Genomic DNA, 223,330 nt, shown 5'->3' on the forward strand with positions numbered 1-223,330 from the left:
GAGCACGACCTTGCCAAGGTCGGGGTCGCGAGTTCGAGTCTCGTTTCCCGCTCCAAATTTCTTCTTATACCTGATTTATCCACAGCGCAATCACGCGCCGGGGATGATTTTCGTCCTGTCCAGAAAATACTGTGAACAGACTTATCCACAGGTTAATCTTTTGCCTTAATCCCGAAAAATACTTCACTATGTAAATAGTATTTATCTATATTGTTGAAATATAATAAGAAAATTTCATTTCAAAGTGTTAACTCGATCGCTTGACGAACGTCTGCATGTTGAAACGCAATGTGTTTTTATTTTTATTCACACCCTGTGAATGAATCAGGCGTCGCGCGGTAACCCTTTTTCAACCACCCTGACCAGCCGTAGCTTTTTCGGTAGTTGCACCTCAATCACATTGGCATTTCTTTTTGCAATTTGCTGCGCAATCGCCCATTCGATATGTTCGTCGAGAAGTGGGTGCTCACCCCGGCGGCTTTCCAGCGCCTGCAGGTTCGCTTCATTCCAGGGCGCATTGCCCAACGCAACGGCGATATTACGCAGCCAGCGCAGATGACCAATACGGCGAATGGCCGATCCTTCCGTCACTTTTAAAAACCAGGGCTCGCTCCAGGCGAACAGTTCTACCAGCGCCGGGGCATGCAGCGCCTGACGCGGGCTGAAATCATCTTCATCGGTTAATTGCGCGAAGCGGTTCCACGGGCAAATCAGCTGGCAGTCATCACAGCCGTATATGCGGTTACCGATCAGCGGACGAAATTCTTCCGGAATAGCGCCTTCCAGTTCGATAGTCAGATAGGAGATACAGCGCCGGGCATCAACGGTATAGGGCTCGACGATGGCGCCGGTTGGGCAGATGGTCATGCAGGCAACGCAGCGTCCGCACTCTTCTTCAACGGGCTGGTCGACGGGAAGAGGGAGATCGATAAGCAATTCGCCGAGGAAAAAGAACGAGCCGGCATCGCGGCTAAGGATGAGTGAGTGCTTACCTGTCCATCCCAGCCCCGCTTTTTCGGCTAAAGGGCGTTCAAGAATCGGCGCGGAATCGACAAAAGGTCTAAAATTGAGCGAAGCACACTGCCCCTGAATCATCTCACCTAATTTTTTCAGGCGATTACGTAACAGCTTGTGATAGTCCCGTCCAAGGGCATAACGGCTAACGTAACCCAACGCGGGATCTTTCAGGGTTCGGGCGAAAGCGGCATTAGCGGGAAGATAGTTCATCCTGACGCTAATCACGCGGAGCGTACCGGGCTGGAGTTCATGAGGTCGCGCGCGCATCATGCCATGACGCGCCATCCACTCCATTTCGCCATGGTATTGTTTATCCAGCCACGCCTGCAGTTTAGGTTCGCTGGCGCTGAGATCGGTATCGGTAATACCGACCTGCTGGAACCCCAGCTCTGTGCCCCATTGTTTGATTTGCTGCGCTAACTGATTGAGATCGAGGGGCTGTGACATGATGGACCATACGATGACGAAAAACGCCGACAGTATACCACATATCATCTGGTCGGCGGATGCGCTACGGCGGGCGGAAAAAGAGGCGGCGGATGCCCTCGGGCTGACGTTATACGAGCTGATGCGTCGTGCGGGCGAAGCGGCTTTTGAACGGGCTTACGAGCACTATCCTGAAAACCGGTGCTGGCTGATTCTCTGCGGTCACGGCAATAACGGCGGCGACGGCTACGTGGTGGCTCGCCTGGCGCAGTCGCGAGGTATTCAGGTCACGCTGGTGGCGCTGGATAGCGAGAAGCCGCTGCCGGAAGAGGCCAGTACCGCGCGTGAAGAGTGGCTCAACGCCGGCGGTACGATTCATGCCGCCGACATCGCCTGGCCAGAAGATATCACGCTAATTATTGACGGCCTGCTCGGGACCGGATTGCAGAGCGCTCCACGGGAAAACGTTGCGGAGCTTATCGCGCGCGTTAATGCCCATCCGGCGCCGGTTGTGGCGCTGGATATCCCCTCAGGTCTGAATGCGCAGACGGGGACCACGCCGGGTGCGGTTATCCAGGCCGCTCATACCATCACCTTTATCGCGCTTAAGCCCGGATTGCTGACCGGCAAGGCTCGCGATGTCGTTGGCCGCTTGCATCACCACGCCCTGGGGCTTGAGGGTTGGCTGGCAGGCCAGACGACGGCGCTCAGTCGCTTCGATGCCTCGAAGCTTGCCGACTGGCTACCGCCCAGACGCCCAACGTCGCACAAAGGCGACCACGGGAAGCTGGTCATTATCGGCGGCGAACCGGGTACGGCGGGAGCCATCCGCATGAGCGGCGAGGCGGCTCTGCGCGCGGGCGCCGGGCTGGTGCGAGTCCTGACTCACCGGGACAACATTGCGCCCATTCTGACCGCCAGGCCTGAACTGATGGTCCATGAGCTGACCTCCCGCTCGCTCGAAGAGAGTCTGCAATGGGCGGATGTCGTCGCGATTGGGCCGGGTCTGGGGCAGGGCGAGTGGGGTAAAAATGCGCTGCGCCAGGTGGAGAATTTTCGCAAACCGATGGTCTGGGATGCGGATGCGCTGAACCTGCTGGCAATCAATCCCGATAAACGTCACAATCGCGTGCTGACGCCGCATCCCGGCGAAGCCGCTCGTCTGCTGAACGTGAGTGCGGCAGAAATTGAAAGCGATCGCTTACATTCTGCACAACGTCTGGTAAAACGTTATGGCGGCGTCGTTGTGCTGAAAGGCGCAGGTACGATCGTGGCGAGTGACGCTGGCGAGACGGGTATTATCGATGCCGGCAACGCCGGAATGGCCAGCGGCGGAATGGGCGATGTCCTGACCGGCATAATTGCTGCGTTGTTAGGCCAGCAGCTGACGCCGTATGATGCCGCCTGTGCCGGATGCGTTGCTCATGGCGAAGCCGCCGATCGTCTGGCGGCCAGATACGGCACCCGCGGCATGCTGGCGACCGATCTTTTTTCCACGCTCAGGCGTGTTGTTAACCCGGATGTGATTGACGTAGACCATGATTAATCGAGTGATTCCTTTACCCGACGAGCAGGCAACTCTCAGCCTTGGCAACCGCGTAGCGCAGGCATGCACTGGCGCGACGGTCATCTATTTGTACGGCGATTTAGGGGCGGGTAAGACGACCTTTAGCCGCGGTTTCCTTCAGGCTCTCGGTCACCGCGGCAACGTTAAAAGCCCGACCTATACCCTTGTCGAGCCTTATAGTCTCGATAAGTTGATGGTCTATCACTTCGATCTCTATCGCCTGGCGGACCCTGAAGAGCTCGAGTTTATGGGGATCCGCGATTATTTTACCGACGACGCCATCTGCCTGGTGGAATGGCCGCAGCAGGGTACAGGCGTACTGCCGGAACCGGATGTTGAAATTCACCTTGAATATCAGGCTCAAGGGCGTGAGGCGCGCGTAACTGCGGTCTCCTCATTGGGTGAGTCTTTATTGGCGCGTTTGGCTAATTAGCCTGAAGGACGACGGGATGATGTATCGCTTAACCAGTTGGCTGACCGCCGCACTGATGCTGTTCAGCATTCAGGCCACTGCGGCAAGTTTATCCGATATCCAGGTCTCAAATGGCGATCGGCAGGCCCGTATTACCATAAGTTTTATCGGCGACCCTGAATATTCGTTTAGCCCGCAGGGCAAACGCACCGTCGCGCTGGATATCAAACAGAGCGGCGTACTCCAGGGCTTGCCGCTGCAGTTTAGCGGCAATAATCTGGTAAAAAGCATTCGTTCCGGAGCGCCGCAGGATACCCAGTCGCTGCGTCTGTTGGTGGATTTAACCGCCGACGGCAAAACGCGCGCGGTGAAACAGCAGAACGGTTCTAACTATACCGTGGTGTTTACGATTAATGCCGATGAACCGCCTCCGCCTCCGCCACCGCGTGTCGTGGTGAAACAGGCAGAACGGCCCGTGGCGCAGCCCGTGCGTCCGAGCGAGCCGGCGCGCAACCCGTTTAAAGCCGATAACGACCGCCTGACTGCGGTGACCAGTACGACCAGCGTAACGCGTCCTGCGGCACGTACCGTTTCTAGCGACGATAAAGTGATTATCGCCATTGATGCCGGTCACGGTGGCCAGGATCCCGGAGCGATTGGTCCGAACGGCACTAAAGAGAAGAATGTGACCATCGCGATTGCGCGTAAGCTCCGCGCGCTGCTGAATGCCGATCCTCAGTTCAAACCCGTGCTGACGCGCGACGGCGATTATTTCATTTCAGTTATGGGGCGTTCTGACGTCGCGCGTAAGCAAAACGCCAATTTCCTTGTCTCGATTCACGCCGACGCTGCACCGAATCGCGATGCTACCGGAGCATCGGTTTGGGTGCTTTCCAACCGTCGCGCGAACAGCGAAATGGCCGGCTGGCTCGAGCAACATGAGAAACAATCCGAACTGCTGGGCGGTGCAGGCGATGTGTTGGCCAACAGCCAGTCGGACCCTTACCTGAGCCAGGCGGTGCTGGATTTACAGTTCGGCCATTCCCAGCGCGTCGGGTATGATGTGGCGACTAACGTGCTGAGCCAGCTGCAGCGGATCGGCGATTTACATAAGCGTCGTCCTGAACATGCCAGCCTCGGTGTACTGCGCTCGCCGGATATCCCGTCAATCCTGGTGGAAACGGGGTTTATCAGTAATAACGGCGAAGAGCGGCTGCTGGGCAGCGATGCTTATCAACAGCAAGTCGCAGAGGCCATTTATAACGGTCTGCGTAACTACTTTATGCAACATCCTCTACAATCCGCGCCGCGCGGGGCAGCCGCGCAGACTGCCAGCGCAGGTTCGTCAGATGGGACGCTGTTAAATTAAGGAGACGGCCATGCCGATTCAGGTTCTACCGCCGCAGCTCGCCAACCAGATTGCCGCAGGTGAAGTGGTGGAACGACCGGCGTCGGTGGTTAAAGAGCTGGTGGAAAATAGCCTCGATGCCGGGGCGACGCGCATCGATATTGATATTGAGCGCGGCGGCGCGAAGTTAATCCGCATCCGCGATAACGGCTGCGGCATTAAAAAAGACGAGCTGGCGCTGGCGCTGGCTCGCCACGCGACCAGTAAAATTGCTTCGCTTGATGATCTTGAAGCGATAATTAGCCTCGGTTTTCGCGGCGAAGCCCTGGCCAGTATCAGCTCAGTCGCTCGCCTGACGTTGACCTCGCGTACCGAGGATCAGCAGGAGGCCTGGCAGGCCTATGCCGAAGGACGCGATCAGGCAGTAACCGTGAAGCCGGCGGCCCACCCGGTGGGTACGACGCTGGAAGTACTGGATCTGTTTTATAACACCCCCGCCCGGCGCAAGTTTATGCGCACTGAGAAAACCGAGTTTGGCCATATCGACGAGATCGTACGGCGCATCGCGCTGGCGCGCTTTGACGTGACCATTAACCTCAGCCACAACGGAAAGGCCGTGCGCCAGTACCGGGCGGTATCGCAGGATGGCCAGCGCGAACGGCGTCTGGGCGCAATCTGCGGTTTGCCGTTTCTCGAACATGCTCTGGCTATCGAGTGGCAGCACGGCGACCTGACCCTCAGCGGCTGGGTGGCCGATCCTCTGCATACCAATCCGACGCTGGCGGAGATTCAGTATTGCTATGTCAACGGACGGATGATGCGCGATCGCCTGATTAATCACGCGATCCGTCAGGCCTGCGAAGACAAATTGGGCGCCGATCAGCAGCCCGCTTTTGTGCTGTACCTGAAGATAGATCCGCATCAGGTGGATGTGAACGTGCACCCGGCCAAGCATGAGGTGCGTTTTCATCAGTCGCGCCTGGTGCACGATTTTATCTATCAAGGCGTGCTAAGCGTTCTGCAGCAGCAGCTGAACGCTCCTCTGGCAGAAGAGGGCGCAGAACCCGCGTCGCGTCAGGTACCTGAAAACCGCATTGCGGCAGGCGGCAATCATTTTGCCCAGCCCGCCGTCGCGCGTGAAACCGCCGCTCCCCGTTATCGTGACGAGCCCGTCGCGCCGCGCTTTAATACCAGCACCGGCGGCTCGCGAGAATCCGCTGCCACGGGGTCATCTGGCGGAGCCGGCTGGCCGCATGCGCAGCCAGGTTATCAAAAACAGCAGGGGGCGCTCTATCGCCAACTGCTGGATACTCCGGCCGCGGAGCGAAAACCAAAATCTCCTGCGCCGGTAGCGGAAGGCCTGGCAGGCCATAGCCAAAGTTTTGGCCGCGTGCTGACGATCGTCGATAACGACTGTGCGCTGCTGGAGCGCGACGGTAAGCTTGCGCTGCTGGCCCTGCCGGTTGCCGAGCGCTGGCTACGCCAGGCGCAGCTAACGCCGGGCGCGGAGGCGGTCTGTGCCCAGCCGCTGCTTATCCCGCTGCGGATAAAAGTGTCCGGGGCGGAAAAGGACGCGCTTGAGCAGGTGCAGTCGGCGCTGGCAGAAGTCGGTATTGAACTACAGTCCGATGCGCACTACGTGACGATCCGCGCAGTGCCTTTACCCTTAAGACAACAAAATTTACAAATCTTGATTCCTGAACTGATAGGCTACCTGGCGCAGCAAAAAACATGCGACGCCGACAATATTGCTCAGTGGATAGCGCGTAATCTGGCGAGCGAACATGCGCAGTGGAATATGGCGCAGGCGATTGCCGTCCTGGCGGATATCGAGCGTTTATGTCCGCAGCTGGTTAAAGCGCCGCCGGGTGGCCTGTTACAACCTGTTGATTTACATTCGGCGATGAATGCCCTGAAAGATGAGTGATGTAACCGAGGCAAGCCTGCCTAAGGCAATATTTTTAATGGGCCCGACGGCCTCTGGTAAAACCGCATTGGCTATCGCCCTGCGTAAAGTTTTGCCAGTAGAGTTGATTAGCGTTGATTCAGCCCTAATCTATCGAGGGATGGATATCGGTACGGCCAAGCCCGATGCCGCAGAGCTGAGCGCTGCGCCGCATCGCCTGCTGGATATTCTGGACCCGGCCGAGGCTTATTCCGCGGCGGATTTCCGTCGCGATGCGCTGGCAGAGATGGCTGATATCGTTGCGGCCGGGCGTATTCCGCTACTGGTTGGCGGAACAATGTTGTATTTCAAAGCGTTGCTGGAAGGATTGTCGCCTTTGCCTTCGGCAGATCCGCAGGTCAGAGCGCGGATTGAGCAACAGGCCGCAGAGCAGGGATGGAACGCGTTACACCAGCAGCTACAGGAAATAGATCCCGTTGCCGCAGCGCGTATTCATCCAAATGATCCGCAAAGACTTTCCCGAGCACTGGAAGTTTTTTTCATTTCGGGTAAAACTTTAACGGAGCTGACGCAAACGTCAGGTGATGCTCTGCCGTATAAGGTGCACCAGTTCGCCATCGCCCCGGCGAGCCGTGAACTGCTCCATCAGCGCATAGAACAGCGTTTTCATCAGATGTTGGCTTCAGGTTTTGAAGCAGAAGTGCGGGCGCTTTTTGCCCGGGGAGATTTGCATACGGATATGCCTTCCATTCGTTGTGTCGGATATCGCCAGATGTGGTCTTACCTTAATGGCGAGATCCCGTATGATGAAATGGTTTATCGAGGTGTTTGCGCCACGAGACAGTTAGCTAAACGTCAGGTTACCTGGCTGCGCGGTTGGGAAGGTATTCACTGGTTAGACAGTGAACAACCTGAACAAGCGTTCAACAAAGTATTACAGGTTGTTGGTGCTAGCCTGGACTGAACGTGTACAATTGAACGGTATCGTGCGTAATTTTTAAGAATCGTAAGGTTCTGAGTACAAAACAAGCATACATATAAGGAAAAGAGAGAATGGCTAAGGGGCAATCTTTACAAGATCCGTTCCTGAACGCTTTGCGTCGGGAACGTGTTCCGGTTTCTATTTATTTGGTGAATGGTATTAAGCTGCAAGGGCAAATTGAGTCTTTCGATCAGTTCGTGATCCTGTTGAAAAACACGGTCAGCCAGATGGTCTATAAGCACGCAATTTCTACCGTTGTCCCGTCTCGCCCGGTGTCACACCACAGCAACAATGCTGGCGGCGGTACTAACAACTATCACCACGGTGGTGGTGCGCAGGGTTCTTCTGCACCGCAGCAAGACAGCGAAGACGCCGAATAAGGCAGATGCTGTTTTTCCACGTCGGGGAGCCAGGTTTTCTGCGTTCCCCGCTGGTATTTTATAAGGGGTTTACGCTTGTTTGACCGTTATGATGCCGGTGAGCAGGCGGTACTGGTACACATCTATTTTTCGCAAGACAAAGATATGGAAGATCTCCAGGAGTTTGAAACTCTGGCCTCTTCCGCCGGTGTCGAAGCAATGCAGGTGATTACCGGTAGCCGTAAAGCACCGCACCCGAAGTATTTTGTTGGTGAAGGTAAAGCTGTCGAAATTGCGGAAGCCGTAAAAGCGACCGGTGCATCGGTCGTGCTATTCGATCATGCCCTGAGTCCGGCGCAGGAACGAAATCTCGAACGCTTATGCGAATGTCGGGTTATCGATCGCACCGGCCTGATTTTAGATATTTTTGCCCAACGAGCGCGTACCCACGAAGGGAAACTGCAGGTTGAGCTGGCGCAGCTGCGCCACATGGCGACTCGCCTCGTTCGCGGCTGGACCCACCTTGAAAGACAGAAAGGCGGGATTGGTTTGCGCGGCCCGGGTGAAACCCAGCTCGAAACTGACCGCCGATTGCTGCGTAACCGTATTATGCAGATCCTGTCGCGACTGGAAAAAGTTGAAAAACAGCGCGAGCAAGGACGGCGGTCACGGGCCAAAGCCGATATACCCACCGTGTCGTTGGTCGGTTATACCAACGCCGGTAAATCCACGCTGTTCAATCAGATAACTGAAGCTGAGGTCTATGCAGCGAACCAGCTGTTCGCCACTCTGGATCCGACGCTGCGCCGCATCGATGTCCCTGATGTTGGTGAAACCGTGCTGGCGGATACCGTAGGTTTCATTCGTCATCTGCCGCACGATCTGGTGGCCGCGTTTAAAGCGACTCTCCAGGAGACGCGCCAGGCGACGCTGCTGCTGCATGTCATTGATGCGGCGGATGTTCGCGTGCAAGAAAATATTGACGCAGTAAATACGGTACTCGCGGAAATCGAGGCCGATGAGATCCCGGCGCTGCTGGTCATGAATAAAATCGACATGCTGGATGATTTTGAGCCGCGTATCGATCGGGATGAAGAAAACAAACCGATTCGGGTCTGGCTTTCCGCCCAGACCGGGGTTGGCGTACCGCTGCTTTTTCAGGCTTTGACGGAACGGCTCTCTGGTGAAGTGGCTCAGCATACGCTGCGCCTGCCGCCGCAGGAAGGCCGGTTGAGAAGCCGATTCTATCAGCTTCAGGCGATAGAGAAAGAGTGGATGGAGGATGACGGTAGCGTTGGTCTGCAGGTGCGCATGCCGATCGTTGACTGGCGTCGCCTCTGTAAACAAGAGCCAGCGCTGGTTGAATACGTGATTTGACCTTGCAGCTTGCCTGAAGATATTAACCCCTGTGGGGATATCAAAAACAAATATGGAGCATATACATGGCGTGGAATCAGCCCGGTAATAACGGACAGGACCGCGACCCGTGGGGAAGCAGCAATAACCAAGGCGGCAACTCTGGGGGAAATGGCAACAAAGGTGGTCGCGAGCAGGGACCTCCCGATCTGGATGATATCTTCCGTAAGCTAAGTAAAAAACTTGGCGGCCTGGGCGGCGGGAAAGGTGGACTGGGCGGCGGTAGCGGCTCACAGGGACCACGCGGGCCTATGGGCGGACGTATCGTCGGCATCGTTGCCGCCGCTGCGGTTATTATCTGGGCAGCCAGCGGTTTCTATACCATTAAAGAAGCTGAACGTGGCGTCGTCACTCGCTTTGGTAAATTTAGCCATCTGGTTGAGCCTGGCCTTAACTGGAAACCCACCTTCATTGATAACGTTCAGGCGGTTAACGTTGAATCGGTGCGCGAACTGGCGGCCTCCGGCGTCATGCTGACGTCAGACGAAAACGTCGTGCGCGTTGAGATGAACGTACAGTACCGCGTGACCGACCCGGAACGCTATCTGTTTAGCGTGACCAGCGCTGACGACAGCCTGCGTCAGGCAACCGACAGCGCGCTGCGTGGCGTTATTGGTAAATACACGATGGACCGTATCCTGACCGAAGGGCGTACCGTCATTCGTAGCGATACCCAGCGTGAGCTGGAAGAGACGATTCGTCCGTATAACATGGGTATCACCCTGCTGGACGTCAACTTCCAGACGGCGCGTCCGCCGGAGGAAGTGAAAGCCGCATTTGATGATGCGATTGCCGCACGTGAAAACGAACAGCAGTACATTCGTGAAGCGGAAGCTTACACCAACGAAGTTCAGCCACGGGCTAATGGTCAGGCGCAGCGTATCCTTGAAGAGGCTCGCGCGTACAAGACCCAGACCGTTCTTGAAGCGCAGGGTGAAGTGGCTCGCTTTGCAAAAATTCTGCCTGAGTATAAAGCGGCTCCGGAAATCACCCGCGAGCGTCTGTATATCGAAACCATGGAAAAAGTGCTGAGCCATACTCGTAAAGTGCTGGTTAACGATAAGGGGAGCAACCTGATGGTTCTGCCTCTGGATCAGATGCTGAAAGGCGCTGGCGCGCCAGCGGCAAAGAGTGATAGCAGTGGCGCAAGCGATCTGCTGCGTCTGCCGCCTGCATCCAGCTCAAGCAGCGCCAGTAACGCTTCTACCTCTACGGGAGGCACCATTATGGACCAACGCCGCGCCAACGCGCAGCGTAACGACTACCAGCGTCAGGGGGAATAACGATGCGTAAATCTGTTATCGCGATAATTGTCATCGTGCTGGTGGTGCTCTATATGTCCATCTTTGTTGTCAAAGAGGGCGAGCGCGGTATCACGCTGCGTTTTGGTAAAGTTCTGCGCGACGATGAAAACAAACCGCTGGTGTATGCGCCTGGCCTTCACTTCAAGATTCCATTTATTGAATCCGTGAAGATGCTCGATGCGCGTATTCAGACGATGGACAATCAGGCCGACCGCTTTGTTACCAAAGAGAAAAAGGACCTGATCGTTGACTCTTATATCAAGTGGCGCATCAGCGACTTTAGCCGTTACTACCTGGCTACCGGCGGTGGTGACGTCTCCCAGGCCGAAGTACTGTTGAAGCGTAAATTCTCCGACCGTCTGCGTTCTGAAATTGGTCGTCTGGATGTGAAAGACATCGTGACCGACTCCCGCGGTCGTTTGACCCTGGAAGTGCGCGATGCCCTGAACTCAGGCTCTGCGGGCACAGAAGATGAAGTCAGTACGCCGGCTGCCGATGATGCAATTGCCAAAGCGGCGGAGCGAGTTGAAGCAGAAACGAACGGTAAGGTTCAGGTGATCAACCCGAACAGTATGGCGGCGCTGGGTATTGAAGTCGTCGACGTTCGTATTAAGCAGATCAACCTGCCTGCTGAAGTGTCTGAAGCGATCTACAACCGTATGCGCGCTGAGCGTGAAGCGGTAGCTCGTCGCCATCGCTCACAGGGTCAGGAAGAAGCTGAAAAACTGCGCGCGACTGCGGACTATGAAGTCACCAAAACGCTGGCGGAAGCCGAGCGCCAGGGGCGTATCCTGCGCGGTGAAGGCGATGCGGAATCCGCAAAACTGTTTGCTGATGCATTCAGTCAGGATCCAGGATTCTACGCCTTTATCCGTAGCCTGCGTGCGTACGAGAACAGCTTCAAGAGCAATCAGGACGTGATGGTTCTCAGTCCGGACAGTGATTTCTTCCGCTATATGAAATCTCCAGCGGCAGCGACTCGCTGATAAGCAATGAGTATGCAAAAAGGCGTCCATCGGGGCGCCTTTTTTACATGATGAAAGCGATTAATTACCGCGGTGTTTTTTATTCAATGAACCCACGGATGCTACGTTTTGCGAGAATGCTTCATTTATAAAACCAGCGCTTAATTCATTATCTTCGTTTCTGGGGTTAGTACGCTAATCGATCATTGAAATTAAGAAAAAACAAGTTGTTATGTATTTCATTTCATAAAGCCGGTTCATAACATTGATGAAATAGCGGAGAATGTGAAGTGAGTGCAACTCAACGCGAGTGAGCGACTGGTGCTGTACTGGCTGCATTTAAATAAAGGTGAATAATGAACTCAATAATCTGGTTGGCACTGGCGCTGGTTTTAGTACTTGAAGGGCTTGGACCGCTGCTTTATCCCCGCGCATGGCGCCGTATGGTCGCCACGATGAGCCAGCTACCGGATAATTTATTACGCCGCTTTGGCGGGGGACTTGTGGTTGCCGGCATCGTCATCTACTACATGTTGAGGAAAACGATTGGCTGAGCGCAAAGTAGACTAATTTACCGTCTTTTGAGTGCAAAAAGTGCTGTAACTCTGAAAAAGCGATGGTAGAATCCATTTTTAAGCAAACGGTGATTTTGAAAAATGGGTAACAACGTCGTCGTACTGGGCACCCAATGGGGTGACGAAGGTAAAGGGAAGATCGTCGATCTCCTGACTGAACGGGCTAAATATGTTGTGCGCTATCAGGGCGGTCACAACGCCGGCCATACTCTCGTAATCAACGGTGAAAAAACCGTCCTCCATCTCATTCCATCAGGAATTCTTCGTGAGAATGTCACCAGCATCATCGGTAACGGTGTGGTGCTGTCTCCGGCTGCGCTGATGAAAGAGATGAAAGGTCTGGAAGACCGTGGTATCCCTGTTCGCGAGCGTCTGCTGCTTTCTGAAGCTTGTCCGCTTATCCTCGAATATCATGTTGCGCTGGATGTTGCGCGTGAGAAAGCGCGCGGCGCGAAAGCTATCGGTACGACCGGTCGCGGTATCGGCCCGGCTTACGAAGATAAAGTGGCTCGCCGCGGTCTGCGCGTTGGCGATCTGTTTGATAAAGCTACCTTCGCTGACAAACTGAAAGAGGTGATGGAATATCACAACTTCCAGCTGGTGAATTTCTATAAAGCTGAAGCGGTTGATTACCAGAAAGTTCTGGATGACGTGATGGCGATTGCCGACATCCTGACCTCCATGGTGGTTGATGTTTCCGATCTGCTTGACCAGGCGCGTAAGCGTGGCGATTTCGTCATGTTTGAAGGCGCGCAGGGTACGCTGCTTGATATCGACCACGGTACCTATCCGTACGTAACGTCTTCCAACACCACCGCAGGTGGCGTGGCGACCGGCTCCGGTTTGGGCCCGCGTTATGTTGATTACGTTCTGGGTATTATCAAAGCTTACTCTACTCGCGTAGGCGCAGGCCCGTTCCCGACTGAGCTGTTTGATGAAACCGGCGAGTTCCTGTGTAAACAGGGTAACGAGTTTGGCGCCACCACCGGCCGTCGTCGTCGTACCGGTTGGCTGGATGCCGTTGCGGTACGCCGCGCGGTGCAGATTAACTCCCTGTCTGGTTTCTGCCTGACTAAGCTTGACGTCCTGGACGGCCTGAAAGAAGTTAAAATCTGCGTTGCCTACCGTATGCCGGATGGCCGTGAAGTGACCACCACTCCGCTGGCTGCCGACAACTGGGAAGGTATTGAGCCGGTTTATGAAACAATGCCGGGCTGGTCTGAAACCACCTTCGGTGTGAAAGAGCGCAGCGGTCTGCCGCAGGCAGCGCTGAACTACATCGCCCGCATTGAAGAGCTGACCGGCGTACCGGTTGATATTATCTCTACCGGTCCTGACCGTACCGAGACGATGATTCTGCGCGATCCTTTCGACGCATAATTATCTCCAGGGGCGCCGTTCAGGCGCCTCTTGTTTTTGCTGTTCGCCCGCCCCATTTAAATAAATTAGCGGCCTGAGCGCTGGCTGGTTTATCATCAATAGTAATTACGTCTACCGACGCACTCTGTTTTTCTTTTCCCTGAGGTTGATTGTGCAGTTAACGAGTTTCACTGATTACGGACTACGCGCGCTGATTTATATGGCGTCGCTGCCGGATGGAAGAATGACCAGTATCTCCGAAGTGACGGAGGTTTACGGCGTTTCCCGTAATCATATGGTTAAGATAATCAATCAGCTGAGCCGCGTGGGTTATGTGACGGCGGTTCGGGGAAAGAACGGCGGAATTCGTCTGGGGAAACCGGCAAATATGATTCGCGTGGGTGATGTGGTTCGCGATCTGGAGCCGCTCTCTTTAGTCAACTGCAGCAGTGAATTTTGCCATATTACGCCCGCCTGTCGTCTGAAACAGGCGCTTGCTGAAGCCGCGCAAAGTTTTCTCAAGGAACTGGATAACTACACGCTGGCCGATTTGGTTGAAAAGAATCAACCGCTTTATAAATTATTACTGGTGGAGTGACGTAAACTTCACTGGAGATGACAACGGAGGAACCGACATGTCACAAGATCCTTTCCTGGACCGCGAATCTGAAAAATACGCTAATCCAATCCCGAGCCGGGAATTTATCCTCGATCATTTAGCAAAACGTGAAAAACCGGCCAGCCGAGATGAGCTGGCAATTGAGCTGAATATTGAAGGCGAAGAACAACAAGAAGCATTGCGCCGCAGACTGCGCGCAATGGAACGCGATGGTCAACTGGTCTTTACGCGTCGCCAGTGCTATGCGCTGCCGGAACGTCTCGATCTGCTGAAGGGGACCGTTATTGGCCACCGCGACGGTTATGGCTTCCTGCGCGTTGAAGGCCGTAAAGATGACCTTTATTTGTCGTCCGAGCAGATGAAAACCTGCATTCACGGCGATCAGGTACTGGCGCAGCCGTTAGGCGCCGACCGTAAAGGCCGCCGGGAAGCGCGTATCGTCCGCGTGCTGGTGCCCAAAACCAGCCAGATCGTGGGCCGCTACTTTACCGAAGCGGGCGTAGGCTTCGTTGTGCCTGATGACAGCCGCTTGAGCTTCGATATCCTGATTCCCCCCGAAGAGATCATGGGCGCGAGGATGGGCTTTGTAGTGGTGGTTGAGCTGACCCAGCGTCCAACCCGGCGCACCAAAGCGGTCGGCAAAATTGTTGAGGTCCTCGGCGACAACATGGGTACCGGCATGGCGGTCGATATGGCCCTGCGCACCCATGAAATCCCCTACGTCTGGCCGCCAGCAGTAGAAAAACAGGTTGCTGGCCTGAAAGAGCAGGTACCGGAAGAAGCGAAAGCCGGTCGCGTGGATTTGCGTAATCTGCCGCTGGTTACTATTGATGGCGAAGATGCCCGTGACTTTGATGATGCCGTGTACTGCGAGAAGAAACGCGGCGGCGGCTGGCGTCTGTGGGTGGCGATTGCCGATGTGAGCTACTATGTGCGTCCTGGTACGCCGCTGGATGGCGAGGCGCGCAGCCGCGGCACCTCGGTCTACTTCCCGTCGCAGGTCGTTCCCATGCTGCCTGAAGTACTCTCTAACGGCCTGTGCTCGCTGAATCCTCAGGTCGACAGACTCTGTATGGTTTGTGAAATGACGATTTCGGCTAAGGGTCGTCTCACCGGCTTCAAATTCTACGAAGCGGTGATGAGCTCTCATGCCCGTCTGACTTATACCAAAGTCTGGCATATGCTGCAGGGCGATCGGGATCTGCGTGAGCAGTACGCGCCGCTGGTCAAGCACATTGAAGAGCTACACAACCTCTACAAAGTGCTGGACGGCGCGCGTGAAGAGCGTGGCGGTATCTCATTTGAGAGTGAAGAAGCTAAATTCATCTTTAATGCTGAACGTCGTATTGAACGTATTGAGCAGACTCAGCGTAACGACGCGCACAAGCTGATTGAAGAGTGCATGATCCTGGCGAACATTTCCGCGGCGCGCTTCGTTGAGAAGGCCGAGGAGCCGGCGCTGTTCCGTATCCATGACAAACCAAGCACCGAAGCGATTACCGCATTCCGTTCGGTTCTTGCAGAGCTGGGGCTTGAGCTGCCTGGCGGCAACAAGCCGGAGCCGCGCGACTATGCGCAATTACTGCAGTCTATCGCCGACCGCCCTGACGCTGAGATGCTGCAAACTATGCTGCTGCGCTCGATGAAACAGGCAGTATACGATCCGGAAAACCGCGGCCACTTTGGTCTGGCGCTGCAATCTTACGCTCACTTTACTTCGCCGATTCGCCGCTATCCTGACCTGTCGCTGCATCGCGCGATCAAGTATTTACTGGCGAAAGAGCAAGGGCATAAAGGTAATAGCACTGAGACCGGCGGCTGGCACTACAGCATGGATGAGATGCTGCAGCTGGGGGCGCACTGTTCGATGACCGAGCGCCGTGCTGATGAAGCGACGCGCGATGTTTCGGACTGGTTGAAGTGTGATTTCATGTTGGATCAGGTCGGTAACGTCTTTAAGGGCGTGATTGCCAGCGTGACCGGCTTTGGTTTCTTCGTACGTCTTGATGAACTATTTATCGATGGTCTGGTGCACGTCTCTTCCCTTGATAACGATTACTACCGTTTCGACCAGGTAGGACAGCGTCTGATCGGTGAATCCGGCGGTCAAACCTATCGTCTGGGCGATCGCGTTGAAGTACGCGTTGAAGCGGTGAATATGGATGAGCGTAAAATTGATTTCTCGCTTATCTCCAGCGAGCGCGCCCCGCGCAACGTCGGTAAGACCGAGCGTGAAAAGGCGAAGAAAGGGGCGGCAGGTAAAGCTTCCGGACGTCGCCGCCAGGCTGGTAAGCAGGTAAACTTCGAGCCGGATAGCGCATTCCGTAAACCGAAAGGTCAATCCCAGCCGAAGGCCGCTCAGCCAAAAGGCGAGAAGAAAGCGAAGAAGCCGTCGGCGAAAACCCAAAAGATAGCTGCTGCGACCAAAGCCAGGCGCGCGGCGAAAAAGAAAATAGCTGAGTAATGAGATTTCCTTTACCCTGGCTTCTTGCGTTATTCCGCAGTGGTCGGGGTGAAGGGAACTGATAACAGAACCTAAAACGAGTAGATAAATGAGTGAAATGATTTACGGCATCCACGCGGTGCAGGCACTGCTGGAGCGCGCACCTGAGCGTTTTCAGGAAGTCTTTATTCTGAAAGGCCGTGAGGATAAGCGCCTTATGCCGCTGATCCATGCTCTGGAAGCACAGGGCGTAGTGATTCAGGTCGCCAGCCGCCAGTTTCTCGATGAGAAAAGCGAAGGCGCCGTTCATCAGGGAATTATTGCCCGCGTGAAGCCCGGACGTCAGTATCAGGAGAACGATCTGCCGGATCTGATCGCTTCTCTCGATCAGCCATTCTTTTTGATCCTCGACGGCGTGACCGATCCGCACAACCTCGGCGCCTGTTTGCGTAGCGCTGATGCCGCAGGCGTACATGCGGTGATTGTGCCCAAAGATCGCTCCGCGCAGCTGAATGCCACGGCGAAAAAAGTCGCCTGCGGCGCGGCGGAGAACGTTCCGCTCATTCGCGTCACCAACCTGGCACGCACCATGCGTCTGCTGCAGGAAGAGAACGTCTGGATCGTCGGTACCGCGGGTGAAGCCGACCATACGCTGTTCCAGAGCAAGATGACCGGTTCGCTGGCGCTGGTGATGGGCGCGGAAGGTGAAGGCATGCGACGCCTGACCCGCGAGCACTGCGACGAATTGATCAGCATTCCGATGGCCGGCAGCGTCTCGTCGCTGAACGTATCGGTCGCCACCGGGATTTGCCTGTTTGAAGCGGTGCGTCAGCGCAGCTAATCTCTTTTTCCTGTATAAGCCATTCTCCGGGATGGCTTATCTTCGTCTTGCCTGTTCATCTTCTCGTTCCGTCTGACGGGCGATTTCCAGACCTCTTTCCACATAGTTCAATAGCTGGCTTAAGGATAACGCCTCTCCTGGTTCATCTCCCGTTTGCTCGATGAATTTAAGCTGCGCGCCCCGATTTTTTAATATCTTGATGAGATTGAGAAAATTTCAAACGGGATTCTGCTTTTCAAGGATATCGTCGCAAATTTTGCTTTCATCAAATGAGGTAACGTATCCCGAAGCGTTCAGGTTCTGCTTGATGGCGTTAATCGCCAGATGGGGTAGATGCCGACGGATAAGCGGAATATAGGTCAGTGCGTTTTCCCGATCTTCAATAATTAAATGAATCATGAAATTCCCTTTCAGATTGTGAGAGAACTTTATAACAGAGTTCTCTGACGGAAAGTGCGCCGTTGTCCATACTTATCGGCAGAGCCATTGAAGGAGGGAAACATCATGCACTGGCAAACTCATACTGTATTTAATCAACCCGCGCCGCTGTGTAACAGCAACTTATTCCTGTCCGATACCGCCCTGCGTGAAGCCGTTGTCCGCGAAGGCGCGGGCTGGGATGGCGATCTGCTGGCGAGTATTGGCCAACAGCTGGGGACGGCAGAATCGCTGGAGCTGGGGCGTCTGGCTAACGGTAATCCGCCGGAACTATTGCGCTATGATGCGACGGGATCGCGGCTTGACGATGTTCGTTTCCATCCCGCCTGGCATCTGCTGATGCAAGGATTATGCGCTAACCGGGTACATAACCTTGCCTGGCAGGATGACGCTCGCGAAGGCGCCTTCGTTGCCCGCGCTGCCCGCTTTATGCTGCATGCGCAGGTCGAGGCGGGAACTCTGTGCCCCGTCACGATGACCTTTGCCGCTATTCCATTGCTGCAGCGCTCCTTACCCGGGGCTTTTAGCGACTGGCTATCGCTGCTCCTAAGCGATCGCTACGATCCGCATCTGGTGCCGGGTAATCAGAAGCGAGGGCTGCTTATCGGAATGGGGATGACGGAAAAGCAGGGGGGATCCGATGTCCTGAGCAACACGACGCGTGCGGAAAAAACCGCCGAAGGCTTTTATCATCTTATCGGTCATAAATGGTTTTTCTCGGTACCGCAGAGCGATGCTCATCTGGTGCTGGCGCAGGCGCCGGCGGGACTCTCTTGCTTTTTTGTCCCGCGCCTGCTGCCGGACGGTCAGCGTAACGGCGTACGCCTGGAAAGGCTGAAAGATAAATTAGGTAACCGCGCGAACGCCAGTGGCGAGGTTGAGTTTTACAATGCTTGCGGCTGGCCGATCGGGGAAGAGGGCGATGGCATCCGTCAGATTCTTAAGATGGGGGGCCTGACCCGCTTTGACTGCGCGCTGGGCAGCCATGCGCTGATGCGCCGGGCTTATTCAGTCGCCCTGTATCATGCTCTGCAGCGCCAGACATTTGGCAAAAATCTGGTCGATCAACCGATGATGCGTCAGGTTCTGGGGCAAATGGCGCTGCGGCTGGAAGGGCAAACCGCCTTTCTGTTCCGCCTGGCGCGTGCCTGGGACAGACGCGGTGATGCGCAGGAAGCGCTGTGGGCAAGGCTTTTCACGCCCGCGGCAAAATTTGCGGTCTGCAAATCCGGGATCGCCTTCGTCGCTGAAGCGATGGAGGTGCTGGGGGGATCGGGCTATTGCGAAGAGAGTGAACTACCGCGTTTGTACCGCGAAATGCCGGTAAACAGTATCTGGGAAGGTTCCGCTAATATTATGTGCCTGGACGTGATGCGTGTACTGATGAAGCAGCCGGCGGCGCTTGAACTACTGGCGGCGGAGTGCGCGGAAGTGAAAGGGCAAAACCGTCATTTCGATCGCGCATGGCGGCAGTTGCAGCAATGGTTGCGGCGACCTGTGGAAGCGCAGGGGCGGGAAATTACCCGGCTGGTCTATAGGCTGGGCGCTGGCGCGCAGGTATTACGCGTTGCTTCACCGCCGTTGGCGGAAGCCTGGTGCCGTATGATGCTCGACACGCGCGGCGGCATGCGTCTGGACGAGCAGACGCTGGACGACTTGCTGCTACGGGCAATGGGGCGTGGACGTCAGGCGCCTTAGGCATAGAGAATGGCCTGTACCCGCCAGTTATCCGGCTGCTGCTCTTCGTACATCTGGACGATGCGATACCAGGACGCACCCTGCTCATCGGCCTGCAAGGCGATAGCATGCTCAACGTCCTGCTGGCTGCCGGAAATATTGTTAACGCAAATCAGGCCAATTTCGTTCAGGCCAGTCACGCAGTCAGCGCTGGCAAACTCCGCTGACTGCGCGGAAGTATTGGCCGTGACGGTGGTCAACATCAGGCTGGGTAGGGAAAAATTTCGTTTCATCGTCAGCTCCATTTCACATAGTCCTGAGGGCAGTCCGTTGCTAACGTTCTGCCAGGTTACAGCTGGCCGAACGTTATTATGCACAGGAGAACGTGAATGGGCGCAAAGCAGTGTAAAGCTCGCTTAAGGATTGACCGCTATTTACGGTACAAAATCGCCTGCGAATACCACTGGCCGGGAACCATGGTGTCATCAATCATAATGATGACGTAGTAATCCGCCTTAGCTGCTTCAGCTTTGACTTTTAGCGCAGCCTCGACATCCATCGGCGAGCCGTACTTTAAGACACTCACCGTGCCCATCTTCTGCAAGCCCATCGTCTGATTACGTTGGATCTCTTGCGGATGGTCGGTTGCTGGCGGCGGCGCTTCTGGCGTCCCTTGTAGCGCACTACAGCCGCTTAAAGCGATAGCCAATAGCCAGGGTATAAACCTACGCATAGCCATATCTCGTTTCCTGATAGTCATAGTGTAGTGGTAGCCTGAATCTCATTTCTGGGGAATGTTCCCAAATTGTTATCCGGTACGCGATTTTCGAATGAAAATATCGTGAAAGCGTAATCTGGTTCTCAAGATTATGAATCATGTGCGAACAAGAGACTCGAGTAATAACATAGCACCACACCACTATAGAGAAAGGAGACGGTAAATGATTGCACTAGAAATGCGTAACCTTGCGGGTGGTGAAGTTCTCCATGCGTGCCCGCACGGCGCTGCGGATTCACCGCTGCCTTGCATCGTCTTTTATCATGGATTTACCTCTTCTAAGCTAGTCTACAGCTACTTTGCCGTTGCTCTGGCAGAGGCCGGGTTTCGGGTCATTATGCCCGATGCGGCCGAACACGGTGCGCGCTATCAGGGAGATGAACAAGGGCGGATGCAGCGCTTCTGGCCGATCCTGATGCAAAATTTTGCTGAATTTCCGGCATTACAGGAGGCGATTCGTGCTCAGGGATGGCTTGCTGACGACAGGCTGGCGGTTGCCGGAGCATCGATGGGCGGAATGACGGCGCTGGGGATAATGACCCATCATCCAGAGCTGAAAAGCGTTGCCTGCCTGATGGGGTCTGGCTATTTCAGTACGCTCTCGCAGAGGCTTTTCCCTTCGCCTTCATTTGATGCAACGCAGCTGGCGGATTGGGACGTCAGCCAGCAGCTGGCGACGCTTGCCAGTCGGCCGCTGCTGCTCTGGCACGGCGATGAAGATGATGTGGTGCCTCCGGAAGAGACCTTCCGTCTGCAGCAGGCGCTGCGGCAACATGAGATGACCGATAAGTTAACCTGCCTCTGGCAGAAGGGCGTCCGTCACCGCATTACGCCAGAGGCGTTAGCAGCGACGGTGGCGTTTTTTCAACGCCATCTTTAAACGCGAATCACCTGAACGCCCTGATCCTCAAGCTGCTTGAGGATCGCTTCATCCGCCTGTTTTCCGGTAATCACCAGGTCGATTTGCCCGGCCTGGCTAAACAGCATTCCGGCGCGTTCGCCAACTTTACTGCTGTCGACCAGTACCGCGAGTTTACCGACGACGTTAAGCATTTTTTGCTCCGCCATCGCTGTCAGCATATCGGTTTTATATAGCCCTTCGGCGGTGAGACCTTTGCCGCTGGTAAACATCCAGTGCCCGGCGTACAGGCTGTTTTCGCTGCCCTGCGGGCTCAGGGTGATGGAGTGGCTGCGGTTATACTGTCCGCCCATAATGATGACGCTGTCGTGTTCCTGATCGATCAGGTAATTGGCCAGCGGCAAATAGTTCGTGATGATCTGTACCGGTTTTCCGCACAGCTCTTGCCCAAGCAGGAAGGCGGTAGAGCCGCAGTTGATAACAATACTTTCGCCGGGGTTGACCAGTTGCGAAGCCGCACGTGCAATCCGCACTTTCTCGTCGTGGTTTTGCGCCTGGTGAATATTCATTGGTGACCAGCGCGGGCGCTGCTCGCTGATGGCTTCCGCGCCGTTGCGGACTTTTTTTAGTTTGCCGCTGTCGTCGAGTTTATTGATATCGCGCCGTGCCGTCGCCGGAGAAATTCCCAGTCGGGAAATCACCTGCTCCACGGTGACAAATCCCGTTTGTGCCAGCAAATCCAGTAAAATTTGATGTCTTTGCGCTTCCGTCATGAGCAAATCCGATTAAAAGTGATAAGCAAAGATGATATTTGAAATCAGGTGAAAATACTAATGCTGACGGGGATAATTTCCGGCGGGGGCTCCCGCCGGAGATGCCTTAGAGGAAGGACTTAAAGGGGAGGTCCGGTTCCATGGTGAAGCAATCGTCGAATCCGCGAGGATAGTGGTATTCGAAGTTGTCTTTATCCAGCGGCCAGGTGAACTTCCCGCCGACCTGCCAGATAAATGGCTTAAAGCCATACTTCAGGCGGTCTTTTTTCATTTCCCACAGAACGCGGATCTCCTGCGGATCGGCCTGGAAATTTGACCAGATATCGTGATGGAAAGGTATCACCACTTTGGTATTCAGCGACTCGGCCATGCGCAGGATATCGGCGCTGGTCATTTTGTCGGTAATGCCGCGCGGGTTCTCGCCATAGGAGCCCAGAGCCACGTCGATTTGGTGCTCATTCCCGTGCTTCGCGTAGTAGTTAGAGTAGTGAGAATCGCCGCTGTGGTACAGGTTGCCGCCCGGCGTTTTAAACAAGTAGTTCACCGCGCGCTGATCCATCCCATCCGGCAGCACGCCCGCGGCTTTTTGTTCTGCGGGTAAGGTGATCAGGGCGGTACGGTCAAAGGCGTCGAGCGCGTGGATTTCAATATCTTTGATTTTAACCACATCGCCCGGTTTCATCACTATGCAGCGTTCTTTCGGAACGCCCCAGCCCATCCACAGATCGACGCAGGTTTGCGGGCCGATAAACGGTACGTCTTCGGCGCAGTTCTGCATGACTGCGGCGGCTACGTTCACATCAATATGATCGTTATGATCGTGGGTAGACAGCACGGCGTCGATCTGGCGAATGGCGAACGGATCGAGGACAAACGGAGTGGTCCGCAGGTTTGGCTGGAGCTTCTTCACACCCGCCATGCGCTGCATCTGGTGGCCCGTTTTCATCAGCGGGTTGCCGTGGCTTTGCTTGCCGGTGCCGCACCAGAAGTCGACGCAGATATTGGCTCCGCCTTCGGATTTTAGCCAGATGCCCGTACAACCCAACCACCACATGGCAAAGGTGCCCAGCGCCACCTGCTCTTGCTCAATCTCTTCGTTCAGCCAGCTGCCCCATTCCGGAAAAGTGTTCAGGATCCATGATTCGCGGGTGATGGTTTGCACTTTACTCATTTATTTTCCCCTCACATATTATCAAAAGTAATCACATTGTGATTTGTTTTGAAGAATACTGGCATCGTTTGTTCAGGATTGCAATCCTGAATTTTGCCTGTTCTGGAGGCAATCCTAAGGGGTAAACGGAGGTTAAGACATATTTTATGATATAGGTGGAATTATATTTTATTGATTTTAATGTGTTATTTTTTATTTTATGAAAATGAGAATTAATACGATAGCGGATTGTGTGATTATTTGCGGCTTGCGTCACATTTAATCAAATATAATCTTGTTGTGATTATTTTTGATTATTAGAGTGATCCCAACAACAAACCCTGAGCGTAGCGTGCGTTCAGAGCGTCCACCTTCTGGAGTGTGTTATGGAGATTCTCTACCACATCTTTACCGTGTTCTTTAACCAGGTAATGACTAACGCCCCGCTACTGCTGGGGATTGTGACCTGCCTGGGCTATATCCTGCTGCGTAAAAGCGCCAGCGTTATTGTTAAAGGGACGATTAAAACTATTATCGGTTTTATGCTGTTGCAGGCCGGCTCCGGCATTCTGACCAGCACCTTTAAGCCGGTAGTGGCAAAAATGTCTGAGGTTTATGGCATTAACGGAGCTATCTCCGATACCTACGCATCAATGATGGCCACGATCGAACGCATGGGAGACGCCTACAGCTGGGTGGGCTATGCCGTGCTGTTAGCTCTGGCGTTGAATATTTGTTACGTCCTGCTGCGGCGTATTACCGGTATTCGCACCATCATGCTGACCGGGCACATCATGTTCCAGCAGGCTGGGTTGATTGCCGTCTCTTTTTACATCTTCGGCTACCCGATGTGGACGACCATCATCTGTACGGCGGTGCTGGTATCGCTCTATTGGGGCATTACCTCGAACATGATGTACAAGCCGACCCAGGAAGTGACTGACGGCTGCGGCTTCTCCATCGGTCACCAGCAGCAGTTCGCTTCATGGATTGCTTACAAGGTCGCTCCGTATCTGGGTAAAAAGGAGGAGAGCGTTGAAGATCTTAAGCTGCCGGGCTGGCTGAACATCTTTCACGACAACATCGTCTCCACGGCCATTGTGATGACTATTTTCTTCGGCGCGATCCTGCTTTCCTTCGGCATCGATACCGTACAGGCGATGGCGGGCAATACCCACTGGACGGTCTATATCCTGCAAACGGGCTTCTCGTTCGCCGTGGCTATTTTCATTATCACCCAGGGCGTACGCATGTTCGTCGCCGAGCTCTCCGAGGCGTTTAACGGCATCTCACAGCGCCTGATTCCCGGGGCCGTACTGGCCATTGACTGTGCGGCGATCTATAGCTTTGCGCCAAACGCCGTCGTCTGGGGCTTTATGTGGGGCACCATCGGCCAGCTGATCGCCGTCGGTATTCTGGTGGGCGTCGGCTCTTCCATTCTGATTATTCCGGGCTTTATCCCGATGTTCTTCTCGAACGCCACCATCGGCGTCTTTGCTAACCACTTTGGCGGCTGGCGCGCGGCGCTCAAGATTTGCCTGGTGATGGGAATGATTGAAATCTTTGGCTGCGTCTGGGCGGTGAAGCTGACCGGCATGAGCGCCTGGATGGGCATGGCGGACTGGTCAATTCTGGCGCCGCCGATGATGCAGGGCTTCGCCTCCATCGGTATCGCGTTTATGGCCGTCATCATCATTATTGCACTGGCTTATATGTTCTTCGCAGGGCGCACGCTGCGTGCTGAAGAGGACGCGGAAAAACAACTGGCAGATGCTTCTGCTCAATAAGGAGTTTTGACTATGACCGTACGTATTCTGGCTGTATGTGGCAACGGGCAAGGAAGTTCCATGATCATGAAGATGAAGGTGGACCAGTTTTTGACCCAGTCAAATATCGATCACACGGTGAACAGCTGCGCGGTGGGGGAATATAAAAGCGAACTAAACGGCGCGGACATTATCATCGCCTCCACCCATATCGCCGGTGAGATTAGCGTCTCCGGCAATAAATACGTGGTTGGGGTACGCAACATGCTCTCGCCAGCGGATTTTGGCCCAAAACTGCTGGAAGTGATCAAAGCGCACTTTCCGCAGGATGTGAAGTAAGGACGCCAAATGAAATTACGTGATTCGCTGGTGGAGAATAACTCCATCCTTTTACAGGCTGATGCCAGCACCTGGCAGGAAGCCGTCAAGCTGAGCGTTGATTTGCTGGTGAAAGCCGATGTGGTAGAGCCGCGCTACTACCAGGCCATTCTGGATGGCGTAGCTCAGCACGGCCCTTATTTTGTGATAGCTCCCGGCCTGGCGATGCCGCACGGTCGCCCGGAAGAGGGAGTCAAGAAAACTGGCTTTGCGCTGGTCACGCTGAAAACGCCGCTGGTTTTCAATCATGAGGATAACGACCCGGTCGACATCCTGATCACCATGGCGGCCGTGGATGCCAATACCCATCAGGAAGTGGGTATCATGCAGATCGTCAATCTGTTTGAAGACGAAGCCAATTTTGACCGTTTACGCGCCTGCCGCACCGCGCAGCAAGTGCTGGATTTAATTGATAACGCCACAGCGGCGGCCGTTTAAAAGGAAGAGAAAATGTCATTACCTATGTTGCAGGTTGCGCTCGATAACCAATCTATGTCTTCCGCGTATGAAACGACGCGCCTGATAGCCGATGAAGTGGATATTATTGAAGTCGGTACCATCCTTTGCGTGGCTGAAGGCGTTCGTGCCGTTCGCGACCTGAAGGCGCTCTATCCCAACAAAATCGTGCTGGCGGACGCTAAAATCGCCGATGCCGGTAAAATCCTCTCCCGCATGTGCTTTGAAGCCAACGCCGACTGGGTAACCGTGATCTGCTGTGCGGACATCAACACCACCAAAGGCGCGCTGGACGTGGCGAAAGAGTTCAACGGCGACGTTCAGATTGAACTGACCGGCTACTGGACCTGGGAGCAGGCGCAGGAGTGGCGCGAAGCGGGTATCCAGCAGGTAGTCTATCACCGTAGCCGCGACGCCCAGGCGGCCGGGGTGGCATGGGGCGAGGCGGATATTAACGCTATCAAACGCCTGTCCGATATGGGCTTTAAAGTCACCGTCACCGGCGGCCTGGCGCTGGAGGATTTGCCGCTGTTCCAGGGAATTCCGATCCACGTCTTTATCGCCGGGCGCAGCATTCGCGACGCCGCTTCGCCGGTGGAAGCCGCCCGGCAGTTCAAACGTTCTATCGCCCAACTGTGGGGCTAAGGAGCGGCTATGCTGTCGAAACATATTCCGCTCGGCATCTATGAAAAAGCGCTCCCCGCCGGGGAGTGCTGGCTGGAACGCCTGCAGCTGGCTAAGGCGCTCGGTTTTGATTTCGTCGAAATGTCGGTCGATGAAACTGACGCCCGCCTGGCCCGACTCGACTGGAGCCGGGAGCAGCGCTTCGCGCTGGTTAACGCGATTGCCGAAACCGGGGTGCGCGTGCCCTCTATGTGCCTGAGCGCCCATCGGCGCTTCCCGCTCGGTAGCGAAGACGACGCGGTTCGGGCGCAGGGCCTGGAGATTATGCGCAAAGCGATTCAACTGGCTCAGGATGTCGGCATTCGCGTTATTCAACTGGCGGGCTACGATGTTTACTACCAGGAAGCCAACAACGAGACGCGCCGCCGCTTCCGTGACGGGCTGAAAGAGAGCGTCGAAATGGCAAGCCGCGCGCAGGTGACGCTGGCGATGGAAATCATGGACTATCCGTTGATGAACTCGATCAGTAAGGCGCTGGGCTACGCCCACTATCTGAATAATCCGTGGTTCCAGCTCTATCCTGATATCGGCAACCTTTCCGCCTGGGATAACGACGTGCAGATGGAGCTGCAGGCCGGGATGGGGCATATCGTGGCGGTGCATATAAAAGATACGAAACCCGGCGTATTTAAAAACGTGCCGTTCGGCGAAGGCGTCGTCGATTTTGAACGTTGTTTCGAAACGCTCAAGCAGACGGGCTACTGCGGCCCGTATCTAATTGAAATGTGGAGCGAAACGACCGACGATCCGGCCGCCGAGGTCGCGAAAGCACGCGATTGGGTGAAGGCGAGGATGGCCAGCGCCGGTCTGGTGGAGGCAGCATAATGCAAACGCTAAAACGGCAGGTATTTGAAGCCAATATGGATTTACCGCGCTACGGCCTGGTCACTTTTACCTGGGGTAACGTCAGCGCTATCGACCGCGAACGCAGGCTGGTGGCGATTAAGCCCAGCGGCGTCGCCTACGAGGTCATGAAAGCGGACGATATGGTGGTCGTGGATCTGGAGGGGAGAGTGGTAGACGGGCGGTATCGTCCCTCTTCCGATACCGCCACGCATCTGGCGCTGTATCGCCGCTACCCGAGTCTGGGGGGCGTGGTACATACTCATTCGACGCACGCAACGGCCTGGGCGCAGGCGGGTCTGGCCATTCCCGCGTTGGGAACGACCCATGCGGACTACTTCTTTGGCGATATCCCCTGCACCCGGGCGTTAAGCGCGCAGGAAGTGGCGGAGGCTTATGAGCTGAATACCGGCCACGTGATTATCGAAACGCTGGGCGACGTTGAGCCGCTGCATACGCCGGGCGTCGTGGTCTATCAGCACGGGCCTTTTGCCTGGGGCAAAGATGCGCACGATGCGGTGCACAATGCGGTGGTGATGGAAGAAGTGGCGCGGATGGCGTGGATAGCCCGCGCGATCAACCCGCAGCTGAAGCCCATCGATAGCTGGCTGATGAACAAACACTTCATGCGCAAGCACGGGCCAAACGCCTACTACGGGCAAAAGTGAAATACGTGCTCCGGAGCATTTCATCTTTATGATGAATCAACCGGTCTGCTCCGGAGCCTTTTTTATCGTTGTTGATAAGCCGACGGCATACAGCGCATACCTATCAACGTCACGACGCAAATTATCGCGCCAGCATAAAACGTCGAGGCGGCGCCCAACATTTCCCACAGCACGCCTGCACCGGCGCTGGCCAGCAGTAGCGCGATTCCGCTCATCAGGTTGAACATTCCGAACGCAGTGCCGCGCAGTTCAGGCGGGGCGGTATGCGCCACCATTGCCGCCAGTAGACCCTGCGTCATGCCCATATGAATACCCCACAGCGCGACGCCGGCTAAAAGCGTGCTCCAGTGGCTACTCAGCGCCAGCACGATATCGGCGGCAATCAGTACCAGCAGGCCCCACTGCAGCATTTTGCTGTGGCTCATCCTGTCCGATAATTTCCCGAAAGGATAGGCAGTCAGGCTGTAGACCAGGTTCATGGCGACCATTACTAGCGGTATGGCGAACAGCGGGATCGCCATTTGCTGGGCGCGTAGCACCAGAAAGGCTTCGCTGAAGCGGGCGAGGGTGAAAATCGAGCCAATAGCCACCACCCACCAGTAAGCGGCGGAAAGCTTCTTGAGATTCTCGCGGCGCAGGGGATTGGTACGTTTCTGGACGACCGATGTGTTGGGTTCTTTTAACCCAAAGCCCAACAGAGCGATTGAGAGGACGGCGGGAATCGCCGCGACCCAGAAAATCGACTGGAAATCGTTATCCCAGAGAAACATCAGCGCGACGGCAAGTAGCGGGCCCAGAAACGCGCCGATGGTGTCCAGCGCCTGGCGCAGCCCGTAGGCGGCCCCGCGAATTTCCGGGGGAGTGACGTCGGCAACCAGCGCATCCCGCGGCGCACCGCGTATTCCTTTGCCGATGCGGTCGATCATTCGAGCGCTAAACACCATGCCGGAGGTAGGGGCGATAGCAAAAAGAGGCTTACTCAGCGCTCCCAGACCATAGCCGAGCAGCGCCAGCCCTTTACGTTTGCCGACATAATCGCTGATGACGCCGGAAAACACCTTCAGCATCAGCGCGGTGGCTTCCGCCACGCCTTCGATAATGCCGATAATAATCACGCTGGCTCCCAATGTGGTGGCCATAAATAAAGGGAGCAGGCTGTGGATCATTTCTGAGGAAACATCCATCAGCAAGCTAACGCCGCCCAGCACCCAAACCCCTTTTGGGATACGGCTGAGCGTGGCAAAACGCGGAACCATGAATCACTCCGGAGAATCATGCAGGTAAAGAGAGATTAAATCAGGTTACGCGCAGGCTGATAAGTCACGAGGAAAAATAATTCTCAATTGCATTAAGCAACGCTCTCTTCCGCGACGCGGCGGACGCCTTACTCAGTCAGGAAACGCCAGTCAAACATCAGGTTCTGTGTTTTGTGTCGAATTGAGCAACGTCAGCGGGCCGGGCAGGAGCATCGCTGACTTCCTCTGTTATTGGATGAAGTCAGCGCTCCGGAGGCGTTAGCGGTAAATGACGGCGCTGGCGTGAATTTGTCCATCGCTTCCCGGTTCATGAATAAGGATTGGCTGGAAGTATTTCGCTCCCTGAACATCGCTCTGCTGGCTAAGCGCCTGGTCAGCTTCCTGCTCGGTGGCGATGTTATGGTTGATATAGATAACGCCGAGGCTCTGCACATCATCCATATTGCGGGCCTGGCGGGCATCGATTTTAATAGCAGCCAGCGCGTTGGCGCATAACAAAAGCGCTGCCATCATGGTTATGAGGATGTATTTCATCATCTACGCTCCTTATGACAGTCCTGACGTTCACCCGCTTCCCTGGGGTATGGATTGCTTCTGATCTAATTGTAATCGCTGCCTCTCTGGCGCATCGCGACCATTTCTGATGCAGTTGTTCAAAAAATTGTCGCTTCCGCTGTTGATTAATTTTAAATCACCGGCTTAGGGTCACTTTGCGCTTAGTGCGAATTATTTGCACAATTCACTTGTCTTAAACCCCGCTCGCCCGTATTATGACGCGTCAATTTTTCAGCCGCCCTTTAACACGTTCCTTGCCTCCATGGGCCGCGGCTGACCCAGACAGGAGGCTGAATAATCCGTAAGGAGCAATTCGATGCGTCATTACGAAATCGTTTTTATGGTCCATCCTGACCAGAGCGAACAGGTTCCGGGCATGATCGAACGTTACACTGGTGCAATCACTGCAGCAGAAGGTACGATCCACCGTCTGGAAGACTGGGGCCGCCGTCAGCTGGCTTATCCGATCAACAAACTGCACAAAGCTCACTACGTTCTGCTGAACGTTGAAGCGCCGCAGGAAGCGATCGATGAGCTGGAAACTAACTTCCGCTTCAACGACGCCGTTATCCGCAGCATGGTAATGCGTACTAAGCACGCTGTTACCGAAGCATCTCCGATGGTTAAAGCGAAAGACGAGCGCCGTGAGCGTCGCGAAGATTTCGCTAACGAAACCGCAGATGATTCTGAAGCTGGGGATTCTGAAGAGTAATCCTGATGACCAATCGTCTGGAGCTGTCCGGCATTGTTTGCAGGACTCCACTTCGTAAGGTCAGCCCGTCAGGAATTCCACACTGCCAGTTCGTGCTTGAGCATCGTTCAGTGCAGGAGGAAGCCGGTTTTCACCGGCAGGCGTGGTGCCAGATGCCCGTGATAATCAGCGGACACCAGAACCAGGCCATTACTCACAGTATAACGGTCGGTAGCGCAGTAATCGTTCGAGGGTTCATCTCTTGCCACAAGGCAAAGAACGGCTTGAGCAAAATGGTTCTGCATGCCGAGCAGATTGAATTGATAGATTCTGGAGACTAGCCATATGGCACGTTATTTCCGTCGTCGCAAGTTCTGCCGTTTCACCGCGGAAGGCGTTCAAGAGATCGACTATAAAGATATCGCTACGCTGAAAAACTACATCACCGAAAGCGGTAAGATTGTCCCGAGCCGTATCACCGGTACCCGTGCAAAATATCAGCGTCAGCTGGCTCGCGCTATCAAACGCGCTCGCTACCTGTCCCTGCTGCCGTACACTGATCGTCATCAGTAATCGGTCACGGTCCATTAATACGACTTTGAGAGGATAAGGTAATGCAAGTTATTCTGCTTGATAAAGTAGCAAACCTGGGTAGCCTGGGTGATCAGGTTAACGTTAAAGCGGGCTATGCTCGTAACTTCCTGGTACCACAGGGTAAAGCTGTTCCTGCTACCAAGAAAAACGTTGAATTCTTCGAAGCACGCCGTGCTGAACTGGAAGCCAAACTGGCAGAAGTTCTGAGCGCTGCTAACGCACGTGCTGAAGCAATCAACGCACTGGGCACCGTTACCATCGCGTCTAAATCTGGCGACGAAGGTAAACTGTTCGGTTCCATCGGTACTCGCGACATCGCTGACGCTGTAACTGCAGCTGGCGTTGCCGTTGCTAAGAGCGAAGTTCGTCTGCCGAACGGCGTTCTGCGCACCACCGGTGAGCACGAAGTGGACTTCCAGGTTCACAGCGAAGTCTTCGCTAAACTGGTTGTTAACGTTGTAGCTGAGTAATTTATTACTCAACTCACGTCGAGACGCCGGCCCTGTGCCGGCGTTTTGCTTTTCTGTATTTGCTTAATCTTTTCCTGGTATGGTGGCTATTCTTAGCAACTTTCTGGATAATAAAATAAAACACTATTTTATTTCTGGTAAAGTGAATGGACGCACCCTCAATATTTTCCCGCAAGAATGTGGCTTATGCCTGCGCAACCCTCTGCTGCCTGCTGTGGGGAAGCTCCTATCCGGCGATTAAAAGCGGCTATGAACTGTTTCAGATTGCCACTGATGATGTGCCGTCAAAAATCGTTTTTGCTGGCTATCGCTTCCTGTTTGCCGGAACCCTGCTGCTGCTCTTCGCGCTGGTGCAACGTAAGCCGATTGCCCGCTTAAATCCGCGTCAGTGCGGGCAGCTGGCGATACTGGGCGTTACGCAAACGTCTATCCAGTACGTTTTCTTCTACGTGGGCCTGGCGTTTACCACCGGCGTGAAGGGCTCGATTATGAACGCTACCGGAACCTTCTTCAGCGTCCTGTTGGCGCACTTCATCTATCAGAATGACAAGCTGAGCTATAACAAGGCCATCGGCTGCATTCTCGGTTTTGCCGGCGTCATGCTGGTGAACTTTAATCATTCATTGAGCGATTTTAGCTTTGTCTGGCAAGGAGATGGTTTTGTGGTGCTGGCGGCTTTTATTCTGTCGGCGGCGACGCTATATGGTAAACGCATTTCACAAACGGTTGACCCAACGGTGATGACCGGCTGGCAGCTGGCGTTTGGCGGTCTGGTGCTGGTTGGCGGCGGTTACCTGACCGGCGGAACCCTCGAGGTTCACAGCTCCGCAGCGGTGCTGGTTCTGGCTTATTTGACGCTGCTCTCCTCCATCGCTTTTGCTTTGTGGAGCGTGCTGCTGAAGCATAACCGCGTGAGCATGATTGCGCCGTTCAACTTTGTCATCCCGGTAGCCGGAACCGTGCTGTCGGCCATCTTCCTTGGCGAGAATATTTTTGAACCGAAATATGCGGTTGCGCTGGTGCTGGTGTGCGCCGGGATCTGGTGGGTAAATAAGCCGGGGGCAACATCCGGAAAATCTTCACAGCAGGCCGGGTAAGCTACCCGGCCGGAACGCTTAACGGACGCGAATAAAGCTACCGTTCGACTGGCGGGTAAACAGCACCTGCTGCCCGCCGCCGGTATCGATAGTCAGCCCGGTGACCACGCCGCTGGCATTCTGGCGGATCTGTACCGTCTGCCCGGTTTGCAGCGAGCTTAGCGGCTTACCGGCACCTTCAACCTGGGCCATGGCGTAAACGTCGGTCGGCGGCAGGTTGTGGTCGCGGAACAGCTGCGCGAGGGTTTTGCCGGATTCAATACGGTAGGTCCGCCACTGCTGCTCAATGCCGGGAGTCGACTGCGGCTCCTGATAAGGCTGGGAAGCGGTCTGCTGCTGCGGTTGATCCGGCTGCTCATCCTGAATGGGCTCCGGCGCGACCGGCGCCACCTGATCGGCATCGTTGACCGGCGGCGTGTTGGTGATGGGCGGCAGTGGGACGGCCTGATTACCTGAAGACTGCGGCTGCGACTGAGATTGCAGGTCGAGATTCGCCTCGCGGCTGGACTGAACTGAACTGCCGTTATCCTCTGAAGGGAGCAGAACGCCGATAACCACCAGCAGCGCTCCGGCAATAATACCGCGGCGGTGCATCGGCGGTAGCGGATCCATGAGGCGAAAATGATCCGGGGCATGCCAGATCTTCTCCAGGGTAGATTTCAGTTCAAAGCGCCCGGGCATGGCTTTCCTCCTGCTCCGCATATTTTTATCCTGCTGTCTCTAGAGTATAGATGGCTAACTTTCTGAAGGACGAGACAAAGATATGTTTCGTGAGGTTAACCTTATCTCTCTATTGTTTCTGTTTCCGTCAGATTTGTCATCATCCTGCCGACAAAGTTTTACCCGTCGTGCTGTGGCTGATATGCTGCCCACCTCTTTATACCCGTCATACTTCAGGTTGCAGATGCGTTGGCTGCAGCTCGAATTATTTAGGGTATATGTTCCGGCTTTTCTGCTTATGCTGCGTGAAGCCGTGGAATATGAAATTCTCACCCAAAAAAGGAACAAAGATGGCAACCCCTACTTTTGACACGATTGAAGCACAGGCAAGTTACGGTATCGGCTTGCAGGTTGGACAACAGCTGAGCGAATCTGGCCTGCAGGGGCTGCTGCCGGAAGCGCTGGTCGCGGGTATTGCTGACGCGCTGGAAGGTAAACAGCCGCAGGTGCCGGTGGAAGCCGTTCACCGCGCGCTGCGTGAAATTCACGAACGCGCTGACGCCGTGCGTCGCGAGCGTTTCCAGGAAATGGCCGCGGATGGCGAGAAATACCTGGAAGAAAACCGCGAGCGCGAAGGCGTGAACAGCACCGAATCTGGCCTGCAGTTCCGCGTACTGACTCAGGGTGAAGGCCCGATCCCGGCGCGTACTGACCGCGTTCGCGTTCACTACACCGGCAAACTGATCGATGGCACCGTCTTCGATAGCTCCGTTGCGCGCGGCGAACCGGCTGAGTTCCCGGTGACCGGCGTGATCGGCGGCTGGATTGAAGCGCTGACCCTGATGCCGGTAGGCTCTAAATGGGAACTGACGATTCCGCACAACCTGGCCTACGGCGAGCGCGGCGCGGGCGCATCCATTCCTCCGTTCAGTACCCTGGTTTTTGAAGTTGAACTGCTGGACATTATTTAAATAGCTGGTGCTTCCTCTTCCGTATGGGGGAGGGAGCCGCTTTAAATAGTGTAAAACCCTTAAGTTGAGCATTTGCTGGAGCTTTATATTGCATATCTGCTGAATGGGTGTATTTTTGTGAGCTGTTTCGCGTAACCGGAGTGATATAACACTCACTTTAAACATAAAATTAACATTATCTCTAAATCATAGTATTCATCCCTCCGATTCTTACCTAATATCGATAAACCCTCGTTCCGGGGTTAATACGAATGAAGGGCCAATAGAGCCCGAACAACACAGACAGGTACAACAGGAAAAATCACATGGTAGATCAGGTAAAAGTCGTTGCCGACGAACAGGCGCCGACTGAACAATCGCTGCGGCGAAATCTCACTAACCGGCATATTCAGCTTATTGCTATCGGTGGTGCGATAGGCACCGGGCTGTTTATGGGGTCAGGCAAAACCATCAGCCTTGCCGGGCCGTCAATTATTTTTGTTTATATGATCATCGGTTTCATGCTGTTTTTCGTCATGCGCGCCATGGGTGAATTACTGCTGTCGAATCTCGAATACAAGTCATTCAGCGATTTTGCCGCCGACCTGCTGGGCCCCTGGGCAGGTTATTTCACCGGCTGGACCTACTGGTTCTGCTGGGTGGTGACCGGGATGGCGGACGTGGTGGCGATCACCGCCTACGCGCAGTTCTGGTTCCCGGGACTCTCCGACTGGGTCGCCTCGCTGGCGGTCATCCTGCTGCTGCTGGGTCTTAACCTCGCCACCGTGAAGATGTTCGGTGAGATGGAGTTCTGGTTTGCGATGATCAAAATTGTCGCTATCGTGGCGCTGATCGTGGTCGGCCTGGTGATGGTGCTGATGCACTTCCAGTCACCGACCGGCGTGGAAGCCTCTTTCGCCCATCTGTGGAATGACGGCGGCTGGTTCCCGAAAGGCATCAGCGGATTCTTTGCCGGCTTCCAGATCGCCGTCTTCGCCTTCGTGGGTATCGAACTGGTGGGAACCACGGCGGCGGAAACGAAAGATCCTGAGAAATCCCTGCCGCGGGCGATTAACTCGATTCCCATTCGTATCATTATGTTCTACGTCTTTGCGCTGATCGTCATTATGTCGGTGACTCCGTGGAGCTCAGTCGTGCCGTCAAAGAGCCCGTTCGTTGAGCTGTTTGTGCTGGTCGGGCTGCCGGCGGCGGCGAGCCTGATCAACTTCGTGGTGCTGACCTCGGCGGCTTCTTCCGCTAACAGCGGCGTATTCTCTACCAGCCGTATGCTGTTTGGTCTGGCGCAGGACGGGCAGGCGCCGAAAATGTTCGCCAAGCTGTCGAAACGCGCGGTACCGGCGAAAGGCCTGACCTTCTCCTGTATGTGTCTGCTGGGCGGCGTGGTCATGCTGATGGTCAATCCAAGCGTCATTGCGGCGTTTACCATGATTACCACGGTGTCGGCGATCCTGTTTATGTTCGTCTGGACAATTATCCTGTGCTCGTATCTGGCCTATCGCAGGAAACGTCCGCAGCTGCATGAGCAGTCCAAATATAAGATGCCGCTGGGCAAACTGATGTGCTGGGTGTGCATGGCATTCTTCGTCTTTGTGCTGGTGCTGCTGACGCTGGAAGCCGATACCCGCGAAGCGCTGATGGTGACCCCGCTGTGGTTTGTACTGCTCGGCGCGGGCTGGCTTTTTGCCGGCAAGAAGCGTCTGGCGAAATAAAAAATCCTCGGGAGAGATGTTTAACGTTGCTTGCAACGGCCCGAAGGGGGCAGGGCGCCCGTCATAAAAAAGGCCACCCGGGGTGGCCAATAAGACTGACAATGTCGAGGGCGCCTGCGGGCGCCTTTTTTATTACTTGCTATTTACCTGCGAGGGCACGCGGGAACAGCACGTTATTTTCGAGACTGATGTGCTCCATCAGGTCATCAATCAGTTCGTTGATGCCGTTGTACATCGCTTTCCAGGTGGTGCAGGCTTCCGCCGGCGGCGTCACGTTCTGCGTGATGTGCTTAATCACCTCCAGCAGCTCGCCTGCTTCATCATGCTCGCTTTCCATCACGCTGATAGGGCCGCCGGCCTGCGTTCCCATACCCTGTTTGATCATCGGGAACAGAATCTGCTCCTCTTTCATCATATGGCTGGAAAGCTCCTGGTGCAGCATGGTCAGATACTTGGTTAAGCCTTTCGGAACGTTGGGCTTGTCGGCGTGAACGCGCTCGACTTTAGTGGCCTGTAAAATTAGCTCCGGCAGCTGCTCGCGATGCCTGTCGTGATAGCGAACGATAATGTGATCGATAATTTCCGCATAGGGCGCAACCCGCCAGTCGCGCTCTACCGGCTCTTCCGCCAGTTTCGCCAGCTCGGCTTCAATCACCGCGACGTCCAGCTCTTTGCGAGATGCCGCGCGATCCAGCGTCTGTTTGCCGCCGCAGCAGTAGTCCATATCGTACTTACGGAACAGCGCGGAGGCGCGCGGAATCGTCAGCGCCAGCTCGCCTAAAGGTTGGTCACGGAAAGCCATAGCAGTTACCTCGTCATCAAGAATATAAGTTGTATTTTAAATGCATCTTATGTTCCAGGGAATACCCCTTTAGGGTACCAGGCTATTTTTTCTCGCTGACCAGTTTCTGCAGCACGGGTTTTTCCGGACGAGCACGCACGGCAGACACCACGCCGATCACCAGCAGTAGAATACCGCTTAGGGTCAGAAGCGGGGGCAGGCTCTGGCGCAGAATAAAGGTATACAGCAGTCCGGCAAGGGTTTCGAAGACGATCAGCGGCCCGAGGATCACCGTTGGCAGACGCTGGCTGGCAACGTTCCAGCACCACGCCCCAACCCATGAACAGAATATAGCGATCGCCAGCATCAGGGTGACGAACACCGCCGGGCGCGGGCCGAAGGGGAGCGGGAAGTCCGGGTGCTGTCCATGCAGCCACCCGCAGGCGATAAGGTATCCGACCAGCGATACCGGCAGGGTCACCAGCGCCTGCGCGGTAGCCCACATCATCGGCGGTTTATCCGGGTTTTCCCGCAGCCAACGGGCGTTGCGCAGCGCGTACCAGGCCCAGCACACCACCGAGATCAACGCCAGCAAGATACCGGAGCCGTAGCGCCACGGGCTGAAATCGGGTAAGCCCTGATGCAGTTCAGCGATATTGACGCATGCCAGGCCGAAGGCAATACAGACCAGCGCCGGGAACAGTCGCCGCCACGGCAGCTTTCCATCGCGCTGGCTATAGAGCAGGTTGGCGAAAACCGGCAGCACGACCGGCAGAGTGCCGATAATCATGGTTGACACCGGCGCGCCGGTACGCTGAATCGCGCTGGCCAGGCAGACGTAATAGATTAAGTTGCCCATCAGGGTCAGTCCCAGCGCCGTCCACCAGTCTTTCCTGGCGAGCTGGCGCAGCCGCGCGCGGCCCAGCCAGGCCAGCGGCAGGGCGATCAGCCCCAGCGCCAGATAGCGCCCCATCGACTGTAAAACAGCCGGGTATTCCGGCACCAGTAAAGGGCCCACGAATATCAATCCCCACATCAGCCCTGCCAGCAGGGCGTACAGCACACCACTAATCATCATGCTTTCCATTACTCTTTTTGTTGGCGACAGTGTAGGAGAGGCTTTAGCGGGAATATTGTATGAGGTTGCGCATTAGCGCGGGAGAACCTGCTTTTGATAACGTACCGGGGTAATGCCGTAACGGCGGGTAAACGCGCGGGTCAGGTGCGACTGGTCGGTCAGTCCGGCGGCGAGAGCGACGTCGGCAGCGGGCATACCGTGGGTGAGAAACGCTTTGGCGCGCCACAGGCGAATGGCCATTAACATCTGGTGCGGCGTAACGTGGAAGTGCGCTTTGAACTGGCGCTGGAAATGGTACGGGCTCAGCGCCGCCACCTGCGCCAGCTCATCGAGGGTCACCGTACGCATATAGTTATCATGCAGATAGTCTCGTACCCGCTCGAAGCGGTGGCGAGCTTCGGGCAGCGCAGCGGCGTGGTGAGCGAATGGCCGGAAGGTATCGATTAAATCCAGCAGCAGACCCTGCTGCGCGAGCGGATCGTCAGTATGCCACAGGCCGTAGATGAGATTGCCGATTTGCCGGGAGCGAAGCGGGTCCTGACGCACCACTTCGCTGAACCACCAGTGGCGCACGCCGGTCACCTTTTCCAGCGTATCCGGGTCGAGATAAATCATCCGATAGCGCCAGCCGTCGGCAGTCTCCGCCTCGCCGGTATGCAGTTCATCGGGATTCATGGTGACGATAGAGTTAACCGTAGCTACATGCTGGCTGCCGCGATAGCGAAAACGCTCGGCGCCGAGCTCTATCGCGCCGATACCAAAGGCTTCATGGGTGTGCGGTTCAAAGGCGTAGCGGGAGATGTGGGCATGATACAGCTCAACGCCGGGCAGCTGCGCCAGATGGCGAAAGCGCGCGCTGTCTCTTTCATCATTAAACTGTTCCGGTACGCCTTGCATGCGATAACTCCCGACGGACATCCGTACATTATTGAGGATGGCCCGCCGGGATGCTACAAAAATTAACCACTATGTAACAGTTACAGAATGCCTTTGACGCTCTCTGCCAGCGTCGTGGTTGGGCGACCGATGAGCTTACTCAGGGTGCGGCTATCGTCGAACAGCCCGCCTTTGGAGGCGCCGGTATCAGAATTCGCCAGCATATCAGCCAGGCCTGCGGGCAGGCCGACGCCCTTCAGCGCGGCGGCGAAGTCGTCTTCGCTGAGGTTTTGATACACCACGTTTTTACCGCTTTGTTTGCTCAGCTCAGCGGCGAGTTCGCTCAAAGTCCACGCCTCATCGCCCGCCAGTTCATACACTTTTCCGGCATGGCCCTCTTCGGCGATAACGCGAGCGGCAGCGGCGGCGTAATCCGCGCGGGTAGCAGAGGCGATTTTGCCGTTACCGGCAGCGCCGATAAACACGCCGTGCTCAATCGCCGGCGGCGCGCTGGCGAGATAGTTTTCGGTGTACCAGCCGTTGCGCAGCAGGGCATATGCAATGCCGGAGTCGGCGAGCATCTGCTCGGTGGCGATATGTTCATCCGCCAGCCCCAACGGGGAGGTATCGGCGTGCAGCAGGCTGGTATAGGCGATAAATTTCACGCCGGCAGCTTTCGCTGCATTAATCACGTTGCGGTGCTGGACGGCGCGCTGGCCGACCTCGCTGGAAGAGATCAGCAACAGTTTGTCCACGCCCTGTAGGGCGGCGGTCAGGGCCGCTTCATCGCTGTAGTCGGCCTGACGAACCCCTATGCCCCTTTGGCTCAGCGATTCGGCTTTTGCCGGGTTGCGCACGATAGCCACAACCTGGCCCGCGGGGACGGTTTTTAACAGGTTTTCCAGGACGTGTTGGCCAAGCTGGCCGGTTGCGCCGGTAATTGCGATCATGGGTCTTCTCCTTCGTGTTCATTGGCAGTTATGGTAAGCTAACACCTTAACTAACTTTTAGTAAGTACGTACAAAAAGGTAAGTATGAATATGGCGAATCTGACGCTGAGCGAGCAGCTACGTAACGGCAACCTGTTTGCCGAACAGTGCCCCTCGCGGGAAGTGCTCAAACACGTGACCAGCCGCTGGGGCGTACTGATTTTGGTGTCCCTGCGCGATGGCACCCATCGGTTTAGCGATCTGCGGCGTAAGATCGGCGGCGTCAGCGAAAAGATGCTGGCCCAGTCGCTCCAGGCGCTGGAACAGGACGGCTTTCTTAACCGCATGTCGTATCCGGTGGTGCCGCCGCACGTTGAATATAGTCTGACTCCGCTCGGTGAGCAGGTGAGCGAGAAGGTGGCGGCGCTGGCGGACTGGATTGAGCTGAACCTGCCCGCGGTTCTGGCGAACCACGAACAGGTAGCCTGAGGTTGATGTCAGTGTAGCCCCGGTAAGCGCAGCACAACCGGGGAACCGGCAATTATTTACTCAAATCCAGCTGATAAATAGCAAAGCCGATATCGTCGGTAGCCACCTGGCGCATCGGGTATTGCGCTTTCTCTTTGATAAATGCCGCGGCCTTGTCGCCCGGTGAGGTTTCAAAGCGAATATCCAGCGGTACTGTGCTGTGGATCGGCGCCAGGCGCCAGTTGTTATCCGCCGCCGGATGGATCTCGCCGTTTTTCTTCGACTCCGCGCCAATCCACGCCGCCAGTACCGAGCGGTTTTCATCCGGTGAGGCGAACGCGATATGATCCTCGCCGGTGCCCTGGAATTTACCGCCGTAAGCGCGATAGTTGTTGGTCGCGACGAGGAAAGTGGCGTTCGGATCGATTGGCTTGCCGTTAAAGGTCAGATGCTTAATTCGCTCGGCCTGCGGATTCACGCTGTTGCATTCGCCGTCGTAGCGCGCCGGCTGGGTGATATCGATCTGGTAGTTCACGCCGTCAATCACGTCGAAGTTGTAGGTGCGGAAGCCGTCCCAGTTAATCAGCGACTGCGGCTTGCTGCTGGCGGGATCAATTTGATTGAACTGTCCGGCGGAGCACTCCAGCCACTCTTTAACCTCTTTACCGCTGACTTTCATCACCACCAGGGTGTTGGGATACAGGTAGAGGTCGGCGGCGTTGCGGAAGGTGAGCTGCCCTTTTTCCACTTCAACAAAGCTGGCCGGGTCATTTTTACGTCCGCCGACTTTAAACGGCGCGGCGGCGGAGAGTACCGGCAGCTTCGCCAGATCCGGGTCGCCCTGAATATAGTGCTCAACGTAGGCCTTCTGGGCCATATTGACCACCTGTACGGTTGGGTCGTCCTGCACCAGCGCCAGGTAGCTGTACATATTATCCGAGGATTTACCAATCGGTTTGCCGACAAACTCGCGGGTGGCGTCATGGTCGGCTTTTAATACCGCCACCATGTTGCTGTCTTCTGCCGCCAGCGATTTCTTCGCCACCGAGTCGTAGATCGGCCGCGCTTCGGCTTTCGCTGCGCTGACCTGCCATTTGCCGCTGTCGTTGTTCAGGACCAGATCGACCACCCCAAGGTGATCGCCCCACATGCCCGGCATCACTGCCGGTACGCCGTTCAGCGTACCTTTCGCGATATCCGCGCCTTTGATACCGGCAAAATCTTTGCTCGGGAAGACGGCGTGAGCGTGGCCGAACATAATGGCATCGACCCCAGGCACCTGGCTTAAATAGTAAACGGAGTTCTCCGCCATGGCCTGATACGGGTCGGCGGAGAGGCCGGAGTGGGCAATGACCACCACCACGTCCGCGCCTTTTTCGCGCATTTCCGGGACAAACTTGCGTGCGGTTGCGGTAATGTCGTTAACGGTCACCTTACCGCTAAGATTGGCTTTATCCCAGGTCATTATCTGCGGTGGTACGAAGCCGATATAGCCAATGCGCAGCGTCTGCGTTTTGCCGTCGCTATCCTTCACCTGGGTATCCTGAATCAGATAAGGCGTAAACATCGGTTTGCCGGTTTTGACGTCGATAATATTGGCGTTCACGTAGGGGAACTTCGCCCCTGCCAGCGCTTTATGCAGGAAGTCGAGCCCGTAGTTAAACTCGTGGTTGCCGAGGTTGCCCACGACATAATCAAGGGTATTCATCGCCTTGTAGACCGGGTGAACATCGCCCTCTTTCAGACCCTTTGCGGCCATATAGTCACCCAGCGGGCTGCCCTGAATAACATCGCCGTTATCGACCAGTACGCTATTGCTGACTTCCTGACGCGCTTTCTCAATCAAGGTTGCGGTACGCACCAGGCCAAATTTTTCCGTGGCGGCATCTTTGTAATAGTCAAAGTCCATCATATTACTGTGCAGATCGGTGGTTTCCATGATCCGCAAATCGACCGTTGCCGCATTTACGCTGGCGGCGATCAGCGTGGCCAGCAGCGTTGCGCTAAACTTAATCATCAGTGGCGTCCTTTTTATATGAGCAGTGGCACAGAAGAAAATGTATTTACATTCTGTTGCTTACAGAAATGTGAATCATGCCAGAAAAGCGGTGAAGGAAACCGCCATCGTTATCACAGATAGCGGAACTCACAATGATGCGATATAAATAAAACAACGAGTTAACGCCACTGTAACCAGACGAGGTGGAGAATGTTAGAACAAGTATGTCAGCTTGCACGGAATGCGGGCGATGCCATCATGGAAGTTTACGATGGAAAACAGCCGATGGACGTTACCAGCAAGAAGGACGATTCTCCGGTCACGGCCGCGGATATTGCGGCGCACAAGGTGATTATCAGCGGCCTGCTGGCCCTGACGCCCGATATTCCGGTTCTGTCGGAAGAGGATCCGCCGGCCTGGGAGGTGCGCCAGCACTGGCAGCGCTACTGGCTGGTGGACCCGCTGGACGGCACCAAAGAGTTTATCAAGCGCAACGGCGAGTTTACCGTCAATATCGCCTTGATTGAAAACGGTAAACCGACCCTGGGCGTGGTCTACGCGCCGGTGATGAAGGTGATGTACAGCGCGGAAAAGGGCAAAGCATGGAAAGAGGAGTGCGGCGTTCGCAAGCAGATTCAGGTCCGCGATGCGCGCCCGCCGCTGGTGGTGATTAGCCGTTCACACGGCAATGACCCGGAGCTGCAGGAGTATCTTGAGCAGCTTGGTGAACACCAGACCACCTCAATTGGTTCGTCGCTGAAGTTCTGTCTGGTCGCTGAAGGGCAGGCCCAGCTTTACCCGCGCTTCGGGCCGACAAGTACCTGGGACACCGCGGCCGGTCATGCGGTCGCCAGCGCCGCCGGGGCGCACGTTCACGACTGGCAGGGGCGTACTCTTGATTACACGCCGCGTGAATCGTTCCTCAACCCCGGCTTCCGGGTCTCTATTTATTAAGCAACTTGTGCAGCAGGCCCACTACCTGCTGCACCTCCTGCTGGCTGAGCGCGCCGTCTTTAGCCCACTGCACGCGACCCTCTTTGTCCAGCACCACGATGGCTGAACTCTCTTCTTCGAGCTGCCACGCTTTGCGCACCGCGCCGTTGCTGTCGACGATGAACTGTGACCAGGGGTAGAGCTGCTTATTGTTCTCGATACTGCTGCGGACAAACATTCCCGAGCCTGGGATAGCGTCATCGGTATTGACGATAGTCGTCGTTTGGTAGCGGTTGTGCGGCAGCTTCGCGCTTTTAATGGCTTCAATTAAGGTCGCGTTTTTTTCTTTTGCCGACGAGCGACCGGCAATGTGCATCACGACGCGCACTTTTCCCGCCAGCTGCGCGCTATTCCAGCTTTTATAGCTAAATTTATCGTTATCCAGCACCAGTTCTCCCCGATCCGCTACGCCGACCGGCGCAACGCGCTGACCGTCGACAAAGTTATGCGCCGAGGCCAACAGTGGGAACAGGAGACATGAAACGGCCAGTAATCTACGTAGGGTCATGGTGTTTCCTTTTATTATCTTTGCAGGTGATCCAACCACTTGGTCTGCTTTAATCATAAGTGCGATTTATCGGCATTACCCGCAATGATGGTGCCAGTTTGCGTGTTGACGCACAATTCCGTCTAAAATCGGCGACTTATACTACCTTCATCGGATGCCTGAAACGAAAACTCTGAATTATTGTCATCATAAGGTAAATAAACTTATACAAACTGGGTATCACTCAGATTCTGGACTATAGTTTCAGGGCATTAAAATTTGCGATTCCGGTACGTGGGCTAACTGTGGCACCACAGGAGCGTAACCCTGGCAGGAGACAACAATGAAAATTTTCCAACGCTACAACCCGCTACAAGTAGCGAAGTACGTGAAGATCCTGTTCCGTGGACGTTTGTATATCAAGGACGTTGGCGCTTTTGAGTTTGATAAGGGCAAAATCCTTATCCCGAAGGTTAAGGACAAGCTGCATTTGTCAGTGATGTCCGAAGTCAACCGCCAGGTCAGCCGTCTACAAACAGAGATGGCATAACCTGAAAAGTGGTATGACTACACGGTAAAAAGGCGGCTCCCCCAGGGAGCCGTTGATGTTTCTGGACCCGGCATCAGCCCCAGATTGGTCGGCATACGCAGACTTGAGTGTATATCGATGGGCAATGCGTAATCTGACGAGATTGCGATCTTTATTGGCCGGGCAAGGCGTTAGCCGCCGCCCGGCAACAGGGGGGAAGAACAGCGTTCGCGAGAAAGCGTTACGCTGACTCTTTATCACTGTTCGCCGCGTCCGGCAGCTTGGGCACCAGCACCGTCGGCTTATTGTCGATGCGGGTCACCAGCAGCTGATCGATGCGGTAGTTGTCGATATCCACCACCTCGAATTTATAGCCGGAGAACTTCACCGCGTCGGTCCGCTTGGGAATTTTACGCAGCATAAACATCATAAAGCCGCCAATAGTCTCGTAATTTCCGGACTGTGGGAAATCATCGATATCCAGCACCCGCATCACGTCGTCGATCGGCGTGCCGCCGTCAATCAGCCAGGAGTTCTCATCGCGTGCGACGATCTGCTCTTCCAGCCCCTGGCCGACCAGATCGCCCATCAGGGTGGTCATCACGTCGTTAAGGGTGATAATCCCGACGACCAGCGCATACTCGTTCATGATCACGGCGAAGTCTTCACCGGCGGTTTTAAAGCTTTCCAGCGCTTCAGACAGCGTCAGGGTATCCGGGACAATCAGCGTATTGCGAATCTGCACGCCACCGGTCAGCACCAGGCTTTGGTTCGCCAGCACGCGGTTCAGCAGGTCTTTGGAGTCAACGTAGCCGATGATGTGGTCGATATCTTCGTTACACACCAGGAACTTAGAGTGCGGATGCTCTGCAACCTTATTCTTCAGGCTCTGTTCATCTTCATGGAGATCGAACCAGATGACGTTTTCACGCGAAGTCATGGACGAAGGCACGGTGCGCGACTCCAGCTCAAACACGTTCTCAATCAGCTCATGCTCCTGCTTACGCAGCACCCCGGCCAGCGCGCCGGCTTCCACTACGGCGTAAATATCATCGGAGGTAATGTCGTCTTTACGCACCATCGGAATTTTGAACAGGCGGAAGATGTTGTTGGCCATGCCGTTGAACAACCACACCAGCGGGCGGAAGAGAAACAGGCAGAAGCGCATCGGGTTGATGATGCGTAAAGCGACGGCTTCAGGCGCAATCATACCGATGCGTTTCGGGGTCAGGTCAGCAAACAGAATGAACAGGCTGGTGACCAGGGTAAAGGAGATAATAAAGCTCAGCTGCTCGGAGAGCTCGGGGGACATATAGCGACTAAAGAGGCCGTGAAACGCCGGCGAAAATGCAGCATCGCCGACGATACCGCCGAGAATCGCTACCGCGTTGAGGCCGATTTGCACCACGGTAAAGAACATACCGGGGTTTTCCTGCATCTTCAGCACGCGTTGAGCGTTGACGTTGCCGTCATCGGCCAGCAGCTTGAGTTTGATTTTACGTGATGCGGCCAGCGAGATTTCCGATATCGAAAAGAACGCACTGACGGCTATCAGACAAAGTATTACTAAAATACTGTTTAACATATCTTATCTGACCGTTGAGATCAGATCCTCGGAAGGGAAGTGGATAACGCTAAGTGGAATTCACAAAAAGCCGGTCCGAAGGCTCTGGACCGGCGATAACACGGCGTAGTATAGCGTAAGGTACTGTAAAGCCGCCAGAGCGTAAATTATTCAATCCGGCAGCCTGCTATTACGGGTCAACGGCATCAGGGCTGCGGCGGTAAACAAACCCCAATCCCGCCGATACCGCAGTATCCGTAGGGGTTTTTATGCAGATACTGCTGATGATCGTCTTCCGCATAATAGAACGGCTTTGCCGTGGCGATCTCGGTGGTGATAGCGCGCGGGTCGTTGGCTTCCTTCATTGCCGCCTGGAAACGCGCGAGGCTGGCTTTCGCGGCTTCGCTCTGTTCCGGCGTCAGCGGATAAATAGCGGAACGATACTGCGTGCCGCGGTCGTTACCCTGCTGCATGCCCTGCGCCGGGTCGTGATTTTCCCAGAAGACCTGAAGCAGCTGCTCATAGCTGATAACCTGCGGATCGTAGACCACGCGCACGGCCTCAGCATGGCCCGTCTCGCCGCTGCAAACTTCACGATAGGTGGGGTTTGGCGTGTAGCCGCCGGTGTAACCTGCGGCGGTGCTATAAACGCCGGGCAGTTGCCAGAACAGGCGTTCGACGCCCCAGAAACAGCCCATGGCGAACAGAGCGACTTCCATTCCGGCGGGGACGTTGGTCATCGAATGGCCATTGACGGCGTGGAGCGTAGCCACCGGCATCGGCGTATTGCGTCCCGGCAGCGCGTCCGCTTGGGCGACAAGATGCGTTTTATCAAATAGACTCACGGTGGGCCTCTCTAACAGAAAATGTGGTTAAGGTTGTAACCAAGCGTGACTTTTAACACAATAACCACGCTTAATACGTCTAGATTTAAACATAAGAATTATTTGGGTTAACGTCTATTTTTCAACCCTTAGTTGTTAGGGTTTTGTTAAGCCGTGGAGCGGCACTTTCGTTTCCTTCGGGGGGAAACAAGGATATTCAGGAGAAAACGTGCTACAAATCCGCCAGTTATGTATCACCAGCCTTTTGCTGGTCAGCGGGGTCGCCAGCGCAGCGAACGTGCGTTTGCAGGTTGAGGGGTTATCCGGGGAACTGGAAAAAAACGTCCGCGCCCAACTCTCTACGATCCAGAGCGATGAAGTTACGCCGGACCGGCGCTTTCGCGCGCGCGTGGATGATGCTATCCGCGAAGGTCTGAAAGCGCTCGGCTACTATGAGCCCACCATCGATTTTGATTTACGTCCGCCGCCGGCGAAGGGGCGCCAGGTACTGATCGCCAAAGTCACGCCTGGCGAACCGGTGCGCATTGGTGGTACGGAAGTCATTTTACGCGGCGGAGCCCGAACCGATCGCGACTATCTGGATTTGTTAAACACGCGACCGGCCATCGGTACCATCCTCAATCACGGTGATTATGACAGCTTTAAAAGCTCTCTGACCCGGGTCGCGCTGCGTAAGGGCTACTTCGATAGCGAGTTTAATAAAAGCCAGCTTGGGGTTTCTCTTGACCGTCATCAGGCCTTCTGGGATATCGACTACAACAGCGGCGAGCGCTACCGCTTTGGCCCGGTGACCTTTGAGGGCTCGCAAATTCGCGACGAATATCTGCAAAATCTGGTGCCGTTTAAGCAGGGCGACTATTACACCTCGCAGGATCTCGCCGAACTCAACCGCCGCCTGGCGGCGACCGGCTGGTTCAGTTCCGTCGTCGTGGCGCCGCAGTTTGAGAAGTCCCGCCAGACGAAAGTGTTGCCTTTGCAGGGCGTGGTTTCTCCGCGCAAAGAGAATACTGTTGAGACCGGGGTCGGCTACTCAACCGACGTCGGGCCGCGCGTCAAAGGGACCTGGAGAAAGCCGTGGATGAACTCCTACGGCCACAGCCTGACCTCCAGCCTCAGCCTGTCCGCTCCTGAACAGCAGCTTGATTTCAGCTACAAGGTACCGCTGCTAAAAAGCCCGCTTGAACAGTACTACCTGATGCAGGGCGGCTTTAAGCGTACCGATCTCAATGATACCCAGGCGGATTCTACCACCCTGGCCGTGTCGCGCTATTGGGAGATGTCGAGCGGCTGGCAGCGCGCGCTGAACCTGCGCTGGAGTCTCGACCACTTTACCCAGGCCAACGTCACCAATACCACGATGCTGATCTATCCCGGCGTGTCGGTGAACCGGACCCGTTCTCGCGGCGGCCTGATGCCGACCTGGGGCGATTCACAGCGCTATTCGGTGGACTACTCCAACACCATGTGGGGCTCGGATATTAACTTTATCGTGATGCAGGCGCAGGACGTCTGGATCCGCACCCTTTATGACCGCCACCGCTTCGTGGTACGCGGCAACCTTGGCTGGATTGAGGCCGATAACTTCAGCAAAGTCCCGCCGGATCTGCGTTTCTTCGCCGGTGGCGACCGCAGCATTCGCGGTTATAAATACAAATCTATCTCGCCAAAAGATGATGACGGCAAGCTGATGGGGGCTTCGAAGCTGGCCACCGGCTCGCTGGAGTATCAGTACAACGTGAGCGGCAAATGGTGGGGCGCGGTGTTCGTCGATAGCGGCGAAGCGGTGAGCGATATCCGCGAAAGCAACTTTAAAACCGGCGCTGGCCTCGGCGTACGCTGGCAGTCCCCGGTCGGTCCAATCAAGCTGGATATCGCCAGACCGATCGGTGACAAAGAAGAACACGGTTTACAGTTTTATATCGGCCTGGGGCCTGAATTATGAGTTTATGGAAGAAGATAAGCCTCGGCGTACTGATTTTTCTGGTGCTGCTGCTGGGGACGGTAGGATTCCTGGTGGGGACGACGACTGGCCTGCATCTGGTTATCAAAGCCGCCGATCGCTGGGTCCCTGGGCTGGAAATTGGCAAAGCCACCGGCGGCTGGCGCGATCTGACGCTGGAGAACGTGCGCTTTGAGCAGCCGGGCGTGGCGGTCACCGCCGGGCAGTTCCACCTTGGCGTTAAGCTACGCTGCCTGTGGGACAGTAGCCTGTGCGTCAACGATATTTCTCTGCGCGATATCTATGTGGCGATCGATACCAGCAAAATGCCGCCAGCGGCGCCGATTGAAGAAGAAGATAGCGGGCCGCTGAATCTCTCCACGCCTTACCCCATCACCCTGAGTCGGGTGGCGCTGCATAACGTCAACGTGAAAATTGACGATACGGCCGTTTCGCTGCGCGATTTTTCCACGGGGCTTAACTGGCAAGAGAAAAACCTGACCCTGACGCCAACCTCGCTGCAGGGGCTGCTTATCGCGCTGCCGAAGGTGGCGAAAGTGGCCCAGGAGCAGGTCGTTGAGCCGAAAATTGACAATCCGCAGCCGGAAGAAAAGCCGCTCGGCGAGACGATGAAAGACCTGTTCTCGAAGCCGGTGCTGCCGGAAATGACCGATGTCCATCTGCCGTTGAATCTCAATATTCAGGAGTTTCGCGGCGAGCAGCTGCGTCTGACCGGCGATACCGATATGACCATTTACTCGCTGCTGCTCAAAGTCAGCAGCATTGATGGGCAGATGAAGCTGGACGCGCTGGACGTGGATTCTGACCAGGGCAAAGTGACGGCTTCCGGTAATGCACAACTGCAGGATAACTGGCCGGTCGATATCACCCTCAACGGTACGCTGAATGTTGACCCGCTCAAGGGCGAGAAAGTGCAGCTCAAAGTGGGCGGCGAAGTGCGTAAAAAGCTCACGCTCGGCGTGGATCTGAACGGCCCTGTCGCCATGACGCTGCGCGCCGAAACGCAGCTGGCGGAGGCTGGCCTGCCGCTGGATATGGAGGTGAAAAGCAAGCAGCTTTACTGGCCATTTACCGGCGAGAAAGCGTATCAGGCTGACGACCTACTGCTGAAATTTAACGGCAAGATGACCGACTACACGCTGGCCTTCAGCACCGCGGTGAAAGGGCAGTCGCTGCCGCCAGCGAAAATTAGCCTGAACGCGAAGGGCAACGAGCAGCAGGTGAATCTCGACAAGCTCACCGTCGCCGCCCTCGAAGGAAAAACCGAGTTGAAAGCGCTGCTCGACTGGCAGCAGGCGATCAGCTGGCGCGGCGAACTGACGCTTAACGGTATCAACACCGCTAAAGAGGTACCGGACTGGCCGTCGAAGCTCAACGGACTGATTAAGACCCAGGGCAGCCTGTACGGCGGCAGCTGGCAGATGTCGGTACCGGAGCTGAAAATCACCGGTAACGTGAAGCAAAACAAAGTCGACGTGAGCGGTTCGCTGCAGGGCAACAGCTATATGCAGTGGAAAATCCCCGGCCTGCATCTGGCTCTGGGCCCCAACAGCGCCGACGTGAAAGGCGAGCTGGGAGTTAAAGATCTTAACCTCGACGCCACCATTGACGCGCCTCATCTCGATAACGCCCTGCCGGGCCTGGGCGGGACGGCGAAGGGATTAGTAAAAGTTCGCGGCACCGTCGATGCGCCGCAGCTGCTGGCGGATATCACCGCCCGGGCGCTGCGCTGGCAGGAGCTATCGGTGGCTCAGGTGAACGTGAAGGGCGATGTGAAATCCACCGACCAGATTGGCGGTCATCTTGACGTACGCGTGGACCGCATTAGCCAGCCGGGCGTGAATATCAGCCTGGTGCAGCTCAATGCGAAGGGCAACGAGAAACAGCACGACCTGCAGCTGCGGGTGCAGGGCGATCCGGTTTCCGGACAGCTGTCGCTGGCAGGCAGTTTTGACCGCAAAGAGGAGCGCTGGAAAGGCACGCTGAGCAATACCCGCTTCCAGACGCCGGTAGGGCCGGTGGCGCTGACGCGCAACATCGCGCTGGATTACCGTAACCTCGAGCAGAAAATCAGCATTGGACCGCACTGCTGGACTAACCCGAATGCCGAACTGTGCGTACCGCAGACCATTGACGCCGGCGCGAGCGGGCGCGCGGTAGTGAATCTCAACCGTTTCGACCTGGCGATGCTGAAGCCGTTTATGCCTGAAGAGACGCAGGCCAGCGGCGTGTTTAGCGGCAATGCCGACGTGAGCTGGGACACCACCAAAGAGGGGCTACCGCAGGGCAAGGTCACCCTGAGCGGACGTAACGTGAAGGTGACCCAGACGGTCAACGACGCGCCGCTGCCGGTGGCGTTCGATACCCTGAATCTTACGGCCGATCTGCACAACAATCGCGCCCAGCTGGGCTGGCTGATTCGCCTGACCAACAATGGTCAACTGGATGGGCAGGTGCAGGTCACCGATCCGCAGGGCCGACGTAATCTGGGCGGGAACGTGAATATCAGCAACTTCTCGCTGGCGATGATCAACCCTATATTCTCGCGCGGTGAAAAGGCGGAAGGGCGGCTCAATGCGCGTCTGACGCTGGGCGGCAACTTACAGAGCCCGCAGCTGTACGGGCAGATGCAGCTGAATGGCGTGGATATTGACGGCAACTTTATGCCGTTCGATATGCAGCCGAGCCAGCTGGCGATGAATTTCACCGGTACCCGCTCGACCCTACAAGGGACGGTGAATACCAGCCAGGGCCATATTGCGCTCAGCGGTAACGCCGACTGGACGCAGATTGACAACTGGCGCGCGCAGATTGCCGCGAAGGGCAGCCGGGTGCGGATAACCGTGCCGCCGATGGTGCGCCTGGATGTTTCGCCAGATGTCGTCTTTACCGCCACGCCAAGCCTGTTTAACCTGGATGGTAGCGTTGACGTGCCCTGGGCAAGAATCGTCGTCAATGAAGTGCCGGAAAGCGCCGTTGGGGTCTCTTCTGACGAAGTCATGCTGGATAAAAATCTGCAGCCGATTAAGCAGCAGAGCGCCGGTATTCCGATTAACAGCAACCTGACGATTCATGTAGGCAACAACGTTCGCCTCGACGCCTTTGGTCTGAAAGCGCGTCTGACCGGCGATTTGAAAGTGGCTCAGGATAAACAGGGGCTAGGCCTCAACGGGCAGATTAATATCCCGGAAGGCCGCTTCCATGCCTACGGCCAGGATCTGATCGTGCGTAAAGGCGAACTGCTGTTCTCCGGACCGCCGGATCAGCCGCTGCTGAACATCGAAGCCATTCGTAATCCGGATGCCACGGAAGACGACGTGATCGCCGGCGTTCGCGTGACCGGTTCGGCCGATCAGCCGAAAGCGGAAATTTTCTCCGATCCGGCCATGTCGCAGCAGGAAGCGCTCTCTTACCTGCTGCGCGGGCAGGGTTTGGGCAGCGGACAGAGCGATAGTGCGGCAATGACCTCCATGCTTATTGGTATGGGGGTTGCACAAAGTGGTCAGGTTGTGGGTAAAATCGGCGAGACGTTTGGCGTAAGTAATCTGGCGCTGGATACCGAAGGGGTGGGCGACTCCTCCCAGGTGGTGGTCAGCGGCTACGTGCTGCCGGGTCTGCAGGTAAAATATGGGGTAGGGATCTTTGACTCCCTGGCGACGTTGACGTTACGTTATCGCCTGATGCCTAAGCTATATATGGAAGCCGTGTCTGGCGTAGACCAGGCTCTCGATTTGCTCTATCAGTTTGAGTTTTAGCAATGCGAATATTTGTTTACGGCAGTTTACGACGCAAACAAGGCAACAGCCACTGGATGACCAACGCTCAGTGGCTGGGCGATCATAGTGTCAATGATTATCAACTGTACAGCCTGGGCCACTATCCAGGCGCGGTGCCCGGAGATGGCACGGTACATGGTGAGGTCTATCGTATTGACGCATCGACGCTGGCTGAATTGGATGCGCTGCGTACTAAAGGCGGCGAGTATGCTCGTCACCTGATCCAGACGCCCTACGGTAGCGCCTGGATGTATGTCTATCAGCGCCCCGTTGAGGGCTTCACGCTGATAGAAAGCGGCAACTGGTTGGACAAAGACCAGTATTAATAACGATAACGCCACCTTCGGGTGGCGTTGTTTTTTATGGGGGGGATGTTGTCGGCCCGCTAAGGCATCAGCCGCCGCTCAGCAATAGAGCAATGCCCAAAAAAAACACCGCCGGAGGCGGTGTTTTTGCGAACCTGAGTGCGGCAGAATTACTTCTTAGCGCGCTCGAAGGAAGCCACGATTTCGGCTTTCGCCGCTTCAGCGTTGTCCCAGCCGTCAACTTTAACCCATTTGCCTGCTTCGAGGTCTTTATAGTGCTCGAAGAAGTGGGTGATCTGCGCTTTCAGCAGTTCCGGCAGGTCGTTCACATCTTTGATGTGATCGTATTCTTTGCTCAGCTTGGTGTGCGGTACCGCAACCAGTTTCGCATCTTCACCGGATTCGTCGGTCATTTTCAGTACGCCAACCGGACGGCAGCGGATAACGGAACCCGGCTGCAGCGGGTACGGCGTCGGGACCAGAACGTCAACCGGGTCGCCGTCCAGGGACAGGGTGTGGTTGATGTAGCCGTAGTTGCACGGATAGAACATCGCCGTGGACATGAAACGGTCAACGAACAGTGCACCGCTCTCTTTGTCGACTTCGTATTTGATAGGATCTGCGTTCGCCGGGATCTCGATCACGACGTAGATGTCTTCCGGCAGATCTTTGCCCGCAGGTACGTTGAGTAAGCTCATGTCTGTTTCCTTTAAAATGTATGGCAAACAAGTGCCCGGTATTATAGCCAACTCACATCGAATGTCTTCGCTTCTTTTTCCCCAGAACGGGTGGGTGGAGTCCGAATTTTTCGGCGTAATACAGCCTGAAAATCCATAAACATAGCCGCATACTGAATAAAATTATGTAACCGTTTTCATTGCATATGCTTGATATCTCAAAGCGCGCAAAATTTCGTCATAAACGGCGAAGCTCGCGCGGGTCGCGAAGCCTCACCGGCTCTCCGCTGAAGAGTAACGCACCGATTAACATCTAATTAACTTTTTTGAAGTGTGATGTAACGCATTCAGTTACATCTCCGATTGTCTATAGTTTGTCCGCTGGTGAGGCTTTATCCAACAATAACCCTACGAGGATCCTCTTATGTGGAAGCGCTTACTTCTTGTCACCGCAGTTTCCGCAGCTATGTCGTCTATGGCCATGGCTGCCCCTCTGACCGTGGGTTTTTCACAGGTCGGCTCTGAATCCGGCTGGCGTGCGGCAGAAACCAACGTCGCGAAGGAGGAAGCCGCGAAGCGCGGTATCACTCTGAAGATTGCCGATGCGCAGCAAAAACAGGAAAACCAGATTAAAGCCGTCCGCTCTTTCATCGCTCAGGGCGTCGATGCCATCTTCATCGCTCCGGTGGTGGCGACCGGCTGGGAACCGGTACTGAAAGAAGCGAAAGAGGCCAAAATCCCGGTATTCCTGCTCGACCGCTCCATTGATGTTAAAGATAAAGACCTCTACATGACTACCGTGACCGCCAACAACGTGCTGGAAGGCCAGCTGATCGGCGAGTGGCTGGTGAAAACCGTCGATGGCAAACCGTGTAACGTTGTTGAGCTGCAGGGGACCGTAGGCGCCAGCGTGGCGATTGACCGTAAGAAAGGCTTCGCCGAAGCCATTTCTAAAGCCCCTAATATCAAAATTATCCGTTCCCAGTCCGGCGACTTTACCCGCAGTAAGGGAAAAGAAGTGATGGAAAGCTTTATCAAAGCGGAGAACAACGGCAAGAACATCTGCATGGTTTACGCCCATAACGACGACATGGTGATTGGCGCTATTCAGGCGATTAAAGAAGCCGGGCTGAAGCCGGGCAAAGATATCCTCACCGGCTCTATCGACGGCGTGCCGGATATCTATAAAGCGATGATGGCCGGTGAAGCTAACGCCAGCGTCGAGCTGACGCCGAATATGGCCGGCCCGGCGTTCGATGCGCTGGAGAAATACAAAAAAGACGGCACCCTGCCTGAAAAAGTCACTATCACTCAATCGACGCTCTACCTGCCGGATACGGCGAAAGAAGAGTTAGAGAAGAAGAAAAATATGGGCTACTGAGTCGTAGCTAAAAACAGGCCACGTTCCCGGTGGCGCTACGCTGACCGGGCCACAGTTTTACCGCCGTCTGCGGAGCGGGTAGCCCGGACAGGCGCGCAGCGCCGCCTCCGGGATTTCCCCGGTCGCTATAGCACGGCTGATTTCCCTCTCCTCCCCTCGGGGAGAGGGCAAAGGTGAGGGGGGAGCATGAACGGCGAATCGCATCAGGAAATCCTTCGTACGGAAGGGCTCAGCAAGTTTTTCCCCGGCGTGAAAGCGCTGGATAACGTTAATTTCAGCCTGCGCCGGGGCGAAATCATGGCTCTGCTAGGCGAAAACGGCGCGGGTAAATCTACTCTGATTAAAGCGCTGACCGGCGTCTATCACGCCGACCGCGGGACAATCTGGCTGGAAGGCCAGGCGATTTCGCCGAAAAACACCGCCCATGCTCAACAGCTGGGGATTGGTACCGTCTATCAGGAAGTGAACCTGCTGCCTAACATGTCGGTGGCGGACAATCTGTTTATCGGCCGTGAGCCCCGGCGTTTTGGCCTGCTGCGGCGTAAAGAGATGGAAAAGCGCGCCACCGCGCTGATGGCATCCTACGGTTTTTCCCTTGATGTACGCGAGCCGCTGAACCGCTTTTCAGTGGCGATGCAGCAGATTGTCGCCATCTGCCGGGCGATCGACCTGTCAGCAAAAGTATTAATTCTTGATGAACCGACCGCCAGCCTGGATACCCAGGAGGTGGAGATGCTCTTCACCTTGATGCGCCAGCTGCGCGATAGCGGGGTCAGCCTGATTTTCGTCACCCATTTCCTCGACCAGGTTTACGCCGTCAGCGATCGTATCACCGTGCTGCGCAACGGCGGTTTTGTCGGCTGCCGGGAAACCCGCGAGCTGCCGCAAATTGAGCTGGTGAAGATGATGCTGGGCCGCGAGCTGGAGCATAACGCCCTGCAGCGCGCGGGCCGCACCCTGCTCAGCGATAAGCCGGTGGCCGCCTTCGAAGATTTTGGCAAAAAAGGCACCATTGCACCGTTTAGTCTGCAGGTCCGTCCCGGTGAAATCGTCGGCCTGGCGGGTCTGTTAGGTTCGGGGCGCACGGAAACGGCGGAGGTTATCTTCGGCATTAAACCCGCCGACAGCGGCAAAGCGTGGATCAAAGGCAAGCCGCAAACCCTGCGCTCGCCGCATCAGGCATCCTGCCTCGGGATCGGCTTCTGCCCGGAGGACCGCAAAACCGACGGCATTATCGCCGCCGCCTCGGTGCGGGAAAATATTGTTCTCGCGCTACAGGCGCAGCGCGGCTGGCTGCGGCCGATTGGGCGGCGCGAACAAAATGAGATTGCCGAACGTTTTATTCGTCAGCTGGGTATTCGTACCCCCAGCGCCGAACAGCCGATCGAATTTCTCTCCGGCGGTAATCAGCAAAAGGTACTGCTCTCCCGCTGGCTGCTGACGAAACCGCAGTTCCTGATCCTCGATGAACCCACCCGCGGTATTGACGTGGGTGCCCACGCCGAGATCATCCGCCTGATCGAAACCCTGTGCGCCGATGGTCTGGCGCTGCTGGTTATTTCTTCAGAGCTGGAAGAGCTGGTGGGTTACGCCGATCGGGTGATTATCATGCGCGATCGCCAGCAGGTGGCGGAGCTGGCTCTGAGCGAGCTCTCCGTGCCGGCGATCATGAACGCTATTGCGGCATAAGGAGTAACCGATGATGCCTCAATCTGTTCCGAAAACCGGCCAGCCGAAACGGCGCGTTAACTGGCCCAAAGGGATGCCGCAGATCGTTGCGCTGCTGCTGGTGCTGGTGGTTGACAGCCTGGTCGCCCCGCATTTCTACCAGATCGTGCTCCAGGAGGGGCGACTGTTCGGCAGCCCGATTGATATTTTGAACCGGGCCGCGCCAGTGGCGCTGCTGGCGATCGGCATGACGCTGGTTATCGCCACCGGCGGGATTGACCTCTCCGTCGGGGCGGTGATGGCGATTGCCGGCGCAACGGCGGCGTCGATGACCGTGGCGGGACACAGCCTGCCGGTTGTGCTGCTGGCTTCGCTGGGAGCCGGCGCGCTGGCGGGCCTGTGGAACGGTATCCTTGTGGCGGTGCTGAAGATCCAGCCGTTTGTCGCCACGCTGATCCTGATGGTCGCCGGACGCGGCGTGGCGCAGCTGATCACCTCCGGGCAGATCGTCACTTTTGACTCCCCGCCGCTGGCCTGGTTGGGCAGCGGATCGCTGCTGCTGTTCCCGACGCCGGTGATAATCGCCATCGTTACGCTGGTGCTGTTCTGGCTGTTTACCCGCAAAACCGCGCTGGGGATGTTTATCGAAGCGGTGGGGATTAACATTCGTGCGGCGAAAAACGCCGGGGTAAATACCCGCATCGTCGTGATGCTGGCCTACGTGCTGAGCGGAGTATGCGCGGCCATCGCCGGCATTATCGTCGCGGCGGATATTCGCGGCGCGGATGCCAATAACGCCGGGCTATGGCTGGAGCTGGATGCCATTCTGGCGGTCGTTATCGGCGGCGGCTCGCTGATGGGCGGGCGCTTTAATCTGCTGCTCTCGGTTGTCGGGGCGCTGATTATCCAGGGCATGAATACTGGGATCCTGCTGTCCGGTTTCCCGCCGGAGCTTAATCAGGTAGTCAAAGCGGTGGTGGTGCTGTGCGTACTGATCGTCCAGTCGCCGCGCTTTATCAGCATACTGAAGGGGATGCGCGGCCATGATAAAACGTAATTTACCGTTAATGATTACCCTCGCGGTCTTCGTACTGGGATACCTTTACTGCCTGACGCAGTTTCCCGGCTTTGCCTCGACGCGGGTGATCTGCAATATCCTGACCGACAATGCTTTTCTCGGGATCATCGCCGTCGGCATGACGTTCGTGATCCTCTCCGGCGGGATCGATCTGTCGGTGGGGTCGGTGATCGCCTTCACCGGGGTATTCCTCGCCAAAGCGATCGGTTTCTGGGGGATCTCGCCGCTGGTGGCATTTCCGCTAGTGCTGGTGATGGGCTGCGCTTTTGGCGCCTTTATGGGGCTGCTCATCGATGCGTTGAAGATCCCGGCGTTTATCATCACGCTTGCCGGGATGTTTTTTCTGCGCGGCGTCAGCTATCTGGTTTCGGAGGAGTCGATTCCCATCAATCATCCGGTGTATGAAGCGCTTTCCGGACTGGCATGGACCATCCCCGGCGGCGGTCGTCTGAGCGCCATGGGGCTGTTGATGCTGCTGGTGGTGATCGGTGGCATTTTTATGGCCCACCGTACCCGCTTTGGCAATCAGGTTTACGCCATTGGCGGCAACGCGACGTCGGCCAATCTGATGGGGATCTCCACGCGGAGTACGACGATTCGCATCTATATGCTCTCTACCGGTCTGGCGACGCTGGCGGGGATCGTCTTCTCTATTTATACCCAGGCGGGTTATGCGCTGGCAGGGGTTGGCGTCGAGCTGGACGCCATTGCTTCGGTGGTGATCGGCGGCACGCTGTTAAGCGGTGGCGTGGGCACGGTTCTCGGCACCCTGTTTGGCGTGGCCATTCAGGGGCTGATTCAAACCTATATCAACTTTGACGGTACGCTTAGTTCATGGTGGACCAAGATCGCCATCGGTATTCTGCTGTTCATCTTTATCGCGCTGCAGCGCGGCCTGACGGTGCTGTGGGAGAATCGGCAGAGTTCGCCGGTGACAAGGGTAAATGTGCGTGCGACTGCTGAGTAGTATTCTGGTTTTTCGCTCAACTTATGTACGTACTCGCCACGTTCATCCATGATAGGTGCCTGATACAACAGGCACCCTGAAAAGGGATATTTTGAGCAAAGGAACGCTATTAATGGATATGGTTGAAGGTGAAGGATTATCAGGCAAGTGCGCCAGCTGTGGGCAAAAGGTATTGCCTCCGGCGCGTTATTGTAAAATCTGTAAGGATAAAAAATATACCGGTATCGGCGGCTGGCTTTATCTGCCGGCTTTAACCCTGACGCTCAGCTCGCTTTTACAGATCGTCGGGATATGTAATACGGTGACGGTTTTTCTGGATGTTGAAGAGGAGTTTAGAGCGTTTGCGCTGTTTGAAGCGGCTGGGGCACTATTTCTTTGGTTATTGGTAGTTTATACGACGATGTTGTTTTTCAGGAAGAAACGTCAGTTGCCAAATTATTATACCGTCTGGGTTCTGTTCACCACGATTCTCTACGCCATCGACTGCTGGATTGCTGCGCATTTTTATGGTTTAGGGCTGGAGGTTGAAGATATAAAAATTTTGGCCTCATGCGCGCTGCAGATAATCATCTGGATACCTTATTTCCACCTGTCGAAACGCGTCAAACTCACCTTCGTGAACTAAAGCAAATAGACGCCGGAATTATCCGGCGTCTGAATATTACGCGTCCGGGAACTCTTTAATAAAGTTCTCGACGTCTTCGACCATATGGTTATTGCCGACGAAGAAAGAGCGGCGCTGGTGCAGGCTTTCCGGGATAATATCCAGAATGCGCTCTTTACCGTCGCTGGCCTTGCCGCCCGCCTGTTCAGCGAGGAACGCCATCGGGTTGCACTCGTACAGCAGACGCAGTTTACCGTCCGGGTGGCTGGCGGTGCTCGGGTAGAGGTAAATGCCGCCTTTGAGCAGGTTGCGGTGGAAATCCGCTACCAGCGAGCCGATATAGCGCGAGGTATACGGGCGCTGGGTCTCTTTATCTTCTTCCTGGCAGTACTTGATGTACTTCTTCACGCCCATCGGGAACTTGATGTAGTTACCTTCGTTAATCGAGTAGGTATTCCCCTTTTCCGGGAAGCGCATGCGTTCCTGGCACAGGCAGAACACGCCAAGGGACGGGTCGTAGGTAAAGGCGTGGACGCCGCAGCCGGTGGTATAAACCAGCATCGTCGAGGAACCGTAAACCACATAGCCGGCGGCGACCTGGCGGTTACCCGGCTGCAGGAAGTCTTCTTCGGTGACGGGAGTACCCACCGGCGTGACGCGGCGATAGATAGAGAAAATCGTCCCGACGGAGACGTTAACGTCGATGTTAGAGGAGCCATCCAGAGGGTCCATCAGCACCACGTATTTGGCGTGTTCACAGCCTTCAAAGACGACGATTTCATCTTCTTCTTCAGAGGCGATCCCGGCAACAATATCGCGTGCTCGCAGTGCGGCTTTCAGCTTTTCATTGGCAAACAGGTCGAGTTTTTGCTGCACCTCGCCCTGAACGTTTTCAGCACCGCTGGCACCCAGGATATCGACCAGACCGGCCTTGTTGATATCGCGGTGGATGATCTTGGCGCCTAACTTTATCGCCGACAACAAAGCAGTCAGCTCGCCCGTTGCGTGAGAGAACTCGTGCTGCTTTTCGACAATAAATTCACCTAACGTTTTCATAACCCGTTCCCTGCATGTTTATGTGAAGTAAAACGAACAAAACAATCTTAACAAAGAATAAAAAAAGTTCGCACAGGTGAATCGCGCCAGCAAAATACGGATTCCCCTGAAATGCATTTCTTTCAGCCCCAACATCCCGGTAAACTGTGCTTCAGATAAGAGAAGGAAATGACGAATGCGCATTCATATTTTAGGAATCTGTGGCACGTTTATGGGGGGGCTGGCGATGCTGGCGCGTTCCCTCGGTCATGAGGTAACGGGGTCGGATGCAAACGTCTATCCGCCAATGAGTACCCTGCTGGAAACCCAGGGAATTGAGTTAATTCAAGGATATGATGCCAGCCAGCTGGATCCTCAGCCGGATCTGGTGATCATCGGTAACGCGATGACGCGCGGCAACCCGTGCGTGGAAGCGGTGCTGGAAAATAACATCCCGTATATGTCCGGGCCGCAGTGGCTGCACGACTTTGTCCTGCGCGATCGCTGGGTGCTGGCGGTTGCCGGGACGCATGGTAAAACCACCACTGCCGGAATGGCGACCTGGATCCTTGAAGCCTGCGGCTACAAGCCGGGCTTTGTCATCGGCGGCGTACCGGGCAACTTTGAGGTGTCCGCGCGCCTTGGCGACAGCCCGTTCTTCGTGATTGAAGCCGATGAATACGACTGCGCTTTCTTCGATAAGCGCTCTAAGTTCGTTCACTACTGCCCGCGTACGTTGATTCTCAATAACCTTGAGTTCGACCATGCGGACATTTTTGACGACCTGAAGGCCATCCAGAAACAGTTCCATCATCTGGTGCGCATTGTGCCGGGCAAGGGCAAAATCATTCTGCCTGAGAACGACATCAACCTGAAACAGACGATGGCGATGGGCTGCTGGAGCGAGCAGGAACTGGTCGGCGAACAGGGCCACTGGCAAGCGAAAAAGCTGACCACCGATGCTTCCTCATGGGAAGTGTGGCTGGACGGCGAGAAAGTGGGCGAGGTGAAGTGGGCGCTGGTCGGCGAACATAATATGCATAACGGCCTGATGGCCATTGCCGCCGCCCGTCATGTCGGCGTGCTGCCTGCCGATGCGGCCAATGCGCTGGGTAGCTTTATCAACGCCCGCCGCCGTCTGGAACTACGCGGCGAAGCCAACGGCGTCACCGTATACGACGATTTTGCCCACCACCCGACGGCGATTCTGGCGACTCTGCAGGCGCTACGCGGCAAAGTTGGCGGTACCGCGCGAATTCTTGCCGTGCTTGAACCCCGTTCCAACACCATGAAAATGGGCATTTGCAAAGATGACCTGGCGCCGTCTCTCGGTCGTGCCGACGAGGTCTTTCTGCTGCAGCCGCAGCATATTCCGTGGCAGGTAGCTGAAGTAGCTGACGCCTGCGTACAGCCCGCGCACTGGAGCGCCGATGTCGATACGCTGGTGGATATGATTGTGAAGACCGCGCATCCTGGCGACCACATTCTGGTCATGAGCAACGGTGGTTTTGGCGGCATTCATCAGAAGCTGCTCGATAAGCTGGCGAAAAAAGCCGAGGCGGCCGAATAGGCCATTCTCCGCGTTGATCCGCCCTCCGCGTGAGGGCGGATAGTTACGGATGGTTCATGTTGATTTCACAAAGAGTGACCTCTACCGATTCCGCTTATTTTCCCGCGCTGGACGCCCTGTACGGCAGGGCCTTCCCGTGGCACGAACAGCGTGAAGCCGAGGCTAAACAGCAGGCGCTTGATAATCCCCATTATGTACTGGAAGCCTGGTTCGATGATGGTCTGTTTATCGGCCTGAGCGGCTGCTGGCGGTTTGCTGACTATAGTTACATTGAACATCTGGCCATCGACGATACGTTACGATCGCGTGGCTACGGCAAGCGGCTGTTAGCTGAAATACTTCAGCGTGCGCCGCTGACCATTCTCGAAATCGATCCGCTGACCAGCGAGATTGCCCATAAGCGTCTGCGTTTTTATGAAACCATGGGGTTTTGCGCGAATCCCTGGGCGCATCGCCATCCGACCTATCATCAGGGTATTGCCGATCATGAATTGATCGTGTTGAGCTACCCGCAGCCGATTGATGAGGCGCGGTATCAGCGCTTTGCGCGGGATTTGCGTTTGGTGGTCATGGCTCAGGCTGGTGCGATCGAGGTATTGTCGCCCGGACAAGGTGCGCCAGGCGCCGCCTCCGGGAAAATCCCCGGTTGCGGCTGATGCCTGAGCTGGGCTAAAGGTCCGCGTGTTTTGAGTTTTTGTCGTCCGGACAAGGCGCGTCAAGCGCCGCCTCCGGGAAGCCGTGCGTAATACGGCCTCCGCTTTTCTTCCGGTTCGCGCTGCGCTTAGCCGGACGACAAGTTCACCGCCGTCTGCGTGTTTTGTCGCCCGGAACATGCTTAACGCGTTAAATTACTCTTTCGCGATAGGCGTTTCGTTTTCCGCCACTTTGCTATCGCCCTGAATAGCCGCGATTTTCTTCTCCACCTCGGCAACCTGCTCGCTGCTGTGCAGCAGCGTATAGGTCAGATCAAACTGGGCGCTTTCCCCGGGCTGAAGCTGCTTAACGCGTTTTTGCTCCCGCTCGATAGTGACCGGATAGGCGTAGCTGGTGCCTGGCTCAATACCGGTGACGTAACCCTGTTTCTCGGTATCGGTATTTTTCCACAGGGTCAGCACCGGTAGCTGGCGGGTATCAAACTGAATAGATGCCCCTTTATCGCCGGCTTTGTTGACCACTGCGGCCAGCGTTTGATGATTTTCATCCGCCAGAGGCTGCATATTAAACACCATTTCATCGAAATCTTTCGTTGGTCCGGCGTAGGTTTGCCAGCTTTTTAAGCCCGCTTTGGCGTAGTCGTTGAATGGACTGATGCTGGCGATCGGGGCCAGGAAGCGGGCGCCTTCTTCGAGGATCGGCTTGCCAAAGTTGCTGTGATAGATAATTTGATAGTCATGCGGATAGTCGGCTTGGTTGGTCAGGACATCGTGCAGGCTAAAGCTATTGCTGCCTGGCACGTAGCGCAGTTCGGTCATGGTCTGCAAATCTGCTTTCTTGAAGGTGCTCTCCTTCACCAGTCCACGAACGCGAATTTCATATGGCGCGGTATCCGCCACTTCAACTTCTACCTGGGAAGCCGGCGTGTTGCCGACTTTGCCGTGCAGGGTGTAAATCTGCCCATCGGCGGTCACCGGGTGGCCTGTCCATTCGTAGCCGCAGCGTACCATCATTTCATTGAAACCCTCCAGCCATCCCAGTCCGTTACGGCTTTCGAGGTTAATAAAAGCGGGATTAACCACTTCTTTGACCGGCGAATCCCAGCCCATTCGCGATCCAAAGCCTTCGATTTTTAGCAGGTTCATGCCGCGGGTTGGGCTAAGCGCGATGGTCAGGCCGTCTTTACTATGGATCACAAGGATTTTACTGCCTTCTTGTTTACCGCCGTGAAGGACTTTTTGCTCAATGCTGAAGTTATGCTCTTTTATCTTCAGCTGATCGCTGGTTATTTGCCAGTTTCCTTTATCTATGCCGCTTTCAGCGCTTGTCAGCACCCACGTTTTTGCCATTACCGGCGTAGAAATAAGCGCGGCAATGGCCGTCAAAGCTAATGTCTTTTTCATTTTTCATCCCTTTTGCTGAATCGATTGTGTCACTGATGCAGGGAATTTAGTTGCAAGTGGATTATGAAAATGTGAAGTGTCTCACCTGGTGAGAAAACAGGCGTTTTTATATTTTTAAATGAGATATAAATCTCTTTTCGTCAGTGATATTGAATTTCGTTGCTGAAATTATGTGATTACTATCGTCTTTTGCTTTAACGATTCAGCTTGGGTTCATTGCAGAAATACCGAGGCGGGATAAAAGGGATGGCTGCAGGGAGTCGCTATTCCCTGCAGCCTTAGGCAACGTGGCTTTACCGTTCACAACATCGCAGCGCTGAGGCTATCAAGCGCCGTAGAATGCCAGGGTGTACAACCCTTTAACGTCCTGAACTGACGGATAGTTAGGATTGGTTAACGTACAGGGATCGTCGACGGCATGGCGACTCATTCGGTCGAGCACATTAACAAAGGTCACTTCATTGATTTCCACTTCGTCACACTGGCTCAGCGTTTTCGGGACGCCCAGCCGTTGATTCAGCGCATTGATCGCGGCAATTAAATTATCCATACCTAATGCGGCTTCCAGCTGACGATATTTTTTGGTGAACTTCGCATTATATTGAATGATATACGGCAACATAATCGCATTCGCCAGACCGTGAGTAATGCCAAATTCGCCGCCAATTTTATGCGCCATCGAATGGACTAATCCTAGTGACGCATTGGTGAAGGCGATTCCCGCCAGCGCGGAAGCATTATGCATATGCATGCGGGCATTTAAATCATCGGGTGAGCGCCAGGCGGTTTCCAGATGCTTAAATACCAGCCGAATGGCCTCTACCGCATAAGGGTCGGTAAACGAGTTGGCTGCAGTGGAGACGTAGGCTTCAATCGCATGGGTCAAAACGTCCATGCCGGTGTGAACCGTCACGTGAGGCGGCATTTTTGCCGGAATAGTGGGGTCGAGAATGGCGATATCCGGCACCAGATCGGCGGCAACAATCGGGTATTTGATATGATTTGCCGTATCGGTGATCACCGAGAAGGCGGTGATTTCGGACGCGCTGCCGCTGGTGGAGGGGATCGCCACAAACCGTGCTTTGCTGCGCAGCGGCGGCATGGCACCGACGGGAATAATATCCTCAAACTTCAGCTGCGGATGTTCATAGAAACACCACATAACTTTAGCGGCATCCAGCGCGGAACCGCCGCCAATGGCCACTATCCAGTCAGGTTCAAAGGCCAGCATCGCTTTGGCTCCGCGCCAGACGGTTTTAATGGACGGATTGGGTTCAACATTATCGATAATAATGCACTCTATACCCGCTTTATTGAGTTCGCTGACGGCTTTATCCAGAAAGCCAAAACGCTTCATTGAACTGCCGCCGGTGACTAATGCGGCTTTTTTTCCGCTCAGGGTGGAAAGATGCTCTAAAGCATTTTCGCCATAAATAATACTGCGAGGAATTGAGAAGGCCTGGGTCATAGGAAACTCCATTTAATATTAAGGATTTTTTTAGTGTGCAGTCGTTATTAACGATTCAGCGACACGTGCAGAATAAAAAAATCGAATTAATGCTCCAGATACTGCCGAAGCAATATCTGGAGGGAGCTGACCGTCATATTTCAAGCTGCTTGTACGTTGCCCGCATTTGTTGACCTCAGCCATTTACGCCAGTAAATGACTGAGGATTCGCTGGGTTGCTACCTGTCCCGCAACTCGTTATATGTTGGGTTTAAATGGCTATTAAATCGTACCGTCCCAGGAGTCGACTTTTTCGCGTTTTGCTTCTTCTTCATCAAACCAGCGCGAAGTCACGCATTTGGACTCTGTATAGAAACGAACGCCATCTTTGCCCAGGCAGTGCAGGTCGCCGAAGAACGACTGTTTATGACCTGAGAAGGGGAATACGCCGACCGGCACCGGGATGCCGACGTTAATACCGACCATACCGCCGTGGGTGCGTTTCTGGAACTCGCGGGCGTAGTAGCCGCTTTGGGTGAAAATAACCGAGCCGTTGGCAAACGGGTTATTGTTCATTAATTTCAGACCTTCTTCGAAGGTTTTTACCCGCTTAAAGCACAGGACCGGCCCGAAAATTTCCTGCGTCCCGACGCTCATCTCCTCGGTCACGCCATCGAGTATAGTCGGCCCGACATAGAAGCCTTTTTCCTGGCCCGGCACCTTAATATCGCGACCATCGAGCACCAGCTTCGCACCCTCTTCGATGCCTTTATTAATCCAGTTGATGACGGATTGTTTATGGTCTTTAGAAATCACCGGACCCATGTCGGTATCGCGCAGATAGCCGGGGCCGATTTTCAGCTGTTTGGCTTTTTCGACGACGGCGGCAATCAGCTTGTCGGCAATCTCTTCCTGCACCACGACGACCGGCAGCGCCATACAGCGTTCGCCCGCGCAGCCGAACGCGGCGTTGATAATGCCGGCGGCGGTACGGTTAACTGGCGCATCGGCCAGCACCAGGGCATGGTTTTTTGCTTCGCACAGCGCCTGGACGCGTTTGCCGTGGGCGGCGGCTTTGGAGTATACGTGCAGGCCGACGGACGTCGAGCCGACGAATGAGACGCCGTTAACGTCCGGATGAGTCAGCAGAATATCGGCTTCGTTACGTGAACAGGTCACGATGTTAATCACGCCATCCGGTACGCCCGCTTCCTGATAGAGTTTGGTGATTTCCATACAGGTCATCGGCGTCATACTGGCCGCTTTAATCACCATAGTGTTACCGGATGCGACGCATAGCGGCGCCATCCATCCCATCGGAATCATCGCCGGGAAGTTAAACGGCACAATGCCGGCGAACACGCCAATCGGCTCACGGTAAAGGTTGGTGTCGATCCCGGCTGACGCGTCCATCAGATTTTCACCCGCCAGCAGAGTCGGGATAGAGCAGGCAAGCTCGGTGCCCTCTTTCGCTTTTAATACATCGCCCTGAGCATCTCCCCAGGCTTTACCGTTTTCTTTCGCCACCAGCTCGGTTAAGCGATCCTGATGCTGGATTAATAATTCACGAACGCGAAACATAATTTGCGAGCGTTTAATCGCCGGAGTATCTGACCACGCCGGAAAGGCTTTGCGCGCCGCGGCAACGGCATCCAGCACTTCTTGCTCGGTGCAGCAGGGGGCCTGAGCCATGACTTCCCCGGTACTTGGGTTATAGACGTCCATATAGCGTTCGGTCTGCGAAACGCGCCATTGACCATCAACGAAATATTTCAGTCTTGGTACAGTAGTCATATTTTTCTCCATGATAATATCTGTCGACTTTCTCTCATAATCAGCCTCTGAGCGGCGGTAAATCACTTACCGCCGGGTCAGCCACTTTCTTGAATATTGAATAAGCGCTTATTTCCGGACAACGGCCTCCGCTTTTTGCGATTTTCCGGCTGCGGTCGGTGATTTTTCAGCGTATTGATTGCCGTAGAAGCTGTCTGTCAGCAGCTGTTTCAATTCAGAAATCAGCGGATAGCGCGGGTTGGCGCCGGTGCACTGGTCATCGAACGCATCTTCCGCCAGCTTATCGACGTGGGCGAGGAAATCGGCCTCCTGCACCCCCGCCTCGCGGATGGATTTTGGTATGCCCAGTTCAGCTTTGAGTGCTTCCAGCCAGCCAAGGAGTTTTTCGATTTTCGCTGCGGTGCGGTCACCCGGTGCAGTCAGACCCAGGTGGTCGGCGATTTCCGCATAGCGACGACGGGCCTGCGGGCGGTCATACTGGCTGAATGCCGTCTGTTTGGTCGGGTTGTCGTTGGCGTTATAGCGAATGACGTTGCAAATCATCAGCGCGTTCGCCAGGCCGTGAGGGATGTGGAACTGTGAACCCAGCTTGTGCGCCATCGAGTGGCATACCCCGAGGAAGGCGTTGGCAAAGGCAATACCGGCGATAGTCGCCGCGCTGTGCACGCGCTCACGCGCTGCCGGGTTCCTGGAACCTTCATGGTAAGACGCCGGCAGGTTATCTTTCAGCAGCTTCAGCGCCTGCAGCGCCTGGCCGTCAGAGAACTCGGAGGCCAGTACGGAAACGTAAGCTTCCAGCGCATGGGTCACCGCATCCAGACCACCGAACGCGCACAGGGACTTCGGCATTTCCATGACCAGGTTGGCATCAACAATCGCCATATCCGGGGTCAGGGCATAGTCAGCCAGCGGGTACTTCTGCCCGGTGGCGTCATCGGTAACAACGGCGAACGGCGTCACTTCCGAGCCGGTACCAGACGTGGTGGTGATCGCCACCATTTTGGCTTTAACCCCCATTTTCGGGAACTTGTAGATACGTTTACGGATATCCATAAAGCGCAGCGCCAGCTCTTCGAAGTGGGTTTCCGGATGTTCGTACATGACCCACATGATTTTCGCCGCGTCCATCGGGGAGCCGCCGCCCAGGGCGATAATCACGTCCGGTTTGAAAGCGTTCGCCAGCTCAGCGCCTTTACGGACGATGGTCAGAGTCGGGTCCGCTTCCACTTCAAAGAAAACTTCTGTTTCAAGGCCAGCCGCTTTCAGTACGGAAGTGATCTGATCCGCGTAGCCGTTGTTAAACAGGAAGCGGTCGGTGACGATCAGCGCGCGTTTGTGACCATCGGTGATCACTTCGTCCAACGCGACTGGCAGTGAGCCCCGACGGAAGTAGACAGATTTCGGAAGTTTGTGCCACAACATGTTTTCAGCTCGCTTAGCCACGGTTTTCTTGTTGATCAGGTGCTTCGGCCCGACGTTTTCCGAGATCGAGTTGCCGCCCCAGGAGCCGCAGCCGAGGGTCAGGGAAGGGGCGAGGCTGAAGTTGTAGAGGTCGCCGATCCCGCCGTGGGAGGTCGGGGTGTTGATCAGGATGCGCGCGGTTTTCATCTTCTCGCCAAACAGCCTGACGCGATCCGCCTGGTTATCCTGGTCGGTATACAGGCAGGAGGTGTGGCCGATGCCGCCCATATCCACCAGCTTCACCGCTTTCTCCACGGCATCGGCGAAATCCTTCGCCCGGTACATGGCGAGCGTGGGCGACAGCTTTTCGTGGGCAAAAGGCTCGCTGTCGTCGATGTCCCGGACTTCGCCAATCAGGATTTTGGTGTCCGCAGGCACCGCGATCCCGGCCATTCCGGCAATATTGACCGCTGACTGCCCGACAATAGCCGCGTTGAGCGCACCATTTTTCAGCAGAATCCCCTGCACGGCCTTCAGCTCCTGCCCCTGCAGCAGGTAGCCGCCGTGGCTGGCGAAACGTTCGCGTACTGCGTCGTAGGCCGCATCCACGACCACCACCGACTGCTCGGAGGCGCAGATGACGCCGTTATCGAAGGTTTTTGACATCAGAATCGAAGCCACAGCGCGCTTCACGTCGGCGGTTTCATCGATCACCACCGGGGTGTTGCCCGCGCCGACGCCAATCGCCGGTTTACCGGAGCTGTAGGCCGCTTTGACCATGCCCGGCCCGCCGGTGGCGAGGATCAGGTTGATGTCCGGGTGGTGCATCAGGCGGCTGGACAAATCCACGGTCGGCTCGTCAATCCAGCCAATGATATCCGGCGGCGCGCCGGCCTCTACCGCCGCGCGCAGCACGATCTCCGCCGCACGGTTGGTGGCATTTTTCGCCCGCGGGTGCGGGGAGAAAACGATGCCGTTGCGGGTTTTGAGGCTAATCAGCGACTTAAAAATGGCGGTGGAGGTCGGATTGGTGGTGGGGACAATCCCGCAGATCAGGCCGATGGGTTCGGCAATGGTCATGGTGCCAAAGGCGTCATCTTCAGACAGCACCCCGCAGGTTTTCTCATCTTTATAGGCGTTGTAGATATATTCGGAGGCAAAGTGGTTTTTGATGACTTTATCTTCCACGATGCCCATGCCGGACTCGGCAACCGCCATTTTGGCCAGCGGAATGCGGGCATCGGCGGCGGCCAGCGCGGCGGCGCGGAAGATTTTATCGACCTTCTCCTGAGAAAAGCTGGCATAGGCCTGTTGCGCCTTTCGTACCCGCGCGACCAGGGCATCGAGGTCGTCATTACTGGTGATGAGTGACATAAGTTTTCTCCGTAAGGGATTGAATTCTCTTAAGTAAAACATGTGCCTTTCCTGTAATGACGCCAAACCTTCCGCCACTGCAGATGCCTGGTTTTAATTAACAGAACTGACTGACCAGAAACTTCTCGGGTACCGTTGCGTTTATTCGCTCGCTAATGAAATTAATTTTTCATTATAATGATGTATGAAATACAAAAACCGTTTTGAGAGATGGATCAAAGATAAGCAAACTGCTGTTAAAGGCAGCCTGTTAAAGGCGAGGTGATATGATTTAATTCATTAAAATCATGTGATTATAATTTTAATTTTTCAAGGGTGGTGAAAAGGGAGCGGTTGGCTGTCTTGCCGTGTCAGGTTTTATTGTGAAATAAAGGTTAAAATTAAACGCTTATTTGAAATTAAAATGAAAAATTAAAACCAATCAGGATACAGAGGAAAGAAGAAGGGAGAGATCGATGATGTCGCTTGTACGGGAGGGCGGGTCGCCCGGATCGGGCAAGCGCCGTAATCCGGGGGAGTTATGCAAAGTTAGCCTTCGTTTTCGGCCAGTTCACGCAGATACTGGAAGATAAGCCGCGCGGATTTCGGCGGTTTATTACCTTCTTTCTCTTTTTGCGCGTTGCGGATAAGCGAACGCAGCTGCTGACGGTCGGCCTCAGGCCACAGGTTCAGCACTTCCGCAACGGCGTCATCACCATTATCAATCAGACGATCGCGGATCTGTTCAAGCTTATGGAACAGCGCAACCTGCTGGTTGTGGCGGTTCTTCAGCTTGTCCAGCGCCTGACGGATCGGCTCGACGTCACGGCTGCGCAGCATTTTACCAATCAGCTGCAGCTGGCGGCGGCGGCCTTCTTTCTTGATACGCTGGGCGAGCTCAATCGCGTCGCGCAGGTCGGTATCCAGCGGGATTTTATCGAGCGCGTTTTTACCCAGCTCGACCATTTCCGCGCCAAGACGCTTCAGTTCTTCGGCGTCGCGCTTAATTTCACTTTTACTGACCCAGATAATTTCATCGTCTTCATCTTCGACGTCATCACCAGGGACGTCGTCGAGCCAGTCTTCGGGCTGCTTTGTCATCTCAGGCTCCTTAAAAAAGAGACTAATGTTACCAGTTAAGGCGCGCACTGAAAAACGGTTCTCTGTTAGACTTCAGTTAACTCCTTCTTACATTATGGCATTAGCGATGAAAGTCATCTCTCAAGTTGCACAACAGCGTAAGACGCTGGAAGAGGCCGTGACCACGGCGCTGGAACTGGCGGCAGGCAAATCCGACGGCGCGGAAGTCTCCGTCAGCAAAACCACCGGTATCGGCGTTAGCACCCGCTACGGCGAAGTGGAGAATGTAGAATTCAATAGCGATGGTGCGCTAGGCATCACCGTTTACCATCAGAATCGTAAAGGCAGCGCCTCTTCGACCGACCTTAGCCCGCAGGCCATTGCCCGCACGGTGCAGGCGGCGCTGGATATTGCCCGCTACACCTCGCCGGACCCGTGCGCGGGCGTGGCGGATAAAGAACTGCTGGCTTTTGATGCCCCGGATCTGGACCTGTTCCATCCGGCGGATGTTTCCCCGGATGAAGCCATTGAGCTGGCCTCCCGCGCGGAACAGGCGGCGCTGAAAGCTGATAAACGCATCAGCAATACCGAAGGCGGTAGCTTTAACAGCCATTACGGCATCAAAGTGTTTGGTAACAGCCACGGCATGCTGCAGAGCTACTGCTCGACTCGCCATTCGCTCTCCAGCTGCGTGATTGCTGAAGAGAATGGCGATATGGAGCGCGATTACGCTTACACCATTGGCCGGGCGATTGGCGATCTGCAATCGCCGGAGTGGGTTGGCGAGGAGTGCGCCCGCCGCACCCTGTCGCGCCTGGCCCCGCGTAAGCTATCGACGATGAAAGCGCCGGTGATTTTCGCCAATGAAGTGGCTACCGGTTTGTTTGGTCATCTGGTCGGGGCGATTGCCGGCGGTTCGGTTTACCGTAAATCCACCTTCCTGCTTGATGCGCTGGGAACCCAGATCCTGCCGGACTGGCTGACCATTGAAGAGCATCCGCATTTGCTGAAGGGGCTGGCCTCTACGCCGTTTGATAGCGAAGGCGTGCGTACGGAACGCCGCGATATCATTAAAGACGGCATACTAACCCAGTGGCTGTTGACCAACTACTCGGCGCGCAAGCTGGGATTGAAGAGCACCGGCCACGCGGGCGGCATTCATAACTGGCGTATTAACGGTCGCGGCCTGAGTTTTGCAAAGTTGCTTAAAGAGATGGGGACCGGTCTTGTCGTCACGGAACTGATGGGGCAGGGTGTAAGCGGCGTCACCGGCGACTACTCACGCGGCGCATCCGGCTTCTGGGTAGAAAACGGCGAAATTCAGTATCCGGTCAGTGAGATAACCATTGCAGGAAATCTGAAGGATATGTGGCGTAATATCGTGACCATCGGCGACGATATCGAAACGCGCAGCAACATTCAGTGCGGTTCTGTACTGCTGCCGGAGATGAAGATCGCCGGTCAATAACACCTGTGTGCTTAATAATAAAAAAGGAAGTGAGCAATGCGTAAAAAACTGTTAGCGATGCTGGCCGTATCGGCTTTTGCGCTTGGTTCGGCATCGGCTTTCGCCGATCTGGGCGAAGATATGGATACCCTTGCCGAGAACCTGCAAGTGGTGCAGAAAACTTCAGATGCCGGTGAGCTGAAAGCGGCGCTGAATAAGATGCGTACAGCGGCGGTTGACGCCCAGAAAGAGACGCCGCCGAAGCTGGAAGGTAAAGCGGATGACAGCGCGGAAATGAAGGACTATCGTCACGGTTTTGATGTGCTGATCGGCCAGATTGACGGCGCGCTGAAGTTGGCTGACGAAGGTAAAGTCAAAGAGGCTCAGGCCGCAGCGGAAGAGTTTAAAACCACCCGCAATACGTATCATAAGAAGTATCGTTAATCGTCTGCAGATTTTGGGTATTTCTGCCGGGCGGAGGCTGACGCCTTGCCCGGCCTACCAGACCCCAAATCTAAACCTGAATCCTCGGTCGGTAACCTCAAGCCCTGTTCCCATCCTCAACCTTGATCCCAACCCTTTCCGCTTTCCCGGCAGCCTGGCGGGCGGATAAAAAACCTGTTCCATCACATTTCTGCGTTTTTCTCTTCAGGTCGTTCCGCGCCGCCAGCGCTGCGATTATGTGATATTCATCACGCGAATTTAGCTAAATGAACACATTCTCTGTGGTTATGTGAAATGAATCACACATGCCGTCGTTCTTTCCACTTCGAAGTGGAAAACAACTCGCTACAAACTCTTATCCCCCGGCATTAGTGTTATCCCCAGAGACATCAACGGGGTAATTCAAGTGAATAACGGAGCGGTAACACACGTCCCAGAGGAGCAGGCCACGCTAACCGAACAGCTGGCCGACAGGATGCTGCAGCAGGTTTTCGCGCTATTAAGCCGCCGCAACATCGTTCCCAACGACGTTCAGGAGCAAATGCTGACTTCCCACGTTCGGGCGATGGCCCATCGGTCAATCAGCGGCGAGCCGCTGCCGGAAGTGGATGCCAGCCTGTTCGAAGAGATCTCAGAAGATTCAATGATGCTGGCCCGCGAAGTGGTCGCGCAGTTCGGCAATCTGCCAGATGAAGAAGCCTGGCTGCTGTCTGTCCACTTCGAAGTCGCGAAAGATAACCTGTAAGGAGCATACAAATGGAACAAATCACCGTTGTTATTGGCGATCGCCTGGGTAAAGGTCAAAAAGTTGCCGCAGGTGCGGAAAAAGCTGGCGCTCGCGCCGTTGTCGTTCCGGGCGTTGCTGCGGATATGAAACTGGGCGACATGATGAAAGCCGAAAACGCTACCTTCGGTATCTCTTTCTGCGGCAGCGGCGGCGCAGGGGCAATCACCGCGCAGAATAAGCATGGCTACAAAGCAAAATATGGCATGCGTTCCGTTGATGAGGGCGTCACCGCGATCAACGAAGGCTACAACGTACTGGGCTTCGGCTTTATGGATAAAGAAGAACTGGGCGAACGCCTGGTGGAAGCCTGGAAGAAGAAATACGGCGCGTGAGTATGAAAGAGCAATTCACCACCACGGTGAGCGTTACCGGCAAAGGCGAGAGCAAAACGCGTGCTTTCGCCGATGCCCTGAACCATGTCCAGGCGGCGGTGATGAAAACGTCGCCGCACATCTTACTGCGTATTGAACCACAGGATGTGGAGGTTGTTCATGCGTGTGAAGCGGTACGGAAAGAGGCATTTTTATTCTTCTTTCTGCGCCGTGAGCGACGGACCTACAGCGTGGAGCTGAACGTTACCGTCACCGTGACCGCCATTAATCTCGATAAAGTGGATTTCGTCACGCAAACCTGATTTTCACCAAAGGGTCAGACTATGTTCCTGATAATTTTAATAAAATCGCTCATCATCGGCGGCCTGGTCGGCGTCGGCGTAGGCGCCGGAGCGGCACGCATGTTTCATGCGCCCACCACGCAGGGGATGGGGGCGTTTCGTACCTTGGGCGAGCTGAATTCATGTGAAGGCGATCCGGCTTCACACTTCTCTTTTGGTCTGGGCTTCTTCTTCAACGCCTGGGCCTCTTCCGTCGCGGCAGGCTCCTTCACTCAGGACGTTGACCACCGCATCATCCCCAACTGGGGGGCGGCAGCGCTGATGATCAAAAACCGCAACGTCGGCGAGACGCTGCACGATCCGAAAAAGATGGCCATCGCTTGCGGCATTATCGGCATGATCGTTGTGGCTTTCCTCAACCTGACCGCCTCTTCAGTACCGGAAGCGCTACAGGTGACGGCGGTCAAAGTGCTGGTTCCGGCGGCAAACCTGCTGGTGAACACGGTGATGCCGGTCATCTTCTGGCTGGCGGCGATTGATGCCGGCAAAAAGTCGGGCTTTTGGGCGACGATTTTCGGCGGCGCGGCGCAGCTGATTATGGGTAACGCCGTCCCGGGTCTGGTGCTGGGCATCCTGATCGGCAAAGGCGTGGAAGAGAGCGGCTGGCACCGCGTCACCAAAGTGATGATGGTAGCAATCGTCGCGCTGTTCGTTCTGAGCGGCTTCTTCCGCGGTTTCGACATGAAGATGATTGAATCCTTCCATCTGACCGTGCCGAACTGGCTGGAACTGATCCACAACTCGCTCAGCGGTAAATAACAGGGGCCTCTCATGGAACAAAATAAAGGTTTTTGGTATGCCGACTGGTCGTTCCCGATCTTTGTTGGTCTGCTCTCCGCCGGCGTTTTTGCCGGGACGCATATGTACTACCTCTACGGCATCGGCGCGTTTAATGAAGTCGCCTTCGTGGCGATGCTGAAAGCGGGAATTGATACCGGTGCCTACGGCGCGGTCGCGGCGTTCGGCGCCAGCTTCCTGTTCGCGCGTATTATCGAAGGCTCACTGGTGGGGATTCTGGATATCGGCGGGGCGATCCAGACCGGCGTCGGCTTAGGCGTTCCGGCGCTGCTGCTCGGCGCGGGCTTTGTTTTCCCGGTCGCCAACTTTGCCGCCTCGCTGGTCACTGGCCTGGTGCTGGGGCTCGCCATTGGCTACATCATTATCCTGGCGCGCAAATTCACCATCAACCAGAGCGACTCCACCTACGGCGCGGACGTCATGATGGGGGCCGGTAACGCCTCAGGCCGCTTCCTCGGACCGTTGATTATCCTCAGCGCCATGACCGCTTCTATTCCAATCGGCATCGGTTCCCTGGTGGGCGCGCTGCTGTTCTACATCTGGCAGAAGCCTATCACCGGCGGCGCGATCCTTGGCGCCATGCTTCTTGGGTCAATTTTCCCGGTGGCGATTAGTTAAGTCCTGCGGGCGCCTCGGCGCCCGCGTTAACAGGAGAGAGATATGTTTGATTTACTCCTGCGCCGTGCGCGCCTCGTCGACGATACCCTGACCGATATCGCCATCCGGGACGGTAAAATCGCGGCGCTTGGCGAGATTAGCGCGCCTGCGCGCAAAATCCTTGAGCTGGACGGTCGCTATTACGTCAGCGCAGGCTGGATTGACTCTCACGTTCACTGCTATCCGAACTCGCCGATTTACCATGATGAGCCGGACAGCGTGGGGGTTGCTACCGGCGTGACCACCGTGATTGACGCGGGCAGCACCGGTGCGGACGACGTTGATGACTTCTACCAACTGACCCGCAAAGCCGCGACCGAGGTTTATGCCCTGCTTAACATTTCCCGCGTCGGGCTGATTGCCCAGAATGAACTGGCCAATATGGCGAATATCGACGCAAAGGCGGTGAAGCAGGCGGTCAACCGCTACCCGAACTTTATCGTCGGCCTGAAGGCGCGGATGAGCAGCAGCGTGGTGGGTGAAAACGGCATTACGCCGCTGGCGCGCGCAAAGGCAATTCAGCAGGAAAACTGCGGCCTGCCGCTGATGGTGCATATCGGCAACAATCCGCCCGATCTGGATGAAATCGCCGATCTGTTGACCTCCGGCGACATTATTACTCACTGCTATAACGGCAAGCCCAATCGCATTCTGACGCCGTCCGGCGAGCTGAAGAGTTCGATTACCCGCGCGCTACAGCGCGGCGTGCGCCTTGATATCGGCCACGGCACCGCCAGCTTCAGCTTCGAAGTGGCACGCCGGGCGATTGCCATGGGCATTCTGCCGCACACCATCAGCTCCGATATTTACTGCCGCAACCGTATCGACGGTCCGGTGCGCTCGCTGGCGCTGGTGATGTCGAAATTCCTCGCTATAGGGATGTCGCTGCCGCAGGTTATCGACTGCGTGACCGCCAACGCCGCGGAAGGCCTGCATCTTTCCCATAAAGGGCGGCTGGAAGTGGGCTATGACGCTGACCTGACGCTGTTTACTCTCGCGCAGACGCCAACGGTGCTGGTGGATGCTGAAAAAGAGAGCCTTCAGGCCGACAAGATTCTGCTGCCGCTTGCCGCCATTCGCACGGGCAAGGGCTATCTGACCGAACAAGGGAGCGCGGAAAATGCCTTCGATTTTTGAGAAATATGATTTAAAGCAGGTCATTAACACCTCCGGACGCATGACCATTCTCGGCGTCTCGACGCCGCGACCGGAAGTCGTGGAGGCCGCGATGGCGGGGATGAACCAGTACTTCGAGATGAAAGATCTGGTCAATAAAACCGGCGCGTATATTGCGAAGCTGCTGGACGTGGAAGGGGCGACCGTTGTCTCCTGCGCCTCGGCGGGCATCGCCCAGTCGGTGGCGGCGGTGCTGGTAAAAGACAGCGACTGGCTGCTGGAAAACCTGCACGTGACGCCGATTGAAAACAACGAAATCGTGCTGCCTAAGGGCCACAACGTCAACTTTGGCGCGCCGGTGGGCACCATGGTAGCGCTGGGCGGCGGCAGGCTGGTGGAAGCGGGCTACGCCAACGAATGTTCTGCCGGGCAGCTGGCGGCGGCTATCACCCCGCGCACCGCGGCCATTCTGTATATCAAATCCCACCACTGCGTGCAGAAAAGCATGCTCAACGTGGCGCAGGCGGCAGCGGTGGCGAAGAGCCATAATCTGCCGCTGATTGTCGATGCGGCGGCGGAAGAAGACCTCCAGGCCTACTATCGCGCCGGCGCGGATCTGGTGATTTATAGCGGCGCGAAGGCGATAGAAGGGCCGACCAGCGGGCTGGTTATCGGCAAAACCCAATACGTTGAGTGGGTCAAACGCCAGTCGAACGGCATTGGCCGGGCGATGAAGGTGGGTAAAGAGGGGATCCTCGGCCTGACCTGCGCCATTGAACACTATCTGACGGCGAGCAAAGAGAGCGGGGAAGAGATGGTGGCGAAGATGACGCCGTTTATTCAGCAGCTTAATACGCTCGATGGCGTCACCGCGCGCGTGGTCTGGGACAGCGCCGGCCGCGATATCGCGCGGGCGGAGATTAAGTTTGATGAAGCGGTGACCGGCGTCAACACCGGCGATCTGGTCAATGCGCTGAAGCAGGGCGAATACGCCATCTACTTCCGTGGCTATAAAGCAAATGAAGGCATTATTGAAGCCGATGTCCGCAGCGTGAACGCGCAGCAGCTGGAGATTGTCTCCCGTCGCATCGCAGAGGTTTTGAACAAGGAGAAAAACGCATGAAACTGACCCCTAATTTTTATCGTGACCGCGTCTGCCTGAACGTGCTGGCGGGAAGCAAAGAGAACGCCAGCGAGATTTATGAGGCGGCGGAAGGTCATGTACTGGTGGGCGTGCTCTCCAAAAATTACCCGGACGTCGCCAGCGCGGTTGCCGATATGCGTGAATACGCGCAGCGGATTGATAACGCGCTCTCCGTGGGACTGGGCGCGGGCGATCCGAACCAGTCGGCGATGGTCAGCGAAATTTCTCGCCAGGTGCAGCCGCAGCACGTCAACCAGGTATTTACCGGCGTGGCGACCAGCCGCGCGCTGCTGGGCCAGAACGAAACCGTGGTTAACGGCCTGGTGTCGCCAACCGGTACGCCGGGAAGGGTGAAGATCTCCACCGGCCCGCTCAGCAGCGGCGCGCCGGACGGCATCGTGCCGCTGGAAACCGCGATTGCCCTGCTGAAAGATATGGGCGGCAGTTCGATCAAATACTTTCCGATGGACGGGCTAAAGCATCGTGACGAGTTTATTGCGGTAGCCGAGGCCTGCGCCCGTCATGATTTCTGGCTGGAGCCCACCGGCGGGATCGATCTGGAAAACTACGGCGAGATCCTGCAGATCGCGCTGGACGCCGGCGTGAGTAAAATTATCCCGCATATCTACAGTTCGATTATTGATAAAGCCAGCGGTAATACCCGCCCGGCGGACGTGCGTCAGCTGCTTTCGATCACCAAACAGTTAGTACAATAGCGCCGATTGCCCCTCCACCCCGGCCCTCTCCCTGACAGGGAGAGGGAGAGGGAGAAAAGCAGAGACGGAGCCTTTTGCGCCGATCGCGCGAAGAAATACCGAACTGCGCCCTCGGCCCTATGGGCGAGGATTAGGGTAAGGGAAAACCTCCACCGAACCATCAAGGAGTCACCATGCCAACCGCTCGTCACCTGCTTGTTGCTTCACTCTCTCTGCTCGCCGCCGGCGCCGCTGCGCAAACCCAGTACGCCTGGGTCGGTACCTACAACCCCAATGGGGAAGGCCTGTATCGCTTTACCGTCGATAACCAGACTGGGGAGCTGCGCGATAAAGCGCTGGTCGCTAAGCTACCTAACCTGGCCCAGCTCACCGTTTCGGCGGATGGCAAAACCCTGTACGCCGCCAGCGAAATGGAAAAGGGTGTGGTGCAGGCGTGGCGCATCGGCAGTAACGGCGAACTGCGTGAGCTGAATCAGGTCGCTTCCGGCGGCGCCGGGCCGGTTTATCTCTCCCTGACTTCCGATGGACGCCATCTGCTGGTGGCAAACTACGTCAGCGGTAGTATCGCCGTGCTGCCGGTGAAAGAAGATGGTAACCTGGGCGAGGCGGTGGACGTGCATCAGGATCAAGGCCCTGCGGGTGCGGAACGCCCGGCGGCAGCCGTTGAAGGCAGTTTTGCCATTAGCGATCATAACGGCCCCCACGCCCATATGATCGCCGCCGATCCCAGCGGTAAGTTCGTTTACTCCACCGACCTCGGGCTGGATCGGATCTATCAGTACCGGCTGGATAACGCCACCGGGAAGCTAACGCCGAACGATCCGCCGTTTATTGCGGCCTCATCTCCCGGCGCCGGACCGCGCCATTTTGTGTTTACGCCGCAGGGCGACGGGCTATGGTTAATTAACGAAGAGGCGTCGACGCTCACTTTCTATCATCTCGATAAGCAAAGCGGCCTGTTGCGCGAGGGGAAAACGGTCTCGGCGCTGCCGGAAGCGTATAAGGGCACCAGTTTTGCCGCCGGTCTGGTTCTGAGCCGCGACGGCAAGCAGCTGTACGTTGCCAATCGACTGCATAACAGCATCGGCCACTTTACGGTGCTGGCAGACGGTAGCCTGCGCCATCAGGACGATATCTGGACCCGCGGCGACTATCCGCGCACGCTGACGCTCGACAGTCAGGGGCAGTGGCTGTACGTCATGAACCAGCGTAGCGACAACATCACCCGCTTTCGCGTCGCGCCGCAGGATGGCAGGCTGACGTTCTCTCCGGACTATACCCCGGTTGGCAGCCCGTCGCAGATGGTGATATCCGCTCAACCCTGAGCCGTAAGAAAAAGGAACTGACATGCGATTTCCCAATCAACGTTTAGCGCAGCTGTTTACCCTGTTGCAAAACGAAACGCTGCCCCAGGAGGAGCTGGCGCAGCGGCTGTCGGTTTCTACTCGCACGGTGCGCGCGGACATCACCGCGTTGAATGCGCTGCTGCAGCACTATGGCGCGCAGTTTATCCTCACCCGCGGCAGCGGTTATCAGCTGGTGATTCACGATTCGTCGCGCTATCAGACGCTGGAAGAGAGTGCGCCGAAAGCGCAGCATATCCCGCGAACCGCGGCGGATCGCATCCACTTTTTGCTGGTGCGCTTTTTAACTTCCGCTTTCTCAATCAAGCTGGAGGATCTGGCCGATGCGTGGTTCGTCAGCCGCGCCACCTTACAGGGCGATATGGTTGACGTACGCGAGCGCTTTCAGCGTTATCAGCTCACCCTTGAGACCCGGCCGCGTCACGGTATGAAGCTGTTCGGCAGCGAGGTCTCCATTCGCGCCTGCCTGACCGATCTGCTGTGGGAGCTAAGTCAGCAGGGGCCGCTGAACCCGCTTATCGGTGAAGAAGCGTTTGATGCCAGCGTACCGACGCTGCTGGCTGGCGTGCTGCAGGAAACGCTAACCCGCCATCACGTTCGCCTGACCGACGCCGGGGAGCGCTTTATTTGCCTGTACGGCGCGGTTGCCGTGCGCCGAGTGAGCGAAGGATATCCTTTAGCCGATTTTAGCGCCGAGGATGTCGCGCAAAACGTACGCGATGCCGCCCGCGAGCTGGCAAATACGATGCAGCAGCTGGCGGGCAAACCGCTTGCTCCGGCGGAAGAGGAGTGGCTGTGCGTCCACCTTGCCGCCCGCCAGGTGCAGGATGTCGATCCGGGGACTATCAGCGCCGACGACGACGAAGCGCTGGTGAACTACATCCTGCGCTATATCAATCAGCAATATAACTATAATTTGCTGGAGGATGCCCAGCTGCATGCGGATTTGCTGACCCATATTAAGACCATGATCACCCGCGTGCGCTACCAGATAATGATCCCCAACCCGCTTCTGGAAAATATCAAACAGCACTACCCCATGGCGTGGGACATGACCCTGGCGGCGGTATCCAGCTGGGGAAAATATACCCCCTACGCCATCAGCGAAAACGAGATCGGCTTTTTGGTGCTGCATATCGGCGTCGGGCTGGAGCGCCATTACAATATCGGCTACCAGCGCCAGCCTCAGGTGCTGCTGGTCTGCGATACCAGCAACGCAATGGTGAGGATGATTGAAGCCATCCTGCAGCGTAAGTATCCGCAGCTGGAAATTGCCGCCACCCTCTCGCAGCGCGAATATGAACAGCGGGAAGAGATCGCGGAAGATTTTGTCATTTCCACCGTGCGCATCAGCGAGAAAGATAAGCCGGTAGTTACCATTGCGCCATTTCCTACCGACTACCAGCTCGACCAAATCGGCAAGCTGGTGCTGGTGGACCGCACCCGTCCCTGGATGCTGAATAAGTATTTTGATGAGACTCACTTTCAGGTGATAGATACCCCGATGGATCAGCAGGCGCTGTTTGCTACGCTGTGCCAGCAGCTGCAGCAGGAGGGGTTTGTCGGGGCGGAGTTCCATGATTCGGTCGCGGAGCGTGAGGCTATCGTCAGTACCATGCTCGGCGACGGGATCGCGTTACCTCACGCCCTCGGGCTGCTGGCAAAAAAGACCGTGGTTTATACCGTAATTGCGCCGCACGGCATCGCCTGGGGCGATGAAACCGCGCATATCATCTTCCTGCTCGCCATCAGTAAAAGCGAGTATGAAGAGGCGATGGCGATCTACGATATTTTCGTCACCTTCCTGCGCGAGCGCGCAATGACCCGCCTTGCTGCCACCCGCAGCTTTGCTGAGTTTAAAGCGGTGGCCATGGAGTGCGTCAGCCGGTTTTGAGATGCGCTGCCAGAGAATGGTATAAGCTGGGTGAAACCGTAAAAGAGCAGTTCAAAAGTCAGCTGGCGGTCGTGCTGGAGAACCTTCATATTGAATCTTCGCGGCTGACCCGACTGCTATAAAATTCAGCTGAAATCAGCGGGATACCGACTGGTGTATCAGGTTCGGGATGAGGTGATGATTGATGGTTTATGTTATTGCGATGAGAAAACGAGAAAAACTAGCCGTCTATCGGAACGTCTATAAACGGCTGTCGCGAGAGGCTATCTCAGGTGATGCACCACCTGATTGCTGCTGCCGCGCCAGATTAGCGCCGGGTCTTTGAGATCCTGCACAAATTTGCCATCAACCAGCACGTTGATGAGATCCACCACCTGCATCTGCGCGTCGTTAAGTTCGTCCAGCTTGTAGCCGGTCCATACCCAGATATCTTTGCCGGGGCACTCGGCGCGAACGCGCTGCACCAGCTTAAGGATCTCCGGCACGTTCTGCGGGTGCAGCGGGTCGCCGCCGGAAAGCGTGATCCCCTGGCGCCTGATGCGCGTATCGTTGAGGTCAGCAATGATGCGGTCGGCGATCTCGGCGGTAAACGGCATGCCGGAGTTCAGCCGCCAGGTGCTTTTGTTGTAGCAGCCGGGGCACTCGTGAACGCAGCCGGAAACGAACAGGGTGCAGCGGGTGCCCGGACCGTTAACAATATCTACCGGGTAGTACTGATGGTAATTCATTTTTCGCTTCTCAATTAACGCCATAGCCGCGTTGGCTGCGCTCGCTCACCCCAGTCACGTACTTAATGTACGCTCCCGGGGATTCCCTCGTTTACCGCCTTGCTCTGACGCTAATTGCTTTGCGAAACGGAGGGGCTGTGCATTTGTAAAGGGAACAGCTCCCGGCGTCGCTGCGCTCGGCCGGGCTACGAAAAGCCGCATACGCGGTTGTGGCCCGGATAAGGCGCTTTGCGCCGCGATCCGGGAACGGCTCCTTAGTGGCCAAACGGCTACGGGGCCGGCCCCCTCTCCCCGTTGGGGAGAGGGGGAGGGGCTAAACCACCTGGAATTAACCGATCTGCCCGTTGCCCAGATGCTTCACGCGGCGCTTCACTTCTTCCTGCTTGCCGGCGTTGAACGGGCGGGCGTCCGGGCTTCCGAGATAACCGCATACCCGGCGGGTTACCGACACGCGAGAGGCATCGTGGTTGCCGCATTTCGGGCAGGTGAAGCCTTTGCTGGTACACTCGAACTCACCGGTAAAACCGCACTCGTAGCACTCATCGATAGGCGTATTGGTCCCGTAATAGGGCACGTGCTGATAGCTATAATCCCACACGTCTTCCAGCGCCCGCAGGTTGTGCTGAATATTCGGGTACTCGCCGTAGCAAATAAAGCCCCCGTTAGCCAGTGGCGGGTAAGGCGCTTCAAAATCGATTTTATCGTACGGGTTCACCTTCTTCTCCACATCGAGGTGGAAGCTGTTGGTGTAATACCCTTTGTCGGTGACGCCTTCGATTACGCCGAACTCAGCGGTGTCCAGACGGCAGAAGCGGTCGCAGAGATTTTCGCTCGGCGTGCTGTACAGGCTAAAGCCGTAGCCGGTCTCGTCTTTCCACTGGTCTACCGCTTCGCGCAGACGCTGAACGATGGCGACGCCTTTTTCACGCAGCGCTTCGCTATCGTACATTGGCTTATTGCCGAACAGCGCGTTGATGGTTTCATGGATACCGATATAGCCAAGAGAAATCGACGCGCGGCCGTTTTTGAAAATCTCCGAAACGTCGTCATCCGCTTTCAGGCGCACGCCGCAGGCCCCTTCCATATACAGAATCGGCGCAACGCGAGCCTTCACTCCTTCCAGACGGGCGATGCGGGTCATCAGCGCTTTACGCGCCAGCTGCAGACGCTCATCCAGAAGTTTCCAGAACACAGCTTCGTCGCCGCGGGCTTCCAGGGCAATACGCGGCAGGTTGAGGCTGATAACGCCGAGGTTGTTGCGGCCATCGTGCACCTGTTCGCCGTCCTCGTTTTCCCACACGCCGAGGAAGCTGCGGCAGCCCATCGGGGTTTTGAACGAGCCGGTCACCTTCACGACCTGATCGTAGTTGAGGATATCCGGATACATGCGCTTGCTCGCGCACTCCAGCGCCAGCTGTTTAATGTCGTAGTTCGCGTCGCCAAACTTATGGTTCAGGCCGTCGCGAATGGCGAAGACCAGCTTGGGGAACACCGCCGTTTTGCGATTTTTACCTAGTCCCGCGATGCGATTGCGCAGAATGGACTGCTGAATCAGACGCGATTCCCAGCTGGTACCGAGGCCGAAACCGAAGGTGACGAACGGCGTCTGACCGTTGGCGGTATGCAGGGTGTTCACTTCATATTCCAGCGACTGGAAGGCGTCGTAGCACTCTTTCTCGGTGCGGGAACGGGCATAACCTTCGGCGTCGGGGATTTGCCACTCTTCGGCAATTTTACGGTGCTTATTGAAGCTTTCGGTAACAAACGGCGCCAGCACTTCATCGATGCGGTTGATGGTCGTGCCGCCATAAATATGGCTGGCGACCTGCGCGATAATCTGCGCCGTTACCGCGGTGGCGGTAGAGATGGACTTCGGCGGCTCAATCTCGGCGTTGCCCATTTTAAAACCCTGCGTCAGCATGCCTTTAAGATCGATCAGCATGCAGTTGAACATCGGGAAGAATGGCGAATAGTCGAGATCGTGATAGTGGATCAGGCCGCGCTCGTGCGCCATCACTACGTCATGCGGCAGCAGGTGCTGACGCGCATAGTGTTTAGCCACGATACCCGCCAGCAGATCGCGCTGGGTAGGAATGACTTTACTGTCTTTGTTGGCGTTCTCGTTGAGTAACGCCGAGTTGGTCTGCTCAACCAGGCCGCGAATTTCCTGGTTCAGACGACCGCGTTTTTCACGTTGGCTATCGCGGTCGTGGCGATATTCAATGTAGGCACGCGCCAGCTGCTTGTAAGGGCCGGACATCAGCTGATTCTCAACGGCGGTCTGGATCTCGTTGATATCAACCTGGGTGCGGCCCTGCATTTGCTGGCTAACGACTTCTGCGACGGTGGCGCAATAGTCTGCGTCATCGACTCCCGCTGCTTTAGCTGCACGTAGAATTGCTTCATTAATGCGCTCTGACTTGAACGGCACTTTACAGCCATCGCGTTTCATCACATGCGGTGTCATGATCACTCCATACTTTTTATAGAACAGGTTATCCACAGAGGCGGAAGGTTAACCGAAGTCCCGGGGCGCTATAGCTGCCGCCGTTTCCCTCCGATCCCGGCCCTTTTTATCCACATCCCATCACCGCCCGGGTACGATGGGTTGTGGTGACATAATAGACTATTAATACAATATGTGGGGCCGGGGCGCATTTTAAGTTCTATATGTAGTGCTTTGCATCAAAGATGTTTGCAATTTTATTGATGCAGAACAAAGTAAAAAGAGGAGAGCAGGAATGATGGGCGCTTGCGCTTAATGTAAATTTATCCGCTTATAAAATAAGCAAAAATGGGGCCTGAACGCAGGAAATTCAGGCCCGATAGGGATAACGTCAGGCGAGCAGCGCGTCGTTAAGCAGGTCGACCAGCAGCAGCAGGGCGTAGCGGGCGGCTTGTGCATTCTCGGGCAGGGGCAGCAGCGCGGAGGCCATATTGCTTAATGAATGGTCGGCGGGAGTGAGGGCGAAAATTGTCGCTTCTTGTACCCGGGCCAGCAGGGTCGCGCCCTGCAAAATCGCATCGGCCTCGCCGGTTGCCAGCACCAGCAGAAGATGATCGTCACTAAGGGTACTGGCTATCATGCGCATCAGGGCGCTGTCCTGGCAGAGATTCATCACGATCCCGATGGAGAGCAACTGGTGCTGGAGCAGCGTGGCCAGCGCAATATCCTGTGCGCCAAGGGCGAAACAGTGTACGGCGCGGGCATTTTGCAGACGCGTGCGCAGCTTTTGCAGCGTAGATTCGGGGGTGCTTACCAGCTGTTGTTCCAGACTTGTGCTAATCAGGCTTAATTTGTCGCGCCACGCGGCGGGCAGCGCGGCGCTCTCTTCGTTTAGCCAACCGGTGCGCCGTTCGCAAGCCTGCGCCAGCTGCTTACGCAAATCACGAATATCCTCGCAGCCTACGGAGCGGGCAAAGCGGGTAATCGTGGCTGCGCTCACGCCAGCGCGCGCCGCCAGTTCATCAATCGAGGCGCTGGCGGTAAAACTTAAATTCTGCAGAATAAATGCCGCGACCTTCGATTCCTGAGCGCTTAAGCGAGTCATGCCTTCCTGTAACTGTCCTACGATATCCATGCTTTCAGCCTCTCTCTGCCACCGCCAGATTGAAAATATTTTTCAAATAATGATGGCTTTTTATACCACTTAATCACGCGTAATGCCTGGGATTATTGCTGGTTCTGCTTTTTATGGGCAATTATAAGGGTGAAAAATAACGCCTCGATCACGTATATGAAAAAAATTTTCATATGGCCTTCTTCTGTACCCGCACCTCGCCCTATAGTCGATGGTGCCTGTTTAGCACTCGCTCAAGCAAAACCCATGGGGGGGAATTATGCCACGTATTGTCCTGTGCTGCGCCGCCGGAATGTCCACCAGCATGCTGGTTAACAAAATGAAAGCCGAGGCGCAACAGCGCGCGCTGGCGCTGGAGATTTACGCTGTACCCGTCGCCGAGTTTGAGCGCGAGTTGCCCAATGCCGACGTGATTTTGCTGGGGCCGCAGGTGAAATATGAAGCGGCCCGGTTGACGGAGCTTGCTGCCCCGCACGGAAAAGCCGTGGCGGTGATCGACATGGCGGATTACGGCATGATGCGCGGGGCCGCCGTACTGGATAAAGCGCTCGCTCTGCTGAACCACTAACGCTATCCCATCAACGCGTTCATTTCGCAAAGCCACTGCGGCCTTGCGCGGGGATCTGTACGCCAAAAATGAGGCCACTATGCAAGCATTGAAAATAGCTGTAATCGGCGGCGGCAGCAGCTATACGCCGGAACTTATCGAAGGCATCATCCTTCGCCATCAGCAGATTCCGGTCACGGAGCTGGCGCTGGTCGATGTTGACGCCGGGCGCGAGAAAGTGGCGATTATCGCCGCGCTGACCCAGCGTATGTTTAAGCGCCATGGCCTCGAACAGGTTAAGGTCAGCGTGCATTTCAGCCTGGATGAGGCCATTCGCGGCGCTAAATTTGTGCTGACTCAGCTGCGGGTTGGTCAGCTGGCGGCGCGGGCGGCGGATGAGCGTCTGGGGCTGAAGTATCAGTTGCTGGGCCAGGAAACTACCGGCGTCGGCGGATTTGCCAAAGCGCTGCGCACTATTCCGGTGATTTTACAGGTTGCCCGCAAGGTGGAAGCGCTGGCGCCCGATGCCTTTATCCTCAATTTTACCAATCCGGCCGGGATTGTGACGGAAGCGGTGAGTCGCTACAGCAGCGCCAAAATCATCGGCCTGTGCAACGTGCCCATCAATATGCAGCATATGATTGCCGGAATGCTGGTCGCAAAAGAAGAGGAGGTTCGGCTGAGCTTCGCCGGGCTGAATCATATGGTCTGGGTACACAAGGTGATGCAGGGGCGGGAAGAGGTGACCAGCAAGGTCATCGACATGCTGTGTGACGGTCAATCGCTCTCGATGAACAATATTCAATCGCTGCCGTGGCCGGCGGAGTTTCTGCGGGCCCTGAAGGCGATCCCCTGTCCCTATCATCGCTATTACTGGCTGACGCCGGCGATGCTGGCGGAAGAGATTGAAGCGGCAAAAACCAAAGGCACCCGCGCAGAGCAGGTGATGAAGGTGGAACAGGAGCTGTTTGATATCTATGCCCGGCCAGATCTGGATGAAAAGCCCGAACAGCTGAGCTTCCGCGGCGGTGCGTACTACTCCGAAGTGGCGGTGGAGCTGATTAACGCCATCTACAACAATCTTGGCAAGGAGATGGTCGTCAACACCCGCAACAACGGCGCGATTCACGGCTTCGATGATGATGCGGTGGTGGAAATTAACAGCATTATTGACGCGCAGGGCGCACGACCGCTGGCCTTTGGCGCGCTGCCGCCGATCATGAACGGACTGACGCAACAGGTGAAAGCCTTCGAGCGCTTGACGATTGAGGCCGCGGTCCACGGCTGCCGGGATAGCGCGCTGCTGGCGCTGGTGAGTAACCCGCTGGTCGGGAATGTGACCGATGCCCGGGCGCTGCTTGATGAGGTGTTAACCATCAACCGCCCCTGGTTAACGCAGTTTAACTAAACTTTTCCGCCTTCGGGGATACCACTATGTCTCGTACTTCATTTATTGAACGCTATGTCATGCCCGCCGCGCTGAAAATCGGCGGGCAGAAGCATGTCCTGTCGGTACGTGACGGCATTATCCTTAATATGCCGTTTATGCTGATCGGTTCGTTTTTCCTGATATTCGCTTATCTGCCGATCCCTGGTTACGGTGAGCTGATGGCCAGCGTGTTTGGCGATGCCTGGCGCGATAAGATGCTGTACCCGGTCAAAGCGACCTATGACATCATGGCGCTGCTCTCCGCCTTCGGCATTGCCTACCGGCTGGCGGAGAAATATCGCACCCTGGATCCGCTAAGCGCCGGGGCGATGTCGCTGGTGGCGTTTGTGATGACAATCCCCCAGGTGACGCTCTTTACGCCGGCAGACGGTTCAGCGGCGCAAATCGTCAAAGGCGTGCTGCCGGTGGGGATGATTGGCAGCCAGGGACTGTTTGTGGCGATTGTGATTTCGCTGCTCTCTACAGAGATTTATCGCCTGGTGGCCAGCCGTAATCTGGTGATCCGCATGCCGGACGGCGTACCGCCCGCGGTGGCGAAATCTTTTCTCGCCCTGATCCCCGGTTTCTGCGTGCTGGCCGTGGTGCTGGTGCTGCGCCTGATCGTTGAAGCTTCGCCGTTCGGCGATATCAATAGCATGATTACCACCCTTATCGGTATTCCCATGTCGCACGTCGGCGGTTCGCTGCCGGGGATGATTATCTCGGTGATCCTGATTGGTATCCTGTGGACCCTGGGGCTGCACGGCGACACCATTGTGCTGGTGTTTATTCGCCCGGTCTGGCTGTCGAATATGTCGGAAAACCTGGAAGCGTTTCAGAATGGACTGCCGATCCCGCATATCATTACCCAGCAGTTTTATGACCTGTGGATTGCGCCCGGCGGTACCGGTGCGCTGCTGGGGCTGGTGATTTTTATGCTGCTGCGCAGCCGTAGCCAGCAGATGAAACAGCTGGGGAAAATCGCCGCACCGGGGGCGCTGTTTAATATCAGCGAGCCGATGGTATTCGGCATTCCGCTGGTAATGAACCCGTACTTTTTCCTGCCGTTTATTTTGACGCCGGTCCTGCTGGTGATTGTCTCGTATACCGCGATGGCCACCGGGCTGGTAATGAAGCCGGCGGGGATTGCGCTACCGTTTACCACGCCTATTTTTATGAGCGGCTATCTGGCGACCGGAGGGCATATTTCCGGCGCGGTGCTGCAGGTGGTGAACCTGGCGATCTCGCTGGTGATCTACTATCCGTTCTTCCGGGTATGGGATCGCCTGAAGGCGAAAGAAGAGCAGGCGTCCGCGCAGCCGGAGGCCAGCGCGACGCTGTCGGCGGCTGACCGTATTTAAAGCGTATTCCCGGAGGCGGCGCTTGACGCGCCTGCCCGGGCTACCGGCCCGCAGACGGCTGTGAATCGGTAGCCCGGCTAAGCGTAGCGCAAGCCGGGGAGGGGGTTACGCCTGCAGCCACCATACCGCTTCAAACGGGCGCAGGGTCATATCGGCAGGGCGGTTCGCCACTTCCGCGTAGTTGCTCATGAGCGTCCGCCAGTCGCCGCTCATGGCTTCCGGCTGCCAGCGCTGGAACTCGCGGCTCAGGTTCGCCACGACGACCAGCGTTTGTCCCTGCCACTGACGGCGGTAGCACCACAGCGACGGATGTTCCGGCAGCAGGTCCTGGTAATCGCCCCAGGTCAGCACCGGCGTGCTCTTGCGCAGCGCAATCAGCTGCTGATAGGCATAAAACACGGATTCCGGGTCCGCCAGCGCTGCTTCGGCGTTAATCTCGCGATAGTTGTCGCACAGCGCAATCCACGGCTCGCCTGCGGTGAATCCGCCGTTTTCACCGCGGTTCCACTGCATGGGCGTGCGGCTGTTATCGCGCGATTTACTGGCCAGAATCGCCAACAGTTCATCCGCGTCCCGGCCCTGAGCCGCGCGTTCGATATACATGTTGTGGCTCTCAACGTCGCGATAATCGGTGATGCGCGTAAAGTGCGGATTAGTCATGCCAATCTCTTCGCCCTGATAAATATAGGGCGTGCCCTGCATGCCGTGCAGCACCATCGCCAGCATTTTCGCCGCCGGGACGCGGTATTCCCCTTCATCACCGAAACGGGAGACGATGCGCGGCTGATCGTGGTTACACCAGAACAGCGCATTCCAGGCGCGATTGTGCATTCCCTGCTGCCAGTGCCTGAACAGCGATTTCAACGCCACAAAATCCGGTCGCGCCAGCGTCCACTTCTCTCCGCCGGGGTAGTCCACCTTCAGATGGTGGAAGTTAAAGGTCATCGAGAGTTCGCTGCCGTCGAGCGCCGCATATTTTTGGCAATGTTCAAGCGTGGTGGAGGACATTTCGCCCACCGTCATCAGATTTCGCGGGGTGAAGACATCGCGGCTCATCTCCTGCAAAAATTCGTGCGCTCGCGGACCGTCGGTATAAAAGCGGCGGCCATCGCCAGCGGTATCGGACGGGAAGGACTGGTCTTTGGAGATAACATTGATAACGTCGAGGCGCAGGCCGTCGACGCCGCGATCGGCCCAGAATTCGCAGACTTTTTTCAGTTCCGCGCGCACCGCCGGATTTTCCCAGTTCAGATCCGCCTGCTCGACGGCGTACAGATGCAGATAGTACTGCTCGCTTTCGGCGTGCCACTGCCAGGCGTTGCCGCCAAACTTAGATTGCCAGTTGTTCGGCGGGGTGGTCGGCTCGCCGTCGCGCCAGATATAGAACTGGCGATACGGACTCTCTTTGCTGAGCGCTTCCCGGAACCAGGCATGCTCGGTCGAAGTGTGGTTCAACACCATATCCAGCACGATACGAATTCCTCGCGCCTTCGCCTGAGCCACCAGCTCGTCAAAATCGTCCAGCGTGCCGTAGGCGGGGTCGATAGCGGTATAGTTGGCCACATCGTAGCCGTTATCCACCTGCGGCGAGACGTAGAACGGCGTCAGCCAGATAGCGTCAACGCCAAGCTTTTGCAGATAGTCGAGGCGGGAGGTGACACCGCGCAGATCGCCGGTACCGGTGCCGGTCGTATCCTGGAAACTCTTCGGATAGATTTGATAAATAACGCCGTTTTGCCACCAGAGGGGAAGGGTATTCATATTGCGTTCCTGCTACAAAAAAGGGGGGCGACAGCGCGCCCCGAAAATAAGATGTCAGACAATCTGTAAGGTGCCCTGGCGGAATTTGCGTTGGTAAACGACCGTCGTCAGGACAATCGGCACAATCACGGCAATGGCCATCGCCAGTGCGTAAACCTGCCAGTAGGTGGGTTGAATAGAGAGAATGCCCGGCAGGCCACCGACGCCGATGCCGTTGGCCATCACACCGTTCAGTCCGCACAGCAGCCCGGCAAGACCGGAGCCGACCATCGCGCAAAGCATCGGGAAGCGATATTTCAGATTGATACCGTACATAGCGGGTTCCGTCACGCCGAGATAGGCGGAAATGGCGGCCGGAACGGAGATTTCGCGTTCGTTCTGTTTACGGCTGGCGATGATTATCCCCACCACTGCCGACGCCTGAGCGATGTTGGACAACGCAATCAGCGGCCATACCGGCGTACCGCCCATGCTTTGAATCATCTGCATATCGATGGCGAGCGTGGTCTGATGGACTCCGGTGATCACCAGCGGGGCGTACAGGAAGCCGAACAGCGCGGCGCCAATCGGCGCAAAGCTGCCGGTTAACAGATGACGCACGGCCCAGGCCACGCCGTCGCCAATCATGCGGCCAACCGGTCCGATAAAGGCGTGCGCGAGGAAGACCGCCAGGATCAGCGAACAGACCGGCACGATCACCAGGTAAAGATAGTCAGGCACGATGCGTTTCAACCGCGTTTCAATAAAGCCGAGCGCCAGCCCCGCCATCAAGGCCGGAATCACCTGCGCCTGGTAGCCGACTTTCTCAATCGTAAACAGGCCGAAGTTCCATACCTCCGGCACCTGCTGACCCAGCAGGTAGGCGTTCATCAACTGCGGAGAAACTAACGTAACGCCCAGCACGATGCCGAGGATCGGCGTGCCGCCTATTTTCTTTACCGCAGACCAGCAGATACCCACCGGCAGGTAGAAGAAGATCGCCTCGCCAATTAGCCACAGGAAGTCATAAAGGGTTTTCAGCGACGGATGCATCTGCGCCAGCGTCTGGCCGTTGCTCATTGGCAGATCGCCGATCACGTTGCGGAAGCCTAAGATCAGGCCGCCGCTGATCAGCGCAGGTAGCAGCGGGAAGAAGATCTCCGCGAAATGTGAAATGAGCTGTTCATGCCACTTCATATTCTGGCGTGCGGCTTTTTTGGCCTGCTCTTTATCCGCGCTGGCCTGGCCGGTGGTCGCCAGTAGCGCTTTATAGTAGTCGCCAACCTCGGTACCGATCACCACCTGGAACTGACCGGCGTTGGTAAAGCAGCCCTTCACCATGCGTAGTTGTTCAATTTCTTTCGGTTTGGCAATGGCTGGATTATTCAGCACAAAGCGCAAACGGGTAATACAGTGGCTGACGGTGGCGATATTATCGCGTCCGCCCACCAGTTCGATAAGTTTATCGATGTCCTGCTGATTTACTTTACTCATGATGAGGCCTCATGACCGAGGGGAGAGGTTGCATTTAACTTGCAGCGGATCCTACTCGCTCCGTTTGAATTGCAAAATGGGAACGTTCCCGAAACGCAGCGAAGATCACATAAATCGTTAAGACTGGCTTAATTCAGTACGGCGGGAATGACGATTTGACGAGGCTCTCGACTGCCGGCGATCTGCTCGATCAGCTGCTTAGCCGCCTGGCGTCCGGACTCGGCGTAGCCGGGATCGACGGTCAGGATCTCCGGGTGGAGAAACTTCATCAGCGGCGTGCTGCCGACGCTGGCAAGCTGGAGATGATCGATACCCTGTTGCTGGAGATATTTGCTGGCCCCCAGCGCGAGGGTGTCGGTGGCGCAGACCAGCGCGCTGGTTTCAGCCGACAGCAGGCAGGCGACGTTTTCGTAGCCCTGCTTCATGCCCAGGCCTGGCAGCGCGGCAAGGGGCGAGAGGTGCTTTTGACGGCAGAAATCGAGGTAGGCCTGGTGGCGGCGCTGCCCGGTGGTGACGTCGCTGTGCGGAACGCCGAGGAAGCTAATGTGGCGATGCCCGCGATCGTACAGGCGCTGCATCAGCATCCTGATCGACCCTTCATCGTCATAGCACACGGAGGCGATGCCCGGCGCGTCGCGGGCCAGCAGCACCAGCGTCTCCCGCCACGGGGTGAGCATCTCTTCATGGATGCCGGTAAAACCAAACAGCACCACGCCGTCGATATTGCGCCGGGCGAGCATGCCGAGATGCTCCTCTACCAGCGCCGGGGAGAACTGGCTTTCCATCATAATCGGATCGTAGCCCTGCTCGTAAAAGGCGGGCAGCATGGTCTGGACGGCAAGGTTTTCCGACAATGAATCCAGACGCGTGACGATAATCGCCACCACTTTGTCGCTCTGGCCGCGCATCGCCCTGGCAGAACGAGAGGGTGAAAAACCGTGCTGCTGCATCACCGCTTCGACTCGCACGCGAGTACGTTCGCTAACGCCGCTTTCGTTATTAAGCACGCGCGATACCGTCGATTTCCCGACGCCGCTTAAGCGCGCGATATCTTTGATGGTCAGCCGGTTTTGCATGCAGGGTTCTCGTTGTAGTCCGCTTAAAGTGAGCCTAATGCTACTCAACGAAACCACAATGAGCAAAGTCTGGTTTACGTCTGGTTTAGTTGCCGGGGGGTATCATCGCCATAATAGCCACAAATAGATTATCGGTGACGTTATAATTCGCGCCGTTTGTATTCATTTACCGGAGATTTTATGGACCCCGATCCCACTCCTCATCCTCGATGGAGCTACCACTTTTTCCGGTAAATCTGCTTAGCGCTGCTTTACCGGAAGCGTAAAGCAGCGATGTCTTTGATGTCCCTGCCATAAAAATAACATGCCTGACAGGTAAGGTTGACTTGCGCCTGTCGTTAGCGCTGCGTTCGCTCGTGCGAGCGCGGAGGGACCGTTTATGTTGAAAAATTTTACCCGCCAGCTGTTCGCCCAGCTTGGCCGCCATTTACCGCATCGTTTAGTCCAGCGCGATCCGCTTCCTGATGCCCGCAATATGGCGAGCGCGCCGATCCCCGATTCTCTTGGCAAGCAGTGCCTGAACGTCGCGGCAATGGATGAGAACGAAATCTGGCGCGCTTTCGCCAGCCATCCGGAAGGGCTCAATGCAGGCGAAGTGGCGCAGAAAATCGCCCGGTATGGCGAAAACCAGATCCCGGCGCAGAAGCCGTCACCCTGGTGGGTGCATCTGTGGAGCTGCTATCGCAATCCCTTCAACCTGCTGTTGACCGTCCTGGGTATCGTCTCCTACTCGACGGAAGATCTGTTTGCCGCGGCGGTCATCGCCCTGATGGTGGGGATCTCCACGCTGCTGAACTTTATCCAGGAAGCCCGCTCGACCAAAGCGGCGGACGCCCTGAAGGCGATGGTCAGCAATACCGCGAAGGTACTGCGGGTGGTGAATGAGCAGGGTGAAAGCCGCTGGTGCGAGCTGCCCATCGACCAGCTGGTGCCGGGGGATATCGTTAAGCTATCGGCGGGAGACATGATCCCCGCAGATCTGCGCGTTATTCAGGCGCGCGATCTGTTTGTCGCCCAGGCGTCGTTGACCGGTGAATCGCTGCCGGTTGAAAAAGTCGCCCGTACCCGCGACCCGCTGCAGACGAACCCGCTGGAGTGCGACACTCTGTGCTTTATGGGCACCAACGTGGTGAGCGGTTCGGCGCAGGCGATTGTTTTCGCCACCGGCGGCGGTACCTGGTTTGGTCAACTGGCTGGCCGCGTTAGCGAGCAGGAAAGCGAGCCGAACGCCTTTCAGAAAGGGATCAGCCGGGTCAGCATGCTGCTGATCCGCTTTATGCTGGTGATGACGCCGGTTGTGCTGCTGATTAACGGCTATACCAAAGGCGACTGGTGGGAAGCGGCGCTGTTCGCGCTCTCCGTCGCGGTGGGTCTGACCCCGGAAATGCTGCCGATGATCGTCACCTCGACCCTGGCGCGCGGGGCGGTGAAGCTGTCGAAACAGAAAGTGATCGTCAAGCACCTCGACGCGATACAGAACTTTGGCGCGATGGACATTCTGTGCACCGATAAAACCGGTACCCTGACGCAGGATAAAATCGTGCTGGAGAACCACACCGATGTCTCCGGCAAGGTGAGCGAACGCGTGCTGCATACGGCCTGGCTGAACAGCCACTATCAGACCGGACTGAAGAATCTGCTCGATACCGCAGTGCTGGAAGGCGTTGAACAGGAGTCGGCGCGCGGGCTGGCGGAACGCTGGCAGAAAGTGGATGAGATCCCGTTCGATTTTGAGCGTCGCCGCATGTCGGTGGTGGTGCAGGAGCAGAGCAACGTTCATCAACTGATCTGCAAAGGGGCGCTGCAGGAGATCCTCAACGTCTCGACCCAGGTGCGCTATAACGGCGACATCGTACCGCTGGACGACACCATGCTGCGGCGCATCCGTCGGGTGACCGACAGCCTCAATCGTCAGGGATTGCGCGTGGTGGCGGTGGCGACGAAGTATCTGCCCGCCCGCGAAGGCGACTACCAGCGCGCGGATGAATCCGACCTGATCCTTGAAGGCTATATCGCTTTCCTGGACCCGCCGAAAGAGACCACAGCCCCGGCGCTGAAAGCGCTGAAGGCCAGTGGTATTACGGTCAAAATCCTGACCGGAGACAGCGAGCTGGTGGCGGCCAAAGTCTGCCACGAAGTAGGTCTGGATGCGGGGGATGTGGTGATCGGCAGCCAGGTTGAAGCGCTGAGCGATGATGAACTGGCCGAGCTGGCAAAACGTACCACCCTGTTTGCGCGCCTGGCGCCGTTGCACAAAGAGCGTATCGTGACTCTGCTGAAACGCGAAGGACACGTGGTGGGATTTATGGGCGACGGCATTAACGACGCCCCGGCGCTGCGCGCGGCGGATATCGGTATTTCCGTCGACGGCGCCGTGGACATTGCTCGTGAAGCGGCGGATATCATCCTGCTGGAGAAGAGCCTGATGGTACTGGAAGAGGGGGTTATTGAAGGCCGCCGGACCTTCGCTAATATGCTCAAATACATCAAAATGACCGCCAGCTCCAACTTCGGCAACGTGTTCAGCGTGCTGGTGGCCAGCGCCTTCCTGCCGTTCCTGCCGATGCTGCCGCTGCATCTGCTGATCCAGAATCTGCTGTACGATGTCTCCCAGGTCGCCATTCCGTTTGATAACGTTGACGATGAGCAGATCCGTAAACCGCAGCGCTGGAACCCGGCGGATCTCGGGCGCTTTATGGTCTTCTTTGGGCCGATCAGTTCGATATTCGATATTCTGACGTTCTGCCTGATGTGGTGGGTATTCCACGCCAATACGCCGGAACATCAGACCCTGTTCCAGTCCGGCTGGTTTGTGGTGGGCCTGCTGTCGCAGACGCTGATCGTGCATATGATCCGCACGCGGCGGATCCCCTTTATCCAGAGCCGTGCGGCCTGGCCGCTGATCGTGATGACGCTGCTGGTCATGGTGGTTGGGGTAGCGCTGCCGTTCTCGCCGCTGGCGGGGTATCTACAGCTTCAGGCGCTGCCGTTAAGCTACTTCCCGTGGCTGATTGCTATCCTGGCGGGCTATATGACCCTGACCCAAATGGTTAAGGGCTTTTACAGCCGTCGCTACGGCTGGCAGTGAGCGAGGCGCTTTAAGAGCAGAAACAACAAAGGCAGCCACGGGCTGCCTTTGTTCATACTGTCTATGATTAGCGGCGAATGGCGATCGCTTCAATCTCAATCTTCACGTCTTTCGGCAGACGCGCCACTTCCACGCAGGAGCGCGCCGGGAAGGTGGCATTGTGCTCGGTGAAGAAGGCTTCATACGCAGCGTTAACGGTTGCGAAATCGTTGAGGTCTTTCACGAAAACGGTGGTTTTAACGATATCGCCCACTTTCAGGCCCGCGGCTTCGACGATAGCTTTCACGTTCTCCAGCGACTGACGCGCCTGAGCCGCAACCTCTTCAGGCACGCTGCCGGTTTTCGGGTCTACCGGGATCTGCCCGGAAGTGATGATCATGTTACCCAGATCAACGCCCTGAACGTACGGGCCGATGGCTGCTGGCGCATTTTCCGTCGCGATAGTTTTAGACATGAGTTCTCCTGAAATATTTAAATGTAATCAGTCTGGCGTGGGCCATTATAAAGAGTGCTGGCTGCTTTATCATTAAGCAGGCCGCATTTTGCGAAGGAGAAAAGCGGATAACGCAGGGCGCTATCCGCATAAGGCGTGAGCCGCCGGGAGAAATTATTGGGCGACTTCGGTCCAGGCCATCGCCCAGTCAGAGCCAACCCCCGGCTCGTACTGGCTGGCGTGTTGGCTCCACTGTACGCAGTAGCCGCTGTAGGGGAACGGACGACATTGGTACACTTTGCCATTTTTAGGCTGCATGACCTTCGTCCCCGCCGTATAGCTTTTCAGGTTATCCGGGAAGGTATAATCGTAGTTTCCCGCAGGCGCTGGCGTTGGTTCGCTCTTCTCTTCCAGCATCAGGTTGATCACACCCTGGCTGATGATGGCGCCCTGCGCATTACTGGCTGAGTAGCGCAGCATATGATGGCCTGCCTGAACGTTGGTCAGTGGAATCGATAACGGCAGAGAGCGATTATCTATCGTTTGCTGGAGACTCCCTTTCTCTGCACCCGCATGATCGCTGACGACGGCGATGAGATGCATTTCGCCTTTGGCCGCGGCGTTGAAAGTCACCGTTGCTTTGCCGTTTTCGATGGGGGTTACGGCGACGTTGCTGAGGCTCAGGGATTCTTTTGCGGTATCGTCCGCTTGCGAATCGCTATAACTCAGCGTGACGCTTTGCAACGCGCTGCCTTGCGGCGCATACACCTGGTTAACGCCATAGATGGGATTAATGTTGCCACTGCCGTCTTTTACTCCGGCACGCAGGCTATCATGGTGTGCGGTATTAATGACTTCCGCCAAATCGTAAGACCATTGGCTGGATTTCCCTTGCGCTTCGCTGGCAATAGTCAATTCCGTTTGCAGCGAATGAACCTCTCCGCTGGTATTAAAGAAATGGGCAATGACTTTATCACCAGCATGAAGATCTTTTCCGCTCAGCTGACCGGTAAGCTGCGTTGTCCAGAGGGAACCGTTCTCAGCGTCATCGCCGGTACCGCCAAAATCGACGTCAATGGCCTGATAAAAACTATTTGCCGTATCGGCGATTTCCCAGACTGCATAAATAACCTGATAACCGGTACGCTCTGGCACATTACATGAGTGGGTGACCTCAATAGCCGGCGTCATGCCGTTACCGTCAATTTGACAGAAGGGCTTACTTTCAAAATCGCTGCGCGTCAGCGGCTTATTTTGGTCCCAGTTCTGTTTGGTTATGTAATAACGCCAGTTGGTGGTTCTATGGGGAGCAGAATGGTGCCAGATGAAGTTATTTTCCCCGCTCTTTATTGCGCTTTTAGCCCAGCGAGTCGGGCTCTGGCTATCAAGCTGCGAGAAGTTGGCTTTACCCGCGCTGGCCAGTTGACCGTCCGGCGGCATTGCGCCTTCAGGAAAACCGCTCGCTTGCTCAACGCTTTGCGGCTCCCACTGTACTGAACCGCAGTCGCTGTTTTTGCCTGTATTACATTGATAGGCTCGACTGGGCGGAAACGCCACGTAGCCATGAGCCAACGCCGAGGAGGTAAATAATAATGTGGCGGTATATATCGATAATTTCTTCAGTTGCATAATTCATCCAGTGAACAATGATTAATTATTGGAAAGCGTTTATGCAGTGTATAAAGCGAAAAATACCGGAGCAATATCGATGATATTTAATGATGAATATAAATAATGACTCATTTTAGCAATGAGGTGAGACGATCGTAAATGATAATAAACTGAGATAGAGTGATGCCTTTTCAAACGAACATTGAAATGGCCGCCGCGCGTTTAATGTATATGATGCTTTCAGGAACAGGCCCCTTTTCGGGGCTGCTCCTGATGACGCTAATAAATTTAGTTTGCCAGCACGACATGATGTGAAAATTCTTTTTCACAGTATTTGCACTTCAGCGCGATATCGTTTTCACGTTTCTTCACCGCAAAGCTGGAGGACACCGGCTCGGCGTGGCTGATGCAGTTGCTGTTCGGGCATACCAGCACGTTATTGATACGGTCCGGCAGATTCGGTCGGGATTTACCAACGACTTCATACTCATCAATGCGGTTCACCGTGGCCTGAGGCGCATACAGGGAGAGCTGGTTGACCTGCTCATCGGTCAGGAAGGTGTTCTCAATTTTGATTAAATCCTTACGGCCCATTTCGCCTGACGGCAGGTTCAGGCCGATGGTGATGCGCTGATCCGTTTCGGTTAGTTTGAACAGCGTCAGCAGCTTAAAACCGACCTGCGCCGGGATATGGTCGATAACGGTGCCACGTTTGATGGCTTCTACCTGTAATTTATTGTCGTGTGTCATCTTTATTTCCCCTTACAGTGCCAGATCGCTATTCAGTACCAGCGCCAGTAACGCCTGGCGCGCGAAGATGCCGTTGCCCGCCTGCTGGAAGTACCAGGCGTGCGGCGTTTTATCAACATCGGTGGTAATTTCGTCAATGCGCGGCAGCGGATGCAGCACCTTCATATTCTCACGGGCGCCTTCCAGGTCGGCGGCGCGCAGAACAAACTGCGCCTTGACGTTGGCATATTCTGACGGGTCGAGACGCTCTTTCTGTACGCGAGTCATATACAGAATGTCCACCTCTTCCATCACCTCTTCAATCGCGTTATGCAGGCTCCAGGCAATGCCTTTTTCGTCGAGCATATCGAGAATGTACTGCGGCATGGCCAGCGCGTCCGGCGCGATAAAGTAGAAGCGATTGCCGTTAAATTTCGCCAGCGCCTGCGTCAGGGAGTGGACGGTACGGCCATACTTCAGGTCGCCGACCATCGCCACGTTAAGATTTTCCAGACGGCCCTGCGTCTCCTGAATGGTGAAGAGATCGAGCAGGGTCTGCGTCGGATGCTGGTTAGCGCCATCGCCGGCGTTGAGTACCGGAATACCGCCGGAGAACTCGGTCGCCAGGCGCGCCGCGCCTTCCTGCGGGTGGCGCATCACGATAGCATCGACGTAGGTGCTGATGACCGAGATGGTGTCGGCCAGGGTTTCGCCTTTTTTGCCCAGCGAGGTGTTGCTGCTGTCTGAGAAACCGACCACGCTGGCGCCCAGGCGGTGCATGGCGGTTTCAAAAGACAGGCGTGTGCGGGTCGACGCTTCAAAAAAGCAGCTGGCAATCACTTTATGCTTGAGCAGCTCCGGCTGTGGATTTGCTTTCAGTTTTGCAGCGGTCGCCAGTACCAGTTCAAGGTCTTCGCGGCTGAGATCGTTTATGGAAATGATATGTTTTTGGAATAGCGGGTTAGCCATGTTTATCTCCTGACGCCTGGGCAAAAAAAAAGCCCCTTAAATAAGGGGCTTTACGAATACGGATGCAACGGAAAGGAAAAACGGCAGGCCAGCGTCTGTTCTCAGACGCGGTAAGACGCGATGTCGTACACACTGAACCATAATTCCTCCCGGCAAAACGGGTGGCATTATACGCAGCTCATTTTTCGGATCAAGCGATTAATCCACAAACAGGTAAACGTTTGCCTGGGTAATCATGCGTTAACGCAAAAAACCCGTAAAAAGTGGTGGTATGGCAGTCAGAAGGGGGGTATAAAACCTGAAAATGAAAAGCTGTTTTACATTTGAGGTTACTATGATCGTTGGAAATATTCACCATCTGCAAAGCGGATTGCCGGAGCCTCTGCGCAAAGCTATTGAATACGTGAAAGCCCATGTCACCGACGCGACGCCGCTGGGTAAACATGATATTGACGGTAACAACCTGTTTTATCTCATTTCTGAAGATACTACCGAGCCGATGGCCGACCGCCGCGCCGAGTATCACGCCCGCTACCTGGACATCCAGATTGTATTGAAAGGTCAGGAGGGCATGACCTTTAGCGTTCTCCCTGCCGGCGCGCCGGATACCGACTGGCTGGCGGATAAAGACATCGCTTTCCTGGCTGAAGGGGCGCAGGAAAAAACCGTGATTCTCAGCGAAGGCGACTTTGTCGTGTTCTATCCCGGCGAAGTGCATAAGCCGCTATGCGCGGTTGGCGCACCGGCGAAGGTGCGCAAAGCGGTTGTGAAGATGCTGATGGTTTAGTTGACGAGCGTATTTTTACCCAAGGCTAGCAATTGTCGTCTTGTGACCATTGTTAGCCTTTGTTTTTTCTAGCTATTCCCAATTTTTTACTTCTTATTCCCTCTCATTTGATGCTTCAGCCAAATGCTCATACCGCGCGCATTGTGCAAATTTTGATGGCGATCTCATTAATACGTTATATAACGTATTAATGTTGTTTCCGTTAATTTGAACAATCAATAGTGAGATGTGGAGTTATTACTATATGAATACTAAAGAAATAATTAATGCCGTTGCGAAAGAGATAGAAGATAAAGGCGGAATCCGCCAGGTGTTCCTTGTGGCCTGCGGCGGGTCATTAGTGGATATGTATCCGGCTAAATACTTTCTTGATAGCGAGGCGACAACGCTTCATGTAGGCATGTATACCGCCAATGAGTTTGTCTACGCGACGCCAAAAACGTTGGGGGTGAATTCGCTGGTTATCGTCTGTTCGCACGGGGGCAACACGCCAGAATCCGTCGCTGCGGCTAAGCTTGCACAGCAGCATCAAGCGCATACTATTACGCTGACTCACAACGCTCAGGCACAGCTGATCGAATACGCCAGCCACAACATTCTCTATGCCTGGGGTAACGATACTAATGTGGTCGATAATCCGATGGCGATTATCCTCAATCTGTGCGTTGATACGCTGCAGCAGGTTGAAGGTTTCGATAATTACGCTGATTTCCAACAGGGAATGGCCCAAATTAACGGCGTCATTGCTCATGGCCGTCAGCAGGTTGCGGATCGCTGCCAGCGTTTTGCCCAAAAATATCAGGATGAAAAACTCTTCTATATCCTCTCCAGCGGAGCTTCTTACGGCCATGCTTATGGTTTTGCTATCTGCTCACTAATGGAAATGCAATGGCTACATGCCGCACCTATTCACTCCGGTGAGTACTTCCACGGGCCTTTCGAAGTTACGGATAAAGAGACGCCGTTTATTTTATTAATGAACGAAGGCCGTACGCGGGCGATGGATGAGCGAGCTTTGGTCTTCCTCACCAAGTATGCAGAGAAAGTGGAAGTCGTTGATGCTAAAGAACTGGGCATCGGGGTTCTCCCTCCGTCAGTCGTGGAGTTTTTCAACCCGGTGCTGTTTTACAGCATCATGTGTGAATATCGTTCTGCGCTTGCCGACATTCGTCAGCATCCATTGGATACCCGCCGCTATATGGGGCTGGTGGAATACTAAGGGGAATTATGATGAATGTGATTGGAATTGGCGATAACGTCGTCGATAAATACGCCCATACTCAGACCATGTATCCCGGTGGAAATGCGTTGAACTTTGCCGCTTATGCGGCCATGTTGGGACACAATGCGGCCTATCTGGGGATTTTTGGTAATGATGCCGCTGCGGAGCACGTTATGCAGGTGCTGGATAAAGTTGGCGTCAAGTGGCCCCACTGTCTGCAGGTGGCCGGGGAGAACGGCTGTGCGCAGCTGAAAATCGAAGAGGGAGAACGGATATTTCTTGGTTCGAACGCCGGGGGGATTCGTAAGACAACTTCGATGGATTTTATTTTTCAGCATGAGCAATACCTGCGTGAGTTTGATCTGATCCATAGCGGTTGTTACAGCTACATGGAGACGCAATTACCTCAGTTACGCAAGCTCAACATTCCTGTCTCTTTCGATTTTTCAGATGACTTTGTACTGGAGCAGGCGCTGCTGCTGTGCCGCTACGTCGACTTCGCATTCTTCTCATGCGCTGACTACAGCCTGGCGCAAACGCGTGAAATTGTGCAACAGGCGCAGGCCAGCGGGAGTCGCATTGTCTGCGCGACGCGTGGGGATGAAGGCGCGATTTTATTTGACGGGCAGGATTGGTATCAGCAGGCGCCCGATTACGTCACTCCAGTCGATACAATGGGCGCAGGTGATGCATTTATTACCGCTTTCGTTTGCCATTTTCTGGCCCAACCTACGGGTAACAAGCGCGAAGCGATTACCAATAGCCTGCAAAAAGCAGCAGCTTTCTCGGCACAAATTTGCCTGAAAGAAGGGGCGTTTGGCTACGGGGCTCACTACTAACCTATAACGCCCTCTCTCATTTTTCCGTACTGATTTCCGTCCGCTTGCCGGGCGGAAACGGGGATTCGTGCGCTTTTTCCGTGAGGAAAGAATTATGCATAGTGAAGCTGCTGATTTGATTTTACGTTCTGATGCTATTTTTACTGCTGCCAGAAATGAGCTATTTAGCGGATATGTCGTCATTAAAAATGGCGCTATCGCGGCGATGATAGCGAATGGGGAAGATATTCAACCCTGGAGAGGTGAAAGTACTCGCTTTATCGAACTTGGCGATCGCCTGATTTGTCCGGGATTTTGCGATAATCACACGTTTTTTACCGGCTATATGAGCATGCGGCGTGGCGTCGATCTCCATGCCGCCCGCGACAGTAATCATGCTCTTGAACTACTACAGGCTGCAGAAAATCTTCTCCCTGAGGGGAAAAGCCTCTATGGCTGGGGCTGGTCTGTTGCCCGTTGGGGAGCGGTGCCTGATGCCAGGTTACTGGATGACGCTTTCCCGCAGAGGCCGGTTGTCGCCATTAACGATGACAAAAGCTATTGCTGGATGAACCGTGCCGCCGTGGAGCTTTATGGCTTTACCGCTGAAGAGTGCAGCGCGGAGGCGAGAATCGCATTATTGGATGAGATGCTGGCTGATACCGCACAGTTAAAAAAAGAAATGCGGGCATTTATGACCCGACTTGCCGGACAGGGAATCACGGCGATAAAAGACGTTTGTTTCAACGATGCGCCGCGGTTGATGAATGCCTGGGATGAACTGGAAAAAGAGGATGCGCTGTCGCTGAGGGTGAGCATTGTTTCTCAGCCCGTATCTGCGCCTGTCGATCTTGCTTTCGGTGAACAGGCCCGACGCCGCTTTCATTCGCCATGGCTGCGGTTTCATGGTTTTAAATTTATGGTCGATGGCGTTATTGCCGATCATACCGGCGATATGATTTACCCCTATGCCGATCGTCCCGGCACGAACAATGAAAGGCCCGTTGACTATGATGCCCTGCGCCAGCAGGTTTTGCTGGCTGATGCTCGTGGATTCAACTGCTGTATGAATGCGGAGGGCGATGCCGCAATTCGCCGCTGTATAGATATTTTTGCCGAATGCCGTCAGCGTCACCCGCAGAGTGTGATCAGACATTCTCTGAGCGATCTGGAATGCCCGCATCCAAACGATATTCCCAGAATGGCTGAGCTCGGCCTCTTTGCCGAAGTTTATGCACAAATTCTGCTCCTTAACCCCTGCGAAGCCGAAGCCTATATGCGCGAACGCTATGGAGAAGAGCGCGAAGCGCAATTCTACGATTATGCCGCACTATTCGGGGCTGGCGTAACGGTCACTATTGGTACCGATCTGCCCCTGTTTATTCCTTCTGTTCCTGACGCGATGTATGCCGCCTGCTGTCGCCAGTTCCCTGATGGTTCACCCGTGAATGGCTGGTACCGCGAACGCGGAATGACACGACAGCAGCTCTTAACGGCCTGGACGTTGAATAGTGCTCGACATCACGGCATGGAAGATATGACCGGTAGCCTTGAGCCGGAGAAACGTGCGGATATCGCGGTTTTTGACCGTAATTTGTTGAGCTGCCCGAATGATGAGTTACGGACTTCCACCGTTGTACTGACCCTGGTGGATGGCCGTATTACCCATGACCTTCTGTGACTCTAAAAATGCCGAATGACGGCGAACATAATATAAACATCTTACCGAGGCGGATTATGCGTATTGCAAAAATAACGTGGGCGATGCCACACTGCTACGCTCTGATTTTCTTCATTATTATATTAGTAGCGCTGCTGACATGGTGTATTCCCAGCGGCAGTTTTGATTATCACTCAGTGACTTTACCCGGCGGTGAAACGAAAACATTAGTGATCCCGGGGTCTTATCATCTGCTGGAAAAAGTCAGCAGCGAGGGCGATTTACGTCAGGGTATTGCCGCCGTACTGGCCGCGCCGATGGAGGGAATTATCAAGGCCGCCGACGTAGTGGCGTTTGTACTCATTGTTGGTGGTGCTTTTGGCGTTATTTTACGTACTGGCGCTATTGAGCGGGGGCTGGTGGCGCTGGCTGAACGTCTGGCTGGTAAAGGGATTCTGGTTATCCCTATCGCAATGACCTTGTTTAGCCTGGGGGGCGCAACTTTTGGTATGAGCGAGGAGGTGATCCCTCTTTATGCGATCTTTATATCCCTCATGTTCGCGCTGGGTTATGACTCAATGACCGCGATCCTGATTCTTTTTCTGGGAACCCAGATTGGCTATGTTGGCGCAATGACCAATCCGTTCTCTGTACTCATTGCCCAGGGCGTAGCGGGTATTCAGGGAAATCCGCAGCTTTGGCTGCGTGCCATCGCATGGCTGGTCTTCACATTGCTGGCGATGACTTACACCATGTGGTACGCACATCGTGTTAAACGCACTCCACAAAAGTCGCCGGTATATGAGAATGATTGCCGCAACCGTGAGCAGTTTTTGTCGATACAGGATACGTCGGTCCATTTTTCCATCGCCGATCGAGTGATTATCATCGCTTTTGTGCTGGCGCTGGCCATCATCTCATGGGGGTTAATCACGCGTGGCTGGTACATGGTTGAGATCGGCTCCGTGTTCCTGGCTCTGGGGCTGTTTTCTGGGATCGTCGGGCGCATGGGTATTAGCGGGATGGCCGACAGCTTTGTCGAAGGGTGTAAAGAGTTTGTTTACGCCGCCGTAGTGATAGGACTCGCGCGCGGTATTTTGGTGGTGGCGGATAACGGACGAATTATCGACACGTTGCTCTTTGGCTTGTCGGAAATGCTGGAAGGGTTGCCGCAGTACGCATTCACCACTCTGATGCTATTAGGGCATAACGTCATCACCTTTTTTGTCCCCTCCTCTTCGGGCGAGGCTGCGCTCACTATGCCCGTGCTGGCGCCTTTAGGCGATTTAGTGGGTATCAATAAAGAGGCGATGGTAATGGCTTATCAATTTGGCAATGGCCTGACGAACCTGGTCTCTCCTACCGGTGGTGTATTGCTGGCCGGGCTATCTATTGCGCGCATTGGATTTGGTCAGTGGTTAAAGGCGATTGCGCCGCTGTTTCCGGTGCTGTGGATAGTCAGCGCCGTGTTTGCTGCGATTTCGGCCTGGGTCTAAGGGATATGCGCGCCGTCGTAGTTTGATGGGCGCGCTTCGATTATAATCCTGCTTCGCATCAATGGCCGTGCTGGTACCTCTTTTATGTCGAATTTTGGACTGCAACAGAATACTTCCGTACCGTTATACAGGCAGCTTAAAGATAAAATCCTCAGCGATATCTCGTCCGGGAAACTCGCTGAAGGAGAGAAAATCCCCACCGAGATTGAGCTCAGCGAACTTTACAATATCAGCCGCATTACGGTGCGCAACGCAGTGAAAGAGCTGGTAGCCGAAGGCTATTTGGTGAAAAAGCAGGGGAAGGGGACTTTTGTCTGTCTGCCTAAAATTGAGCGTAAAGTTGTGCACCTGCTTAGCTTTACTGCCGCATGCGATGCTAACCATCTACCAACCCACAGCGTAGTGACTCGTCGTGAGATTCTGCCGGACTATCGTAATGCGCGTCAGCTTCTTGAGCTTGAGAGGGATGATTCCGTGCTTTATATCCAACGCCTCAGGATCGCTGGCGATGCGCCGTTAATGTTAGAGAATAATTACTACTCTCTGAAACGATTAGGATTTTTACAGCAGGAAGATCTCAGCGGGTCGCTTTATCAGCTATTGCGTGATAAATACGCGATCGTGCCTACCTATGCGGGTGAAACGACGGTAGAGATGGTGCGCGCGCATTCTGACAACGCACCGCTGCTGCAGCAACCGCCCGGCGAACCGTTATTCCTGATGAAAACGCTGATTCTGGATAGCCAGCATCAGCCTATTCACTATGGAGAACAGTATATTGTCGCCGAGCGTTACACGTTTAGTTTTTGATTTCAGTGGGAAAGCGTCGCAACCATCACCGCTTTGATGGTATGCATGCGGTTTTCCGCCTGATCGAAAACGATGCTCGCCGCGGATTCAAATACCTCGTCGGTCACTTCCATTCCGCCGTGCAGGCCGTACTCCGCCGCCATCTGTTTGCCGAGCGTGGTCTGGTCGTCGTGGAACGCGGGCAGACAGTGAAGGAACTTCACCTGTGGGTTGCCGGTCAGCGCCATCATCTCGCGGTTCACCTGATACCCGCGCAGCAGCGCGATACGCTCCGCCCACTTCTCTTTGGCTTCGCCCATCGATACCCAGACGTCGGTATAGATAAAGTCCGCGCCCTTCACGCCCGCAGCGATATCTTCAGTTAGCGTAATATTGCCGCCGTTTTTCTGCGCCAGCGTGCGGCACTGCGCAACCAGCTTCTCTTCCGGCCAGCAGGCCGTTGGCGCGACCAGACGCAGATCCAGCCCGGTCAACGCAGCGGCTTCAAGCATGGAGTTACCCATGTTATTCCGCGCGTCGCCAGCGTAGACCAGAGTCATCTCGTTAAAGGCTTTGCCCGGCAGGTGTTCCTGCATAGTCAGTAAATCCGCCAGCAGCTGGGTGGGGTGAAATTCGTTGGTCAGGCCGTTCCACACCGGAACGCCGGCATACTCGGCAAGGGTTTCCACCACTTCCTGGCCATGGCCGCGATATTGAATACCGTCATACATGCGCCCCAATACGCGAGCGGTGTCTTTAATCGACTCTTTGTGGCCAATCTGGCTGCCGCTTGGTCCGAGATAGGTGACGCGAGCGCCCTGGTCAAATGCGGCAACTTCGAAAGAGCATCGGGTGCGGGTAGAGTCTTTTTCGAAGATGAGCGCGATGTTTTTACCGGCGAGATGCTGAATTTCGATATTGTTTTTCTTATCAGCTTTAAGCCTGGCGGCCAGCTCAAGCAGAGCGGTGATTTCGGCGGGGGTAAAATCGAGCAACTTTAAAAAATGCTTCTGATAAAACGCGGACATGGTTCCCTCACGTGGCTCAAGCCATTTGTTGAATTAAAATTCACTTTATATGTATGAATATTCATTTGCAACCCCGCATCATAAATCTTTCTCTCAGAAGGTGGAGGCAATCACGGCGGTATGTGACAATAGAAGTATCTGCGACACATTATGAGGAACGAGCCATGGCTAACCCGGAATTACTGGAAGAACAGCGTGAAGAAACGCGTCTGATTATTGAAGAACTGCTCGAAGACGGCAGCGATCCTGACGCGCTGTACACCATTGAACACCATCTTTCTGCCGATGATTTCGAAACGCTGGAAAAAGTGGCGGTCGAGGCCTTCAAGCTGGGTTATGAAGTGACTGAGCCAGAAGAGCTGGAAGTTGAAGAGGGTGATACCGTGATTTGCTGCGATATCCTCAGCGAATCCGCGCTGAATGCCGAGCTGATCGATGCCCAGGTTGAGCAGCTGATGACCCTGGCGGAAAAATACGACGTCGAGTACGACGGCTGGGGTACCTACTACGAAGATCCTAACGGGGAAGAAGGCGATGACGACGAAGATCTCGTTGATGAAGACGACGACGGCGTCCGCCACTAAGTAGCAGAGGTATACGGCGGCACGGTATGCCGCCGTATAGCAAGGAACTTCAATGGATTACCCGCAAATACTCGCTCCGATTTTAAGCTTTCTGCATTGCCCAACACCTCAGGCGTGGATTGATGAAGCCCGTAAACCGGAAAACCTCCCGCTGCTGTTGACCGACCATATGGTGTGCGAACTGAAAGCGGCGCAAAACGCCATGCTGCTGGTGCGTCGATACGTCGCGGATAAAGCAGGCGCGGATGAACTGCTGGCCTGCCTGAAGCCGTACGAGGACTTTACCTACCGCTGGGGGCCGGAACCGGATTTCGTCGCGCTGCATAAGCAGATAAATAAAAGCGCTATGCCGCAGACCGACGATCCCTGGGGACGTCAGCTACTCGACAGCATGATCCTGCTAATCAAAGAAGAGCTGCATCACTTCTGGCAGGTGAGGGAAATTATGCTTTCCCGCGATATCCCATACGTCAAAATCACCGCCAGTAACTATGCTCGCGGGCTGCGCCGGGAAGTGCGTTCGCATGAACCGGTCATGTTGATCGATAAACTCATCTGCGGAGCCTATATAGAAGCCCGCTCCTGCGAGCGTTTTGCCGCGCTGGCGCCATGGCTGGATGACGATCTGCAAAAGTTTTATCTGTCGCTGCTGCGCTCTGAAGCGCGCCACTATCAGGACTATCTGGATTTGGCGCAGAGGATTGCCGGGGATGATATCAGTGAACGCGTACGCCAGCTTGGCGAGGCGGAAGCGGCGCTCATTAACGCGCCCGAGGCGGAGTTTCGCTTTCACAGCGGCGTGCCCGCCTGAGCGTCAGGCCGCAGCTTCACCGCAGCGGCCTGACGATCCATTACAGATTGGCGTTTTTATCTTTTTCTGCTGTCGCGGCGGCTTTGGGCGCGCCGAGGGTGGTTTTAAACCAGTTCACTACCCGTTCAATAACCGGCTTCTGATACCAGCTGTCATCGCCGTGCTCCGCGCCTTCCAGCAGCACGTAATCGGCCGGGTTATCCTCTTTCTTCAGCGCACGATAGAGCTGTTGACTTTGTACCGGTGAAACCAGAGTGTCGGCGCTGCCGTGCATAATTAAAAATGGCGGCTTTTTACCGCGAATATGGCCCATCGGGCTGGCAGCCAGCGCTTTTTGCGGGTCACTGGCAATCGTCGCTCCCGGCCAGTCGCGAAAGGCGCTACCGTGGACCAGCAGCGCTTCAGTGACTGCAGGTGACTGGTGCACTTTTTGAATCGCCTGCGGAAAACCTTCGCCGATATTCAACAGATTCGAAATTCCGTACAGCGTGGCGGCGGCCTGCACGTCCGATGACTGCGCCAGGTTATCGCCACGATCGAACGTTTTGTCGCCATTGGTAAGCGCCAGCATCTGCGCCATATAGCCGCCTGCGGAATCCCCCAGCACGCCAATACGCGACGGATCTATACCGTATTCCGCTGCATGTTCGCGCAGATAGCGAACGGCGGCTTTACCATCGATAATCGGGGCCGGGAAGGTATCGGGAACCGTACGGTATTCCGCCGCCGCGACGACGAATCCCGCCGACGCCAGCGCCATACGCATCTCGATAAACTTATTCCAGGCCGCGCTGGTGAAACCGCCGCCGGGGAAATAGACGATTGCCGGTTTCAGATCGCCGTTACGCGGCACCAGCAAAGACATATGCAGTTGACGAACGGCGACGGTGCTTTTTACCTGGCTATATACGATTTCGTTGAGCGCATCGATACGGCCCCGTGTTTTTTCCACGCGGATGATCTGAGCGCCTTCGGTATTGCCAGCGAGTTCGCCGGCGTTAACGCTGGAAGCCATGCCGGCAAGTATCATGCTGCCGGTGAGCAGGAGGGAGAGTTTTTTCATTGTGTTCTATCCTGAGCAAGGCCTGCCGCGGCGGCAGGCTAAAAGATCCAATGCTCGAAGAGTGTATTAGCGAACACGTGCGGTGAATAACGCTCTTTTTGCATGAAAACCATGCGTTTTTTCGATTAATCCGCATCGCCTTTTCGCTGGCGCTACAGCATTTTCAGCATCCTGACTTCGCAGTCAACGTGGCCGGTGCAGCCCAGCGGCTCAGCAATATGCTCGAAGCCAAGGTGTTCATATAAACCGATCGCTTCTTTAAGGAAAGCGGTGGTTTCCAGATAACAGCGTTTGAATCCCTGCTGGCGGGCGTGATCCAGGGCCATCAGCGCCAGCTTTTTCGCCAGCCCCTGGCCGCGCGCGGAGGTCATAAAATACATTTTCTGGAGTTCGCAGATATCGGGCTCGCTACAGGTCAGAGGCGCAACCCCGCCGCCGCCAACAACCTGACCGTTTTGCTCAACTACCCAATAGGCGGCGCCCGGCTGGCTATATAGCTCATAGAGTTCATCCAGATTCGGATCGGCTACCGTATAGCCTTTGTCGGCGGTCAGGCCATATTCAGCGGAAACCTGGCGGATAACAGCGGCTATCGCCGGATTATCATTAGCCGTGATGCGGCGCAGGGTTAGCGGTAGGGTTGCGCTCGTATTCATGTGAAGACTCATTGCAAAATAATGACGGATAATGTTGTTAATAACACTGCTGGAGGGGAGAGTGCAAGCGAGGATCTTTCACAGAAAACGCCCCTTATCCGAATGGATAAGGGGCGAGTGAATTACAGCGCGGCGATAACCGCCTGCTGCTCAATCAGCTTCGCTTTCGCTTCCGCATAACCTTCCAGCTTCTCACGCTCTTTGGCGATCACCGCTTCCGGCGCGCGGGCCACAAAGCCTTCGTTGGAAAGTTTGCTTTCGATACGGCTAATCTCGCCTTCGATTTTGCTCACTTCTTTCGCCAGGCGCGCCAGCTCATCTTCTTTATTGATGAGGCCAGCCATCGGGATCAGCAGCTCGGCGCCGTCGATAATTTTGGTCACGGAAACCGGACCTTTATCATCGGCCGGCAGCACGGTGATGCTTTCCAGACGCGCCAGGTTCAACAGGAAGCTGCGGTTATCGTTCACGCGACGAATCGCGGCATCGCTGCAGCCGCGCAGCAGCAGCTCAAGCGGCTTACCAGGGGCGATGTTCATTTCCGCACGGATGTTACGCACGGCGACGATCGCCTGCTTCAGCCATTCGGTATCGGCCAGCGCCGCTTCGTCAACCTGAGACGCATCGTACTGCGGGAACGGCTGCAGCATGATGGTATCGGCAGTGATACCGCAAATGACCTTCACGCGCTGCCAGATGGTCTCGGTGATGAACGGAATAATCGGGTGCGCCAGGCGCAGCAGACCTTCCAGAACGGTCACCAGCGTGTGACGGGTGCCGCGCAGCTCAGACTCGGAACCGCCGTTCATTACCGGCTTGGTCAGCTCCAGATACCAGTCGCAGAACTGATTCCAGGTAAACTCGTACAGAATGCCTGCGGCGATATCGAAGCGGAAGCCGTCCAGCGCTTCGCGGTAGGCTTTGATGGTCTGGTTGAATTCCGCAAGGATCCAGCGGTCCGCCAGCGACAGGGTCATTTCGCCGCCGTTAAAGCCGCAATCCTGATCTTCGGTATTCATCAGCACAAAGCGGCTGGCGTTCCACAGCTTATTACAGAAGTTACGGTAACCTTCCAGACGCTTCATATCCCAGTTAATGTCGCGGCCGGTAGAGGCCAGCGCCGCCAGGGTAAAGCGCAGGGCGTCGGTACCATGCGGCTCAATGCCGTTCGGGAACTGTTTCTCGGTGCGTTTGGCGATTTTCTCCGCCAGCTGCGGCTGCATCATGTTGCCGGTACGTTTCTCCAGCAGCTCCGGCAGGGAGATGCCATCAACCATATCCAGCGGGTCGATAACGTTGCCCTTCGATTTGGACATCTTCTGGCCTTCGTCATCGCGGATCAAACCGGTCATATAGACGGTTTTAAACGGCACCTGCGGCTTGCCGTTTTCATCTTTGATGAAGTGCATGGTCATCATGATCATGCGGGCAATCCAGAAGAAGATGATGTCGAAGCCGGAAACCATCACGCTGGTCGGATGGAACTGGCGCAGGGCATCGGTGTTTTCCGGCCAGCCGAGAGTGGAGAACGTCCACAGCGCGGAGGAGAACCAGGTATCCAGCACGTCTTCGTCCTGGCGCAGCGCCACGTCGGCGCCGAGGTTATTTTCCTGGCGTACTTCGTCTTCGGTACGGCCAACGTAAACGTTGCCGTCGTTGTCGTACCATGCCGGGATGCGGTGACCCCACCACAGCTGGCGGGAGATACACCAGTCCTGAATGTCGCGCATCCAGGAGAAGTACATGTTTTCGTACTGCTTCGGCACGAACTGAATGTCGCCGTTCTCGACCGCTTCAACCGCCGGTTTAGCCAGCACGTCGGCACGTACGTACCACTGATCGGTGAGCATCGGTTCGATAACGACGCCGCCGCGGTCGCCGTATGGTACGGTCAGATCGTGCGGTTTAATCTCGTCCAGCAGGCCCAGCGCGTCGATGGCGGCAACCACCGCTTTACGCGCGGCAAAGCGCTCCAGCTTCTGGAACTCCGCCGGGATGGCGTTTGAGTAGACGTCGGACTCGTTGCCTTTGGTGTCGTAGACTTCCGCGGTTTCGCGGATATCGCCATCAAAGGTCAGGATGTTGATCATCGGCAGCGCATGACGCTTGCCCACTTCATAGTCGTTAAAGTCGTGCGCCGGGGTGATCTTCACGCAGCCGGTGCCCTTTTCCATATCGGCGTGTTCATCACCAACAATCGGAATACGGCGGTCAACCAGCGGCAGAATGACGAATTTGCCGATAAGGTCTTTATAGCGCGGATCTTCCGGGTTAACGGCCACGCCGGTATCGCCCAGCACGGTTTCCGGACGGGTGGTAGCGACGACCAGATAATCTTTACCGTCAGCGGTTTTCGCGCCGTCGGCCAGCGGATAGCGGATATGCCACATCGAGCCTTTAGACTCGCGGTTTTCCACTTCCAGATCGGAGATGGCGGTACGCAGTTTCGGGTCCCAGTTGACCAGACGCTTGCCGCGATAGATCAGATCTTCTTTGTACAGGCGGACAAAGACTTCTTTTACGGCGTTGGACAGGCCTTCGTCCATGGTGAAGCGCTCGCGCTCCCAGTCCACGGAGTTGCCCAGGCGGCGCATCTGACGGGTAATGGTGCCGCCGGATTCCGCTTTCCACTGCCAGATTTTATCGATAAAGGCGTCGCGACCGTAGTCGTGGCGGGTTTTACCTTCTTCGGCGGCAATCTTACGCTCAACCACCATCTGGGTAGCGATACCCGCGTGGTCGGTACCGGCCTGCCACAGGGTATTTTTACCCTGCATGCGCTGGTAGCGAATCATGGTATCCATGATGGTTTGCTGGAAGGCATGACCCATATGCAAACTGCCGGTGACGTTCGGCGGCGGGATCATGATGCAGAAACTTTCCTGGCTTTCGTCGCCATTGGGTTTGAAATAGCCCTGCTTTTCCCAGTGCTCGTAAAGCGGCTGTTCGATATCTTGGGGGTTGTATGTCTTTTCCATTATTTCCAGGTTGCCGTGTTCAGGTTGAAACCAGCCATGCGGTACGCTTTGTAGCGTTCGCGCGCCAGTTGTTTCAAAGAGTCTTCATAAGGGACGAAGTCTATCACTTCTGTGAAAGCGGTGGCAAAATCTGCAAAGTTTAGCCGCAGGCTAATCAGAATATCCCGCGGGCTGCTGTTGCGTTTTTGCGGCCAGGCGATCTCCACCGGCGCGCCGCCGCGCGGACCTTCCCCCGCCAGATTATGCGGAACGAAACTTTCTGCGGGGCGTGCCCAGAGCGCTTCGTCCAGACGAATGGCCTGCTGCTCATCTTCGCAGGCGATGAGCACGCGTTTACCGCTGCGCCAACGTTCTGCGGCAATGTCACACACCAGCTGTTCAACGGCGCTCAGGCCATCCTGTTGCGTATCATTGTCCAGAAGATAGAACGTTGCGTTTTTCATATATGGGGCTTCTTGTGGTGACTTTAAATGCTTAAGCCGGGCGGCGCTACGCTGACCCGGCCTATAAACGGTATCTTTCCAGAGGCCCGGCAAGCGTAACGCCGCCGGGCATCAGACGGCAATTACTCTTCGCCGGTAAATCCGGCGCGGTTGAGCAGGAACTGCGACAGCATCGCCACCGGACGACCGGTCGCGCCTTTGGCCTTCCCGGAACGCCAGGCGGTGCCGGCAATATCCAGATGCGCCCAGTTGTATTTACGGGTAAAGCGCGCCAGGAAGCAGCCTGCGGTAATCGCTCCGCCAGGACGGCCGCCGATATTGGCCATATCCGCAAAATTTGACTCCAGCTGTTCCTGGAACTCGTCGGCAAGCGGCAGACGCCATGCGCGATCGCCCGCCAGTTCGGACGCGCCGATCAGCTCGTGGGCCAGCGGATTGTGATTCGACATCAGGCCGGTGATGTAGTGGCCGAGCGCGATCACGCAGGCGCCGGTCAGGGTGGCCACGTCGATAACCGTTTCCGGCTCGAAACGCTCAACGTAAGTCAGCACATCGCACAGCACCAGGCGACCTTCGGCATCGGTGTTCAGCACTTCCACCGTTTGCCCGGACATCGTGGTCAACACGTCGCCAGGACGATAGGCGCGGCCGCCAGGCATGTTTTCACATCCGGCCAGCACGCCGACAACGTTCAACGGCAACTGAAGTTCCGCCACCATGCGCATCACGCCGTACACCGCCGCCGCGCCGCACATATCGTATTTCATCTCGTCCATGCCTTCTGAAGGCTTGATGGAGATACCGCCGGAGTCAAAGGTCAGGCCTTTACCCACCAGCACGATAGGCCGCGCGTCTTCTGCCGGGTTACCTTTGTATTCGATAACCGACATCAGCGATTCGTTCTGCGAGCCGTTGCCGACCGCCAGATAAGAGTTCATTCCCAGCTCTTTCATCTGCTGCTCGCCGATAACGCGGGTAATGACGTTCTTACTATAGGTATCGGCCAGCTGGCGCGCCTGGGAGGCCAGATACGCGGCGTTACAGATGTTGGGCGGCATGTTGCCCAGATCTTTCGCCGCTTTGATGCCGGCGGCGATCGCCAGACCGTGCTGGATAGCGCGTTCGCCGCTGGTCAGCTCGCGACGGGTGGGAACGTTGAAGACCATTTTACGCAGCGGGCGACGCGGCTCGCTTTTGTTGGTTTTTAACTGGTCGAAGCTGTATAGCGTCTCTTTGGCGGTCTCGACGGCCTGACGCACTTTCCAGTAGTTATTGCGGCCTTTGACGTGCAGTTCGGTCAGGAAGCAGACGGCCTCCATTGAACCAGTATCATTCAGCGTATTGATGGTTTTCTGAATAACCTGCTTATACTGACGCTCGTCCAGCTCGCGTTCTTTACCGCAGCCAATAAGCAGAATGCGCTCCGACAGAATGTTCGGCACATGGTGCAGCAATAAAGTCTGGCCAGGTTTGCCTTCCAGCTCGCCGCGACGCAGCAGGGCGCTGATATAACCGTCGCTAATTTTATCAAGCTGTTCGGCGATGGGGGAGAGACGACGTGGTTCAAAGACGCCGACCACGATACAGGCGCTCCGCTGCTTCTCCGGGCTACCGCTTTTTACACTGAACTCCATGCACTACGCTCCTGAATCTTAAAGACAACGACGGTGGCTACGGATAGAATTGAAAGCTTTCGTAACTCATGTCCGCTGTTGTGGTGACTTCGTGTTAATCTTAACGTTATTACGGCCTTGGTTCGTCAGAAAAGATCCTGATACGCAGAACCAGCGAGTCATTTAATCTTAGCGATGTTTTCGACGACTAAAGAGAATAAATGACGTTTAAGCCATGAAACAAGCAATTTTCCTGCAATAAAACGGGTTTTTACGGGCGTATTTATAGTGATAATCATAAGATATCTGGTTCGTGAGACGCTGAAAAGCCAGTTGGCGATCCTATTCATCCTGCTACTCATTTTCTTCTGTCAGAAACTGGTCAGGATCCTCGGCGCCGCTGTTGATGGCGATATCCCGACAAATCTGGTGCTCTCGCTGTTAGGGCTGGGCGTACCTGAAATGGCGCAGCTTATTCTGCCCCTGAGTTTATTCCTCGGGCTGCTGATGACGCTGGGCAAACTGTATACCGAAAGCGAAATCACGGTGATGCACGCCTGCGGCCTGAGTAAGGCCGTGCTGGTGAAATCCGCCATGATCCTTGCGCTCTTTACGGGCATTATCGCGGCGGTCAACGTGATGTGGGCGGGGCCCTGGTCGTCCCGTCATCAGGATGAAGTGCTGGCGGAAGCGAAAGCAAACCCCGGCATGGCCGCGCTGGCCCAAGGCCAGTTCCAGCAGGCCAGCGACGGCAGCGCAGTGCTGTTTATTGAGAACGTCAACGGCAACCGTTTCAGCGACGTCTTCCTTGCCCAACTGCGGCCGCGAGGCAACGCGCGCCCTTCGGTGGTGGTCGCGGATACCGGCGAGCTCTCGCTGCGTAAAGACGGTTCGCAGGTGGTGACCATGAATCAGGGCACCCGCTTTGAAGGCACCGCGATGCTGCGCGACTTCCGCATTACCGACTTTAAAAACTATCAGGCGATTGTTGGCCATCAGGCGGTGGCCTCCGATCCGAACGATACCGAGCAGATGGATATGCGCACCCTGTGGCGTACCGATACCGATCGCGCCCGGGCGGAGCTGCACTGGCGCTTCACGCTGGTGGCAACGGTATTCATCATGGCGCTAATGGTGGTGCCGCTCAGCGTGGTGAACCCGCGCCAGGGTCGCGTGCTGTCGATGCTGCCGGCGATGCTGCTCTATCTGGTGTTCTTCCTGCTGCAAACGTCGATTAAATCGAGCGGCGGTAAAGGCAAAATGGATCCGATGATCTGGATGTGGGCGGTAAACCTGCTCTATTTCGCGTTGGCCGTGCTGTTGAACCTGTGGGATACGGTGCCGATGCGCCGCTTCCGTGCCCGTTTTAACAAAGGAGCGGCGTGATGCAGGCGTTTGGCGTACTTGACCGTTATATCGGTAAGACGATTTTCAATACCATCATGATGACCCTGTTCATGCTGGTTTCCCTGTCGGGCATCATCAAGTTTGTCGACCAGCTGAAAAAGGCCGGGCAGGGCAACTATGATGCGTTAGGGGCCGGAATCTACACAATTCTCAGTGTGCCGAAAGATATCCAGATCTTCTTCCCGATGGCGGCGCTGCTCGGCGCGCTGCTGGGGTTGGGCATGCTGGCGCAGCGTAGCGAGCTGGTGGTGATGCAGGCTTCCGGCTTTACCCGCCTCCAGGTGGCGCTGTCGGTGATGAAAACCGCGATTCCGCTGGTGCTGCTGACCATGGCGATGGGCGAGTGGGTAGCCCCGCAGGGCGAGCAGATGGCGCGCAACTATCGTGCTCAGCAGATGTACGGCGGTTCGCTGCTTTCCACTCAGCAGGGCCTGTGGGCGAAAGACGGCCATAACTTTGTTTATATCGAGCGGGTAAAAGGTAACGATGAGCTGGGCGGAGTGAGCATCTACGCGTTTAACGACCAGCGCCGTCTGCAGTCCGTTCGCTACGCCGCTTCGGCAAAATTCGATACCGAAAATAAGCTCTGGCGACTGTCGCAGGTGGATGAATCCGACCTGACCGATCCGAAACAGGTCACGGGGACGCAGACCGTCAGCGGGACCTGGAAGACCAACCTGACGCCGGATAAGCTTGGCGTGGTGGCGCTGGATCCGGATGCGTTGTCAATCAGCGGCCTGCACAACTATGTTACCTATCTGAAGTCCAGCGGTCAGGATCCGGGCCGCTATCAGCTCAATATGTGGAGCAAAATCTTCCAGCCGCTGTCGGTGGCGGTGATGATGCTGATGGCGCTGTCGTTTATCTTTGGCCCGCTGCGTAGCGTGCCGATGGGCGTCAGAGTCGTGACCGGGATCAGCTTCGGCTTTATCTTCTACGTGCTGGACCAGATTTTTGGCCCGCTCACCCTGGTCTACGGCATCCCGCCGATAATCGGCGCGCTGTTGCCGAGCGCCAGCTTCTTCTTGCTGAGCCTCTGGCTGATGATGCGTAAATCCTGACGTAACGCGCCCCCTTCCTGAATCAGAAAGGGGGCGTTTTTTTAGCGTTTCCGTCCGCCAAGTAAGCTTCCCAGCATTCCCCTGACTATCTGCCTGGTGACCTGACGCACCGCGCTCTTCGCTGCCGTTTGCACAATGCCGTCGCGTTTGCCGCCGCGCGGCCCGGTAGTGCCGAACAGGATATCTTTGAGCCCGCCGAGCACGCCGTCGTCATCGCCGTTTGGCTGGCCTTTTGCGGGCGGGGATTGCTGCTGCTCAGTTGTGGTCTGCACGCCCTGCTGCAGCATTTCAAACGCCGATTCACGGTCGATCTCTTCTTCATATTTTCCGTACAGCGGCGAGTGGTTAAGCAGTCCGTTACGTTCGTCATCGGTGACCGGGCCCATGCGCGAGCAGGGCGCGATAACCATCGCCCGCTCTACTATCGAGGGGCTGCCTTTCTCATCAAGAAAGGAGATCAGCGCCTCGCCGGTGCCCAGCTCCTGGATCGCCTGCTCGGTGCTGAACGCCGGATTCGCGCGCATAGTTTGCGCGGCGGTTTTTACCGCTTTTTGGTCTTTCGGCGTGAAAGCGCGCAGGGCGTGCTGCACCCGATTGCCCAGTTGACCCAGCACCGCATCGGGAATGTCCGCCGGGTTTTGTGAAACAAAATAGACTCCGACGGCTTTAGAACGAATCAGGCGGATGACCTGCTCGATTTTATCCAGCAGCACCTGGGGCGCATCGTTAAACAGCAGATGCGCCTCATCGAAGAAAAAGACCAGCTTTGGCTTTTCCTGGTCACCGGCCTCCGGCAGACGTTCGTAAAGCTCGGAAAGCATCCACAGCAGGCTGGCGGCGTACAGCTTCGGCATCTGATAGAGCTTTTCCGCGCTCAGGATATTAATTACCCCTTTACCCTGCGCATCAACGCGCATCCAGTCCTGGATATCGAGCATGGGTTCGCCGAAAAAGTGTTCTGCACCCTGCTGCTCCAGGGTCAGCAATCCGCGCTGAATCGCCCCGACGGAGGCGCTGCTGATGTTGCCGTACTGGTTCTGAAAAGCTTTGGCGTTGTCGCCAATGTGTTGGGTAATCGCGCGCAGGTCTTTAAAGTCGAGCAGCAGCAGCCCGCGGTCGTCGGCGATCCGGAAGATGATATTCAATACCCCGGACTGAACCTCATTGAGGTTGAGCAGGCGAGCCAGCAGCAGCGGCCCGAGATCGGAAACCGTGGCGCGAACCGGGTGGCCTTTCTCGCCAAAGATATCCCATAGCACTACCGGATTAGCATGCGGCTGCCAGTCCGTTGCGCCGATTTTTTCCAGCCGCGCCTGCAGTTTTTCCGAACTTTGGCCCGCCTCAGCGATACCGGTGAGGTCGCCTTTCACATCGGCCATAAATACCGGAACGCCGATTTCCGAGAAAGATTCCGCCAGCTTTTGCAGCGTGACGGTTTTACCGGTCCCCGTGGCGCCGGTAATTAAGCCGTGGCGGTTCGCCATAGCGGGCAATAAATGCAGCTGTTTTTCCAGCGTGCGTGCAATCAGCAGCGGTGAGCTCATGAGCGATTTCTCCATTTATCCTGCTGCGAGTATAGGCAACCTGATAGCAAAAGTGGGGAGATCGCGCACGCCTTCGCTTATTCCCTTCAGGCGCAGTGGCGCTGAATTAACGCGATACTGTGCTCGATTTCGCGGCGGATATCGTCTTCGCTCCAGTTTGCCAGCTCCGGTGAGAAGGGCTCGAACGCATATACGCCCTGATAGCCGCGGGCCTCCAGGCTTTTGACCTGCTCGCAGCTTTGCAGCTGGTCTTTTTCGGTCAGCATAATGCGTTCGTTGTCGGTCAGGGTTTCGCGCGGGCGGGTATCTTCTACGCCGGAAAGATGCACCAGGCCGATTTCGTCGACATCCACCTGGCTAAACTCCTGCTCCGCCTGCGGATAAAGATGATGGTGAAACGTATCGATCAGCAGCTTAAACGGCACCCGTGCGTCGTGAATCAGCGTTTGCGCCTGCGCCGAGGAGCGCAGCGAGCTTTGCGGGAAGCCGAGCGGCTCGACGAGTCCCTCAATGCCATAGAAGGCGAATAGCGGTGCCAGGTCGCGCAGGGCGTTAAGGGTTTCGCTCGCCGGAACCTCGGTACCATCGTTCAGCGGGCACAGCACCAGCGATTTCGCGCCGACGGCTTTGGCCTCTTTTAGCAGGGACTCCGTCAGGCTGCGAACCTCTGCGGTGCGGCAGTTGAAAGGATAAACCGCGTTGATAGTGAGGATCTCAATATGGTAGCGGTCAGCCAGTTCACGAACCTGCTGGTGGCTCAGGTCGTCGGTCACTTTTCCGCTGGGGAGGTCGTTACGTAGCTCGACTTTGTTTAGCCCGAGGCTGTTCACCAGCCGGAAGAAGGCCTCAATGCTGAGGGAAGGGGCAATCTTGCGGTTGATACAGAAACGCTGTGCTGCAATAGCCATTTTGACTCTCCTGAAATAGATAGTTCGGCTTCGTTCGATTACCCCATAGTCAAAACATTTATTCCAAAATTAGCAATGCATGAAATGGCGAATTTTTGAGCCGACTCGCAAAATATTTTTCTTGGCTTCTTTCATTGCGGCGGGTTCCAGAAGGCGCTACGCCTGTTCTCTTTTTATGGGGGCTTTGCCTGTAAGACATCGTTTCCTTACAAGAAAATGCGACCATCATCACCAAAATACAATTTCATTAATGATGAATATTGAAATATTAATTTCATTTTACTACGGTACAACACAGCAGATCCAGTAATGGGCCGTACTGCGTTGGCCCCCGATACCCCATACATATGAGGCGAGAGCATGACTATCACAGGAAACTTTATTGGCGGGAAGACCGTTACCAGCGGCAGCAACAATACAATGCCGGTTTTCGACCCCGCGACGGGCAAAGTGGTCCGCGAAGTCACGTTATCGACCGCGCAGGAAGTCTCCGATGCGATTCAGGTGGCGCATGATGCTTTTGATGGCTGGTCGCGTACCACGCCGCTGCGCCGGGCCCGCGTGCTGTTTAATTTTAAAATGTTACTTGAACAGCACGCTGAAGAGCTGGCGGGGATTATCGTCAGCGAACACGGTAAAGTCTTTTCCGATGCGATGGGCGAACTGACGCGCGGCATGGAAGTCGTTGAGTTTGCCTGCGGGATTCCGCACCTGATCAAAGGCGAGTTCTCATCGGATGTCGGCACCGGCGTCGATAGCTATTCTCTGATGCAGCCGCTGGGCGTAGTGGCGGGCATTACGCCGTTCAACTTCCCGGCGATGGTTCCGATGTGGATGTTCCCGCTGGCGCTGGCCTGCGGCAACAGCTTTATCCTTAAGCCGCCAGCGCTGGCCCCTGGCGCTGCGGTGCGCCTGGCGGAGTTGCTGAAAGAAGCGGGGCTGCCGGACGGCGTCTTTAACGTGGTGCACTGCAGCAATGAAGATGCTGAGCAGCTGTACAAGGATCCGCGTATTGCGGCGGTAAGCTTTGTGGGATCTTCCGGCGTGGCGGAGCATATTTATAAAACCGCCAGCGCTTATGGTAAGCGCGTTCAGGCATTTGGCGCGGCGAAAAACCACGCGATTGTGATGCCGGATGCCGATCTTGATGCCACCGTGAATGCGATAATGGGCGGCGCGTTCGGCTCTGCGGGCGAGCGCTGCATGGCGCTGCCGGTGGTCGTCGCTGTGGGCGATGAAACGGCAGATAAACTCATTGCGCGCCTCAAGCCGCTGGTGGAGTCCCTGAAGGTCGGCCCGGGCTGTATGCGCGGAAAAGAAGAGAACGAAATGGGTCCGGTCGTCTCAGAGGCGCATCAGAAAAAAGTGCTGGGATATATTGATAAAGGCGTCAGCGAAGGGGCGACGCTGGTGGTTGACGGGCGCAAGCTGCGAGTTGCTGGTTTCGAAGAGGGTTACTACGTTGGCGGAACGCTGTTCGACAACGTGACGCCGGAAATGACTATCTGGCGCGAAGAGATTTTTGGCCCGGTACTGGGTATTGTCCGCGTGGCGGACTACCACAGCGCGCTGGAGCTGGTAAACAGCCATGAGTTCGGCAACGGCAGCGCCGTCTTTACCAGCAACGGCCACACCGCGCGTGAGTTTGTACATGATGTCCAGGCCGGAATGGTTGGGGTCAACGTGCCGGTACCCGTTCCAATGGCCTTCCATAGCTTTGGCGGCTGGAAACGCTCCGTATTTGGTGCACTGAACGTGCATGGGCCGGATGGCGTGCGTTTCTATACGCGTATGAAAACCGCCACCGTCCGCTGGCCGCAGGGTCAGCAAACCGTATCTGAATTCAGCATGCCGACGTTAGGCTAATCGGCGAAGGAGAATGCCATGTCTTTACTGGCTAAAGCAAAAAAAGAAGGGCAGATTCAGCACATCACCCCGCAGAGCGCGGGGTGGAAGTACATTGGTTTTGATGTCTGGATGTTAAAGAAAGGGCAAACCGTTACCCTGGAAAGCGGCGATCGCGAGCTGTGCCTGGTGCTGGTCGCCGGGCTGGCTTCGGTAAAAACCTCGCAGGCCGATTTTCCGAATCTGGGCCAGCGTATGTCGCCGTTTGAGCGGACTCCGCCCTGGTCAGTTTACGTGCCGCCGCAGGATAAAGTCGAAGTGACGGCAGATTCTGACCTTGAGCTGGCGGTATGCAGCGCCCCGGGTAAAGGAACTTTACCGGCTCGAGTTATCTCCCCGCAGGACGTGGGCGTAGAGCATCGCGGTAAAGGGCGTAACCAGCGGCTGGTGCACAATATTCTGCCGGATAGCGCGCAGGCGGACTGCCTGCTGGTGGTGGAGGTTTACACTGACGAAGGAGCGACCAGCTCATGGCCGTCGCACAAGCACGACACGGCGCTGCCGGGTCAGGAAACCCAGTTGGAAGAGACCTACTACCACCGTTTCGATCCGCCGCAGGGTTTTGCCTTCCAGCGCGTCTATACCGATGACCGTAGCCTTGATGCCTGTATGGCTCCCTACAACCACGATGTGGTCATGGTACCGCGCGGCTACCATCCGGTAGCGGCGATTGCCGGGTATGACAGCTACTATCTGAACGTGATGGCCGGTCCGGATCGCAAATGGATGTTTACCTGGGAAGAGGATCACGCGTGGATCAACAGCCCTGATTATCCCCGCCACGATTAACAACCGTTGATGACAAAAAGGCCGGTTAGCTATGCTAGCCGGCCTTTTTGATCCTGTAGCCCGAATAAGATCGTCGTCGCAATTCTGCCACATCCCCGGCTCGCGCTGCGCTCAGCTGGGCTACGGGTTTACCGTCGTCTGCGGACAAGTCGCCCGGATAAGACGTTTACGTCGCAATCCGGGAATAATGAAAAATTTAAGCCAGCTGCTTCGTTTCTGCATCCTTGCTGCTGTTCAGCGCCAGCGAGACTGCCAGCGTCTGAGCCAGACACAGGGAGGCCACCTGCGAGCGGAAACCATCAACCTGCGCCTCGCGCACGACAAAGCAGACGTCGCTGAAGGCCGCCAGCGGGCTGACCTGGCTGTCGGTAATCGCTATCTGACGTGCTTTACGCTGCGCGCCGAGCTCCACCAGTTCAACCACTTCCCGCGCATACGGAGAGAAGCTCACCGCCACGACGACATCTTTCGGCCCGACCAGGCTGAGCTGTTCGGTAAACATGCCGCCCAGACCGTCAATCAGGAACGCTTTACGGTCCAGATGGCGTAGGGCGTAGGTCAGATAGGAGGCGACGCTAAAAGAGCGGCGCAGGCCGATAACGTAGATATTTTCCGCTTCCGCCAACAGCGCGACCGCACGCTGCAGATCGTCGCCGGAGGTCTGCATCGCCAGCTGCTGCAGCGCCTGAGTATTAACCATAGTGAACATATTCAGGATTTCGGTCGGCGTTTCCGGCGGGGTTGCGTCATCCGTGGTGGTCTGGCGGAACAGACGCGCGCGCTCGGTATAGTTAGCAGTCTCTTCCATCAGGTGCTGCTTGAACATCTGCTTCATTTCGTTGAAACCGCTAAAACCAAAGGCGTTAGCGAAGCGGATCAGCGTGGAAGGGGGGACGTCAGCTTGTTGCGCGATAGAGGCCACGGTATCGAAAGCCACGCTATTGCTGTTATCGAGAATATAGCGGGCTACCTGTTTCAGGCGTTTGCTTAACGTATCGTAGCGACGCCTGATTTCATCCTGCAAGATGGTAAGTTGGGTCGGATTATTGGCCATAGATTGCGCTCTGAGAAAATGAAAGGAATATAATTTCCAGTGTATCAAATGAAGCGAATTTTTCATTTACTACGATGAAATACGCGATTCATTTCACGAAGATCCAGAAAAAAGCCCGCATCTTGGGGAAAGGATGCGGGCCTGGTTAGTATCAGCCGCGGGCTTCTCGCCAGTAGCCGATGAGCGTGAGGTAGTTGCGTTTCACTTCGTTAATCAGCGCCTCGTCGCTGAGCTCTCCCTGCATCCAGCGCCGTGAAGGCTGGCCAAAAATGGTGCGTCCTACGGCAAAACCTTTGATCATCGGATGCTTCGCCGCTTCGGCAAAACCGGCGCGCAGACGGTCCGAAGGGGCGTCCAGGCCGAGGATTAAGATCCCGCGGCACCAGCTATCTTCGCGCGCGATCAGTTTGCCAATCCTTTCCCATTCCGCGCTCGACAGCGGCGGCAGCTTCCACCAGTCCGGCTGGATGCCCAGCTGATAGAAGTGCTCCAGCATGTCGTGGTAGTGGCGTTCATCTTTATCCGGGCCGTTTTCCGGCAGAATAATTTCCAGCAGCAGCTCATGCCCGGACTTGTTGCACGCCTGCCAGACCTCCAGCAGCAGCGCATCCTGTTCGGCGCGCAGCTCGGCCGGGTCGGCCGGGTGGTAGAAGACCAGGCATTTCACGACGTGCTCCAGCGGCCAGTCGATGAGCTGGGAACCGATGTTGCCATGTTCCAGGCGCAGCGGGCGCGAGCTTGGCATTTCAATCGGCCGGCCAATCCACCAGCCCTTGCCGGTGATGGCATTGAGCGAGCGCTGGCCGTAGGTGCCATCGGCGAGAATGCCGCTGCGGCCGTCAAGACCGGCTTCGTCTGCGGCGGCTTCCGCGGCCGCCAGCAGCAGCAGCTTCAGCTGCGGAATACAGGATTCATCACGCCCGGTTTCCAGCGCCAGGTCTGCCAGCTGCTTACGGTGGTCAAAGGCGAAAATGCACAGCTCCGGCCACGCCTGGCGGCGGCTGGTGACGCGATGGAGATGGTTGAGGCGAGCGTCGATATCCGGACGCGGGACAGATTCTGCTCGCGACAGATAGTCGTCAAGTTCGGCTTTGGTTGGCATCGCGGGCGCGCAGCCGTGACGTGAAACCACCAGCGCGCCGCAGGCGTTAGCGTAGCGACAGGCCTGCTCCCAGCCTTCGTCGTTAAGCCAGCCGCGCAGCAGGCCGGACATAAAGGCATCGCCAGCGCCGAGGACGTTAAGCACGTCTACGCGCACGCCCTGCTGCAGCGGCACGCTATCCCAGCTGTCGGGAATGTCGCCTTCCAGCACCACGCAGCCCATCGGACCGCGTTTGCAAACCAGCGTCGCTTTCGTGGCGTTACGCACGTTTTTCAGCGCGGTCAGAGTATCGGTACTGCCGCCGGCAATATGAAACTCCTCTTCAGTCCCCACCACTAAATCGAACAGATGCAGGACTTCCTGCAGCTGGCTGGTCACCTGACCGGACTCAATGAAACGCGTTTCGCCGTCGCCTAAAGAGGTTAACCCCCAAAGCACCGGACGATAGTCGATATCCAGCGCCGTACGCAGGCCGTGACGGCGTGCGTACTCCAGCGCCTTCAGCACCGCTTCACGCGTGTTGGCGTGCGAAAGGTGGGTACCGGTTACCGCCAGCGCCCGGGAGGAGGCGATGTACTCTTCCTTAATGTCTTCTGGCGAAAGGGCCATATCGGCGCAGTTATCGCGGTAAAAAATGAGCGGAAATGTCTCCTGATCTTTAATCCCCAGCATCACTAACGCCGTCAGGCGCTGCTTATCGGTGATCAGATATTCGGTATCGACGCCGGCGCGGCTGAGCGTTTCGCGTAAAAAACGACCATTGTGCTCATCGCCCACGCGGGCAAGCATCGCCGATTTTAATCCCTGTATAGCGGTGCCGAAGGCGACGTTGCCGGAAGAGCCACCCAGGTACTTAGAAAAACTGGCAACATCTTCCAGCCTCGCGCCAATCTGCTGGGCATAGAGATCGACTGCCACCCGGCCAATACAGATGACGTCGAGTCGCTTTACTGCTGCATTCATAGCTAGGGTTTCCTTTTGCATTTCTGCTGTACGGAAGAGTCGGGATGCCGACAGCGTCTCCGAAAACAGCCTGAGGGTTATTGGTTATCCCTAGTTTGAGAAATAAATATTTCATTTGCAAACTAGATCGAAATTAAAAAACCAAAAATGTGAGGGATATACCACTCTGCCGCGCCGAGCCCCATTCTGCCTCAGATCCTGCGCGCCGAGGGAAAGCTGAACTACCGGCCATTTACTATCACTCTTTACCTATGATTTTTAAGGGGATATTAAGAGCAGTACCGCGTAAATTGCGTGTTATCCCGGATACAGGATGTGAATGAAACGGGTGAAATGCATAGAGAGTTTGATCCCTCTCGCAAAATGAAATATTTCTTCTGTATTTCTATTTAATGAAAAAAATGTTTGCCTATAATCCAGAAGTATTCCAGTGGCGTTAACGATTTTCCTGGCCCATCGCTTGTCACGCTGGGCGGGGTAAAACGCTGACCTACACGCAAATACTGAACAATAAGGATTGGGCAACATGGGCAAACTGAGACTGACAATGGCGCAGGCGCTGGTGAAGTTCCTGGATAACCAGTACCTGGAAGTCGATGGCGAAGAGCATAAGTTCGTTAAAGGCATCTTTGCTATCTTTGGCCACGGCAACGTGCTGGGAATGGGCCAGGCTCTTGAACAAGATAGCGGTGAAATGCGGGTCTATCAGGGGCGTAACGAGCAAGGGATGGCGCATGTCGCCACCGGTTTTGCCAGACAGTCCCTGCGTCGTCAGATTATTGCCTGCACCTCCTCCATTGGCCCCGGCGCGGCAAACATGATTACCGCTGCCGCCACCGCGACCGCCAACCGCATCCCTCTGCTGCTGCTGCCGGGAGATGTGTTTGCGACCCGCCAGCCTGACCCGGTGTTACAGCAAATTGAGCAGAGCCACGATCTCAGCATTACAACTAATGACGCGTTTCGCGCGGTGAGTAAATACTGGGATCGCATCACCCGTCCGGAACAGCTGATGAGCGCCTGCATCAACGCCATGCGTGTGTTGACCGACCCGGCGGAAACCGGTGCGGTCACGCTCTGTCTGCCGCAGGATGTCCAGGGCGAAGCCTGGGATTATCCGCAGTCCTTCTTTACCCGTCGGGTACACCGCCTTGACCGCCGTCCGGCCAGCGTCGCACAACTGGCGGATGCGGTGGCGGCGATTAAAGCCAGCCGTAAGCCGCTGATCGTCTGCGGCGGCGGGGTGAAATACTCCGGCGCCGGCGAAGCGTTGACCCATTTTGCCGAACGCTACGGCGTACCGTTTGCCGAAACCCAGGCGGGTAAAGGCAGCGTTGTCTCTTCGCATCCGTATAACGTGGGCGGCGTCGGCGAAACCGGCTGCCTGGCAGCGAACCTGCTGGCGAAAGAGGCGGACTTAGTCATCGGTCTCGGCACGCGTTTCAGCGATTTCACCACCTCGTCAAAATGGATTTTCCAGCACCCGGGCGTGCGCTTCCTCAATATTAACGTCAGCAACTTCGATGCCTGGAAGCTGGATGGGATTCCGATGCTGGCGGATGCCCGCGAAGCCCTCACCGCCCTCGATGACGCCCTGTCCGGCGAATCCTGGCAAGCAGGCTGGGGCGAGCAGATTGAAAGCGTGCAGAGCCGCCAGCTGAAAGAGACCCAGCGCGTTTACCAGGCGGTATGGCAGGAAACCGCTTTCGTCCCGGAAATCGACGACCATCTGGATCGGGAATCGGTGTATCGCGAATTTCGCCAGATAACCGACTCCACCCTGACGCAAAGCAGCGTCCTTGGCGTACTCAACGAAACGCTGCCGGCGGATGCGGTGATTGTGGCGGCGGCAGGTAGCCTGCCGGGAGACCTGCAGCGCGTCTGGCGCAACCGGGCCACCAACACCTATCACGTTGAATACGGCTACTCCTGCATGGGGTATGAAGTCAGCGCCGCGCTGGGCGTGAAGTTAGCCCAACCGCAAAGCGAGGTCTATTCGCTGGTGGGCGACGGCTCATTCATGATGCTGCACTCCGAGCTGGTGACCTCCCTGCAGGAGCGCGCGAAGATCAACATCGTACTGCTCGACAACATGGCCAACGGCTGTATCAACAACCTGCAGATGGAACACGGTATGGACAGCTTCGGCACCGAGTTCCGCTTCCGCTGCGCCGAATCGGGCCAGCTGCAGGGCGGCCTGGTACCGGTAGATTTCGCCACCGTCGCTGCCGGCTACGGCTGCAAAACCTGGCGCGTCACGACGCTAGAAGAACTACGCCACGCGCTGGACGCCGCGCGCCGCGAAACCGTCAGCACCCTGATAGACATTAAAGTGCTGCCGAAAACCATGGTGCACAAATATGGCAGCTGGTGGAACGTCGGCGTCGCGCAGTCTGCGCTCTCCGAGCGGATCCGTAAGGTTGCGCAAATGATAAATGAAAAACGCGCTCAGGCGCGGGATTACTAAAACAGAACACAAACCCTGAACTCTACAAATCTCGGGAGAAAACCAACTATGTCACTCAAATTAGGTGTCATCGGTGCCGGCGCTATCGGTAAAGAACATATCCGTCGTTGCACTCAGGTACTGCAGGGAGCCACGGTAGTGGCGGTTTCGGATATCAACGAAGAGAACGCGCGCGCCGCGGTTGCGCTGCCGGGCGTGCATGCCGAAGTGTACGCCGACGGTCATGACGTGATTAAGGCCAGCGATGTGGATGCCATTCTGGTCACCTCATGGGACCCCACCCACGAAGAGTACACGCTGGCCGCCATCGCCGCCGGGAAGCCGGTGTTCTGCGAGAAGCCGCTGGCGATGAGCGCGGAAGGCTGCCGCCGCATCGTTGATGCGGAAATGAAAGCCGGTCGCCGCCTGGTGCAGGTCGGATTTATGCGTCCTTATGACGAAGGCTATCTGGCGCTGAAAAAAGTGATCGATGACGGCGATATCGGCGCGCCGCTGATGCTGCGCTGCGCGCACCGCAACCAGTCGGTAGGTGAGGATTACATCACCAACATGGCGATCACCAACACCCTGATTCACGAGCTGGATGTACTGCGCTGGCTGCTGAATGACGACTATGTTTCCGTGCAGGTGCGCTTTCCGCGCTCCACTTCCCACACCCATGCACGCCTGAAAGACCCGCAGATCGTGTCGTTTGAAACGAAAAAAGGCACGCTGATCGACGTGGAAGTCTTTGTGAACTGTCAGTACGGCTATGACATCCAGTGTGAAGTGGTGGGGGAAACCGGTATTGCCCGCCTGCCTGAGCCGTCGGCTGTGCAGATGCGCAAAGCCGCTAACCTGTCGACCGCTATCCTGACCGACTGGAAGGATCGCTTTATCAAAGCGTATGACGTTGAGCTACAGGCCTTTATCAATGATGTTCAGGCCGGTCAGCTGCACGGCCCATCGGCATGGGATGGCTACGCGGCATCCGTTGCAGCCGACGCCTGTATCAAAGCCCAGGGCACCAGCGAGCCGGTTGAGGTTACGCTGCCTGAGTGCCCTGATTTCTACAAACGCTAATCCCGCTTTGCTGACGGAACTTCTTTGCACAGGTAACGACGATGAAAATTGCTTTTGACGTTGATGTCATTAAAGACCTCGGGGTCACCCGAATGGTCCATCAGGTGGCGGAGTGGGGCTACAAGTACATTGAGCAATCGCCGCACCCGCAGATCAACCCGTTCTACAAGCACCCGCGCGCCAGCCGGGAAATTATGGCTGAGTACAAGCAGGCGCTGCGCGATACCGGCGTAGAGCTCTCTTCGTTTATCTGCGTCTACCGCTGGTCCGGTCCGGATGAGCTGCGCCGTCAGGCAGCAGTAAAAAACTGGAAACGGCTGATCGAAATCGCGGTTGAAATGGGTGTACAGGTGATCAACACCGAGTTCTCCGGCGATCCTAACCAGCCGGAGATTTGCGATGAGATGTTCTATCGCTCCATGGAAGAGCTGCTGCCGATTTTTGAGCGCGAAGGCATCCGCGTTGAAATTCAGGCGCATCCGTGGGACTTCTGCGAAGAGAACAACGAAACCGTCGATATCGTGAAGTCGTTCCGCAGCGATAACGTTAAGTACGTTTACAGCGTCCCGCACACCTTCTTCTATGACAAAGGGGTGGGTGACGTTGAGAAGATGCTGCGCTATGCGGGAAGCGATCTCTCCCATGTGCTGATCGCGGATACCCGCAACCATACAAAACACTGCCGCTATATCGTTAACCCACCGGGCGTAGATGCCGTCGTTCACCAGCACGTGGGCGTCGGGGAAGGGGATGTTGATTTCGACGCGCTGTTCCGCACCCTGCGCGATATGAAATTTGCCGAGCAGACCTTCAAGGTCGGCGGTGAGCCTATCGTGGCCACCTCGCTGTTCGGCTACCCGGAAAAAATGAAATACCAGGCAGTGGAAACCCGTGAACTCATCGAACGTGAATTGCTGCGCCGGTAGGCGCAGCGGCAGGAGCCCCCTACTATGAACAAAGATAACGTAAAACTGGCTATCGCCCCGATTGGCTGGACTAACGACGATATGCCGGAGCTGGGCAGCGAGAATACTTTTCAGCAAATCGTCAGCGAAATGGCGCTGGCGGGTTTTACCGGCAGCGAAGTCGGCAGCAAATATCCACGCGATCCGGCGGTTCTCAAGCCGATGCTGGATATCCGCGGCATTCAGATTTGCAACGCCTGGTTCAGCACCTTTTTTGCTAACGGCCAGCGGGAAAAAACCATTGATGAATTCGTTAACCACATGAATTTCCTGCATGCTATGGGCGCGAAAGTGATCGGCTGCTCGGAGCAGAGCGGCAGTATTCAGGGGCTGGAAAAGCCTATCCTGGAGAATGAGAAACCGTGCTTTAGCGAAGAAGAGTGGCAGCGGGTGGCGGAAGGCTATAACACCCTCGGTCGTCTGGCGGCGGAAAAGGGCATGCAGGTCTGTCTGCACCACCATATGGGGACCGGTATTCAGACGACGGCAGAGATCGACAAGTTTATGTCGCTGGTGGATGACAAGGTCTTCCTGCTCTACGACACCGGACACGCCTGGTATTCCGAAGGCGGCGAAGAGCCGATGCTGGCGATTCTGAAAAAATATCTGCCGCGCATTAACCATGTTCACCTGAAAGACGTACGTCCGCCGGTGATCGAGCAGGTGCGCCGCGAAGGACTCTCCTTCCTGGACGGCGTGAAGAAGGGGACCTTCACCGTGCCGGGCGACGGCGTCATTGATTTCCGTCCGGTGTTTAAACTGCTGGACGAGCATGGCTATAAAGGCTGGATGGTGGTTGAGGCCGAGCAGGATCCGGCGCTGGCCAACCCATTCGAATACGCCGTAAAAGCGCGTAAATACATCCGCGAGACGGCAGGAATCTAATCGTTGTTTCATTTTCAGGCCATACGCCGTATGGCCTGCTTTTTTTGCCCCATCACTCAGCAGTAGCTCAAGACGTAGAACGAAAACAACACGTCGGTGAGGCCTCGGCCTCTGCATTCAGACTAGAGCAAATCTTCCCTCAAACAAGGCGGGTTACTGGAGTCTATTATGTCTAAGGAACAATATCTTACACTCAATAAAGCGTCGGGACCGAATAGCAATACCCCGACAACGCCCTTTGTAAAAGTTGTCGCCCTGATCGCGACGCTTGGCGGTTTACTTTTTGGCTATGATACCGGGGTGATTTCCGGTGCCTTACTCTTTATGGGCACCGAGCTTCATCTCACTCCCTTTACCACCGGTCTGGTCACCAGCTCGTTGCTGTTCGGCGCCGCCTTTGGCGCACTGCTATCTGGCAATCTGGCGAATGCGGCGGGCAGAAAGAAAATTATTCTGTGGCTGGCGGTGCTTTTTGCCATCGGCGCGATAGGTACCTCTATGGCGCCGGACGTTAACTGGATGATTTTCTTTCGTCTTATTCTCGGCGTCGCGGTCGGCGGGGCGGCGGCTACCGTTCCGGTCTATATTGCCGAGATAGCTCCCGCGAATAAGCGCGGACAGCTGGTTACTTTGCAGGAACTGATGATCGTATCCGGTCAACTGCTGGCCTATATTTCTAATGCCACGTTCCATGAAGTCTGGGGCGGGGAAAGCACCTGGCGCTGGATGCTGGCGGTGGCGACGCTACCCGCCGTGCTGCTCTGGTTTGGCATGATGTTTATGCCGGATTCACCGCGCTGGTACGCGATGAAAGGGCGCCTGGCGGAAGCCCGTCGCGTGCTTGAGCGCACCCGGCATAAAGATGATGTTGAGTGGGAGCTGCTGGAAATCACCGAAACGCTGGATGAACAGCGCAATCTCGGTAAGCCCCGGTTCAGCGAGATTATGACCCCGTGGTTGTTCAAGCTGTTTATGATCGGTATTGGTATAGCGGTTATTCAGCAGCTTACCGGTGTAAATACCATTATGTACTATGCCCCCACGGTACTGACTTCGGTTGGTATGACTGATAATGCCGCGCTGTTTGCCACTATCGCCAACGGCGTAGTCTCAGTATTGATGACATTCGTTGGCATCTGGATGCTTGGCAAAATTGGCCGTCGCCCGATGACCATGATTGGTCAGTTCGGTTGCACCGCCTGCCTGGTCTTTATCGGTGCGGTCAGCTATTTGTTGCCGGAGACGGTTAACGGCCAGCCTGATGCGCTGCGTGCCTATCCAGCCTGATGCGCTGCGTGCCTATATGGTTCTGGCAGGGATGTTACTGTTTCTGAGCTTTCAGCAGGGGGCGCTGTCGCCCGTGACCTGGCTGCTCATGTCGGAAATATTTCCAACCCGCCTGCGCGGTATTTTTATGGGAGGGGCGGTATTTTCAATGTGGATTGCCAACTTCCTGATCTCCCTGTTCTTCCCGATACTGCTGGCGTGGTTAGGGCTCTCAGGCACCTTCTTTATCTTCGCCAGTATTGGCGTATTTGGCGCGATATTCGTCATTAAATGCGTACCGGAAACCCGCCACCGTAGTCTTGAACAAATCGAGCACTATCTGCGGGATAAGCTGGACACCAGTGAAGAAGGGCAGGCCGCCAGGGCCCGGCGAATAGTGGCTGAATCGCAGGCGGATAAAGTGTAACGCTGATTGCCAGCGATATCTGCGATGCTGGAGCGGTGCTCAGCGGTCTGTTCGGACCGGGCTAATGAGCCGTATCGAACGATCCCCTCCCCCTTGAAAAGGGGAGGGGGCACACTGCTTCCGTACGGTATGACAGAAGATACCTCAGCTATCGGCGGGGATAGTGAGGGAAAGGCCTACTTCACTTCCGCCAGCGCGGTCTTATCGACGTAGGGCTTCATCAGCGCATCGGCTTCCTTCTGCGCCGCCTGCACCGCGGCTTCCGGGGTAACGTTGGCATCGTTGACCACCGCGGCCAGCTGGTTTTCCATCGCTTTACGCACGGCAACGGTCTCCCAGGTGGAGTACCACGGATGGGCATACTTCAGCTGTTCGAGGGCGATAGCCGCGCGCGGATCCTGCTGCAGATACGCCTTCATTTCCGGCGTATCGTAGGCGGCCTTACGCGGGGAGAAGTAGCCGGTAAAGCGGCTCCAGGCGCCGTTGACCTGCGGGCTCACCAGATACGTCAGGAACTGATACGCCGCTTTTTTCTGCGCGTCGTTGATGCCCTTGAAGCTAACCAGGCTGGCGCCGCCGATCGGTACCGCCCGCTGCTCTTTAGCCGGCAGCATCGCCACGCCCAGCTCAAAATCTTTGCTGTTCTCGCGCATAAAGCCCAGCGCGCCGGTGCTCAGCATCGCCATTCCGACTTTGCCGGAGAAGAAGCTGGCGCCGATCTGTTTCGAATTCAACACCCCGGAAGGCATCACTTTGTCTTTATAGACCAGGTTCTGCCAGAAGCGCAGGGCGCCGATGGTGGTTGGCGTGTTGTAATAGACTTCGCCCGGATAGTCCTCGTTAAAGTATTTCCCACCGTTGGCGCGCACCAGCGCCGAGAAGATCCAGCCGCCGTAATCATCGTTGGTCGACGGCAGCATGATCCCCCACTGGCCTTTGCTTTCGTCGGTCAGCTTTCTGGCGTCCGCCAGCAGCTCGGCCCAGGTTTGCGGCGGCTGCTTGATCCCGGCCCGATCGAACATCGTTTTGTTGTAGTAGAGGATCGGCGTCGAGTTATGGAACGGGATCGCATAGGTGGTGCCCATCACCTGGGCGTTTTTATGCATTGCGGGCCAGAACGCCTTCACCAGGAAATCCCCGGCTTTTTGATCGCCATACTGGAACAGCTCGTCCATCGGCAGGATCTCATCCTTCAGCGCCAGATCGGTGGTGAAGTTGGCGGACATAATCACCAGCGCGGGCGGCTGCCCAGCCTTCTGCGCCGATTCGGCTTTGATCTTGGTGGTGTCGTAGTTGCCGGTAAAGATCCCGCGCACTTCGACATCCTGCTGCGACTCGTTGAATTGCTTAATGACGCGGGTCATCTCCATGGTCAGCTTGCCGTCCACCGGCGCCGGAAACATGAAGTCGATCTTCTCTTTCGCCAGCGCCGCGCCGCTCAGGGCAAGGCTGAGCCCAACCGCGAGAGCGGTGAGAGGTTTAAACATGGTCTGTCTCCATCAGTAAATTATGCTGTTTCTCAGCATGAAAAAGATGCACATCGGCAGGTGAAAAGCCGAGGATCAGTGAATCGCCTTTCTCCGGCACCGCGCCGCGATGGCGACGGCTAAAGCGTAAGGTGCCGATGGGGGTGCTGACGTGGAGCAAATAATCGGCTCCCATCAGTTCTCGTTGCAGCACGGTGGCGGGCAAGCGCAGATGGTTCTCTTCCACGCGGTCGCTGATATGTTCCGGGCGAATGCCTAACCACACCCGGGGTTCATCACGGTAGCGCGGCGGCAGCGGATAGCGCAGCTCACCCAGTAATACCTCACCATCAGCGCAGGGCAGTGAGAGCAGATTCATCGCCGGAGATCCGATAAATCCGGCGACAAACAGGTTGGCCGGGTTGGCGTACAGATACTCCGGTCGCCCGACCTGCTGTACGTGGCCGCCGTTCATCACCACGATGCGGTCGGCCATCGACATCGCTTCCGTCTGGTCATGGGTGACGTAGACGGTGCTGGTTCTGAGCTGCTGGTGGAGGTCCATAATGCTGTCGCGCACTTCGCTACGCAGGCGGGCGTCGAGGTTGGAGAGCGGCTCATCCATCAGGAACAGGCGCGGATTGCGCACAATCGCCCGCGCCATCGCCACCCGCTGCCGCTGGCCGCCGGAGAGCTTCGCCGGTTTGCGATCGAGCAGCGTCTCCAGCTGCAGCATCTGCGCGACTTTATCTACCCGCGGCTGCCAACCGCTTTTTTCTTCCTTGCGTACCTTCATGCCGAAGGTGATGTTGTCGCGCACCGACAGGTGCGGAAACAGCGCATAGTTCTGGAAGATCATCGCGAAATTACGCTCTCTGGGCGACATGTCGGTGATGTTCTCATCGTGCAGCCAGATCTCCCCCTCGCTGACCGGCTCCAGCCCGGCGAGCAGGCGCAGCAGGGTGCTTTTACCGCAGCCGGACGGGCCCACCAGCACCACGAATTCCCCTTCGCGAATATCCAGCGACAGGGCGCTGAGAGCATGTTTACCATCAAACTGTTTACTGATGTTTTGCAGACTAAGCATGGCGTTTAGCAATCTTCCGTTGGGCAGCTGATATTTTCGTCGTACATCCACGGTCCGGCGTAGTGGGTCAGAGGATGCTGATAGCTCACCCACTGCTCGTCGACCTGGCGATGCATCAGGCACGACGCCGGAGAGAGGTCGTAATACGGACATGTATCTTCATGAAAGTAGGGCACCTGGTGGACGGTTCCCGGGATGGTGGAGATGATGGCCTGGCGATACTGGGTCATGGTCAGGCTGTGGTTATGGCCGCAGAAAATGCGCGTCAGCGACGGGAAACGTTCAACCAGCGCCAGCAGACGATGGCCGTTTTCGCAGGCGATAGGGTCCATCTGCGCATTGCCCAGCGGCAGCGGCGGATGATGCATAAACACCGTCGCCGGTTTATCGCCGCCATCAAACAGTTGAGCCTCAAGCCACTTGATGGTTTCCTCGGTCAGCCAGCCTTTCGACGTACCCGCCCGGCTGGAGTCGATAAAAAGCAGGCGAGTGGCAAAATCGTCTACCGCGTAGTGCATATTTTGCGCGTCGCGGCCGAGCTGCGGGCACAGCGGATGCAGGTACTCCAGAAACAGCGCTTTATCGTCGTGGTTGCCGGGAATGAGATACAGCGGATAGTTCAGGCTGCCGAGGATCTGACGGGCGACCTCATACTCTTCCGGGCGGCCGCAGTTGACGATATCGCCGCTCACCACCACCGCGTCCGGACGCTCCTGCAGGGCGTTCAACTGGGAGACGACGTCGGCATTGGCGGCGTTGACGTCAATAAAGCCGTACAGCTTCTGGCCGCGGCTGCGGAAATGGGTATCGGAAATTTGCGCTAACAGCATGAAGAGCTCCTTATTTGATCCCGGAGAAGCCGAAGCTTCGCAGGAACTGTTTCTGGAAGAGGATAAACGCCAGCATCAGCGGCAGGCAGACCATCAGCGTGCCGGCGCCGATGATGCCCCACTGACCGCCGGATTCGGCGCCCATGGCGAACGAGACCAGCCCCACGGTCAGCACCTGTTTGTCCGGGTCGTTCAGCATCATCAGCGGCCACAGATACTCGTTCCAGTGGTAGGTAATGCTGACGGTGGCGAAGGCCAGCACCGACGGCCAGGACATCGGCAGCAGCACGCGGAACAGCACCTGCCACCAGCGACAGCCCTCCATCAGCGCCGCCTCTTCCAGCTCTTTGGGTATGGCCAGAAACGCCTGACGCATCAGGAACACGCCGAACGCCGAGGTGAAGTAGGGCATCATCACCCCGGTGAGGGTGTTGAGCAGGCCGAAGGTTTTCAGGGTCAGCATGTTCGGCACCATCATCACCACCGGCATGATCATCAGCTGGACGAGGAACATCAGGAACAGCGTCTTCTTGCCGCGAAACTCGTGGCAGGCGAAGACGTAGCCGGCGGTGGTGATGGTCAACAGCTGCACGAAGAAGGTGCCGAAGGTGAAGATAAGGGTGTTGGCGTAAAGGCTCAGCCAGTCGGCGCTGGCCCAGGCATCGCGGAAGTTATTCAGCGTCAGCGGCATACGGGGCAGCAGCGAGGCTATATCCTCGCCGAAGGTCGTGGCGCTGAACGAGGTCGCCAGCATCCATAAAAACGGACTCATCCACAGCAGCGCCAGGCAGCACATTAATACCGTGAGCGTAAAGGGCTGCGAGCGGCGCAGGCGCAGCCAGAGCGGGCGCGATGCGCTGTGCGATCGCAGCGCCAGCGGCGAGATTTCAGCGCTCATAGTGCGCTCCTTTCTCCAGCAGTTTGAGGTTAATCAGCGAGAAGGCAAACAGCCCGGCCAGCGTCAGGAAGGTGGCGGCGGAAGCTTTACCTAAATCATGGGTGTCCCAGGCGAGGTTCTGGATGTAGTAGAGCAGCACGGTAGTGGCGTTATCCGGCCCGCCGCGGGTCATCACCGCCACGTGGTCGATCTGGGTGATGGAGTAGATCAGCGCCGTGGTTATCACGAAGCTCAGGGTCGGGCGCAGCAGCGGCAGAGTCACCTTAAAGAACACCTGCGTGCGGGTGGCGCCTTCCACGATCGCCGCTTCGCGCGTGGAGGCCGGAATGCTTTGCAGCCCGGCGAGGAAAAACAGCATGTAATAACCGGCGAACTTCCACACGCCAATCAGCGCCAGCGCCAGCAGCGCGCTATTGCTGCGCCCCAGCCAGTTGTTGTTCATCGGGCCAAACAGCTTCGCCAGATAGTGGTCGAGCAGGCCAAGGCCGGGCATAAAGATAAACAGCCACAGCGCGGCGGCGCTGACCATCGGGATAATCATCGGGAAGAAGAAGGCGGTGCGCAGCCAGCGGTTGACGCGGTGATTCTCGGTCAGGGCGACCGCCAGCAGTAGGGCGAGGGTCACGCCCGGTACCACCGTCAGCAGGATATAAAGCAGGTTATTCACTAGCGACTGCCAGAAGACGTTGTCGGCGAACAGACGACTAAAGTTCTCCAGCCCGACATACTGGCCGCCGTCGCTGACCATGCGGGTATCGAACAGGCTGTCATAAATCGATCGCCCGAGGGGAAACCAGGTAAACAGCAATAAAAACAGCAGGGAAGGCGACAGTATCAGCCAGGGAAGCCAGGTTTTTCTCATGGTGGCGGACGTCTCATTCAGGCGTTTGTAGAAGCCCGGATTGTGAGAAGGATTGACTGCAAACGTATGGCGGGGAGATGACGGTTTAATGACCAGGGAAACAAGCGCCGGGCAGACGGGCCGCCCGGCATCACCCCGGCCAGTGGCGTTCAGGCCGCGCGGCTGCGGCCTGAAGCATGATGAGGAACGATCAGAAGTCGGCTTTCAGCACCACGCGGTAGCGGGCCTTGCCCTCGCGAACGTGCTTCAGCGCCTCGTTGATCTGCGACATCGGGAACAGCTCGGTGGTTGGCGCGACTTTGCTGCGTCCGGCAAATTTCATCAGCTTGCGCAGCTCGGACGGGTTGCCGGTGGCCGAGCCGGAGATGCTGCGGTCGCCGCCAATCAGGGTAAAAGCGGGGACCGGGAACGGCTTCATTACCGCGCCGACGGTGTGGAAGTTGCCGCCGTACGCCAGCGCTTCAAAGTACGGCTGCCAGTCGAGATCGACGGCGACGGTGTTGATAATCAGGTCGAACTGGCCGGCCAGCGCCTTTAAGGCTTCGGGATCGCGGCTGTTCACCACGCGATCGGCGCCCATTGCCAGTACTTCCTGCTCTTTCGCCGGATTTGAGCTAAAGGCGGTGACTTCCGCGCCCATCGCGTGCAGCAGCTTGATGGCGATATGGCCGAGGCCACCAATGCCGATGACGCCGACGCGGCTGTTCGCCGTGACGTGATGCATCAGCAGCGGTTTGAAGACCGTGATGCCGCCGCAGAGCATCGGCCCCGCGGATTCGAGATCGACGTTTTCCGGCAGCGGGATCACCCATTGCCAGTCGGCGCGCAGCTTATCGGCGAAGCCGCCGCGGTTGATGATGGTGGGCACCGAGCCTTCCAGGCAGTTCACGTGGTTGCCGCTGATACAGGCGTCGCAGTGGCCGCAGCTGCGCGCCGTCCAGCCAATGCCGACCTTCTGGCCAACCTTCAGCCCTTTATCCTGCGCCGCGCTGCCCAGGGCCGCCACCCGGCCAATCACCTCGTGACCAGCCACCAGCGGATAACTCGACATGCCCCATTCGTTGTCGATCATCGACAGGTCGGAGTGGCAGATCCCGCAGTACTCCACCTGCACTTCGACATCTTCCGGCTTAAGGTCGCCGGCATCGTACTCCCACAGCGACAGATCGGCGCCCGCTTCTTTGGCGGCGTAACTTTTAATAGTGCTCATGACAGTTTCCTTGGGTTTGGCGTAGTTAAGAAGGAAGTGTAGAGCATGGGGCGAGGGGACGCTTGGCAGAAGGAGGGGGGAAGGGGGGTATAGAGGAGGGAAAAATGTGCCCTGAAGAGGCTAACACACTGAGCCGATGAAAAATTCATCACTTGGTGGCAGGTGAATGCAACGTTGCTTGCATGGCAGCGTATGACAGGTATAATCCAGAACGTTTTCCGTATCCTTTCCGTGCCGGAGTGGCGAAATCGGTAGACGCAGTTGATTCAAAATCAACCGTAGAAATACGTGCCGGTTCGAGTCCGGCCTTCGGCACCAAGTGATGCAATAATTAGCTACCTAAGGGTGGCTTTTTTTGTGTCCATTTCCGTCCAAATTCGTCCATATCCGTCTGTAATTAAAAGATAATTTATTTTTCATTAATAGCCATATTTATTTTGTGGTCTTTCCGTGTTGGTCATTTTTCATCCATTGACATCCACGCTAATTGGGGGCCAAATTGGGGGCTTAGACGTAGTTCGATAATAGTGAGGCCCCCAAATGGCACTAACAGATCGCGCTATAGTCCACGCCAAGCCTTGTGGCAAGCCGTATAAGCTCAGTGACTCGCATGGACTTTACCTGCTGGTTAACCCTAACGGTTCAAAACGCTGGTACATCAAGTACCGCTTTGTAAACAAAGAGAAAAAGCTCGCTTTAGGACCTTATCCGCTTTTGACGCTTGCACAGGCAAGACGCATGCGTGAAGAGGCCCAATTATTGCTGATTTCCGGCATCGATCCGAGTGCACACCGAAAGGCTGAACGCCTTGCTGTAACGCCGGAACATACGTTTGAGTCCGTAGCACGCGAATGGGTCTCCAGCAACGTGAACTGGTCGGCGGAACATAAGAAGCGGGTGCTGCGTTATTTCGAGCTTTACGTATTCCCCACGAACGGCAGTTGCGACATCACCAAAATGAAGGTTAAAGACCTGCTGGTACCCATCAAAGAGGTGGAGAAAGCGGGTAAACTGGATGTTGCTTCCCGGCTTCAGCAGCGCACTGCCTGCGTGATGCGCTACGCCGTCCAGAACGGCATTATCGATCATAACCCTGCATCAGATTTAACCGGCGCGGTTTCCACGCCCAAAGTACGTCACCACCCTGCATTAGATTTGAATCTTATCCCTGATTTCCTGGATAGAATCGACGATTACAAAGGCCGTCAACTGACTCAACTGGCGGTAAAGCTGGCGCTGCTGCTGTTTATCCGCTCCAGCGAACTGCGCTTTGCCCGCTGGGATGAGATTGATCTGCGTAACGCCATGTGGACAATCCCCGCCGAGCGTGAGCCGATCCCCGGCGTTAAATATTCAGCGCGTGGGGCGAAGATGCACTCCCCACACTTGGTCCCATTGTCGCGTCAGGCCATCGAACTGCTGCACGAGGTGCGGCAGCGTTGCCGACCGGGAACTGAACTGGTATTCCCCGGCGATCATAACTACCGCAAACCGATGAGCGAAAACACCATCAACAAAGCGCTGCGGGTGATGGGCTACGACACCCAGAAAGACGTCTGCGGCCACGGTTTTCGCACTATGGCCTGTAGCGCGCTGGTGGAGTCGGGCCTGTGGTCAAGCGACGCGGTAGAGCGCCAGATGAGCCATCAGGAGCGCAAGCGCGTGCGGGCGGCGTATATCCACAAGGCGCAGCATCTTGAAGAACGTCGGGAGATGATGCAGTGGTGGGCGGATTATCTGGATGCAAACCGGTTCAGGCATGTTGTGCCGTATGGCTTCAAAAAGTCGCCGGGAGGCGCACTCGACCATATGAGTTTCCAGGAGCGCAATGACCGGCAGCTAGAGGAGCTGAAAGCCAGAATACTGGCTGACTCGGAATGGCTGACGGCGTCTGAATTTTCCGCAAAAGCGGGCTTTCGTTCCGCCGATCCTGATGCTGGCCCGAAAGGCTGGAAAGCCGCCGGGAAGATATTCTCGCTGAAGGTCGATGGTGAGGATTTGTACCCGGATTATGTTCTGGATGAGAAAATGAGGCCCCTCAAGGTTGTCAGGCTGATTCTCTCGCTGTTCAAAGAACGTAAGACCCCGTGGGGGCTAGCAATCTGGTTCGGCTCGGCAAATCGCAGGTTGAGAGGAGGGAAGCCGAAAGATTTGCTGATTTCGAAGTCAGAGTTGGTTCTGATGGCGGCGCAGGATGAGGTGGAGTCGGGGGAGTAGGAATGATGGTGGTATTTAGTTATTACTAGATTTGGGCTGTTTTTGCTGGGGGGTTGACAACAGGAACAATTGAATGAGTTCGAATTCTTTGATTTGAAAATCATTAAACGTTGCAAAAGATTTGGCCTAATTGTTTCTGTTGTTGGATTATTTTTACAGATTAATAAAAGTCGAGAATTCATTTTGTTGAAGCAAATCTTTCTTTAAGAGTAAATACTTATTAAATAAGAGTGAATAAATATTTAGAATATTCGGTGTATTTATTATTAGGATGCTTGTATGGCCCTCTAAGGATCTCTGGTAATATTATATTTGCCGAAGTTTTTTATTCTGAGGCAGTATCAAAAAAATATTTAGATAAAAGCATTTGAAATATTTCTATTAAATTCTTGGCGCTTTTTTATACATATGATATTATTTGGTTTTAGTGTCGTTACAATCACCTTTGGATATTGATTTCTGCACTATTATGAAGAGAGTATTTTAGTTCAAATTGTACAAGGCTTTTTGGCGTGGTTAATTTATGGACAATAAAATGGAAATCTTTTCGTGGGCAAATTTCGGAAATGTTCTAACTTGGTTGTCAGTATTTGCATCGATCGTTGGTGGCATATACACAATCTTGGTATATATCAGAGTGGCAGATATAGAAAATAAATATCTCGTTAAAGTTAGACTTCCTGAACTGATTTCAAAGCTTCAGGATCAAAATAAAGATTTACCAAAACTTCTTTCTGAATTTGAACAAGACAATACTAGTAATAAGAAAAAAAGCGCAGTATCCGCTTCTGTTCACTCAACAATAATAATATTGGAAGATGTTAAACGGAAGTTGGAACTTGATAAAAATCAGTTTAAATATTCAAGCCCTCCAATATCAAAATGGTTACTTTCAGTAACAGATGAAAAATTATCTAGAATGCTTAGCTCCAGACATCTCGACATTGAAGGATTATGGGGAATCCAATCAGAGTTAAGCAGTGTAATTATGCACTTAGAACAAATAAATTTAGATTTAGGATGGACGAGATCATGAGTGATAATATTATACAGTTGATCACGCAATTAAATAGATACACCTTGAATGGAAGTATATCTTGGAGGAGGGATGATGCTCCTTATAATATCATTCATGGTTCGGATTCATATATACCTCTATTTTTTAGCGTTAATTTCAATGGAACTAAGTTTGGGATCTATGAAGAGAAGTATAGATATTACACAGATGTCGATGAGTTTTACTGGACGTCTCAAATCGTTCTTTGCATCCTTGATGATAATAATCTTGAGGTATGGAAGTATAAAGAAAGATTTTCTGTCCTTAATGACCTTTTTGATAATGTTAGGTATAAGCAATCAGGGATTGAAGATATTTTAAGCAAGCTCCCAAAAAACTAAGTGTATAAAGCAGCTTTGAAAGGAGCTGCTTTTATATGAATTTCTTATTGGTTCCTAGAATATAAATCTCTATGGATTTTATTCATATATCATCTAATGTTAATATGGTTTTCAATCTAATTGACTTAGCTTTGTATGATAAAATGATTATCAATACAATAAGATATTAATCATGCCTGCTTCAGCTATCACATCGCCATTAATGTCAGGTTTTGTTAAGGTCATCATTAGTTCTGGAAAAATCTGAGCTAACACTAATTAATACACTTTACTGATTCAATTCCTGAACCAACCTGGTGTTGATATACAGCTTTTCTCGACCAACGCTCATTTCTTCCAGCACGCCTATCTCGACTAACTGTTTGAGATACGCTGATGCCGTCTGGCGTTTAGCGATACCTCGTTCAACAAGGTTATCGATCCGGCAATACGGTTGCGCATAGAGCACCTGGATGAGTTCATAGGTATATATTTTTGGTAGCTTCTCACGTACATACTCGGTCGTTTCTGCCATCAATGCCCGAACAACCGCAATCTTGTCAGTCGTCCATCGGGACGTGTTTTCTACGGCCTCCAGCATAAATAATATCCACGATTCCCAGTCTCCTTCATCTGTTACCCTACGCAAGAGCATGTAGTAATCACTACGTCTCTCCAGAATAAAGCGGGACAGGTACAGGATAGGCAGTGAAAGTAATTCATTTTGAATCAGGTAAAGAATATTCAGGATACGACCTGTTCGCCCATTCCCGTCCGGAAAAGGGTGGATGCACTCAAATTGATAGTGTGCAATAGCCATTTTCACCAATGGATCTAAATCATCATCGCCATGTATGAACTGCTCCCAGTTCGTCAATAAGTTACGGATAGTATCTTCACCCACCGGGGGTGTATACACCACGCTGTTATTCTGATCGCGCAGTATCGTGCCCGGTGTTTTTCTTATATCGGTCTGAACTGCGCGTAATTTGGTACAGATAGCGATTGCGGTGTTTGTGCAAAGTGGATAGGTCTCAAGATGGGTATAACCATCATAAAGCGCCGTACGATAGCGCAATGCTTCTTTGGTTGCTGGATCTGCTCCGTCTGCACGATCAGCATACTGAAAGAGCTGATCGCTGGTCGTTACGATATTCTCAATGCGTGAGGAATCTTTCGCTTCCAGCATCGGGAGAAGATTAATCAACAATCCTTGATCGGGGATCAACTCACCCGCCGTTTTCAGCTCTGCAATTGCCGCGCGCGCATTTATACACGCTTTTAGTACATTGCGTGTTTCTATCTGCTGCAGATCAGGCGGCAGTTTTGGCAGATCATTGTAAGGGGCTTCGGGATTCCAGTTCATATGTTTATAAAAACCGATTTCATCGACATATAGACATCATATGTCGATGCTATAAGCATGTCACGGCATCATGTTTAAAAAATCGTGTTTTATCGACATATCGCCGCAACGTGTCGATGGCATAAACATGTTTTGGCTATATGTTTAAAAAAAAGCTTTTTATCGACATATCCTCAGACGCTTGGTGCAGACTATCTGGATTTGCCTGGGAAGAGACCTCACTACCTGAGATATATCGACCTTTAAATGAGGTCTCTCGGCAAACCTTGCAACCGCAAAAAATGCCCCTATTTCATGGCTAATTAACCGCGAAATTCTAGCCATGGAGGAAACTACCGATGTTACCCCGGACACACCGCCAGCTCGTAAGCGTTGAAGTGATGTGGCCTGCTCAGACGCTACCGCTTCCCCTGCAACAGGTAGTTGAAGCATTGAATCAGGGCGAAACGCCCGATCAGATTATTATCCGTATGAACCAGCAGGGCCTTCTGGCGTGGCGTGAGGATGCATCCGCGCAGGATATACACGATATCTTTCAGATACGGCTGGACAATCAGCATGAGGCGCGGTTTCTCTGCCGCTACGTTACTCTGCCGCTGCACTGATGCCCGTATCCCGGTACTGCGAGATTGAAGAGTGCTGTTTATCACCGGATAAATTAATATGCTATAAAATAAAGAGTTAGCATATGTCGTTTCAGGGATGATGAGTTGTAAATGAAGAAGAAACTGCCAGACCAGCTTTCCAGGGAATGCATTATTGCGGCTATGCGCGCCTATGATGAAGGTGTACGCCACCAGTTCAGCGAGTCCCGGCTGTATGATGTGGTCTTTGAAGGGCGCAGTTATCCACCGAAAGCTATAGTCGGTATTGCTGCTTCAAATATGATAGGCGTTGAGTTTTCCCCTGAAGATTTTAGCGGTGGTATCAAGTCGAAATGTGTCAAGTTGCTTACCGATCAAGGGTTTCAGATCGTTGAGAAAAATTTGGGTAACGAGCAGCCCGCCATCAGTATTTTTCCTGATGAACTGCCACCGCAGAGCGTATTTACTGAAGGTGCCGCTACGCAGGTAACGGTTAACCGCTATGAACGCGACCGTAAGGCCCGGCAGGCCGCATTAGCCTGGCATGGTTGCCTGTGCAAAGTATGCGGCATTGATATGATGAGGGTGTATGGTGAGATAGCAAAAGGTTTTATCCATATACACCACCTGATTCCGCTATCAGACATCAAAGATAATTACTCTCTGGATCCCAAAAAAGATCTTATTCCCGTCTGCCCTAATTGCCACGCCATGTTGCATCGGCGTAATCCGCCTTTTTCGCCTGAAGAATTGAAATCAATTATTGAATATCATGCGGCTCTTTAGGTATTACAGCCCATTCGCTGTGGCTCGGTGGAAGAGAATATTTTGATATAAATTGCTATTCTCGCAGCAACTTCAGCCACGGATTATTCACCGGCACTTTCTCCCCCAACACCTGCTTCGGATCTTCTATCAGAAACCCTTTCAACTGACTACTTTTCTTTTGTGGAACCCGAACCTCGCAGGACCAGATAAAACTGTCATCATTACAGCGCAGGGCCAGCCCTGACTCCTGAAACATTCGCTGTGCCAGTTTCCAGCCGTCGCCGCTATCGCCTGTGGTTTCTGCTGCGTATGTTTTAAAGATCCCCGGCGAAATCAAAAAAAGATGGTTTTCCACCACATGTACCTTGCCGTTCCGGGTATTCACCGTGGCTGAAGAACTGGTGTGGTTCTTCAGCCACTGCAGGAAATTATTATTGTCACCAAGCCTCGGGTCGTCTGCTATCTCCGGCAGCGGTTGAGTGGGAGCGCTAAGTTCAGGGACGGGTTCAGCTTCGCTTACCGGCGTCACATCACCGACAAAACAGGCGGGACGTTGTTCGCCTGGTTCCCATATTGCAGACGGCGTCAGGCGCAGCAGCGTCAGCGGTTCAACGGGCGACCAGCCCTTATCTGATCGGATAATGCAGCGCCAGATCGCTTTATCCTCATTGGCAACGATAAGCTGATATGCCAGCAGTTCGTCAAACAGGCGGTTATTATTTTCCGGTACGCTGGCTACGCCATTCTGGAGCAGCCAGGCGCGAACCCGGTCGGCGGTGGTTTTGCTGATAAGCCACAGCGCATCCTCCGTCAACCAGCCATCTGATCCGCATTCGGGATTATTGAGCCGGTACTCGTTCTGTACCAGCGACCGTAAGGCTGTAAGAAGCTGCTGGGGAAAGGAAGAGGGCTTTTGTGCCAGCGCAGTTTTGATATCGCCGCCGAGGTATCGGGCGACAGAGGCTTTATCGGCCTGCTGTACCAGTTCCGCCAGCGCGCCAGCCCGTTCGTAGTGTCCGGTTATCTGATAAATCAGGGACGCAAAAACCGTGGGATATCCGGCCAGCCAGTCCAGTAATGGCGAGGGTATCAACTGATTAATCAGCATTGCGCTAGCCGCCGGATGCAGATGATAGTCGCGACCGTGGCTCTGGTACTGCCAGCGATAAGGCTGTGCCAGATTACCCTGCCACGGATGCCAGCGGGTGCCATCACGTTGATGAATCTCCATATCCACGGCGATTTTTCCCGTATCGTGCAGTAATGCCGCGCAGACCACCGCGACCGTCCATGCGCTGGCCTGCCGGGCCTGTTCTTCCGCACCCGCTTCCGGTGGCAGCAGATAACCCTGGCGCAACCGGATGGCATTGCAGGCAACTTCCAGCGAATGATCCAGCAACCCACCGGGAGTGGAATGGTGATGACTTTGTGAGGCGGGCAGCAGTTGTACCAACGCGGCGAAGCGATGAATCGCCGTGAGGATCCAGCTATCAAACAGGGTATCTGGCAGCGGGGTCAGTTGCCGTAACTGGTGCAAACAGGACTGACGTAACGGCTTCGCCAGCAACCGTTCTGCGGATTGTGGCGCAAACCAACCCTCCGGTAGCGCAGCGTCTGGCGCCGGTGGCTGGCTCTGGGATGGTCGTTGTAGCCACTTCAGCATATTTCCCCTTTCCGGGCAGGCCCCTTTGCCCTTGTCGCCCTTCCTTTGCAGTGTCTCCCTTTGGGTCTTTTCCATACAGCAGGTTTTTTAAGTCTGCAGAGAATATTTAAGATTACCCAATATTATGTTGGTTAATAAAACGATACAAAATATGTAGTTAATGCATGATGTCTTGTAACGGTGAAAACTTGCACAACTTTTCGATTTGATGTATTGTTTTAATCGTGAAATCGAAAAGGAGGGTTTTATGAATCCGACTACAGAAAAGCGACCTGTCTACCAGGACAATATGACTTCTGCTGCCAGACTCCAGAATTTTGTTCAGGAACTGGCTGATGACATCAGAGCAGGTAATACTCATGTTCGACAGGAAAGCATGGCTCAAACAGATGCGCTCTTTGCTGTCGATGCCATTTTGGGATACCTGGCAAGCAGAGCTGAGCATAACCTGACGAAGGAAAAGAAAAGGCACCTTCGTCGCGTCCATAGCAAGGCCATGTTTCTTTCGCGGTTAGAGCGGGATGGTGGGGTCTATTCTTCAGCAAAAGCCGCTGAAGTTTTAGGCCGTACAAAAACCACGGTGAAAAACTGGAAAGATAGTGGCCAATTACTTGCTGTAGAAATTGATGGTGAGTTCTTTTATCCGGCGTTCCAGTTTACTGATGATGAACGGATCTCGGATCGAGGCGTTCTGAAAGGTCTGTCAGGCTTACTTAAGCAACTTAAAAATTTCAGTGACAGGATGCAATATTCTTTCTTTGTTGAGGAACGTAATACTGTGCTGAAGGGATTATCGCCAGCAGGTCGTACTTTTAATATTATCGAGATTCTTAAAGGGAATCCGGATGACGTCTTGATGGACGAGTTACATCGGCTTGCCCGCGTTTATGGTACGCAAGATGCCGCATAACAATGAAGGGGGTGCTTGCCCCCCCTTTTGTTATTCTTCGACCGATATGCCTAGATCCCAAGTAAGGATGTCGGCAGCCTCTTTACCATCATGCTCAAAGTCACTGAGGCGGGTCTGTTCTAGCGTTATGGCCATGCCCTGTCCAGATGGGTCGATATGCCAAAGCACCAGACATGATTCACCGGTTACGTTCGACGTATACTCCATACCGTCGAATCCTGCGTTGTGCGCTATGGTAGCCAGAAACTGTGTGACTTTACGAGAATCTGTTGTGACATCATGAATTTTTATAGATGTACGACTGACCAATTTGTTTACTTGCAGAATGTTAACGTCCTTTAAGATTGCTATTTTGCCAAGATAGTAATCTTCAAGGTCCGATTCTTTCATGGACACTTTGTTCTGAAACACTTCTTTCAACGACGTTCCTGGGGTGTAGGCCAAATACATCGAGCCATGTACACCGTCAGTCAGACTAAAACGGTAATCCGCACCGTTATGATTGAAAAAAACGTTGCTTCCATTATGCTCACCGGGCTGGAGTCGGTACATCTCAGTATCTGCAGGAATTACCTTGCCACAGCGGTTAAGCGTTTTCTGGTCAAGGTTCCTGAATTTACTGAGTATGGCCTCGTCTAGTTTCTTCCGGGCTTTAATATCAGCATCGGTTTCAGTAGATTGGTTAGCGTCGTCGTTTAGGTTTTCCTCGTATGTCATAGGCGAAATGCCCTCCTAATAAAAGTGGATTTAAATAAGCCATAGGCTTAACCTCCATTGATTTTGAATTTACCCTGACGAATTCTTCGCGGGGCGTTTTATCCCATTGATGGGACACATAATTCTAACCCATAGTAGTTATCAATCAAGGGGAAGTGAGATGAGGCTTCATCGCAGGTATCACGAAAATGATAATGAATGCTGATAATTGTGTAGTGTCTAATCAAGAGGTGTTTCCGAAGCATAAAAAAAGTGGCCGATCAAAACCGGCCACTCCGTTTCACTTACCACCAGGCATAAAACATCAGCCTGTCTCGCTCAAAATCAAACGTCTCCAGCGTCTCTTTCACCCAGTGGGTGACGGCGCGAACGTCTTTCCAGTAGTGTTCTCCATAATCGGTATATCCATAGAAAAAGCCGTCAATCGTGGGATAAACCGCGCCGCAGTTATCCGGCGTCAGGCTCTGTAGGTCGCTCAGAAGCGCCTGCAAATGTGCTTTGGTGACTTCTAACAGCACCTGGTTGCGCACCAGCCCAACGTGTTTATCCACCCATTTGAGTAACGGGTTCACCTTGCGGAAATAACCCACTCTGGCGTACTGGCTTTCATCGGGCGCGTTTTTTGCCCGTTCGAAAAAGAAGATGTCGAGTCCCATACATTGTTCCTCATTCCCCTTCATCCTTCAGGCCGCAGGTGCGTTGGCTTTCCTCGCTCATCCCGGTCACGTAGTTTGTCTACGCTCCCGGGGATTCGCTGCGTCGCCGCCTTCCTGCAACCCGAATGATTTTGGGGAATATTGAAGGGGAGCAACTTCCCGGCGGGGAAGACTCCCCGTGCGGGTGGGCTGTCAGGCGCTAAGCTGACAGGGTTGTGGTACCGCGTTGAGTAGCCATTCACTGGCGTGGCGCGCCATACCGCTGGCGCGGATCACTGCCCGCTTGTCCTGGCGCAGGATATCCAGCCAGTAGCCGATATAGCTGGCGTGCTGGAGTCTGCCCTGAATGCCGCAATGGGCGCACAGGAAGGCGCTACCCATCTCCGCCACTAACTCTTCAGCGGCGTATAGCGCTTCGGTGCGTTCCGCTCCGGCAATACCGGGGCGGTTGAGGCGTGAAGTGTGTCCGGTAGCGTGCGTCAGTTCATGCAGCAGCGTGGCGTAGTACGCCTCGCTGCTTTCAAACTGTTGCGGGTGCGGCATCATCACCAGGTCGGTCGCGGGTTTGTAATACGCTTTCGACTGGCGGCGATGGCGCAGCGTCACGCCGCTATTCTTCGCAATGGTTTCGGCCATCTCCACAGGCTCTGCGGGCCGGGTAAACGGCTCGAACAGCGACTGCGGCAGGCCGTCGCACTGCGACAGGTTAAACAGCCGAAATTCACGAATGATCCCAAAATGCCGCACCTTCGGCTCGCCGTCTTTATCCAGCAACGGCTGGCCGAGTGCATCGATCTCTTCCTGTGTGCGCGGCAGATATAACACCGCCAGAGAGGATTTCTCCCCCCGGTGCACTTGCCCGCCGAGCGCGCTGACCTGATGAAACGTCAGCCAGCGGTCGCTGGCGAAGCTCTGCTTGTCGGCACTGTTCCACAGCAGCGGTACGTTGATGCCGTGATACGGACGACCGGATAACGCATTGATCGGGAACGGCGGCTCGCCATCGCGCCACGGGCGGAGCCACGGCACATTGCCGTTTTCCAGCTCAGCAATAATCTGGTCGGTGACTTTCTGGTAGATATCGTTGCTTCTGTCCATTGTGCGATCCTCATGGAAGAAGCCGGAGCTGCCTCCGTCCGGAAGCGACTCCGGCGGGGAGAGGTTATGCCTGTTCAGCCATCGAGACCTGCACATAATGGCCGTGATAGTTGAGTGATAGCGGTAATGCGACAGGGACTTTCATATCGCCCTGCGGCGGCTGGCAGTAGATCGTAAAGGTGACTTTCTTGCGGGATGCCCCGGCGGTGCGCAGGGTCAGCAGTACGGCGAGCAACAGATTGCCCAGCCGTTCTTCCACCTGCTGCGGGTCGGCGGGAAATTCCACAGCGGATTGCCAGACATCAGGGGCGATAACCACCGGCATTAACGACGGTTTTTTATCGAAAAGCGACATGGTGTTTCTCCTGTAGATGAGCAGAGAACACCCTTCGCAGGGCGTTTCCCTGCGGGATGGAATGGTACGGGTATCCTGCGCATCTGCGCCGTTCGCACCTTCCGGATACATGGCGAACTTACTGCATGGCTGGCGGTAGTGTTTTCTGTGCGGGTGATAAAAGGGAGGGGAAAATCATTACCGGGACTGAAGAGTTTTGTCGTTCCTGAAATGTGAACGCAGGCAGATTGATGCGCACGCATCGCTCAAAAAAATGATCTTTTTCAGGCGGATACTGAAATCAGAAAAGCATATGACCTTGAACAGTAAACACAATGACTGGAGGGATATGCTAATGAACCGACAAGATATAAACGCATTGAAGAATTTTGATTTTCTGGCGCGCAGTTTTGCCCGTATGCACGCCCTGGGCCAGCCAGTGGATATCGATGCCGTGACCGGCAATATGAGTGATGAACAGCAAGCATGGTTCCGGGAGCGATACGACCACTACCGAAAGCAGGCTGAGCGGGCGAGAGTGATAGAACTGCGGTGATGTAACGAACAACGGGCTTAACGGCCCGTTGCGTATTTTCAGGCTTTGAAAATCTGTTTTCGGTGCCAGCCAACATACTGTTCAGCAGGCCACTGCGTTTTGTCATAAGGAAGGAATAACTGCTGGCCGTCCCGGTGCCAGAACAGATGGTCTACCACCGGACTACGACTGACGCCGCCGGAGATGTGGATGGTCATACTCTCATCCAGCCCGAATGCTCCCATATCAAACGCATCGTGGTGCAACGTACAGAGCGCCAGTCCATTGTTCACCACGCACGGGCCACCGTACGCTTTCCAGTGAATATGCGCTGCTTCAATACCAACCAGCGCGCCATCGAGTCTGAGATCGTAACCACAGAACGCGCACCGTGAGTGGTAAGCGCGAAGAACGATATCCCTGAAACGCGGATCGCGGTTCCTGGAGCGATCGATAAAATCGAATCCCAGTTGGTTGGCCAGGATCCGCTGAATACTTTCCGGGAAGCGATCGGTGAGGATCTTCTGAGCCAGTTGGTCGATCATCTCTGGATGTGCCAGCAATTGCTGGTAGGCCGCTTCATCGAAGCCGCCCGCCACCTGGTTATCAATCAGTTCTTTCTTTGTCGGCTGAGTATTGCCCTTACGCGGTTTGCAGCCTTCTGCGTGAGCGATCTCCCAGAAGCCGTCAGTTCGCAGCCGCCAGAACGGCATATTGGGGTAATCGGTGCGTCGCTTGGGACCAAACTCTTTCAGCAGGCGAGTAAGCGGTTCGTGGATTTCCAGACCGTAGTTAAACAGGCGTGGATGGCCTGCTTTGTACTGCGACAGTACGTACAACAGCAGCAGCGGTTTATGCGGCGCGCATACGTCACCCTGACGCCAGACAGAGACGTTAGAGATGGCGGATTGCAGCGTTTCTGGAGAGATCATAAGAAGGAACCGGGTAACAGGCTGATGTTATTGCGATCATGCTCGCAAAATGCCGGTGACTCAAGCCCCGTTCATCACACCGCCAGTACGAAATCCTCAGGGAATGCGTGTTTTACTTACGATCATCTTCCCGACCTGTTCACCAGCGCTACGGATATCGCCGACCGCGCTGCCCATCACACCAGCGATGGCCGCGCCGATCCTGACGCCCGCCCACGTCAGCGCCCCCAGCCAGAATGCGGGTAACACCAGGAACATCACGCCCATAATGATATTCACAATCAGATCGTCGGAGGTGTTTTGCAGGCCCCAGAGATTGAAGTACGAGTGGGTGTCGCTGTCGTACATCATCTGCATCAGCCAGTTATCCAGCCAGCGAGCCAGTTCCCACCAGAAGGTGAGAAAGAACAGGGCGAACTGCACAAAACTCAGTGTGATGACCGTTTTAAGATCCCATGCCGAGAACAGCAGGATCACCGGAATACAAATCACCAGCGCCATTTCAAGGAAAGCCTGTACCATCGGCAGCGCCTGGCGGACGTTATCAAACGCCGGAAAAAGAGCGTAGCTCGAAAGCCCCGCGCCGATGATCCCGCCCACACGACTCAGCAACTGCGTCTGACTTAAATGATCCCCCGCACTCCCACCAAACCCGTTGTACACCAGACCTCCCTGCGACACCTGCATATTGCGCGGGCTCACCAGCGAGCGCAGTACCGCCTCTTCATACTCCTCTTTCGACTGTCCCAGTTTTTGTAGTTGCTGCCAGAGCGTGGTATCGACCTGCTTCAGTAGCCGGTTTTTCAGCCCCGCATCACCATCGGACCACCACGCCTTACACGCAGGATAGCCACCTCCACCCGTATCGCTCAGACCGTCGTCGCGGCTGGCGTCATAAGGCCAGGCGGTGAGTGGCGAACGGGAGTGTTCGTGGTCGTAATAGCCCGGCGTGGCGAGATAAAAGGCCGATCCCACCCAGTCCACTTCCCGGCTTTGCTCCTCACTGATATCGCTGCCCAGCCGCTTGAGCCTTGCCCGCGACGGCCCGTAGCAGTCGTTAACGAAATCCTGTAGTTCCTGCGCCAGCGCCGGATCGGCGATCCGGGTGTGCTGTACTTCAAAGCGCAGCTGACGAAGGTCCGGCTTACAGGGGAGCACCGCGACGGCGGCGCTGGTGATGCCCTTGCCCAGCGCGTGGGTGAAGTACCACCACACCGGCACCGAGGCGCTCTGGCCGCTGAGTTCATTAATCAACGGCGCATAGCCGGAATCACCGGGCTGTACCACCGACCAGCCGCACTGCTTCGTGCGCTGGCTGTCGTAGGTGAGGGTATTGATATCGACATTGAGGAACGGCACACCCGCGAAGAAGATCACCAGCAGGGCGCTGTAGAGCGAGTGCTCCACCCAGACGACCAGCAGGCGGGCGACGTTGCCTTCATCAGCCCCCTGGCCGCGCGCCTTCAGCCACAGGGCAATCAGCTTCGCCAGCAGGGGCAGGGCGAACAGCCCGGTGGCGGTCAGCGTCTGCCACACGCCGTTGTTCACCAGCCAGCCGAGCAGGGTGAGCACATACTCGAAATAGCTGCTGGCGGTCATCGCGGACTGTCCGGCTGTGGATTATTGAGATTGTGCAGGCGGCGGTCGCTGTCGTCCGGCACCTCCACCGCCTGGCCCTGAAGCTGGTCGCGCTGCTGTTTGCGTTGCAGGATAAGGCTTGCGGTATTGCGCGTCAGCGCTTGGCGGAAATCGAGTTCCAGCTTAAGCTGGCTCAGCTCTTCATCCAGTTGGGCGGTGGTTTTGCCCAGGCTTTCCTGCGCCTCTTTGACGTTGGCGATATTCGGTTCGCGCATACCTGCGAGCAGCGTGCGCCGGGCCAGCAGCGCCTGTTCGGTGACGCGGGCCAGCGCCAGCTCTCCCGCCAGCCGTTCGGTGAGAACTGCAATATCCGGGTCGTCGCGTAGCGCTTCCACGATGCCACGGGTCAGTTGCATGGATCCGCCGGAGGCTTTCGCCAGGTTGTCGAAGCCGGGTTTCTGACTGCCATTAACCAGATCTGTGAGGAGGGGGAGGATCTTCGCCTTTTCTTCGTCGATCAGCGGATGCAGGCCGATCCCCGCCTGTGCGCCGGAACGTGCGTCCGGATCGTCGGTGGCCTGCGCCACGCTGATGGTCTGCTCGCCGACCACGCGGGTCATCCACCCGGCGGCCTCTTCAGGGGATTTCCAGGTGGTGCAAAGTTCCCCGTCGCATTCAGAGGAGGTAAGAGAAGTGGTGCTGGTGGCGGGCTGCTGGTTAAGGATATTCCAGCCTGCGGCGGTGGCGTCATGGACTACCTTAATCGGCGGCTGGCCTTTGCCGCCGCGCTTTTCGCCGCCCACCCAAAGTTTACCCTTTTCGGCGGCCTCTTTTGCCGCTTTCTGGTCGGTGCGGATGGCGTCATTATCGCTGGCGGCGAGGGACTGGTAATTCTCCGCTTTGGCTCCGGAAAACCAGGCAGAATCGGCCGCCAAGTCGGTCATCTTCTCCGCCATTTTCTGGCAGTTTAGCAGCGACTTATCAAAATCCAGCCGTCCCTGCAGCACGCCGTTGGTCAGCAGATCATAAAGCTGCGGATTGGCGCGTTGGATAATCATCGCGGGCAGGCTGGCGACCGCCCCGGTGGCACTCTGGATAACGTTGCCCATCAGTTGCTGGAAGCCATCGGTGATGCCGTTTAGCTGGTTGCGCACCGTGGTGTCGATGTCGAAATTGCCGCACATCATATCGGCGTTCCAGCCAATGCCCACGCTGAGCGGCGAGGGGCTGTGGCGTACCGGAGGCGGCATGACCGCCTCGCCGCTGCCAATCTGGTAGTAAAGCAGGTCGTCGACGGCACCTCGTGTGCGGAAGCTGTAGTCATCGGCGGCCACGCAAATCCAGGCGAAAAACAGTAAGACCAGGCAAAGGAATCTCATCACCGCCTCCGTTAACCCGTACTGCCGAGGAAGGTCTGCCCGCGACTTGGGCAGCATTTGTAAGGCCGCCACAGCGTCCAGGCGTACGCACCATCCTCCGCCAGTTTGTCGGCGTAGGTGTCGGTGGCGCGACCATCCGGGAACACCGAACAGGCGGCGGATTTTTTCGGCGTGAGCATCTGCCAGCGATGGTTATTGCTGTCGCCTTCGATAACCGGGGAGGGCGGCCAGTACCCGGCACGGGAGGACGCCGTCAGCGGCGTGTAGATATGCGGTTGCCCGGTACGCGTCACCAGATCGGCCACGCGCTGGGCGATAACGGCGGCGGCTTTATAGTCGTGCGTCTGGCTGATGGCTCCGGCGCGCGGGTAGATATTGCCCCACATATCGCCGTTCTGACCGACTTCCCGCATGCCCTGCGTCAGCGCCTCCGGGTAGGTCATTTCCGGCACACCGCTGCGCCACGCCAGCGTATCGAGTTGACTCAGAAAGTACGGTTGAAAAGGCTGCGATGAGGGCGAGCAGATATAGCCAAACTGGGTGAAAAACGTCGCCAGTTCATCGCCTGCCGGGAAGCCGATGGCATCGGCATTCTTAAAGCGGATCTTGCTGTGCTGGCTGGCTGAACGAGGATTCGTATCGCCGCCGCCTTCGGCAACGCCAGGTATCGGAGGGCTTAACGGCGACATCTCCGCCCATGGATTCTGCCCCGTGTTGCTGTAAGCCGACATCACCAGATCCGGGCGAAAATGACTGACCTTCATCGACGTGCGTACCGAGCAACCGAGCGGCGTGCAATACAGCCAGTAGCACAGGCCGACCACCCGGTAGTTCACGCAGTCCGGCGACAGGGCGGAAGCGGCAATTTCCGGCGTGGTAATGGCTCTGAGCGGGAAAGCGGCGCACAGCATCAGGGGCAACAGAAGAGAAAATCGGTCTGGCATAACGCCTCCGGCAACAGAGTTTTCTTCTGCCGGGTGTAGCGCAATGCTCATACGATCACTGCTGAAAACTGGAACCAGCCCGTGAAAATTGTTGAGTCTGTCATCAACCTTTGCCGGGCTTTCTGGTGTTATTCTGTGGTTCAGGCCGGGCTACGAAAGTGGTTCCGGCCTGTTTTTTTCTTCATTTTTTATTGTGTTTAAGGAGCAAAGCTTATGCCAGTAAAACGAAAACATCTGACCCTCCATGAAGTGGGGCAGATACTGCTTGCAGCGGACAGAGGGATCCATTTTGAGCGGGATTACTGCCTGATTCAGATGTGTTTTATACACGGTCTGCGGGTCAGTGAACTGTGCGGAATGCGACTGTCGGATATCGATTTGGTCGGTGGTTCGGTGTATGTCAGGCGGCTCAAAAATAGCCTGTCAACACAGCATCCGCTGTTCGATGCCGAATTGCCCGCATTGATGCGTTGGTTAACGGTGCGCCGTCGCTGGCGGGATGCTGACTCTGACTGGCTTTTCCTGTCACAGAAGGGGGGGCCGCTGTCGCGCCATCAGGTCCGGTTATTGCTCAGACGTTACGGCGAACTGGGCGGTGTCAGTATTTCAGCGCATCCCCATATGCTGAGACATGGATGCGGTTACGCGCTGGCGGATTTAGGGCGTGATACACGTCTGATACAGGATTACCTGGGGCACCGGAACATCCGGCATACGGTGATTTATACGGCGACAAATACGCAGAGGTTTATGAATGTTTGGGGCAGTGTGAAAGAAAACCACACATTTAGTGCCAGAATGTAAAGTAGTATCAGAAAAATTTAGCAAAGTGTCAAAATTTTTCTGAGACCCCTTTTGATAACGGATTATCTCTCTGTTTTTAAATAAAAATAAAACGTAGCAGATACATGATGTTCCTCTGGCCCTTGCTGGCAACGTGCTTTAGAGGTTCACGTTGCCAGTATTCATTCGCTCACCGCTTTACTGTTTTATGCCATTCTGCAAGCTCAGTTCCTCTCCCGATGGCATTTTATTTCTCATTCTCTTCTTCCACATCATTTTCTCCTGAACTCACCACTCTGGCACTAACGGGAAAGTCTAACGCAGATTTTTTCACCGCCAGAGTGATGCGGGGCCGAGTCCCGAATGTTCTTTCATCAAGGAGAAACACATGAAAAAAACGATGTTAAGCGCGTGTTTTATGCTGGCGGCGGCTAATGCCATGGCCGCCGACGGTACCATCCATTTCACCGGTAGCATTACCGACCAGACCTGCAAGATCGACACAGGCTCCCAGAATCTACCGGTGAACCTCGGCAATGTTGCCCAGACCGCCCTTAACGGGGCAAAGGGGATGAGAGCGGCGCCAACGCAATTTACCATCAACGTGAGCGAGTGCCCGGAAACGGTCACCGGAGCAAATGTGAAATTTGACGGGACATCCGATAACAACGACCAGAGCCTGCTGGCGCTGGACAGTGGCACGGGCATCGCCACCGGGGTCGGGATCCAGATCGCAGATAAAAACGGCACGGCCATCCCGCTGCACTCCGCTTCATCCGACTACACCCTCGCAGAAGGCGCAAACGCGCTCGACTTTGTCGCCCGCTATGTCTCCACAGGCCCGGCGGTCACCACCGGTACAGCAAACGGTACCTCTGAGTTCACCATCATTTACAAATAACGCTGTGCCGTCGCGGGGCGCATTCTCCTCCTCCTACCCATGCGCCGCCGCATAACAGGGAGCGTTTCGCAGGGATGCGTATTTTTCGTCCGGAGATAACAAGATGAACAGGTATGCAGACATTTTGCTGGCGCTATTGCTGGCCGTATTTACCGTGCAGGCACAGGCCGGGATTGTCATTGGCGGGACACGGATCATTTATAACGGCGACAAAAAAGAGACCTCCGCTTCTATACGTAACCCCGACAGATCCGGTGTTTGGCTGGTACAGAGCTGGGTAGACAGCGGGATGAAGGGAAGTAAAACACCGTTTATCGTCACGCCGCCGTTGTTTCGTATTAATCCAGGCGAAGAGAACATCCTGCGCATTGTGCGCACTGGAGGGAGCCTGCCTGAAGACCGGGAATCGGTGTTCTGGCTGAACGTGAAGTCCATTCCTGCCACCGACGACAGCGTGCCGCATAACAACGTTCTGCAGGTGGTGGTGAAATCCCGCCTGAAACTCTTTTACCGCCCGGCGGGGCTGGAAGGACAGCCGGAGACGGCTTACCACCATCTGTCTGTCTCCCGTAGCGGCAATCGTCTTACGGTCAGCAATCCCACGTCTTACTACGTCACTTTGTTCACCTTAAAGGCGGACGGGCAGGAGATTAAAGAGGCCGATATGGTGCCGCCGAAAGGCAGCGTCAGCTTCACGCTGCCATCGGCCACGGCGTCCACGGTGACCTGGCAGTCGATCAGTGATTACGGCGGCGTCAGTCAGACCGAAAGCCGCAAACTCTGAAGGAGGGAATATGAATAACCCTAATTCCCGACTGATGATCTTCCTGCTGGCGCTGTTGCTGATTATGGTGCTCCTGTTGGGTTATCTGCGTCATGCGGAAGCCCGCGAGACCTTCAATACCCACGCGCTGGAGCTGGACAGCCCGGGCCAGGCGGTTGCTGACTTATCCGCCTTTGCCGAAGCCGATGGCCAGTTACCTGGCACCTACCGGGTGACGGTGTATGTGAACGGCGAGCAGCAGGGCGAAGCGCAGGATATTGCCTTTGTTACCGGGGCAGATAAAAAACTCACCGCGCAGTTAACCCCTGCGATGCTGAAAGCCTGGGGCGTGAACACCGCCGCGTTTCCTGCGCTTGCCGCACTGCCAGCGGACAAACCGCTGGAGGATATTGGCCGCTATATCCCGATGGCTTCCAGCGAACTGCGTTTCAGTAAACTGCAACTGAATCTCAGTATCCCGCAGGCGGCGATGAGCGCCACTGCGCGAGGCTGGGTGGATCCGTCCGAATGGGACGAGGGCGTACCTGCCGCGCTGCTGAACTATAACCTCAGCGGTAGCAATACCTGGCGCGACGGGGAAAATGGCTCCGATGATAACTACTACGCTAACCTGCAGAGCGGGCTGAACCTCGGCGCGTGGCGGCTACGCAACTATTCCACCTGGAATTACGATGAGGATAACGGCAGCCACTGGGATTCAGTGAACACGTATCTTCAGCGGGATATCCAGCGCCTGCAGGGGCAACTTACGCTCGGCGACAGCTACACCCCGTCGGACATCTTCGACAGCGTGCAGTTTCGCGGCGCGCAACTGGCGTCGGATGACAATATGCTGCCGGACAGCCTGCGCGGGTTTGCCCCGATCATCCGCGGTATTGCCCAGTCGAACGCCCAGGTCACCATTAAGCAGAACGGCTACACCATCTATCAGAGCTACGTCGCACCGGGGGCCTTCGCCATCAGCGATCTCTACCCGACATCGGGCAGCGGCGATCTGGAGGTAACGATTAAAGAAGCCGACGGCAGCGAGCGAACCTTTATTCAGCCATTCTCTGCGGTACCGATTATGCAGCGTGAAGGCCGCCTGAAGTATGCCCTCACTGCCGGGAAATACCGCAGCGGCAACAGCGACAGCGATGAGCCTGAGTTTGGCCAGATAACGGCAATTTACGGCCTGCCGCACGCCATCACGATTTATGGCGGCACGCTGTACTCGGAGGACTATCAGTCCGGGGCGGCGGGTCTGGGGTTTGGTCTCGGCGAGCTGGGTTCGGTTTCCGCCGATATCACCGCTGCGCACACCACGCTGAATAACGATGAAACTCACGACGGCCAGTCGTACCGGGTGCAGTACTCAAAAGATTTTCAGGCCACCGATACCAGCTTCACCCTGGCGGCGTACCGCTATTCCACGGAGGGGTTCTACACCTTCCAGGAGGCGAACGATTTACGCTCAGACAGCGACGACGGCTGGCGGCTGACGTACAACAAGCGGCAGAAACTCCAGCTCGATCTCACTCAGAGCATTGGCAGCTACGGCTCATTCTTTGTTTCCGGCTACCAGCAGGACTACTGGCAGGAGGACGGCTATGAACGCACCCTGAGTACCGGTTGGAACGGCAATATCAACGGTATCAGTTACAGCATTTCATACAGCTACAGTGAGTACCCGGACAGCACCCAGCCTGCCGACCAGCAGCTGGCGTTCAGCATCCAGGTACCGCTCAGCCGCTTTATGCCGAACGCGTGGGCCAGCTACAGCGTCAACACCGCGAAGCACGGCGACACCCGCCAGCAGGCGGGGCTCAACGGCACTCTGCTTGCCGATAACAACCTCAGCTACAGCCTCCAGCAGAGCTATACCAACCATGGCGGGGGCGGCTCCGGCAATATCAACGCCGACTATAAAGGCGGGCAGGGGGAAATCACCGGCGGCTACAACTATGACGAGGATAGCCGTCAGATTAACTACGGCCTGAAAGGCGGCATTGTCGCCCATCCACACGGCATTACGCTCTCCCAGCCGCTCGGTGACTCGCTGGCGGTCGTCAAAGCGCCCGGCGCGGATGACGCCAAAGTGCAGAACAACACCGGGGTATACACCGACTGGCGCGGCTACGCGGTCGTGCCATATGTCAACGCCTACCGGAAAAACCGTATCGCGCTGGATACCAGCACGCTCGGCGACGGCGTCGATATCGATACCGCCGTACAGACCGTGACGCCGACGCAGGGGGCGGTGGTAATGGCCGATTTCAACACCCGCGTCGGTCGGCGCGTACTGATGACGCTGATTTACCGCGGGCTGCCGGCACCGTTTGGCGCACAGGCGAAGCTAAAGGGGGGCGGCAGCGGCATCGTCGGCGATGACGGCCAGGTATATCTGACGGGCGTGCCGGATGAGGGCGATATCACGGTGGACTGGAACGGGGCGCAGCAGTGCGTGGTGCATTACCGCCTGCCGGAGAATGCCGGAAACGTACCGGTGACAGAAACAGAACAGGAGTGCCGGGAATGAATAAAATGATGCAGTGGGCTTGCATGCTGGTTTTACTGGCAATATCCAGCGGGGTGAACGCTGCTTGTGATGCGGTCGGGAGTTTTACCCTCAACCCCGGTTCAGTTACTGTACAGCGGGATGTGGCGGTTGGGCAGCCCTTCACTGACTGGATCTACTCTAATTCAGGCGTTGCTTACCAGAACTGCAATTACGACAGTCAGTTACAGTACAACATTGAAAATGGGATCAAAAGTTACAACGGCCGCTCTTCCGGGCTGAGCTATAACGGTGAAGCCGTCTTCGATACCAATTTACCCGGTGTTGGATTCGTGGTGGAAGGTAATGCGCAGGTAGGATCGCAGGCCTGGATTGGCTGGCAGGGTATAAAAGCGGGCACCTCAGAGAAGTCGGTCGTGAAAACGTCCCATAACAATGGTGACAGACCGGCTTTTACCGATCAAATGCGTATCCGCTTAATTAAAACGGGAAATATACAGACGGGTGCATTAAGCGGTAACGCAGGTTACTTTTATGCCGGTGTCAGGGAAACGGCAAACTGGAGTACAGAGCAGCCGGTATCTTTCGCAGGAGGGCAGATAACCTCGGTTGCCTGTAGTGTCACGACCAATCCGGTTGATGTTTCGCTGGGGGATCATAATAAAAATGAGTTCAGCGGGGTAGGCACGACCACCTCCTGGAAGACATTTACTATAGGCCTGGATTGCGATCAGAACGCCCGGATTAACGTGCGCATCGATCCGGCGGCTGGTGCTGTAGGCAGCATGACGGATGTGATGAAGCTTGATAATGCGGGGAGCAGTTCGACGGCCAGCGGCGTTGGCGTTCAGCTCTGGTTCCAGCCTAACGGCGGCAGTGCGGTGAAATTTGGCCAGGAGACATTTTACTGGACATCGCCTCAGGGCGGGATGGAAACCGTCCAGCTTCAGGCGCGCTATTACCAGACGGAACAGACGATAACGCCGGGAACTGCTAATGCCACGGCGACGTTTACGCTGACGTATAAGTAATCTGATGTTCAGGGATTGCCTGGGCGTGAACAGTTCGGTTAGTGGCAGAAAAGAAATCCTGTCAACAATACCCACGGGAAAGGCGATGCTTCCCCGTGGGTAACAGGCACTAACTGCGGGATGTCGGATGTGATTCTCTGGCTGATCCACACTGCCAGTTAGCTGCATCCAGCTTGCCCAGCAACGCGCACAGCACATCTACCAGGCAAGCGAGGATCCGCTCGCCTTTTTCCGCCGAGGCACAGCGCGGATCGCCGGTCGCCCCGGTGGCACTGATCTCCCCGATATCCCAGATCCGGTTCACTCCGTAATCGCTGAACACCTCCTCCGGGATCTGTTTTTGCGCGTACTTTAATTCCACCAGTTCCGGGAGCAAGGCCATCATCACCGAGGTCTCTCCTTCGCCGCCGTGTCCGAGCCCAGTGTTGTCCCATGTGTCGAAAAATCCCTTTCCGAGATGATGGCCCACCAGATCCCACCACGCCGGAACGACTACAATCGCCGCCTGCCGGTGGCGGGCCTTCACATTGTGGGCGGCAATCTCAATGGCCGGGATGTTACCGTCATGGCCGTTAATGACCAGTATCCGGCGGATACCGTGGTGCAGCAGGCTGGTGAAGATATCTTCCGCCAGCGCGATATTGGTTTCATAGCGCAGGGTGATTGCCAGCGGATAGGCGTTGTAATGAACGGACGTACCGAACGGTGTGCAGGGCAGCACGAGAGTGTTGCTCATCCGCTGCGCCACCCGGCAGGCGACCGTTTCCGGAACAAACATATCGGGACCGAGCGGCAGATGATCGGCATGGTTTTCACAGCTACCAAAGCTGACGATCGCGGTGATCTCCTGGCCGGACTGCAATAATTCGCGAATTTCACGGCCGGTCAGTTCATTCAGCATCACTTTTTTCATCGGACAGTCTCCTGTTTTTACGAACCACAAAGAGGTAATAGGCGCTGGCGAGCGCCAGCCAGATCACTACGGTGACCAGGGTGATGCCGCCGCCGTCGGTAAAAAACTGCCCGGCCATGACCAGTACAATTAGTCCTACGGTGAGCGGTTGGATGTAACGCGCTGCCGGAGCCCTGTATTTCAGCGTTCCGTCATGCAGTGCGATCCGGTGCAGGGCCGGCTGGCTTAAGGCAATCATCAGCCAGGTGAACAGAAAGCCGAACCCGGAAATCCCCGCCAGGATGACGTACGCATCCGGTGAGATAATGGCGATGATGACGCCAGTGAACAGTACCAGGCTGCTGGCGAGAATGGCGTTATCAGGCGTTCTGTGCGTCGGGTGAAGACGGGCAAACCAGTCAGGGAAATAACCGTCGCAGGCCATGGCGTGCAGCATCCGCGAGGTAGCGTAAACCCCGGTATCAATGCAGGAGAGCGCGGCGGTCAGCACCACGAAATTCATGATATGCCGCGCCATCTCGCCGCCGAGAATACCGGAAGCCTCCACGTAAGGACTGCTGCTGACGCCAGCCTGCTGCCAGGGCAGGATAAGCAGCAGGACGGTCAGCGAGCCGATATATAGCAGTAGGATACGCACCACGGTGCCGCGCAGTGTGCGGGGGATGTCGCGCTGCGGGTTCTCGCTTTCGCCTGCGGCGGTGCCGATGGCCTCCGTTCCGCCGAAGGAGAAAATGACGATCAGCATCGCGCCAAGAAAACCCGGCAGCCCGGCGGCAAAAAAATCGCCATTGTCGGTGACGTTCGCCACGCTGGCGGGAGAGGCGTCATCCAGTCCGAGGCTGTAGCAGCCCGCGATGATAAAGGCCAGCAGCGCCACCACCTTGACCAGGCTTAGCCAGAACTCCACTTCACCAAAGAAATGCACGCCGACCATGTTGATGGCGGTGAGCGACGAAGCGATCGCCAGGCAGAACAGCCACACGGGGACACCGGGAAACCACAGGTTGAGGAAGGTGCCTGCGGCAATCGCCTCCGAGGCCGGGCCAATCAGGAACGCCAGCCAGTAGGTCCAGCCGGTGATAAAACCGCACCACGGGCCGAAGGCGGTGCGGGCATAAGATTCAAAAGAGCCGGACACCGGGCGGGAGACAGCCATTTCGGCGAGCAACAGCATAATAAACAGAGTGATGACGCCGCCGATAAGGTAGGCCAGTATCACCGACGGGCCGGTGCGGGCGATGGCGGCCCCGGCACCGAGGAAAAATCCGGCACCAATCACGCCACCCACGGAAATCATCGTCAGGTGGCGGGCTTTCAGGCTTCTGTCGAGTTCCATAATATCTACTCTTTTTGTTGTGGATGGATTCAGGACCGCGCTTATGGCTGCCCTTCCTCAATCCGCAGGTTGCCGGATAGATCGCGAAGCTTCGGGACCGGGCCGGAAAGATGAACCGCTTTTGCATAACAGGCGTTCAGGCTGGCGTTAAACACCATGGTCAGGTGGCCGAGTTCAAACAGCGACCGCTGAGCCTCTTTGCCCACGGCGGTGACCAGATAGTCGTAGTTCGCCAACATCAGCCGATCGCCAGGCAGGATCAGCAGGTTTTCTTCCCGGAATGTGGGATCCAGCGACAGGGAGTAATCGAGGCAGTCGTTCGGCCCGCTGCTGTCGAAGGTGATCAGCATCCGGTCAGCCAGACCGTCGGCGACAAACAACCCGATAGCAACGATGCGCGCGCAGTAGGTCATCATGGCTCGTTCTCCCGTTTGCCGGGCGTGAGTGCGTTGCCTGCCAGATGGCCTGGCGTGAATGAGAAGGCATGACTTTTGAAGAGGGGAGTAAAATCCTGAGTTTGGGAGGCCAGTAGATGGTGGCCTCCGGCTGTCATCATGATGGTGCAAGGTCGTGGTTCGGTGTGCATAAACAACTCTCCTGTCAGGTGTCGTTGGTTAATGCGTCCTGCCACTCACAGCGCGGGTCGTTATGTCCCGGAGTTTTCAGTTGATGTCATGGGGTGAAACGGTTTTTTGGGTTCGCGTTTGTTACTGGAATTGAGGTAACGGCCGGGCCAAATCTCTGACGGATGCACGTCGAGGGCGATGGCAATCAGCCACTCGCCTTTGGGCCATGGGCGATTCAGGGCATTCGACAGCGTTGATGAGGCCAGTCCCGCTTCCCGCGAGAGTTTCGCCAGACTGGTGCCGCGTTTGTGCAAGGCGGCAATGATGTCGGCGGGGTGCCAGTCTTTTTTAGTCATTCCTTTTACCTTCTTGTGTTACAAAGCTGATGAAATATCCCATTTTGGGATATTTATGTAAATGGCTGATATTCGATTTTGGGATATTAATCGAGTTTTTTGAATGTCATCTATTTATTCTGATGAATATCAGCTAGTTATAAAATTACTGCGCTCTGCAAGGATTAATCGGGGGATTACTCAATCTCAACTGGCAGAATCGCTGGGCAAACCCCAGTCATTCGTTGCTAAGGTGGAGAATGGTGAGCGCCGTCTGGACGTGATTGAATTTGCTACTATTGCTCGCCTGCTTTCACTTGATCCCGCAGAAATACTGAACGCAGTTATGAAGTAATTTGCGTGGGTTATTATCCTGTTTTGGGATAATGACAAGGCCACCGGATAGTCAGTCTTAACATAGAGTTGAGGCTGCCGGGATGACTTCTATCTACTCAAATGACTACCAGATGGTGATTAAGGCCCTCCGGGATGCGCGGATTGCCTGTGGCATTACTCAGCAAGAGGTTGCCAGTGCTTTCGGAAGGCCGCAGTCATTTATCGCAAAAGTTGAGAGTGGAGAAAGACGTCTGGATGTTGTGGAGTTTGTTCGTTTTTGCAGAATTGTGAATATTAATCCTGTCAGTATTCTACAAAAATTGTGAAAAGTCTGCCTATCAACTTAGGAATATAAATTTATTTGAGTTCCTAGTTTATATCTTTATTTATTTTTTTTCGGCTGATTTTAATCGGTAACAAGTATGTTATATAGTTTACTGTTACCGATTATTCTAACTTAAAAATCACCTCTGCAGATAACTGGGTCAGAGGCGACCGCCCTGTACATAGCTCTTAGTGTGGAATTAGCCGGGACGTTACTTGCTAAGTTATTAAAGTGCTCATGAACATTAGTATGATCCCCTGCAATCAGCAATGTTCGGATCATTGTTATGACAGTAGTTATAAATTGGGCTGAGTTTATAGAATATTTTTGGCTGAGATTATATCCTTCAAAATGATTTATAACTCGCTCACGCTCATTTTGAGACCACTCATCAGGTGGTGTCGCGAAAAATTCGAAAGTTAATATTTCATCTTTGATTATTGTTGCAGTTATCCAATCTGTTGAATAGAATTTATTCGTGTCATCGTAAGGGTACAATGTTTGTTCAGATTCAGAAAGAAATATTCCAGAACCTTTCCCTGTATTACAATTTTCGCAAGCTGGTATAAGATTTCTAGGATTTACTGAGTGTAATGGATATCGAGACTTAGGAAGATAATGATCTAAAGTTGCTACACCATTAATTCCACATAATGGGCATATTCCATTTTTTGAAGAGGCCCGCAAAAGATCGTATATTTTTCTGGACTGGCTTTTTTGTTTACACATGTAGGTAGAATAAAGATCCATTAATTCTTTTTTTGTAACGTTTTCTATTATTATTTGATCTGGCTCTCTTATTCTACATGGAGATAACCGATAGAGATTTTTGGGGTTTATATTTCTATCAAAAACTGACCATTCTTCCTCAACTAAATTAGAAATATTAGTAAGCTTTTCTTTGTATCCCTGCTTTCTCCGACTAACCGACAATAAACATGTTGAGAAAAAACCATCACAATTAATATCTGGAAAGTTTATTTTATTCATTGCTTTTACCATCCGACATTTTTTTACTAAGTCCTTTATCACGCAACATGATCATGCTTCTGAGAATAGCTTGGCCTTCAAAGCCAATTTTTTTTCTGAACTCAGTCATAATTTCATTGAAACTTAATCCTTCATCAACTTTTTCTTTTAGTAATTTATGGAATCCAGACTGTTCCAGTTCCAATCTAAACACTTCTTTTGTAAGTGTTCCTACATTTTCAGCGAAAGTTTCAATAGATGGTCTAGCGTATCGCATTTCATCTCCGAAACGTGTTAGTACCCAGCAACAATTCTTTGGAACTTCTTGAACAACTACAGGTGAATGAGTGGCAATTATTGCTACGCCGTTACGTTTATAAAGCAGGTTGCTCAATGAGCGAATGAATGCCGATAATAATGGAGGATGCAAATGACTTTCAGGTTCATCGAACAATACAAGTGTTTTGTCTTGTACTTTTTCAACTAATCTACTGATTGTCATAAATACAACTGCATGGCCTGAACTCATTCTTTGCAGTCGCTCACTACAAGCCTTTTTCAGTGCATTTCCATTTAACTCAGTGAGTAAGGATAATTGTAGGTCGGAAAAATTGGTATCCGATTCAAGGTTAATAATTGATTCAATCCATAGTTTTTTCCTAGATTCATCCGAGAAACATACCTTAATAGATTCGATGCACTGATTATGTAATACACTAATATCTTCTAATATTGGTTTCTTTCTATCACTTTCTGCTTTCTTTAATCCAATGTAATAATGGCAAGTACCTAGTTGAGGATCATTTTGCTCACTAATAGGATTAAACGGATCAAAAGCACTGAATGAAATTGATATAACAGTGCTAAAATATTCTGAGTTTATTTTTCTGCCGAAATCATCTTCAAAATAAACACTGTCTAGACAATCTCTTTTGACGATAGAACTAACCATTTCATTGAGAATAGTGGTTTTTCCTAACCCGTTTCTGCCAATTAGAGTGTGAATATTGCTAGGAGGGTATGAAAAAGGATCAACTTTGAATCTGATATTCATATCAGAATATTTATGATTTTGTCGAATAAACTCAAAGTCGAATTCAGAAAGGAGTTCATCTCCTCTGATTAATCGCGTGAATTGCCCTTTGACTGTATTTATGTTTACATCTCTTAATAAAGATGTTTTAAAAACATCTTCATTAGATGCCTTTTTTAATGATGTTTTACTTATAACAACATTTTTTAATTTTTTTAATATTGTGTGGCAATGTTGTTCGCCTAACGAATATAGGTTTTTATAAAATTCAGGGCTTTCTGCAAGACTAAAAAAATTACTCTCAAGGGAGGAGAATTCTTTTGATAATTTATCATAAGTACTTATGTCTGTAGTTTGTCCATTGAACCCTATTTTAATCTGTCCAATTTTATGATTTTTTCCTACGGAATCGGTAACCTCCATGTTAAACAAAGTACGATATGAAAAATCATTCCAGTTGAGAAAAAAAAGATAAACCGTATTGATTTCCCTTTGCGTTGAAATTGTTTTTTTATTTGTTACTTTAAATGTAAACAATTGTGATTTCCTGACGGTAAATAATACATAATGAGAGTTTAACGTTTATGTGTGTTACACGAATTTTCGTTTCTCGCCTAAAATACATTACTACTCTAACAAAGTTAACCATAAGAAATTTTAAGTAGCAATGATGTTTTAATTTCTTTTTACTATTTCTCGAATTAGTAGAAGGAGAAACAGCAAATCAATTGTTAATAAAATGTCTTCCACTCAAGATGATTGCCGCCTCAACCTCATTACATCCCGTCTCCTTCATAATCCGCATCCGCTCGGCCTTCTCGTGCTTCTCGGTCATAGCCAGCGCCAGATAGAGCGCTGGCGGCACCACACGAAACAGTGCCTCAACGCGCGGCGAGAGCACCACGCCCTCGGTATATTGCCCCGGCGATTTCACCGCCGAGCGCAGTAGTTGCCGCTGTTCCTCGGTCAGCGCCTTAAACCGGCACACCTGATCGATCTCCTCCGGCGGCATCACCAGCAGTTCCCACCATTCGATCATGTTGAGCAGCTTCTTCGCCTCATCGGGAAAATCCGCCAGGTTCTGGGTCGCCAGCCACAGCCAGATGCCGAGCTTGCGCCACATCTTTGAGCCCTTCGTGAGGAACCGCGCCAGCAGCGGGTTAACAGTAATGATATGCGCCTCATCGGTGATGTTAACAATGGGCCGCGCCAGATGCTGGTCGCGTTCGCCGAGGTTATTGATATGGTTAATCAGCGAGATATAGCTGATGGCAAGCTGCGCTTCATAACCTTCGCGGGCGAAGGTGGCGAGATCCACCAGGGTGATATCGGCCTCCGGCCATATCTGCCCCTCGCGATTAAACAGCTCGCCTTCAAACCCAGCGCAAAACAGGTTGATGGATTCCGCCATCTCATACGCCCGCTGGCGGCGGGCTTCCGGCAGGCTGGCATCACGGGAAAGAGCAAACAGTGCGTCGCGAATGTCCTGGGTCAGCGTCTGGCGCTTTTCCTCGTAGCAGGTGTGGGCGGCAGCGATAATCGCTTGGCGGATCATCGCCCGGTCCGGGCGGGTGAGACGGGCATCTTCTTTCGCCTCACCCCCGGTTATCATCAGCCGGGCGGTGATTTCCATTTCACCGAGTACGTCACGCTCGTCATCGCCGTCGCTTTCTTCGTCTTCCGGCGGTTCAGCGTCGGTAACCGCCTGTTCCACCAGTCGCCACGCGTCGGCGAACAGGGGCAGGGTGACGCCGGAACCGGGGCGCAGGCTGATTTTATTCACCGTCAGTCCGTGGGCGGTGGCGTAGTCGGTCATCAGGCCGAACGAGTTCCCGGCTTCGATGATAAACAGGCGCGGACGGTGCAGCGCCATCAGTTGCGCGATTTTGGCGTTTAGCGTAGCGGATTTGCCCGCTCCGGTTGGGCCGAGCAGCAGCAGGTGACCGTTCTGGGCACGATCCAGCTTATTCAGCGGATCGAAGCACAGCGGCGCGCCGCCGCGATTGAAGTAACAAATTCCCGGATGACCTGTGCCGGTTTCCCGCCCGTACACCGGCAGCAGCCCCGCGAGATGCTGGACGAAGTTGAGCCGGGTATACAGCCCGCGCGGATCGCGCAGGGGATCGAAGCACATCGGCAGCCAGCGCAGCCAGTGGCTGAGCGGGGCGACTTCGTGCTGTTCCTGAATCGGAACCAGTCCGGCGTTCAGCAACAGGCTGTGCAACTGACGCTGCTGGCGAAACAGGGTATCGGTGTCGGGCGCATGCAGGTAAAACGCCAGCGTGCTGCGGTAAAGTTTATGTCCGTCCTTAAGGTAGCTGCGTACCTCGTGACAGTCGCGGCGGGTGTATTCGGAATCGGTATTGTCGCCAATCGCCCGTTCGGAAAGGTGGCTGATGTGCTGCTCCAGCTTGTCCTGCGGATATATCACCACCGTCAAATTCATGATGGTGCCTGCTGGCAGCAGATCGTACAGGGCGTTGATGCCGTCGCCGCGCGTGGTCTCTCCGGTCAGCAGACCGGGCGGCGGCGCTTTACGCAGGCGGTCGACGACCACCACCTTATGCGGGCGGTTATCCAGCCACCAGACGCCGTTCGCTGCGTCCGAACGCGGTTCGCTTGTCAGCAGGCGTTCGGCGAAATCGGTGATAACGGGCAGGGCTTCTGCTTCCGGTAAATCCAGTTGTCGCCAGAAGGCTTTTTTATCTTCATCGGGTGGCGCAGGATTAAACCAGCGCACCAGCCAGCGGTGAATGGCCTGCTCATTCTGACGGACTGCGCTGATGCCCGCCGCTTTTAGCCCGGCGGTGAGACGCTCGCAGATATTATTCAGCGTCTCTTCCGGGGACGGTTCGTCCGGCGAGAAACCAGGAAGCCAGCGGTATATCACCATCCGCGTGCGCCGCCACGTCGCCCGCCAGCGGGTACGGGTCACGGTGTTATCGAGAAACAACCCCTCATCGCGGGTGAGATTCACCATATGGTTTGCCATCTGTGTGAGCCACTCGCGGGTAAAGGCAGAATCGCGAATTTCCGGTGCGGCATAAGCCGCCAGCGTCTCCAGCCATGCCTCGCTGTCGTCCTCATCCTGACAGAAAAACTGTACCACCCACGGGGCGCGCTCATGCTCGTCAAAGGCATCTTGCAAGGCGTCGGTGACGGTATCGCGCATCTGTTCCAGAAACGCCGTCGAACGGCCTTCGGTACCAACGGGATTTAGCTCAAATACGGCACCTACAGAGTGGCCATCCTCCAGCAGCAGCGTCTGCGACTCAGGCAAAAACTCCACCCACGGTAGCCAGTCGACAAACGACGGGCCCTTGCGGTAGCTGGCATTCAGCGCCTGTTCGGTCAGGCCACGCCGTTCACTCATGGCGGCGTCAGGCGTTCGCCCGGCAGCGCATACTGCGGGCGGGTGTAGAAGGGGAAGACGGTGCTGTAGCCGGGCACCGGCGTGTTGCCATTGAGGTGCCGGAAAACGTAGAGAACCATATCCGGGTTGGGCAGGCGCGGAAACTGGCTGCGAATGGTGTTTGCCTCAGGTTGCGCCACTGAACCATCGGGCGGACGGCGCAACTGGGCGCGCGCATCAAGCAGAGCGGCACTGCCGCCGCTTTGCTGCTGCCACAGTGAGAGCATACTGGCGTCGAGGTCGACCGGCATCATTTCCTCCTGCGAGGTGCTGCATCCGGCCAGTAACAACAGAAGTATAAGGATGGTAAATTTCATTCCAGACCTCCCGGCGTGCTGGCCTGCGGGTATTTCACCTGGCGGCCTTCCGGCTCATAGTCGATAGCCAACTGTTCGGTGAGATGCACCGCCACCTTATGGCCCGGCGGCACGTACACGGCGTCGAACATTTGGCCGTAGTGCTGTTTCATCCAGTCGGCGGTCTCCTTCAGTCCGCCGCCGATGGCCTGGCCGAGGACGTACTGACCGTTGTTGCCCGTCACCGCGCTGGTGATGCTGCCGTCCTCCACCACGGTGGTGCTTTCGCCATTGGCGAAGGCCTGCGCCGCCGCGCCGGAACCCGCCAGCAGGAACTGCGAGGTCAGGTACTCTTTCGCGTTGCTCTTACGCTCGCCAGGAATACACGGCAGCCCCTGGTTATCCGAGAGCCAGCCGATCTCCTGCTGGTTGTTGCCGGATTTGCCGCCCTGCGGGACGGTGCGGATGGTACCGTCGTGAAACACAAAGGTCATGGAGGTGATTTGCCCGCGCACGCAGGAGAGCGTCCAGTCGCCGGAGGCGATACCGGAGACCACCGCGCCCGCCACGTCCGGCAGTTCGATGCCGTTGGCGGTGAGGTTGTCCTCGCCAATCAGTAGCTTGAACGGATAGGGATCGCTGACGGTGCCGTTAAGCGGTACGCGGCCAATCAGCGCTGTCATGGCGACCGATCCGGTCAGCGTGGCGTTCTGTGGTAGGGTGTAGACCTTCACGTCAGGTTTTGGCGGCGGTTTGTCAGCCGCCTTCAGAGGGACGCGCAGCAGCTTTTCATCCATAGGCGGGGGCGCATCCAGCGGCTCCAGCCAGCGGATATCCGGCTGCACATCGGCGGGCAGTTCGCCGGGCGTCAACCCTAAGCCCGGCGGGATATCGTCTGGGCGTTTCGCCATCAGACGGTCGAGCTTATCCAGCAATCCCCGCTGGCTTTTCAGTAGTTGATCGTGCATCTGATCCTGCTGCCTGCGCATATCACCGCGCAACTCCGATACCAGCGTCGCCTGCTGGGCTTTGAGGCGCTTCTCGCGCGCCTGCTGGCTTTCATTATCGCTCTGGATTGCCTGAAGCTCCCGGCGGTACTGCTTCATCTGACCGACCAGCGTGGCGACGGTATCGGCAGGCGTGTCGCCGTCGATACCCAGATCGCGTAGTTCCTGCTGCGTTAAGGCCGCTACGCTGCGGGCCGGTATGGTTTCCTGCGTACTTTTTCCTGCCGGGCGCAGCAGCAGCCAGCCAGTGAGAAAAACAATCACCGGCAGCAGGATTTTCAGCAGCAGACTCTGGCGCGGCATCATGGTGTCGGCTCCGGCAGCAGGGCGCGGGAAACCGGGCCTTCCGTCACCAGGTACACCACGGTGGTATCTTCTGCCAGACCACGTGGGCCGAGCCAGTCATGCTGGAAAGCGGCGGCGGTGAACTGCCCCTGAAGCTCGCGCGGATCGAGCGTGATGCGCTGCCCGCTCTGGTTTTGCAGACGGATAGCGGTGACGGTAGTGGCGTTAACCTGCCATGACGCCAACGGGGTGGCGGTGACCGGCTGCTGTGGCAGTAAGGTGGTAATGCGTTTTGCTAGCCGGACGGGGGCAGGCGTGACGCCGGGCAGGGCTTCAACAGTGCGCAGCGGCGCATACAAATTCTGCGCGGCATAGCGCACCAGCAGAACGGGCAGAGGCTCCGTTGATGCTGTTACTGGGATGGGCGTTTTTGCTGTGGCAGACGTCTGTGGCGCATAGCTAATTTGCATTGGTTCAAGTGGCGAAGTGCCCTGGGCGGCCTGAATATCCAGCAGGATCAGCTCACCGCTGGCGGTATCTCGTAGTTGAATGCGGGTGGCAGGAAACGCCGTATTTGCCAGCAGGAAGACCTTGCCGCCCGCGCTTTGCAGACGCACTTTGCCTTCCAGCGTGGCGGGATAGCCAATGCGCACCGCTTTCCCCACGTCGACAATCCGCTCCTGCCCGACATGCAGCGTGACGGGCAGCGGGATGTTTTCCCACTGCACCACTTCCGTGGCGAAGGCCGGGAGGCTGAATAGCAAAGTCAGGAGGACAGTCTTCATGGTTTATCCTCCGCCACCAGACGCTGCGGGGCGGCGTCGGTACAATCGATCGCCAGTCCCCACGGGTTTTTCTCCGCATCAATGGCGTAGCGCACCACCTGTAATGGGTAGCGCACCAGCGCCTTTTTCACCGGTTCGTTCTGGTAATACTCCTCAACCGCCACATCCAGCGTTACCCGCCAGGCGTCCCGGCTTAAGGTCTCGACGCGCGGGACGGGGCGTTTATCGCCGTCATGCACCAGGCTACTGTAGCCGTGGCCGGGCAGTTCATAGACGCCGCGCGTGCGTTCGCGAAGTTCACCACCGTTGCGACGCACCTGAAAATCATGCTCCAGCCGGGTGTGGCAGGCGGGCGTCAGATAGGCGCGCAGCGAGCGCAGGTTGCGGGAATAGTCCTCCTCGCCGTTATCCGGCCAGCGGTTAAGCTGCTGGAAGATATAAAAGGTGAAGGCGTAAACGCTGGTGGGCGGTACTTCCCACCACGGGCGAGTGCTGCCGCTGCGCAGGTCCGGCGGGAACCAAAGGGTGAGCTTTTGCGGGGCGCGGTACCAGCCGTAGCCAACGCCCGCCAGACACAGGCACAGCAGAACAATCACTGCCCGCAGCGTCAGGATATGGTTATCGCGCTCGGCCAGCGCGTGGCGAAAGCGGCTCATCGCGGGCTCCTGCGTACCACCCACACGGTACTGTGCTGAACCAGCTGTACACCTCGAAGATGGTGGCGTTCCAGCCAGGCGAGGATCGCTTGTGGCAGCCAGGTGTCGGGCTTACTGCGTTTCGCGCGGGCCAGGATGCGTCCGCTGCCCTGAATCAGTAATGCCGCGCCCGCCAGTGCCGAACCGGGGATTAATGGCCAGTAGTGGGTTATCAGGGCCAGCAGAATACCGAACGCGCAGCCGACGCCAAGACCGAGAGCCAGCGCCAGAAACAACTCGCTGGTGGTCAGGCCGCGCCAGACCACGGGCTCACGGTTGAGGCGGTCGGGGAGAAAAGGGATGGTCGCCATACTACAGCACGTCCGAAGCCTGGTTGAGCAGCCAGATGATGACCACCAGAAGAATGCTGCCGATGCCCGCCATCGAGCCCAGATCTTTCCACTGCTTACGTCCGCTTTGGATCTCTGAATAGGTAGCAATACAGTTGTTCGCCACCACCAGAAAACCGACGGCGCAGATGGCCAGCGCCAGCAGCACCACGATGTCAAACCCGTAGTTTTGCAGCGTCTCCATAATGCCTTTGCCCTGACCGCGCGACGGATCCTCCATCGTCGGCAGGTCGGAGAGGGCGTTAAATGTGGCGAGCAGCAGTAACAGAAGCCAGCGCATGATGCCTCCTTAGCTCAGTACCAGCCAGAAGCTGACCAGCACCAGTAACAGTGAACGGGCCGCCACCGCGCCAAAGCTCTGCCAGCTCAGGCGCTGGCGGCAGACGCCCTGCCAGGCGACCAGCAGTGTCCAGGCGCACCACAGCAAAAGAACACTGGTAAACAGGCCGAGTACCAGCAGGCTGATGGTCTCAGGTTTGCTCTGGCTGGCGGCCTGGAAGGCGGCGAGTTGGGAGTCAGTCATCGGGATGCTCCCGCTGGTAGCTGGCGCTCAGGGGCTGGACAGCGCGCGGCTGCGCTCTTGCCGGGGCAAGGTAGCGGCGGATGCCCTGTTCAACGGTGGTAATATCCTGCTGCGCCTGTAAGTAGTCGAAGAAATAGCGTGACTGTGGATCGGTGCTGGCGCTGGTTTGGGCGCGCGCCAGCGAGGTTTTTACGCCGTCGAGTTGCTTCAGCGCGAGGGCGAGCTGGGTGGATTCCGGGGAGGCAATTGCCTGCGACCATATGGGCAAAGTCAGTAACAGATATAATGAGCTATTGCGCATGGCAGTATTTTCCGAAGGAGTGTTTCGGGCAGAATAGAAAAGAGGGAGATGAAGGATCAGCAAAGAATTCTTTGTATCTGGTAAATGATTTCAGCAGATGTTGTGGTAGAGTTGGTATTGCAAAAAAGTCAATTTAAGATGGTGGGAAATATTTATCGAAATAAGTATTTACGTTATCCTGATTGGCAGTGCTTTGTATCAAAGTATAATTAAGAGTTGGCAACAAGACAAAAGTAGATATACACATCATATGGCATAAAACGCCAGTTGATAATATTTCGTACATTATGTCGGGATTTTCGCTTAGTCATTCCGGGATTAAAATTATCAGGAAAGGATATCGTAGATGAAGCAACTCCTTAATGTGTTTATTTTTTCAGCTGTGCTAATTCTATCTATCGCATTGCTTGTTTCCAAATTGATTGATGGTTCGGCGTTTGTGGCATTAGTTGTTGCCGGGGGGCTGGGTACTGCTATATATGCGATGTTACCCTCAATCACTGAATTTTCGATAGGAGGTAATTCAGTAAAATTTAAAGAGAAGTTAAATGAAGCGGAAAGGATTACTACTGAGCTCAGAAAGCTTAAAGCTATATCTATAAAAACGACAATGAAGTCACTAAAAATAAATCAAAAAATAAATTTTACCGTATATCAAAATATAATTGAATTTAGAAGCGTTTACCAACTTCTTTCTGACGATAAAGAATTTGAAAGCGATTACAAAATGATGGTAATAGAAACTGCTTTGGCACTCAGGGAGAATGTTTTCGACTTTGTGAATCTGGATATAAAGAATCCGGGGGGGGACAATGTTGATTGGCGTGATAAGTATATAAGAGAATACATTGATGCTAATGAAGACCAGACTGCACTTTCTCTACGGGAGAAAATGAGCATTCGTTTCGCAAAACAATACATATATCTAACTGATTTTATAAATGAGCTATTTAAAGGAGGCTTGCCCGATTTAAAAATTGTAAGCCAGGAAGAAGGTTGGCATATAATTGTGAAAAGAACTACATGGAAGGATATGTGATGGGAGATTTTCGTGATACTTAATGTGCTGCGATATTAATAATGCCTATATTGGTAAGGCGTGGTAATACTGACGAGTCGCGAGGTTTACTATGAGAAAAATGTTTTTAGTAGCGGTGGGCTTGAAAAAGTTAAATATGGCATGTCTACGTAAAATTCATCCCTGCTCTAACCACTCGAACAAAATCATTTTGCGTAGACTTGTGTATTTCATTTTTAATCCCAGCTTTCTACTCTTAAGTTATCAGAATTATTTGCTGGGTCATGGTATGTTTTATATTTAACCTAAACATCTTTTTGATGAGATTAAATAAACTCATTCATCTGAATTTTGTCCAGAGCAATGGCGCTCGCAAAATATTTTCCAGCGTTCTTGAAGATAATTGACGTTTATTCTTTTTCGTGTGGATGCAATAGGCTTTCCTTCATAGTCGACAAGATCCTCATCATCATCCAGTACTGATGGTGCGAAGCGAATATGAAGCGTTTGCGGATCTATTGCAAATTGATGAGCATCAAATAATCTATGAATGTCGATACGCAACCATAGACCATTACTCCAATGGTCTAAACCATCTTTACAATGTTCAACGAGATGAGCAGCTTCGCCGCGTCGCTTACTACGCGCACCAGTAACAACACACTGCCCAAAACAATTATAGCGGACGCTATCGCTGAATGATTTTTGAGCTGGTCGTGATATAGAACCATAAGAAGCTCGTTTTCCTTTACGCTTAATTGGTACATCATCAGCAAGTTCATCATGCGCAGGTCGAGAGTGCTTCAAACGCATTTCCCATCTCTTCCCATCAAGCGCTAATTTTGGTATTTTCCGAGGATCATCATCAGGCCATATGGCACATCCTTTCGCTTTTACAACTTTGCGAAACTGACGGGCATCTTGAGTAGTGCCTGTGCCAGTACTTTTCATCGCATCGTGGGTGCTATTAAATTCCTCATAGTCTACATTTGAGTCAACTGGACGGATGAGCACTTTGTCTTTAATATACTTAGGATGCTTTTCATTATTCAGCGAGTCCATACATATATTCATGGTTTGGTTTTCCACTTGGGTAGAATTATCATCTCGATGAACGGGTGTTTTTTGCTCGGCTTTTTTATTATTATGTTCGCTTTGTTTCCATCGCTTATATTCAGATGATTGTGTGATTGCGGCGATTATGGCCGCATTTGTCTTGTTAAGGGAAGTATATTTATTTATTAACTTGAATACGGCACCACTATTGTTACTTCCTTTTTTTATACCTAGAGCACTGGCGATAATATTTAGTTGTTCATTTTTATTCATATGCTCGTCCTGTATTTGATGAGGTTAAACCTTGGGCTTCTATGGATTCATCATAATTTAAAAATCCTAAATAGGAAAGATATATTCGTCTACCTATAATATTAATATACTCATCTGTTACAGGTTGTACGAAACGTATTTTATTGTAGAAATGGTTTAAAACAGAGTTAAAATTCACATCCTTAGTTAACATTGATGCTGTCAAGTCTAACGGAGTTCAGTTTTTGACTTATGTTTTCATACTGTCTATGCACAAATCTACCTTCCGGATTGGATAAGGCTCTGACAAATAAAAATACTAGCTCAAGTCTAGTTCTCGTGATAGCTCTGTCGTAGTCCTTTCTGACAGAAAAGATCATCGCTTAAGCAAATGGAGAGGATATCAGTGAAGTGGTCCTCTATGGTGGAAAACGAGGTGAGTGACTTATAACCACCGTTTGAAACTCCCTGCCACCATCCATACCGTTATCCCGAACCATAAGGCGGCAGGTAGTAAAATCAGCATTGCGGGCAGAAATAGTGGCTGCGCTAGATAATATACCCACAGCGCTGTGGCGACTGAACTGCCGGACCTGATGGCGTAGCGATGGAGAAAAACGAATTCCAGCCCGGAGCCAAACCGTCTTAAATCCCGCAGCACCAGTCCCTCCGTCAGCCCTATTACCGCACACAGGCAGAGCAGGGGGAGCATGGCGGCAAGCCATACAAGGCGCTGTATAAAACTCACCAGCGTATAGGCCAGGGCGGTGAACGGTTTCTGCAGAAGTTTGTTTACCATAATCCCGTGAGTTGCTCCTTTTTCCTGCAGCACCAGAATTTCATTCCCTAGCAGGTGCGACTGTAAAGCAATAACCAGTTCCACCCGCTCCCGCTTCATCACCTGAAAAACATGTTTGCTCCCCTCCTGCGGCCACCAGAAATACAGCCCCGCCAGTTCCAGCACTACCCGCAGCACCAGCGCTCCAATAACCAGCCCGATAAGCCGTCCGGCCAGCGACAGTAGCCAGCCTATTGGTCCCTGTGGCGGACGTGACGGAGGCGATCGCTGTTCGTTCATTCCATCTGCCCCTGCTGGCGCGCCTGCATCCATTCCGCCAGTTGCGCGACGGACTCCGGTAGTGGGCTGTTCTTATCCGCTACGGGCAGTGGCAGACGAATTTTCCACAACTGCCCGCCTTCGAGCAGGGCAAAGGCCTGCCCTTTAGGAAGCTGGATCAGCGCGGCGGTATCGAGTAGCGGCACATTACTGGTGAGCACCTGTTCGCGGGTATTGCTGGTAAAGCTGTTGATGCCGCCCGGCGTGTCGGTGACGCCGGAGCTGACCTGGCGGCTGCGCACTTCCACCTGTGGCAGTTGCTTTGTCAGTAGTTCAGCAGTGGCGGTTTCGCGCACCCGCAGCATAATCAGGTTGTTGAAGTTACCGACCACCTGGCCTGCCTTGGGCACACTCCCAATGCGGGCCTGAATATCGCTCAGCGTCTGCGTATAGGCAGTGACCTGAATGCCCGCGCCGCCGCCTTTGTTGACCAGCGGAATAAACTCCTCGCCCATCAGTTCGTTAAACTCATCACAGTGCAGGTTAATGGGCAGCGGTTTTTCGCTATTGTCGGGTAGCCCATCATTCAGGCCAAACTTGTAGAGATGCCCGGCGACGCTTACCAGGTCGGCAAACATTGAATTACCGACGGCGGCAGCGACCACCGCATCGGAGAGCGCGTCCAGCCCGACATAGACCACCGCCTTCTGGCGGATCGCCTGCTGCCAGTCGAGGATCGGACGCGTGTCGTCCAGATCGTGGTAATCCGGAGCGAGCAGGGCGGCGAGCGTGCCGGTAGTCAGCTTTTCCAGCAGCGGCAGCAGCGAGGCGACAATCTTGTCGAAGTAAGTTTTGTCATAGCGCACCGCTGAGAGCAGGCCGTCGAGAATCGGATCGTAAAATTTCTCCGCATTGAGGTACTGTTCCAGCGCCACTACGTGAGGATCGCGTCCCAGCATATGGCGCGGCGTGTTTTTGTCGTTAACGCGCTCCGCCAGTTGTGCCACCACTTCCCACGCCCGCGCGTTGTGGCGCGGCAGCACGATGCGGGCATAGTCAATAAACAGGGCGTCGATATTGACGACGTGGCGGGAAATTAACTGATAGTCGGGACGCTGGCCGAGCGCCACCAGAGCGCGGGCGATAATGTTGACAAAGCGCCAGGCGAACTCGCGAAAGGCCGCTGAGTTACCTTCGCCGGAAAGCTGTCCGGTGAGGCGTGACGCCACTTCCGAGATGCGACCAAAGCGCCCGATGGCGTTGTAGCGGGCGGAGATTTTCGGGTATGCCAGATGGAACAGGATAAAGCGGTCGCCGCGCCCGGCACGCTGCGCTTCTGTCCACAGACGTTTCAACAGATCTGCGTCGCCTTTCGGATCAAATACGATCACCACCTCGCCACGGCGGATGTCCTGAGTGGCAAGCAGTTCCGCCAGCCGGGTTTTGCCGACGCGGGTGGTGCCGAGCACCAGCGTGTGGCCGGGGCGTTCACTGAGCGGCAGGGTGACGTCGCACTCTTTTAGTTCCACACCGTGCAACCACGGATTACCGCCGACGGGAGGAAGCGGACGCACCGGGTTCAGCCAGCGATCGGCGCAGAGCAGGCGGGTAAGGCCGGGCAGAGTATGTTCGCCGCGTTTTTCAATGTGTCTTGCCAGACGATGGCACCATCCGGGGCGCAGCCAGCGTCCGGCTTCCGGTTGCAGGCAGTCGTACAGACGCTGGGTGTGGATGGGTAGCCAGCGAAAGCCTTTACCGAGAAACAGCCGCTGGCGGCTGACCGGTATTTTCCGGCTGGTGAGCGCGTAGCGCGGCAGGCGCAGAAGGTTGCGGTGATAGCGCACGATGTGCCATCCATGCCAGCCGCGTCGCAGGGCCAGCAGCATCAGGGCGCAGGCTATCAGGCGGGCTTGCCACGGCGTCAACATAAGCAACGGGGCCTGCGTCAGGCAGATTAATGCGCCACAGCCAGCGCTGACGGTGCTGTAAAACTCCACGGGTGGGCGCAGCAGCGCTTCCAGCGCGTAGCGGCTCATGGCGGGGATTCCTGTTGGAAGTGGCGGCTGACCAGTTTGCGGTAGCGTGCGGCGGGCGCGCCGCCAGCGGGACGATGATAGCGGGCGGCGGCATTGAGCCAGCTTCCGGGACGTTCATCGTAGCGCTGACGCAGCAGGCGGGCGGTGAGCGACAGGTTCTGCAGGGGATGCAGGGCGTCGCAGGGCGAGTCAAAATACGCCCGGTGCCAGCCGATATTGATCTGCCCGAGCCCCACGTCAATGCGCTTCGGGCTGATGCGGCGGATGGCGGCCAGCAGTGCCTGACAGGCCTGTTCCCGGCTGGCGTAGTGGTAGCCGGTCCCGGCGATATTGAGCGTCCACGGCCACGGACGATGTTTGCCGCTCAGGTTCGCCCCGCTTTCGGTCTGTGTGACGGCCCAGAGCAGTTCCGGCGGCACGCGGAAATGCTCTGCGGCGCGCAGGTAAGCTTCTGGCAGCGGCTGCGCCAGCGCCAGACAGGGCAACAGCAGGATCAGGGCAGGACCTCGCGCCATTGCTCCCCCTTACGCTCCAGCGCCACTGGGATTTTGCTCTGCCCCAACAGGAGCCAGCGGCCCGCGTCGTGGTTAAGCGTGATGCTGTGTTCACTCACTAGTTTTGTGTCGATGCCATGCGCCATCGCCCAGCGGCGCACCCGGTTATCATCACCTTCGCTTCCGAGCAGCCAGATATCCAGCGGGCGCTGTTGCGCCAGCAGGGTACGCAGCAGGCTGTCGCAGGGCGGGCAGTCATCTTTAACGAATAGTGAAACGCGGGAAGTGCTGGCGGAGGTGGTTTTCAGCGGCGTTAGTCCCGGATACAGGCGCTGCCAGGCGGCGTCATACGCGCGCTGGAAGGCGAGTTCCTTCTCCAGCCGCTGGTACTCCTGCCTGACCAGCAGTTCGGCGAAGCGCTGACGTTCGTGGTCTGTGTCGGCTTCGACGCCCAGCGTGGTCAGCGGATCGAGCCCCGGCGACCAGACGCCGCGCGCCTGCTGTTTCAGAGTGAGATAGCGCTGCCACTCCTCCGGCGTGACGCCCCAGACGGTGGCCTGCTGTTGCGTGGTCAGCGGCCTGAGAGCAGAGTCCGCATTCTGGCTGGTTTGCACCTGAAGCGGCTGCGCCCACGCGCTGGCGGTGAACAGTAACAGGATAATCAGGCGTTTCATCGCTTACTCCGGCATCTTCAGCGTCAGCTGGCGTTTGCCGTGACGGAACACCGCCCGGCGCTCATCAAACCGCTCCAGTCGCCAGCCTCGCCACTGCTCTCCCCTGCGCAGCCATGCCACCTGATGGAGGTAAACGGCTTCGGGCGGCACGATTACGGCCAGGCGGATATCGCCGCGCTGTACGGTTCCGGCGAGAAAAAACGGGGCCGTTAACGGCCCCAAAGGGCGGAGGGACACGGGATGGCGGTAAGCCTCCGTCGGGGGGAGGGAATGGTCGCTGGTAAAACAGACCTCACGGCGCTTTTCGTCGGTGGTCATCCGCCACGCCTGGCCTGCCAGCAGTTGCAGGGCGGCCTTCAGGCGCAGCGGGCCGGTGTGGTACTGGCTCAGCGGTAACGGGAGGCCATAAAGCTGCGCCCGGCGCGCATCGGCAAGACACAGGCTCCAGCCGCTGTCGCGCAGCAGGTACTGCAGCGCTTCCCCTACCGTCGGATGAAAACCGGGCGGAACGGCCAGGGTGGTAAGCTGTTCGAATGGCGGCTGTTGCGGTGACGTGCTGACCAGCAGATAGCGGTCGTAGCGGACGACTTCTGGCGTGGCAGGGGAGGCGGCGGCCACGCCGTTGAAAATAAACAGGAGCAGAGCTGTCAGCAGTCGTTTCATCGCATCCTCCACAGGGCTTTTACAGGAGCGTGCAGGATGAGAGGGGAAGGGACTACCGACAACTGTTTGCGGCGTCAAAAAATAGCGCCCGGTTACGGGCGCGAAATCAGTTCAGTAAGGGAATCTTTCCCCCATCAGCCCCAGCGTGGCGGCGATGGGGATACCGCGCTCAGAAAAATGAACGCGTAACGTCAATCTGACGGTTTGCTGCTGAGTACTGCCGTTGGTTTTCTGCGACAGCACCGAGCGGTAGTCGATACGAATGATGCGCTGCGGCGGCGTCTGGGCGACAAACGCCACGACTGCCGCCATTTCAACGCCTTTGAGTAAATTCTGCATGGCGTTGTCATCCCGGCCTTCAAGGCATGTTTTGTGGGCCGGTGGGGTAATGGCCAGTTCCATCGGCAGCCTGGCCGCTATCGCCGCGTCATTCAGATTAAACAGCGCGCCCTGGTCAAGGGCTTCTTCACGTGAGCTAAATACGGTATTCATCATGCGTCTCTCCGGTAAAAGGCCAGGGAAACGCCCCGACGGGGAATTTCCCCGGCAGGGTGAATGCTGTGTGTCAGAACTGCGGTACAGGCTCTGCTGGCGGTGCGGCTGGCGCTGGCTGGGATTCCGCTTCGCGCTCTGCCCGGTAAACCTCTTCACCGTCAATTTTGATAAGCCCGATGTGCAGCAGATGGGCTTTCAGACTGACGCCGGTTTCGCCTTTACGGTCGCCTTTGCTGTAGACAAAGGTGTCGGCATACAGATCGCCGAGGCGGAACTGGATCAGCACCTTGCGTCTCTGCTCGCAGGCGTCGATACATCGGTGCACCAGTTTCTGCGCTTCCTTACCGCTGACGCGGCAGTCGAACCAGGTGTGCTCCGCGTTGCTGGCTTCGCCCCGTAGTGCGGCAATGTCGCAGCACAGGAACGGTTCGCCTTTTTTCGGGGTCACTTCCCGGATCCGGTTGAGGTAGCCCAGACCGCTGGTGTACAGGTTGAAGTAATGGGTATCGTTCATGGTGGTATCTCCGTGTTGAAGATGCGGAGGCCCCATGCGCGGGAACGCCCCGCTTCGGGTTTGGCTCATTGGCTGTAAGGCGTCTGAGCTACTGGCAGTACGGGCATTCCGCGCTGTGCGCCTCCGCGTTTCAGGAATGCATGGCGGATTTTGGGTAATGCTGTTTACTGTGAAGGGACGGGGTAAAAAAATCTTCGGGATAATGTTTACTGCGCGGCGAAAATATTAGTAGCCGAGGCATAGGTTTACTTTTGGATCAGGAGTTGCCCGATAAGGGCGCTGATGCTTTGCTGTTGCTGCGCCAGAAACGCCTCCAGCCCCATTTTCCCCGTCGCGATGTCATCCAGCATCTGCTCCCATAGCGCAGTGGTACCCGGATCTTTCAGCGCTTCCGGCAGGGCGTCAATCAGCGTGCTGGCAGTATCCGTTGCCAGCAGAAAGCGACGTTGCTTAATCAAATAACCGCGCTTAAGCAGCGTCTGGATGATCCCGGCGCGTGTGGCCTCGGTGCCGATGCCTGCGTTCTCTTTCAGCCGCTGCTTCAGGCGCTCATCGCTGACAAAGCGGGCGGCATTTTTCATGGCGGCAACCAGCGTCCCTTCGGTGTAGTGCTCCGCTGGCTGGGTCTGGCGGGCGCGAACGTCCACCTGTTCTACCTGGCAGGTCTGTCCCTGTTGCAGAGCGGGAAGCGCCTGCGTTTCTTCCGGTGAATGCGTTGCTATCTCGCGCAAAAATAGCTGCCGCCAGCCGCTGACAATCACTACTAAGCCACGGGCAGCCAGCGTTTCCCCGGCGCAGTTCAGACGCAGCTCCGTTTTATCCACCTCATTGTCCGGCAGAAACTGCGCCAGAAAATGGCTGCGTACCAGACCGTATACCTTGCGCTCACTGTCGTTCATCTGCGTCAAATCCACCGTTTTACGGGTCGGGATAATGCCGTGGTGGGCAGTGATTTTACTGTCGTCCCACAGTCGGGAGCGCTGATGTAGATTAAGCTGCGTGGCGAGGGGCTGGAGTGAGGCGTCGCTGGCAACCAGCGCGGCCAGCACCTGCGGCGCTTCTGCGTGCATCGAGAGTGGCAAATAGCCGCAGTCGGTGCGCGGATAGGTAGTGGCTTTATGGGTTTCATACAGGCGCTGGGCGATATCCAGCACCTCCTGCGCGCCCATGCCCCACTGTTTCGAGCAGGTCTGTTGCAGGGCGCTAAGGGTGAAGGCCAGCGGTGGCGGCGTTTTCTCCCGGCGGACGATCACATCCAGCACCAGCGCGGTTCCGGCCTGTTGCAGGCGTGCAGTGGCTTCGCGGGCGGCGGATTCACGGGTACAGCGCCCTTCGTCGTCGCAGTACGCACTATCCGGCTGCCACTGCGCCAGAAAGGAACAACCCTCCACATGTAAGCGGACGTCCACGCGCCACCAGGGGCGGGGCGTGAAGCGGGCTATCTCCCGGTCGCGCTCCACCACCAGACGCAGGGTTGGCGTCTGCACCCGGCCCACGGAGAGTACACCATTGTGCCGCCGGTTCATCAGCGTGCAGGCGCGGGTCATGTTGATACCGACCAGCCAGTCGGCTCGGGCACGCGCCAGTCCGGCCTGATACAGTGGAAAGGTGCTGTCGCCGGGACGCAGAGTGGCGAGCGCCTTGTGGATACTGGCCTCATCCAGCGCCGACAGCCACAGCCGCTGGACCGGACCGCGCCAGCGGCATTGTTCCAGAATTTCGCGGGCGATGGTTTCGCCTTCGCGATCGGCGTCGGTGGCAATCACCACTGCATCCGCCTGTTTCAGCAGCTTCTCAATGATACGGAACTGCCTGCGTACCTCCGGGCGGATCACCAGCCGCCATGTCGGGGGAATAAACGGCAGATGCTTTGCCCGCCAGTGTTTCAGCGCCGGATCGTAATCCTCCGGCGCAGCCATGCTCAGCAGATGGCCGAAGCACCAAGTGATGGTCACGGTGGTGTTATGCAGGTAGCCGTCGCTGCGGTTACGGGCGTCAAGCACGCGGGCGATATCGCGCGCCTGAGAGGGTTTTTCGCACAGGTAAAGTTGCATGGGCTGTCTCCGGTGAAAGGGAGTTCAGCATGGTGTGCCGGAGGGATAAGGCGACAGGGGAAACTGGTCGGAGAAGGTAAAAATTGCACCTTAAAACGTGCATTAAGCGCATAGTGCCTGTTTTAAGGTGCATGAGGTAAGTTTAAAATAATCGCTAAAGTGACACCCAGGGTTTAACTTTGCACAAAATTTTAAACCAGCGTGGTTAATGGCTGTATCCGCCGCAGCATAAACATCACCACTGAAAGCTGCGTATTCAGCACCTGTCGCCGCCATTCGAGCGCCATCAGCGCATCGCGCAGTTCATCGCTTACGTCAGGCTGTTGAATGGCCTCCTGCAACGCCACGCTCCCCGAACGGTTGTTGTCCAGATTACGCCAGCGCAGATAGCTGACGCCGGAGCGCGCCGGGTTGCTGCACAGGATCAGTGGTACGTTACGCCCCGGCAATTCATACACCGCCTGTTTCAGCACTGGCTGATGTTGTTGTAGTTGCGCGCGCAACGCCTGTAATTCCTGCACCAGCGCTCGCAGCTCTCCCTTACCCTTAAAGGCCTTTAAAAGGCCCTTTAGCGAGCTTTTGCGGGCGGAGCGTTCATCATCATCGTCATTGAACATCGCGCTGTATCTCCGCAAGCATCTTTTTGGGCAAATTCCCGAGCTTATGCGCCATCGACTGCGCCAGCGGACTGTTCGCCCTCACGTCGGCGCGGGTCACGCCAGTGGTGCGAAAGCGGTTCACGAAGCTGAACACCTGGAGCATTAGCCGTGGGATAGTGGCAATGAAATCGCGCTTCTCCGCCTGGGTGATAAGGCCGAGGTGCCAGGCAAGCAGGGTGCGGCGGACCAGCAGATCGTAATCAAGCAACTGTTGCAGCAGGCGCGAACCGGGCGGTGAGAACAGCGCCAGCGGCAGGATGAATTCGGTCGGGGACGGGTTACTGACCTGCGTGGTGTGGATAGCGCCCGGCAGGCTGGCGAAGGCCTGGTCCAGCCGACGATTTTTTTGCTTCAGCAGGTGCGCGATCAGGTTCAGGCGGATGCGCAGTTGCTTCAGCCAGTGGGCGGCCCACGGATCGTCAGCCTCTTCGGCGCGCAGCAGACGCCTGAGTAACGCCAGACAGAGCAGCATTCCGGTGGGATGCGCCTGCCACAGCCGGGCGGCGACGCGGGTGTGCAGGGTGATGCGGATATCGCTGAACAGGGTTGTGCCAGGCATCGGAAATTCTCCATGGATTCAGATGCCCGCAGTGTCGGTCCGCGCAATGAGTCAGGCGACGGGAAACCCATCTGGTCCGCAGAAAGTTAATTTCGCCGATGAATGAGGTTTGATTGATAGCTGGTACACCGGCTTTATGCGGTGCGCATAAAATCGGGGCTATCTGCGCCTGCGCCGAAGCTGATTGAACTCGCCCCGTCTGGCCTTCTCCAGCGTTGCCAGCAGATAGGCGAGGGGGCGATGGATATCGTGGGCGGCGATCCGCCACAGGCAGTCGTCCAGCACCTGTTGGCTGAGAGCAGGATCCAGATTGTGCATCGCGCGTTCGGCGGCGCGGCGTTCGCTGGCGCTGAAGGGATTATCCACAGGCCAGTGCAGCAGTTGCGTACGCTTTTGATGTTTATTGTTTAAATCTGTACCAGTATGTACGCAATGCGGCTCCGGCTGCCCGCCAGCCCCCGCCACATCACTGAGTCTTAATTGAAGACTCGGGCATTTTTTACTGAGTCCTCGATTAAGACCAGGGGCGGTCTTCAATGGAGACTCAGTGCAGGTTCGTCCACTGTCCACAGGTTGTTGCAGGGTGAGCAGCAGCCCGATGGCGATGTTGCGGATACGCCGGTTGCGGTGGTGGGAGCAGGCGGTGAGCAGCACCAGATATTCGCTGTCCATCCGACAGGCATCGGCATGAGTCAGTGGTGCATCATGCAGGGCGTAGAGGTTACCGGTGATCCTGCCGCTTTGCTCGTCTCGCAACCGCTGGCACAGGCTCAGCCAACGGGTGATCCGCAGCATCATCAGCGCGTTGCTGACGGTACTACGCGAGGCCTTCTCGCCTTCAGGCTGGTCAGAGAGCCAGCCCTGCAGTTCGTTGTAGGAGGGAAAGACGCCGCTGCCGTCGTCGCGGGCGTGCAGGCGCAGCAGTTGCCACGTGAACTTGTCGCGCGGGGAGAGGTTGCGCGCCAGCAGCAGGCGCTTCGGCACGCTCTGCTGCGGGTTGCCGAGAAACAGCAGCCGATCGTCACTCTTCATGCAGCAGCTTCTCCTGAGTCCACTGGCGCAGCAGGTTCCAGATAACCGTCAGCGACAGATCGTGTTCGTGGGCTATCGCCATCATGGCGGTCAGCGCTTCGGGTGAGTCGAGCTTTTTCACGCCCGTTTTCTGCCACTCGTTCCACACCAGCGTCTCTACCTGCTCATCCGGAGCATTGTTGCGCCCTTGCCGGACAAACAGGCCAATCAGCCGCCGCCGGGCGCAGACTTCCGGCGTAGAAAGGCCAAAATAGTGGTTGATGAATTCAATGGACGCGCCGAGCGACAGCGCTTCCTCCAGACGCTGCTGAAACAGCCGCTCCTGCTTCATCCTCGCCAGCATCCGGCCAAGCATTTCGTGGTCAATGTGGGTGGTGATGAACTGCACCGCGCTGTTGCTGAGAAACAGGATGTCATCGGCGGTGAGCCGCGTCAGCTCACACAGCTCCTGCGGGCTGAAGCCGAGCGATTCGCAGTAGCGGATCTGTCCCTCCTTCAGCGCCTGGACGATGTGGGTGAGCACCGCCTGGTTAACTGAGGGCGTCATGGCGAACCTCCCGCAGCCGTCGCTGGCGGCACAGGCTGATAAGCTGCATCAGTTGCTGGATCTGAGCGTTGTCGTAGTCCGGCGACAACAACAATTCGAGGGCAGGCATCGGCGTGCTGGTGTCGCCATTCAGGGCGGCCAGCACCTGATAGCAGCGCTGCGCCGCCGGATGGGGAAAATTGTGGCAGGGCACGAGGGTGAAACCGGCCGGAGCGCTGTCGTCCGGCTGGATACAGGTATCCAGTCCCCAGTTGGCAAACAGCGACCGTGCCGTATGCACCAGCGGTGAGGGCCTTGGCTCATCGGGCGCGGCGGGTTCAGTCGGTGGCTCAGGCTCTGGTAGTGGTGCTTTTTCCACTTCCGGCGGTGGCGGCCAGAGGACCTTTTCGACCGGGGGCCCCAGCAGCGCCTGCCGCTTGCTCTGGCCATCGGTCAGTTCCGCCAGCAACTTATTCCAGCTCATGCCGCTGCGACAGCTCATCTCTCCGAGCAGTTCGTCCTGCACTAGTTGTGGTACCACGCCTTCCGGCTCGCCGTTGAAGGTGGCGAGGGCGGTGCTGAACAGGTCGGCAAATTCGGGCTGGCGTTCCAGCGGCATCAGCTTTGCCCAGACCTGTTCCGCTGCGCTGCGTAGCGCCAGCAGGCGATCGATAATCTTACGGGTAAGACCACCATACAGCGCGTTAGGGAGGCAGGGCAGCAACCAGTCGACGGTCTGTAACATCCGGCTGATTTGCGACTGGCTGACGGGATAGCCGTCGCGGGTGAGTTGCTCCGCCAGCGCCAGTTGCGTCGGGCATTCAATACCTGCCTCGTGGTAAAGATCGCGTAGATGCAGAATGCCTTCCGCCCGTTCGATAAACATCAATCCGTTATGCAGGTCGCTTTCGGCCAGATGGCCGATCAGGCACTGTACTTCGCCCTGCTGCGGTGACAGCGTTTCCGGCCATGGTCTGAACGGCCAGCAGACGCGGTGGTAACGCTCATCCTGTGTCTCCTGCCACAGTTCATTGAGGATGGCGAGGCGCGTATTCCCGCCGCTGGCGAGCATATATTTTTCATCACCGGGGCGGCGGGTCAACACCGGTGGGTTATCCAGCCCACGGGCAAGAATTGACGCTTTCAGTACGTCATAGCCGGGGTTGCGGGTGACGCGGGGATTGAGGGAGAACGGCTGGATTTGCTCCAGACTGACCTGGACCATCTCCTGTTCTCCGGTAGTGCTGGCACCGTGAAGCCAGCGGTTGAGCAGGTGTGAAGCGCACATAATCTTCCTCCGGCATTCAGACATCGCGGGTAAGCCGGATGCGCTGGTGGATCCACGCGTCCACCTCGCTTTCCAGCCAGGCGACGTGGCGGCTGTTGAGTCGGATGGACGGCGGAAACTGTTGCAGCTGGATTTGCCGATAAATCCACGATTTACCGAAGCCGATTTTGTCTTCCACCTGGCGTAAGCGTAAAAATCTGTCGCTATTCATAACCATTCCTCCTGTGTCCAGAGTCGTTCACATCAGCACGATGGGCGTGGTTATCAAAGCAGCAGCGTCCCTGCCAGGCAGTAAAAATCCTTATCTGGGTTAGTGAGAGTTGTTAGTTGAAATGATTACTTGATCGCGTTATGGCGGTGCGCCACGCTGGAGTGCGGTTTTCAATGTTTCACCGCTCAGCGGCAGGTGCATACCTTCCTCGCGCGCCCAGCATTCGAAAATGTTCAGTAGTTTGTAGGGATGCTCCAGCATTTCATCGTCCAGTTGTGGGTTGTGCTTGCAGGCCAGCCACAGCAAACGGGAAAGCGCGGAGCTTATCCGCTCCTTTGATTCCGGCTGATGACGAGCCAGAAAATCTTCGAGATGATCGCGGCGGATCACAAGCGATGCATCAGGGGGCAATGTGTCCTCTAAGTAGCAAACTGAAAGGGTGAGTCGGGATTTAAGGTTATCGCGTCCATTGCCATACAACTGACCGACCAACAGGTGCAGTTCTTCCTGGAGGCTGTTCTGCGTGGCGAGGAGTTCGATTAATAGCTCCCTCAGTGATTTGCGGCGACAGAGTTGGTAGTAGCTGCCATTTTCATCACATACCACGAAGCCTATCTGGTTGCAGCAATGGGTGTCTTTCGGACAAGGGCGGTTCAACGCCTGTGCCAGCCGCTGATGGAGCAGAAGGCGTTCAAGCCCGATTAGCGGCAAATTCCACAGATGGCTGGTGGTCAGTTGCAGCGTCGGGTCGCGTCTGCATGGCGGCGAGTTCGCCATCACTTTGCGGTTGCCGGGTTTGTTGCACTGCGAAGGTGGAAAAGGAGGCTTGCTGAACCGGCAGGCAAAGCGGCAAGGGGGATTGAGTGGTCTCAGAAGTACGGGTGAAGGAAAGTAGACCGAGAGTGGCAGATCGCCATGCAGGGCATGGCGGATCAGATCGGCAGGCAGCAATGTGATGTTGTGCTGCCGGATGACTTCTGCGGCCTCATCCAGCGTCAGCCACTCCTGGCGGATTTTGTGTGGGGGCATGGGGCGTTCCTTTTTGTGTTGTGGGTTGCGTGTAGTGCTTGTTGATGGTGAAAACCGGTGTGAGATGTTTTTGCTAAAACAACTAACCTGATCAGTTTAGTTAACGATCTTTTCAGACATAATCTGGTGATGAATTACGCTGGAAAAACAGGATGTAACATTGAATAGCTCGGAAGACGATTTGCTTGAAGTGGCGTGGTATTTGTCGAAGTACGGTAAATCTCAACCACCCGTAGGACTGGGTGTTCAGAAATGGAAAGAGGCTTTTGCCTTGTTTTATCCTCGCTTTGGAGCGGGTAAAACCGCAAGCGAGTTTCACAATAGTCTGAAAAATAGTCGTGACCGTTTTGATTCCTGGCTTAGTGATGTGCGTGTCGGCTGGCGTGACGAGCAGGGCGCTCCTGCTGCGCTTTCTCATTCAGCGCAGCGTGTTCATCAGCGATTGAGTGTGCTTTCTGATAGCGCAATTAAGCAGCACGTTCTTTCGTTAATATCGTCTGATGGAGATGAACAGGCGCAACGTGATTGTCTGGCTATTCAGCAGGATAAAAGTATTGAAGATACTGTACGCGAGCAGTTGATTGCGGCGCGGCTGGGGCAGGGGACCTTTCGAAAAAATTGTCTCATGCTGTACCCGGCATGCCCTGTAACGGGAACGACGTTTGCGCCATTACTCCGTGCCAGCCATATAAAACCGTGGGCTGCCTGCGAGAATGGGAATGAACGTCTTGATCCTTATAATGGAATTATACTGGCTGCGCATATTGATATTTTATTCGATCAGGGGTGGATTTCGTTTGAGAACGATGGGTGTTTATTAATTAGTGCTGAATTGGATATTAGCGTTAAAGAGCAGTGTTTGTTACCGGAGAAAATAAAGGCGTTTTCTGTTGAGTCCCATTGTTATTTGGAATGGCATCGGGAGAATTTATTGAGATAGTTAAGATTTAAGGATATTCTTCATTAGCGCTGTTTTCTGACCTTTCAGAAGAGCGCTACCCAGTGAGTGCTTATGACCTTCTGTAGTTTGCAACGCAAGCGTTAACACTCTGCTGTTTCAGTCATAAAGATATCATGTGCCACGTAGTTGAATCTGGTCATTTTTTGAACTGCTGATAACTAGGATATTTGGACTGACCCGAAAATGCTACATAAATCCAACATAAATCTCAAAATACGCATTACTTAACAGAAAATGACCATTATTATTTGCAAATTGATTTTTCATCAGAAAAGATAAGAGCTTTCAATCTGATATAAAGAGCTTGCCATGAAGAGTATATCATTGCCGCCATACGCACCAACACTGATAGAATCAACACGTGCTATTGGCTATACATTAGAAGCTGCGATCGCCGACATTATCGACAACAGTATTTCAGCACAAGCTTCGTACACTGATATTTTCTTCTTCCCCATTGGCAATTCATACATTGCAATTATGGATGATGGATGCGGAATGGCTGCAGATGAGATTGATAATGCGATGCGCTATGGTAGCCAAAATCCGAATGAAAAACGCACTGAAAATGATTTAGGACGCTTTGGGCTTGGTCTGAAGACAGCCTCATTATCTCAATGTCGAACCCTAACGGTAGTTAGTAAGCAACGAGATTGCATTGAAGCAAGACGATGGGATATTGACCATGTGATTAAAACACAAGATTGGTCACTATTAGTGCTAGAATCAGAGGAAATAGATCAAATCCCTCATATTGATAATCTAAAAAAAATAAAATCTGGCACTCTTGTTGTATGGCAAAATCTTGATAGGCTCAAAACTGGTGAGATCGATTTAGAACAATCAATGGGTAAAAAGATGGATGAAATGAGGAAGCATCTATCACTAGTTTTTCATCGTTATATCAATGGGGAATCCGGAATAAGGCGATTAAATATAAGGATGAATAACACATCTGTCGAACCGGTAGATCCTTTTCTTTCCCATCGAAACACGCAAATAATGTCCGATGAATCAATATATATTAAAAACTCAAAAATCATTGTTCGACCATATATATTACCGCATATTTCAGACTTGTCTAAAGAAGAGATTGGTTCTCTAGGAGGTAAAGAAGGTCTAAGGAAAAGACAAGGCTTTTATATCTATAGAAATAAAAGATTATTAATATGGGGAACATGGTTTCGTATGATGCGGCAGGGGGAACTTTCTAAGCTAGCCCGTATTCAGATTGATATCCCTAACGAACTAGATAGCCTTTGGACGCTAGATATCAAGAAATCTACTGCTATTCCACCGGAAATAGTACGAAATAATTTAAAATCAATTGTAGAAAGTCTAGCAGACAAAAGTAAGAATACATGGGTATTTCGTGGGAAAAGAGAAACCCAAGATTCAGTCATACATATTTGGCAACGATTCAAAGGAAAAAATGGAGGGTGTTACTATAATATAAATCGTGAGCACCCTCTGGTAGAGGCATTCTCAGACACGACGCAAAATATAAGAAATATGGTCGAAAGCTTACTTAAATCAATAGAGTTCGGAATACCGCTAAATCAGCTATATCTAGATTTGACATCTGAAAAAATGATAGAAAACGACACCAGTATTAATAAACATGAAGCAGAACGTATTTTTCATGAGCTTTTAGGAGAAAACTCCATTAGTAAAGATAAAATTGACCTGCTTAATACTCTTGAAATTACAGAACCATTTATGGACTACCCAGACCTGATTGAACATTACAGAAGGAAAATTATTCATGACAACAACTAATATGGAACAGCTAGAAGGAATCATTTCCACCAGCATCAATAGAGGTTTCCCGGAAGAGCCGCCAACTGAATCTGAGTTCGAAGAAAAAGCTTTAGAATTGAGGCAGTCTCTTCAGAATGTATTTAATGTAAGTGATCTTGAATTTGAAGCGATAAAACGTAGGCTGAAGGCAAAAATTGTTATACAAATGGATGTTGGTGTAGCGATTTTGGATAACAAAAAGCCTCATCAGTCATGGCTTCCAGCAAGACGCGCTGAGTTAGATTTCTTTTTCTGGCAAAGATATAAAAGATACCTAGAAGAAGTTAAAGGCTGGAATCCACGTGTAACAGGCAATCTGGAACGTGTATCGGATGAAATTGTTGACTTGCTTGGTAATCCCAAAAGCGAAATGCCCTTTCAGCGCAGAGGGTTGGTACTAGGTGATGTACAATCAGGAAAAACAGCAAACTATACTGCAATATGTAACAAAGCCGCTGATACTGGATATAATGTAATCATTGTCCTTGCCGGTACAATGGAAAATTTGCGTCAGCAAACTCAAGAGCGTTTAGATGCTGAGTTTTCAGGAAGAAAGAGCGAGTATCTCTTAGACCCAAAACGTGATGCCAAGAATTACTCAGTTGGTGTTGGTGTTGGTAGATACGGACTGGATAAAAGAATCGAATCCTTTACATCAGTTATAAAAGATTTTGATAAAAATATCTTAAGCCAGCTTAGTCTTTCATTAGATAACGTAAGTGCGACAGTTGTTTTTGTAATAAAGAAAAACAAAAACATATTGAATAATTTAATTCGTTGGCTACAAACGAATAATACTGATAACGGGAGTGTTATAAAAAAATCACTTCTTCTTATTGACGATGAAGCTGATAACGCGTCAGTAAACACTAATGTTCCAGAAAAAGATCCAACAGCTATCAATAAATCTATTCGTAAGTTACTTAAGCTATTCCATCAAGCCTCATATCTTGGCATTACAGCAACTCCATATGCGAATATATTCATTGATCCGGAAGATGAAGATGAAATGGCTGGGGATGATTTATTTCCTCGTGACTTTATTTATGCTCTTTCTCCGCCAACAAACTATATTGGGGCAAAAGAAATATTTGGGGATGAAGAAGAGATACCTGCCCAATACAAGGATGTGCTTAATCCTATAGATTCTATAGAAATGGATGCTTTTCTTCCATTCAGTCATAAAAAGTGGCATGTTGTGACAGAGTTGCCTCCCAGCATGAAAGAGTCAATAGCATACTTTTTATTAATCAATGGAATTCGTGATATTAGAGGGGATATTCGGAAACATCGTACAATGATGATTCATGTCAGTCGATTCACTGATATTCAAAATCAGATTCGTGATTTAGTAACTACATGGGTATTGCAAATACGTTCCGATTTGCAAAATTATGCAAGTCTATCCGAAGAAAAAAGTAGTCAAATTAATGGGATAAATTATCTCAAGAAAATATGGGAGAAATACGGTCTTTCAGAGAAAGCGAGCAAGGGAACTCTTCCAATAACGTGGCATCACTTTCTCTCTGAGTATCTTTTTAAAGCTGTAGCTCCAATCGATGTAAGGGCTGTTAACCAAAAGAGTGGTGCTACCGGATTAAATTATTTTAGCCACAAAGATGATGGTTTAAGGGTTATTGCTGTTGGTGGAAATAGTTTGTCCCGAGGTCTTACATTAGAAGGATTGTGTGTAAGTTACTTTTATCGTCGCTCACAGATGTATGATACATTACTCCAAATGGGAAGATGGTTTGGCTATCGTCCCGACTATGATGATTTGTTTAAAATATGGATAAGCAAAGAAGCTATTGATTGGTATGGATATATAACAGCTGCGGCTGAAGAATTGAAGCTGGAAATAGCCCGAATGAAATATGCAAATCTTACGCCTATGGATTTTGGCTTAAAGGTACGTCAGGACCCCGCCTCTTTAATTGTCACCGCAAGAAATAAGATGAGATCTGCAACACCTGTTAGTCGACCAATTACTATCTCAGGACGATTACTGGAAACTCCCCGCCTCAAATCTGATCAAATGTCTTTAAAATTAAATGAAAAAGTATTTAAAGATTTTATTAGTCAACTGCCTGAAATAGGTAAAAGAATACCGCGTGATGATGCCCGATTCTTTTGGTCGGATGTAAGCAAGGATGAAATTGAATTATTACTTCGTGAATTTAAGACACATCCATGGCAGCTTAATTTCCAAGGTGTTGCTATAGCAGATTTTATTAGAGATAATGAAAATATTGGCAATTGGGATGTTTTTATTGCTGAGGGTAGTGGTGATGAATTTTACAAACTTAGCTGTGGTGATGAGGTCTTAGAAATAAAACCTGAGTCTCGTGCAGTAAAAGCAACGAGCACCCAAATAAGTATCAGTGGTACAAAAGTACGGGTCGGTGCTGGAGGGGCTGCTAAAATTGGTTTGAGTGACAGTGAAAAGGAGATTGCAGAAAATAATTTCAGAAAAATCAAACCGAATGCTCGTCACATTCCAGATAAAGCATATCTTGAGATTCAAAGAAAGCCAATTTTAATATTACATGTTATTTCAGTTGATAAGAATGCAAAAGATAACAATGGTAATCTTCGCAGTCAAATAGAAGCTGATGTTAATGTTCCAGAACATATTTTTGCTTTAGGTATTGGTATTCCTTCTAATGGTGAAGAGAAAACAGCAAGATATATGGTTAACATCGTTGAATTTCGTAGCTTTTATGACTTTGACGAGGATGAAGACGAATGAAAACTACGCCAGAAACTCTTCTTAATCAATGGGATAATATTATATATAAGGATGGTGGTTTCTTACAAATTGATACACAACATCCTCTCGAATGGCATATTGGGTATCAATCGGCTAATCAAAGAACACTATTACTGGTTTGTAACGCAGAAATTAATGCTATCGAATCATCTAAATCAATGATTGTAAGTCGTCGTCAAAGAGAAATAGATAATCGTTGGACTTTAACATTCGAATTAATGCGAAATGCAGAACAAGATGTTTTCGCGATCTTTTGTTGTGACATCATCGAATTCTCTCGTACAGCTTCAGATGAAAAAGAAGCATTGACATTTGTCATTAAGCGTTACAGGCAGTGGAGCCGATTGCTTGAATTGCAAAAAAATGGATTAATGGATGAAAATAAGTGTAAGGGTTTATTAGGTGAATTGCTTTTTTTAGAAGAATACATGAGTTATGGCTGCTCGGTGCAGAATGCAGTACAAGGTTGGGTTGGGGCGGAAGGTGCAGATCAGGATTTTATGTATTCTGAAGGATGGTATGAAGTAAAGAGTATAGGCATTTCTGCAGCTAGTGTAACTATTTCTTCACTGGAGCAGCTTGATTGTACACTGGCAGGAGAGCTCGTGGTTGTACGTATTGACAAAGTAGCGCCAGAAAGAGAAGGATCAATTTCACTAAACGAGATGGTTTGTAGAATATGTAGTAAGCTCTCACCATACTCAGACACTCTGGAACTTTTTCAACATAAATTAACGAGTTACGGATATATTGATATTAAGGAATACTCTGAACAAAAGTACTACTATCAGGGAATGCAACGATATGAGGTAGACACATTATTTCCACGACTAACCTCCAATTCAGTGCCTATAGAAGTACTATCTTTAAGTTATGAATTGAGTTTACCTGCAATGTCTAAATGGTTGAAAGGTTAAAATAAATGGATGCACAGGAATTTAGAAAAGACTTTTTGGAAGAAGTGAAAATTAACGCTACTGCAACAGGTGAAGGATCCTGTGCATCTTTTGTTTCTGCATTTTCCCGTCGCTTACAAGATATTGAATTTTTATCGGATTTTACGTCATCTTATTTTGAAGGGACTGGAAAATATAATAAAAAAATTCGAGTTGATGGTTATTCATATGATGAATTTGATAAAACTATGCATCTTGTTATTGCTGACTATGATGGTTCCACAAGTGAAGCGTATTTATCAAAAATAAAAGCAAAAAAAATACAAAAGCGATTGGTAAATTTTACATATGAGGCGCGTAATAACTCTCTACATCAACGTATCGAAATGAGTAGACCATGCTGGGATTTAGTGGATTTGATGAAGGAGAAGGAGTTAGAACTGCGAAAATATAGTTTTCATATATTTACTTCATCAATTATCCCTTCTGATGTAATAAAACTCGAATCTGAGGATATTGATGAAATACCTACAGAATGCCAAATATGGAGTATTGAACGGCTGTTTAATATTTGTAGTTCGGATATTGGACGGAATGCCGTAGAAATTGACTTTAAAGAGTACACTTCCAATGGAATTTCTTGTCTAAATGCTAGCGAAACAATAACAAAAGACTTCAGAAGTTTTCTTTGTATTATTCCAGGGACGGTATTGGCAGATATTTATGATAAGTATGGTAGTTTATTGTTGGAAGGTAATGTACGTTCATTCCTTTCAACCAAAGTTGCGGTAAACAAGAAAATTCGAACAACTATTATCGATTTCCCTGAAAGATTTTTTGCTTATAATAATGGTATCTCAGCAACAGCGATGAATGTGCAGATTGAGTCAACTTCTGAAGGGCAACGTCTTATAGCAGCAAAAGATTTTCAAATAATAAATGGAGGGCAAACGACAGCATCATTATCCAATGCGCGGTATAAAGATAAATGCAATCTGAACGAGGTGTTCGTGCAAATGAAACTTACTGTTATTGAAAAGATTGCTGATGAGGAGGCGATAAAATTAATACAAGATATATCCCGTTCATCTAATAGTCAAAATAAAGTAAGTGATGCTGATTTCTTTTCAACCCATCCGTTTCATGTACAAATGGAGCATTTTTCCCAAAAACTCTATGCTAGAGCCATTAATGGTTCACAATTCGACACCAAATGGTTCTATGAACGAGCGCGAGGACAGTATCTTCAAAAACAAATGCGCTTAACTCGGGCTGAGAAGAAAAAATTCCTTCTGCAAAACCCCAAAAATCAGCTAATTACTAAAACTGATCTAGCTAAAGTAAGAAATACTTGGGATGGGTTTCCACATATTGTTAGCCGTGGAGCCCAAACTAACTTTATAGACTTTGCAGAGAAAACGACTAAAGAGTGGAATAAAGGAGATGTCGATAAATTTAGTGATAAGTATTTTCAGGAAACTGTCGCCTTACTTTTAATTTATAAGTATATGGAAAAAATGATCCCAAATCAAACATGGTATTTACAGGGATATCGCGCAAACATTATTACTTATACCATTGCCTTTATGCGCATGTTGATAAAAAAACAATTCAACAATAAAGATTTAGATTTAATTTCAATTTGGAGTCGACAGGCGGTACCTAACACCGTACAGCAAACATTAATTGATTTATCAGAAAAAGTCTATTTTAAAATTACAGACAGCACACGAAGTGTGGAGAATGTAACTCAATGGTGTAAACGCGAAGAATGCTGGAATAGCGTCAAAAATATTTCCTATATTTTACCTGATTCGATAGAAAATTTCTTGACAGCAAATGATAAAGCATTCATTTGAAGATTGATTGTCAGGCTCGTCCTGACAATGGCATAAAGCATTTTTTTAATGCTAACACCATTGAAAAAAAAGGGGAAAAGTGTGATAATAAGGCGGCACTATGTGTTTTAAAAAATTTTACACATCAATGCCGTCTTGCACACTATGATGTTTTTTATAGATTCAGGTGGTGCTGGTTAAAAAACAATATTTTTAACATATAAAACACTTCGATCTTAAAGTGTTAGAGATATCAGGAATAGATGGACTCAAAAATGAGCGAACAAGTTAAGTTAAAATCGAAATATAGTATAGTAGATTTGTTCGCTGGTGCCGGTGGGCTCAGCTACGGCTTCCTTCAAACGGAAAGATTTTCGATCAAAGCAGCTTTTGAATTGAATCCTAATGCTCGGCAGACATATCAACGAAATCACGGCGAGCATGTGGCTATGTATAGCGACGTGGAAAATGCACTCTCTGAGTCAATCAGAGCAGAACTTGGACAGATTGATGTTGTTATTGGTGGACCACCTTGCCAAGGATTCTCAAGTGCTAACCGCCAAAAAAATCATGCGATCAGTCAAAATAACTCACTTGTCAAAAAGTTTGTCCAGGCCGTTCTTAATTTAACTCCTAAAGCATTTGTAATGGAGAATGTTAGTTTACTTCAATCCAAAGTTCACCGTTTTTATGTAGATGAGAATGATCAACATATACTTAAAAAGTACAATATATCAACTGAAGATACGGAAATCCAACTTCTTGACAAGCAATTCCTGTTTGAAGACTCTATTAATATAGTTAATGACCCAATTAAAATAAAAAAATATTTATGGGCTGAGAAAGACTATTTTTCTCTGAATGTTGTTTACAAAGCTCGCAAGAATGAACATAAGCTAAAAGCCACACTAGAGAAACATAAAAAAAACTTACTATCTCTTGCGGAAAAATTAATCATCAAGGACGATATAAATGATCATATTACTCATTATAATTACCTAGCAGGTAAAGTAATCGTTCAATACTTTAATAATACTAAGGAAGACAAAAGAGCTACACATTTATGCATTACAATTGAGCCTGTAATCATGATTCAACGAATGCTTGCTAAGTCCTTGGAAATTCACAACAATAAAATAAATGTTATAGAGTACACAACGAAACAGGGACTAGTGGCAAAAGTTACATCTATGGCGGTAGTTGATTATATAGAGTCAATACTAGGTTCCGAAGATAGTGGTTATAGTATTACAAAAGGTGTCTTGTCAGCTACACATTTCGGTGTGCCGCAAAAACGAATGCGCTTTGTAATTATGGGTGTAAAGAAAGAAATTGCTGAAAATATTACATTACCCGTGGGGGATTTTACTGAGGATAGTTTTAGAACAGTTGAAGATGCTATCAAAGATATAGAAAATCTCAAAGTCGCAACTACAGTTAGCGAAGGCAGTATTGGTATTCCTATTTCTAAGCAGCCAGATTCTATTAGCGAATTAGGTCAACAGCTTCGTAATTCGAAGGTGCTTTATAACCATATTGCTACTGATACTACGTCTCACGCATTAGAACGGTTTAAAGTCATTCAGCAAGGTTGCAATTTCCATGATTTACCCTCTGAGCTTAAGACGACATACTCAGATAGCTCTCGCACACAAAATACAATTTATCTAAGGTTGAAATATAATGAACCTTCAGGAACAGTCGTAAATGTAAGAAAGTCTATGTGGATACATCCGACTCTTGATCGTGCATTGAGTATACGCGAAGCTGCTCGATTACAAACTTTTCCTGATAGTTTTATATTTTGTGGTGTAAAGGATTCTCAATATCAACAAATTGGTAATGCCGTTCCACCTATGTTAGCAAAAGCTCTTGCTAGACATTTATGCGGCTATTTAGATAAGTAAGCTACTCCTATTTACCAACCCACTGCTCTCCCAGTGGGTTAGGTTAAAAGCATTAATAATATTACACTTGCAAACTGTCTTGAATTACGTCGTGGCTAATTATCTTTAAATTACGGTGAAATTTGCGCTATGACTTCCCTAGCTTTTATAGGAAACGTTGCTTGTTGGCAACAGAAGGTTGTATTCGACAGCTATACGGATAGAGTTTGGCCCCTCGAAGACCGTATGACGGGGCTATCCTGCGAGCCTTTGAAAACGGTAAAATGTTCTGCCCGTTTGACCTCTTCAGGCTCCTTAAGCTGAAGGGCATTTTGAAGATAGCCTGCGGTATCGAAATCGCCAAATGGATCAAAACTCATGCAGTAGCTTTTTTATGAAAGTGCTTTTGTTCGCGGAAGTAACGTCCCTGAAGCTGTAAAATTTCAGATTTACTGAGTACACCTTTCTTTTTAAGGTTTACCAATAATTGCTCAACGTTATCCAGCTCGACAGAGTCATCGGCAAGCGCGGTAATGGCCACAGCAACGCGGCTCATGCCATCACGGTTAGCTGTAACGTTGTTATCATTTGCAAGCTGTTGAACATAACTAGCGACACTAACGGTAATTTTTTGGGTCATTTGCCCATCCTCAGTTCTTGGTTAAATTTTAGCATATCGAAGTTATAGTGTCTTCAGAACTGCACTGAGCACATCATGTGTGGTGTGGTGTGGTGTGGTGGGCTGATGAGGCAATTTAGGGTTATGGTAGGAGCAGCGGCAGAGGGAAAAGCAACTTTGTGATCTTCCACGCAGTATTCAATTTTATGTCCCATTTTGGGGGCAAATCCCTAAGTTAGAACCTCACAACACATTAATTTTCAATAAATTAAACGTAAAGGCGAGTCCGGCCTTCGCACCAAATCCCCCAATCAGTCCACTAAAATACTTTTTTGTATCTGCATTTCATCATTTGAAAACCTCCTGTTGAGGCCTCTGTTCTTCTGGCTCCGATGCGGCTAGCACAGCACGCTCCCCACTTTCCACCCGCGCTTCCTCCTTCGTTAATGGCTCCCATCGTTATTCCTCTATAAAATGAATACGTAATGAATTTACAGCACCAACTTTATTTTATGTAGCCCTCATTATTATGAGGGCTTCGATATGGCTAATTCCTGGGCTGACTTCTGGTCTGACTTAATGCCATCCGTCCAATACGGCCCCTGCCCGGAGACCGTTATGCTTAAAGACTGAAGCCAATCTCCACCGATGCCGCACTGCGTTCCCCCTCGCCATGGTAAACCGCTTCGATGTTGTTACCATCGGGATCGCGTACAAACGCCGCGTAGTATCCCGGGTGATAAGTTCGCTCACCGGGTGCGCCGTTATCACTGCCGCCGTGTGCCAGCGCTGCCTGGTAAAAAGCATTCACCGTCTCACGATCCCTGGCCTGGAAAGCCAGGTGATGCCGTCCTGTCGGCTTACCTGCGGAACCGGGGCTATTAATGGATGAAACAACAAGCTCATCAGCCCAAAAATAATCGTCGTAGGTATTCACGACAGGGATCTCAAGGACCGCCAGCACGGCTGTATAAAACGCTTTGCTGGCCTCGAAATCATTTACCACAAGCTGGATATGGTCGTTAAGCCTGCCGCGATGTAATCGGTAAGTTTCCATGATGGTTTCCTCATTCAGTCGTATTAACAGGTATTTATCCGTTATCTAAAAGGAACGTTGTACGGATTTGATGGATGAGTACAGGTCCGGAGTGGCGATATAGAGCATGGCATTAAAATCCTGTCTGTCACCGCAATTCTGACCCCTCAACCTCGTCCCCCAATCACCCCGATAAACTCTCTGACCTGCTTCTGCTTCCTGGCCGACAGCTTCTCCACCCTGCGCATCGCGGCTTCCAGCTCCGGTTCCGGCTCAACCGCCGTCAGCACAATACAGCCCTCCATCACCCGCACCTCCACCCGGGTGCCGGTCGAAAACCCTGCCGCCGCCAGCCACTCGCCCTTCATGATCAGCGCCGGAACAAGACGACGATCTGGCAAACGTCTCACATAACTCACCGTCAACTGACGCTTATTTTTCGGCGACACTTCTGGATCAAACGAATCTACAATACAATCAGCATTAGTCATGGTTGCTATTCCTGGTAAATAGTAATTGTGATCAGCGGTGCGGGTGTGTTGGCGCACATTCGCACCGCGCTAAATAACACCTGTAAACCTAACCAGTAATAAAAATAAAGTCCAGACTTTAATCGGACATAATAAACGCCTTTAACCGCAAATTAAGAATTAACAGAATACGTGATGCTATTAATTAGCGCCTGTTGAAAATGACTTTCCTGATATTGCTGAAATAACCGCAAAGCAGATTCAAAAAATAAAAGCGAGATAATGCGCGCAACAGGATGCCCATGCCCAATTACGGGCACCCCATCTCTTTTGCCAGCGTACCCTTCCGGGACTTCAGGCGGCGGGCGATGCCTGCCGGCAGGGCAGACCAGAACGAGAGCGCCGGATGAGTCCGCCGCTCAATCTCCTCCACCGTCACTTGATAATCACAAAAACTGGCGCTTTTGGGCGTCGCCTGATCCAGCAAAAACGCCGCGTATTCGCCCTTATCCGGACTGGAGCCGATAAAAATAATCTTCCAGTAGCCGCTGGGAAGCTCCACCTCGGGCGCGGCGGGCAGGGTGGCGATATGCCGTTCGAACAGCGGCCCGGTAACGGACCACACCGCCGCCACGTCGCGGCGCTCGGCGAGGGCGCGCTCCTTATCCTCCAGCCGCGCCCACGCCCCCTGATTCAGGTTGGAGGCCTGCGGGGTGATATTGGAAAGATAGTTTAACGCCTGCCAGTCTGCGCTGGCGCCGAGCCCGGCGAGCGGCGCCTGATGCCCGCGATCGACCGCCAATGCTGCGCTGGCACCTTTGTATGCCGCGGGGGCAAGGGTATCCGTAGCGGGTAAATCCGGATCGCGCTTCCAGCTGCGCGAACGCCCGCTGGCCAGGCTGGCTTTGGTGATTTTATACGCCACCCAATTAGCGAATTTGCGCTGGCTGTTGTTATTGAGCGTATAGGCTTCGCGAACCAGCGTCTGCGCGCTTCCGCCGGTCGGGCAGCCCACTTCACAATGATCCTCGCCGGATGATGCGGCAGCGCACGCGACGGCAAAAAATAGCGACGGCAGAACGCTGAATACTCGGCATAGTTTCATAATATTGATGACGTCAAAGAAAAGATGAACCGATGCATAAAAGAAGCCCCTGAATAACCAGAGCGGAATTCAGCTATGAATCGCAAAGATGAATTGAGAGCGTAAAAAGAGTTAGCCGGTCGCAGCCGCACGGAATATCACAAGATGATTTAACATCACGGCGGATGTTATTTTGTGACTCTGGAAATGATGTTGAATGAGGTGACCAGACTCTCAAACCCGCTATTTTCAGCCGGGCTGAACGGGCGGGAATATGTCCAGCGAAGCATAAAGCGGTGCGGCATCCATGTCGTTGTCCGAAAAAATGTCGCGGCAGGGGAAAACGCTTCTCTCTGCGAGGAGGTTTACTCAGACTACACGAATGACCGATTAAGGAGAGAAGTTATGAAAAAGGAACGCTGGAGAGGCGTGCTGGCACTGGCCATACTTAGTCTCCCTGCGCTGGCGGAAACAGGCGTTTCATTCAGCCACAAAGACTGGGAAGTGGTGTGTGATAACACGCTGACCTGCCGGGCGGCGGGATACAGCGCTGAAGAAGGAAGCGGAGGTTCGGTGCTGCTGACCCGCCAGGCCGGAGCGGGCACTGCCGTCTCGGGAGAGCTGATGCTGGCGGAGGTGACCGACGGCGACGTTCTGCCGGGCAAACTGACGCTGTGGATCAACGGCCAGCCGGCAGGCGATGTGAAGCCCGTAAAAGAGAGCTGGCCGCTGTCGGAGAATCAGGCCCGGGCGATCGTTAACACCATCAAAGGCAGCGGGAAGGTCGAATTTACAGGCGGGGAGGCGCCGTTCGTGCTTTCCGGCGAAGGCGCTTACGCGGTACTGCTGAAAATGGACGATGTTCAGGGGCGAATCGGCACGCCAGGGGCGTTGACCAAAAAAGGCGACAGGCCGGAAAATAGCGTCCGGGCAGCGATTCCCGCCCCGGTTATTCACCGGGTCATGCCTGAGAAAGCGCAGGAGAGAGCGTTAACCGCGCCTGAGCTGGCGGTGCTCAAGCCGAAGCTTCTGGCCACGCTAAAGAACGATGATTGGTGCGATCGCCTCCAGCCTGAGGAGGGTGAGAAGGCTGAAACCATTAGCCTGACGCCGCTGGATCACGCCCATTCTCTGATTTCGGCCTTGTGCTGGCGGGCGGCCTATAACGAGGGATATGGCTATTGGGTTGTGGATAGCAAACTTGAGGGCAATCCGACGCTTATCACCGTCTCCGGTTCTGAGTATGGTGACGGCGAGATTTTTATGAGCCAGAAAGGGCGAGGGCTCGGCGATTGCTGGGGGACGGCAAGCTGGCTCTGGGATGGCACAACGTTCCGCAAAAGCCGTGAAGCGACCACCGGGATGTGCCGCTATCTTCGCCTCGGGGGGACATGGGATCTCCCCACCTGGGTGACCGAGGTTAAACCGGTAAAGTGAAATAGCACGGCCAGAATCTCTCCCGGCACACACGTCGACAGAGAGGGCGGAGAAGGATCTTAACGATCGCCAGCGTAGCAGGATCGCGATCGAGAGCGGCAGAGGCGGCAGAAAACTGACGCCTTGTTCAAAATAACAGCGCGGCTAATGTATTGCTAACTCGAATTAGTTTATGATTAAGCCGTTCTGTTCGTTATGGAAAATGAGTTTATGGCCAAAACCGTTGAGCAAGTCGCCAGGGCGCTGGAAATCTCGATTACCACCGTGCGCCTGGTGCTGGGTGGCAAAGCTGAGCAGTATCGCATCAGCGCCAAAACGCAGCAGCGTATTAATGATTACATCGCCGAGAACGGGCTGGTCGTTAACCATATCGCCCGCAGCCTGAAGCTCAATAAAACCGAGACCTTAGGGCTGGTGATCCCGCGTTTATCCAACCTGTTTTTCTCCACCCTGGCGGAAAAGCTCGAAGCCTGCTGCCGTCAGGCGGGGTATCAGCTAATGATTGCCTGCACCTACAGCGACAGCGAGCATGAAAACAGTCTGGTTGAAGGGCTGCTGGCGCGCAACGTTGACGGGCTCTTCGTGGTGCCCTCTACCCGGGAAACGCAGCTGCATCACCAGAAGGTGGCGCGCAAGCGGCCGCTGGTGCTGCTCGACCGCGATTTTGGCGAGAGCGACGTGTCGCTGGTGGTGAGTGATAACTATAACGGCAGCAAAAAGCTGGTGCAGGCGATGGCCCAGGCGGTGGACGTCTCGCCGATTTTTTTTATCGCCGGAGATACCCAGCAGCCGTCGATCCAGCGTCGTCTGCAGGGCTACCTGAGCGAGCTGCCCGCGGGGAAGGAGTGGATATTGTCCGCCAGCCATAACCGCCAGGAAGAGGGCAAGCAGCTGATGCTCGATTTTCTCCGTCAGCATCGCGAGCCGCCGAAGGCGTTTATCGCCTCCTCCCTGCCCATTCTGGAAGGGACGCTGAGCGCGCTGCGGGAAACCTACGGCTTTATTCCGTCGGATATTCCCATCGGCACCTTCGATGAACACCAGATGCTGGGATTTCTGCCGAACGCGGTGTGGTCGATGCGCCAGGATGAGGACGCCTGGGCGCAGCACGCGTTTCATCTGATGCAGCAGAAGCTGCAGGGGGAAAATGCCGATGTGAAGATCACTGTGCCGATGACCCTGATTCATCGCCCGCTGTCGGTAGAGAAGCAGCGGAGCCAGTAAATGACACGGCTTGTGTGAACACGTCAATCCCCGGCCGCGCTATGCTGGCCGGGGCTACAAATACCGCATCCTGCGCGCGCAGGTAGCCCGGATAAGGCGCGGGCGCCGCAATCCGGGAACCCTTAACGATCCCTCATCAAATCAATCGCTGAACAAACCGCGCCGCCAGCCCGGCGTCCAGCTCCGGTGGCAGGCCGCTGATCCCGACGCCGCCAATAGCCAGCCCTTCAACTATCACCGGCTCACCGCCCGGCATCGCCAGCAGCTGCGGGTCGTTAAATACCGCCAGCTGCAGGGCGCCGTCGCTGACCTCTTGCGCCAGCGTTGCCGTCGGACGGCGAAAGCGCAGGGCGCTCCAGGCCTTGCGCTGCGCCAGCTGGCGCGGTAGCGGCGGGCAGCGAGCGTGCGCGCCAAAGGCGATGAGCTCGCCCTCCGGCCCGACAACCGCCACTGCCAGCCCCCGGGTTCGCGCATCGCTTTCCGTCTCTTGTAAAAACCGCGCGACCTGCTGGCATATAACGCTATCGTTCAGACGGACCTGGGGACAGAACGCGTCATTGTCCGGCATCGGCGATATACCTCCGTAAGCGCAGATAGAGGTCATCCAGCTCGCCTTTCTGCGCCGCCGTCAGCGCCACAAACGGCTCGCGGGTGGGGCCGGTATCGACGGTCTCTTTCGCGGTAAGATACTTCGCCGACTGGAACACGCCGCGCGCGACCAGTTGCTCCACCACCTCGTTGATCTGCTGCTGCAGGCGCTGCGCCCGGGCGATGTCGCCCTGCTGAAAAGCGCTGCGCAGGGCGAGAAACAGCTCCGGCTGCAGGTTAACCGTGGTGCCAACCGTGGCCGTCGCGCCCGCCGCGAGGCTGGAAAGGAAGATCTCATCGAAACCGTTAAAAAAGACTTTCTCCGGGTAGCGGGCGATCATGCGTTCCAGCGAATAGAGGTTATGCGAAGTATGCTTCACCCCCAGAACCTGCTCTTCGCCGAGCAGCGCGTCGGCGCTCTGGGCATCCAGCTCGACGCCGGTAAACTGCGGAATATTATACAAAATCACCGGAATCGAAATGGCGTCCAGCACCCGACGGTAGTAGGCGATAATCTCCTCGCGGCTATATTTGTAGTAGTAGGGCGGCACCAGCGACACCGCGCTGGCGCCGTCCTGCTCGGCGTGCTTCGCCAGCTCGACGGCGTCCCGGGTGCGTGGCGTCCCGACGTGGGCGATCACCGGCACCTGACCGCCCGCCGACTGCACCAGCGTCGCCAGCACCTGCCTGCGCTCATCGAAACGCAGCAACGGTCCCTCCCCGGAGGAGCCGCAGCAGTAAAAGCCTTCAACCCCGCGCGCCAGCTGGGCGCGGGCGAGCGCGTCCAGCGCCGCGTAGTTCACCGACTCATCGGCGTGCATCGGCGTCACCACCGCGGAGATAATGCCGCGAAAACGCTGCCATTTATCGCTTACCATGCGGTCCAGCCTCCATCCACCACCACGTTGGAACCGGTCATATAGACCGAGGCGTCGGAGAGCAAAAACACCACCGCGCCGTTGTACTCGTGGGCTTTCGCCATCCGCCCGATGGGAATACGGTGGGTGTAGTTTTTCTGAAAGCGCGGGTCCTGATCGCTGCGCTCGACGCCGGAGAGGGTCAGGGTATTGACGCGAATGCCGTCGCGCCCCCAGTAGGTGGCGCAGTAGCGGGTAAAGTTATACAGCCCGGACTTTGCCGCCGAATAGGCCACCGGTTTGACGAACGGAATGCCGGTGTCCTCTTTTTTGTAGCTGTAGATATCCTGCACCGGAGAGACCACGCCGTAGATCGAACCGACGTTGATGATCGAGCCGCCTTTGCCGGCCTGCTTCATGCGTTTGCCGACCTGCTGGGTCATCAGGAAGGTGCCGACCAGGTTCACTTCCACCACCTCGCGGAACACCTCTTCCGGGAACTCCTCAAACGGCCCGGAGACTTCCGGCGGCGCGCTGGGCTGGGTATCGACGCCCGCGTTGTTGACCAGGCCATCCGGCACGCCCCACTTCGCTTCAATGCTGTCCAGCACCCGGTTAATGCTGGCTTTATCGGTAATATTCACTTCCGCGCACAGCAGGCGGTCGGAGTCCTTAATCGCCCCCAGCACGCGGTCGACGCGCGCGGCATCGACGCGGGTGGCCAGCGCCGCCACTTTCGCGCCGCGTTCGTGTAACGTCTTCACATACTGCGCCCCCAGCTGTCCAAGGCCGCCGGTCACAATGATGACCTTGTCTTTAACCGAGAATAACGTGTCTTCCATTGTCCTTTCCCCTCACTGCGTGGTTAGATTTTGTGGGTTGCGAGGTAATCACGATCGAGAATAATGCCGTGGCCCGGCCTTTCGCTCGGCACGTAGTAGCCGTCCACCTCTTCGCCCGCTTCGGCGATGATGCGCAGATCTTTCCAGCGCCCGCCGTCGGTCATCTCGGCGTATGAGATATTCGGCACCGTAGCCAGCAGGCTGGCGCTGAGCTCCATGACAAAATGCGGCGTCATCGGCAGGTTGTGCGCGCGGGCGACGGCGGCGATATCCAGATAGCCGGTGATCCCGCCGACGCGGCCGAGATCTGCCTGGATGTAATCCGCGCTGCCGCTCTCGATGTACTGCGTAAACTGGTTTAAGTTATAGACGTTTTCTCCCAGCGCGATAGGCGTGGCGCTGCGTTCGCGCAGCCGCAGGTGGCCGGCGATATCGTCGGAGGGCAGCGGCTCCTCAATCCACAGCAGGTTAAGCGGCTCGAACAGCTTGAATGCGCGCAGCGCCTGCGGGAAGTTCCAGCCCTGGTTGGCGTCTACCGCCAGCGGGAAGCCCGGCACCGCCTCCTGAATCTTACGCAGCCGCTCTACGTCCTCTTCCAGCGTCGGTTTGCCCACTTTCACTTTCGCCGCCAGGTAGCCGGTGCTTTTCCAGCGTTTGACCTGGTCAATCACTTCCTCAATGGACAGATGCAGGTTGATGCCGCTGCCGTACAGCGGAACGCGATCGCGCACGCGGCCAAGAATGTCGATAATCGGCGCATTGAGGGTTTTACCTAACAGATCCCAGTAGGCAATATCCAGCGCCGCCAGGGCATGGGTGGTGACGCCCGCGCCGCCGACGTCGTGTACGTGTTTATACGAGCGATGCCACAGGCCGCGCGGGGAGAGCGGCTGGCCAATAACGTCCGGGATAATCTCGGCAATCAGCGCAGAGATGGTTTTCCCGCACCAGCCGGAAGTGTGGCTAAAGCCGGTGCCGACGTGGCCGTTAGAACCGTAGACGTCAACAATCGCCACTTCGATATCGGTGACGTGGTGAATCTGATCCCCCCACGGGCCTTCCGGCAGCGGAACGCGGGCGGTCATCAGTTCGATATTTTCAATTACGGGCATTTTTGTGCTGTTCATCTGATTCCTTCCTTTATGGGTTCAGCGGGGGCCGCCCCTGCGGCCCGGGCGGTTAATGTTTGGAGGCCGGGGATTCATGCCCCTCCAGGGCGATTGCCGGGCTGGCGTCATGTTCTCGATCGTTCTCGTCGCCCACCGCATGGCCGAAGACTTCCGGTAGCAGGAAGATAGAGGCGAGGAAGGCGCAGAACGGCGCGATCGCGATAATCATTGAGGCGACCGGTACGCCGACCGCTTCAAACAGGGCCGGAAAGACCAGGGTGGTGACGAAGGCGGTGACCTTGACGATGGTATAGCCGATGCCGGAGGCCACGCCGCGATAGCGCGGTTTTGCCACCAGCGAGATCACCGTCATGCCGCTTTCGGAATCCCAGTAATGGCCCCACAGCATCAGCGCCGCGCCGAAAATGATAAAACCAAAGCTGCTGCTGTAGACGCCCCACGCCGAAATTGAGATGCCGATGGTGACCAGCAGGAAGCCGTATTTGCTCAGTCCCTTATGCCCGAGCTTCGGTAACAGCAGCGGGCCGACAAACGCCGAGAGCGCGGCGATACAGTTCACCGCCAGCAGGGCGAGGTTATTCTGGATCTGCCCGGAAATCCCGATGGTGACGAGGATCAGCGGCAGGAAGAAGGAGAAGGCGTAGTTTTCAAACGACTGCACGGCGCAGGAGAACCAGCCGAACAGGGTGGTGCGGCGGGTAAAGGGACGACGGAACAGATCGTGCAGCGTCTCTTTGAGTGTCGGGTCGGCGATGGTGACGTTTTCGTTGGGCAGAATATCGTCCAGCAGACGGCCATCCTGTTCGCCGTAATAGTCACGGGAGGCTTGTTTCGCTTCGATAAAGCGGCCGCGTTCGACGAACCACGCCGGCGTCTCCGGCAGCTCCCGACGCATAAACAGCAGCAGGCAGGCCGGGATCGCCGGGACCGCCAGCACGATGCGCCAAATCATATCCGGGTGAACATCAAGCGCCACCAGCGTGGTGACCAGCAGAATGGCGGCGATAATCCCCAGCGCGAACATAAACTGCCAGCGGTTAGCCATCACTTCGCGCTTGCCCTTCGGCATCACCTCCATGATGTAGGTAAAGCCGTTAGCCACGTCCGCGCCCACCGGGATCCCGGCGAGGCAGCGAATAATCGCCAGCCAGTACATATTGGGCGCCAGGCCCTGAAGAACGGCGAAGATCGCGAACAGGATCATCGACCAGAGGAAAATTTTACGCCGTCCGAGCTTATCGGTCAGCCAGCCGCCGAGCAGCGCGCCGACCACCGCGCCAAGCTGGGTGCCGGCGGCGGTAAAACCAAGCAGCCAGCTGCTGGGCTCATAAATATCTTTCAGGGCGAATAAAATAAACGCCATGGAATAAATATCCCATGACTCAATTAATAATGCGGTGATCATTAGCCATCCCGCTTTGGTGCAGCCGGGGGCCTCCTGCTGATCGAGCCGTTTCTTTGCCTTCTGGATAATAAATTCAATATGTTGCTGCTGATACATATAATCCTCTCTTATCCGGGCAGGCGGAGGGCCCGCCCGGACAGATGCGCGTTAATCCGCTCTTTATGGGCGATAAAGAGACGAATGAAGCGGATGTTTGCCAGGATCGCTAACAACGTAAAAATTACATAAGCGAATCAGTTGTTATTTCATTAATAAATGCGCATCGCCTGCGATAAAGACTTTCATATTTTGCGTCAGCGCCTGGGCAATAAAGGCGTTCAGCACTTCGGATAATACCTCCTCTTCTACATAAGCCAGACTGAGATGGTTGCTCTGGTGGCCCGCCATTAAATCGTCGCGCGAAACCCCGTCGAGAACGGCGTTGAGTAATGGCCACTCGTAGTTGGTTGCCCGGCGGCGGCGTTCGAATTCGTCATGCGGCAGTTCGACGGCGGTGCCGGTGCCGATATGCAGGATCACCTGGGTACCTTCGTAATGCGCTCGTGCCCAGATAAAGCGTCCGGCTTTGCCCTGACCGGCAATGGTCGAGCCGCCGTAGGGGAAGAACATCGCCGGCTGGCGATAGCCGGTGGCCCCGGCGATCCCGCCCTTCAGATGGGCGAACGGCACCGCGCCGGAGATCTCCAGATCCCAGTAGAACGTGCCGTTGTATTCGCTACCCCAGCGGATATCGTGAAGGGTGGTTTCGCTCGCCATGCCCAGTGCGCCGAGCAGCTTCGCCAGCATCACCTGTGGGATGGCGCTGCCCATATCCACCTCGTTGATGCAGGGGATCGGCGCGTCCGGGAAGACGATCTCGCCGTTCTCATCCGGGATCGGGAAACGTTCCGCGTTGCCGATGGCGCCTTCGGCAAAATCCGAGGCGGCGCAGCTGTCTTTGAGCCCCTGCTGATACTGCACGCCCACCGCCGTCAGGCCGAAGCGCTTCACGAAGCGCGCCATGGCGATCATCATCGCGCACTGTTCCAGCACCTGCTCCCGGGTCAGTTCCTTCGTCCCGTCGGCGCCGAACCGGAAGCGCATGCCGCGGGTCTCATACCAGTCGAGACAGGCTTCGCGCAGGTCGGTCGGCACTTTGTTCATTTCAACCAGCAGCGCCGATTGCGACAGCGACTCCACCGGCATCCCTACGTCGATCATCGCTTTTTGCGGGAACACGCCGTTGATCATCCCCATACAGAAGGTATCGAACAGGCCGACAATGGCCTTGTGTTTGAGGATCGACTGCCCAACCTTCACGCCGATCTGTCCGGCTTCGCTGGCCAGCAGCGGCGCGCTGGGCGCAACCGGATGCAGATAGCCGAGCTTATGGCTGAGATGGCCGTCGCGCAGCCAGGTGTCCAGGCCGCGAATAAACGCCTCGTCAGCGAAGGTTTCCGACCACAGCCGCGAGTAGTTGCGCTCCAGGCTGGTGAGGCAGCCTGCCATACAGAGCATGCCGACGAGGCCCGGCCAGGTGCCGTCAAAATTGGCGAGCAGCAAAATAGGGCCGCGATGATGTACCAGCGAAGGCGCAAGGTGATGGGAGTATTGCCAGGCGGTAAGCAGGACAATAATCGGCGCATCCGGATCGATCCCGGCGAACAGCTCGCTACCCTCTTTCTGGCTGCTGATAAACCCGTGGCCGCGGCGTTCGTTGACCGGATGGGCGCGGCGCAGGCGGTAGCCTAATGTTTCCAGCGCCGTTTCCAGACGCTGTTCAAACAGCTTCTGCGTGGGCCAGCAGGTGACGTTTGCCGGTTCGCGGAGATCCGCATTGGTGACCATCAAGACTTCGCCTGGCTGCGGGGTAATAAGCCCGGCTTCGGCGGGTAACGTTAAATTCAACATGTGAATTTCTCCTGTAGGGGGTAGGTCGCTTAGTTATCGTTGATCGTTCTGCGCAGGGATTAGCGCCGCATCAGCCGCTTCAGGCAGACTGATTTCTATGGCTAACTCGAATTAGCAAATTAGGATAAAAAAAAGACAGGGACAAACCCTTTGCCGGGGATTTGTGATGGCTATCAATGTGAAATTTTTAACTAATTAATTTTAAAAACATTATTTTAAAAGGTGGGGTGAAGTGACGAGGAAAGTTTGCTGAGGCGGTTTAAAGGCGTGCAGAAAGGCGGGCGGGAAGCGCAGCGAGGACGGTAAATTCAGGTTTGATATTTAATGAATTGAAATTATTGAATTATTTATTTTTCCGTTTGAGCATTTTGTCTGGGGTGATTGACAGGAGTGTTAAAATTTAACCGATCCTGGTCACACTCTTTTAGCATTTACGTTGTGAATTTCTGTATCTTGTTATAATTAGCTAATTCGAGTTAGCTTGTTGGTGATTTTCCCTCGCCAACGATGTTAGCCAGGTGCTGCCCGACTAAACAATAATGATTCAGGACAGAGGATTTAATGATGACCCTGCTTACCTCGCCCGCCATTGCCCCTGCAAAAAATGAACAAACATCGCAACAAACCCATGAAAGAAGAAAGCTGCTCACCGTGCTGGGCTCCGGTCTTTCTGGCACAACGATTGAGTTCTATGACTTTTTTATCTACGGTACCGCCGCCGCGCTGGTGTTTCCGTCGCTGTTTTTTCCTAACCTCTCGCCGCTGATGGCGCTGCTGGTATCCTTCCTGACGCTGTCGATTACCTTCGTTAGCCGGCCCATCGGTGCCATCGTATTTGGCCACTATGGCGATAAGATCGGCCGCAAGAAATCGCTGGTTCTGTCGCTGATGATTATGGGTATTTCGACGTTTTTCATAGGATTAATCCCCAGCTACGACACCATAGGCAACGCAGCGCCGTTGATACTTATCTTTTTGCGCCTCTGCCAGGGCTTTGCCATCGGCGGCGAATGGGGCGGGGCGACGACGCTGATCACCGAGTATGCGCCGCGCCATCGCCGGGGCTTTTTCGGCACCTTTGTTCAGTTGGGCAACGTGCTTGGCCTGTTTATCGCCACCGGCGTTTTTGCGCTGGTGGTGATGCTGCCGGAGGATGACCTGATGTCCTGGGGCTGGCGCGTGCCTTTCCTGTTAAGCATCGCGCTGCTGTTCGTCGGGATGTTTATCCGCTCAAGGATCGAAGAGACGCCGGTGTTTCAGGAGAATCAGAAGCAGCAGCAGAACGCGCCGAAAGCGGCCGAGCAGAAGTTTCCTGTTCTCACCGTGCTCAAACATCACCGTAAAGCGGTATTCCTGGCGATGGGTATGCGCATGGGGGAGATTGTTCTGGGCTGGCTGACGGTGGCGTTCTTTATGTCCTACGTGACCCGGGAACTCAACTTTACTCGCGAAACGGCGCTGAACGGGCTGCTGCTGGCCAGTTTTGTCGGCATTTTTACCTTTCCTTTCTTCGGCTGGCTGTCCGATAAAATTGGCCGCCGACCGGTCTATCTGGCCGGCGCCGCGATCACGCTGATCTTTGCCTTCCCGCTGTTCTGGATGATCGACTCCGGCTCGGTGAAGATGTTTATGTTCGCCACCACCTTCTGCTATTCCGTGGGGCTGGGCATGATGTTCAGCGTCCAGCCCGCCTTCTTTTCGGAGCTTTTTGACACCAGCGTGCGCTACACCGGCGTGTCGCTCGGCTTCCAGTTGGCGAATATCGTCGGCGGCTTAACGCCGATGATCGGTACCTTACTGCTGGTGTGGTCCGGTGGCGCATCGTGGCCCATCTCGCTGTTTCTCGCCTGCATGGCGCTAATTACCATCCTGTGCGTCTGCGTGACGCGGGAAAGCTATAACGATGAGCTTAATGAGGTGAAGAAGTAGCCGGGGAGGGTTGCCCCGCCATGACCGGCGGGGCGGGCGTATCAGAACAGATTAAATTTATATTCGATAATCACTTCCGAAGAGAGCGAGTTGGCCCGGCTGTAATGGCCGTCGGTAAGCACCGGCGTTTTGCCATTCATCTTATAGGACCAGCCCGGCCCGAACATCGCCCAGACGGTGAGATTTTTCAGTCTCGGGTGCGTCGGCACCCAGCGGCTGAAGGCGTTAATTTCCCCGGTACGGACGTGGTTGCCGCGGTAGTTAAACTGGGCGATGTTGCCGGCGAGACCGATAGCCAGCTCCGGCGTCAGGTTATAGTCCGACATATTAGAGAGAACCAGTTCACCGTCGCGCATATAGTCGTTGCCGGCGTAAGCCATTGAGATAAAGGTCCCGCGCGAGTTTTTACTCATATGGCGCGGGTAGAAGCCCACTTCATTGGCCTTATTCGCATCGGTATAGCCCAGACCCCACTTGGTGCTCCAGTTGTCCGCCTGCCACTTCACATCCATGGCGATGTGCCAGGCATCATCGTCAAAGTCACGCTTATTTGCCGGCATCGCTTTATACTCGTCCAGCGCGTGAGTGGCGTAGACCTGAGTACCGATGTTCAGCGCTTTTATCGGCTTAATATTGGTAAACAGAATATGGCGGCGCAGATAGTTGTCGCTTTCACCATAGCCGTACTGCATGTTCAGGTGCTCGCTTTGCCACAGAATATCGCCGCTGGCGATATGGTTAATGTACTGTCCGCTGTTGGTCTGGAAGCGTTTCTTATCCGGCGAGTTACGATCCATCGCGCTTTCGATGTACGCGCCGCGCAGCGTGAAGGGACCGTAGTTCACCGCGCCGGTCCAGCCCAGGTAGGTGGTCGGAGAGAGGCGGGTCGAGTTGGAGATGACGCCAAAGTTTTTCATCGTCTGCCAGCCCCAGCGGGCGTTCAGATGAGTGTCCGCCAGGCGATACTGCAGCTTGATATTGCGTTGACCAAATTTGGAAAAGCCTTCAGCGTTGCTTTTGTTATTTCCGCTGCCGTTGTTATAGAGTACGCCGCGGGAGTTAAAGTAATCGCTGGCGCCGAGCTTTACCGCCCCGTAGTATGTGGCATCAAAGCCAATAATATCGGTAAAATAGCCGGACTGATAATCGACAGCGACGCCCTGACCCCAGGCATTATGGACTTTCTTCGGCTCGGTCTCTTCTTCCTTAAGATATTTCCAGTAGTTTTTAAAGGATAAATTCAGATGAGACTGGCTGAATAACGGATCGTCGAGCACGGTATCGATATAATCGCGCTCCTTCAGGCTGTTAGTGGTCGAAGCTGACCAGGCGCTGGCGGGAATAGCCAGCAGCATAATGGCGACTGTTGTAGTATTGATTTTCATAATAAACCCCAGAGTAGGGACGCAGCGATCCAGGCGAGGTGTTTTCGCCTGAAGTCTGCCGTAATAAATAATTAAGCGTGGGTATTATTTTTTATCGAGAGCCTGTTTTCCGGCTTCGACATATTTCATAGTGCCGATTTCAGGAACGGTATATTTGCCGTCTTTATAAACAATTTTAACCACCGCGGCATTGGCAAGCGGTTTGTTTTTCGCGTTATCGTCCGTTAAGTCGGAAATCATGATCTGCATTGCGGTACCGGATGAAATCGCCAGCACGTTTTTATCGCCCCGGGCCTGCGCGTTTTCAACGATGGTATGCAGCGCTGCCTGGGTGCGGGTTTTTACCTGCTGATAGTTTTCCGCCATGCCTTTGGGATCGGCTGCAGCCAGCGCATTCTGGTTGGTATCAACGGCCAGGGTGCCCGCTTTCATTTGGCTGAACAGCGCAGCGCCATCTTTAAGCCCCAGCTGTTTGGCGCCGGCGTCGGCCATATCTTTGTTAGAGCCGCCTTCAAAACCGCCGAAGAAGGCTTCCCGCAGGCCGCTTAGCTCAGTAAGTTTGTAATCACTTACTCCGGCTTGCTTAAGTATCACCTGCATGGTTTCACGCTGACGTCCGGCATCGCTGGAATAGAAGCTATCAAATGGAATGCCTTTTAGTCCCTCGCCGAGATAACGTGCGACGCGAATGCCGTCTTCAGTAAGCGGGGAGTCAGCCCAACCCTGTACGCGGTCAAACGTATTCAGCAGCGTTTTGCCGTGACGAGCGAAATAGATATTCACGCCATCGTCGTTTTTAACTTCCTCTGCCGAGCAGGTTGCCGCACCTGCCGCTATCATTAATGCTATAAGCCACTTCTTCATATAACGCTCCACCTGAATGGTCTTTTTATAAGCAAAAAAAAACCTACGTCAGATATTCGACGCGAAGCATAAATAAAGCTATGTTCGCTCGAACTCTATGACGTAGGTTTCGCCTGTTCTTGACAGTAACAATCCAACAGTGGCGACGTTAGCACTAATTATGCAAAAAGACACCCTCTATTTATTGTTATTGTCAATAAATGTGATCGTCTTCATGAAGGTAATTTTGCTGGTTGAGATGTATCTTAAGTTTAATTTTCAGAATAATTGGCAGTTTTTGACTTAAATAATTATTGGGGATTGATCTCCGTCACAAAATAATGATGTCCGCTCTGGACTCTGCCGCGCACTGGCGTTATTTTCGCTTCACTCTGGGATTGTTACTGACCACAGGCAAAACCTAAGACTCCTGTCCGCCAATTTGGCGTGCGGCAGGAGTCTTAGGTTTTTTTTTGCGCCTGATAAATACCTCTGCTACCTAACAAGGAGTGATGATGAGAACGAAAATTCTGACTGCCGCCATTCTGGCGTTATCTGCCGCTGGCGTACAGGCTGCTGAAAAACCGCTGAAAATACTGTTGGTTAACGACGATGGCTGCCAGTCTGTGGGAACCACATCGCTGCAGGAAAAACTGGCGGCCAAAGGATATGACGTCTGGATGGTGGCGCCGGCAACGAATCAGAGCGGGATCGGGTCGGCAATCACCTTTAAGACGGGTAAGGTCTTTGATGTCAAAAAAGCCGCTGACAAACGCTACTGCTTCCCGGGAACGCCGGCCGACGCGCTGGATTTCGGCCTGTGGGGCGTGCTGAAAGACGCGCCGCCGGATCTGGTGATCTCGGGCGTTAACGACGGCCCCAATACCGGTATGGCGCAGGTTAACTCCGGTACCGTTAGCGCTGCAGCCCGCGCCATTCGCTATGGCTTCCCGGCGATTGCCGCCAGTATTGGCTACCGATTCACGGAAGAAGAGATGAAGAACAAATGGCCGAGCACGCATAAGTACTGGCCTGACTCGGTGGATTACGTTGTCTCGCTGGTTGATAAACTTAACGCCGCGCATAAACCGGGAAGCCCGATTTTGCCGCAAGGGTCCGGTTTGAGCATTAACTATCCGCCGCTGCCGTCGGCTGAAATTAAGGGCGTTCATTATATTGAGAATGAACAGTTCCCCGCGCCGCAGATTGGTTATGAACTGCTGGCGGACGGCACTGCAAAACAGACGATGAATCCGGAAGCGATAAAACCGGCGGAAGGGGATAATGACTCGGGCTGGCTCAACAAAGGATATATTACTTACACCCTGTTTGATGGTTCATGGAACGCGCCGCAGTTCCAGGCGCAGTATGAGACGCTGCTCGGAAAATAACGTCGTAGTGATATAAAAGAAGAAGGCGCTATTCGCGCCTTCTTTATATGAACAGATGATGAAGCGCTATTCGTCGAAGAACCAATAGCCCTGGTTAATCAAACGGGTCAGCTCGGCGATAAAGGCCGGATTGCGCAGTGCGGCCTCACCTAACTCATCTTTACCCAGCAGGGTATAGCGGCAAAGCGCGTCCAGTGCCGCAGGTTCGGTTGGCTCAAGCTGTTCACTATTCACAAAGAAGCTATCGCCGATGTGCAGTACCCGCAGGCCGCTCAGGCGAGTCAGCATTTCGCCTCCCTCCAGTGCGTCGACAATCTCTTCTTCTGCATAAGGCGGTTCAGCTGGCGCAATATCCAGCTCGTGGCGCGGCGTGGTAGCAAAACGTCCAAACCACTGGCGGAAATCTTCCGGCTGGCTAATCATCTCGATCATCATGCCGCGCAGACGTTCCAGTTCATATTCTTCAACCCGGCCCGGATGTTCACGGCAGGTTAAATCCGGATCGCTGTAGTGCTCGCCGCCGAGATCGTTTTCCAGCGCGTAATCGGCAAAGCTGCTGATCAAATCGCGGCCGTTTGGCCCGCGGAAGCCAACGGAGTAGTTCAGCGCCGTTTCGTGAGTGATTCCGTCGTGCGGGAATCCCGGCGGAATGTACAGAATATCGCCGGGCTCCAGATCCTCATCAATAATCGGCGGGAACGGGTCGACGTGCAGCAGCGCGGGATGCGGGCAGAACTGACGCATCGGCAGCTTATCGCCCACGCGCCAGCGGCGGCTACCCATGCCCTGAATAATAAAGACATCGTACTGGTCGATGTGCGGGCCCACGCCGCCGCCCGGTACGGAAAAGGAGATCATCAGGTCGTCTAAACGCCAGTCCGGCAGTACGCGGAAAGGGCGCACCAGCTCAGCGGCGGGCATGTGCCAGTGGTTTACCGCCTGAGCCAATAGCGACCAGCCGGTTTCGCCCAGGCCATCAAAATGTTCAAACGGCCCGTTGCTGGCCTGCCATTGACCATTCTTAAGGCTCACCAGTCGACTATCGACTTCCGGTTCCATGGCCAGCCCGGCCAGTTCATCCGGGGTAATCGGATCGACGAAATTCGCGAAAGCCTTCTTTAATACCACCGGCTGCTTTTGCCAGTACTTTTCTAAAAACTCGGGCCAGTTAATGTTGAGTTGATAAGCCATAGGTTTATACCAATAAGAAGAAACGGGCCTGATTATAGAAATATGCACCCTCAAGCCGCTTTGTCATGGGTCAAGGCTGATGCTTAATTCATCATCTGAACTAACGGCACCATAAAAGAGGGAAAACCTGAAGTGGGTAACGCCGTTTTTTGCAAAATCTCATTTTTGGCTAAAATGTGCTGCAGGCCTTGTGGTGCCTGGGTTCTTACGGTTTTTCGTAGCAAAGGTTAGTCGTGAAAAGTTTAAATTATGAGCGCTTGATAAGTTTTTTGTATTTTAAGGGTTGCTATATCCCGGCAGCTCCCTATAATGCGCTCCCACTGACACGGCAGATGTGAATCACTTCACACAAACAGCCGGTTGGTTGAAGAGAAAAAATCCTGAAAAACGGGGTTGACTCTGAAAGAGGAAAGCGTAATATACGCCACCTCGCAACGGTGAGCGAAAGCCGCGTTGCACTGCTCTTTAACAATTTATCAGACAATCTGTGTGGGCACTCAAAGTGACATGGATTCTTAACGTCTTCGGACGAAAAATGAATACCAAGTCTCAAAGAGTGAACACGTAATTCATTACGAAGTTTAATTCTACGAGCATCAAACTTAAATTGAAGAGTTTGATCATGGCTCAGATTGAACGCTGGCGGCAGGCCTAACACATGCAAGTCGAACGGTAGCACAGAGAGCTTGCTCTCGGGTGACGAGTGGCGGACGGGTGAGTAATGTCTGGGAAACTGCCCGATGGAGGGGGATAACTACTGGAAACGGTAGCTAATACCGCATAACGTCGCAAGACCAAAGAGGGGGACCTTCGGGCCTCTTGCCATCGGATGTGCCCAGATGGGATTAGCTTGTAGGTGAGGTAACGGCTCACCTAGGCGACGATCCCTAGCTGGTCTGAGAGGATGACCAGCCACACTGGAACTGAGACACGGTCCAGACTCCTACGGGAGGCAGCAGTGGGGAATATTGCACAATGGGCGCAAGCCTGATGCAGCCATGCCGCGTGTATGAAGAAGGCCTTCGGGTTGTAAAGTACTTTCAGCGGGGAGGAAGGGAGTGAGGTTAATAACCT

204 protein-coding genes, 1 tRNA gene, 1 rRNA gene and 2 pseudogenes are annotated in these 223,330 nt (G+C 54.6%); 103 read left to right on the forward strand and 105 right to left on the reverse strand.

What is annotated here, in order from left to right; translation table 11 throughout:
• Positions 1-324: 324 nt before the first annotated feature.
• Positions 325-1,464: a tRNA epoxyqueuosine(34) reductase QueG gene (gene queG, locus ABLV12_RS04025; RefSeq protein ID WP_004109161.1), complete on the reverse strand. Its 1,140-nt coding sequence runs from the start codon at positions 1,462-1,464 to the stop codon at positions 325-327.
• A gap of 13 nt (positions 1,465-1,477) precedes the next feature.
• Between queG and nnr the strand changes: the two genes are divergently transcribed.
• The 14 genes from nnr to rlmB all read left to right on the forward strand — a co-directional run bounded on the left by nnr (position 1,478) and on the right by rlmB (position 17,539).
• A complete protein-coding gene (nnr, locus tag ABLV12_RS04030) occupies positions 1,478-2,989 on the forward strand; it encodes a bifunctional ADP-dependent NAD(P)H-hydrate dehydratase/NAD(P)H-hydrate epimerase (RefSeq protein WP_160886455.1) in 1,512 nt (503 codons plus the stop codon).
• Positions 2,982-3,443, forward strand: coding sequence for a tRNA (adenosine(37)-N6)-threonylcarbamoyltransferase complex ATPase subunit type 1 TsaE (gene tsaE, locus ABLV12_RS04035; protein WP_004109155.1), 462 nt, complete (start codon positions 2,982-2,984; stop codon positions 3,441-3,443). The genes nnr and tsaE overlap by 8 nt, the downstream gene beginning before the upstream one ends.
• A 16-nt stretch (positions 3,444-3,459) precedes the next feature.
• A complete protein-coding gene (gene amiB, locus ABLV12_RS04040; RefSeq protein WP_016809368.1) occupies positions 3,460-4,791 on the forward strand; it encodes an N-acetylmuramoyl-L-alanine amidase AmiB in 1,332 nt (443 codons plus the stop codon).
• A 10-nt stretch (positions 4,792-4,801) separates the two neighbouring features.
• Positions 4,802-6,697: a DNA mismatch repair endonuclease MutL gene (gene mutL, locus ABLV12_RS04045; protein ID WP_064396584.1), complete on the forward strand. Its 1,896-nt coding sequence runs from the start codon at positions 4,802-4,804 to the stop codon at positions 6,695-6,697.
• Positions 6,690-7,640: a tRNA (adenosine(37)-N6)-dimethylallyltransferase MiaA gene (gene miaA, locus ABLV12_RS04050; RefSeq protein ID WP_016809366.1), complete on the forward strand. Its 951-nt coding sequence runs from the start codon at positions 6,690-6,692 to the stop codon at positions 7,638-7,640. The genes mutL and miaA overlap by 8 nt, the downstream gene beginning before the upstream one ends.
• Before the next feature lie 89 nt (positions 7,641-7,729).
• The gene (gene hfq, locus ABLV12_RS04055; RefSeq protein WP_004097968.1) at positions 7,730-8,038 is read left to right on the forward strand and encodes an RNA chaperone Hfq; all 309 of its coding nucleotides are present in this window, start codon (positions 7,730-7,732) and stop codon (positions 8,036-8,038) included.
• A gap of 75 nt (positions 8,039-8,113) precedes the next feature.
• The gene (hflX, locus tag ABLV12_RS04060; protein ID WP_004109143.1) at positions 8,114-9,394 is read left to right on the forward strand and encodes a ribosome rescue GTPase HflX; all 1,281 of its coding nucleotides are present in this window, start codon (positions 8,114-8,116) and stop codon (positions 9,392-9,394) included.
• Positions 9,395-9,459: 65 nt separating this feature from the next.
• On the forward strand, positions 9,460-10,716 hold the full coding sequence (gene hflK / locus ABLV12_RS04065; protein ID WP_004109140.1) for an FtsH protease activity modulator HflK: 1,257 nt from the start codon (positions 9,460-9,462) through the stop codon (positions 10,714-10,716).
• A gap of 2 nt (positions 10,717-10,718) precedes the next feature.
• Positions 10,719-11,723, forward strand: coding sequence for a protease modulator HflC (gene hflC, locus ABLV12_RS04070; protein ID WP_004109137.1), 1,005 nt, complete (start codon positions 10,719-10,721; stop codon positions 11,721-11,723).
• Between the two features lie 335 nt (positions 11,724-12,058).
• Entirely contained in the window at positions 12,059-12,256 is a 198-nt protein-coding gene (locus ABLV12_RS04075; RefSeq protein WP_348866797.1) for a DUF2065 domain-containing protein, read from the forward strand.
• 102 nt (positions 12,257-12,358) lie between these two features.
• Positions 12,359-13,657 carry an adenylosuccinate synthase gene (locus tag ABLV12_RS04080; protein WP_004109135.1) on the forward strand — a complete coding sequence of 433 codons (1,299 nt, stop codon included), beginning with the start codon at positions 12,359-12,361 and terminating at the stop codon, positions 13,655-13,657.
• Between the two features lie 151 nt (positions 13,658-13,808).
• Positions 13,809-14,234, forward strand: coding sequence for a nitric oxide-sensing transcriptional repressor NsrR (gene nsrR / locus ABLV12_RS04085; RefSeq protein WP_004097980.1), 426 nt, complete (start codon positions 13,809-13,811; stop codon positions 14,232-14,234).
• 37 nt (positions 14,235-14,271) lie between these two features.
• Positions 14,272-16,719, forward strand: a complete 2,448-nt coding sequence (rnr, locus tag ABLV12_RS04090; protein WP_023320204.1) for a ribonuclease R — start codon at positions 14,272-14,274, stop codon at positions 16,717-16,719.
• Positions 16,720-16,807: 88 nt separating this feature from the next.
• A complete protein-coding gene (rlmB, locus tag ABLV12_RS04095) occupies positions 16,808-17,539 on the forward strand; it encodes a 23S rRNA (guanosine(2251)-2'-O)-methyltransferase RlmB (RefSeq protein WP_004109129.1) in 732 nt (243 codons plus the stop codon).
• A 216-nt stretch (positions 17,540-17,755) separates the two neighbouring features.
• Here the strand turns inward: rlmB and ABLV12_RS04100 are convergent, their stop codons facing one another.
• The gene (locus ABLV12_RS04100; protein WP_348866798.1) at positions 17,756-17,938 is read right to left on the reverse strand and encodes a hypothetical protein; all 183 of its coding nucleotides are present in this window, start codon (positions 17,936-17,938) and stop codon (positions 17,756-17,758) included.
• A gap of 105 nt (positions 17,939-18,043) precedes the next feature.
• Here ABLV12_RS04100 and ABLV12_RS04105 point away from each other — a divergent pair, with 105 nt between their 5' ends.
• Positions 18,044-19,675, forward strand: coding sequence for an isovaleryl-CoA dehydrogenase (locus tag ABLV12_RS04105; RefSeq protein ID WP_064396581.1), 1,632 nt, complete (start codon positions 18,044-18,046; stop codon positions 19,673-19,675).
• On the opposite strand, the gene yjfN is transcribed toward ABLV12_RS04105, so the two are convergent.
• Both yjfN and bsmA read right to left on the reverse strand, forming a co-directional pair.
• Positions 19,672-19,947 (reverse strand): DUF1471 family protease activator YjfN, encoded by a 276-nt coding sequence (gene yjfN / locus ABLV12_RS04110; RefSeq protein WP_026055994.1) that lies wholly within the window; start codon positions 19,945-19,947, stop codon positions 19,672-19,674. The two genes, ABLV12_RS04105 and yjfN, sit on opposite strands and share 4 nt — an antisense overlap.
• A gap of 137 nt (positions 19,948-20,084) precedes the next feature.
• Positions 20,085-20,393 carry a biofilm peroxide resistance protein BsmA gene (gene bsmA / locus ABLV12_RS04115; protein WP_004109119.1) on the reverse strand — a complete coding sequence of 103 codons (309 nt, stop codon included), beginning with the start codon at positions 20,391-20,393 and terminating at the stop codon, positions 20,085-20,087.
• A 202-nt stretch (positions 20,394-20,595) separates the two neighbouring features.
• Between bsmA and yjfP the strand changes: the two genes are divergently transcribed.
• Positions 20,596-21,312 carry an esterase gene (gene yjfP, locus ABLV12_RS04120; protein ID WP_160886358.1) on the forward strand — a complete coding sequence of 239 codons (717 nt, stop codon included), beginning with the start codon at positions 20,596-20,598 and terminating at the stop codon, positions 21,310-21,312.
• Here the strand turns inward: yjfP and ulaR are convergent.
• Together ulaR and ulaG are read right to left on the reverse strand one after the other, a co-directional pair.
• Positions 21,309-22,064 (reverse strand): HTH-type transcriptional regulator UlaR, encoded by a 756-nt coding sequence (gene ulaR / locus ABLV12_RS04125; protein WP_004109113.1) that lies wholly within the window; start codon positions 22,062-22,064, stop codon positions 21,309-21,311. The two genes, yjfP and ulaR, sit on opposite strands and share 4 nt — an antisense overlap.
• Before the next feature lie 106 nt (positions 22,065-22,170).
• Positions 22,171-23,235, reverse strand: coding sequence for an L-ascorbate 6-phosphate lactonase (ulaG, locus tag ABLV12_RS04130; RefSeq protein WP_210669489.1), 1,065 nt, complete (start codon positions 23,233-23,235; stop codon positions 22,171-22,173).
• A 365-nt stretch (positions 23,236-23,600) separates the two neighbouring features.
• Here ulaG and ulaA point away from each other — a divergent pair, with 365 nt between their 5' ends.
• From ulaA to ABLV12_RS04160, 6 genes are read left to right on the forward strand one after another with little or no spacing between them, the layout of a single operon-like run.
• Positions 23,601-25,001, forward strand: coding sequence for a PTS ascorbate transporter subunit IIC (gene ulaA, locus ABLV12_RS04135; protein WP_004109094.1), 1,401 nt, complete (start codon positions 23,601-23,603; stop codon positions 24,999-25,001).
• 12 nt (positions 25,002-25,013) lie between these two features.
• On the forward strand, positions 25,014-25,319 hold the full coding sequence (ulaB, locus tag ABLV12_RS04140) for a PTS ascorbate transporter subunit IIB (protein ID WP_004109091.1): 306 nt from the start codon (positions 25,014-25,016) through the stop codon (positions 25,317-25,319).
• 9 nt (positions 25,320-25,328) lie between these two features.
• Complete coding sequence (ulaC, locus tag ABLV12_RS04145; protein ID WP_004109090.1) at positions 25,329-25,796, forward strand: PTS ascorbate transporter subunit IIA; 468 nt, start codon at positions 25,329-25,331, stop codon at positions 25,794-25,796.
• A 12-nt stretch (positions 25,797-25,808) separates the two neighbouring features.
• Positions 25,809-26,459, forward strand: a complete 651-nt coding sequence (ulaD, locus tag ABLV12_RS04150) for a 3-keto-L-gulonate-6-phosphate decarboxylase UlaD (protein ID WP_004109088.1) — start codon at positions 25,809-25,811, stop codon at positions 26,457-26,459.
• A 9-nt stretch (positions 26,460-26,468) separates the two neighbouring features.
• The gene (ulaE, locus tag ABLV12_RS04155; protein WP_016809363.1) at positions 26,469-27,323 is read left to right on the forward strand and encodes an L-ribulose-5-phosphate 3-epimerase UlaE; all 855 of its coding nucleotides are present in this window, start codon (positions 26,469-26,471) and stop codon (positions 27,321-27,323) included.
• The gene (locus ABLV12_RS04160; protein ID WP_325905994.1) at positions 27,323-28,009 is read left to right on the forward strand and encodes an L-ribulose-5-phosphate 4-epimerase; all 687 of its coding nucleotides are present in this window, start codon (positions 27,323-27,325) and stop codon (positions 28,007-28,009) included. Before ulaE ends, ABLV12_RS04160 begins: the two co-directional genes overlap by 1 nt.
• Positions 28,010-28,071: 62 nt before the next feature.
• On the opposite strand, the gene ABLV12_RS04165 is transcribed toward ABLV12_RS04160, so the two are convergent.
• Together ABLV12_RS04165 and ABLV12_RS04170 are read right to left on the reverse strand one after the other, a co-directional pair.
• Positions 28,072-29,265 carry an MFS transporter gene (locus ABLV12_RS04165; protein WP_004117432.1) on the reverse strand — a complete coding sequence of 398 codons (1,194 nt, stop codon included), beginning with the start codon at positions 29,263-29,265 and terminating at the stop codon, positions 28,072-28,074.
• Positions 29,266-29,523: 258 nt separating this feature from the next.
• Positions 29,524-29,799, reverse strand: coding sequence for a DUF1471 domain-containing protein (locus ABLV12_RS04170; RefSeq protein ID WP_004109070.1), 276 nt, complete (start codon positions 29,797-29,799; stop codon positions 29,524-29,526).
• 337 nt (positions 29,800-30,136) lie between these two features.
• On the opposite strand from ABLV12_RS04170, the gene rpsF reads away from it, so the two are divergent.
• The 5 genes from rpsF (at position 30,137) to ABLV12_RS04195 (ending at position 32,672) form a co-directional block, all read left to right on the forward strand.
• Positions 30,137-30,532 (forward strand): 30S ribosomal protein S6, encoded by a 396-nt coding sequence (gene rpsF, locus ABLV12_RS04175; RefSeq protein WP_004098001.1) that lies wholly within the window; start codon positions 30,137-30,139, stop codon positions 30,530-30,532.
• Between the two features lie 5 nt (positions 30,533-30,537).
• Entirely contained in the window at positions 30,538-30,852 is a 315-nt protein-coding gene (gene priB / locus ABLV12_RS04180; protein ID WP_004098002.1) for a primosomal replication protein N, read from the forward strand.
• Positions 30,853-30,856: 4 nt separating this feature from the next.
• Positions 30,857-31,084 carry a 30S ribosomal protein S18 gene (rpsR, locus tag ABLV12_RS04185; RefSeq protein WP_000135199.1) on the forward strand — a complete coding sequence of 76 codons (228 nt, stop codon included), beginning with the start codon at positions 30,857-30,859 and terminating at the stop codon, positions 31,082-31,084.
• Positions 31,085-31,125: 41 nt separating this feature from the next.
• The gene (rplI, locus tag ABLV12_RS04190) at positions 31,126-31,575 is read left to right on the forward strand and encodes a 50S ribosomal protein L9 (protein WP_004109068.1); all 450 of its coding nucleotides are present in this window, start codon (positions 31,126-31,128) and stop codon (positions 31,573-31,575) included.
• Positions 31,576-31,721: 146 nt separating this feature from the next.
• The gene (locus ABLV12_RS04195; protein WP_004109067.1) at positions 31,722-32,672 is read left to right on the forward strand and encodes a DMT family transporter; all 951 of its coding nucleotides are present in this window, start codon (positions 31,722-31,724) and stop codon (positions 32,670-32,672) included.
• 18 nt (positions 32,673-32,690) lie between these two features.
• On the opposite strand, the gene ABLV12_RS04200 is transcribed toward ABLV12_RS04195, so the two are convergent.
• Positions 32,691-33,353, reverse strand: coding sequence for a LysM-like peptidoglycan-binding domain-containing protein (locus ABLV12_RS04200; protein ID WP_024273622.1), 663 nt, complete (start codon positions 33,351-33,353; stop codon positions 32,691-32,693).
• A gap of 329 nt (positions 33,354-33,682) precedes the next feature.
• On the opposite strand from ABLV12_RS04200, the gene fklB reads away from it, so the two are divergent.
• Both fklB and cycA read left to right on the forward strand, forming a co-directional pair.
• The gene (fklB, locus tag ABLV12_RS04205; protein ID WP_160886360.1) at positions 33,683-34,303 is read left to right on the forward strand and encodes an FKBP-type peptidyl-prolyl cis-trans isomerase; all 621 of its coding nucleotides are present in this window, start codon (positions 33,683-33,685) and stop codon (positions 34,301-34,303) included.
• 305 nt (positions 34,304-34,608) lie between these two features.
• Positions 34,609-36,012, forward strand: coding sequence for a D-serine/D-alanine/glycine transporter (cycA, locus tag ABLV12_RS04210; RefSeq protein ID WP_004109063.1), 1,404 nt, complete (start codon positions 34,609-34,611; stop codon positions 36,010-36,012).
• Between the two features lie 139 nt (positions 36,013-36,151).
• Here the strand turns inward: cycA and ytfE are convergent, their stop codons facing one another.
• From ytfE to ABLV12_RS04230, 4 genes are all read right to left on the reverse strand, one after another.
• Positions 36,152-36,814: an iron-sulfur cluster repair protein YtfE gene (gene ytfE / locus ABLV12_RS04215; protein WP_004109062.1), complete on the reverse strand. Its 663-nt coding sequence runs from the start codon at positions 36,812-36,814 to the stop codon at positions 36,152-36,154.
• A gap of 82 nt (positions 36,815-36,896) precedes the next feature.
• Positions 36,897-37,868, reverse strand: coding sequence for a DMT family transporter (locus tag ABLV12_RS04220; protein WP_070557043.1), 972 nt, complete (start codon positions 37,866-37,868; stop codon positions 36,897-36,899).
• 75 nt (positions 37,869-37,943) lie between these two features.
• On the reverse strand, positions 37,944-38,768 hold the full coding sequence (locus tag ABLV12_RS04225) for an AraC family transcriptional regulator (RefSeq protein ID WP_017145077.1): 825 nt from the start codon (positions 38,766-38,768) through the stop codon (positions 37,944-37,946).
• Positions 38,769-38,848: 80 nt separating this feature from the next.
• Positions 38,849-39,697 carry an SDR family oxidoreductase gene (locus tag ABLV12_RS04230; RefSeq protein ID WP_160886362.1) on the reverse strand — a complete coding sequence of 283 codons (849 nt, stop codon included), beginning with the start codon at positions 39,695-39,697 and terminating at the stop codon, positions 38,849-38,851.
• 90 nt (positions 39,698-39,787) lie between these two features.
• Here ABLV12_RS04230 and ABLV12_RS04235 point away from each other — a divergent pair, with 90 nt between their 5' ends.
• Positions 39,788-40,165, forward strand: a complete 378-nt coding sequence (locus tag ABLV12_RS04235; protein WP_139531628.1) for a helix-turn-helix domain-containing protein — start codon at positions 39,788-39,790, stop codon at positions 40,163-40,165.
• Positions 40,166-40,217: 52 nt separating this feature from the next.
• Here ABLV12_RS04235 and ABLV12_RS04240 read toward each other — a convergent pair whose 3' ends face one another.
• Entirely contained in the window at positions 40,218-42,161 is a 1,944-nt protein-coding gene (locus tag ABLV12_RS04240; RefSeq protein ID WP_004109051.1) for a bifunctional 2',3'-cyclic-nucleotide 2'-phosphodiesterase/3'-nucleotidase, read from the reverse strand.
• Positions 42,162-42,353: 192 nt separating this feature from the next.
• Between ABLV12_RS04240 and cysQ the strand changes: the two genes are divergently transcribed.
• A complete protein-coding gene (gene cysQ, locus ABLV12_RS04245) occupies positions 42,354-43,097 on the forward strand; it encodes a 3'(2'),5'-bisphosphate nucleotidase CysQ (RefSeq protein WP_004109048.1) in 744 nt (247 codons plus the stop codon).
• Here cysQ and ABLV12_RS04250 read toward each other — a convergent pair.
• Entirely contained in the window at positions 43,087-43,644 is a 558-nt protein-coding gene (locus ABLV12_RS04250; RefSeq protein WP_004109045.1) for a YtfJ family protein, read from the reverse strand. The genes cysQ and ABLV12_RS04250 overlap by 11 nt on opposite strands.
• Positions 43,645-43,966: 322 nt before the next feature.
• On the opposite strand from ABLV12_RS04250, the gene ABLV12_RS04255 reads away from it, so the two are divergent.
• Positions 43,967-44,173 carry a DUF1107 domain-containing protein gene (locus tag ABLV12_RS04255; protein ID WP_004098023.1) on the forward strand — a complete coding sequence of 69 codons (207 nt, stop codon included), beginning with the start codon at positions 43,967-43,969 and terminating at the stop codon, positions 44,171-44,173.
• Between the two features lie 220 nt (positions 44,174-44,393).
• On the opposite strand, the gene ABLV12_RS04260 is transcribed toward ABLV12_RS04255, so the two are convergent.
• Both ABLV12_RS04260 and msrA read right to left on the reverse strand, forming a co-directional pair.
• Entirely contained in the window at positions 44,394-45,737 is a 1,344-nt protein-coding gene (locus tag ABLV12_RS04260) for a hemolysin family protein (RefSeq protein WP_004109043.1), read from the reverse strand.
• Between the two features lie 185 nt (positions 45,738-45,922).
• A complete protein-coding gene (gene msrA, locus ABLV12_RS04265; protein ID WP_004109039.1) occupies positions 45,923-46,561 on the reverse strand; it encodes a peptide-methionine (S)-S-oxide reductase MsrA in 639 nt (212 codons plus the stop codon).
• Between the two features lie 208 nt (positions 46,562-46,769).
• On the opposite strand from msrA, the gene tamA reads away from it, so the two are divergent.
• The 3 genes from tamA to ABLV12_RS04280 are packed head-to-tail and all read left to right on the forward strand — an operon-like array spanning position 46,770 to position 52,623.
• Positions 46,770-48,503, forward strand: coding sequence for an autotransporter assembly complex protein TamA (tamA, locus tag ABLV12_RS04270; RefSeq protein WP_004109036.1), 1,734 nt, complete (start codon positions 46,770-46,772; stop codon positions 48,501-48,503).
• Complete coding sequence (gene tamB, locus ABLV12_RS04275; protein WP_064396561.1) at positions 48,500-52,276, forward strand: autotransporter assembly complex protein TamB; 3,777 nt, start codon at positions 48,500-48,502, stop codon at positions 52,274-52,276. The genes tamA and tamB overlap by 4 nt, the downstream gene beginning before the upstream one ends.
• Before the next feature lie 2 nt (positions 52,277-52,278).
• Positions 52,279-52,623: a gamma-glutamylcyclotransferase gene (locus ABLV12_RS04280; protein ID WP_004098039.1), complete on the forward strand. Its 345-nt coding sequence runs from the start codon at positions 52,279-52,281 to the stop codon at positions 52,621-52,623.
• A 149-nt stretch (positions 52,624-52,772) separates the two neighbouring features.
• Here ABLV12_RS04280 and ppa read toward each other — a convergent pair whose 3' ends face one another.
• Positions 52,773-53,300, reverse strand: a complete 528-nt coding sequence (gene ppa, locus ABLV12_RS04285) for an inorganic diphosphatase (RefSeq protein WP_004109025.1) — start codon at positions 53,298-53,300, stop codon at positions 52,773-52,775.
• Positions 53,301-53,703: 403 nt separating this feature from the next.
• On the opposite strand from ppa, the gene ytfQ reads away from it, so the two are divergent.
• The 5 genes from ytfQ to ABLV12_RS04310 all read left to right on the forward strand — a co-directional run bounded on the left by ytfQ (position 53,704) and on the right by ABLV12_RS04310 (position 58,998).
• Positions 53,704-54,660: a galactofuranose ABC transporter, galactofuranose-binding protein YtfQ gene (ytfQ, locus tag ABLV12_RS04290; protein WP_004109022.1), complete on the forward strand. Its 957-nt coding sequence runs from the start codon at positions 53,704-53,706 to the stop codon at positions 54,658-54,660.
• Positions 54,661-54,846: 186 nt separating this feature from the next.
• Positions 54,847-56,349, forward strand: a complete 1,503-nt coding sequence (gene ytfR, locus ABLV12_RS04295; RefSeq protein WP_004109019.1) for a galactofuranose ABC transporter, ATP-binding protein YtfR — start codon at positions 54,847-54,849, stop codon at positions 56,347-56,349.
• A 10-nt stretch (positions 56,350-56,359) separates the two neighbouring features.
• Entirely contained in the window at positions 56,360-57,385 is a 1,026-nt protein-coding gene (ytfT, locus tag ABLV12_RS04300; RefSeq protein WP_017145075.1) for a galactofuranose ABC transporter, ATP-binding protein YtfT, read from the forward strand.
• Positions 57,372-58,373 carry a galactofuranose ABC transporter, permease protein YjfF gene (yjfF, locus tag ABLV12_RS04305; protein ID WP_348866799.1) on the forward strand — a complete coding sequence of 334 codons (1,002 nt, stop codon included), beginning with the start codon at positions 57,372-57,374 and terminating at the stop codon, positions 58,371-58,373. The genes ytfT and yjfF overlap by 14 nt, the downstream gene beginning before the upstream one ends.
• A gap of 112 nt (positions 58,374-58,485) precedes the next feature.
• Positions 58,486-58,998: a DUF2569 domain-containing protein gene (locus tag ABLV12_RS04310; protein WP_016809348.1), complete on the forward strand. Its 513-nt coding sequence runs from the start codon at positions 58,486-58,488 to the stop codon at positions 58,996-58,998.
• Between the two features lie 36 nt (positions 58,999-59,034).
• Here the strand turns inward: ABLV12_RS04310 and fbp are convergent, their stop codons facing one another.
• On the reverse strand, positions 59,035-60,033 hold the full coding sequence (gene fbp, locus ABLV12_RS04315) for a class 1 fructose-bisphosphatase (RefSeq protein WP_004109008.1): 999 nt from the start codon (positions 60,031-60,033) through the stop codon (positions 59,035-59,037).
• Positions 60,034-60,208: 175 nt separating this feature from the next.
• Between fbp and mpl the strand changes: the two genes are divergently transcribed.
• Together mpl and ABLV12_RS04325 are read left to right on the forward strand one after the other, a co-directional pair.
• Entirely contained in the window at positions 60,209-61,582 is a 1,374-nt protein-coding gene (gene mpl / locus ABLV12_RS04320; RefSeq protein WP_004109005.1) for a UDP-N-acetylmuramate:L-alanyl-gamma-D-glutamyl-meso-diaminopimelate ligase, read from the forward strand.
• 56 nt (positions 61,583-61,638) lie between these two features.
• Positions 61,639-62,238, forward strand: coding sequence for a GNAT family N-acetyltransferase (locus tag ABLV12_RS04325; protein WP_047720435.1), 600 nt, complete (start codon positions 61,639-61,641; stop codon positions 62,236-62,238).
• A gap of 192 nt (positions 62,239-62,430) precedes the next feature.
• Here the strand turns inward: ABLV12_RS04325 and ABLV12_RS04330 are convergent, their stop codons facing one another.
• The 5 genes from ABLV12_RS04330 to yjgA all read right to left on the reverse strand — a co-directional run bounded on the left by ABLV12_RS04330 (position 62,431) and on the right by yjgA (position 70,735).
• Positions 62,431-63,639: an aldose 1-epimerase family protein gene (locus ABLV12_RS04330; protein ID WP_004117480.1), complete on the reverse strand. Its 1,209-nt coding sequence runs from the start codon at positions 63,637-63,639 to the stop codon at positions 62,431-62,433.
• Positions 63,640-63,964: 325 nt separating this feature from the next.
• Complete coding sequence (locus tag ABLV12_RS04335; protein ID WP_017145072.1) at positions 63,965-65,107, reverse strand: iron-containing alcohol dehydrogenase; 1,143 nt, start codon at positions 65,105-65,107, stop codon at positions 63,965-63,967.
• A 261-nt stretch (positions 65,108-65,368) separates the two neighbouring features.
• Entirely contained in the window at positions 65,369-66,880 is a 1,512-nt protein-coding gene (locus ABLV12_RS04340) for a CoA-acylating methylmalonate-semialdehyde dehydrogenase (RefSeq protein ID WP_004108995.1), read from the reverse strand.
• A 108-nt stretch (positions 66,881-66,988) separates the two neighbouring features.
• On the reverse strand, positions 66,989-69,655 hold the full coding sequence (gene adhE / locus ABLV12_RS04345; protein ID WP_348866800.1) for a bifunctional acetaldehyde-CoA/alcohol dehydrogenase: 2,667 nt from the start codon (positions 69,653-69,655) through the stop codon (positions 66,989-66,991).
• A gap of 528 nt (positions 69,656-70,183) precedes the next feature.
• On the reverse strand, positions 70,184-70,735 hold the full coding sequence (gene yjgA, locus ABLV12_RS04350) for a ribosome biogenesis factor YjgA (RefSeq protein ID WP_004108993.1): 552 nt from the start codon (positions 70,733-70,735) through the stop codon (positions 70,184-70,186).
• 94 nt (positions 70,736-70,829) lie between these two features.
• On the opposite strand from yjgA, the gene pmbA reads away from it, so the two are divergent.
• From pmbA to ABLV12_RS04415, 13 genes and pseudogenes are all read left to right on the forward strand, one after another.
• On the forward strand, positions 70,830-72,182 hold the full coding sequence (pmbA, locus tag ABLV12_RS04355) for a metalloprotease PmbA (RefSeq protein WP_004108992.1): 1,353 nt from the start codon (positions 70,830-70,832) through the stop codon (positions 72,180-72,182).
• Between the two features lie 36 nt (positions 72,183-72,218).
• The gene (gene cybC / locus ABLV12_RS04360) at positions 72,219-72,605 is read left to right on the forward strand and encodes a cytochrome b562 (protein ID WP_004108991.1); all 387 of its coding nucleotides are present in this window, start codon (positions 72,219-72,221) and stop codon (positions 72,603-72,605) included.
• Between the two features lie 406 nt (positions 72,606-73,011).
• Positions 73,012-73,350: a glycine dehydrogenase gene (locus tag ABLV12_RS04365; RefSeq protein WP_004108984.1), complete on the forward strand. Its 339-nt coding sequence runs from the start codon at positions 73,012-73,014 to the stop codon at positions 73,348-73,350.
• A gap of 11 nt (positions 73,351-73,361) precedes the next feature.
• Positions 73,362-73,724 (forward strand): SFCGS family glycine-rich protein, encoded by a 363-nt coding sequence (locus ABLV12_RS04370; RefSeq protein WP_004098072.1) that lies wholly within the window; start codon positions 73,362-73,364, stop codon positions 73,722-73,724.
• A gap of 2 nt (positions 73,725-73,726) precedes the next feature.
• The gene (locus ABLV12_RS04375) at positions 73,727-74,026 is read left to right on the forward strand and encodes a DUF4312 family protein (protein WP_348866802.1); all 300 of its coding nucleotides are present in this window, start codon (positions 73,727-73,729) and stop codon (positions 74,024-74,026) included.
• Positions 74,027-74,047: 21 nt separating this feature from the next.
• Positions 74,048-74,824, forward strand: a complete 777-nt coding sequence (locus ABLV12_RS04380) for a DUF4311 domain-containing protein (RefSeq protein ID WP_004098075.1) — start codon at positions 74,048-74,050, stop codon at positions 74,822-74,824.
• 12 nt (positions 74,825-74,836) lie between these two features.
• On the forward strand, positions 74,837-75,481 hold the full coding sequence (locus tag ABLV12_RS04385) for a DUF4310 family protein (protein ID WP_016809340.1): 645 nt from the start codon (positions 74,837-74,839) through the stop codon (positions 75,479-75,481).
• A 42-nt stretch (positions 75,482-75,523) separates the two neighbouring features.
• A complete protein-coding gene (locus tag ABLV12_RS04390; protein WP_348866803.1) occupies positions 75,524-76,657 on the forward strand; it encodes an amidohydrolase/deacetylase family metallohydrolase in 1,134 nt (377 codons plus the stop codon).
• Positions 76,641-77,759, forward strand: a complete 1,119-nt coding sequence (locus ABLV12_RS04395; protein ID WP_004108979.1) for a DgaE family pyridoxal phosphate-dependent ammonia lyase — start codon at positions 76,641-76,643, stop codon at positions 77,757-77,759. The genes ABLV12_RS04390 and ABLV12_RS04395 overlap by 17 nt, the downstream gene beginning before the upstream one ends.
• On the forward strand, positions 77,756-78,496 hold the full coding sequence (locus tag ABLV12_RS04400; RefSeq protein WP_202862127.1) for a KDGP aldolase family protein: 741 nt from the start codon (positions 77,756-77,758) through the stop codon (positions 78,494-78,496). The genes ABLV12_RS04395 and ABLV12_RS04400 overlap by 4 nt, the downstream gene beginning before the upstream one ends.
• Positions 78,497-78,669: 173 nt before the next feature.
• On the forward strand, positions 78,670-79,821 hold the full coding sequence (locus ABLV12_RS04405; protein WP_049593789.1) for a lactonase family protein: 1,152 nt from the start codon (positions 78,670-78,672) through the stop codon (positions 79,819-79,821).
• Between the two features lie 22 nt (positions 79,822-79,843).
• Positions 79,844-81,754: a PRD domain-containing protein gene (locus ABLV12_RS04410; protein WP_032728793.1), complete on the forward strand. Its 1,911-nt coding sequence runs from the start codon at positions 79,844-79,846 to the stop codon at positions 81,752-81,754.
• A pseudogene (locus ABLV12_RS04415) lies at positions 81,736-82,007 on the forward strand (type II toxin-antitoxin system RelE/ParE family toxin); the annotation flags it as partial. The gene ABLV12_RS04410 and the pseudogene ABLV12_RS04415, both read left to right, overlap by 19 nt.
• Positions 82,008-82,017: 10 nt before the next feature.
• Here ABLV12_RS04415 and nrdG read toward each other — a convergent pair.
• The 3 genes from nrdG to ABLV12_RS04430 form a co-directional block, all read right to left on the reverse strand.
• Complete coding sequence (nrdG, locus tag ABLV12_RS04420; protein WP_004108967.1) at positions 82,018-82,482, reverse strand: anaerobic ribonucleoside-triphosphate reductase-activating protein; 465 nt, start codon at positions 82,480-82,482, stop codon at positions 82,018-82,020.
• 328 nt (positions 82,483-82,810) lie between these two features.
• On the reverse strand, positions 82,811-84,949 hold the full coding sequence (gene nrdD, locus ABLV12_RS04425; RefSeq protein ID WP_004108965.1) for an anaerobic ribonucleoside-triphosphate reductase: 2,139 nt from the start codon (positions 84,947-84,949) through the stop codon (positions 82,811-82,813).
• A 370-nt stretch (positions 84,950-85,319) separates the two neighbouring features.
• Positions 85,320-86,063 carry a MurR/RpiR family transcriptional regulator gene (locus tag ABLV12_RS04430; RefSeq protein WP_004108963.1) on the reverse strand — a complete coding sequence of 248 codons (744 nt, stop codon included), beginning with the start codon at positions 86,061-86,063 and terminating at the stop codon, positions 85,320-85,322.
• Between the two features lie 259 nt (positions 86,064-86,322).
• Between ABLV12_RS04430 and ABLV12_RS04435 the strand changes: the two genes are divergently transcribed.
• From ABLV12_RS04435 to celB, 3 genes are all read left to right on the forward strand, one after another.
• On the forward strand, positions 86,323-86,631 hold the full coding sequence (locus tag ABLV12_RS04435; protein WP_016809334.1) for a PTS sugar transporter subunit IIB: 309 nt from the start codon (positions 86,323-86,325) through the stop codon (positions 86,629-86,631).
• A gap of 79 nt (positions 86,632-86,710) precedes the next feature.
• Complete coding sequence (locus ABLV12_RS04440) at positions 86,711-88,018, forward strand: 6-phospho-beta-glucosidase (protein WP_160886380.1); 1,308 nt, start codon at positions 86,711-86,713, stop codon at positions 88,016-88,018.
• A 26-nt stretch (positions 88,019-88,044) separates the two neighbouring features.
• On the forward strand, positions 88,045-89,400 hold the full coding sequence (celB, locus tag ABLV12_RS04445; RefSeq protein ID WP_348866804.1) for a PTS cellobiose transporter subunit IIC: 1,356 nt from the start codon (positions 88,045-88,047) through the stop codon (positions 89,398-89,400).
• A gap of 105 nt (positions 89,401-89,505) precedes the next feature.
• On the opposite strand, the gene treC is transcribed toward celB, so the two are convergent.
• From treC to treR, 3 genes are all read right to left on the reverse strand, one after another.
• Entirely contained in the window at positions 89,506-91,161 is a 1,656-nt protein-coding gene (gene treC / locus ABLV12_RS04450; RefSeq protein ID WP_049593792.1) for an alpha,alpha-phosphotrehalase, read from the reverse strand.
• A 54-nt stretch (positions 91,162-91,215) separates the two neighbouring features.
• Positions 91,216-92,634 carry a PTS trehalose transporter subunit IIBC gene (gene treB, locus ABLV12_RS04455; protein WP_004108948.1) on the reverse strand — a complete coding sequence of 473 codons (1,419 nt, stop codon included), beginning with the start codon at positions 92,632-92,634 and terminating at the stop codon, positions 91,216-91,218.
• A gap of 128 nt (positions 92,635-92,762) precedes the next feature.
• Complete coding sequence (gene treR / locus ABLV12_RS04460; RefSeq protein WP_004117529.1) at positions 92,763-93,710, reverse strand: trehalose operon repressor TreR; 948 nt, start codon at positions 93,708-93,710, stop codon at positions 92,763-92,765.
• A 379-nt stretch (positions 93,711-94,089) separates the two neighbouring features.
• On the opposite strand from treR, the gene mgtA reads away from it, so the two are divergent.
• Complete coding sequence (gene mgtA / locus ABLV12_RS04465; protein WP_348866805.1) at positions 94,090-96,798, forward strand: magnesium-translocating P-type ATPase; 2,709 nt, start codon at positions 94,090-94,092, stop codon at positions 96,796-96,798.
• 67 nt (positions 96,799-96,865) lie between these two features.
• On the opposite strand, the gene ridA is transcribed toward mgtA, so the two are convergent.
• From ridA to ABLV12_RS04490, 5 genes are all read right to left on the reverse strand, one after another.
• Positions 96,866-97,252, reverse strand: a complete 387-nt coding sequence (gene ridA / locus ABLV12_RS04470) for a 2-iminobutanoate/2-iminopropanoate deaminase (RefSeq protein ID WP_023320223.1) — start codon at positions 97,250-97,252, stop codon at positions 96,866-96,868.
• A gap of 153 nt (positions 97,253-97,405) precedes the next feature.
• On the reverse strand, positions 97,406-98,860 hold the full coding sequence (gene gbpA, locus ABLV12_RS04475) for an N-acetylglucosamine-binding protein GbpA (protein ID WP_348866806.1): 1,455 nt from the start codon (positions 98,858-98,860) through the stop codon (positions 97,406-97,408).
• Positions 98,861-99,130: 270 nt separating this feature from the next.
• On the reverse strand, positions 99,131-99,592 hold the full coding sequence (gene pyrI / locus ABLV12_RS04480) for an aspartate carbamoyltransferase regulatory subunit (RefSeq protein WP_004098115.1): 462 nt from the start codon (positions 99,590-99,592) through the stop codon (positions 99,131-99,133).
• Positions 99,593-99,604: 12 nt separating this feature from the next.
• Positions 99,605-100,540, reverse strand: a complete 936-nt coding sequence (gene pyrB / locus ABLV12_RS04485) for an aspartate carbamoyltransferase (protein WP_004108911.1) — start codon at positions 100,538-100,540, stop codon at positions 99,605-99,607.
• A gap of 36 nt (positions 100,541-100,576) precedes the next feature.
• On the reverse strand, positions 100,577-100,681 hold the full coding sequence (locus ABLV12_RS04490; protein WP_077260121.1) for a pyrBI operon leader peptide: 105 nt from the start codon (positions 100,679-100,681) through the stop codon (positions 100,577-100,579).
• A gap of 193 nt (positions 100,682-100,874) precedes the next feature.
• Between ABLV12_RS04490 and ABLV12_RS04495 the strand changes: the two genes are divergently transcribed.
• The 6 genes from ABLV12_RS04495 (at position 100,875) to ABLV12_RS04520 (ending at position 107,333) form a co-directional block, all read left to right on the forward strand.
• The gene (locus ABLV12_RS04495; protein ID WP_049593892.1) at positions 100,875-101,327 is read left to right on the forward strand and encodes a YhcH/YjgK/YiaL family protein; all 453 of its coding nucleotides are present in this window, start codon (positions 100,875-100,877) and stop codon (positions 101,325-101,327) included.
• A gap of 244 nt (positions 101,328-101,571) precedes the next feature.
• Entirely contained in the window at positions 101,572-102,546 is a 975-nt protein-coding gene (locus tag ABLV12_RS04500; RefSeq protein ID WP_004108909.1) for an SIS domain-containing protein, read from the forward strand.
• Positions 102,547-102,557: 11 nt separating this feature from the next.
• Positions 102,558-103,388 carry a PfkB family carbohydrate kinase gene (locus ABLV12_RS04505; protein ID WP_348866874.1) on the forward strand — a complete coding sequence of 277 codons (831 nt, stop codon included), beginning with the start codon at positions 102,558-102,560 and terminating at the stop codon, positions 103,386-103,388.
• A gap of 94 nt (positions 103,389-103,482) precedes the next feature.
• Positions 103,483-105,048, forward strand: a complete 1,566-nt coding sequence (locus ABLV12_RS04510) for an amidohydrolase family protein (protein WP_348866808.1) — start codon at positions 103,483-103,485, stop codon at positions 105,046-105,048.
• Positions 105,049-105,104: 56 nt separating this feature from the next.
• On the forward strand, positions 105,105-106,523 hold the full coding sequence (locus tag ABLV12_RS04515) for a YfcC family protein (RefSeq protein WP_348866809.1): 1,419 nt from the start codon (positions 105,105-105,107) through the stop codon (positions 106,521-106,523).
• 84 nt (positions 106,524-106,607) lie between these two features.
• The gene (locus ABLV12_RS04520; RefSeq protein ID WP_001727696.1) at positions 106,608-107,333 is read left to right on the forward strand and encodes a GntR family transcriptional regulator; all 726 of its coding nucleotides are present in this window, start codon (positions 106,608-106,610) and stop codon (positions 107,331-107,333) included.
• Between the two features lie 2 nt (positions 107,334-107,335).
• On the opposite strand, the gene argF is transcribed toward ABLV12_RS04520, so the two are convergent.
• A complete protein-coding gene (gene argF, locus ABLV12_RS04525) occupies positions 107,336-108,340 on the reverse strand; it encodes an ornithine carbamoyltransferase (protein ID WP_004108896.1) in 1,005 nt (334 codons plus the stop codon).
• A 164-nt stretch (positions 108,341-108,504) separates the two neighbouring features.
• Between argF and rraB the strand changes: the two genes are divergently transcribed.
• Positions 108,505-108,924, forward strand: coding sequence for a ribonuclease E inhibitor RraB (rraB, locus tag ABLV12_RS04530; protein ID WP_004108894.1), 420 nt, complete (start codon positions 108,505-108,507; stop codon positions 108,922-108,924).
• A gap of 52 nt (positions 108,925-108,976) precedes the next feature.
• A complete protein-coding gene (miaE, locus tag ABLV12_RS04535) occupies positions 108,977-109,735 on the forward strand; it encodes a tRNA isopentenyl-2-thiomethyl-A-37 hydroxylase MiaE (RefSeq protein WP_004117554.1) in 759 nt (252 codons plus the stop codon).
• Between the two features lie 40 nt (positions 109,736-109,775).
• On the opposite strand, the gene ABLV12_RS04540 is transcribed toward miaE, so the two are convergent.
• The 5 genes from ABLV12_RS04540 to pepA all read right to left on the reverse strand — a co-directional run bounded on the left by ABLV12_RS04540 (position 109,776) and on the right by pepA (position 116,509).
• Positions 109,776-110,798: an alpha/beta hydrolase gene (locus ABLV12_RS04540; RefSeq protein WP_348866811.1), complete on the reverse strand. Its 1,023-nt coding sequence runs from the start codon at positions 110,796-110,798 to the stop codon at positions 109,776-109,778.
• 152 nt (positions 110,799-110,950) lie between these two features.
• Positions 110,951-111,454 (reverse strand): GNAT family N-acetyltransferase, encoded by a 504-nt coding sequence (locus ABLV12_RS04545; RefSeq protein ID WP_160886398.1) that lies wholly within the window; start codon positions 111,452-111,454, stop codon positions 110,951-110,953.
• Positions 111,455-111,576: 122 nt separating this feature from the next.
• Positions 111,577-114,432 (reverse strand): valine--tRNA ligase, encoded by a 2,856-nt coding sequence (locus ABLV12_RS04550; RefSeq protein ID WP_016808109.1) that lies wholly within the window; start codon positions 114,430-114,432, stop codon positions 111,577-111,579.
• Positions 114,432-114,875: a DNA polymerase III subunit chi gene (gene holC, locus ABLV12_RS04555; protein WP_004098129.1), complete on the reverse strand. Its 444-nt coding sequence runs from the start codon at positions 114,873-114,875 to the stop codon at positions 114,432-114,434. The genes ABLV12_RS04550 and holC overlap by 1 nt, the downstream gene beginning before the upstream one ends.
• A 122-nt stretch (positions 114,876-114,997) precedes the next feature.
• Complete coding sequence (gene pepA, locus ABLV12_RS04560; RefSeq protein ID WP_348866812.1) at positions 114,998-116,509, reverse strand: leucyl aminopeptidase; 1,512 nt, start codon at positions 116,507-116,509, stop codon at positions 114,998-115,000.
• Positions 116,510-116,776: 267 nt separating this feature from the next.
• Here pepA and lptF point away from each other — a divergent pair, with 267 nt between their 5' ends.
• Both lptF and lptG read left to right on the forward strand, forming a co-directional pair.
• The gene (lptF, locus tag ABLV12_RS04565; protein ID WP_348866813.1) at positions 116,777-117,874 is read left to right on the forward strand and encodes an LPS export ABC transporter permease LptF; all 1,098 of its coding nucleotides are present in this window, start codon (positions 116,777-116,779) and stop codon (positions 117,872-117,874) included.
• Positions 117,874-118,956 (forward strand): LPS export ABC transporter permease LptG, encoded by a 1,083-nt coding sequence (lptG, locus tag ABLV12_RS04570; protein WP_004108859.1) that lies wholly within the window; start codon positions 117,874-117,876, stop codon positions 118,954-118,956. The genes lptF and lptG overlap by 1 nt, the downstream gene beginning before the upstream one ends.
• A 41-nt stretch (positions 118,957-118,997) precedes the next feature.
• On the opposite strand, the gene ABLV12_RS04575 is transcribed toward lptG, so the two are convergent.
• On the reverse strand, positions 118,998-120,500 hold the full coding sequence (locus ABLV12_RS04575; protein ID WP_348866814.1) for a helicase HerA-like C-terminal domain-containing protein: 1,503 nt from the start codon (positions 120,498-120,500) through the stop codon (positions 118,998-119,000).
• An 86-nt stretch (positions 120,501-120,586) separates the two neighbouring features.
• Positions 120,587-121,408: a TIM barrel protein gene (locus ABLV12_RS04580; protein ID WP_348866816.1), complete on the reverse strand. Its 822-nt coding sequence runs from the start codon at positions 121,406-121,408 to the stop codon at positions 120,587-120,589.
• A 360-nt stretch (positions 121,409-121,768) separates the two neighbouring features.
• On the opposite strand from ABLV12_RS04580, the gene ABLV12_RS04585 reads away from it, so the two are divergent.
• Both ABLV12_RS04585 and iolB read left to right on the forward strand, forming a co-directional pair.
• Positions 121,769-123,274: a CoA-acylating methylmalonate-semialdehyde dehydrogenase gene (locus ABLV12_RS04585; RefSeq protein WP_160886406.1), complete on the forward strand. Its 1,506-nt coding sequence runs from the start codon at positions 121,769-121,771 to the stop codon at positions 123,272-123,274.
• Between the two features lie 18 nt (positions 123,275-123,292).
• The gene (gene iolB, locus ABLV12_RS04590) at positions 123,293-124,102 is read left to right on the forward strand and encodes a 5-deoxy-glucuronate isomerase (protein ID WP_004108848.1); all 810 of its coding nucleotides are present in this window, start codon (positions 123,293-123,295) and stop codon (positions 124,100-124,102) included.
• A gap of 196 nt (positions 124,103-124,298) precedes the next feature.
• Here the strand turns inward: iolB and ABLV12_RS04595 are convergent, their stop codons facing one another.
• Positions 124,299-125,156: a MurR/RpiR family transcriptional regulator gene (locus ABLV12_RS04595; protein WP_004098142.1), complete on the reverse strand. Its 858-nt coding sequence runs from the start codon at positions 125,154-125,156 to the stop codon at positions 124,299-124,301.
• Positions 125,157-125,307: 151 nt separating this feature from the next.
• A complete protein-coding gene (gene iolC, locus ABLV12_RS04600) occupies positions 125,308-127,221 on the reverse strand; it encodes a 5-dehydro-2-deoxygluconokinase (RefSeq protein ID WP_004108844.1) in 1,914 nt (637 codons plus the stop codon).
• Between the two features lie 526 nt (positions 127,222-127,747).
• Here iolC and iolD point away from each other — a divergent pair.
• From iolD to ABLV12_RS04625, 5 genes and pseudogenes are all read left to right on the forward strand, one after another.
• Positions 127,748-129,688: a 3D-(3,5/4)-trihydroxycyclohexane-1,2-dione acylhydrolase (decyclizing) gene (gene iolD, locus ABLV12_RS04605; protein WP_004108842.1), complete on the forward strand. Its 1,941-nt coding sequence runs from the start codon at positions 127,748-127,750 to the stop codon at positions 129,686-129,688.
• Between the two features lie 48 nt (positions 129,689-129,736).
• Positions 129,737-130,750 carry a Gfo/Idh/MocA family oxidoreductase gene (locus ABLV12_RS04610; RefSeq protein ID WP_004108840.1) on the forward strand — a complete coding sequence of 338 codons (1,014 nt, stop codon included), beginning with the start codon at positions 129,737-129,739 and terminating at the stop codon, positions 130,748-130,750.
• A gap of 41 nt (positions 130,751-130,791) precedes the next feature.
• Positions 130,792-131,676, forward strand: coding sequence for a sugar phosphate isomerase/epimerase (locus ABLV12_RS04615; RefSeq protein WP_004098146.1), 885 nt, complete (start codon positions 130,792-130,794; stop codon positions 131,674-131,676).
• Between the two features lie 24 nt (positions 131,677-131,700).
• On the forward strand, positions 131,701-132,600 hold the full coding sequence (gene iolE / locus ABLV12_RS04620) for a myo-inosose-2 dehydratase (protein WP_004108838.1): 900 nt from the start codon (positions 131,701-131,703) through the stop codon (positions 132,598-132,600).
• A 168-nt stretch (positions 132,601-132,768) separates the two neighbouring features.
• Positions 132,769-134,293, forward strand: a pseudogene (locus tag ABLV12_RS04625) (sugar porter family MFS transporter).
• A 176-nt stretch (positions 134,294-134,469) separates the two neighbouring features.
• Here the strand turns inward: ABLV12_RS04625 and ABLV12_RS04630 are convergent.
• The 6 genes from ABLV12_RS04630 to ABLV12_RS04655 form a co-directional block, all read right to left on the reverse strand.
• On the reverse strand, positions 134,470-135,780 hold the full coding sequence (locus ABLV12_RS04630; RefSeq protein WP_004108836.1) for an ABC transporter substrate-binding protein: 1,311 nt from the start codon (positions 135,778-135,780) through the stop codon (positions 134,470-134,472).
• Complete coding sequence (locus tag ABLV12_RS04635; protein ID WP_004128298.1) at positions 135,773-136,846, reverse strand: ABC transporter ATP-binding protein; 1,074 nt, start codon at positions 136,844-136,846, stop codon at positions 135,773-135,775. The genes ABLV12_RS04630 and ABLV12_RS04635 overlap by 8 nt, the downstream gene beginning before the upstream one ends.
• 5 nt (positions 136,847-136,851) lie before the next feature.
• A complete protein-coding gene (locus tag ABLV12_RS04640; RefSeq protein ID WP_004128299.1) occupies positions 136,852-137,676 on the reverse strand; it encodes a phosphodiesterase in 825 nt (274 codons plus the stop codon).
• 10 nt (positions 137,677-137,686) lie between these two features.
• Positions 137,687-138,574 (reverse strand): carbohydrate ABC transporter permease, encoded by an 888-nt coding sequence (locus ABLV12_RS04645; RefSeq protein WP_064396538.1) that lies wholly within the window; start codon positions 138,572-138,574, stop codon positions 137,687-137,689.
• Positions 138,564-139,436, reverse strand: coding sequence for a sugar ABC transporter permease (locus ABLV12_RS04650; protein WP_023320237.1), 873 nt, complete (start codon positions 139,434-139,436; stop codon positions 138,564-138,566). Before ABLV12_RS04650 ends, ABLV12_RS04645 begins: the two co-directional genes overlap by 11 nt.
• A gap of 190 nt (positions 139,437-139,626) precedes the next feature.
• Complete coding sequence (locus ABLV12_RS04655) at positions 139,627-140,646, reverse strand: NAD(P)-dependent alcohol dehydrogenase (RefSeq protein ID WP_004108819.1); 1,020 nt, start codon at positions 140,644-140,646, stop codon at positions 139,627-139,629.
• Between the two features lie 233 nt (positions 140,647-140,879).
• Between ABLV12_RS04655 and ABLV12_RS04660 the strand changes: the two genes are divergently transcribed.
• From ABLV12_RS04660 to ABLV12_RS04675, 4 genes are all read left to right on the forward strand, one after another.
• Positions 140,880-140,964 (forward strand) — tRNA-Leu (locus ABLV12_RS04660).
• 222 nt (positions 140,965-141,186) lie between these two features.
• The gene (locus ABLV12_RS04665) at positions 141,187-142,863 is read left to right on the forward strand and encodes an integrase arm-type DNA-binding domain-containing protein (RefSeq protein ID WP_348866818.1); all 1,677 of its coding nucleotides are present in this window, start codon (positions 141,187-141,189) and stop codon (positions 142,861-142,863) included.
• Positions 142,864-143,398: 535 nt separating this feature from the next.
• The gene (locus tag ABLV12_RS04670; protein WP_057058083.1) at positions 143,399-143,899 is read left to right on the forward strand and encodes a hypothetical protein; all 501 of its coding nucleotides are present in this window, start codon (positions 143,399-143,401) and stop codon (positions 143,897-143,899) included.
• Positions 143,896-144,261 (forward strand): hypothetical protein, encoded by a 366-nt coding sequence (locus ABLV12_RS04675; protein WP_057058084.1) that lies wholly within the window; start codon positions 143,896-143,898, stop codon positions 144,259-144,261. Before ABLV12_RS04670 ends, ABLV12_RS04675 begins: the two co-directional genes overlap by 4 nt.
• Before the next feature lie 268 nt (positions 144,262-144,529).
• Here ABLV12_RS04675 and ABLV12_RS04680 read toward each other — a convergent pair whose 3' ends face one another.
• Positions 144,530-145,606, reverse strand: a complete 1,077-nt coding sequence (locus ABLV12_RS04680) for a Fic family protein (RefSeq protein ID WP_348866819.1) — start codon at positions 145,604-145,606, stop codon at positions 144,530-144,532.
• Between the two features lie 338 nt (positions 145,607-145,944).
• Between ABLV12_RS04680 and ABLV12_RS04685 the strand changes: the two genes are divergently transcribed.
• Both ABLV12_RS04685 and ABLV12_RS04690 read left to right on the forward strand, forming a co-directional pair.
• Positions 145,945-146,211: a hypothetical protein gene (locus ABLV12_RS04685; RefSeq protein ID WP_063408524.1), complete on the forward strand. Its 267-nt coding sequence runs from the start codon at positions 145,945-145,947 to the stop codon at positions 146,209-146,211.
• 111 nt (positions 146,212-146,322) lie between these two features.
• Positions 146,323-146,976 carry an HNH endonuclease gene (locus tag ABLV12_RS04690; RefSeq protein ID WP_058656242.1) on the forward strand — a complete coding sequence of 218 codons (654 nt, stop codon included), beginning with the start codon at positions 146,323-146,325 and terminating at the stop codon, positions 146,974-146,976.
• A gap of 55 nt (positions 146,977-147,031) precedes the next feature.
• Here ABLV12_RS04690 and mobH read toward each other — a convergent pair whose 3' ends face one another.
• Entirely contained in the window at positions 147,032-148,621 is a 1,590-nt protein-coding gene (gene mobH / locus ABLV12_RS04695; RefSeq protein ID WP_348866820.1) for a MobH family relaxase, read from the reverse strand.
• Between the two features lie 247 nt (positions 148,622-148,868).
• Between mobH and ABLV12_RS04700 the strand changes: the two genes are divergently transcribed.
• Entirely contained in the window at positions 148,869-149,531 is a 663-nt protein-coding gene (locus tag ABLV12_RS04700; protein WP_063408526.1) for a hypothetical protein, read from the forward strand.
• Between the two features lie 30 nt (positions 149,532-149,561).
• On the opposite strand, the gene ABLV12_RS04705 is transcribed toward ABLV12_RS04700, so the two are convergent.
• From ABLV12_RS04705 to ABLV12_RS04720, 4 genes are all read right to left on the reverse strand, one after another.
• The gene (locus ABLV12_RS04705) at positions 149,562-150,248 is read right to left on the reverse strand and encodes an RES family NAD+ phosphorylase (protein ID WP_063408527.1); all 687 of its coding nucleotides are present in this window, start codon (positions 150,246-150,248) and stop codon (positions 149,562-149,564) included.
• A 284-nt stretch (positions 150,249-150,532) separates the two neighbouring features.
• Positions 150,533-150,904 carry a hypothetical protein gene (locus ABLV12_RS04710; RefSeq protein ID WP_063408528.1) on the reverse strand — a complete coding sequence of 124 codons (372 nt, stop codon included), beginning with the start codon at positions 150,902-150,904 and terminating at the stop codon, positions 150,533-150,535.
• Positions 150,905-151,096: 192 nt separating this feature from the next.
• Complete coding sequence (locus ABLV12_RS04715) at positions 151,097-152,002, reverse strand: zincin-like metallopeptidase domain-containing protein (protein WP_348866821.1); 906 nt, start codon at positions 152,000-152,002, stop codon at positions 151,097-151,099.
• A gap of 64 nt (positions 152,003-152,066) precedes the next feature.
• The gene (locus ABLV12_RS04720) at positions 152,067-152,357 is read right to left on the reverse strand and encodes a hypothetical protein (RefSeq protein WP_025713656.1); all 291 of its coding nucleotides are present in this window, start codon (positions 152,355-152,357) and stop codon (positions 152,067-152,069) included.
• Between the two features lie 334 nt (positions 152,358-152,691).
• Between ABLV12_RS04720 and glgS the strand changes: the two genes are divergently transcribed.
• On the forward strand, positions 152,692-152,892 hold the full coding sequence (gene glgS, locus ABLV12_RS04725; RefSeq protein ID WP_001561269.1) for a cell surface composition regulator GlgS: 201 nt from the start codon (positions 152,692-152,694) through the stop codon (positions 152,890-152,892).
• A gap of 38 nt (positions 152,893-152,930) precedes the next feature.
• Here glgS and ABLV12_RS04730 read toward each other — a convergent pair whose 3' ends face one another.
• From ABLV12_RS04730 to ABLV12_RS04745, 4 genes are all read right to left on the reverse strand, one after another.
• Complete coding sequence (locus ABLV12_RS04730) at positions 152,931-153,803, reverse strand: phosphorothioated DNA-binding restriction endonuclease (protein WP_032670675.1); 873 nt, start codon at positions 153,801-153,803, stop codon at positions 152,931-152,933.
• 96 nt (positions 153,804-153,899) lie between these two features.
• Positions 153,900-155,402 carry a conjugal transfer protein TraG N-terminal domain-containing protein gene (locus ABLV12_RS04735; RefSeq protein ID WP_348866822.1) on the reverse strand — a complete coding sequence of 501 codons (1,503 nt, stop codon included), beginning with the start codon at positions 155,400-155,402 and terminating at the stop codon, positions 153,900-153,902.
• Positions 155,399-156,760 (reverse strand): integrating conjugative element protein, encoded by a 1,362-nt coding sequence (locus ABLV12_RS04740; RefSeq protein WP_348866823.1) that lies wholly within the window; start codon positions 156,758-156,760, stop codon positions 155,399-155,401. Before ABLV12_RS04740 ends, ABLV12_RS04735 begins: the two co-directional genes overlap by 4 nt.
• Before the next feature lie 11 nt (positions 156,761-156,771).
• Positions 156,772-157,704, reverse strand: a complete 933-nt coding sequence (locus tag ABLV12_RS04745) for a TIGR03756 family integrating conjugative element protein (RefSeq protein WP_348866824.1) — start codon at positions 157,702-157,704, stop codon at positions 156,772-156,774.
• 213 nt (positions 157,705-157,917) lie between these two features.
• On the opposite strand from ABLV12_RS04745, the gene ABLV12_RS04750 reads away from it, so the two are divergent.
• The 5 genes from ABLV12_RS04750 to ABLV12_RS04770 all read left to right on the forward strand — a co-directional run bounded on the left by ABLV12_RS04750 (position 157,918) and on the right by ABLV12_RS04770 (position 163,700).
• Positions 157,918-158,508, forward strand: coding sequence for a tyrosine-type DNA invertase (locus ABLV12_RS04750; protein WP_105889571.1), 591 nt, complete (start codon positions 157,918-157,920; stop codon positions 158,506-158,508).
• 367 nt (positions 158,509-158,875) lie between these two features.
• Positions 158,876-159,388, forward strand: coding sequence for a fimbrial protein (locus ABLV12_RS04755; protein ID WP_009654430.1), 513 nt, complete (start codon positions 158,876-158,878; stop codon positions 159,386-159,388).
• Positions 159,389-159,491: 103 nt separating this feature from the next.
• Entirely contained in the window at positions 159,492-160,172 is a 681-nt protein-coding gene (locus ABLV12_RS04760; RefSeq protein WP_020845987.1) for a molecular chaperone, read from the forward strand.
• 10 nt (positions 160,173-160,182) lie between these two features.
• On the forward strand, positions 160,183-162,690 hold the full coding sequence (locus ABLV12_RS04765; protein ID WP_348866825.1) for a fimbria/pilus outer membrane usher protein: 2,508 nt from the start codon (positions 160,183-160,185) through the stop codon (positions 162,688-162,690).
• On the forward strand, positions 162,687-163,700 hold the full coding sequence (locus tag ABLV12_RS04770) for a fimbrial protein (RefSeq protein ID WP_348866826.1): 1,014 nt from the start codon (positions 162,687-162,689) through the stop codon (positions 163,698-163,700). The genes ABLV12_RS04765 and ABLV12_RS04770 overlap by 4 nt, the downstream gene beginning before the upstream one ends.
• A gap of 109 nt (positions 163,701-163,809) precedes the next feature.
• On the opposite strand, the gene ABLV12_RS04775 is transcribed toward ABLV12_RS04770, so the two are convergent.
• From ABLV12_RS04775 to ABLV12_RS04790, 4 genes are all read right to left on the reverse strand, one after another.
• Positions 163,810-164,613, reverse strand: a complete 804-nt coding sequence (locus ABLV12_RS04775) for a creatininase family protein (protein WP_348866827.1) — start codon at positions 164,611-164,613, stop codon at positions 163,810-163,812.
• Positions 164,591-165,949, reverse strand: a complete 1,359-nt coding sequence (locus ABLV12_RS04780; protein WP_348866828.1) for an amino acid permease — start codon at positions 165,947-165,949, stop codon at positions 164,591-164,593. Before ABLV12_RS04780 ends, ABLV12_RS04775 begins: the two co-directional genes overlap by 23 nt.
• A 41-nt stretch (positions 165,950-165,990) precedes the next feature.
• On the reverse strand, positions 165,991-166,365 hold the full coding sequence (locus ABLV12_RS04785) for a PTS glucitol/sorbitol transporter subunit IIA (RefSeq protein ID WP_348866829.1): 375 nt from the start codon (positions 166,363-166,365) through the stop codon (positions 165,991-165,993).
• Between the two features lie 230 nt (positions 166,366-166,595).
• Complete coding sequence (locus tag ABLV12_RS04790; protein WP_348866830.1) at positions 166,596-166,871, reverse strand: helix-turn-helix transcriptional regulator; 276 nt, start codon at positions 166,869-166,871, stop codon at positions 166,596-166,598.
• A gap of 103 nt (positions 166,872-166,974) precedes the next feature.
• On the opposite strand from ABLV12_RS04790, the gene ABLV12_RS04795 reads away from it, so the two are divergent.
• Positions 166,975-167,205, forward strand: coding sequence for a helix-turn-helix transcriptional regulator (locus ABLV12_RS04795; RefSeq protein ID WP_348866831.1), 231 nt, complete (start codon positions 166,975-166,977; stop codon positions 167,203-167,205).
• 82 nt (positions 167,206-167,287) lie between these two features.
• Positions 167,288-167,512, forward strand: a complete 225-nt coding sequence (locus ABLV12_RS04800) for a helix-turn-helix transcriptional regulator (RefSeq protein WP_348866832.1) — start codon at positions 167,288-167,290, stop codon at positions 167,510-167,512.
• A 131-nt stretch (positions 167,513-167,643) separates the two neighbouring features.
• Here ABLV12_RS04800 and ABLV12_RS04805 read toward each other — a convergent pair whose 3' ends face one another.
• The 11 genes from ABLV12_RS04805 to ABLV12_RS04855 form a co-directional block, all read right to left on the reverse strand.
• The gene (locus tag ABLV12_RS04805; RefSeq protein ID WP_348866833.1) at positions 167,644-168,501 is read right to left on the reverse strand and encodes an HNH endonuclease; all 858 of its coding nucleotides are present in this window, start codon (positions 168,499-168,501) and stop codon (positions 167,644-167,646) included.
• Positions 168,494-170,050 carry an AAA family ATPase gene (locus tag ABLV12_RS04810; protein ID WP_348866834.1) on the reverse strand — a complete coding sequence of 519 codons (1,557 nt, stop codon included), beginning with the start codon at positions 170,048-170,050 and terminating at the stop codon, positions 168,494-168,496. Before ABLV12_RS04810 ends, ABLV12_RS04805 begins: the two co-directional genes overlap by 8 nt.
• 187 nt (positions 170,051-170,237) lie before the next feature.
• Entirely contained in the window at positions 170,238-172,886 is a 2,649-nt protein-coding gene (locus ABLV12_RS04815) for a conjugative transfer ATPase (protein ID WP_348866835.1), read from the reverse strand.
• Entirely contained in the window at positions 172,883-173,242 is a 360-nt protein-coding gene (locus ABLV12_RS04820) for a TIGR03751 family conjugal transfer lipoprotein (RefSeq protein ID WP_348866837.1), read from the reverse strand. Before ABLV12_RS04820 ends, ABLV12_RS04815 begins: the two co-directional genes overlap by 4 nt.
• Complete coding sequence (locus ABLV12_RS04825) at positions 173,239-174,534, reverse strand: TIGR03752 family integrating conjugative element protein (protein ID WP_348866838.1); 1,296 nt, start codon at positions 174,532-174,534, stop codon at positions 173,239-173,241. The genes ABLV12_RS04820 and ABLV12_RS04825 overlap by 4 nt, the downstream gene beginning before the upstream one ends.
• Positions 174,531-175,298, reverse strand: a complete 768-nt coding sequence (locus ABLV12_RS04830) for a TIGR03749 family integrating conjugative element protein (RefSeq protein WP_348866839.1) — start codon at positions 175,296-175,298, stop codon at positions 174,531-174,533. Before ABLV12_RS04830 ends, ABLV12_RS04825 begins: the two co-directional genes overlap by 4 nt.
• Complete coding sequence (locus ABLV12_RS04835; RefSeq protein ID WP_348866840.1) at positions 175,295-175,954, reverse strand: PFL_4703 family integrating conjugative element protein; 660 nt, start codon at positions 175,952-175,954, stop codon at positions 175,295-175,297. Before ABLV12_RS04835 ends, ABLV12_RS04830 begins: the two co-directional genes overlap by 4 nt.
• A complete protein-coding gene (locus ABLV12_RS04840) occupies positions 175,951-176,304 on the reverse strand; it encodes a TIGR03750 family conjugal transfer protein (RefSeq protein ID WP_348866841.1) in 354 nt (117 codons plus the stop codon). The genes ABLV12_RS04835 and ABLV12_RS04840 overlap by 4 nt, the downstream gene beginning before the upstream one ends.
• Before the next feature lies 1 nt (position 176,305).
• The gene (locus ABLV12_RS04845; RefSeq protein WP_348866842.1) at positions 176,306-176,623 is read right to left on the reverse strand and encodes a TIGR03745 family integrating conjugative element membrane protein; all 318 of its coding nucleotides are present in this window, start codon (positions 176,621-176,623) and stop codon (positions 176,306-176,308) included.
• Positions 176,624-176,632: 9 nt separating this feature from the next.
• Positions 176,633-176,866: a TIGR03758 family integrating conjugative element protein gene (locus tag ABLV12_RS04850; protein ID WP_348866843.1), complete on the reverse strand. Its 234-nt coding sequence runs from the start codon at positions 176,864-176,866 to the stop codon at positions 176,633-176,635.
• Positions 176,859-177,167, reverse strand: coding sequence for an RAQPRD family integrative conjugative element protein (locus ABLV12_RS04855; RefSeq protein ID WP_348866844.1), 309 nt, complete (start codon positions 177,165-177,167; stop codon positions 176,859-176,861). The genes ABLV12_RS04850 and ABLV12_RS04855 overlap by 8 nt, the downstream gene beginning before the upstream one ends.
• Positions 177,168-177,513: 346 nt before the next feature.
• Here ABLV12_RS04855 and ABLV12_RS04860 point away from each other — a divergent pair, with 346 nt between their 5' ends.
• Positions 177,514-178,206 (forward strand): hypothetical protein, encoded by a 693-nt coding sequence (locus tag ABLV12_RS04860; RefSeq protein WP_348866845.1) that lies wholly within the window; start codon positions 177,514-177,516, stop codon positions 178,204-178,206.
• A gap of 315 nt (positions 178,207-178,521) precedes the next feature.
• On the opposite strand, the gene ABLV12_RS04865 is transcribed toward ABLV12_RS04860, so the two are convergent.
• The 16 genes from ABLV12_RS04865 to ABLV12_RS04940 all read right to left on the reverse strand — a co-directional run bounded on the left by ABLV12_RS04865 (position 178,522) and on the right by ABLV12_RS04940 (position 192,784).
• On the reverse strand, positions 178,522-179,514 hold the full coding sequence (locus ABLV12_RS04865; RefSeq protein WP_348866846.1) for an HNH endonuclease signature motif containing protein: 993 nt from the start codon (positions 179,512-179,514) through the stop codon (positions 178,522-178,524).
• Positions 179,515-179,938: 424 nt separating this feature from the next.
• Positions 179,939-180,571: a DUF4400 domain-containing protein gene (locus tag ABLV12_RS04870; protein ID WP_348866847.1), complete on the reverse strand. Its 633-nt coding sequence runs from the start codon at positions 180,569-180,571 to the stop codon at positions 179,939-179,941.
• On the reverse strand, positions 180,568-182,586 hold the full coding sequence (gene traD / locus ABLV12_RS04875; RefSeq protein WP_348866848.1) for a type IV conjugative transfer system coupling protein TraD: 2,019 nt from the start codon (positions 182,584-182,586) through the stop codon (positions 180,568-180,570). Before traD ends, ABLV12_RS04870 begins: the two co-directional genes overlap by 4 nt.
• On the reverse strand, positions 182,583-183,101 hold the full coding sequence (locus ABLV12_RS04880) for a transglycosylase SLT domain-containing protein (RefSeq protein ID WP_348866849.1): 519 nt from the start codon (positions 183,099-183,101) through the stop codon (positions 182,583-182,585). Before ABLV12_RS04880 ends, traD begins: the two co-directional genes overlap by 4 nt.
• A complete protein-coding gene (locus tag ABLV12_RS04885; RefSeq protein WP_348866850.1) occupies positions 183,080-183,754 on the reverse strand; it encodes a TIGR03759 family integrating conjugative element protein in 675 nt (224 codons plus the stop codon). Before ABLV12_RS04885 ends, ABLV12_RS04880 begins: the two co-directional genes overlap by 22 nt.
• A 3-nt stretch (positions 183,755-183,757) precedes the next feature.
• A complete protein-coding gene (locus ABLV12_RS04890; protein WP_348866851.1) occupies positions 183,758-184,417 on the reverse strand; it encodes a pilus assembly protein PilL in 660 nt (219 codons plus the stop codon).
• Positions 184,418-184,528: 111 nt separating this feature from the next.
• Positions 184,529-184,912, reverse strand: coding sequence for a hypothetical protein (locus tag ABLV12_RS04895; RefSeq protein ID WP_348866852.1), 384 nt, complete (start codon positions 184,910-184,912; stop codon positions 184,529-184,531).
• 70 nt (positions 184,913-184,982) lie between these two features.
• Positions 184,983-185,426, reverse strand: a complete 444-nt coding sequence (locus ABLV12_RS04900; protein WP_267445790.1) for an STY4534 family ICE replication protein — start codon at positions 185,424-185,426, stop codon at positions 184,983-184,985.
• A gap of 245 nt (positions 185,427-185,671) precedes the next feature.
• Positions 185,672-187,480 (reverse strand): DNA topoisomerase III, encoded by a 1,809-nt coding sequence (locus ABLV12_RS04905; RefSeq protein WP_348866854.1) that lies wholly within the window; start codon positions 187,478-187,480, stop codon positions 185,672-185,674.
• A 191-nt stretch (positions 187,481-187,671) separates the two neighbouring features.
• Positions 187,672-188,097: a DUF3158 family protein gene (locus ABLV12_RS04910; protein ID WP_348866855.1), complete on the reverse strand. Its 426-nt coding sequence runs from the start codon at positions 188,095-188,097 to the stop codon at positions 187,672-187,674.
• Positions 188,087-188,698: a PFL_4669 family integrating conjugative element protein gene (locus ABLV12_RS04915; protein WP_348866856.1), complete on the reverse strand. Its 612-nt coding sequence runs from the start codon at positions 188,696-188,698 to the stop codon at positions 188,087-188,089. The genes ABLV12_RS04910 and ABLV12_RS04915 overlap by 11 nt, the downstream gene beginning before the upstream one ends.
• Positions 188,699-188,857: 159 nt before the next feature.
• Positions 188,858-189,730, reverse strand: a complete 873-nt coding sequence (locus ABLV12_RS04920) for an STY4528 family pathogenicity island replication protein (protein WP_348866857.1) — start codon at positions 189,728-189,730, stop codon at positions 188,858-188,860.
• Positions 189,720-190,277 carry a DUF2857 domain-containing protein gene (locus ABLV12_RS04925; protein ID WP_348866858.1) on the reverse strand — a complete coding sequence of 186 codons (558 nt, stop codon included), beginning with the start codon at positions 190,275-190,277 and terminating at the stop codon, positions 189,720-189,722. Before ABLV12_RS04925 ends, ABLV12_RS04920 begins: the two co-directional genes overlap by 11 nt.
• Positions 190,261-191,544 (reverse strand): ParB family protein, encoded by a 1,284-nt coding sequence (locus ABLV12_RS04930; RefSeq protein WP_348866859.1) that lies wholly within the window; start codon positions 191,542-191,544, stop codon positions 190,261-190,263. The genes ABLV12_RS04925 and ABLV12_RS04930 overlap by 17 nt, the downstream gene beginning before the upstream one ends.
• A gap of 16 nt (positions 191,545-191,560) precedes the next feature.
• Complete coding sequence (locus ABLV12_RS04935; RefSeq protein WP_001561320.1) at positions 191,561-191,755, reverse strand: AlpA family transcriptional regulator; 195 nt, start codon at positions 191,753-191,755, stop codon at positions 191,561-191,563.
• A gap of 138 nt (positions 191,756-191,893) precedes the next feature.
• Positions 191,894-192,784 carry a hypothetical protein gene (locus ABLV12_RS04940; protein WP_348866860.1) on the reverse strand — a complete coding sequence of 297 codons (891 nt, stop codon included), beginning with the start codon at positions 192,782-192,784 and terminating at the stop codon, positions 191,894-191,896.
• Positions 192,785-192,944: 160 nt separating this feature from the next.
• Between ABLV12_RS04940 and ABLV12_RS04945 the strand changes: the two genes are divergently transcribed.
• The 6 genes from ABLV12_RS04945 (at position 192,945) to ABLV12_RS04970 (ending at position 202,956) form a co-directional block, all read left to right on the forward strand.
• Entirely contained in the window at positions 192,945-193,724 is a 780-nt protein-coding gene (locus ABLV12_RS04945; protein ID WP_348866861.1) for an HNH endonuclease, read from the forward strand.
• Between the two features lie 330 nt (positions 193,725-194,054).
• Entirely contained in the window at positions 194,055-195,524 is a 1,470-nt protein-coding gene (locus tag ABLV12_RS04950) for an ATP-binding protein (RefSeq protein WP_047050508.1), read from the forward strand.
• The gene (locus ABLV12_RS04955) at positions 195,511-198,294 is read left to right on the forward strand and encodes a Z1 domain-containing protein (RefSeq protein WP_049009501.1); all 2,784 of its coding nucleotides are present in this window, start codon (positions 195,511-195,513) and stop codon (positions 198,292-198,294) included. Before ABLV12_RS04950 ends, ABLV12_RS04955 begins: the two co-directional genes overlap by 14 nt.
• Positions 198,291-199,232: a PD-(D/E)XK motif protein gene (locus ABLV12_RS04960; RefSeq protein WP_348866862.1), complete on the forward strand. Its 942-nt coding sequence runs from the start codon at positions 198,291-198,293 to the stop codon at positions 199,230-199,232. Before ABLV12_RS04955 ends, ABLV12_RS04960 begins: the two co-directional genes overlap by 4 nt.
• Positions 199,233-199,237: 5 nt before the next feature.
• On the forward strand, positions 199,238-201,070 hold the full coding sequence (locus tag ABLV12_RS04965) for an AIPR family protein (RefSeq protein WP_348866864.1): 1,833 nt from the start codon (positions 199,238-199,240) through the stop codon (positions 201,068-201,070).
• Positions 201,071-201,324: 254 nt separating this feature from the next.
• Positions 201,325-202,956 carry a DNA cytosine methyltransferase gene (locus ABLV12_RS04970; protein ID WP_348866865.1) on the forward strand — a complete coding sequence of 544 codons (1,632 nt, stop codon included), beginning with the start codon at positions 201,325-201,327 and terminating at the stop codon, positions 202,954-202,956.
• A 355-nt stretch (positions 202,957-203,311) separates the two neighbouring features.
• On the opposite strand, the gene ABLV12_RS04975 is transcribed toward ABLV12_RS04970, so the two are convergent.
• The 4 genes from ABLV12_RS04975 to ABLV12_RS04990 all read right to left on the reverse strand — a co-directional run bounded on the left by ABLV12_RS04975 (position 203,312) and on the right by ABLV12_RS04990 (position 206,165).
• Positions 203,312-203,575: a hypothetical protein gene (locus ABLV12_RS04975; protein WP_064151396.1), complete on the reverse strand. Its 264-nt coding sequence runs from the start codon at positions 203,573-203,575 to the stop codon at positions 203,312-203,314.
• Positions 203,576-204,176: 601 nt separating this feature from the next.
• A complete protein-coding gene (locus tag ABLV12_RS04980) occupies positions 204,177-204,611 on the reverse strand; it encodes a VOC family protein (RefSeq protein WP_348866866.1) in 435 nt (144 codons plus the stop codon).
• A 146-nt stretch (positions 204,612-204,757) separates the two neighbouring features.
• The gene (gene symE, locus ABLV12_RS04985; protein WP_004133486.1) at positions 204,758-205,081 is read right to left on the reverse strand and encodes an endoribonuclease SymE; all 324 of its coding nucleotides are present in this window, start codon (positions 205,079-205,081) and stop codon (positions 204,758-204,760) included.
• A 289-nt stretch (positions 205,082-205,370) separates the two neighbouring features.
• Entirely contained in the window at positions 205,371-206,165 is a 795-nt protein-coding gene (locus ABLV12_RS04990; RefSeq protein ID WP_348866867.1) for a DNA/RNA non-specific endonuclease, read from the reverse strand.
• Positions 206,166-206,549: 384 nt separating this feature from the next.
• Here ABLV12_RS04990 and ABLV12_RS04995 point away from each other — a divergent pair, with 384 nt between their 5' ends.
• Both ABLV12_RS04995 and ABLV12_RS05000 read left to right on the forward strand, forming a co-directional pair.
• Positions 206,550-207,581, forward strand: a complete 1,032-nt coding sequence (locus ABLV12_RS04995) for a DUF1176 domain-containing protein (RefSeq protein WP_348866868.1) — start codon at positions 206,550-206,552, stop codon at positions 207,579-207,581.
• A 210-nt stretch (positions 207,582-207,791) separates the two neighbouring features.
• Positions 207,792-208,805 (forward strand): LacI family DNA-binding transcriptional regulator, encoded by a 1,014-nt coding sequence (locus tag ABLV12_RS05000; RefSeq protein WP_348866869.1) that lies wholly within the window; start codon positions 207,792-207,794, stop codon positions 208,803-208,805.
• A gap of 136 nt (positions 208,806-208,941) precedes the next feature.
• Here ABLV12_RS05000 and ABLV12_RS05005 read toward each other — a convergent pair whose 3' ends face one another.
• From ABLV12_RS05005 to ABLV12_RS05030, 6 genes are all read right to left on the reverse strand, one after another.
• On the reverse strand, positions 208,942-209,373 hold the full coding sequence (locus ABLV12_RS05005) for a heme-binding protein (protein WP_348866870.1): 432 nt from the start codon (positions 209,371-209,373) through the stop codon (positions 208,942-208,944).
• Positions 209,360-210,271, reverse strand: a complete 912-nt coding sequence (locus ABLV12_RS05010; RefSeq protein WP_123830115.1) for a dihydrodipicolinate synthase family protein — start codon at positions 210,269-210,271, stop codon at positions 209,360-209,362. Before ABLV12_RS05010 ends, ABLV12_RS05005 begins: the two co-directional genes overlap by 14 nt.
• Entirely contained in the window at positions 210,265-211,092 is an 828-nt protein-coding gene (locus tag ABLV12_RS05015) for an SDR family oxidoreductase (RefSeq protein ID WP_004108725.1), read from the reverse strand. Before ABLV12_RS05015 ends, ABLV12_RS05010 begins: the two co-directional genes overlap by 7 nt.
• 23 nt (positions 211,093-211,115) lie before the next feature.
• Positions 211,116-212,219: a mandelate racemase/muconate lactonizing enzyme family protein gene (locus ABLV12_RS05020; RefSeq protein ID WP_004108723.1), complete on the reverse strand. Its 1,104-nt coding sequence runs from the start codon at positions 212,217-212,219 to the stop codon at positions 211,116-211,118.
• Between the two features lie 52 nt (positions 212,220-212,271).
• Positions 212,272-213,723, reverse strand: coding sequence for an MFS transporter (locus tag ABLV12_RS05025; protein WP_004117633.1), 1,452 nt, complete (start codon positions 213,721-213,723; stop codon positions 212,272-212,274).
• Between the two features lie 144 nt (positions 213,724-213,867).
• The gene (locus ABLV12_RS05030) at positions 213,868-215,517 is read right to left on the reverse strand and encodes a signal transduction protein (protein ID WP_348866871.1); all 1,650 of its coding nucleotides are present in this window, start codon (positions 215,515-215,517) and stop codon (positions 213,868-213,870) included.
• Positions 215,518-216,081: 564 nt separating this feature from the next.
• On the opposite strand from ABLV12_RS05030, the gene ABLV12_RS05035 reads away from it, so the two are divergent.
• Complete coding sequence (locus tag ABLV12_RS05035; RefSeq protein WP_024273671.1) at positions 216,082-217,446, forward strand: MFS transporter; 1,365 nt, start codon at positions 216,082-216,084, stop codon at positions 217,444-217,446.
• A gap of 41 nt (positions 217,447-217,487) precedes the next feature.
• On the opposite strand, the gene ABLV12_RS05040 is transcribed toward ABLV12_RS05035, so the two are convergent.
• Both ABLV12_RS05040 and ABLV12_RS05045 read right to left on the reverse strand, forming a co-directional pair.
• Positions 217,488-218,831 carry an OprD family outer membrane porin gene (locus ABLV12_RS05040; protein ID WP_348866872.1) on the reverse strand — a complete coding sequence of 448 codons (1,344 nt, stop codon included), beginning with the start codon at positions 218,829-218,831 and terminating at the stop codon, positions 217,488-217,490.
• Between the two features lie 84 nt (positions 218,832-218,915).
• Positions 218,916-219,695, reverse strand: a complete 780-nt coding sequence (locus ABLV12_RS05045) for a histidine phosphatase family protein (RefSeq protein ID WP_348866873.1) — start codon at positions 219,693-219,695, stop codon at positions 218,916-218,918.
• Between the two features lie 494 nt (positions 219,696-220,189).
• On the opposite strand from ABLV12_RS05045, the gene surE reads away from it, so the two are divergent.
• A complete protein-coding gene (surE, locus tag ABLV12_RS05050) occupies positions 220,190-221,065 on the forward strand; it encodes a 5'/3'-nucleotidase SurE (RefSeq protein ID WP_004108710.1) in 876 nt (291 codons plus the stop codon).
• A 66-nt stretch (positions 221,066-221,131) separates the two neighbouring features.
• Here surE and ABLV12_RS05055 read toward each other — a convergent pair whose 3' ends face one another.
• Positions 221,132-222,256 (reverse strand): cupin domain-containing protein, encoded by a 1,125-nt coding sequence (locus ABLV12_RS05055; RefSeq protein WP_004117641.1) that lies wholly within the window; start codon positions 222,254-222,256, stop codon positions 221,132-221,134.
• A 604-nt stretch (positions 222,257-222,860) separates the two neighbouring features.
• On the opposite strand from ABLV12_RS05055, the gene ABLV12_RS05060 reads away from it, so the two are divergent.
• Positions 222,861-223,330, forward strand: a 16S ribosomal RNA gene (locus ABLV12_RS05060); the annotation flags it as partial.

It is taken from the genome of Klebsiella sp. CN_Kp100 (assembly GCF_040065315.1).
GTDB lineage: Bacteria > Pseudomonadota > Gammaproteobacteria > Enterobacterales > Enterobacteriaceae > Klebsiella > Klebsiella oxytoca.

Excerpts from the sequence above, each read along its gene's own strand:
- queG (WP_004109161.1), bottom strand. The coding sequence starts at position 1,464 with ATGTCACAGCCCCTCGATCTCAATCAGTTAGCGCAGCAAATCAAACAA.
- nnr (WP_160886455.1), top strand. The coding sequence starts at position 1,478 with ATGACGAAAAACGCCGACAGTATACCACATATCATCTGGTCGGCGGAT.
- tsaE (WP_004109155.1), top strand. The coding sequence starts at position 2,982 with ATGATTAATCGAGTGATTCCTTTACCCGACGAGCAGGCAACTCTCAGC.
- amiB (WP_016809368.1), top strand. The coding sequence starts at position 3,460 with ATGATGTATCGCTTAACCAGTTGGCTGACCGCCGCACTGATGCTGTTC.
- mutL (WP_064396584.1), top strand. The coding sequence starts at position 4,802 with ATGCCGATTCAGGTTCTACCGCCGCAGCTCGCCAACCAGATTGCCGCA.
- miaA (WP_016809366.1), top strand. The coding sequence starts at position 6,690 with ATGAGTGATGTAACCGAGGCAAGCCTGCCTAAGGCAATATTTTTAATG.
- hfq (WP_004097968.1), top strand. The coding sequence starts at position 7,730 with ATGGCTAAGGGGCAATCTTTACAAGATCCGTTCCTGAACGCTTTGCGT.
- hflK (WP_004109140.1), top strand. The coding sequence starts at position 9,460 with ATGGCGTGGAATCAGCCCGGTAATAACGGACAGGACCGCGACCCGTGG.
- hflC (WP_004109137.1), top strand. The coding sequence starts at position 10,719 with ATGCGTAAATCTGTTATCGCGATAATTGTCATCGTGCTGGTGGTGCTC.
- ABLV12_RS04075 (WP_348866797.1), top strand. The coding sequence starts at position 12,059 with ATGAACTCAATAATCTGGTTGGCACTGGCGCTGGTTTTAGTACTTGAA.
- ABLV12_RS04080 (WP_004109135.1), top strand. The coding sequence starts at position 12,359 with ATGGGTAACAACGTCGTCGTACTGGGCACCCAATGGGGTGACGAAGGT.
- rnr (WP_023320204.1), top strand. The coding sequence starts at position 14,272 with ATGTCACAAGATCCTTTCCTGGACCGCGAATCTGAAAAATACGCTAAT.
- rlmB (WP_004109129.1), top strand. The coding sequence starts at position 16,808 with ATGAGTGAAATGATTTACGGCATCCACGCGGTGCAGGCACTGCTGGAG.
- ABLV12_RS04100 (WP_348866798.1), bottom strand. The coding sequence starts at position 17,938 with ATGATTCATTTAATTATTGAAGATCGGGAAAACGCACTGACCTATATT.
- ABLV12_RS04105 (WP_064396581.1), top strand. The coding sequence starts at position 18,044 with ATGCACTGGCAAACTCATACTGTATTTAATCAACCCGCGCCGCTGTGT.
- yjfN (WP_026055994.1), bottom strand. The coding sequence starts at position 19,947 with ATGAAACGAAATTTTTCCCTACCCAGCCTGATGTTGACCACCGTCACG.
- bsmA (WP_004109119.1), bottom strand. The coding sequence starts at position 20,393 with ATGGCTATGCGTAGGTTTATACCCTGGCTATTGGCTATCGCTTTAAGC.
- yjfP (WP_160886358.1), top strand. The coding sequence starts at position 20,596 with ATGATTGCACTAGAAATGCGTAACCTTGCGGGTGGTGAAGTTCTCCAT.
- ulaR (WP_004109113.1), bottom strand. The coding sequence starts at position 22,064 with ATGACGGAAGCGCAAAGACATCAAATTTTACTGGATTTGCTGGCACAA.
- ulaG (WP_210669489.1), bottom strand. The coding sequence starts at position 23,235 with ATGAGTAAAGTGCAAACCATCACCCGCGAATCATGGATCCTGAACACT.
- ulaA (WP_004109094.1), top strand. The coding sequence starts at position 23,601 with ATGGAGATTCTCTACCACATCTTTACCGTGTTCTTTAACCAGGTAATG.
- ulaB (WP_004109091.1), top strand. The coding sequence starts at position 25,014 with ATGACCGTACGTATTCTGGCTGTATGTGGCAACGGGCAAGGAAGTTCC.
- ulaC (WP_004109090.1), top strand. The coding sequence starts at position 25,329 with ATGAAATTACGTGATTCGCTGGTGGAGAATAACTCCATCCTTTTACAG.
- ulaD (WP_004109088.1), top strand. The coding sequence starts at position 25,809 with ATGTCATTACCTATGTTGCAGGTTGCGCTCGATAACCAATCTATGTCT.
- ulaE (WP_016809363.1), top strand. The coding sequence starts at position 26,469 with ATGCTGTCGAAACATATTCCGCTCGGCATCTATGAAAAAGCGCTCCCC.
- ABLV12_RS04160 (WP_325905994.1), top strand. The coding sequence starts at position 27,323 with ATGCAAACGCTAAAACGGCAGGTATTTGAAGCCAATATGGATTTACCG.
- ABLV12_RS04165 (WP_004117432.1), bottom strand. The coding sequence starts at position 29,265 with ATGGTTCCGCGTTTTGCCACGCTCAGCCGTATCCCAAAAGGGGTTTGG.
- ABLV12_RS04170 (WP_004109070.1), bottom strand. The coding sequence starts at position 29,799 with ATGAAATACATCCTCATAACCATGATGGCAGCGCTTTTGTTATGCGCC.
- rpsF (WP_004098001.1), top strand. The coding sequence starts at position 30,137 with ATGCGTCATTACGAAATCGTTTTTATGGTCCATCCTGACCAGAGCGAA.
- priB (WP_004098002.1), top strand. The coding sequence starts at position 30,538 with ATGACCAATCGTCTGGAGCTGTCCGGCATTGTTTGCAGGACTCCACTT.
- rpsR (WP_000135199.1), top strand. The coding sequence starts at position 30,857 with ATGGCACGTTATTTCCGTCGTCGCAAGTTCTGCCGTTTCACCGCGGAA.
- rplI (WP_004109068.1), top strand. The coding sequence starts at position 31,126 with ATGCAAGTTATTCTGCTTGATAAAGTAGCAAACCTGGGTAGCCTGGGT.
- ABLV12_RS04195 (WP_004109067.1), top strand. The coding sequence starts at position 31,722 with ATGGACGCACCCTCAATATTTTCCCGCAAGAATGTGGCTTATGCCTGC.
- ABLV12_RS04200 (WP_024273622.1), bottom strand. The coding sequence starts at position 33,353 with ATGCCCGGGCGCTTTGAACTGAAATCTACCCTGGAGAAGATCTGGCAT.
- fklB (WP_160886360.1), top strand. The coding sequence starts at position 33,683 with ATGGCAACCCCTACTTTTGACACGATTGAAGCACAGGCAAGTTACGGT.
- cycA (WP_004109063.1), top strand. The coding sequence starts at position 34,609 with ATGGTAGATCAGGTAAAAGTCGTTGCCGACGAACAGGCGCCGACTGAA.
- ytfE (WP_004109062.1), bottom strand. The coding sequence starts at position 36,814 with ATGGCTTTCCGTGACCAACCTTTAGGCGAGCTGGCGCTGACGATTCCG.
- ABLV12_RS04220 (WP_070557043.1), bottom strand. The coding sequence starts at position 37,868 with ATGATTAGTGGTGTGCTGTACGCCCTGCTGGCAGGGCTGATGTGGGGA.
- ABLV12_RS04225 (WP_017145077.1), bottom strand. The coding sequence starts at position 38,768 with ATGCAAGGCGTACCGGAACAGTTTAATGATGAAAGAGACAGCGCGCGC.
- ABLV12_RS04230 (WP_160886362.1), bottom strand. The coding sequence starts at position 39,697 with ATGATCGCAATTACCGGCGCAACCGGCCAGCTTGGCCAACACGTCCTG.
- ABLV12_RS04235 (WP_139531628.1), top strand. The coding sequence starts at position 39,788 with ATGGCGAATCTGACGCTGAGCGAGCAGCTACGTAACGGCAACCTGTTT.
- ABLV12_RS04240 (WP_004109051.1), bottom strand. The coding sequence starts at position 42,161 with ATGATTAAGTTTAGCGCAACGCTGCTGGCCACGCTGATCGCCGCCAGC.
- cysQ (WP_004109048.1), top strand. The coding sequence starts at position 42,354 with ATGTTAGAACAAGTATGTCAGCTTGCACGGAATGCGGGCGATGCCATC.
- ABLV12_RS04250 (WP_004109045.1), bottom strand. The coding sequence starts at position 43,644 with ATGACCCTACGTAGATTACTGGCCGTTTCATGTCTCCTGTTCCCACTG.
- ABLV12_RS04255 (WP_004098023.1), top strand. The coding sequence starts at position 43,967 with ATGAAAATTTTCCAACGCTACAACCCGCTACAAGTAGCGAAGTACGTG.
- ABLV12_RS04260 (WP_004109043.1), bottom strand. The coding sequence starts at position 45,737 with ATGTTAAACAGTATTTTAGTAATACTTTGTCTGATAGCCGTCAGTGCG.
- tamB (WP_064396561.1), top strand. The coding sequence starts at position 48,500 with ATGAGTTTATGGAAGAAGATAAGCCTCGGCGTACTGATTTTTCTGGTG.
- ABLV12_RS04280 (WP_004098039.1), top strand. The coding sequence starts at position 52,279 with ATGCGAATATTTGTTTACGGCAGTTTACGACGCAAACAAGGCAACAGC.
- ppa (WP_004109025.1), bottom strand. The coding sequence starts at position 53,300 with ATGAGCTTACTCAACGTACCTGCGGGCAAAGATCTGCCGGAAGACATC.
- ytfQ (WP_004109022.1), top strand. The coding sequence starts at position 53,704 with ATGTGGAAGCGCTTACTTCTTGTCACCGCAGTTTCCGCAGCTATGTCG.
- ytfR (WP_004109019.1), top strand. The coding sequence starts at position 54,847 with ATGAACGGCGAATCGCATCAGGAAATCCTTCGTACGGAAGGGCTCAGC.
- ytfT (WP_017145075.1), top strand. The coding sequence starts at position 56,360 with ATGATGCCTCAATCTGTTCCGAAAACCGGCCAGCCGAAACGGCGCGTT.
- yjfF (WP_348866799.1), top strand. The coding sequence starts at position 57,372 with ATGATAAAACGTAATTTACCGTTAATGATTACCCTCGCGGTCTTCGTA.
- ABLV12_RS04310 (WP_016809348.1), top strand. The coding sequence starts at position 58,486 with ATGGATATGGTTGAAGGTGAAGGATTATCAGGCAAGTGCGCCAGCTGT.
- fbp (WP_004109008.1), bottom strand. The coding sequence starts at position 60,033 with ATGAAAACGTTAGGTGAATTTATTGTCGAAAAGCAGCACGAGTTCTCT.
- mpl (WP_004109005.1), top strand. The coding sequence starts at position 60,209 with ATGCGCATTCATATTTTAGGAATCTGTGGCACGTTTATGGGGGGGCTG.
- ABLV12_RS04325 (WP_047720435.1), top strand. The coding sequence starts at position 61,639 with ATGTTGATTTCACAAAGAGTGACCTCTACCGATTCCGCTTATTTTCCC.
- ABLV12_RS04330 (WP_004117480.1), bottom strand. The coding sequence starts at position 63,639 with ATGAAAAAGACATTAGCTTTGACGGCCATTGCCGCGCTTATTTCTACG.
- ABLV12_RS04335 (WP_017145072.1), bottom strand. The coding sequence starts at position 65,107 with ATGACCCAGGCCTTCTCAATTCCTCGCAGTATTATTTATGGCGAAAAT.
- ABLV12_RS04340 (WP_004108995.1), bottom strand. The coding sequence starts at position 66,880 with ATGACTACTGTACCAAGACTGAAATATTTCGTTGATGGTCAATGGCGC.
- adhE (WP_348866800.1), bottom strand. The coding sequence starts at position 69,655 with ATGTCACTCATCACCAGTAATGACGACCTCGATGCCCTGGTCGCGCGG.
- yjgA (WP_004108993.1), bottom strand. The coding sequence starts at position 70,735 with ATGACAAAGCAGCCCGAAGACTGGCTCGACGACGTCCCTGGTGATGAC.
- pmbA (WP_004108992.1), top strand. The coding sequence starts at position 70,830 with ATGGCATTAGCGATGAAAGTCATCTCTCAAGTTGCACAACAGCGTAAG.
- cybC (WP_004108991.1), top strand. The coding sequence starts at position 72,219 with ATGCGTAAAAAACTGTTAGCGATGCTGGCCGTATCGGCTTTTGCGCTT.
- ABLV12_RS04370 (WP_004098072.1), top strand. The coding sequence starts at position 73,362 with ATGGAACAAATCACCGTTGTTATTGGCGATCGCCTGGGTAAAGGTCAA.
- ABLV12_RS04375 (WP_348866802.1), top strand. The coding sequence starts at position 73,727 with ATGAAAGAGCAATTCACCACCACGGTGAGCGTTACCGGCAAAGGCGAG.
- ABLV12_RS04380 (WP_004098075.1), top strand. The coding sequence starts at position 74,048 with ATGTTCCTGATAATTTTAATAAAATCGCTCATCATCGGCGGCCTGGTC.
- ABLV12_RS04385 (WP_016809340.1), top strand. The coding sequence starts at position 74,837 with ATGGAACAAAATAAAGGTTTTTGGTATGCCGACTGGTCGTTCCCGATC.
- ABLV12_RS04390 (WP_348866803.1), top strand. The coding sequence starts at position 75,524 with ATGTTTGATTTACTCCTGCGCCGTGCGCGCCTCGTCGACGATACCCTG.
- ABLV12_RS04395 (WP_004108979.1), top strand. The coding sequence starts at position 76,641 with ATGCCTTCGATTTTTGAGAAATATGATTTAAAGCAGGTCATTAACACC.
- ABLV12_RS04400 (WP_202862127.1), top strand. The coding sequence starts at position 77,756 with ATGAAACTGACCCCTAATTTTTATCGTGACCGCGTCTGCCTGAACGTG.
- ABLV12_RS04405 (WP_049593789.1), top strand. The coding sequence starts at position 78,670 with ATGCCAACCGCTCGTCACCTGCTTGTTGCTTCACTCTCTCTGCTCGCC.
- ABLV12_RS04410 (WP_032728793.1), top strand. The coding sequence starts at position 79,844 with ATGCGATTTCCCAATCAACGTTTAGCGCAGCTGTTTACCCTGTTGCAA.
- nrdG (WP_004108967.1), bottom strand. The coding sequence starts at position 82,482 with ATGAATTACCATCAGTACTACCCGGTAGATATTGTTAACGGTCCGGGC.
- nrdD (WP_004108965.1), bottom strand. The coding sequence starts at position 84,949 with ATGACACCGCATGTGATGAAACGCGATGGCTGTAAAGTGCCGTTCAAG.
- ABLV12_RS04430 (WP_004108963.1), bottom strand. The coding sequence starts at position 86,063 with ATGGATATCGTAGGACAGTTACAGGAAGGCATGACTCGCTTAAGCGCT.
- ABLV12_RS04435 (WP_016809334.1), top strand. The coding sequence starts at position 86,323 with ATGCCACGTATTGTCCTGTGCTGCGCCGCCGGAATGTCCACCAGCATG.
- ABLV12_RS04440 (WP_160886380.1), top strand. The coding sequence starts at position 86,711 with ATGCAAGCATTGAAAATAGCTGTAATCGGCGGCGGCAGCAGCTATACG.
- celB (WP_348866804.1), top strand. The coding sequence starts at position 88,045 with ATGTCTCGTACTTCATTTATTGAACGCTATGTCATGCCCGCCGCGCTG.
- treC (WP_049593792.1), bottom strand. The coding sequence starts at position 91,161 with ATGAATACCCTTCCCCTCTGGTGGCAAAACGGCGTTATTTATCAAATC.
- treB (WP_004108948.1), bottom strand. The coding sequence starts at position 92,634 with ATGAGTAAAGTAAATCAGCAGGACATCGATAAACTTATCGAACTGGTG.
- treR (WP_004117529.1), bottom strand. The coding sequence starts at position 93,710 with ATGCAAAACCGGCTGACCATCAAAGATATCGCGCGCTTAAGCGGCGTC.
- mgtA (WP_348866805.1), top strand. The coding sequence starts at position 94,090 with ATGTTGAAAAATTTTACCCGCCAGCTGTTCGCCCAGCTTGGCCGCCAT.
- ridA (WP_023320223.1), bottom strand. The coding sequence starts at position 97,252 with ATGTCTAAAACTATCGCGACGGAAAATGCGCCAGCAGCCATCGGCCCG.
- gbpA (WP_348866806.1), bottom strand. The coding sequence starts at position 98,860 with ATGCAACTGAAGAAATTATCGATATATACCGCCACATTATTATTTACC.
- pyrI (WP_004098115.1), bottom strand. The coding sequence starts at position 99,592 with ATGACACACGACAATAAATTACAGGTAGAAGCCATCAAACGTGGCACC.
- pyrB (WP_004108911.1), bottom strand. The coding sequence starts at position 100,540 with ATGGCTAACCCGCTATTCCAAAAACATATCATTTCCATAAACGATCTC.
- ABLV12_RS04490 (WP_077260121.1), bottom strand. The coding sequence starts at position 100,681 with ATGGTTCAGTGTGTACGACATCGCGTCTTACCGCGTCTGAGAACAGAC.
- ABLV12_RS04495 (WP_049593892.1), top strand. The coding sequence starts at position 100,875 with ATGATCGTTGGAAATATTCACCATCTGCAAAGCGGATTGCCGGAGCCT.
- ABLV12_RS04500 (WP_004108909.1), top strand. The coding sequence starts at position 101,572 with ATGAATACTAAAGAAATAATTAATGCCGTTGCGAAAGAGATAGAAGAT.
- ABLV12_RS04505 (WP_348866874.1), top strand. The coding sequence starts at position 102,558 with ATGAATGTGATTGGAATTGGCGATAACGTCGTCGATAAATACGCCCAT.
- ABLV12_RS04510 (WP_348866808.1), top strand. The coding sequence starts at position 103,483 with ATGCATAGTGAAGCTGCTGATTTGATTTTACGTTCTGATGCTATTTTT.
- ABLV12_RS04515 (WP_348866809.1), top strand. The coding sequence starts at position 105,105 with ATGCGTATTGCAAAAATAACGTGGGCGATGCCACACTGCTACGCTCTG.
- ABLV12_RS04520 (WP_001727696.1), top strand. The coding sequence starts at position 106,608 with ATGTCGAATTTTGGACTGCAACAGAATACTTCCGTACCGTTATACAGG.
- argF (WP_004108896.1), bottom strand. The coding sequence starts at position 108,340 with ATGTCCGCGTTTTATCAGAAGCATTTTTTAAAGTTGCTCGATTTTACC.
- rraB (WP_004108894.1), top strand. The coding sequence starts at position 108,505 with ATGGCTAACCCGGAATTACTGGAAGAACAGCGTGAAGAAACGCGTCTG.
- miaE (WP_004117554.1), top strand. The coding sequence starts at position 108,977 with ATGGATTACCCGCAAATACTCGCTCCGATTTTAAGCTTTCTGCATTGC.
- ABLV12_RS04540 (WP_348866811.1), bottom strand. The coding sequence starts at position 110,798 with ATGAAAAAACTCTCCCTCCTGCTCACCGGCAGCATGATACTTGCCGGC.
- ABLV12_RS04545 (WP_160886398.1), bottom strand. The coding sequence starts at position 111,454 with ATGAATACGAGCGCAACCCTACCGCTAACCCTGCGCCGCATCACGGCT.
- ABLV12_RS04550 (WP_016808109.1), bottom strand. The coding sequence starts at position 114,432 with ATGGAAAAGACATACAACCCCCAAGATATCGAACAGCCGCTTTACGAG.
- holC (WP_004098129.1), bottom strand. The coding sequence starts at position 114,875 with ATGAAAAACGCAACGTTCTATCTTCTGGACAATGATACGCAACAGGAT.
- pepA (WP_348866812.1), bottom strand. The coding sequence starts at position 116,509 with ATGGAGTTCAGTGTAAAAAGCGGTAGCCCGGAGAAGCAGCGGAGCGCC.
- lptG (WP_004108859.1), top strand. The coding sequence starts at position 117,874 with ATGCAGGCGTTTGGCGTACTTGACCGTTATATCGGTAAGACGATTTTC.
- ABLV12_RS04575 (WP_348866814.1), bottom strand. The coding sequence starts at position 120,500 with ATGAGCTCACCGCTGCTGATTGCACGCACGCTGGAAAAACAGCTGCAT.
- ABLV12_RS04580 (WP_348866816.1), bottom strand. The coding sequence starts at position 121,408 with ATGGCTATTGCAGCACAGCGTTTCTGTATCAACCGCAAGATTGCCCCT.
- ABLV12_RS04585 (WP_160886406.1), top strand. The coding sequence starts at position 121,769 with ATGACTATCACAGGAAACTTTATTGGCGGGAAGACCGTTACCAGCGGC.
- iolB (WP_004108848.1), top strand. The coding sequence starts at position 123,293 with ATGTCTTTACTGGCTAAAGCAAAAAAAGAAGGGCAGATTCAGCACATC.
- ABLV12_RS04595 (WP_004098142.1), bottom strand. The coding sequence starts at position 125,156 with ATGGCCAATAATCCGACCCAACTTACCATCTTGCAGGATGAAATCAGG.
- iolC (WP_004108844.1), bottom strand. The coding sequence starts at position 127,221 with ATGAATGCAGCAGTAAAGCGACTCGACGTCATCTGTATTGGCCGGGTG.
- iolD (WP_004108842.1), top strand. The coding sequence starts at position 127,748 with ATGGGCAAACTGAGACTGACAATGGCGCAGGCGCTGGTGAAGTTCCTG.
- ABLV12_RS04610 (WP_004108840.1), top strand. The coding sequence starts at position 129,737 with ATGTCACTCAAATTAGGTGTCATCGGTGCCGGCGCTATCGGTAAAGAA.
- ABLV12_RS04615 (WP_004098146.1), top strand. The coding sequence starts at position 130,792 with ATGAAAATTGCTTTTGACGTTGATGTCATTAAAGACCTCGGGGTCACC.
- iolE (WP_004108838.1), top strand. The coding sequence starts at position 131,701 with ATGAACAAAGATAACGTAAAACTGGCTATCGCCCCGATTGGCTGGACT.
- ABLV12_RS04630 (WP_004108836.1), bottom strand. The coding sequence starts at position 135,780 with ATGTTTAAACCTCTCACCGCTCTCGCGGTTGGGCTCAGCCTTGCCCTG.
- ABLV12_RS04635 (WP_004128298.1), bottom strand. The coding sequence starts at position 136,846 with ATGCTTAGTCTGCAAAACATCAGTAAACAGTTTGATGGTAAACATGCT.
- ABLV12_RS04640 (WP_004128299.1), bottom strand. The coding sequence starts at position 137,676 with ATGCTGTTAGCGCAAATTTCCGATACCCATTTCCGCAGCCGCGGCCAG.
- ABLV12_RS04645 (WP_064396538.1), bottom strand. The coding sequence starts at position 138,574 with ATGAGCGCTGAAATCTCGCCGCTGGCGCTGCGATCGCACAGCGCATCG.
- ABLV12_RS04650 (WP_023320237.1), bottom strand. The coding sequence starts at position 139,436 with ATGAGAAAAACCTGGCTTCCCTGGCTGATACTGTCGCCTTCCCTGCTG.
- ABLV12_RS04655 (WP_004108819.1), bottom strand. The coding sequence starts at position 140,646 with ATGAGCACTATTAAAAGTTACGCCGCCAAAGAAGCGGGCGCCGATCTG.
- ABLV12_RS04665 (WP_348866818.1), top strand. The coding sequence starts at position 141,187 with ATGGCACTAACAGATCGCGCTATAGTCCACGCCAAGCCTTGTGGCAAG.
- ABLV12_RS04670 (WP_057058083.1), top strand. The coding sequence starts at position 143,399 with ATGGAAATCTTTTCGTGGGCAAATTTCGGAAATGTTCTAACTTGGTTG.
- ABLV12_RS04675 (WP_057058084.1), top strand. The coding sequence starts at position 143,896 with ATGAGTGATAATATTATACAGTTGATCACGCAATTAAATAGATACACC.
- ABLV12_RS04680 (WP_348866819.1), bottom strand. The coding sequence starts at position 145,606 with ATGAACTGGAATCCCGAAGCCCCTTACAATGATCTGCCAAAACTGCCG.
- ABLV12_RS04685 (WP_063408524.1), top strand. The coding sequence starts at position 145,945 with ATGTTACCCCGGACACACCGCCAGCTCGTAAGCGTTGAAGTGATGTGG.
- ABLV12_RS04690 (WP_058656242.1), top strand. The coding sequence starts at position 146,323 with ATGAAGAAGAAACTGCCAGACCAGCTTTCCAGGGAATGCATTATTGCG.
- mobH (WP_348866820.1), bottom strand. The coding sequence starts at position 148,621 with ATGCTGAAGTGGCTACAACGACCATCCCAGAGCCAGCCACCGGCGCCA.
- ABLV12_RS04700 (WP_063408526.1), top strand. The coding sequence starts at position 148,869 with ATGAATCCGACTACAGAAAAGCGACCTGTCTACCAGGACAATATGACT.
- ABLV12_RS04705 (WP_063408527.1), bottom strand. The coding sequence starts at position 150,248 with ATGACATACGAGGAAAACCTAAACGACGACGCTAACCAATCTACTGAA.
- ABLV12_RS04710 (WP_063408528.1), bottom strand. The coding sequence starts at position 150,904 with ATGGGACTCGACATCTTCTTTTTCGAACGGGCAAAAAACGCGCCCGAT.
- ABLV12_RS04715 (WP_348866821.1), bottom strand. The coding sequence starts at position 152,002 with ATGGACAGAAGCAACGATATCTACCAGAAAGTCACCGACCAGATTATT.
- ABLV12_RS04720 (WP_025713656.1), bottom strand. The coding sequence starts at position 152,357 with ATGTCGCTTTTCGATAAAAAACCGTCGTTAATGCCGGTGGTTATCGCC.
- glgS (WP_001561269.1), top strand. The coding sequence starts at position 152,692 with ATGAACCGACAAGATATAAACGCATTGAAGAATTTTGATTTTCTGGCG.
- ABLV12_RS04730 (WP_032670675.1), bottom strand. The coding sequence starts at position 153,803 with ATGATCTCTCCAGAAACGCTGCAATCCGCCATCTCTAACGTCTCTGTC.
- ABLV12_RS04735 (WP_348866822.1), bottom strand. The coding sequence starts at position 155,402 with ATGACCGCCAGCAGCTATTTCGAGTATGTGCTCACCCTGCTCGGCTGG.
- ABLV12_RS04740 (WP_348866823.1), bottom strand. The coding sequence starts at position 156,760 with ATGAGATTCCTTTGCCTGGTCTTACTGTTTTTCGCCTGGATTTGCGTG.
- ABLV12_RS04745 (WP_348866824.1), bottom strand. The coding sequence starts at position 157,704 with ATGCCAGACCGATTTTCTCTTCTGTTGCCCCTGATGCTGTGCGCCGCT.
- ABLV12_RS04750 (WP_105889571.1), top strand. The coding sequence starts at position 157,918 with ATGCCAGTAAAACGAAAACATCTGACCCTCCATGAAGTGGGGCAGATA.
- ABLV12_RS04755 (WP_009654430.1), top strand. The coding sequence starts at position 158,876 with ATGAAAAAAACGATGTTAAGCGCGTGTTTTATGCTGGCGGCGGCTAAT.
- ABLV12_RS04760 (WP_020845987.1), top strand. The coding sequence starts at position 159,492 with ATGAACAGGTATGCAGACATTTTGCTGGCGCTATTGCTGGCCGTATTT.
- ABLV12_RS04765 (WP_348866825.1), top strand. The coding sequence starts at position 160,183 with ATGAATAACCCTAATTCCCGACTGATGATCTTCCTGCTGGCGCTGTTG.
- ABLV12_RS04770 (WP_348866826.1), top strand. The coding sequence starts at position 162,687 with ATGAATAAAATGATGCAGTGGGCTTGCATGCTGGTTTTACTGGCAATA.
- ABLV12_RS04775 (WP_348866827.1), bottom strand. The coding sequence starts at position 164,613 with ATGAAAAAAGTGATGCTGAATGAACTGACCGGCCGTGAAATTCGCGAA.
- ABLV12_RS04780 (WP_348866828.1), bottom strand. The coding sequence starts at position 165,949 with ATGGAACTCGACAGAAGCCTGAAAGCCCGCCACCTGACGATGATTTCC.
- ABLV12_RS04785 (WP_348866829.1), bottom strand. The coding sequence starts at position 166,365 with ATGATGACCTACTGCGCGCGCATCGTTGCTATCGGGTTGTTTGTCGCC.
- ABLV12_RS04790 (WP_348866830.1), bottom strand. The coding sequence starts at position 166,871 with ATGACTAAAAAAGACTGGCACCCCGCCGACATCATTGCCGCCTTGCAC.
- ABLV12_RS04795 (WP_348866831.1), top strand. The coding sequence starts at position 166,975 with ATGTCATCTATTTATTCTGATGAATATCAGCTAGTTATAAAATTACTG.
- ABLV12_RS04800 (WP_348866832.1), top strand. The coding sequence starts at position 167,288 with ATGACTTCTATCTACTCAAATGACTACCAGATGGTGATTAAGGCCCTC.
- ABLV12_RS04805 (WP_348866833.1), bottom strand. The coding sequence starts at position 168,501 with ATGAATAAAATAAACTTTCCAGATATTAATTGTGATGGTTTTTTCTCA.
- ABLV12_RS04815 (WP_348866835.1), bottom strand. The coding sequence starts at position 172,886 with ATGAGTGAACGGCGTGGCCTGACCGAACAGGCGCTGAATGCCAGCTAC.
- ABLV12_RS04820 (WP_348866837.1), bottom strand. The coding sequence starts at position 173,242 with ATGAAATTTACCATCCTTATACTTCTGTTGTTACTGGCCGGATGCAGC.
- ABLV12_RS04825 (WP_348866838.1), bottom strand. The coding sequence starts at position 174,534 with ATGATGCCGCGCCAGAGTCTGCTGCTGAAAATCCTGCTGCCGGTGATT.
- ABLV12_RS04830 (WP_348866839.1), bottom strand. The coding sequence starts at position 175,298 with ATGAAGACTGTCCTCCTGACTTTGCTATTCAGCCTCCCGGCCTTCGCC.
- ABLV12_RS04835 (WP_348866840.1), bottom strand. The coding sequence starts at position 175,954 with ATGAGCCGCTTTCGCCACGCGCTGGCCGAGCGCGATAACCATATCCTG.
- ABLV12_RS04840 (WP_348866841.1), bottom strand. The coding sequence starts at position 176,304 with ATGGCGACCATCCCTTTTCTCCCCGACCGCCTCAACCGTGAGCCCGTG.
- ABLV12_RS04845 (WP_348866842.1), bottom strand. The coding sequence starts at position 176,623 with ATGCGCTGGCTTCTGTTACTGCTGCTCGCCACATTTAACGCCCTCTCC.
- ABLV12_RS04850 (WP_348866843.1), bottom strand. The coding sequence starts at position 176,866 with ATGACTGACTCCCAACTCGCCGCCTTCCAGGCCGCCAGCCAGAGCAAA.
- ABLV12_RS04855 (WP_348866844.1), bottom strand. The coding sequence starts at position 177,167 with ATGCGCAATAGCTCATTATATCTGTTACTGACTTTGCCCATATGGTCG.
- ABLV12_RS04860 (WP_348866845.1), top strand. The coding sequence starts at position 177,514 with ATGAAGCAACTCCTTAATGTGTTTATTTTTTCAGCTGTGCTAATTCTA.
- ABLV12_RS04865 (WP_348866846.1), bottom strand. The coding sequence starts at position 179,514 with ATGAATAAAAATGAACAACTAAATATTATCGCCAGTGCTCTAGGTATA.
- ABLV12_RS04870 (WP_348866847.1), bottom strand. The coding sequence starts at position 180,571 with ATGAACGAACAGCGATCGCCTCCGTCACGTCCGCCACAGGGACCAATA.
- traD (WP_348866848.1), bottom strand. The coding sequence starts at position 182,586 with ATGAGCCGCTACGCGCTGGAAGCGCTGCTGCGCCCACCCGTGGAGTTT.
- ABLV12_RS04880 (WP_348866849.1), bottom strand. The coding sequence starts at position 183,101 with ATGGCGCGAGGTCCTGCCCTGATCCTGCTGTTGCCCTGTCTGGCGCTG.
- ABLV12_RS04885 (WP_348866850.1), bottom strand. The coding sequence starts at position 183,754 with ATGAAACGCCTGATTATCCTGTTACTGTTCACCGCCAGCGCGTGGGCG.
- ABLV12_RS04890 (WP_348866851.1), bottom strand. The coding sequence starts at position 184,417 with ATGAAACGACTGCTGACAGCTCTGCTCCTGTTTATTTTCAACGGCGTG.
- ABLV12_RS04895 (WP_348866852.1), bottom strand. The coding sequence starts at position 184,912 with ATGATGAATACCGTATTTAGCTCACGTGAAGAAGCCCTTGACCAGGGC.
- ABLV12_RS04900 (WP_267445790.1), bottom strand. The coding sequence starts at position 185,426 with ATGAACGATACCCATTACTTCAACCTGTACACCAGCGGTCTGGGCTAC.
- ABLV12_RS04905 (WP_348866854.1), bottom strand. The coding sequence starts at position 187,480 with ATGCAACTTTACCTGTGCGAAAAACCCTCTCAGGCGCGCGATATCGCC.
- ABLV12_RS04910 (WP_348866855.1), bottom strand. The coding sequence starts at position 188,097 with ATGTTCAATGACGATGATGATGAACGCTCCGCCCGCAAAAGCTCGCTA.
- ABLV12_RS04915 (WP_348866856.1), bottom strand. The coding sequence starts at position 188,698 with ATGCCTGGCACAACCCTGTTCAGCGATATCCGCATCACCCTGCACACC.
- ABLV12_RS04920 (WP_348866857.1), bottom strand. The coding sequence starts at position 189,730 with ATGAAGAGTGACGATCGGCTGCTGTTTCTCGGCAACCCGCAGCAGAGC.
- ABLV12_RS04925 (WP_348866858.1), bottom strand. The coding sequence starts at position 190,277 with ATGACGCCCTCAGTTAACCAGGCGGTGCTCACCCACATCGTCCAGGCG.
- ABLV12_RS04930 (WP_348866859.1), bottom strand. The coding sequence starts at position 191,544 with ATGTGCGCTTCACACCTGCTCAACCGCTGGCTTCACGGTGCCAGCACT.
- ABLV12_RS04935 (WP_001561320.1), bottom strand. The coding sequence starts at position 191,755 with ATGAATAGCGACAGATTTTTACGCTTACGCCAGGTGGAAGACAAAATC.
- ABLV12_RS04940 (WP_348866860.1), bottom strand. The coding sequence starts at position 192,784 with ATGCCCCCACACAAAATCCGCCAGGAGTGGCTGACGCTGGATGAGGCC.
- ABLV12_RS04950 (WP_047050508.1), top strand. The coding sequence starts at position 194,055 with ATGAAGAGTATATCATTGCCGCCATACGCACCAACACTGATAGAATCA.
- ABLV12_RS04955 (WP_049009501.1), top strand. The coding sequence starts at position 195,511 with ATGACAACAACTAATATGGAACAGCTAGAAGGAATCATTTCCACCAGC.
- ABLV12_RS04960 (WP_348866862.1), top strand. The coding sequence starts at position 198,291 with ATGAAAACTACGCCAGAAACTCTTCTTAATCAATGGGATAATATTATA.
- ABLV12_RS04965 (WP_348866864.1), top strand. The coding sequence starts at position 199,238 with ATGGATGCACAGGAATTTAGAAAAGACTTTTTGGAAGAAGTGAAAATT.
- ABLV12_RS04970 (WP_348866865.1), top strand. The coding sequence starts at position 201,325 with ATGAGCGAACAAGTTAAGTTAAAATCGAAATATAGTATAGTAGATTTG.
- ABLV12_RS04975 (WP_064151396.1), bottom strand. The coding sequence starts at position 203,575 with ATGACCCAAAAAATTACCGTTAGTGTCGCTAGTTATGTTCAACAGCTT.
- ABLV12_RS04980 (WP_348866866.1), bottom strand. The coding sequence starts at position 204,611 with ATGGAAACTTACCGATTACATCGCGGCAGGCTTAACGACCATATCCAG.
- symE (WP_004133486.1), bottom strand. The coding sequence starts at position 205,081 with ATGACTAATGCTGATTGTATTGTAGATTCGTTTGATCCAGAAGTGTCG.
- ABLV12_RS04990 (WP_348866867.1), bottom strand. The coding sequence starts at position 206,165 with ATGAAACTATGCCGAGTATTCAGCGTTCTGCCGTCGCTATTTTTTGCC.
- ABLV12_RS04995 (WP_348866868.1), top strand. The coding sequence starts at position 206,550 with ATGAAAAAGGAACGCTGGAGAGGCGTGCTGGCACTGGCCATACTTAGT.
- ABLV12_RS05000 (WP_348866869.1), top strand. The coding sequence starts at position 207,792 with ATGGCCAAAACCGTTGAGCAAGTCGCCAGGGCGCTGGAAATCTCGATT.
- ABLV12_RS05005 (WP_348866870.1), bottom strand. The coding sequence starts at position 209,373 with ATGCCGGACAATGACGCGTTCTGTCCCCAGGTCCGTCTGAACGATAGC.
- ABLV12_RS05010 (WP_123830115.1), bottom strand. The coding sequence starts at position 210,271 with ATGGTAAGCGATAAATGGCAGCGTTTTCGCGGCATTATCTCCGCGGTG.
- ABLV12_RS05015 (WP_004108725.1), bottom strand. The coding sequence starts at position 211,092 with ATGGAAGACACGTTATTCTCGGTTAAAGACAAGGTCATCATTGTGACC.
- ABLV12_RS05020 (WP_004108723.1), bottom strand. The coding sequence starts at position 212,219 with ATGAACAGCACAAAAATGCCCGTAATTGAAAATATCGAACTGATGACC.
- ABLV12_RS05025 (WP_004117633.1), bottom strand. The coding sequence starts at position 213,723 with ATGTATCAGCAGCAACATATTGAATTTATTATCCAGAAGGCAAAGAAA.
- ABLV12_RS05030 (WP_348866871.1), bottom strand. The coding sequence starts at position 215,517 with ATGTTGAATTTAACGTTACCCGCCGAAGCCGGGCTTATTACCCCGCAG.
- ABLV12_RS05035 (WP_024273671.1), top strand. The coding sequence starts at position 216,082 with ATGACCCTGCTTACCTCGCCCGCCATTGCCCCTGCAAAAAATGAACAA.
- ABLV12_RS05040 (WP_348866872.1), bottom strand. The coding sequence starts at position 218,831 with ATGAAAATCAATACTACAACAGTCGCCATTATGCTGCTGGCTATTCCC.
- ABLV12_RS05045 (WP_348866873.1), bottom strand. The coding sequence starts at position 219,695 with ATGAAGAAGTGGCTTATAGCATTAATGATAGCGGCAGGTGCGGCAACC.
- surE (WP_004108710.1), top strand. The coding sequence starts at position 220,190 with ATGAGAACGAAAATTCTGACTGCCGCCATTCTGGCGTTATCTGCCGCT.
- ABLV12_RS05055 (WP_004117641.1), bottom strand. The coding sequence starts at position 222,256 with ATGGCTTATCAACTCAACATTAACTGGCCCGAGTTTTTAGAAAAGTAC.